General features: G+C 67.7%; 209 protein-coding genes, 2 tRNA genes and 1 pseudogene (2 of these 212 cut by a window edge). 100 read left to right on the top strand and 112 right to left on the bottom strand.

Going from position 1 to position 224265, the window contains the following annotated elements; all coding sequences use genetic code 11:
• Positions 1-253, top strand: partial view of a TolC family protein gene (locus ML539_RS05855; RefSeq protein WP_243321586.1) — the end only. 1283 nt of this gene lie to the left of the window's left edge; only the last 253 of its 1536 coding nucleotides appear in the window; the start codon falls outside the window, past its left edge; the stop codon is at positions 251-253.
• Between the two features lie 119 nt (positions 254-372).
• On the opposite strand, the gene nadC is transcribed toward ML539_RS05855, so the two are convergent.
• On the bottom strand, positions 373-1221 hold the full coding sequence (nadC, locus tag ML539_RS05860) for a carboxylating nicotinate-nucleotide diphosphorylase (protein ID WP_243321588.1): 849 nt from the start codon (positions 1219-1221) through the stop codon (positions 373-375).
• 58 nt (positions 1222-1279) lie between these two features.
• Between nadC and ML539_RS05865 the strand changes: the two genes are divergently transcribed.
• A complete protein-coding gene (locus ML539_RS05865; RefSeq protein ID WP_243321590.1) occupies positions 1280-2056 on the top strand; it encodes an enoyl-CoA hydratase-related protein in 777 nt (258 codons plus the stop codon).
• A 64-nt stretch (positions 2057-2120) separates the two neighbouring features.
• On the opposite strand, the gene ML539_RS05870 is transcribed toward ML539_RS05865, so the two are convergent.
• Complete coding sequence (locus tag ML539_RS05870) at positions 2121-4220, bottom strand: hypothetical protein (RefSeq protein WP_243321592.1); 2100 nt, start codon at positions 4218-4220, stop codon at positions 2121-2123.
• Positions 4221-4252: 32 nt separating this feature from the next.
• The gene (locus ML539_RS05875; protein WP_243321594.1) at positions 4253-5995 is read right to left on the bottom strand and encodes a SpoIVB peptidase S55 domain-containing protein; all 1743 of its coding nucleotides are present in this window, start codon (positions 5993-5995) and stop codon (positions 4253-4255) included.
• A gap of 180 nt (positions 5996-6175) precedes the next feature.
• Between ML539_RS05875 and ML539_RS05880 the strand changes: the two genes are divergently transcribed.
• A complete protein-coding gene (locus ML539_RS05880; RefSeq protein WP_243321595.1) occupies positions 6176-9118 on the top strand; it encodes a carboxypeptidase regulatory-like domain-containing protein in 2943 nt (980 codons plus the stop codon).
• Between the two features lie 62 nt (positions 9119-9180).
• Positions 9181-9951 (top strand): TIGR00282 family metallophosphoesterase, encoded by a 771-nt coding sequence (locus ML539_RS05885; protein WP_243321598.1) that lies wholly within the window; start codon positions 9181-9183, stop codon positions 9949-9951.
• A 15-nt stretch (positions 9952-9966) separates the two neighbouring features.
• Here ML539_RS05885 and aqpZ read toward each other — a convergent pair whose 3' ends face one another.
• The 3 genes from aqpZ to ML539_RS05900 form a co-directional block, all read right to left on the bottom strand.
• Positions 9967-10665, bottom strand: a complete 699-nt coding sequence (gene aqpZ, locus ML539_RS05890) for an aquaporin Z (protein ID WP_347710745.1) — start codon at positions 10663-10665, stop codon at positions 9967-9969.
• Positions 10666-10906: 241 nt separating this feature from the next.
• A complete protein-coding gene (locus tag ML539_RS05895; RefSeq protein ID WP_243321601.1) occupies positions 10907-11722 on the bottom strand; it encodes a 3'-5' exonuclease in 816 nt (271 codons plus the stop codon).
• Between the two features lie 157 nt (positions 11723-11879).
• Positions 11880-12236 carry a hypothetical protein gene (locus ML539_RS05900; RefSeq protein ID WP_243321603.1) on the bottom strand — a complete coding sequence of 119 codons (357 nt, stop codon included), beginning with the start codon at positions 12234-12236 and terminating at the stop codon, positions 11880-11882.
• Between the two features lie 53 nt (positions 12237-12289).
• Between ML539_RS05900 and ML539_RS05905 the strand changes: the two genes are divergently transcribed.
• The 4 genes from ML539_RS05905 to ML539_RS05920 all read left to right on the top strand — a co-directional run bounded on the left by ML539_RS05905 (position 12290) and on the right by ML539_RS05920 (position 16015).
• Entirely contained in the window at positions 12290-12976 is a 687-nt protein-coding gene (locus ML539_RS05905; protein ID WP_243321606.1) for an HAD family hydrolase, read from the top strand.
• Positions 12977-13118: 142 nt separating this feature from the next.
• Positions 13119-13976, top strand: a complete 858-nt coding sequence (locus ML539_RS05910) for a 3-hydroxybutyryl-CoA dehydrogenase (RefSeq protein ID WP_243321608.1) — start codon at positions 13119-13121, stop codon at positions 13974-13976.
• A gap of 12 nt (positions 13977-13988) precedes the next feature.
• Positions 13989-15059: a DUF3187 family protein gene (locus ML539_RS05915; RefSeq protein WP_243321610.1), complete on the top strand. Its 1071-nt coding sequence runs from the start codon at positions 13989-13991 to the stop codon at positions 15057-15059.
• Between the two features lie 35 nt (positions 15060-15094).
• On the top strand, positions 15095-16015 hold the full coding sequence (locus ML539_RS05920; protein WP_243321613.1) for a class I fructose-bisphosphate aldolase: 921 nt from the start codon (positions 15095-15097) through the stop codon (positions 16013-16015).
• Positions 16016-16124: 109 nt separating this feature from the next.
• On the opposite strand, the gene ML539_RS05925 is transcribed toward ML539_RS05920, so the two are convergent.
• The 3 genes from ML539_RS05925 to ML539_RS05935 form a co-directional block, all read right to left on the bottom strand.
• The gene (locus ML539_RS05925) at positions 16125-17693 is read right to left on the bottom strand and encodes a peptide chain release factor 3 (RefSeq protein WP_243321615.1); all 1569 of its coding nucleotides are present in this window, start codon (positions 17691-17693) and stop codon (positions 16125-16127) included.
• Between the two features lie 104 nt (positions 17694-17797).
• Positions 17798-19870: a S9 family peptidase gene (locus ML539_RS05930; RefSeq protein ID WP_243321617.1), complete on the bottom strand. Its 2073-nt coding sequence runs from the start codon at positions 19868-19870 to the stop codon at positions 17798-17800.
• A gap of 138 nt (positions 19871-20008) precedes the next feature.
• A complete protein-coding gene (locus tag ML539_RS05935; protein ID WP_243321619.1) occupies positions 20009-22432 on the bottom strand; it encodes a sodium-translocating pyrophosphatase in 2424 nt (807 codons plus the stop codon).
• A gap of 444 nt (positions 22433-22876) precedes the next feature.
• Here ML539_RS05935 and ML539_RS05940 point away from each other — a divergent pair, with 444 nt between their 5' ends.
• The 3 genes from ML539_RS05940 to ML539_RS05950 are packed head-to-tail and all read left to right on the top strand — an operon-like array spanning position 22877 to position 26305.
• On the top strand, positions 22877-23572 hold the full coding sequence (locus tag ML539_RS05940) for a succinate dehydrogenase cytochrome b subunit (RefSeq protein WP_243321621.1): 696 nt from the start codon (positions 22877-22879) through the stop codon (positions 23570-23572).
• A gap of 16 nt (positions 23573-23588) precedes the next feature.
• Entirely contained in the window at positions 23589-25508 is a 1920-nt protein-coding gene (locus tag ML539_RS05945) for a fumarate reductase/succinate dehydrogenase flavoprotein subunit (RefSeq protein ID WP_243321623.1), read from the top strand.
• Positions 25509-25519: 11 nt separating this feature from the next.
• Positions 25520-26305: a succinate dehydrogenase/fumarate reductase iron-sulfur subunit gene (locus tag ML539_RS05950; protein ID WP_243293532.1), complete on the top strand. Its 786-nt coding sequence runs from the start codon at positions 25520-25522 to the stop codon at positions 26303-26305.
• Positions 26306-26371: 66 nt separating this feature from the next.
• On the opposite strand, the gene tatA is transcribed toward ML539_RS05950, so the two are convergent.
• Together tatA and ML539_RS05960 are read right to left on the bottom strand one after the other, a co-directional pair.
• Entirely contained in the window at positions 26372-26557 is a 186-nt protein-coding gene (gene tatA, locus ML539_RS05955) for a twin-arginine translocase TatA/TatE family subunit (protein WP_279341527.1), read from the bottom strand.
• A gap of 79 nt (positions 26558-26636) precedes the next feature.
• The gene (locus tag ML539_RS05960) at positions 26637-28529 is read right to left on the bottom strand and encodes an APC family permease (RefSeq protein WP_243321629.1); all 1893 of its coding nucleotides are present in this window, start codon (positions 28527-28529) and stop codon (positions 26637-26639) included.
• 256 nt (positions 28530-28785) lie between these two features.
• Between ML539_RS05960 and ML539_RS05965 the strand changes: the two genes are divergently transcribed.
• The 10 genes from ML539_RS05965 to ML539_RS06010 are packed head-to-tail and all read left to right on the top strand — an operon-like array spanning position 28786 to position 39417.
• On the top strand, positions 28786-28980 hold the full coding sequence (locus ML539_RS05965) for a hypothetical protein (RefSeq protein ID WP_243321631.1): 195 nt from the start codon (positions 28786-28788) through the stop codon (positions 28978-28980).
• Positions 28977-29069 carry a K(+)-transporting ATPase subunit F gene (gene kdpF / locus ML539_RS05970; protein ID WP_243293527.1) on the top strand — a complete coding sequence of 31 codons (93 nt, stop codon included), beginning with the start codon at positions 28977-28979 and terminating at the stop codon, positions 29067-29069. Before ML539_RS05965 ends, kdpF begins: the two co-directional genes overlap by 4 nt.
• Positions 29066-30772, top strand: coding sequence for a potassium-transporting ATPase subunit KdpA (gene kdpA / locus ML539_RS05975; RefSeq protein WP_243321634.1), 1707 nt, complete (start codon positions 29066-29068; stop codon positions 30770-30772). Before kdpF ends, kdpA begins: the two co-directional genes overlap by 4 nt.
• Positions 30769-32847: a potassium-transporting ATPase subunit KdpB gene (kdpB, locus tag ML539_RS05980; RefSeq protein WP_243321637.1), complete on the top strand. Its 2079-nt coding sequence runs from the start codon at positions 30769-30771 to the stop codon at positions 32845-32847. The genes kdpA and kdpB overlap by 4 nt, the downstream gene beginning before the upstream one ends.
• Positions 32848-32855: 8 nt before the next feature.
• Entirely contained in the window at positions 32856-33467 is a 612-nt protein-coding gene (gene kdpC / locus ML539_RS05985) for a potassium-transporting ATPase subunit KdpC (protein ID WP_243321639.1), read from the top strand.
• Between the two features lie 10 nt (positions 33468-33477).
• Positions 33478-36162, top strand: a complete 2685-nt coding sequence (locus ML539_RS05990) for a sensor histidine kinase KdpD (RefSeq protein WP_243321641.1) — start codon at positions 33478-33480, stop codon at positions 36160-36162.
• Positions 36159-36854 carry a response regulator gene (locus ML539_RS05995; protein ID WP_243321643.1) on the top strand — a complete coding sequence of 232 codons (696 nt, stop codon included), beginning with the start codon at positions 36159-36161 and terminating at the stop codon, positions 36852-36854. Before ML539_RS05990 ends, ML539_RS05995 begins: the two co-directional genes overlap by 4 nt.
• A 42-nt stretch (positions 36855-36896) precedes the next feature.
• Positions 36897-37898, top strand: coding sequence for a UbiA-like polyprenyltransferase (locus ML539_RS06000; RefSeq protein WP_243321644.1), 1002 nt, complete (start codon positions 36897-36899; stop codon positions 37896-37898).
• A gap of 60 nt (positions 37899-37958) precedes the next feature.
• The gene (locus ML539_RS06005) at positions 37959-38936 is read left to right on the top strand and encodes a M23 family metallopeptidase (protein ID WP_243321646.1); all 978 of its coding nucleotides are present in this window, start codon (positions 37959-37961) and stop codon (positions 38934-38936) included.
• Between the two features lie 19 nt (positions 38937-38955).
• Positions 38956-39417: a polymer-forming cytoskeletal protein gene (locus ML539_RS06010; protein ID WP_243321648.1), complete on the top strand. Its 462-nt coding sequence runs from the start codon at positions 38956-38958 to the stop codon at positions 39415-39417.
• Here the strand turns inward: ML539_RS06010 and ruvB are convergent, their stop codons facing one another.
• Entirely contained in the window at positions 39418-40431 is a 1014-nt protein-coding gene (gene ruvB / locus ML539_RS06015) for a Holliday junction branch migration DNA helicase RuvB (RefSeq protein ID WP_243321650.1), read from the bottom strand. It abuts the gene before it with no gap.
• A gap of 110 nt (positions 40432-40541) precedes the next feature.
• Between ruvB and ML539_RS06020 the strand changes: the two genes are divergently transcribed.
• Together ML539_RS06020 and ispF are read left to right on the top strand one after the other, a co-directional pair.
• Positions 40542-42071: an ATP-binding protein gene (locus ML539_RS06020; RefSeq protein ID WP_243321652.1), complete on the top strand. Its 1530-nt coding sequence runs from the start codon at positions 40542-40544 to the stop codon at positions 42069-42071.
• Positions 42068-42559: a 2-C-methyl-D-erythritol 2,4-cyclodiphosphate synthase gene (gene ispF / locus ML539_RS06025; RefSeq protein ID WP_243321655.1), complete on the top strand. Its 492-nt coding sequence runs from the start codon at positions 42068-42070 to the stop codon at positions 42557-42559. Before ML539_RS06020 ends, ispF begins: the two co-directional genes overlap by 4 nt.
• On the opposite strand, the gene ML539_RS06030 is transcribed toward ispF, so the two are convergent.
• Positions 42556-43905, bottom strand: a complete 1350-nt coding sequence (locus ML539_RS06030; protein WP_243321657.1) for an HD domain-containing protein — start codon at positions 43903-43905, stop codon at positions 42556-42558. The two genes, ispF and ML539_RS06030, sit on opposite strands and share 4 nt — an antisense overlap.
• Positions 43905-44387 (bottom strand): GNAT family N-acetyltransferase, encoded by a 483-nt coding sequence (locus ML539_RS06035; protein ID WP_243321660.1) that lies wholly within the window; start codon positions 44385-44387, stop codon positions 43905-43907. Before ML539_RS06035 ends, ML539_RS06030 begins: the two co-directional genes overlap by 1 nt.
• Before the next feature lie 17 nt (positions 44388-44404).
• Between ML539_RS06035 and ML539_RS06040 the strand changes: the two genes are divergently transcribed.
• Together ML539_RS06040 and ML539_RS06045 are read left to right on the top strand one after the other, a co-directional pair.
• Positions 44405-45343 carry a thiamine pyrophosphate-dependent dehydrogenase E1 component subunit alpha gene (locus ML539_RS06040; RefSeq protein ID WP_243321661.1) on the top strand — a complete coding sequence of 313 codons (939 nt, stop codon included), beginning with the start codon at positions 44405-44407 and terminating at the stop codon, positions 45341-45343.
• A 113-nt stretch (positions 45344-45456) separates the two neighbouring features.
• Positions 45457-46626: an acetate kinase gene (locus tag ML539_RS06045; protein ID WP_243321664.1), complete on the top strand. Its 1170-nt coding sequence runs from the start codon at positions 45457-45459 to the stop codon at positions 46624-46626.
• 62 nt (positions 46627-46688) lie between these two features.
• Here the strand turns inward: ML539_RS06045 and ML539_RS06050 are convergent, their stop codons facing one another.
• Complete coding sequence (locus ML539_RS06050; protein ID WP_243321666.1) at positions 46689-47099, bottom strand: hypothetical protein; 411 nt, start codon at positions 47097-47099, stop codon at positions 46689-46691.
• 314 nt (positions 47100-47413) lie between these two features.
• Here ML539_RS06050 and ML539_RS06055 point away from each other — a divergent pair, with 314 nt between their 5' ends.
• The 6 genes from ML539_RS06055 (at position 47414) to ML539_RS06080 (ending at position 52884) form a co-directional block, all read left to right on the top strand.
• Positions 47414-48634, top strand: coding sequence for an efflux RND transporter periplasmic adaptor subunit (locus tag ML539_RS06055; RefSeq protein ID WP_243321668.1), 1221 nt, complete (start codon positions 47414-47416; stop codon positions 48632-48634).
• Positions 48635-48737: 103 nt separating this feature from the next.
• A complete protein-coding gene (locus ML539_RS06060) occupies positions 48738-49424 on the top strand; it encodes an ABC transporter ATP-binding protein (RefSeq protein WP_243321671.1) in 687 nt (228 codons plus the stop codon).
• Positions 49425-50675, top strand: a complete 1251-nt coding sequence (locus tag ML539_RS06065) for an ABC transporter permease (protein WP_243321672.1) — start codon at positions 49425-49427, stop codon at positions 50673-50675.
• Positions 50668-51981 carry an ABC transporter permease gene (locus ML539_RS06070; RefSeq protein ID WP_243321674.1) on the top strand — a complete coding sequence of 438 codons (1314 nt, stop codon included), beginning with the start codon at positions 50668-50670 and terminating at the stop codon, positions 51979-51981. Before ML539_RS06065 ends, ML539_RS06070 begins: the two co-directional genes overlap by 8 nt.
• Positions 51982-52002: 21 nt before the next feature.
• Positions 52003-52428, top strand: a complete 426-nt coding sequence (arfB, locus tag ML539_RS06075; protein WP_243321676.1) for an alternative ribosome rescue aminoacyl-tRNA hydrolase ArfB — start codon at positions 52003-52005, stop codon at positions 52426-52428.
• Positions 52429-52452: 24 nt separating this feature from the next.
• Complete coding sequence (locus tag ML539_RS06080; RefSeq protein WP_243321679.1) at positions 52453-52884, top strand: DUF6526 family protein; 432 nt, start codon at positions 52453-52455, stop codon at positions 52882-52884.
• Between the two features lie 42 nt (positions 52885-52926).
• Here ML539_RS06080 and ML539_RS06085 read toward each other — a convergent pair whose 3' ends face one another.
• Both ML539_RS06085 and ML539_RS06090 read right to left on the bottom strand, forming a co-directional pair.
• Entirely contained in the window at positions 52927-53130 is a 204-nt protein-coding gene (locus tag ML539_RS06085; protein WP_243321680.1) for a hypothetical protein, read from the bottom strand.
• A 164-nt stretch (positions 53131-53294) separates the two neighbouring features.
• Entirely contained in the window at positions 53295-54179 is an 885-nt protein-coding gene (locus ML539_RS06090; protein ID WP_243321682.1) for a DUF1684 domain-containing protein, read from the bottom strand.
• 59 nt (positions 54180-54238) lie between these two features.
• Here ML539_RS06090 and ML539_RS06095 point away from each other — a divergent pair, with 59 nt between their 5' ends.
• A complete protein-coding gene (locus ML539_RS06095) occupies positions 54239-55210 on the top strand; it encodes a DUF1028 domain-containing protein (protein ID WP_243321684.1) in 972 nt (323 codons plus the stop codon).
• A gap of 106 nt (positions 55211-55316) precedes the next feature.
• On the opposite strand, the gene lspA is transcribed toward ML539_RS06095, so the two are convergent.
• The 6 genes from lspA to accC form a co-directional block, all read right to left on the bottom strand.
• Entirely contained in the window at positions 55317-55808 is a 492-nt protein-coding gene (gene lspA, locus ML539_RS06100) for a signal peptidase II (protein ID WP_243321686.1), read from the bottom strand.
• Complete coding sequence (ileS, locus tag ML539_RS06105; protein ID WP_243321689.1) at positions 55808-58600, bottom strand: isoleucine--tRNA ligase; 2793 nt, start codon at positions 58598-58600, stop codon at positions 55808-55810. The genes lspA and ileS overlap by 1 nt, the downstream gene beginning before the upstream one ends.
• A gap of 134 nt (positions 58601-58734) precedes the next feature.
• Complete coding sequence (gene mscL / locus ML539_RS06110; RefSeq protein WP_243321693.1) at positions 58735-59124, bottom strand: large conductance mechanosensitive channel protein MscL; 390 nt, start codon at positions 59122-59124, stop codon at positions 58735-58737.
• Positions 59125-59181: 57 nt separating this feature from the next.
• Positions 59182-60273, bottom strand: a complete 1092-nt coding sequence (locus ML539_RS06115; protein WP_243321695.1) for an OmpA family protein — start codon at positions 60271-60273, stop codon at positions 59182-59184.
• 408 nt (positions 60274-60681) lie between these two features.
• Positions 60682-61203 (bottom strand): acetyl-CoA carboxylase biotin carboxyl carrier protein subunit, encoded by a 522-nt coding sequence (locus ML539_RS06120; RefSeq protein WP_243321697.1) that lies wholly within the window; start codon positions 61201-61203, stop codon positions 60682-60684.
• A gap of 15 nt (positions 61204-61218) precedes the next feature.
• Positions 61219-62712, bottom strand: coding sequence for an acetyl-CoA carboxylase biotin carboxylase subunit (accC, locus tag ML539_RS06125; RefSeq protein ID WP_275976392.1), 1494 nt, complete (start codon positions 62710-62712; stop codon positions 61219-61221).
• Positions 62713-63017: 305 nt separating this feature from the next.
• Here accC and ML539_RS06130 point away from each other — a divergent pair, with 305 nt between their 5' ends.
• Positions 63018-63335: a hypothetical protein gene (locus ML539_RS06130; RefSeq protein ID WP_243321701.1), complete on the top strand. Its 318-nt coding sequence runs from the start codon at positions 63018-63020 to the stop codon at positions 63333-63335.
• An 18-nt stretch (positions 63336-63353) separates the two neighbouring features.
• On the opposite strand, the gene coaBC is transcribed toward ML539_RS06130, so the two are convergent.
• Entirely contained in the window at positions 63354-64562 is a 1209-nt protein-coding gene (gene coaBC / locus ML539_RS06135) for a bifunctional phosphopantothenoylcysteine decarboxylase/phosphopantothenate--cysteine ligase CoaBC (RefSeq protein WP_243321703.1), read from the bottom strand.
• An 85-nt stretch (positions 64563-64647) separates the two neighbouring features.
• On the opposite strand from coaBC, the gene ML539_RS06140 reads away from it, so the two are divergent.
• The 7 genes from ML539_RS06140 to ML539_RS06170 all read left to right on the top strand — a co-directional run bounded on the left by ML539_RS06140 (position 64648) and on the right by ML539_RS06170 (position 70942).
• Complete coding sequence (locus ML539_RS06140) at positions 64648-64932, top strand: hypothetical protein (protein WP_243315126.1); 285 nt, start codon at positions 64648-64650, stop codon at positions 64930-64932.
• A 182-nt stretch (positions 64933-65114) separates the two neighbouring features.
• A complete protein-coding gene (locus ML539_RS06145; protein WP_243321704.1) occupies positions 65115-65780 on the top strand; it encodes a TetR/AcrR family transcriptional regulator in 666 nt (221 codons plus the stop codon).
• Positions 65777-66769, top strand: coding sequence for an efflux RND transporter periplasmic adaptor subunit (locus ML539_RS06150; RefSeq protein ID WP_243321706.1), 993 nt, complete (start codon positions 65777-65779; stop codon positions 66767-66769). The genes ML539_RS06145 and ML539_RS06150 overlap by 4 nt, the downstream gene beginning before the upstream one ends.
• Complete coding sequence (locus tag ML539_RS06155) at positions 66769-67689, top strand: ABC transporter ATP-binding protein (RefSeq protein ID WP_243321707.1); 921 nt, start codon at positions 66769-66771, stop codon at positions 67687-67689. The genes ML539_RS06150 and ML539_RS06155 overlap by 1 nt, the downstream gene beginning before the upstream one ends.
• Positions 67686-68660 carry an ABC transporter ATP-binding protein gene (locus ML539_RS06160; protein WP_243321709.1) on the top strand — a complete coding sequence of 325 codons (975 nt, stop codon included), beginning with the start codon at positions 67686-67688 and terminating at the stop codon, positions 68658-68660. The genes ML539_RS06155 and ML539_RS06160 overlap by 4 nt, the downstream gene beginning before the upstream one ends.
• Positions 68657-69802 carry an ABC transporter permease gene (locus tag ML539_RS06165; RefSeq protein ID WP_243321711.1) on the top strand — a complete coding sequence of 382 codons (1146 nt, stop codon included), beginning with the start codon at positions 68657-68659 and terminating at the stop codon, positions 69800-69802. The genes ML539_RS06160 and ML539_RS06165 overlap by 4 nt, the downstream gene beginning before the upstream one ends.
• Before the next feature lie 9 nt (positions 69803-69811).
• Complete coding sequence (locus tag ML539_RS06170) at positions 69812-70942, top strand: ABC transporter permease (RefSeq protein WP_243321713.1); 1131 nt, start codon at positions 69812-69814, stop codon at positions 70940-70942.
• Positions 70943-70957: 15 nt separating this feature from the next.
• Here the strand turns inward: ML539_RS06170 and ML539_RS06175 are convergent, their stop codons facing one another.
• Positions 70958-71740, bottom strand: coding sequence for a class III extradiol ring-cleavage dioxygenase (locus ML539_RS06175; RefSeq protein WP_243321716.1), 783 nt, complete (start codon positions 71738-71740; stop codon positions 70958-70960).
• Between the two features lie 116 nt (positions 71741-71856).
• On the opposite strand from ML539_RS06175, the gene ML539_RS06180 reads away from it, so the two are divergent.
• Together ML539_RS06180 and ML539_RS06185 are read left to right on the top strand one after the other, a co-directional pair.
• Positions 71857-72585, top strand: coding sequence for a pyridoxine 5'-phosphate synthase (locus ML539_RS06180; RefSeq protein WP_243383580.1), 729 nt, complete (start codon positions 71857-71859; stop codon positions 72583-72585).
• Positions 72582-73400: a DUF4388 domain-containing protein gene (locus ML539_RS06185; protein ID WP_243321719.1), complete on the top strand. Its 819-nt coding sequence runs from the start codon at positions 72582-72584 to the stop codon at positions 73398-73400. The genes ML539_RS06180 and ML539_RS06185 overlap by 4 nt, the downstream gene beginning before the upstream one ends.
• Before the next feature lie 56 nt (positions 73401-73456).
• Here ML539_RS06185 and ML539_RS06190 read toward each other — a convergent pair whose 3' ends face one another.
• On the bottom strand, positions 73457-74143 hold the full coding sequence (locus ML539_RS06190; protein ID WP_243321721.1) for a fumarylacetoacetate hydrolase family protein: 687 nt from the start codon (positions 74141-74143) through the stop codon (positions 73457-73459).
• A gap of 10 nt (positions 74144-74153) precedes the next feature.
• The gene (locus ML539_RS06195) at positions 74154-75074 is read right to left on the bottom strand and encodes a tyrosine-type recombinase/integrase (protein ID WP_243321723.1); all 921 of its coding nucleotides are present in this window, start codon (positions 75072-75074) and stop codon (positions 74154-74156) included.
• A 31-nt stretch (positions 75075-75105) separates the two neighbouring features.
• On the opposite strand from ML539_RS06195, the gene ML539_RS06200 reads away from it, so the two are divergent.
• Positions 75106-76932, top strand: a complete 1827-nt coding sequence (locus ML539_RS06200) for a long-chain fatty acid--CoA ligase (RefSeq protein WP_243321725.1) — start codon at positions 75106-75108, stop codon at positions 76930-76932.
• A 6-nt stretch (positions 76933-76938) separates the two neighbouring features.
• On the opposite strand, the gene ML539_RS06205 is transcribed toward ML539_RS06200, so the two are convergent.
• From ML539_RS06205 to ML539_RS06250, 10 genes are all read right to left on the bottom strand, one after another.
• A complete protein-coding gene (locus ML539_RS06205) occupies positions 76939-77445 on the bottom strand; it encodes a hypothetical protein (RefSeq protein ID WP_243321727.1) in 507 nt (168 codons plus the stop codon).
• Between the two features lie 145 nt (positions 77446-77590).
• Entirely contained in the window at positions 77591-78961 is a 1371-nt protein-coding gene (gene hemN / locus ML539_RS06210) for an oxygen-independent coproporphyrinogen III oxidase (protein WP_243321730.1), read from the bottom strand.
• Positions 78958-79947, bottom strand: coding sequence for a uroporphyrinogen decarboxylase (hemE, locus tag ML539_RS06215; protein ID WP_243321732.1), 990 nt, complete (start codon positions 79945-79947; stop codon positions 78958-78960). The genes hemN and hemE overlap by 4 nt, the downstream gene beginning before the upstream one ends.
• Before the next feature lie 71 nt (positions 79948-80018).
• Positions 80019-81275 carry a glutamate-1-semialdehyde 2,1-aminomutase gene (locus ML539_RS06220; protein ID WP_243321734.1) on the bottom strand — a complete coding sequence of 419 codons (1257 nt, stop codon included), beginning with the start codon at positions 81273-81275 and terminating at the stop codon, positions 80019-80021.
• Complete coding sequence (gene hemB, locus ML539_RS06225; protein ID WP_243321737.1) at positions 81272-82249, bottom strand: porphobilinogen synthase; 978 nt, start codon at positions 82247-82249, stop codon at positions 81272-81274. Before hemB ends, ML539_RS06220 begins: the two co-directional genes overlap by 4 nt.
• A complete protein-coding gene (locus tag ML539_RS06230; protein ID WP_243321739.1) occupies positions 82243-82932 on the bottom strand; it encodes a uroporphyrinogen-III synthase in 690 nt (229 codons plus the stop codon). Before ML539_RS06230 ends, hemB begins: the two co-directional genes overlap by 7 nt.
• Complete coding sequence (gene hemC / locus ML539_RS06235; RefSeq protein WP_243321741.1) at positions 82929-83807, bottom strand: hydroxymethylbilane synthase; 879 nt, start codon at positions 83805-83807, stop codon at positions 82929-82931. Before hemC ends, ML539_RS06230 begins: the two co-directional genes overlap by 4 nt.
• Complete coding sequence (locus tag ML539_RS06240) at positions 83804-84967, bottom strand: NAD(P)-binding domain-containing protein (protein ID WP_243293475.1); 1164 nt, start codon at positions 84965-84967, stop codon at positions 83804-83806. Before ML539_RS06240 ends, hemC begins: the two co-directional genes overlap by 4 nt.
• A gap of 84 nt (positions 84968-85051) precedes the next feature.
• Positions 85052-86176, bottom strand: a complete 1125-nt coding sequence (aroC, locus tag ML539_RS06245) for a chorismate synthase (RefSeq protein ID WP_243321743.1) — start codon at positions 86174-86176, stop codon at positions 85052-85054.
• Between the two features lie 27 nt (positions 86177-86203).
• Positions 86204-87430, bottom strand: coding sequence for a glycosyltransferase family 4 protein (locus ML539_RS06250; RefSeq protein WP_243321744.1), 1227 nt, complete (start codon positions 87428-87430; stop codon positions 86204-86206).
• 138 nt (positions 87431-87568) lie between these two features.
• Here ML539_RS06250 and ML539_RS06255 point away from each other — a divergent pair, with 138 nt between their 5' ends.
• Both ML539_RS06255 and gmd read left to right on the top strand, forming a co-directional pair.
• On the top strand, positions 87569-88438 hold the full coding sequence (locus ML539_RS06255; RefSeq protein WP_243321746.1) for an NAD(P)-dependent oxidoreductase: 870 nt from the start codon (positions 87569-87571) through the stop codon (positions 88436-88438).
• A 71-nt stretch (positions 88439-88509) separates the two neighbouring features.
• The gene (gene gmd, locus ML539_RS06260; RefSeq protein ID WP_243321748.1) at positions 88510-89553 is read left to right on the top strand and encodes a GDP-mannose 4,6-dehydratase; all 1044 of its coding nucleotides are present in this window, start codon (positions 88510-88512) and stop codon (positions 89551-89553) included.
• Positions 89554-89559: 6 nt separating this feature from the next.
• On the opposite strand, the gene ML539_RS06265 is transcribed toward gmd, so the two are convergent.
• A complete protein-coding gene (locus ML539_RS06265; protein ID WP_243321751.1) occupies positions 89560-90636 on the bottom strand; it encodes a class I SAM-dependent methyltransferase in 1077 nt (358 codons plus the stop codon).
• A gap of 135 nt (positions 90637-90771) precedes the next feature.
• On the opposite strand from ML539_RS06265, the gene ML539_RS06270 reads away from it, so the two are divergent.
• From ML539_RS06270 to mqnE, 6 genes are all read left to right on the top strand, one after another.
• Positions 90772-92577 carry a peptidylprolyl isomerase gene (locus tag ML539_RS06270; protein ID WP_243321753.1) on the top strand — a complete coding sequence of 602 codons (1806 nt, stop codon included), beginning with the start codon at positions 90772-90774 and terminating at the stop codon, positions 92575-92577.
• A gap of 26 nt (positions 92578-92603) precedes the next feature.
• Positions 92604-93866, top strand: a complete 1263-nt coding sequence (locus ML539_RS06275; protein ID WP_243321755.1) for a capsule assembly Wzi family protein — start codon at positions 92604-92606, stop codon at positions 93864-93866.
• A gap of 46 nt (positions 93867-93912) precedes the next feature.
• Positions 93913-94575 (top strand): CoA transferase subunit B, encoded by a 663-nt coding sequence (locus ML539_RS06280; RefSeq protein ID WP_243321757.1) that lies wholly within the window; start codon positions 93913-93915, stop codon positions 94573-94575.
• A 7-nt stretch (positions 94576-94582) separates the two neighbouring features.
• Positions 94583-94939 (top strand): hypothetical protein, encoded by a 357-nt coding sequence (locus ML539_RS06285; RefSeq protein ID WP_243321758.1) that lies wholly within the window; start codon positions 94583-94585, stop codon positions 94937-94939.
• Positions 94939-95955: a quinone-dependent dihydroorotate dehydrogenase gene (locus tag ML539_RS06290; RefSeq protein ID WP_243321760.1), complete on the top strand. Its 1017-nt coding sequence runs from the start codon at positions 94939-94941 to the stop codon at positions 95953-95955. The genes ML539_RS06285 and ML539_RS06290 overlap by 1 nt, the downstream gene beginning before the upstream one ends.
• A gap of 196 nt (positions 95956-96151) precedes the next feature.
• Positions 96152-97279 (top strand): aminofutalosine synthase MqnE, encoded by a 1128-nt coding sequence (mqnE, locus tag ML539_RS06295; RefSeq protein ID WP_243321762.1) that lies wholly within the window; start codon positions 96152-96154, stop codon positions 97277-97279.
• 9 nt (positions 97280-97288) lie between these two features.
• On the opposite strand, the gene ML539_RS06300 is transcribed toward mqnE, so the two are convergent.
• The gene (locus ML539_RS06300) at positions 97289-98488 is read right to left on the bottom strand and encodes a phospholipase D-like domain-containing protein (protein WP_243321764.1); all 1200 of its coding nucleotides are present in this window, start codon (positions 98486-98488) and stop codon (positions 97289-97291) included.
• Between the two features lie 68 nt (positions 98489-98556).
• Here ML539_RS06300 and ML539_RS06305 point away from each other — a divergent pair, with 68 nt between their 5' ends.
• Complete coding sequence (locus ML539_RS06305; RefSeq protein WP_243321766.1) at positions 98557-99114, top strand: 5-formyltetrahydrofolate cyclo-ligase; 558 nt, start codon at positions 98557-98559, stop codon at positions 99112-99114.
• Between the two features lie 8 nt (positions 99115-99122).
• On the opposite strand, the gene ML539_RS06310 is transcribed toward ML539_RS06305, so the two are convergent.
• Entirely contained in the window at positions 99123-101228 is a 2106-nt protein-coding gene (locus ML539_RS06310; RefSeq protein WP_243321768.1) for an FHA domain-containing protein, read from the bottom strand.
• A gap of 48 nt (positions 101229-101276) precedes the next feature.
• Entirely contained in the window at positions 101277-101576 is a 300-nt protein-coding gene (locus ML539_RS06315) for a YhbY family RNA-binding protein (protein WP_243321769.1), read from the bottom strand.
• A gap of 46 nt (positions 101577-101622) precedes the next feature.
• Here ML539_RS06315 and ML539_RS06320 point away from each other — a divergent pair, with 46 nt between their 5' ends.
• Positions 101623-103005, top strand: coding sequence for an IgA Peptidase M64 (locus ML539_RS06320; protein ID WP_243321771.1), 1383 nt, complete (start codon positions 101623-101625; stop codon positions 103003-103005).
• A 65-nt stretch (positions 103006-103070) separates the two neighbouring features.
• On the top strand, positions 103071-105617 hold the full coding sequence (locus tag ML539_RS15400) for a serine/threonine-protein kinase (protein WP_279341531.1): 2547 nt from the start codon (positions 103071-103073) through the stop codon (positions 105615-105617).
• Positions 105618-105623: 6 nt separating this feature from the next.
• Here the strand turns inward: ML539_RS15400 and uvrB are convergent, their stop codons facing one another.
• The 3 genes from uvrB to acpP all read right to left on the bottom strand — a co-directional run bounded on the left by uvrB (position 105624) and on the right by acpP (position 109439).
• Positions 105624-107675 carry an excinuclease ABC subunit UvrB gene (gene uvrB / locus ML539_RS06330; RefSeq protein ID WP_243321773.1) on the bottom strand — a complete coding sequence of 684 codons (2052 nt, stop codon included), beginning with the start codon at positions 107673-107675 and terminating at the stop codon, positions 105624-105626.
• Between the two features lie 193 nt (positions 107676-107868).
• Positions 107869-109122 carry a beta-ketoacyl-ACP synthase II gene (gene fabF, locus ML539_RS06335; protein WP_243321775.1) on the bottom strand — a complete coding sequence of 418 codons (1254 nt, stop codon included), beginning with the start codon at positions 109120-109122 and terminating at the stop codon, positions 107869-107871.
• Between the two features lie 77 nt (positions 109123-109199).
• Entirely contained in the window at positions 109200-109439 is a 240-nt protein-coding gene (acpP, locus tag ML539_RS06340) for an acyl carrier protein (RefSeq protein WP_243288255.1), read from the bottom strand.
• A 138-nt stretch (positions 109440-109577) separates the two neighbouring features.
• Between acpP and ML539_RS06345 the strand changes: the two genes are divergently transcribed.
• On the top strand, positions 109578-110513 hold the full coding sequence (locus ML539_RS06345; protein ID WP_243321777.1) for a site-specific tyrosine recombinase XerD: 936 nt from the start codon (positions 109578-109580) through the stop codon (positions 110511-110513).
• Between the two features lie 115 nt (positions 110514-110628).
• Positions 110629-110781: pseudogene (locus ML539_RS06350) on the top strand (tyrosine-type recombinase/integrase); the annotation flags it as partial.
• 114 nt (positions 110782-110895) lie between these two features.
• On the opposite strand, the gene ML539_RS06355 reads toward ML539_RS06350, so the two are convergent.
• Positions 110896-111774, bottom strand: a complete 879-nt coding sequence (locus ML539_RS06355; protein ID WP_243321779.1) for a DMT family transporter — start codon at positions 111772-111774, stop codon at positions 110896-110898.
• Between the two features lie 100 nt (positions 111775-111874).
• On the opposite strand from ML539_RS06355, the gene ML539_RS06360 reads away from it, so the two are divergent.
• Positions 111875-112897 (top strand): WYL domain-containing protein, encoded by a 1023-nt coding sequence (locus ML539_RS06360; protein ID WP_243321780.1) that lies wholly within the window; start codon positions 111875-111877, stop codon positions 112895-112897.
• A gap of 279 nt (positions 112898-113176) precedes the next feature.
• On the opposite strand, the gene ML539_RS06365 is transcribed toward ML539_RS06360, so the two are convergent.
• Both ML539_RS06365 and ML539_RS06370 read right to left on the bottom strand, forming a co-directional pair.
• Positions 113177-114751, bottom strand: coding sequence for an ABC transporter substrate-binding protein (locus ML539_RS06365; protein ID WP_243321783.1), 1575 nt, complete (start codon positions 114749-114751; stop codon positions 113177-113179).
• 40 nt (positions 114752-114791) lie between these two features.
• Entirely contained in the window at positions 114792-115361 is a 570-nt protein-coding gene (locus ML539_RS06370; protein WP_243321787.1) for a thioredoxin family protein, read from the bottom strand.
• An 85-nt stretch (positions 115362-115446) separates the two neighbouring features.
• On the opposite strand from ML539_RS06370, the gene ML539_RS06375 reads away from it, so the two are divergent.
• Positions 115447-115953, top strand: coding sequence for an Rrf2 family transcriptional regulator (locus tag ML539_RS06375; protein WP_243321789.1), 507 nt, complete (start codon positions 115447-115449; stop codon positions 115951-115953).
• Positions 115954-115975: 22 nt separating this feature from the next.
• Here the strand turns inward: ML539_RS06375 and ML539_RS06380 are convergent, their stop codons facing one another.
• Positions 115976-117625: a hypothetical protein gene (locus ML539_RS06380; RefSeq protein ID WP_243321791.1), complete on the bottom strand. Its 1650-nt coding sequence runs from the start codon at positions 117623-117625 to the stop codon at positions 115976-115978.
• 127 nt (positions 117626-117752) lie between these two features.
• Between ML539_RS06380 and ttcA the strand changes: the two genes are divergently transcribed.
• Positions 117753-118604, top strand: a complete 852-nt coding sequence (ttcA, locus tag ML539_RS06385) for a tRNA 2-thiocytidine(32) synthetase TtcA (protein ID WP_243321793.1) — start codon at positions 117753-117755, stop codon at positions 118602-118604.
• 7 nt (positions 118605-118611) lie between these two features.
• Here the strand turns inward: ttcA and ML539_RS06390 are convergent, their stop codons facing one another.
• Both ML539_RS06390 and ML539_RS06395 read right to left on the bottom strand, forming a co-directional pair.
• Positions 118612-119403: a hypothetical protein gene (locus tag ML539_RS06390; RefSeq protein ID WP_243321794.1), complete on the bottom strand. Its 792-nt coding sequence runs from the start codon at positions 119401-119403 to the stop codon at positions 118612-118614.
• Between the two features lie 18 nt (positions 119404-119421).
• On the bottom strand, positions 119422-120612 hold the full coding sequence (locus ML539_RS06395; protein WP_243321798.1) for a class I SAM-dependent rRNA methyltransferase: 1191 nt from the start codon (positions 120610-120612) through the stop codon (positions 119422-119424).
• Between the two features lie 29 nt (positions 120613-120641).
• Here ML539_RS06395 and ML539_RS06400 point away from each other — a divergent pair, with 29 nt between their 5' ends.
• Complete coding sequence (locus ML539_RS06400; protein ID WP_243321800.1) at positions 120642-121808, top strand: nucleotide pyrophosphatase/phosphodiesterase family protein; 1167 nt, start codon at positions 120642-120644, stop codon at positions 121806-121808.
• A gap of 163 nt (positions 121809-121971) precedes the next feature.
• Here ML539_RS06400 and ML539_RS06405 read toward each other — a convergent pair whose 3' ends face one another.
• Together ML539_RS06405 and ML539_RS06410 are read right to left on the bottom strand one after the other, a co-directional pair.
• Positions 121972-123654 carry an aspartate:alanine exchanger family transporter gene (locus ML539_RS06405; RefSeq protein ID WP_243321802.1) on the bottom strand — a complete coding sequence of 561 codons (1683 nt, stop codon included), beginning with the start codon at positions 123652-123654 and terminating at the stop codon, positions 121972-121974.
• Between the two features lie 28 nt (positions 123655-123682).
• A complete protein-coding gene (locus ML539_RS06410; RefSeq protein ID WP_243321805.1) occupies positions 123683-124717 on the bottom strand; it encodes an aminotransferase class V-fold PLP-dependent enzyme in 1035 nt (344 codons plus the stop codon).
• A 22-nt stretch (positions 124718-124739) separates the two neighbouring features.
• Between ML539_RS06410 and ML539_RS06415 the strand changes: the two genes are divergently transcribed.
• Positions 124740-125651 (top strand): 5'-nucleotidase, encoded by a 912-nt coding sequence (locus ML539_RS06415; RefSeq protein WP_243321807.1) that lies wholly within the window; start codon positions 124740-124742, stop codon positions 125649-125651.
• A gap of 6 nt (positions 125652-125657) precedes the next feature.
• On the opposite strand, the gene ML539_RS06420 is transcribed toward ML539_RS06415, so the two are convergent.
• Entirely contained in the window at positions 125658-126266 is a 609-nt protein-coding gene (locus tag ML539_RS06420; protein ID WP_243321809.1) for a YajG family lipoprotein, read from the bottom strand.
• 111 nt (positions 126267-126377) lie between these two features.
• On the opposite strand from ML539_RS06420, the gene ftcD reads away from it, so the two are divergent.
• Positions 126378-128225 (top strand): glutamate formimidoyltransferase, encoded by a 1848-nt coding sequence (gene ftcD / locus ML539_RS06425; protein WP_243321811.1) that lies wholly within the window; start codon positions 126378-126380, stop codon positions 128223-128225.
• Between the two features lie 52 nt (positions 128226-128277).
• Here ftcD and ML539_RS06430 read toward each other — a convergent pair whose 3' ends face one another.
• Positions 128278-128952: a DUF6445 family protein gene (locus ML539_RS06430; RefSeq protein ID WP_243321813.1), complete on the bottom strand. Its 675-nt coding sequence runs from the start codon at positions 128950-128952 to the stop codon at positions 128278-128280.
• 291 nt (positions 128953-129243) lie between these two features.
• Between ML539_RS06430 and ML539_RS06435 the strand changes: the two genes are divergently transcribed.
• The gene (locus ML539_RS06435) at positions 129244-130188 is read left to right on the top strand and encodes an RluA family pseudouridine synthase (protein ID WP_243321815.1); all 945 of its coding nucleotides are present in this window, start codon (positions 129244-129246) and stop codon (positions 130186-130188) included.
• A gap of 121 nt (positions 130189-130309) precedes the next feature.
• Here ML539_RS06435 and ML539_RS06440 read toward each other — a convergent pair whose 3' ends face one another.
• The 9 genes from ML539_RS06440 to mltG form a co-directional block, all read right to left on the bottom strand.
• A complete protein-coding gene (locus tag ML539_RS06440; protein WP_243321816.1) occupies positions 130310-131941 on the bottom strand; it encodes an ABC-F family ATP-binding cassette domain-containing protein in 1632 nt (543 codons plus the stop codon).
• 191 nt (positions 131942-132132) lie between these two features.
• Entirely contained in the window at positions 132133-133983 is a 1851-nt protein-coding gene (locus tag ML539_RS06445; RefSeq protein ID WP_243321818.1) for a mechanosensitive ion channel domain-containing protein, read from the bottom strand.
• Positions 133984-134084: 101 nt separating this feature from the next.
• Positions 134085-134270, bottom strand: a complete 186-nt coding sequence (locus ML539_RS06450) for a hypothetical protein (protein WP_243321821.1) — start codon at positions 134268-134270, stop codon at positions 134085-134087.
• A gap of 79 nt (positions 134271-134349) precedes the next feature.
• Complete coding sequence (locus ML539_RS06455; protein WP_243321823.1) at positions 134350-135246, bottom strand: proline dehydrogenase family protein; 897 nt, start codon at positions 135244-135246, stop codon at positions 134350-134352.
• 164 nt (positions 135247-135410) lie between these two features.
• Positions 135411-135487, bottom strand: a tRNA-Lys gene (locus ML539_RS06460).
• 63 nt (positions 135488-135550) lie between these two features.
• Entirely contained in the window at positions 135551-136540 is a 990-nt protein-coding gene (gene trpS, locus ML539_RS06465; RefSeq protein ID WP_243321825.1) for a tryptophan--tRNA ligase, read from the bottom strand.
• A 24-nt stretch (positions 136541-136564) separates the two neighbouring features.
• The gene (locus tag ML539_RS06470) at positions 136565-137314 is read right to left on the bottom strand and encodes a site-2 protease family protein (RefSeq protein ID WP_243321827.1); all 750 of its coding nucleotides are present in this window, start codon (positions 137312-137314) and stop codon (positions 136565-136567) included.
• Positions 137315-137351: 37 nt separating this feature from the next.
• Positions 137352-138131: a TlyA family RNA methyltransferase gene (locus ML539_RS06475; protein ID WP_243321829.1), complete on the bottom strand. Its 780-nt coding sequence runs from the start codon at positions 138129-138131 to the stop codon at positions 137352-137354.
• Positions 138124-139140, bottom strand: coding sequence for an endolytic transglycosylase MltG (mltG, locus tag ML539_RS06480; RefSeq protein ID WP_243321831.1), 1017 nt, complete (start codon positions 139138-139140; stop codon positions 138124-138126). Before mltG ends, ML539_RS06475 begins: the two co-directional genes overlap by 8 nt.
• A gap of 48 nt (positions 139141-139188) precedes the next feature.
• On the opposite strand from mltG, the gene ML539_RS06485 reads away from it, so the two are divergent.
• A complete protein-coding gene (locus ML539_RS06485; protein ID WP_243321833.1) occupies positions 139189-140619 on the top strand; it encodes an amino acid permease in 1431 nt (476 codons plus the stop codon).
• On the top strand, positions 140616-141737 hold the full coding sequence (locus tag ML539_RS06490) for a saccharopine dehydrogenase C-terminal domain-containing protein (RefSeq protein ID WP_243321835.1): 1122 nt from the start codon (positions 140616-140618) through the stop codon (positions 141735-141737). Before ML539_RS06485 ends, ML539_RS06490 begins: the two co-directional genes overlap by 4 nt.
• Here ML539_RS06490 and rapZ read toward each other — a convergent pair whose 3' ends face one another.
• Positions 141738-142589: an RNase adapter RapZ gene (gene rapZ / locus ML539_RS06495; protein ID WP_243321837.1), complete on the bottom strand. Its 852-nt coding sequence runs from the start codon at positions 142587-142589 to the stop codon at positions 141738-141740.
• A gap of 115 nt (positions 142590-142704) precedes the next feature.
• Positions 142705-145323, bottom strand: coding sequence for a preprotein translocase subunit SecA (gene secA, locus ML539_RS06500; protein WP_243321839.1), 2619 nt, complete (start codon positions 145321-145323; stop codon positions 142705-142707).
• 139 nt (positions 145324-145462) lie between these two features.
• Between secA and ndk the strand changes: the two genes are divergently transcribed.
• Positions 145463-145882 (top strand): nucleoside-diphosphate kinase, encoded by a 420-nt coding sequence (gene ndk / locus ML539_RS06505; RefSeq protein WP_026853946.1) that lies wholly within the window; start codon positions 145463-145465, stop codon positions 145880-145882.
• A gap of 79 nt (positions 145883-145961) precedes the next feature.
• Here the strand turns inward: ndk and ML539_RS06510 are convergent, their stop codons facing one another.
• The 4 genes from ML539_RS06510 to ML539_RS06525 form a co-directional block, all read right to left on the bottom strand.
• Positions 145962-146435, bottom strand: coding sequence for a hypothetical protein (locus ML539_RS06510; RefSeq protein ID WP_243321841.1), 474 nt, complete (start codon positions 146433-146435; stop codon positions 145962-145964).
• Positions 146435-148276 carry a proline--tRNA ligase gene (gene proS / locus ML539_RS06515; protein ID WP_243321843.1) on the bottom strand — a complete coding sequence of 614 codons (1842 nt, stop codon included), beginning with the start codon at positions 148274-148276 and terminating at the stop codon, positions 146435-146437. Before proS ends, ML539_RS06510 begins: the two co-directional genes overlap by 1 nt.
• 194 nt (positions 148277-148470) lie before the next feature.
• Positions 148471-148920, bottom strand: coding sequence for a GatB/YqeY domain-containing protein (locus tag ML539_RS06520; protein WP_243321845.1), 450 nt, complete (start codon positions 148918-148920; stop codon positions 148471-148473).
• Positions 148921-149056: 136 nt separating this feature from the next.
• Positions 149057-149311, bottom strand: a complete 255-nt coding sequence (locus ML539_RS06525; RefSeq protein ID WP_243314980.1) for a ferredoxin — start codon at positions 149309-149311, stop codon at positions 149057-149059.
• A gap of 134 nt (positions 149312-149445) precedes the next feature.
• Here ML539_RS06525 and ML539_RS15405 point away from each other — a divergent pair, with 134 nt between their 5' ends.
• Genes ML539_RS15405 through ML539_RS06555 form a run of 5 tightly spaced genes read left to right on the top strand, consistent with a single transcriptional unit; the run spans position 149446 to position 151957 of the window.
• Positions 149446-150363, top strand: a complete 918-nt coding sequence (locus ML539_RS15405; RefSeq protein WP_279341532.1) for an AIR synthase related protein — start codon at positions 149446-149448, stop codon at positions 150361-150363.
• Positions 150360-150878, top strand: a complete 519-nt coding sequence (locus ML539_RS06540) for a DUF2062 domain-containing protein (RefSeq protein WP_243321847.1) — start codon at positions 150360-150362, stop codon at positions 150876-150878. Before ML539_RS15405 ends, ML539_RS06540 begins: the two co-directional genes overlap by 4 nt.
• A 1-nt stretch (position 150879) precedes the next feature.
• Positions 150880-151182 (top strand): YbaB/EbfC family nucleoid-associated protein, encoded by a 303-nt coding sequence (locus ML539_RS06545; protein WP_243288218.1) that lies wholly within the window; start codon positions 150880-150882, stop codon positions 151180-151182.
• A gap of 4 nt (positions 151183-151186) precedes the next feature.
• Entirely contained in the window at positions 151187-151783 is a 597-nt protein-coding gene (gene recR / locus ML539_RS06550; protein WP_243321849.1) for a recombination mediator RecR, read from the top strand.
• Between the two features lie 51 nt (positions 151784-151834).
• The gene (locus ML539_RS06555; RefSeq protein WP_279341533.1) at positions 151835-151957 is read left to right on the top strand and encodes a hypothetical protein; all 123 of its coding nucleotides are present in this window, start codon (positions 151835-151837) and stop codon (positions 151955-151957) included.
• 310 nt (positions 151958-152267) lie between these two features.
• Here ML539_RS06555 and ML539_RS06560 read toward each other — a convergent pair whose 3' ends face one another.
• The 5 genes from ML539_RS06560 to ML539_RS06580 all read right to left on the bottom strand — a co-directional run bounded on the left by ML539_RS06560 (position 152268) and on the right by ML539_RS06580 (position 156448).
• The gene (locus ML539_RS06560; RefSeq protein ID WP_243321851.1) at positions 152268-152549 is read right to left on the bottom strand and encodes a 2Fe-2S iron-sulfur cluster-binding protein; all 282 of its coding nucleotides are present in this window, start codon (positions 152547-152549) and stop codon (positions 152268-152270) included.
• Positions 152550-152608: 59 nt separating this feature from the next.
• Positions 152609-154018 (bottom strand): deoxyribodipyrimidine photo-lyase, encoded by a 1410-nt coding sequence (locus ML539_RS06565; RefSeq protein WP_243321853.1) that lies wholly within the window; start codon positions 154016-154018, stop codon positions 152609-152611.
• Positions 154019-154046: 28 nt separating this feature from the next.
• Positions 154047-154388, bottom strand: coding sequence for a P-II family nitrogen regulator (locus ML539_RS06570; RefSeq protein WP_243288214.1), 342 nt, complete (start codon positions 154386-154388; stop codon positions 154047-154049).
• 19 nt (positions 154389-154407) lie between these two features.
• Positions 154408-155739: an ammonium transporter gene (locus ML539_RS06575; protein ID WP_243321855.1), complete on the bottom strand. Its 1332-nt coding sequence runs from the start codon at positions 155737-155739 to the stop codon at positions 154408-154410.
• A gap of 196 nt (positions 155740-155935) precedes the next feature.
• Positions 155936-156448 carry a YqgE/AlgH family protein gene (locus tag ML539_RS06580; protein ID WP_243321857.1) on the bottom strand — a complete coding sequence of 171 codons (513 nt, stop codon included), beginning with the start codon at positions 156446-156448 and terminating at the stop codon, positions 155936-155938.
• Positions 156449-156502: 54 nt separating this feature from the next.
• Between ML539_RS06580 and ML539_RS06585 the strand changes: the two genes are divergently transcribed.
• Positions 156503-157237 (top strand): hypothetical protein, encoded by a 735-nt coding sequence (locus tag ML539_RS06585; protein WP_243321858.1) that lies wholly within the window; start codon positions 156503-156505, stop codon positions 157235-157237.
• Here ML539_RS06585 and ML539_RS06590 read toward each other — a convergent pair whose 3' ends face one another.
• The 8 genes from ML539_RS06590 to ML539_RS06625 all read right to left on the bottom strand — a co-directional run bounded on the left by ML539_RS06590 (position 157238) and on the right by ML539_RS06625 (position 162789).
• On the bottom strand, positions 157238-157453 hold the full coding sequence (locus ML539_RS06590) for a hypothetical protein (RefSeq protein WP_243321860.1): 216 nt from the start codon (positions 157451-157453) through the stop codon (positions 157238-157240).
• Positions 157450-157935, bottom strand: a complete 486-nt coding sequence (locus ML539_RS06595; RefSeq protein ID WP_243321862.1) for a MogA/MoaB family molybdenum cofactor biosynthesis protein — start codon at positions 157933-157935, stop codon at positions 157450-157452. Before ML539_RS06595 ends, ML539_RS06590 begins: the two co-directional genes overlap by 4 nt.
• 1 nt (position 157936) lies before the next feature.
• Positions 157937-158434: a 5-(carboxyamino)imidazole ribonucleotide mutase gene (gene purE / locus ML539_RS06600; protein WP_243321864.1), complete on the bottom strand. Its 498-nt coding sequence runs from the start codon at positions 158432-158434 to the stop codon at positions 157937-157939.
• A 75-nt stretch (positions 158435-158509) separates the two neighbouring features.
• The gene (locus tag ML539_RS06605; protein ID WP_243321866.1) at positions 158510-158935 is read right to left on the bottom strand and encodes a hypothetical protein; all 426 of its coding nucleotides are present in this window, start codon (positions 158933-158935) and stop codon (positions 158510-158512) included.
• A 73-nt stretch (positions 158936-159008) separates the two neighbouring features.
• Positions 159009-160703 carry an N-acetylmuramoyl-L-alanine amidase gene (locus ML539_RS06610; RefSeq protein ID WP_243321868.1) on the bottom strand — a complete coding sequence of 565 codons (1695 nt, stop codon included), beginning with the start codon at positions 160701-160703 and terminating at the stop codon, positions 159009-159011.
• Between the two features lie 8 nt (positions 160704-160711).
• Positions 160712-161260: a hypothetical protein gene (locus ML539_RS06615; protein ID WP_243321870.1), complete on the bottom strand. Its 549-nt coding sequence runs from the start codon at positions 161258-161260 to the stop codon at positions 160712-160714.
• Positions 161261-161872 (bottom strand): recombination-associated protein RdgC, encoded by a 612-nt coding sequence (gene rdgC / locus ML539_RS06620; RefSeq protein WP_243321873.1) that lies wholly within the window; start codon positions 161870-161872, stop codon positions 161261-161263.
• Positions 161869-162789, bottom strand: a complete 921-nt coding sequence (locus ML539_RS06625; RefSeq protein ID WP_243321874.1) for a protein phosphatase 2C domain-containing protein — start codon at positions 162787-162789, stop codon at positions 161869-161871. The genes rdgC and ML539_RS06625 overlap by 4 nt, the downstream gene beginning before the upstream one ends.
• An 87-nt stretch (positions 162790-162876) precedes the next feature.
• Between ML539_RS06625 and ML539_RS06630 the strand changes: the two genes are divergently transcribed.
• From ML539_RS06630 to ML539_RS06645, 4 genes are read left to right on the top strand one after another with little or no spacing between them, the layout of a single operon-like run.
• A complete protein-coding gene (locus tag ML539_RS06630; protein ID WP_243321875.1) occupies positions 162877-163899 on the top strand; it encodes an NAD(P)-binding domain-containing protein in 1023 nt (340 codons plus the stop codon).
• Entirely contained in the window at positions 163896-164765 is an 870-nt protein-coding gene (locus ML539_RS06635; RefSeq protein WP_243321884.1) for a 3-hydroxyacyl-CoA dehydrogenase family protein, read from the top strand. Before ML539_RS06630 ends, ML539_RS06635 begins: the two co-directional genes overlap by 4 nt.
• Positions 164762-164914 (top strand): hypothetical protein, encoded by a 153-nt coding sequence (locus tag ML539_RS06640; RefSeq protein WP_243321886.1) that lies wholly within the window; start codon positions 164762-164764, stop codon positions 164912-164914. The genes ML539_RS06635 and ML539_RS06640 overlap by 4 nt, the downstream gene beginning before the upstream one ends.
• A 26-nt stretch (positions 164915-164940) precedes the next feature.
• Positions 164941-165141 carry a hypothetical protein gene (locus ML539_RS06645; RefSeq protein ID WP_243293399.1) on the top strand — a complete coding sequence of 67 codons (201 nt, stop codon included), beginning with the start codon at positions 164941-164943 and terminating at the stop codon, positions 165139-165141.
• Positions 165142-165203: 62 nt separating this feature from the next.
• Here the strand turns inward: ML539_RS06645 and pilQ are convergent, their stop codons facing one another.
• The 7 genes from pilQ to ML539_RS06680 form a co-directional block, all read right to left on the bottom strand.
• On the bottom strand, positions 165204-167246 hold the full coding sequence (gene pilQ, locus ML539_RS06650) for a type IV pilus secretin PilQ (RefSeq protein ID WP_243321888.1): 2043 nt from the start codon (positions 167244-167246) through the stop codon (positions 165204-165206).
• On the bottom strand, positions 167243-167704 hold the full coding sequence (locus ML539_RS06655) for a pilus assembly protein PilP (protein ID WP_243321891.1): 462 nt from the start codon (positions 167702-167704) through the stop codon (positions 167243-167245). Before ML539_RS06655 ends, pilQ begins: the two co-directional genes overlap by 4 nt.
• 10 nt (positions 167705-167714) lie before the next feature.
• On the bottom strand, positions 167715-168326 hold the full coding sequence (gene pilO, locus ML539_RS06660) for a type 4a pilus biogenesis protein PilO (protein WP_243314920.1): 612 nt from the start codon (positions 168324-168326) through the stop codon (positions 167715-167717).
• Between the two features lie 8 nt (positions 168327-168334).
• Positions 168335-168934 (bottom strand): PilN domain-containing protein, encoded by a 600-nt coding sequence (locus ML539_RS06665; protein WP_243321892.1) that lies wholly within the window; start codon positions 168932-168934, stop codon positions 168335-168337.
• On the bottom strand, positions 168931-170025 hold the full coding sequence (pilM, locus tag ML539_RS06670; protein ID WP_347710741.1) for a type IV pilus assembly protein PilM: 1095 nt from the start codon (positions 170023-170025) through the stop codon (positions 168931-168933). The genes ML539_RS06665 and pilM overlap by 4 nt, the downstream gene beginning before the upstream one ends.
• 67 nt (positions 170026-170092) lie before the next feature.
• A complete protein-coding gene (locus ML539_RS06675) occupies positions 170093-170860 on the bottom strand; it encodes a Stp1/IreP family PP2C-type Ser/Thr phosphatase (RefSeq protein ID WP_243321893.1) in 768 nt (255 codons plus the stop codon).
• A 2-nt stretch (positions 170861-170862) separates the two neighbouring features.
• Positions 170863-171597 (bottom strand): J domain-containing protein, encoded by a 735-nt coding sequence (locus ML539_RS06680; protein WP_243321894.1) that lies wholly within the window; start codon positions 171595-171597, stop codon positions 170863-170865.
• A 212-nt stretch (positions 171598-171809) separates the two neighbouring features.
• Here ML539_RS06680 and gatA point away from each other — a divergent pair, with 212 nt between their 5' ends.
• Positions 171810-173270: an Asp-tRNA(Asn)/Glu-tRNA(Gln) amidotransferase subunit GatA gene (gene gatA, locus ML539_RS06685; RefSeq protein WP_243321895.1), complete on the top strand. Its 1461-nt coding sequence runs from the start codon at positions 171810-171812 to the stop codon at positions 173268-173270.
• A 9-nt stretch (positions 173271-173279) separates the two neighbouring features.
• On the top strand, positions 173280-174632 hold the full coding sequence (locus ML539_RS15410) for a dihydrolipoamide acetyltransferase family protein (RefSeq protein ID WP_279341535.1): 1353 nt from the start codon (positions 173280-173282) through the stop codon (positions 174630-174632).
• A gap of 78 nt (positions 174633-174710) precedes the next feature.
• Here the strand turns inward: ML539_RS15410 and ML539_RS06705 are convergent, their stop codons facing one another.
• A complete protein-coding gene (locus tag ML539_RS06705) occupies positions 174711-176084 on the bottom strand; it encodes a replicative DNA helicase (protein WP_243321896.1) in 1374 nt (457 codons plus the stop codon).
• A gap of 17 nt (positions 176085-176101) precedes the next feature.
• Positions 176102-179254: a hypothetical protein gene (locus tag ML539_RS06710; RefSeq protein WP_243321897.1), complete on the bottom strand. Its 3153-nt coding sequence runs from the start codon at positions 179252-179254 to the stop codon at positions 176102-176104.
• A gap of 73 nt (positions 179255-179327) precedes the next feature.
• On the opposite strand from ML539_RS06710, the gene ML539_RS06715 reads away from it, so the two are divergent.
• Both ML539_RS06715 and ML539_RS06720 read left to right on the top strand, forming a co-directional pair.
• Positions 179328-180011 carry an ElyC/SanA/YdcF family protein gene (locus tag ML539_RS06715; RefSeq protein ID WP_243321898.1) on the top strand — a complete coding sequence of 228 codons (684 nt, stop codon included), beginning with the start codon at positions 179328-179330 and terminating at the stop codon, positions 180009-180011.
• Complete coding sequence (locus tag ML539_RS06720) at positions 180008-181150, top strand: thiolase family protein (RefSeq protein ID WP_243321899.1); 1143 nt, start codon at positions 180008-180010, stop codon at positions 181148-181150. The genes ML539_RS06715 and ML539_RS06720 overlap by 4 nt, the downstream gene beginning before the upstream one ends.
• On the opposite strand, the gene ML539_RS06725 is transcribed toward ML539_RS06720, so the two are convergent.
• On the bottom strand, positions 181147-183777 hold the full coding sequence (locus ML539_RS06725) for an AMP-binding protein (protein WP_243321900.1): 2631 nt from the start codon (positions 183775-183777) through the stop codon (positions 181147-181149). The genes ML539_RS06720 and ML539_RS06725 overlap by 4 nt on opposite strands.
• 163 nt (positions 183778-183940) lie before the next feature.
• Between ML539_RS06725 and ML539_RS06730 the strand changes: the two genes are divergently transcribed.
• Both ML539_RS06730 and ML539_RS06735 read left to right on the top strand, forming a co-directional pair.
• On the top strand, positions 183941-184672 hold the full coding sequence (locus tag ML539_RS06730; protein WP_243321901.1) for an ABC transporter ATP-binding protein: 732 nt from the start codon (positions 183941-183943) through the stop codon (positions 184670-184672).
• 23 nt (positions 184673-184695) lie between these two features.
• Positions 184696-185364, top strand: coding sequence for a carbonic anhydrase (locus ML539_RS06735; RefSeq protein ID WP_243321902.1), 669 nt, complete (start codon positions 184696-184698; stop codon positions 185362-185364).
• Between the two features lie 16 nt (positions 185365-185380).
• Here the strand turns inward: ML539_RS06735 and era are convergent, their stop codons facing one another.
• From era to ML539_RS06755, 4 genes are read right to left on the bottom strand one after another with little or no spacing between them, the layout of a single operon-like run.
• Positions 185381-186313 (bottom strand): GTPase Era, encoded by a 933-nt coding sequence (gene era / locus ML539_RS06740; RefSeq protein ID WP_243321903.1) that lies wholly within the window; start codon positions 186311-186313, stop codon positions 185381-185383.
• The gene (gene lpxA / locus ML539_RS06745) at positions 186306-187091 is read right to left on the bottom strand and encodes an acyl-ACP--UDP-N-acetylglucosamine O-acyltransferase (RefSeq protein WP_243314885.1); all 786 of its coding nucleotides are present in this window, start codon (positions 187089-187091) and stop codon (positions 186306-186308) included. The genes era and lpxA overlap by 8 nt, the downstream gene beginning before the upstream one ends.
• Positions 187088-187558, bottom strand: a complete 471-nt coding sequence (gene fabZ, locus ML539_RS06750) for a 3-hydroxyacyl-ACP dehydratase FabZ (protein WP_243288180.1) — start codon at positions 187556-187558, stop codon at positions 187088-187090. The genes lpxA and fabZ overlap by 4 nt, the downstream gene beginning before the upstream one ends.
• 49 nt (positions 187559-187607) lie before the next feature.
• Positions 187608-189311: an HD family phosphohydrolase gene (locus tag ML539_RS06755; protein ID WP_243321905.1), complete on the bottom strand. Its 1704-nt coding sequence runs from the start codon at positions 189309-189311 to the stop codon at positions 187608-187610.
• Positions 189312-189399: 88 nt separating this feature from the next.
• On the opposite strand from ML539_RS06755, the gene ML539_RS06760 reads away from it, so the two are divergent.
• Positions 189400-190572: a hypothetical protein gene (locus ML539_RS06760; RefSeq protein WP_243321907.1), complete on the top strand. Its 1173-nt coding sequence runs from the start codon at positions 189400-189402 to the stop codon at positions 190570-190572.
• Positions 190569-190940, top strand: coding sequence for an adenosylmethionine decarboxylase (speD, locus tag ML539_RS06765; protein ID WP_243321909.1), 372 nt, complete (start codon positions 190569-190571; stop codon positions 190938-190940). The genes ML539_RS06760 and speD overlap by 4 nt, the downstream gene beginning before the upstream one ends.
• Here speD and ML539_RS06770 read toward each other — a convergent pair.
• The 4 genes from ML539_RS06770 to ML539_RS06785 all read right to left on the bottom strand — a co-directional run bounded on the left by ML539_RS06770 (position 190876) and on the right by ML539_RS06785 (position 193927).
• A complete protein-coding gene (locus ML539_RS06770) occupies positions 190876-191433 on the bottom strand; it encodes a methylated-DNA--[protein]-cysteine S-methyltransferase (RefSeq protein ID WP_243321911.1) in 558 nt (185 codons plus the stop codon). The genes speD and ML539_RS06770 overlap by 65 nt on opposite strands.
• Positions 191430-192842, bottom strand: a complete 1413-nt coding sequence (locus ML539_RS06775; RefSeq protein WP_243321913.1) for an Ada metal-binding domain-containing protein — start codon at positions 192840-192842, stop codon at positions 191430-191432. Before ML539_RS06775 ends, ML539_RS06770 begins: the two co-directional genes overlap by 4 nt.
• A 65-nt stretch (positions 192843-192907) precedes the next feature.
• Entirely contained in the window at positions 192908-193420 is a 513-nt protein-coding gene (locus tag ML539_RS06780; protein WP_243321915.1) for a methylated-DNA--[protein]-cysteine S-methyltransferase, read from the bottom strand.
• A 42-nt stretch (positions 193421-193462) separates the two neighbouring features.
• The gene (locus tag ML539_RS06785; RefSeq protein ID WP_243321917.1) at positions 193463-193927 is read right to left on the bottom strand and encodes an MGMT family protein; all 465 of its coding nucleotides are present in this window, start codon (positions 193925-193927) and stop codon (positions 193463-193465) included.
• A gap of 34 nt (positions 193928-193961) precedes the next feature.
• Between ML539_RS06785 and ML539_RS06790 the strand changes: the two genes are divergently transcribed.
• The 6 genes from ML539_RS06790 (at position 193962) to ML539_RS06815 (ending at position 200311) form a co-directional block, all read left to right on the top strand.
• Complete coding sequence (locus ML539_RS06790; protein ID WP_243288172.1) at positions 193962-194771, top strand: menaquinone biosynthesis protein; 810 nt, start codon at positions 193962-193964, stop codon at positions 194769-194771.
• 37 nt (positions 194772-194808) lie between these two features.
• Complete coding sequence (gene pepQ / locus ML539_RS06795) at positions 194809-196122, top strand: Xaa-Pro dipeptidase (protein ID WP_243321919.1); 1314 nt, start codon at positions 194809-194811, stop codon at positions 196120-196122.
• 144 nt (positions 196123-196266) lie between these two features.
• Positions 196267-196587: a hypothetical protein gene (locus tag ML539_RS06800; RefSeq protein ID WP_243321921.1), complete on the top strand. Its 321-nt coding sequence runs from the start codon at positions 196267-196269 to the stop codon at positions 196585-196587.
• Between the two features lie 28 nt (positions 196588-196615).
• Positions 196616-197287, top strand: a complete 672-nt coding sequence (locus ML539_RS06805) for a hypothetical protein (RefSeq protein WP_243321923.1) — start codon at positions 196616-196618, stop codon at positions 197285-197287.
• Positions 197263-198102, top strand: coding sequence for a HAMP domain-containing sensor histidine kinase (locus tag ML539_RS06810; RefSeq protein WP_243321925.1), 840 nt, complete (start codon positions 197263-197265; stop codon positions 198100-198102). The genes ML539_RS06805 and ML539_RS06810 overlap by 25 nt, the downstream gene beginning before the upstream one ends.
• A 46-nt stretch (positions 198103-198148) precedes the next feature.
• A complete protein-coding gene (locus tag ML539_RS06815) occupies positions 198149-200311 on the top strand; it encodes a S9 family peptidase (RefSeq protein ID WP_243321927.1) in 2163 nt (720 codons plus the stop codon).
• A 316-nt stretch (positions 200312-200627) separates the two neighbouring features.
• On the opposite strand, the gene ML539_RS06820 is transcribed toward ML539_RS06815, so the two are convergent.
• The 8 genes from ML539_RS06820 to ML539_RS06855 all read right to left on the bottom strand — a co-directional run bounded on the left by ML539_RS06820 (position 200628) and on the right by ML539_RS06855 (position 208460).
• Positions 200628-201893, bottom strand: a complete 1266-nt coding sequence (locus ML539_RS06820) for an MFS transporter (RefSeq protein ID WP_243321928.1) — start codon at positions 201891-201893, stop codon at positions 200628-200630.
• Between the two features lie 144 nt (positions 201894-202037).
• Positions 202038-202460, bottom strand: a complete 423-nt coding sequence (locus ML539_RS06825; RefSeq protein WP_243321929.1) for a CBS domain-containing protein — start codon at positions 202458-202460, stop codon at positions 202038-202040.
• An 11-nt stretch (positions 202461-202471) separates the two neighbouring features.
• The gene (locus tag ML539_RS06830; RefSeq protein ID WP_243321930.1) at positions 202472-203176 is read right to left on the bottom strand and encodes an ABC transporter ATP-binding protein; all 705 of its coding nucleotides are present in this window, start codon (positions 203174-203176) and stop codon (positions 202472-202474) included.
• Positions 203169-203888 carry an ABC transporter ATP-binding protein gene (locus tag ML539_RS06835; protein WP_243321931.1) on the bottom strand — a complete coding sequence of 240 codons (720 nt, stop codon included), beginning with the start codon at positions 203886-203888 and terminating at the stop codon, positions 203169-203171. The genes ML539_RS06830 and ML539_RS06835 overlap by 8 nt, the downstream gene beginning before the upstream one ends.
• Complete coding sequence (locus tag ML539_RS06840) at positions 203888-204937, bottom strand: branched-chain amino acid ABC transporter permease (protein WP_243321932.1); 1050 nt, start codon at positions 204935-204937, stop codon at positions 203888-203890. Before ML539_RS06840 ends, ML539_RS06835 begins: the two co-directional genes overlap by 1 nt.
• Positions 204938-204947: 10 nt before the next feature.
• On the bottom strand, positions 204948-205817 hold the full coding sequence (locus tag ML539_RS06845) for a branched-chain amino acid ABC transporter permease (protein ID WP_243293365.1): 870 nt from the start codon (positions 205815-205817) through the stop codon (positions 204948-204950).
• 106 nt (positions 205818-205923) lie between these two features.
• Positions 205924-207069 (bottom strand): ABC transporter substrate-binding protein, encoded by a 1146-nt coding sequence (locus tag ML539_RS06850; protein ID WP_243321934.1) that lies wholly within the window; start codon positions 207067-207069, stop codon positions 205924-205926.
• 149 nt (positions 207070-207218) lie between these two features.
• Positions 207219-208460, bottom strand: a complete 1242-nt coding sequence (locus tag ML539_RS06855) for a porin (protein WP_243321936.1) — start codon at positions 208458-208460, stop codon at positions 207219-207221.
• 475 nt (positions 208461-208935) lie between these two features.
• Here ML539_RS06855 and ML539_RS06860 point away from each other — a divergent pair, with 475 nt between their 5' ends.
• The 8 genes from ML539_RS06860 to ML539_RS06900 all read left to right on the top strand — a co-directional run bounded on the left by ML539_RS06860 (position 208936) and on the right by ML539_RS06900 (position 217706).
• Complete coding sequence (locus tag ML539_RS06860) at positions 208936-210177, top strand: porin (protein ID WP_243321939.1); 1242 nt, start codon at positions 208936-208938, stop codon at positions 210175-210177.
• Between the two features lie 136 nt (positions 210178-210313).
• On the top strand, positions 210314-210682 hold the full coding sequence (locus ML539_RS06865; RefSeq protein WP_243321941.1) for a CidA/LrgA family protein: 369 nt from the start codon (positions 210314-210316) through the stop codon (positions 210680-210682).
• Positions 210670-211362, top strand: a complete 693-nt coding sequence (locus tag ML539_RS06870) for an LrgB family protein (protein ID WP_243321943.1) — start codon at positions 210670-210672, stop codon at positions 211360-211362. The genes ML539_RS06865 and ML539_RS06870 overlap by 13 nt, the downstream gene beginning before the upstream one ends.
• Positions 211363-211510: 148 nt before the next feature.
• Positions 211511-212794, top strand: a complete 1284-nt coding sequence (locus ML539_RS15415) for a LytS/YhcK type 5TM receptor domain-containing protein (RefSeq protein ID WP_279341536.1) — start codon at positions 211511-211513, stop codon at positions 212792-212794.
• Positions 212791-213534 (top strand): LytTR family DNA-binding domain-containing protein, encoded by a 744-nt coding sequence (locus ML539_RS06885; RefSeq protein ID WP_243321945.1) that lies wholly within the window; start codon positions 212791-212793, stop codon positions 213532-213534. The genes ML539_RS15415 and ML539_RS06885 overlap by 4 nt, the downstream gene beginning before the upstream one ends.
• Positions 213535-213665: 131 nt before the next feature.
• Positions 213666-215069, top strand: a complete 1404-nt coding sequence (locus ML539_RS06890; RefSeq protein ID WP_243321947.1) for a DASS family sodium-coupled anion symporter — start codon at positions 213666-213668, stop codon at positions 215067-215069.
• Positions 215070-215073: 4 nt separating this feature from the next.
• Positions 215074-216477: an FAD-linked oxidase C-terminal domain-containing protein gene (locus tag ML539_RS06895; RefSeq protein WP_243321950.1), complete on the top strand. Its 1404-nt coding sequence runs from the start codon at positions 215074-215076 to the stop codon at positions 216475-216477.
• The gene (locus tag ML539_RS06900; protein ID WP_243321951.1) at positions 216474-217706 is read left to right on the top strand and encodes a (Fe-S)-binding protein; all 1233 of its coding nucleotides are present in this window, start codon (positions 216474-216476) and stop codon (positions 217704-217706) included. The genes ML539_RS06895 and ML539_RS06900 overlap by 4 nt, the downstream gene beginning before the upstream one ends.
• Before the next feature lie 85 nt (positions 217707-217791).
• On the opposite strand, the gene ML539_RS06905 is transcribed toward ML539_RS06900, so the two are convergent.
• Complete coding sequence (locus ML539_RS06905) at positions 217792-220254, bottom strand: prolyl oligopeptidase family serine peptidase (protein ID WP_347710746.1); 2463 nt, start codon at positions 220252-220254, stop codon at positions 217792-217794.
• 233 nt (positions 220255-220487) lie between these two features.
• Between ML539_RS06905 and ML539_RS06910 the strand changes: the two genes are divergently transcribed.
• Positions 220488-221168 carry an SOS response-associated peptidase gene (locus ML539_RS06910; RefSeq protein ID WP_243321956.1) on the top strand — a complete coding sequence of 227 codons (681 nt, stop codon included), beginning with the start codon at positions 220488-220490 and terminating at the stop codon, positions 221166-221168.
• 133 nt (positions 221169-221301) lie between these two features.
• Here ML539_RS06910 and ML539_RS06915 read toward each other — a convergent pair.
• Positions 221302-221378: transfer RNA gene (locus tag ML539_RS06915), tRNA-Arg, on the bottom strand.
• 17 nt (positions 221379-221395) lie between these two features.
• The gene (locus tag ML539_RS06920; protein ID WP_243321958.1) at positions 221396-222625 is read right to left on the bottom strand and encodes an FAD-dependent oxidoreductase; all 1230 of its coding nucleotides are present in this window, start codon (positions 222623-222625) and stop codon (positions 221396-221398) included.
• Between the two features lie 60 nt (positions 222626-222685).
• Here ML539_RS06920 and ML539_RS06925 point away from each other — a divergent pair, with 60 nt between their 5' ends.
• Positions 222686-223909, top strand: a complete 1224-nt coding sequence (locus tag ML539_RS06925; RefSeq protein ID WP_243321960.1) for an MFS transporter — start codon at positions 222686-222688, stop codon at positions 223907-223909.
• 126 nt (positions 223910-224035) lie between these two features.
• Here ML539_RS06925 and ML539_RS06930 read toward each other — a convergent pair whose 3' ends face one another.
• Positions 224036-224265: the end of an SDR family oxidoreductase gene (locus ML539_RS06930; protein WP_243321962.1), read on the bottom strand. Its footprint extends 499 nt past the window's final position; the window shows 230 of its 729 coding nt (coding positions 500-729); its start codon lies off the right edge, out of view; its stop codon occupies positions 224036-224038.

Here is a 224265-nt window from a genome sequence, read left to right on the forward strand (position 1 = left end):
CCTGGACGCCTCCGCCAAGGGCGTGGCCGCGGCCGAGAAGACTCGGATCTTCCGCGAGAAGGACCTCGAGGCCGAGCAGAAGAAGTTCGAGAACGGCATGAGCACGAACTTCCTGGTGCTCTCCAAGCAGAATGACCTGGACACGGCCAAGAGCAGCGAGCTCCAGGCCCAGATCACCTATGCCAAGGCCGCAACCGCCCTGGAGAAGGCCCTGGGCCATCTGCTGGAAGCCAGGAATCTGGAAGTGAAGTAATCCTGTCCGGAGGTCCCGCGCTGCGCGCACACCCCCGGGCCCCCAAGAAGAAGCCCGGCTTTGCCGGGCTTCTTCTTGGGCCTGCTGTGCCTGATTCCCCGTAAAGCCAGGGGTTCAGCTCAATCCATCCGGAGGCTGAGGTCCGCCGCGGGGGCGCTGTGGGTGAGGGCCCCCACGCTGAGGAAGTCGACCCCGGTCTCCGCGACGAGGCGGGCCCGCTCCAGGGTGATGTTGCCGCTGGCCTCCAGGAAGAGGCGCCGGCCGCTGCGGTCCCGCAGGGCCACCGCCTCGCGCATCTGATCGGTGGGCATGTTGTCCAGCAGCACGCCGTCCACGTCCGGCAGGTCCAGGCACGCCTTGAGCTGGCCCAGGGTCTCCACCTCCACTTCGATCTTCACCAGGTTCGGGGCCGCCCGACGGGCGGCTTCCACGGCGGCGCGGACCCCGCCTGCCGCGGCCAGGTGGTTCTCCTTGAGCAGCACGCCATCACCCAGGGTCAGCCGGTGGTTCACGCCCCCGCCGCAGCGCACGGCGTACTTCTCGAGCAGCTTGAGGCCAGGTGTGGTCTTCCGGGTATCGAGGATGCGCGCGCCGGTGCCTTCCACCGCCTCCACGAACTTCCGGGTGAGGGTCGCCGTCCCGGACAGCCGCTGGAGCAGGTTCAGCATGACCCGCTCCGCCAGCAGGATGCCGTGGCCTGAACCACGCAGGCGCATGACCTCCGTGCCCGGCCCGACCCGCTGTCCGTCGTGCCGGGCCAGATCGGCATTGAGCGCGGGGCACGTGAGGCGGAAGACCTCCATCGCGATGGGAAGTCCCGCCAGCACCAGGTCGGCCTTGGCCACCACGCGCGCCGTCATGGGCCGGTCCGGGACCGCCGCCGTGCTCCAGTCCTGGGTGCCCCAGTCCTCCCGCAGGAAGGCGCGCAGCTGGTCGCGGTAGGTCTCGGGGTGCGGGGGATGGAACATCGGTCACTCCGGCCCCAGCGTACAATGCTCGACACCGATCCCAAACCAGGAGCCTCCCATGTCCTTCGTCCTCGTCGAAAAAGCCGACCGCATCGCCTGGGTCACCCTCAACCGGCCCGAGAAACTCAATGCCCTCAATAACGAGGTGCTGAAGGAGCTGGAGTTGGCCTTCGCGGACCTGGAGCAGGACCCCGAGGTGGGAGCGGTGGTGGTCACGGGCGCCGGGGAGAAGGCCTTTGTGGCGGGTGCCGATATCGCGGAACTGAAGACCCTCGACACGGCCAGCGCCCGGGTCCAGGCCCTGCGCGGCCAAGCCGTCTTCCAGCGCATCGAGTCCTTGCCCAAGCCCGTCATCGCCGCCGTGAACGGCTTCGCCCTGGGCGGCGGCTGCGAGCTGGCCCTGGCCTGCCACATCCGCATCGCCAGTGAGAACGCGAAGTTCGGCCTGCCCGAGGTAAGCCTCGGCATCATCCCCGGCTACGGCGGCACCCAGCGCCTGCCCCGCCTCGTGGGCAAGGGCGTGGCCCTCGACATGATCCTCAGCGCCGAGATGACCGCCGCCGCCGACGCCCTGCGCATGGGCCTCGTGAGTCGCGTGGTCGCGCTGGCGGATCTCAAGGCCACCGCGGAGAAGCTGGCGAAGACCATCCTCTCGCGCGGCCCCCTGGCTCTCCGCAGCGCCCTGGCGGCCGTGAACGAAGGCCTCGAGATGCCCCAGGACCAGGGTCTCCAGTACGAAGCCGCCCTCTTCGGCCTGCTCGCCGCCTCCCAGGACATGCAGGAGGGCATGGGCGCCTTCCTGGAGAAGCGCGCCGCGCAGTTCAAGGGGTTGTAGCTTTTCGCTTACTCCAAAAACAGGCGGGCTGTCCGGCCCGCCTGTTTTTTGGGGCATGAAGCGGCTAGCGCTTGGAACCCACCGCGCCAAGCGTGGTCGCAGCAGTTTGTTCGTTGTTGTTCTGGTCCGCGACCTTCACGAGTACGCGGTCGCCGCGGACGGCATCGCGGGGAACGATCACGTCGAAACGCTCGTCCTTCTGATCGAACACCCGGTCCTCCGGCACGATCTGGAGCCAGTGTTCCCCATCCGCGCTGACGGCGGCCTCCTTCAAGGTGGAGGTCTCATCCCGGGCCACGAAGCGAATCCGGACACCCTCGCCCTCGGGGGCGGCGCTCAGCTCGGAAATGACCGGCGGCGTGTGGTCGATGAGGAAGGGGGAGGTGCGCCAGAGGCTGGTGAGGGCGGCGTTGAAGGCCGCCGTGGGCGCGTCCGAGGCGGTCACCTCGAGGCGGTACCGGCCATCGGGAACGGGCAGGGTGTCGAAGCTGAAGAACTTCTCCTTCCAGGCCTTTTCCAGGAGGATCGGCGCACCCCGCTCGGGCACGAGGCGGATGGCGAACTGGAGGGTGTCGGCATTGGGGTCGTTCACGCGGAACACGAAGCTCTGGGCGCCCCGGCGGAAGCTGCGCTTCTCGGCACCCATGTAGCCCATGGCCGGGATGAGCTTCTGCGTCTCCAGGGGCACCCGCTCGATGCCGATGTCATCCGGGGGTGCTGTGCGTGTGATGACCAGGCCCGGAGGCATGGTGTCCACACCCTCCCAGATCGGAGCCAGGTTCCGGTGGGCCCAGTGGACCGTCACAGTCTCCACCACCGGCGTGGCGCCGCCCCGAGTGCTGCTGAGGCGCAGGCGGAACTGGGCGAACCGCGAGGACGGCAGGGCCGGACGCTCGCCGCTGCGCAGGGGGGGCGTCCAGGGGCTCCAGGTGGCATCGGGCGTTTCCGTGCTCCCGGTGCGGAACTGGAATTCCACGTTGGTACCCGATGGCGTGTCGGCATCCAGGTAGGCTCGTCCCCAGTCCGCCAGGGGCGCACCCTTGAGGATCCGAGATTCGACGGTGCCCTCTGTGGCTTGCGCTTCGGACAGCAGGTGCAGCTCGGCGGGGTTGGAGCCCACCACGAGAAGATCCCCGCCGGAGGGCAGGAAGGCCGTGGCCTGGGCCGTGCCCAGCTCCTGCACCACGGCGAAGGGATCCGTATCGCGGACCTTGCCGAGGGGCAGCGAGAAGAGGCGGGAACGGTTGCCCGTGCCCACTAGCAGCTGGCCCTTCCAGGGAGTCAGGGCGTAGACCTGGCTCTGGGCGCTCTGCCACAGGGTCTCGGGCACCCGATCGCGGTCCAGGCGGATGACGGCCGAACGCGTGGCCGCGGCGGTATCCGCCTGCAGATAGCCTTCGCGCCGCTCCAGCTGGCCGGTGCTGAACTTCGGCGTGAGCCCATTGTCCGCGCCGACGTACAACAGTCCATCGGCCACGGCCAGGGCGCGGACCTCTTCAAAGGGCGTATCCATCAACGTCTCGAGACGATCGCCCTGGCGGCTGTAGCGGAGCACCAGGCCCCGGCCATGGCTGCCGAGGTACCAGCCCCCCTGCCCGTCCGGCGTCAGGGCCGTGAAGGCCGTCTCGTCCGACAGCTCCGCCAGGCGGCGGCTCGAACCGCTCCGCGCCTGGACCAGCACGGCGCCCTTCTCAGAGCCCCCCGCGGCGATGACGGCATCCCCATCCACCGCCAGGGCCCAGACGATGCGGGCTTCGATGTCCGCGAAAGGCTTCACGTCGCCGGAAGGGGACACGCGGAAGAGCTTTCCTTCCCCCGTGGGCGCCACGATCAGATCCTGGCCCAGGCGCGCCAGGGCGAACACGATGCCCCCCTTCACCTGGCCCAGGGGCTTCACCTGGCCGCCGGTGTAGTGGAAGAGCTTGCCGTCCGTGCCGGCGGAGAGGTAGGCACCCCCGGAGCCATCCGGAACGGCCGCCCAGATCACGCCCTCGGGCAGCTGGCCCACGCGACGCAGGTTCGGCGCCAGGCGCAGCCGGCCGTCCGCCCCGATGCGGACGCCGTGGGTCTCGGACCCCAGCCAGTCGTTGAACCCGGAGAAGGTGGCCACGGGCTGATCCGCCAGGGCCGCCACGCCCACGACCGCGGAGAGAAGAAACGTCATCCAGCGCATAGTGCCCTTTCGATTCATGTCCATCACTCGATTTCCACGTCCAGCTGGCTCAGCCCCCGCACCTCGCGGTCGAGCGGCAGGACGGCCCGGCCGATGATCCGCCGCTGGAGCTTGTTGTCGCTGCTGGCCCCATCGCCGCTGACCAGGCTCGCCACCGTGGGCGGGATGCCCTCGATGCGGCTGCCGCGAAGCCCCGCGCCGGGCTGGCTCTGCACCAGCAGCGCGTAGGCGTGGTTGTTCCGGAGGGCCCCGTTCAGGAGCCGGACCACATCCCCCAGGTTGGCCACCTCGATCATGCGCTCATCCGGATCGGCCGCCATGAGGCTGAATCCATCGCCGACCATGAGGGTCGCCTTGCCCTTGGCCGCGGAGGAGGGCACCTGGATGTTGAAGGTGGCGGTCTCGCGCACGCCCTGGATGTTCTGGAGGGTGACCAGCACCGGAAGTATCTCTCCCCGCTTGGCTCGTGCCTTGAGGAGGCGGACGCCCGCGATGGCCGAGAGATCCAATCGCTCCTCGGCCTTGATGGTGAGGGAGATCCCCTCGAACACCGGCTTCTCGAAGGGATTGAGCGTGATGGCCTGGAGCATGGCGCCCACGTACTGGGAGAGGCGCGAGGGGTTCAGGTCTGCGATGACGTTCTCGATCAGGATCGCAGGATGCCCGGCCAGCTTGATGTTGCCCTGCATGGACAGGCTCTGGAGCCCCAGGCCCCGAGTGTGGGCGTCCAGGGTCTGGGCCACGGCCGTGGCCACCAGGGCCGGGGTGGCCACGGGGTGGTCCATCAACTCGAACCGGAAATTCAGGGTGCGCTTGCCCCCCAGGTTCAGGCCGATCCGGAGGGGGACCATCCGCGCCTCGGCCCCCAGCAGGCCCGCGACGCCGGAGCTGCGGTCCAGCCGCAGAGCGCCGATGGGCGCCACGGGCATGGCCATCTTGAAGGAGCTCTGGTAGCTGGCCACGGTGCTCGCCACGGTGGCGGACCAGAGGGGCAGATCCACCGACCCGAGGTTGAACAGCTGGTGCCCGAACAGCAGCACCCGCTTGCCCGAGATGTAGGTGATGGTGCCCGCGGCGGCCAGATCCAGGTCTCCCTGCATGAGCGTGACGGCCGCCATCCCGCCGGGCTCGAGGGGGCTGGCCTCCTCCCGCGCGCCCCCGGACAGGACCGGCGCGGCTGCGAATGCGACCGGGAACCCGGCCCAAAGACGGCGGGCTTCAGGTCCGAGCGCGCTGCCCACAATGGCCATGGGCATGGCCTGAGGGTCCGGCTCGCCCATCAGTGTACGGAAATCCAGCATCTGCCCGGAGAGGGCCGCCTTGAGGACCTTGGGCGGCTCCAGCTTGGGGAGGATCAAGGGTGTGCGGCTGGGCGGAGTTTCCGGGATATCCCGGAGCTGGTCCAGCATTTCGGCGATGGGCGTGATGCCGCCGATGGCTTCCTTCTCGAAGAGGAGGCCTGTGCTCAACGCGCCGATGAGCTTCCCGTCGATGTAGCAAGGGCTGCCGCTCATGCCCGCCAGGATCCCGGTGTCCGCCAGGGGCCCTCCGGAGGCCCTGACCATGATGCGGCTTTTGCCCGGGGCGGCATTCCGTTGCACCCCCAGCACTTCGAAATCGAAGCGCTCGATCTTGCCGCCTTGGAACACTGTCCGGCCGTACCCCTTCATGCCCGCCCGGATCTCCGTGACCGGGAGGGTGGCGGGCCCTTGGCCTGCCAGGGGCACCAGAGAAAAGAGGGCGAAGGCGAGGGCGACCAGTTTCATTGATATCTCAAGGAATGTATGAAGCCTAGCAGGACAGTCCCGGTGACCGGGACGGCCGCCGGCCGGGCGCCCCTGTGAATTTCAGATGCGGCATGTGACTTTTTCGTTCCTTGACCAACAGATCCCTTTTATTGCGATGCCCCCCCTGGCTATTCTTTGGGGAACACGGAGGAACTTCTTATGCGATCAAGGCATTTCGCCGGCTCATCCCTTGTGGCCCTGCTCGTGGCGGCGGCCCCCATCATGGCCCAGGGTGTCTCCACCCAGCTGGGCGGTCGCGTGCTGGATAACCAGGGCGCCGGCGTCGCCGGAGCCACCGTGGTCATCCGAAATGCCGAGACCGGTCTCACCCGCACCCTGCAGACCAGCGCCGAAGGCCGCTATCTGGCCACCCTGCTGCCGGTGGGCCCCTACACCGTGACCGTCACCAAGGCCGGCTTCCAGACCGCGAGCAACGTCAAGGTGAACCTGAACCTCGGCGATGCCGCCCCCCTGACCATCAAGCTCGCCCCCGAGACCGGCGCTGTGGTCGAAGTGGTCGCTGCCACGGCCCAGGTAGACACGGAGCGCGCCAGCGCCGCCGCCATCGTCTCCCCCGACAACCTCACCAACCTGCCGGTCTTCAACCGCAACTTCACCAACCTCGCCACCCTGACGCCCCAGGTGGTGGTGGACAGCAGCCGTGGCAACCTCGCCATCGCTGGCCAGCGCGGCGTGAACACCTCCATCAACATCGACGGCGGCGATAACAACGAGCCGTTCTTCGGCGGCGCCACCGGATCGGCCGAGGGCAAGACGCCCTTCACCATTTCCATCGAGGCCATCCGCGAGTACCAGGTGATCACCGACGGTGCCAGCGCCGAGTTCGGCCGCATGGGCGGCGGCTACGTGAACGCCATCACTAAGAACGGCACCAACGACCTGAGCGGCAGCCTCTTCTACTACCAGCGCCCCCGGGCCTGGGTGGAGGCCGGACCCACCCTGCGCCAGCCCAATGGGTCGACCTCGACCTATCCTGTGGGCGACTTCCAGCAGGAGCAGTTCGGATTCAGCGTGGGCGGCCCCATCGTCAAGGACAAGCTCTTCTACTTCGTGGCCTACGACGCCCAGCGGCGCAAGGACCCCGTGGACATGAAGTGGGGCGGCACCAACCCGCCGACAGGCCTGTACCCCCTGGATCCGGCCAATCCCGCCGACGCCGTCCTGCTGTCCAAGACCGGCAGCTACTCCCCGAAGTCGGATTCGGACGTCTACTTCCTCAGGTTCGACTGGAATCCCACCATCGACCACAACATCCAGCTCCGGCTGAACCACTCGGACTTCAAGGGCGTGACCGGCGCGAGCATCACGGCCGCCAGTGAAAACCTGGCCAGCGACAATGTGAAGACGGACTCCTACGTCCTCCAGTGGAACTGGGTGATCAGCGCCAACTGGATGAACGAGTTCCGGGTGAGCCTCAGCAAGGATGACATGCCGAGGTCTACCTACTCGAACATGCCAGAAGTCAGCATCAGCAACGTGGGCTACTACGGCGCCTACCCCTTCGACCGCACCTACAACACCAAGCGCACGCAGTTCCAGGAGAACATCAGCTACGTGACCCCCACCTTCCAGGTGAAGGCGGGCGTGGACTACAACGACATCAACGTGTCCGAGTTCTTCGCCGGCAACTGGCAGGGCGTCTACTTCTTCAACAACATCACCGATTTCCGGAACGGTAACTGGTCGACCTACCGCCAGAACTTCGGCCTGAGCGGGGATGTCCACCAGGCGGGCCTCTTCGACACCAGCTACAAGCAGATGGCCGCCTTCATCCAGACCGAGTGGCGCCTGACGGATACCTTCAAGCTCGGGGTGGGCATCCGGTGGGACAAGCAGGAGAACCCTGACTACCCGATCCTGGACATGAGCAACCCGCTGGCCGCCAGCATGCCGATCTCGGCCAAGATCCCCTCCGACAGCCAGTTCTCGCCCCGCGCCTCCTTCACCTGGACACCCGCCTTCGATCACGGCAAGACCGTGGTCCGCGGCAGCATCGGCCGCTACGTGAGCACCACACCGGCCGTCTTCTTCTACCAGGTCTACGCCGCCAACGGCGTGCGGACCGGCCAGGTGGACTTCAGGGGGGCCACCGCCTCCACGACGTTCGGCATTCCCCGCGGGAACGCCACCACCTTCACGGGCGGCGCTCCCTTCAACCCCTCGAACCCGTACTGGATCTCTTCCTTCCCGGCAGGCGCCCCGCTGCCCGCATTCAACATCTGGACCTTCAACCCCGACTTCAAGAACCCCTACACCGATCGCGTGAACCTCGGCGCGGAGCGGGCTTTCTTCAATGACCTGGTGCTCGGCGTCTCCGCCACCTACGCCAAGGGCAACCAGCTGGAGCGCACCGCCGACCTCAACATCGGCACGCCCACCATGGGCGCCTACGGCCGGCTGCTCTATCCCGCCCGACCCAACACCACCTACGGCACCATGGGCATGTATTTCTCGGATGCCACCAGCCTCTACCACGCCTACACGGCCAGCCTGAAGTACCACAAGGACGGCAGCCCCTTCGACGCCCAGCTGTACTACACCTACGCCATCAACAAGGACAGCGACTCCAACGAGCGCAACTACTCGGGCATCAGCATCCAGGACGCCGGGAACCTGGGCGCCCAGTGGGGCTACGCCGACACCGACCGCCGCCAGGTCCTCACCGGCTACTTCAGCGCCCTGGACCAGAAGGTCACCGGCATCCTCTTCTCCCTGTCCTTCCGCTACCAGACCGGCACTCCCTACACTCTGACCTACAACCGGGACATGAACGGCGACAGCAACACCAGCAATGACCGCTTCTTCGCCAACGGGGTGGATTCGGGCCGCAACACCTTCCGGGCCGGCTCGAACCTCTACATGGATCTCGGCCTCCGCCGCGAGTTCCTGCTCACCAAGCGCCTGAAGGCTACCGCCTCCCTGGACGTCTTCAACGTGCTGAACCGCCAGGACACCTACATGTCCACCCGCATCAAGACCAGCACCCCCGCCAGCACCGACGCCGCTCCGGTCCTCGAGAACTCCCAGAACTGGGTCGGCTCTGCCCGCCAGATCCAGATCGGCGCGCGCTTCGCCTTCTAGTCCCACCCGCACCACGAAAGGGCGGCGCTCCGGCGCCGCCCTTTTTTAGCTAGGCTGGAAGCATGAAGATCCTGGCGCTGGGCGATGTGGTGGGGGAACCGGGGCGGAGGCTGGTGGAGGCCTTCGTGCCTGAGCTGCGCCGGGAGACCGGGGCTGATCTCGTGATCGTGAACGGCGAGAATGCCGCCCACGGCCATGGCATCACCGACACCATCGCCCGGGAATGGTTCGACCGCTTCGGGGTGGACGTCATCACCACGGGCAACCACGCCTTTGACGTGAAGGGCATCGACGCCTATTTCCGCCAGGAGCCCCGCCTGCTCCGCCCCGCCAACCATCCACCCGATACGCCTGGAAACGGCTGGGTGAAGCTGCACACGCCCTCGGGGGCCGAGGTTCTCGTCATCAACCTCATGGGCCGGGTGCACATGCCTGCCTGCGACTGCCCCTTCCGGGGCGTGGACACCATCCTCCAGAAGGAGCGGGCTGACCTCGTCATCGTGGACATGCACGCCGAGGCCACCAGCGAGGCCCAGGCCATGGGCTTCCACCTGGAGGGCCGCGCCGCAGCCGTCCTGGGCACCCACACCCACGTGCCCACCCTCGACGCCAAGGTTCTGCCCGGCGGCACGGCCTACGTCACCGACATCGGCATGACCGGCCCCTACGACGGCGTCATCGGCATGAAGAAGGAAGCCAGCATCGGCCGCTTCCTCAGGGTGCAGCGCCCCAAGTACGAAGTGGCCGAAGGCGACCTCCAGCTCCACGCCGTGCTGGTCACCACCGAAGGCCGAAAGGCGACCAGCATCGAGCGGATCCTGAGAAAGCTGTAGGGACCTTCGAGGGGTTCAGTCCTCGAGCTTGGGGAAGAGCCAGCCTGCGACGGCCGCGCCGAGGAGGGGCGCCACCCAGAAGAGCCAGAGCTGACCGAGTGCCCAGCCGCCCACGAACAGGGCCGGTCCCGTGCTGCGGGCAGGATTCACGGAGGTGTTCGTGACCGGGATGCTGATGAGGTGGATGAGGGTGAGGCAGAGGCCGATGGCGATGGGCGCGAAGCCCGGCGCGGCCTTCTTGGCGGTGCTGCCCAGGATCACCATGAGGAAGAAGAAGGTCATCACGACCTCGGTCAGGAAGGCTGCACCCAGCCCGTACTTGCCCGGCGAGTGGTCCGCATAGCCGTTGGCCGCGAAGCCGCCGATGGCGGACCCGTTGCCCGTGGCGATGACGTAGAGGATGGCCGAAGCGACCACGGCCCCCAGCACCTGGGCCAGCCAGTAGCCGGCCACATCCTTGTAGGGGAAGCGCCCGCCCACGGCCAACCCCAGGGTCACGGCCGGGTTCAGGTGGCAGCCCGAAACGGGGCCGATGGCGAAGGCCATGGTCAGCACCGTGAGTCCGAAGGCCACGGCCACGCCGTGGAGACCGATGCCCACCCCCGGGAAGGCCGCCGCCAACACCGCGCTGCCGCACCCGCCCAGCACCAGCCAGAGGGTCCCGAAGAATTCCGCCGCAAGCCGCTTGTTCACACGTCCTCCCTTGGAATAAATAAACGATGAACGGGAAATCGGAGCCAGTTTAGCGGCCCGCCGGGAGGATGCATCCTATTTCGGCGTTCAAAAACCAAAAGAAAACCGCCAAGACACCAAGAAAAACCACGCTCCCGATTGGTGTGCCTCCGTCAGAAAGCACCAGAGAGGAGAGCACTCCCCGCCTTGGGAGCTTTTGCAGTTCTTGGTACCTTGGTGGGGGCCCGTCCCTTACCTCTCGTGGTAAGCAGACTCATCGGGTCTAGGACAGCCGCTCCCATCCCTCCAGGTAGAGATTGAAGGCGGGATCCGCCGCGGCCTTCTGCGCAACCAGGGCGCGGATCTGGACCTCCTCGACCTCCATCTGCTCGGGCGTCAGGTGACCCGACAGCGTCATGGCGCGCAGCCACACCAGGAAGGTGGTGAGGGCGTCGAACTGGTTGTAGCGCACGATGCCGGCGATGTCCCCCGCCCGCCAAAGGTCGATGACGCTCTTCCCGTCCGTGCCCAGCTTGCCCGGGATCCCGCAGGCCGTGGCCAGCTCGTGGAGGGTGGACGAGGCCTTTCCCCAACTCCCCGTCACCTCCCGCAGGTCGATGTGCTGGTTCCCATACCGGTCGAAGAAGTCCCCCGCCGCCCATTTCTCCGCGCTGCGGCCCAGTCCGGGGATGGAGAGGCGATGGACCATGGCCCGCTGGACCAGGATGGGCAGGTCTGCATCCCGCGAGTTGAAGCCCACCAGCTGGGGCTTCTTGTCCCCCAGAGCCACCAGGAAGCGGCGCAGCAGGTCGTCCTCGGCCAGGGCCTCCGGCCCCTCCGGCAGCGCGAAGAGCTTGTGCTGGACCTCACCGTGCCGCACCGTGCGGATCACCGCCGCGATGGACACCACGCGGCAGAGGATGGTCTTGAGGTAGGGCCGCGGGTCCGCCTCCGTGGCGCCGCCGTAGGCCCAGAGCCGCTCCGTCACCTCTTCGTCCGGCATCTCCTTCGGAAGGTCCAGCACACGCCGGCCCGTAGCAGGATCCGGCACCCACTCGGCGTCGAAGGCGAAGATCTGGGGGTGCGGGGGACGCAGCATGGGAACGCTCCTGGAATACCTTCAAGTCTGAGCAATGCTCAAAAGCCTCCACGAAGGGCACGAAGGGTATAGGCAAATCGCGAAGGCGAATTCGTGGCCTTTAGACTCGCCCGAAGGGCTTCTTCGTGTCCTTCGTGGAGCTCTTTTGACGACCGGGTTACTTCTCCAAAGCCCACTTGCCCCCGCCGCCCACCGCGCAGGCCAGACCCACGAGCAGGCGGAAGAGGGCGGGCAGGTTCGACAGGGGACCGGCCCCGTGCATCCAGCCGTGCACCAGCGGCCAGCTCAGGACGGCCACGAGGACTCCGCCCGCCAAGGCCACCCACACGCCGAGCAGAATCAGAGCCCCGCATACCAGCTCGCCCAGGGCAAAGCCCCAAGTCGAGGCCTGGGCGAAGGTGATGGCCCCGTGGGCCCGGCGGAGGATCTCGAAGCCGTGCATCACGGCCATGCCGCCCACGGCGAGGCGCAGGAGGAAAAGGGCCCAGTCGGTGCGGGTCTTGGAAGCGGCCATGACTACCTCGGGAAACATCCATTGTAGGCTGGGGATTCTCCACGGAAACCGCCATGCGCCCCACGCTCGCCTTCGACGCCGACGACACCCTCTGGCACAACGAGACCCTCTACGCCGAGACCCAGGAGGCCTTCCGCGCCCTGCTCCGCCCCTTCCACGACAACGCCTGGATCGACGCCCGCCTCCACGATACGGAGATGCGCAACCTCCGCCGGTACGGGTACGGCATCAAGGGGTTCACCCTGTCCATGATCGAGACGGCCCTGGAGCTCACCGAGGACCGAGTCGAGGGCCGGGGCATCCGCCAGGTGCTGGAGCTGGGCCAGGCCATGCTCGACAAGCCGGTGGAGCCGCTGCCCGGGGTGGCAGAGGTGCTGGCCGATGTGGCCGGGAAGTTCGACCTGATGCTGATCACCAAAGGCGACCTCTTCGACCAGGAGACCAAGCTGGCCAAGTCTGGTCTTGGACACCACTTTTCACGGGTCGAGATCGTCTCCGAAAAGGACGAGGCGACCTACGCGACCCTCCTCGGGCGCCACGGCCTCCAGCCCGGGGCCTTCACGATGGTGGGCAACTCCGTGAAGTCCGACATCCTGCCGGTCCTGGCCCTGGGCGCCCGGGCGATCCACATCCCCTACCACCTGACCTGGGCCCACGAGGTGGTCGCCACCCCGGTGGAATCCCCCTTCCCCGTGCTCGACTCCATCCGCGACCTGCCCGCCCTGCTCGCAGGCTGGTGACCCCGTCCTCCGCTATGCTGGTGGGAATGGAGAAACTCTGATCTCGGTGTCCGCTCCACGGATACGCGAGACCTCTCCCGGCAAGGCCTCGAGTCCCAAATCCCCCGCTCCCCTACGTCAACACATCCAAAGAGAGGTCGTTATGAGCATCCAGAACATTGGCGTCATCGGTGCGGGCCAGATGGGCAACGGCATCGCCCATGTCTTCGCCCAGGCGGGCTTCAGCGTGCTGATGCAGGACATCAGCGAGGCCTTCGCCGCCAAGGGTGTGGCCACCATCGACAAGAACCTCCAACGCGGCGTGGACAAGGGCAAGATGACCGCCGACGAAAAGGCGGCTGTCCTGGGGCGGATCCGCACCACCACGAAGCTCGAGGACCTCGCCGGCTGCGACATCGTCATCGAGGCCGCCACCGAGAAGTGGGAGGTCAAGAAGCAGATCTTCGAGACCCTGGACAAGGTCTGCAAGCCCGGGGCGATCCTGGCGAGCAACACCAGCAGCATCTCCATCACCAAGCTGGCCGCCGTCACGAAGCGCCCCGAGGCCTTCATCGGCATGCACTTCATGAACCCAGTGCCGGTCATGCAGCTCATCGAGGTCATCCGCGGCCTGGCCACCAGCGACGCCACCTTCGACGCGGTGATGGAGCTCTCGAAGAAGCTGGGCAAGACTCCCATCCACTGCAATGACTTCCCCGGTTTCGTCAGCAACCGCGTGCTGCTGCCCATGATCAATGAGGCCATCTACGCCCTCTACGAAGGCGTGGCCAGCGTGGAGAGCATTGACGGGATCATGAAGCTCGGGATGAACCACCCGATGGGCCCCCTCACCCTGGCGGACTTCATCGGCCTGGACACCTGCCTCTTCATCCTCAATGTGCTGCATGAGGGCCTGGGCGATCCCAAGTACCGCCCCTGCCCCCTGCTCATCAAGTACGTGGACGCCGGATGGCTGGGCAAGAAGAGCGGCCGCGGTTTCTACGACTACAGCAAGGCCTGATCTCCACAGGCCATGCAACGCCGCGCGGCTCTTGCCCTCGTGGCCTTCCTGCGACTGGCGGCCGAGGAGCCCCTTCACGAGATGGGCCCCTTCCCCACCCGGGAGATGTTCCCCCTCTACTTGCCCACCATGGCCTACCAGCCGGTGGACCCCGTTCCCCTCGGGCGCGGCCGCTGGCGGTGGGCCCTGCACTGGATCGAGGCCAACACCTTCCAGTTCTCGGACATCTTCGAGCAGTATGGCCCACGCGACGCGGTGGGCCGCGTCGCGGTCACCCAAGCCGCTTTCGCCGCGGCGGCCGCGGCCTACCCCGACGCACCGACGCTGTATTTCTTCGACGAGGAGATCGCGCGCTTCGAGGTGGAGGGAAGATATGGGCTGTCGGACCAGACCGACCTCTGGATCCGCATGCCCGTGCAGAACCACACGGGCGGCTTCCTCGACCCTCTCATCGAGACCTTCCACAAGCTCGGCTTCGAGCAGTACGGCCGGGCCCTCGTCCTGCAGAACCAGGTGGCCCTGGCGGTGGCCCGCCACGGCCAGGTGGTCTTCTACACGGACGAGCGCATCCTGGGGAAAACCCAGGATCCCGTCCTGGGCCTCACCCACCGTCTGCTGGCGACGCCCACATGGACGCTCTCCACCACGGTCAGCGTCAAGCCGCCCCTCACCCACACCTACGATGTCTACCGGTCGGGCTGGGACCAGACCTACGGCCTCACCGGCGCCTGGCGTCTTCCCGGGCGGCATGCCTTCTATTTCGGCGCCGGATTCGTCCACCGCCCCCACGGGAGTCCGGAATACACGGACATCGGATTCAAGGATGGGGTCGGGGCCCACGCCACCTGGGAGTACCGCCGCTGGCCGCGGGTCCAGCCCTTCCTCCAGCTCTATTGGCAGAGCGGCTACCTCCCGCGGCAACCCTACCAGCACTTCGACCAGCCCAGCCTCCAGCACGATCTGGGGGTGCACTGGCACTGGACGCCCCGCACCACCTTGACCTTCCGCTACCTGAACAACATCTCCCACTGGGGGAACACCGCGGACATGGGCCTTGGCGCGAGCCTGACGGCGCATTTCTAGGTAGAATGGCCGTTTGAATCCATGCGAGGTGCCCCATGGCCACGGCCAAAGTCCGCGAGATCCTGTCCTGGTACAGCTCTGAAAACCCCGGCGTGAAGGCCAATCTCGCCCGGATGATGAACACCGGCCGCCTGGCCGGCACCGGCAAGTTCGTGATCCTGCCCGTGGACCAGGGCTTCGAGCACGGTCCCGCCCGCAGCTTCGCGCCCAACCCGGCCGGCTACGATCCCCGCTACCACGTGGAGCTGGCCATCGAGGCCGGCTGCAACGCCTACGCCGCGCCCCTGGGCTTCATCGAGCACGTGGCCTCTGACTATGCCGGCGACATCCCCCTCATCCTCAAGCTCAACAACAGCGACATCCTCAGCAAGGGCCACGAGCCCTGCAGCGCCATCACAGGCAGCGTGGAGGACGCCCTGCGCCTGGGCTGCGCCGCCATCGGCTACACCATCTACCCCGGCAGCGGCGACCGCAACATCCAGTACGAAAGCCTGCGGGAGCTGATCCTCGAGGCCAAGGCCGTGGGGCTGCCCACCGTCGTCTGGTCCTATCCCCGCGGGGCGGGCCTCACCAAGGAAGGTGAGACCGCCGTGGACGTGGCCGGGTACGCCGCCCAGATCGCCGCCCAGCTCGGCGCCCACATCATCAAGGTGAAGCCCCCCAAGCAGCACCTCGAGGTGAAGGAAGCCGCCGCGGCCTTCGAGAAGGCCCAGATCCCCACCGAGACCCTGGCCGACCGGGTGAAGGAAGTGGTCCGCAGCGCCTTCAACGGCCGCCGCATCATCATCTTCAGCGGCGGCGAGGCCAAGGGCACCGAGGCGGTGCTCCAGGAAGTGGCCGAACTGGCCAAGGGCGGGGCCTTTGGCAGCATCATGGGCCGCAACGCCTTCCAGCGGCCGAAGGCCGAGGCCATCCAGCTCCTGCACGCGGTGATGGACATCTTCGCGAAGGCGTGAACCAGAAAACCGCGAAAGACGCGAACAAAGCCGATAAAGAAACCGCCACTCGAACCGGAGGTGGCGGTTTTTCGTTTCGCGAGATTCGCGACTTTCGCGGTTCCTGTCCTTACTTCGGCGGGTGCTCCAGGAACGTCAGCCCGGGACTCTTCTCGGCCGTGGTCCGCCGCTGCCAGTCGTTCTCGAAGAGGATGGCGGGGTTGCTCTCGGCGTCCTCCACCAGCTCGCCCCAGAAGCGGCTGGGCTCGGGCCAGCCGCCTTCGATCCAGCGAGCCATCTGGAAGCCGCGGGACTCCAGCAGCACAGGGCAGGCGTACTCATCCTTGAGACGGTGCTGGAGCACCTCGAACTGCAGGCGGCCGATGGCGCCGAGGATGGGCAGGGGCGCGCCGCCCTTGGGCCAGAACACCTGGACCACGCCTTCTTCCGCGATCTGGTTCAGGCCCTTCAGGAAGCCCTTGCGGGCGCCGGGGTCCGCCAGGCGCACGGAGGCGAACTGCTCGGGCGAGAAGCGCGGCACCGCGTGGAACTCGATGGGACCGGCGGCACTCAGCACATCTCCGATGCGGAAGAGGCCCGGGTTGATGAGGCCCAGGATGTCGCCGGGGTAGGCCTCGTCGACGATCTGCCGCTCGCGGCCGAAGAACATATGGGGGTAGTTCAGCTTGATGGACTTCTTCTCGCGCACATGCAGCGCGTCCATGCCCCGATCGAACTTCCCGGACACGATGCGGGCGAAGGCCACGCGGTCCCGGTGGGCCTTGTTCATGTTGGCCTGCACCTTGAACACGAAGGCCGTGAAGGGCTGCTCAGGCGCCACTTCCCCACCGTCCATCAGGGGCCTCGGGCCCGGTGCGGGCGCCAGCTCCAGGAACTCCTCCAGGAACTCCGCCACGCCGAAGTTGTTCACGGCGGAGCCGAAGAACATCGGGGACTGCTCGCCCCGCAGGAAGGCCTCCCGGTCGAAGGACGGCAGCACGTGGTCCATGAGGTCCACGTCATCCTTGAGCTGCTGGAGCTCGGCGGGCGTCAGCAGGGCGCCGATCTCGGGGTCGTCCAGTCCCCCCTGCCCGGCAACACGGGCTTTCCGGCCCGCTTTCGCCCGCTCGAAGACCTGGATCTGACCCGTGGCGCGGACGTAGACGCCCTTGAAGTCCGTGCCGGAGCCGATGGGCCAGGTCATGGGGACGGCGTGCAGGCCGAACAGCTCCTCCACCTCGTCGATGAGCTCCACGGGTTCTCGGCCGGGGCGGTCCAGCTTGTTGACGAAGGTGAAAATGGGCAGCTTGCGCTCATTGGCCACACGGAAGAGCTTCTTGGTCTGCTCTTCCACGCCCTTGGCGCAGTCCAGCAGCATCACCACGGCGTCGGCCGCCGTGAGCGCCCGGTAGGTGTCCTCGCTGAAGTCCTGGTGGCCCGGCGTATCCAGCAGGTTGATGGCCCGGCCCATGTATTCGAACTGCATGGCAGCGGAGGTGACGCTGATGCCGCGCTCCTGCTCGATGCTCATCCAGTCCGAATGGGCCGCGGCCCCGCCTTCGCGGGCCTTCACGCTGCCCGCCCGGTCGATGGCGCCGCCATAGAGCAGCAGCTTCTCCGTCAGCGTGGTCTTGCCCGCGTCAGGGTGGCTGATGATGGCGAAGGTTCGCCGCCGTTGGATTTCTTCAGAGAGGGACATGGGCTTCCGGGCATAAGAAAGGCGCGGCTTGGCCGCGCCTCTTGATTCTACTACGTTTTTCCTACCTCCAATGGGTGCTTTGCGCCCTTTGGAGGAGGAACCGCCTACTTCGTGATGCCCACCTGCTTCAGCATCCACGCCGTCTCGAAGGCCTTGTCCTTCAGGGCGTCGTAGCGGCCCGAGGCGCCGCCGTGGCCGGCGGGGTCCATCTTGATCTTCAGCAGCAGCGGGTTGGCGTCGGTCTTGAGGGTGCGGAGCTTGGCGACATACTTGGCGGGTTCCCAGTACATCACCTGGCTGTCGTTGAAGCTCGTGGTGACGAGGATGGCCGGGTAGGCCTTCTTCGCCAGGTTGTCGTAGGGGCTGTAGGCCCGCATGTAGGCGAAGGCAGCCTTCTCGTTGGGATTGCCCCACTCGAGGTACTCGCCCACGGTGAGCGGCAGGCTGGCATCCATCATGGTGTTCATGACGTCCACGAAGGGCACGGCGCTATGGACGGCCTTGAAGAGGTCGGGCCGCAGGTTGGTGACGGCGCCCATGAGCAGGCCGCCGGCGCTGCCGCCCTCGATCACCAGGCGGTCCTTGCTCGTCCACGCCTCCTTCACCAGGAACTCGGCGGAGTCGATGAAGTCGGTGAAGGTGTTCATCTTCTTCATGAGCATGCCGTCGTCGTGCCAGGCCTCGCCCATCTCGTTCCCGCCGCGGATGTGGGCGATGACGTAGACCATGCCCCGGTCCAGCAGGCTGAGGCGGGGAATGGAGAAGGTGGCGGACATGCCGAAACCGTAGGAACCGTAGGCATACAGGAAGAGCGGCGCAGAGCCGTCCCGCTTCACACCTTTCTTGTAGACCACGGACAGGGGCACCTTCGCGCCGTCCCGAGCCGTGGCCCAGAGGCGTTCCGTCGCGTACTGGGACTTGTCGTAGCCGCCCAGCACCTCGGTCTCCTTCAGGAGGGTCTGCTTCCCGGAAGCCATGTCGCAGTCGTAGATGCTCTGGGGCGTGATCATGGACTGGTAGGCGAACCGGAAGGCCCTGGCGGTGTATTCGGGCGTCCCGCCGGGGAAGGCCGCATACACCCGCTCGGGGAACGCCACATCCTTCCAGGCGCCGGTCTTGACGTCCTGAATCCTGAAGCAGTCCAGGCCTTCGTGCTTTTCGGCCACCACCAGGAAGTCGCGGAAAGGCTCGAGGCCCTCGATCAGCACATCCACCCGATGGGGGATGAAGGTCTTCCAGTGCTTGGGATCCGGCGTGGCCACCGGGGCGGTGACCACCCGGAAGTTCTTCGCCCCCTTGTTGGTGCGGATGTAGAAGGTCCCCTCCCGGTGCTCCACGTCGTACTTGTGGCCCTTTTCCCGGGGCAGGAGGACCTTGAAGGTGCCAAGGGGCTTGGACGCGGCCAGATACCGGCTCTCCCAGGTATCCGTGGACTGGCTTTCCATCAGGAGGAACTTCCGGTCCTTCGTCCGCCCCACTCCGATGCGGTACAGCTCGTCCTTCTCCTCGTAGACCAGCTCCGGCTTGCCACCCTTGAGGTCCAGCCGCCAGAGCTGGTTGGAGCGCTTGGTGACATCGTCTTCCGTGACGAAGAAGAGGTGCCGGGAATCCGCCGCCCATGTGAAGGAGGTCACCCGCTCGGCGAGCGGGCTGCTGACCTTGCCCGAGGCCAGGTCCTTCGTGAAGAGCTTGTACTGGCGGAAGCCTGTGGCATCCGTGCTGTACAGCAGGGTGCGGTCGTCGTCGCTCACGGACATGCCGCCCAGGCCCAGGAACTTCAGCCCCTTCGCCAGCTCGTTCTGATCCAGCAGGACCTCTTCGGCGGTCTTCTCGTCGTAGGCCCCGTCCTTTCCAGCCTTCCGGCGGCACTGGATGGGGTACTGCTTCCCCTCTTCCGTGCGGGCGTAGTAGTAGAAGGCACCGCGGCGGACAGGGACGCTGAGATCCGTCTGCTTGATGCGGCCCAGCATCTCCTTGTAGAGAGCCTCGGAGAAGGGCTGGAGGTCCTTGGTCATGGCCTCGGTGTAGGCGTTCTCGGCATTCAGGTAGGCCACCACCTCGGGATTGGCCTTCTCCCGCAGCCAGAACCAGGGATCGTTCACCGTCTCCCCATGCCAGAGGCTCGTGTGGGCCTTCTGAGGGGCGACGGGAGGCTTGGGGGCAGGATCGGCAGCCATGAGCAATCCGCAGGCGAGTAAGGTAACGGGAATATGAAATAATCGGTGCATGGAAATACCCTCACGACACAAGGTATCACACAAGAAGGGGCCCCGCAGGGCCCCTTCTTGTGTTCGTCCGCCTCGACGGCGGAGGTCCTACTTCGCTTCCACGACGGGGATGCGCATGCCGTAGAAGGAGCGCCACACGAACACGGCCGAGATCAGGAAGAAGATCAGGGCGGCGACGTGGGCCGTGGCGGGGTCGAGGGTGATGGCCAGCTCCACGGCCAGGAGGCCGAAGAGGGTCGTGAACTTGATGACCGGGTTCATGGCCACCGAGGAGGTGTCCTTGAAGGGATCGCCCACGGTGTCACCCACGACGCAGGCGTCGTGGAGCTCGGTGCCCTTGGCCTTCAGCTCGGTCTCCACGAGCTTCTTCGCGTTGTCCCAGGCGCCGCCGGCGTTGGCCATGAAGATGGCCTGGTAGAGGCCGAAGACGGCGATGGAGATCAGGTAGCCGATGAAGAAGTAGTGGTTCACGCAGGCGAAGGCCAGCGTGGAGAAGAACACGGCCAGGAAGATGTTGAACATGCCCTTCTGGGCGTACTGGGTGCAGATCTCCACGACCTTCTTGGAGTCCTCCACCGAGGCCTTCTCGGCGCCGGCGTCCAGGTTGATGTTCTGCTTGATGAACTCCACCGCGCGGTAGGCGCCCGTGGCCACGGCCTGGCAGGCCGCGCCGGAGAACCAGAAGATGACCGCGCCGCCGGTGACGATGCCCAGCAGGAAGAGGGGGTTCAGCAGGGACAGGCCCTCCTGCACCGCCATCTGGCCCGGCAGGGTCGGCAGCACGGAGCCGTACTTCGCGGAGAGCACCTGGATGATCGAGAAGATCAGGGTGGTGGCGCCCACCACGGCGGTGCCGATGAGCACGGGCTTGGCGGTGGCCTTGAAGGTGTTGCCCGCGCCGTCGTTCTCCTCGAGGAACATCTTGGCTTCCTCGAAGTCGGGCTTGAAGCCGAAGTCCTTCTGGATCTCCGCCTCGATGCCGGGGAGGGTCTCGATGGTGGAGAGCTCATAGACGGACTGGGCGTTGTCGGTCACGGGGCCGTAGGAGTCCACGGCGATGGTCACGGGGCCCATGCCCAGGAAGCCGAAGGCCACGAGGCCGAAGGCGAAGATGGCAGGGGCGGCCATGAAGGCGCCCAGGCCGAAGGTGGACACGTAGTAGGCGGCGCCCATGAGGACGACGATGGTGAGGCCCATCCAATAGGCGGAGAAGTAGCCCGCCACCAGGCCGCCGATGATGTTGAGCGACGCGCCGCCTTCCTTGGAGGCCGTGACGACCTCACGGACGTGGCCGGAGTTGGTGGAGGTGAAGGCCTTCACGAGCTCGGGGATCAGCGCGCCGGCTAGGGTGCCGCAGGTGATGATGGTGGAGAGCTTCCACCAGAGGCCGCCGGGCAGGTCGCTGATGAGGACCTTCGAGAGGGCATAGGTCATCACGATGGAGACGATGGAAGTCAGCCACACCAGGGAGGTGAGGGGCACTTCGAAGTCGAATTTCTTTGCGGTGGCGAACTTGGCCTTGGCCCACAGGTTGTTGATCCAGTAGGAGGCGGCGGAGGTCACGATCATGCCCACGCGCATGACGAAGATCCACACCAGCAGCGCCACCTGGATGGCCTGGTAGTTGGGTCCGGCGGTGGTGGGGTTGACGGCGAGCAGGATGAAGGTGATGAGCGCGACGCCAGTGACGCCGTAGGTCTCGAAACCATCCGCCGTGGGGCCGACAGAATCACCCGCGTTGTCACCGGTGCAGTCGGCGATGACGCCGGGGTTGCGCGCGTCGTCTTCCTTGATCTTGAAGACGATCTTCATGAGATCGGAGCCGATGTCGGCGATCTTGGTGAAGATGCCGCCCGCGATGCGGAGGGCGGCGGCGCCCAGGGACTCGCCGATGGCGAAGCCGATGAAGCACGGGCCGGCGGCATCACCGGGGATGAAGAGCAGGATGGCCAGCATGAGGACCAGTTCCACCGAGATGAGCAGCATGCCGATGGACATGCCGGCCTTGAGGGGAATGGCCATGGTGGGGAATGGCTTGCCGCCCAGGCTGGCGAAGGCCGTGCGGGAATTGGCGAAGGTGTTGATGCGGATGCCGAACCAGGCCACCGCAACGGAACCGAGGATGCCGACGATCGAGAACAGGAGGACCACGATCACCTGCGGCCAGCTCATGGCCGGGTGGGCCAGGAACCGGAAGTAGGCCACCATGATCACCGCGATGAAGGACCAGAGGATCGCGATGAACTTGATCTGGGTCATCAGGTAGGTCTTGCAGGTCTCATAGATCAGCTCGGAGATCTCGAGCATGGACTTGTGGACCGGGAGGTTTCGGATCTGGGAGTACTGCACCAGGCCGAACCCGATTCCGAGCAGGCAGATGAAGAGGCCGATGAGCAGCAGGTTGTGGCCCGTCATGCCCATGAAGCTGCCCTGCAGCGCGGGGATCTTCAGTTCCGCCTCACCGCCCGCGAAAGCCGGGGTGGAGAGCAGAAGGGCGAAGAGCGCCGTCATCCCCCCCTTGAAGAGTCTGGTCGATGCCAGAGAGTCAAGGAGACGTTTCATCGTCGCCATGGTTGTTCCTCCAGATGGGTTAAGGAGAGGGAGAATGGAAAGCTGAATCGGCTGGAAGCAGGACGGACATGGTGGCCTGTGCGGAAGCTGCACGAGCCCCACGCGGGGGCGATCCACCAAAGATCGTGTCTAGATCGGGCTTGATTTTAGCGGACGGCGGATTGCAAACGCAAGACTTCAGGCCGCCCTCCAAACCAAGGTCCCATCAGGGTGGGACTGGACGATGCCCATTGTCACAGCTTGCCTTGCTCCAGCATTAGCACTTGGGAATCGAGGATCGTCCGAAGATAATCGGGTCAGATATGGCCTCGCCATTGAAAGAGGGCCCCGCCGCCAGACGCGGGCGCTCCGACCCACCTCCCCGTTTTTCAAAGGAGTCACCCTATGTCCGTTGCTGAACAGAGCATCGCGGGCGCGGAAGCACGCGGCCACGGCTTCCTGGCCTCGTCGGTCGGCCGCAAGGTCGTCATGGCGGCCACCGGCGTCATCCTCTTCGGGTTCGTCACGGTCCACATGCTGGGCAACCTGACGTCCTACATGGGTGCCGAGGCGATGAACCACTACGCCGAGTTCCTGCACACCATGATCCACGGCATGGGCATCTGGGTGTTCCGCGCCGTGCTACTCACCGCGGTTGGTCTCCACATCTGGGCCGCCACAACCCTCACACTGGACAACATGGCCGCCCGTCCCGTCGGCTACCGGAACCAGAAGAACATCGCCTCCACCTGGGCTTCCCGCACCATGCGGTGGAGCGGCGTCATCCTTGCCGTGTTCATCGTCTACCACCTCCTGCACCTCACCACCGGCACCGTCCATCCCAACTTCGACCACGCGAACCCCTACGCCAACTTCGTGAACGGCTTCAAAGTTCCCGCCGCGGCCGCCTTCTACATCGTGGCCCAGCTCTGCCTGGGCCTGCACATGTGGCACGGCGTGTGGAGCTGCACCCAGAGCTTCGGCCTGGCCCATCCCCGCTACGACAACCTGCGGCGAAACTTTGCCACCGGCCTGACCGTCCTCGTGGTGGGCGTGAACATCTCCTATCCCATCGCCGTCCTGACCGGCTTCATCCACTGATCCCAGGGAGCGCTCCATGGAACTCAATTCCCGAATCCCAGACGGCCCCATCGACAAGAAATGGGAAAAGCACAAGTTTGACCTCAAGCTCGTGAACCCGGCCAACAAGCGCAAGTACAAGGTGCTCGTGGTGGGCTCCGGCCTGGCCGGCGGCGCCGCCGCGGCCTCCCTGGCCGAGCTCGGCTACGAGGTCGAGTGCTTCTGCTATCAGGACAGCCCCCGCCGCGCCCACTCCATCGCGGCCCAGGGCGGCATCAACGCCGCCAAGAATTACCAGAATGATGGCGACAGCGTGTACCGCCTGTTCTATGACACGGTGAAGGGCGGCGACTTCCGCGCCCGCGAGGCCAACGTGCATCGCCTGGCCGAGGTCAGCAACAACATCATCGACCAGTGCGTGGCCCAGGGCGTCCCCTTCGCCCGGGAATACGGCGGCCTGCTGGACAACCGCTCCTTCGGCGGTGCGCAGGTCAGCCGCACCTTCTATGCCCGTGGGCAGACCGGCCAGCAGCTGCTCATCGGCGCCTACCAGGCCCTGGAGCGGCAGATCGGGCTGGGCAAGGTGAAGATGTTCTCCCGCCATGAAATGCTGGAAGTGATCGTGGTGGACGGCGTGGCCAAAGGCATCGTCGTGCGCGACATGGTGACCGGCGAGGTCACCTCCCATGTCGCGGATGCGGTCTGTCTCGCGACGGGCGGCTACGGCAACGTGTTCTACCTGTCCACCAATGCCAAGGGCTGCAACGGCACGGCCGTCTGGCGCGCCTACAAGAAGGGGGCCGCCTTCGCGAACCCCTGCTTCACCCAGATCCATCCCACCTGCATCCCCGTGACCGGCGACCATCAGAGCAAGCTCACGCTCATGTCCGAGTCGCTGCGCAACGACGGCCGCATCTGGGTGCCCAAGCGCAAGGAGGACTGCGGCAAGCCCGCCTCCCAGATCCCCGAGGAGGACCGCGACTACTACCTGGAGCGCAAGTACCCCTCCTTCGGCAACCTGGCCCCCCGCGACGTCTCCAGCCGCGCCGCCAAGCAGGTCTGCGACGAGGGCCGGGGCGTCGGCCCCACCCGCCTCGGCGTCTACCTCGACTTCAGCGATGCCATCAAGCGCCTGGGCGCCGCCAAGATCGAAGAGAAGTACGGCAACCTCTTCGAGATGTATGAGCGCATCACCGACGAGAACCCCTACCAGACGCCCATGCGCATCTTCCCGGCCAGCCACTACACCATGGGCGGCCTGTGGGTGGACTACAACCTCATGAGCACCATTCCCGGCCTCTTCGTGCTGGGCGAAGCCAATTTCTCCGACCACGGCGCGAACCGCCTGGGCGCCTCGGCGCTCATGCAGGGCCTGGCGGACGGCTACTTCGTGATCCCCTACACCATCGGGGGCTACCTGGCGGGCATCAAGCCGGGCACCCGCATCAAGGCCGACGATCCCGCCGTGAAGGCCGCGGAGCAGGCGGTCACCGACCGCACGGACAAGCTCATGTCCATCGGCGGGAAGGAGACCCCGACCCACTTCCACCGCGAACTGGGCAAGGTCATGTGGGAGATGTGCGGCATGGGCCGCAACGAGGCCGGGCTGAAGAAGGCCCTCGAGCTCATCCCCCAGATCCGCGAGGAGTTCTGGAAGAACCTCCGCATCCCCGGAACCGGGAACGACGTGAACCAGTCCCTCGAAGCCGCCGGCCGCGTGGCCGACTTTCTGGAGATCGGCGAGTTGATGTGCCTGGACGCCCTCGAGCGCCGCGAGTCCTGCGGCGGCCACTTCCGAGAGGAATGGCAGACCGAGGAAGGAGAGGCCCTCCGCGACGACGAGAACTTCGCCCATGTGGCCGCCTGGGAGTACAAGGGCGAAGGACAGGCTCCGGTGCGTCACACCGAGCAGCTCTCCTTCGAGAATGTCCACCTCGCGACCCGCAGCTACAAGTGAGGACCTGAGCCATGACCAAGAACCTCAATCTCACCCTCCACGTGTGGCGGCAGAAGAATGCCAAGTGCGACGGCAAGTTCGTCGAGTACCCCGCCGCGGACATCAGCCCCGACATGTCCTTCCTGGAGATGCTCGACGTCGTGAACGAAGGTCTCATCCGCAAGGGTGAGGAACCCATCACCTTCGACCACGACTGCCGCGAGGGCATCTGCGGCACCTGCAGCATGGTGATCAACGGACGCCCCCACGGCCCCCGCGAGCGCACCACCACCTGCCAGCTGCACATGCGCAGCTTCAAGGACGGGGACAGCATCACCCTCGAGCCCTGGCGCGCCGAAGCCTTCCCGGTCATCAAGGACCTGATGGTGGACCGCGGCGCCTTCGACCGCATCATCGCGGCCGGCGGCTTCATCAGCGTGCCCACGGGCTCGCCCCAGGATGCCAACGCCCTGCCCATCCCCAAGCAGAGCGCCGACCTCTCCATGGATGCCGCCGCCTGCATCGGTTGCGGCGCCTGCGTGGCCGCCTGCCCCAACGCCAGCGCCATGCTCTTCGTCTCCGCGAAGATCAGCCACCTGGGCCACCTGCCCCAGGGCCAGCCCGAGCGCCACCTCCGCGTCCGCGACATGATCGCCCAGATGGACGCCGAGGAGTTCGGCACTTGCACCAACCACGGCGAGTGCGAAGCCGCCTGCCCCAAGGGCATCAAGATGGAGAACATCGCGCGCATGAACCGCGACTTCATCAAGGCCAGCCTCACCTACCGTCCCGCCACCAGCGGCGGCGGCGTGGGCTGAACCTGCACGAACCACAAGAAAAGCGCCCGGCCCAGCCGGGCGCTTTTTTGATGCTCCGGTTCCGGTCTACTTCTTCTCCTTGTCGTCTGTCAGGTCCTCCTTGACCGAGTCCGTCAGCTCGCGGCTGGCCTTCTTGAACTCCTGGATGCCCCTCCCGAGACTCTTGCCCAGCTCGGGGAGCCTCGAAGGCCCGAAGAAGATCAGCAGTGCGATGCCGATCAGCAGGATTTCCATCGGTCCGAGGTTTCCCATAGCGCCCTCCAGCGATACTTGGATGGTTCAAGTGTCGGCTCCGGTGCCCGCGGGGAAACCCCAGGGTCGGGCCCGCAGCCTACTCCACCAGCGGCTCCACGTGATAGGGGATGGAGATCACGATGGTCTTGGGCTTCAGGAGCAGGGTGCCCTTGATCCGCCAGGCCGTCTGGTTGTGCAGCAGGTTCGCCCACCAGTGCCCGGTGACGAACTCGGGCAGGATGACTGTGGTGGTGTACTCCGGCTCCACCTGTCGCATGCGGTCCAGCTCGTTCACGATGGGCTCGACGATCTTCCGGTAGGGGCTACGGATGGACCGGAGCGGAATCCCCTCGCAGTACCGCGGCCAGTCGGAGCGCAGCTTCTCCAGGGCGGCGCTGTCCCGGCCGTGCTCGTCGGGAAAGTCGATGGTCAGGGCCTCCACCTCGCCATGTCCGGCGATGACTTTCGCGTAGTTCAGGGCCTGCACCACGCCAGCGTGGATCCCGGAGACCAGCACGACCACACGGTTGCGGCGGGGCCCGAGGAAGTCCACCCGGCTGGCCGCGAGGATGGATTTGACCCGGATGTAGTGCCGGTGGATGTTGAAGAAGGTCACGACCATCAGCGGTACGAGCACGATGACGATCCACGCGCCGTGGGCGAACCGGGTGATGGCGATGACCAGCATGACGACAGACGTGGTGGCCGCCCCCAGCCCGTTGACCAGCGCCTTCGCCTGCCAGCCCTTCCCTTTCAGGCGGAACCACCGAAGCACCATGCCCGTCTGGCTGATGGTGAACCCCAGGAACACGCCCACGGCGTACAGCGGCAGCAGGTGGTCCTCCTTCGCCCCGAAGAGCAGAACCAGGAACCCCGCTGCCAGGGACAGGATGAAGATCCCGTTGGAGAAGACCAGGCGGTCCCCCTGGCTCGTGAACTGGCGGGGGAGGAATCCGTCGCGGGCATGGAGCGCCGCCAGCCGGGGGAAATCCGCGTAGGCCGTGTTGGCGGCAAGCGCCAGGATGGCCATGGTGAAGCCGGTGGTGACGAGGTACACGAGCTTCGGGAGTCCATGCTCCGCACCGCCCAGGATGAGCCGGGTGAGCTGGGACAGCAGGGTCTCCGGAGCATCCGGGTGGTAGGTGAGGCCGTAATGGTTCGTCAGGTAGGTGATCCCCAGGAACATCGTCCCGAGGAGCGCCACCATGCCGGTCATGGTCTTCGATGCATTGCGCGACACCGGATCCTTGAAGGCCGTGACGCCGTTGCTGATGGCCTCCACACCCGTCAGGGCGGTGCAGCCCGCGCTGTAGGCCCGGGCCAGCAGCCACACCGCCGCCAGCCGCGAGGTGCCTTCCAGGTGGGCGGTCGCGACGTGGGCAGTGGCCACGTCGTGACCCATGGCCACGTTCCAGAAGCCCTTGGCCAGCAGGCCCACGATGCAGGCCACGAAGCCGTAGGTCGGCAGCGAGAAGACAAGGCCGCTCTCCTTCACGCCCCGCAGGTTCATGAGCGCGATGAAGGCGATGATGCCCTCGGCGAGGAAGATGCGATGGGGTTCCAGCCCCGGGAAGGCTGAGACGATGGCCGAAACGCCGGCCGAAACGGACACGGCCACGGTCAGGATGTAGTCGATCAGCAGCGAGGCGCCGGCTGTCTGGGCGGCGACTTCGCCCAGATTGTCCTTGGCCACCAGGTAGGCGCCGCCGCCGCTGGGGTAGGCATGGATCGTCTGCCGGTAGCTCACATTGAGGACCAGCAGCAGGGCCACGATGCCGAGGGCCACCCACCAGGACCAGCCCAATACACCGGCCCCAAATACGGCCACGGACGCCGTGAGGGGCGCCATGATCTCCTGGGTGCCATAGGCCACGGACGACAGCGCGTCCGAGCTGAACACCGCCAGGGCGATGGGATTGCTGATCCGGGTCTCGTGGCTTTCCTCGCTGGCCAGACGCCGGCCCAGGAGGAGGGTTCTGTAATTGGGCATGACCGGGGTTCCTGGGATGGCGGGTCCAGACGGGATGACGATGGGACCGGCCCGGTCCACCTGCTCCGGGGTCGGGCCAACCGACAAGAATGGCCAGGAACGGCGTTAAGAAGGCGTTAGGAATCCAGCCTAGAACGCCTGCCCCGACGACACCTCGATCGGTCCGCCTCAACTCCTAACAGCGTCTTAACGGGGCTCGAACCATGCTGTCGGATCGGGTGCCCCCTCACGGACCAGGTCGCCCGCAGGAGTCTCTGTGCACCTCGTGATGCCATGGTTCTTCCCATTCGCCGCGTTGGCAGCCTGGCTGGGCCTCCGGGCCGCGCGCGCGCTCTGGAACGAGGGTGAGGGCGGACGCACCAGCGGCTGGTGGATGCTGATCCTGATGCTTCTTCCCTTCTTCTTCTGGTTGATCGCCCAGATCCAACCCCGGGAAGGAATGCTCCGATGAACCTCACCCTCCTGCTGGCCTCTCTCCTGGCCCTGGGCCTTCTGGGCTACCTCACCTTCGCTCTGCTGAAGCCGGAGACGTTCCAATGAGCCATGCCTGGTCCCAGAACCTGCTGTACCTGGCCCTGCTCCTGAGCCTGGCCTACCCCCTGGGAACCCACATGGCCAAGGTCCTTGAGGACGGGCGCACCCTCCTCCACCCGATCCTGCGCCCCCTCGAACGAGGCATCTATCGCCTCATGGGCATCCACGAGGACGATGAAATGGGCTGGAAGGCCTACGCCTGGTCCATCACCCTCATCAAGCTCCTCGGCCTGGCGGCGGTGTTCCTCCTGATGAAGACCCAAGCGGCCCTGCCCCTGAACCCCGAGCGCCAGGCCAACGTCGCCTCGGGCCTCTCCTTCAACACGGACGTCAGTTTCATCACCAACACCAATTGGCAGGCCTACGGCGGTGAAGCGACGCTGAGCTACCTCACCCAGATGCTGGGCCTCACGGTGCAGAACTTCATCTCCGCCGCGACCGGCATCGCGGTGCTGGCCGCGCTCGTCAGGGGCATCACGCGCCGCAGCGCCGCGGGCCTCGGGAATGCCTGGGTAGACCTGGTGCGCAGCACCCTCTATATCCTCCTACCCCTGTCCTTCGCCCTCGCCCTTTTCCTGGTCTCCCAGGGCGTCATCCAGAACCTGTCCGCCTACCTCCACACCGCTGGCGGACAGGTGCTCGCCATGGGCCCCGCGGCATCCCAGGTCGCGATCAAGATGCTCGGCACCAACGGCGGCGGGTTCTTCGGCGCCAACGCCGCCCATCCCTTCGAGAACAGCTCGCCGCTCTCGAATTTCGTCCAGATGCTGAGCATCCTCCTCATCCCCGCGGCCCTCTGCGTGACCTTCGGGCACATGGTGAAGGATCGCCGCCAGGGCTGGGCGTTGCTGGCGGCCATGACCGTGATGTTCGTCGGGGCGCTGGCCGTCTGCACGCAGGCCGAGGTGAAGGGAAACCCTGCCCTGGACGGCCTGGGGATGACCCAGGTGGCCAGCCTCGATCAGCCGGGCGGGAACATGGAGGGCAAGGAACTGCGGTTCGGGCCCGGCGGATCTGCCCTGTGGGCAACGGCGACCACGGCAGCCTCCAACGGCTCCGTGAATGCCATGCATGACTCCTTCACACCCCTGGGAGGCCTGGTCCCCCTGTGGCTCATGCAGCTGGGAGAGGTGGTCTTCGGCGGCGTCGGATCGGGGCTCTACGGCATGCTCATGTTCGCCCTGGTCGCCGTCTTCGTCGGCGGCCTCATGGTGGGCCGAACCCCCGAATACCTGGGCAAGAAGGTGGAGGCCTTCGAGATGAAGATGGCCTCCATCGCCATCCTCCTGCCTTGCGCCGCCGTGCTGATCGGGACGGCCATCTCTGTGCTCGTTCCGGCGGCCGTGGCCTCCGTGAGCAATCCCGGACCCCACGGCTTCAGCCAGATCCTCTACGCCTGGAGCAGCGCCTCCAACAACAACGGCAGCGCCTTCGCCGGCCTCAACACCAACACGCCCTTCTACAACAACGGGCTGGCCGTCGCCATGCTCCTGGGCCGCTTCGGCGTGATCTGGCCCGTGCTGGCCCTCGCCGGCTCCCTGGTGAAGAAGAAACACACACCCGAAGGCCTGGGCACCCTGCCCACACACACCCCGCTCTTCGTCGGCGTGCTCATCGGGGTGGTGCTCCTGGTGGGTGCCCTCACCTTCATTCCTGCCCTGGCCCTGGGGCCGATTGCCGAACACCTGACCCTGAGGAGCATCCGATGACCTCCCACTCGCGGCAGGACAGGCCCCTCTTCGAACCCGCCATCGCGCGGCGCGCCGTGCTGGATGCCTTCCGGAAGCTGAGCCCCCTCCACCAGCTCCGCAACCCCGTGATGTTCACGGTGTGGATCTGCAGTGCCTTCGCCACGGGCCTCTGGATCCAGGCCCTGACGGGCCGCGGAGAGGGACGCCCCGGCTTCATCCTGGCCATCTCCCTCTGGCTCTGGTTCACCCTCCTCTTCGCGAATTTCGCCGAAGCCATGGCGGAGGGTCGGGGCAAGGCCCAGGCGGATTCCCTGCGCCGGTCCAAGCGCGACGTGAAGGCCAGGCGGCTGCTCGGGTCCGACAGGACGGGGCCGCACGAGGTGGTCGATGCACCGGCCCTGCGCGTCAACGATCTCGTGCTCGTGGAAGCGGGCGAGACCATCCCCGGTGATGGAGAAGCCATCGAAGGCGTGGCTTCGGTTAATGAAAGCGCCATCACAGGCGAGAGCGCCCCGGTCATCCGGGAGAGCGGCGGCGATCGCTCCGCCGTCACCGGGGGAACCCTCGTGCTCTCCGACTGGCTGGTGATCTGCATCTCGTCCAATCCGGGCGAGAGTTTCCTGGACCGCATGATCGCCATGGTGGAGGGCGCCAAGCGCCAGAAGACGCCTAACGAGATCGCCCTCGACATCCTCCTGGCGGGGCTCACCCTAATCTTCCTGCTGGCCACCGCCACCCTTCTGCCCTACTCCGTCTTCTCCACCAAGGCCGCCGGACAGGGGCATCCCGTGACGCTGACCGCGCTGGTCTCACTGCTCGTCTGCCTCATTCCCACCACCATCGGTGGCCTCCTCAGCGCCATCGGCATCGCGGGCATGGACCGCATGATCCAGGCCAATGTCATCGCCACATCCGGGCGGGCCGTAGAGGCTGCGGGCGACGTGGATGTGCTGCTGCTGGACAAGACCGGGACCATCACCCTGGGCAACCGGCAGGCCGTGGCCTTCCTGCCCGCCGATGGCGTGGGCTTGAAGCGCCTGGCAGATGCGGCCCAGCTCTCCTCGCTGGCCGATGAGACCCCGGAAGGACGCAGCATCGTGGTGCTGGCCAAGGAACAGCACGGCCTCCGCGAGCGGGATCTCCACGCCCTGGACGCCCACTTCGTGCCCTTCACCGCCCAGACCCGGATGAGTGGCGTGAACCTGGGCACACGCCAGATCCGCAAGGGGGCCGCCTCGGCCATTGAAGCCTACGTCCAATCCCACGGCGGCACCTTCCCGGACGACCTGCGCCGGACCGTGGACCAGATCTCCATGGCCGGCGGCACCCCGCTCGTGGTGGCCGAAGGACCGCATGCCTTGGGCGTCATCCAGCTCAAGGACATCGTGAAAGGCGGCATCAAAGATCGCTTCGCGGAACTGCGGGACATGGGCATCAAGACGGTGATGATCACCGGCGACAACCCCCTCACCGCCGCCGCCATCGCCGCGGAGGCAGGGGTGGACGACTTCCTCGCCCAGGCCACACCGGAGGCGAAGCTGAAGCTCATCCGCGAATATCAGGCCGGTGGGCGGCTGGTGGCCATGACCGGGGATGGCACCAACGACGCCCCGGCCCTGGCTCAGGCCGATGTCGCCGTGGCCATGAACAGCGGCACCCAGGCTGCGAAAGAGGCAGGGAACATGGTGGATCTGGACTCCAACCCCACCAAGCTCATCGAGATCGTGGAGATCGGCAAGCAGATGCTCATGACCCGTGGTTCGCTGGCCACTTTCAGCATCGCCAACGACGTGGCCAAGTACTTCGCCATCCTGCCTGCGGCCTTCGTGGCCACCTACCCGGCCCTGGGCGCACTCAACGTCATGCGGCTCCACAGCCCCGAAAGCGCCATCCTCTCGGCGGTGATCTTCAACGCCCTCATCATCGTGGCGCTCATCCCCCTGGCGCTTCGTGGCGTGACGTACCGACCCGTGGGCGCGGCCCAGCTGCTGCAGCGGAACCTTCTGCTTTACGGGGCCGGGGGCCTGGTGGTGCCCTTCATCGGCATCAAGGCCATCGACTGGCTGCTGGTCGCCCTTCACCTCACTGCGTAGGAGACCCCATGAACTTCCAGCTCCGCCCAGCCCTCGTCGCCTTCTTCGCGCTGTCCGCCCTCACCGGCCTTGCCTACCCGCTGGGGGTCACTGGGCTGGCTGGGGCGCTCTTCCCCCACCGGGCCCAGGGCAGCCTGATCCGCAGGAATGGCCAGGTGATCGGCTCCGAGTGGATCGGCCAGTCCTTCACGGCCCCGCGCGACTTCTGGGGCCGCCCCTCCGTCACTGTCGACACCCAAGGCAGGCCCCTGCCCTACAACGGTGCCGGTAGCGGCGGGTCCAACCTGGCGCCCAGCAACCCGGATCTCCGTAAGGCCGTCCTGGATCGGATCACCACTCTCCGGACCGCAGACCCGGAGGCCACAGGCCCCGTCCCCGTGGACCTCGTCACCGCCTCGGGCAGCGGGCTGGATCCACACATCAGCCCGGCTTCCGCGCTCTTCCAGGCTCACCGGGTGGCCTTGGCGAGAGGGCTGGACGAGGCCAGGGTACGCGGCCTCGTGGCCGCTCATGTCGAAGGCCCGCAATGGGGCGTCCTGGGCGAGCCTCGGGTGAACGTCCTGAAGCTCAACCTGGCCCTTGATGACCAGTTTGGGGCAAACAACCAGAAATCCCGATAGCGTAGGGGGCATGGCCCTCCCACGCCCTGACCCTGATGCCCTGCTCCGCAAGGTCCAGGCGGAGGAAGCCCGGGAGAATCGGGCGAAGCTCAAGGTCTTCTTTGGCGCGGCCCCGGGTGTCGGCAAGACCTACGCCATGCTGTCCGAGGCCCGGGAGCGGAGAGCTGAGGGTGCCGACCTGGTCATCGGAGTCGTCGAGACCCATGGCCGGAGCGAGACGGCCGCCCTGACGGAGGGGCTGGAGATCCTGCCGAGAAAGGAACTGGCCTACGCCGGTCAGTTCTTTCCTGAGTTCGACCTCGACGCCGCCCTGGCCCGCCGGCCGGCGCTGATTCTCGTGGACGAGCTCGCCCACACCAACGTGATGGGATCCCGCCACGCCAAGCGTTGGCAGGACGTCATGGAACTGCTGGACGCGGGCATCGACGTCTACACCACGATGAACGTCCAGCACCTGGAAAGCCTCAAGGACGTCATCGCGCAGATCACCGGCGTCACGGTTCGAGAGAATGTCCCGGACACCGTCATGGAACGGGCGGACGAAGTCGAGCTGGTGGACCTGGCCCCGGAGGATCTGCTCGTCCGGCTCAAGGAGGGCAAGGTCTATCTTCCAGAGCAAGCCCGCCATGCCCGCGAGCACTTCTTCCGCAAAGGCAACCTTCTCGCCCTTCGCGAGTTGGCTTTGCGCCACACAGCAGAGAACGTCGACGCTCAGATGCGACGGTACATGGAGTCCGAGGGTATCCGGAAGACCTGGGCTGCCGGTGACCGGCTCCTGGTCTGTGTCGGTCCGGACGGGCTCTCCCAGCGGCTCATCCGCGCCACACGCCGCATGGCAGGGTCCCTGGGGGCCTCATGGGTGGCCCTCTACATCGAATCACCCCGGCACTTCAAATTCAGCGAGGAAGAGCGGAATCGTGTCGAGGAGAATCTCAGGCTGGCCGAGAAGCTGGGTGGGGAAACGGTCGTCATCGAAGGCGGTGGCCGTCCGGACGAGGACATCCTCGCCTTCGCCCAGGACCGCAACATCACCAAGATCGTGGTGGGCAAGCCTTCGCGTCCGAGGTGGCTCGATGCCTTCGCCGGTTCACCGGTGGATGACCTCATCCGCCACAGCGGGAACATCGACATCTACGTCATCACGGGCGAAACGGCGAAACAGGCGGGCCCCTCAGCCCTCCGGCCCCGCATCACGAGCCCCCTGCGGAACTACCTGCTCAGCCTCATCACGGTGGCCCTCGCGACGGCCGTCGCCGGCCTGGTCTTCCGGCGAACAGAGCTGGCGGACATCGTGATGGTCTACCTGCTGGGAATCCTGGTGGTCGCTACCCGATTCGGCCGCGGCCCCTCGCTGCTGGCTTCGGTCCTGAGCGTGGCGGCCTTCGATTTCATCTTCGTGCCCCCCTATTTCACCTTCGTGGTATCCGACTTCCGCCACGTGGGCACCTTCTCCGTGATGCTTCTGGTGGGGGTGGTCATCGGCAATCTCACCGAGCGGATCCGGGCCCAGGCCCGTCTGGCCCGCGGGCGGGAGCAACGGACACAGGCCCTCTTCCGGCTGGGGCAGGGACTGGCCCGCAGCGCTGGGTCCACAGCTCTGGTGGCCGCTGCGATCCAGAACGTCGCGTCCCAGTTCCAGAGTCATGCAGTGGTCCTGCTCCCGGACGGTTCCGGACACCTGGAGGCACCGGCCCATCACTTCGCCTTCCCGCTGAACGACCAGGAACGGGGTGTGGCCCAGTGGGTCTTCGAGCATGACGAGCCTGCCGGACTGGGCACGGGCACCCTGCCCGGGGCCCGGGCCACCTACCTGCCACTCAAGGGGTCCAAGGGTCCCCTGGGTGTGATGGGTGTGCTTCCAGAGGGAGCCCCTCGGTGGGTGGAACCGGACCAGCGCCAGCTGCTGGAGGCCTTCGCCACCCAGACCGCTCTAGCCCTGGAGCGCGCCCTCCTGGCCGAGCAGAGCGCCGCGGACCGCCAGCGGGCCGAGGAGGAGCGCCTGCGGAACGCCCTGCTCAGCTCCGTGTCCCACGACCTGCGGACGCCGCTGGGCGTCATCACCGGTGCCGTGAGCACGGTCCTGGAGACGCCCGACCTCTCGGACGCCACCCAACGCGACCTCCTGACCTCGGCCCAGGAGGAGGCCCAGCGGCTGCATCGCCTGGTGAGCAACCTGCTGGACATCACGCGCCTCGAGGCCGGGGCCATGGAGCTCCGCACCGAGTGGATCCCCGTGGAGGAGGTGGTGGGCGCCGCCCTGGATCGCCGAGAGTTGGGAGCGGAGTCTGCACGAGTGAAAGCCCACCTGCCCGATGATCTGCCGCTGGTGGCCATGGATCCCGTCCTCATGGAGCAGGTACTGGTGAACCTCCTCGACAACGCACTGAAGTATTCGCCGCCGGGTTCCCAGGTGGACATCAAGGCCTGGGCTGCGGGGAAGTCCCTCACTCTGTCCGTGACAGACCGGGGCCCCGGGATCGCTCCCGGAGAGGAAGTGCGGATCTTTGAGAAACTGGCCCGGGGTGACGCCGCCGTGGGCCATCCTGGCGCGGGACTGGGGTTGGCCATCTGCAAGGGCATCGTGGCGGCCCACGGGGGTCGGATCCAGGCGGTCAACCATCCCCAAGGCGGCGCGCAGTTCCTCGTGAGCCTCCCCCTGGGCACGCCTCCACCCATGCCCGAGGAGGGTCCATGACTCCTGAGGCCTTGCAGGTCCTCCTGGTGGAGGACGAACCCCAGATGCGCCGGTTCCTCCGGGTGGCCCTGGAGGGCGGCGGCTATCGCTACCTGGAGGCCGCTTCGGGCCGGGAGGGCCTTGCCCTGGCCGTGCAGCACCGGCCGGACGTGATCCTGCTGGACCTGGGCCTCCCCGACATGGATGGCCTGGACCTCATGACCCGGCTGCGGGAGTGGAGCCGCACCCCGGTCATCGTCATCTCCGCCCGGGGGCGGGAGACGGACAAGATCGGCGCCCTGGACGTGGGCGCGGACGACTACCTCACCAAACCCTTCGGCACCGGCGAGCTCCTGGCCCGCATCCGGGTGGCGCTCCGCCATGCGGACCCCGGGGCGGTGGAAGACCCGCTGTTCACCCTCGGGCGCTGGCGCGTGGACCTGGCCCGGCGCCAAGTCCTGGTGGCGGGCCAGGAAGTCCACCTCACCCCGCTCGAATACAGGCTCTTCACCACCCTGATCCGGCATGCAGGGAGGGTGGTCACGCACCGGCAGCTCCTGAAGGAGGTCTGGGGCGGTGTGGCCGGGGCCCAGCCCCTCTACCTCCGCGTCTATATGGCCCAGCTCCGGCACAAGCTGGAGGAGGATCCCTCCCGCCCCCGCTACCTCCAGACCGAGCCTGGCGTGGGTTACCGGCTGCGGACGGAGGATTAGGCGAACTCCCCCCCCAAGACAACGGCCTCGATTCGCTGGATCATGTCTTCAATGGACAGCACGACGCTCCCCCCTGAACAGCCCACCGGATCCGCCCCGACGGGAACGGACCTGCCCGTGCCGGAGGCTGGCGAGCCGTCCGCCCAGCCGGTCTCGCCGGGCGGGTCCCCCTTCAGACACCTGATGGAACTGCTCGACATGATCAAGTTCGAGCACACGGTCTTCGCCCTGCCCTTCGCGTTCCTGGGGGCGCTGGGGGCGGCCCAGGGGATCCCCCCGTTGCGGACCATCCTGTGGATCCTCGCGGCCATGGTGGGGGCGCGCACGGCGGCCATGACCTTCAACCGCCTGGTGGACGTAGACGTGGACGCGGAGAACCCCCGCACCGCGAGCCGGGCCCTGCCCGAAGGCCGGGTCTCCCGGGTGGGCGCCATGCTCCTGATGGGAGCGGGCATCGTCCTCTTCGGCCTGGCGGCCGGCGCCCTGGGGCCCCTCACCTGGGCCCTCTCGCCGCTGGCCCTCGTGATCATCCTGGGCTACTCGCTCTGCAAGCGCTTCACCTCCTGGGCCCACGTGGTGCTGGGGTTGTCCCTCTCTGGGGCGCCTCTAGGGGCCTGGATCGCCGTGTCAGGACGCATCGAGGCCCCGGCCCTGTGGCTTTCCGGGGGGGTCCTCGCCTGGACCGCAGGCTTCGACATCCTCTATTCCCTCCAGGACCAAGGCTATGACCGCGACAAGGGGCTGCATTCCATGCCTGTCAGGCTGGGCACTGGCGGGGCCCTGGCCCTCTCCCGCGCCCTCCACCTCGTGGCGCTGGCGGCCTGGGCCATGTTCAACCTCCACATGGGCAGCCACCTGATTTCCTGGGCCGGATGGGCCACCGTGGCGGTCATGCTCGCGAAGGAGCAGTGGCTGGTCCGGGGCGGCGACCTGTCCCGCATCGACCAGGCTTTCTTCACCTTGAATAGCCTTGTGGGACTCGTGTTTTTCCTCGCCCACGCCTTGGAGTGGTGGCTATCGCGCTCGCTCCTGGCGCCGGTCTAGATCGTTCGTTGTAAGAAGGCGAGTCGATCGATCGCGGATTCCCAGGTATGCTGAGAGGCCATGTCCACTCACCAGCCCGAACGCCGACTCGCCGTGCGCTCCAGCCGCCCCGATCCCGTGGGGTGGCTCACCGTGATGGTCGTCTTCAGCCATCGCACCCTCCGCTGGTCCCTCACCCGCCGGATGATGCTCTGGGGGATCGGCCTGGTGGCCGGTTTTTCAGCCCTGGCGATGATCGGTTCCGGTTACGGATTCTGGGCCACCAAGAAGATCATGAGCTTCAGCCGGCTGCAGAAGGAGACGGTGGAGCAGCAGGAGCAGCTCCGATCCTCCCTGGATCAGGCCCAGGCCCTCGAGGCCGAGGTGACGACCCTCCGGCAGCAGCAGACGGAGCTGCTGAAGCTCCTGGACCCGAAGGCCTCCACCGGCTCACCCCTGCCTCCGCCCCCCGGACAGCCCGTGCAGCCCGCCGCCCCGCCGCCTCCCGGAACCCAGGAGAAGCTGTCCCGCCTCAAGCAGGACCTCGACTACACCACCAAGCAGGCGGCCGTCATCCGAGCCAGGATGGAGCCCGTGCTTCGGGCCTGGGCGCACACCCCCTCCATCCCGCCCACGGCCGGCTACCTCAGCTCGGGGTTCGGGGTGCGCGTCAATCCGTTCTCCCGACCCAACGAAGAGGGAGATGGTCTGCTGGGCTACCACACGGGCATCGACATCAGCAACGCCCTCGACACGCCGATCCAGGTCACCGCTGATGGCGAGGTGGAAGAAGCCGGCTGGATGGACCGCTACGGCTGGGGCGTCCGGGTGCGGCACAACAACGAACAGGAGACCCTGTACGCCCACATGAACCATGTGAACGTCAAGGCCGGGCAGAAAGTGTCGCGCGGGGATATCCTGGGCACGATGGGACGCTCGGGGAATGCCACCGGGGTCCATCTCCATTACGAAGTGCGGCTGAACGGCAAGCCCACGAATCCCCAGCCTTACCTGCGTCTCCAGCGCCAGTGGATCCGGGCGCTGCGCAAATCGTCCTGACCCCCCGAAGGAGCAACCCATGGCCGTATTCCGCACCAACAAGCCCAAGCCCGATTCCGCCCCCGCCATCCACTCGATCCTCGGCAAGGACGTGGTTCTCACCGGAGAGATCCACACGGGCTCCCAGAGCCTGCGCATCGAAGGCACCGTGGAGGGGATCATCCAATCCACCGGCGAGATCTCCATCGCCCCGGGCGGCATGGTGAAGGGGACCATCTACGCCAAGCACCTCGTGGTGACTGGCCGCGCGGAAGGGACCATGAAGATCACCGAGTGCCTGGAGATCCATGGCACGGGCTACGTGGAGGGGGATGTCGAGGTCGGCTCCCTGGTCGTTGACGAGGGTGGCACCCTCCAGGGCGTCTGCGTCCGTCGGGACCAGACCCGCACCCTGGAGCTGGCGAATGCCGCCAAGGGCGGAACGCTGGCCATGTCCTCCACCGGGTCGCAGGCCCAGGACACGATCGACGCCAAGTTCTGATCAGCGGAACAGCGGCCCCGGATCGGACTTCACCCCCAGGTAGGCGTAGGCTGCGTCGGTAGCCTTCCTGCCTTGGGGCGTGCGATCCAGGAAGCCCACCTGCATGAGGTAGGGCTCCACCAGATCCTCGAGCGCCCCTTCATCCTCGCCCAGGGCTGCGGCCAGAGTCCTCAGGCCCACGGGGCCACCCCGGTGCTTGTGGCAGATGGCCTGGAGATACTCCCGGTCCAGGCCGTCCAGGCCCAGGTCGTCCACCTCGTGGAGCTTCAGGCAGGCCTCGGCGGATTCCACGGTGATGGTCCCGTCCCCCTTCACCTCGGCGTAGTCCCGGCAGCGCCGGAGCAGGCGATTGCAGATGCGCGGCGTCCCCCGGCTCCGGCGGGCGATGGCCTCGGCGCCCTCCGGGGCCAGGTGGATGCCCAGGAGGTCCGCCGACCGGCGGGCGATGATGGCCAGGTCCGCCCGGGTGTAGAACTCCAGGCGATGGACCATGCCGAAGCGGTCGTGCAGGGGTTTCGAGATGAGGCCGGCGCGCGTGGTGGCGCCCACCAGGGTGAAGGGCCGCAGATCCACCTTCAGGGTCTGGGCGCTGGGACCCTGACCGATGAGGATGTCCAGCTTGCGGTCCTCCATGGCCGAATAGAGCATCTCCTCGATGGGCGCCGACAGCCGGTGGACCTCATCGATGAAGAGGAATTCCCCGGCTTCCAGGTTCGTGAGGATGGCCGCCAGGTCCCCCTTCTTCTCCAGCGCCGGGGCCTGGATGACCTTGCAGGGCGCGCCCATCTCGTTGGCGAGCACGTGCGCGAGGGTGGTCTTGCCCAGCCCCGGCGGGCCGAAGAGGAGCACATGATCCATCACCTCCCCACGCTTGGAGGCGGCCTGGAGGGCGATCTCCAATCGGGCTTTCACCTTGCCCTGGCCGATATATTCCTGGAGGCGTTGGGGCCTCAGCGAGTATTCAACGGGGTCCTCCAGGTTCGTGGAGGGATCGAGGTCGGGATGCCGGTGCATGACTTCTATTCCCTCACGGGACTTCCACTTGTGTCCAGCCGATGGCCGGATAATCTTGGGTTCGCAGTCCGAAGCCCCCTTTATCCCATGAAGCCTGCCCGGGAGATGCCGTGGCCCAGCGCTACCAGCTCCTGATTCGAGACCGGCACGGGTTTGAGCGTTCCGTGCCCCTTGCCCGCTCCGTGACTGTGGGACGGCAGAGCCTCTGCGACGTGGTGCTGTCCGACAACATGATCAGCCGCAATCATTTGCGTCTGGAATTGCAGGATGACACCTGGTGGGTCGAGGATCTCAAGACCACCCATGGCAGCTTTTACATGGGCCAGCCGTTGACCGGACGCCAGGCCTGGGAACCCGGGACCCCCCTGCTCCTGGCGGACAGCGCCTACACGCTGACCCTGGTCCGCACGGACCACAGCAGTTCGGAGATCCACCTCCAGGCCATCCTCGATGCCGCCCAACTCCTGGCCCAGGAATCGGATCTCGAGGACATGCTCGAGCAGTCCCTGGACCGCCTCCTCAGCATCTCCGGAACGGATCGGGGCTTCCTCATGCTCCTGGAGGATGGCGAGCTGGCCTGCCGGGTCCAGCGCAACCTGGGCCAGGAACTTGAGGGCCAGATCCAGCTGTCCATGTCCAGCGTCCACAAGGTGTTCGAGACGGGGGACCCCATCTGGATCCTCAACGTCGCCGAGGATGGCCAGCTGCTCAGCCAGCACTCGATCCAGCGGCTGGAGCTGAAGACCATCCTCTGCCTCCCCCTGCTGCTCCAGGGGCGGCGCATCGGCGTGGTCTACCTCGACAGCCGCCGCCCCATCATCGAACCGCCGGACCGGCCGACCTTCGAGGCCATCGTCTCGCTCTGCGCCATCGCCATCGAGCGTTCGAGGCTGTCCGAGGAGAACTTGCGCAGCCACGTGCTCGCCACCGTGGGACAGGTGGCCAGCTCCATTGTCCATGACTTCAAGAACGGCCTCTTCGTGCTTCGCGGCCACGCAGACCTGCTGGAGCTGTCCACCGAGGACACCAAGGTCCGCCACCACTGCCGCAAGATCCTGGAATGCGTGGATCGCCTCACGCACCTGAGCCAGGACGTGCTCGATTTCGCCAAGGTGCGGGAGCCCCGGAGGGAGACGGTGGATCTGCGCCCCTTCCTGGAGGCCGTCATCGAACCCCTGGTGCCGCGCGCCGCCGAGATGGGCGTGACCCTCCAGGCTGAAGGTCCCCCATGCCTGATCAAGCTGGATCCCGCCCGGTTCACCCGGGTCATGGAGAACCTCCTGGCCAACGCCATGGACGCCACCGTCGGCATGACCGGCGAGATCCTCGTGAACTGGATCCAGACCACGGGCGGGGTTCAGATCCGGGTGAAGGATCAGGGCCGCGGCATCCCCAAGCGCGTGGTCAAGCGGATCTTCGAGCCGTTCTTCAGCTACGGGAAGAAGAGGGGGACGGGCCTCGGCATGGCCACCGTGAAGAAGATCGTCGAGGAGCACGGGGGCACCCTGGAGTTCCTCAGCGAGGAGGGCCAGGGGACTGAGGTCATCATCCTCCTGCCGGACCATCCCATCACGGAGGACCACCGTCTGCCGGACGAGTCCACGGGGGAGCACCGCAACCTGGGAGCAGAGCGGGTATGAACGCCTTCCACACCGGCATGGGCTTCGACGTCCACCGCTTCGCGGCGCCGGAGGAAGGCCGTGCGCTGATGCTCATGGGCTGCCACATTCCGCATGACCGGGGCCTGGCGGGTCACAGCGACGCGGACGTCATGCTGCACGCCCTCATGGACGCGCTCCTGGGCGCCGCGGGCCTGGGCGACATCGGCCAGCATTTCCCCGACACGGATCCTACCTATCGGGGCGCCGACTCAGCGGGACTGCTGGAGCGAGTGATGGGCGATCTCGCCGAGCGGGGCTGGCGGGTGGTGAACGCCGATGTCTGCCTCATCGGCGAACGGCCCAAGATCGGCCCCCACCGCCAGGGCATGCGCGATCGCATCGCCCCTCTGCTGGGCATCCACAGCGAGGCCCTGAACGTGAAAGCCACCACCACGGAGAAGCTGGGCTTCACGGGGCGGGGCGAAGGTCTCGCGGCCCAGGCCGTGGTGCTGATCGAGAGGCGTTAGGGCTTTTCGAGCCTTCGGCGGGCCAGACCCGCGAGGGCGTCCGGCGTGTTGAGCGACGGGTCCTCCAGCACGGCCTCCAGCAGATCCCGCTGGAGCTCGCCCAGCCAGGGACCGCCTCCGCGTCCGGCCAGCGCCATGAGCGCCGCCCCGTCCAGGGCCAGGGCCCTCACCGAGAGGGGCGGAGCCGCGGCGGCCATGGCTTCGAGGCGGGCCAGGATGGCGGCGTGCTCCTGTTCCCGGGCCCCCACTTCCAGGCCCTTGGCCCGTTGATCCGCCAGACGGAACGTCTCCCAGCGCGCCAGGGTCAGTCCGTCCTCCTCGAGCCGCCGCAGGAAGCGCCGGCAGGCCGCGTCACTCCAATCCGCGGTCGGATGGATGCCGTGGTGGCGGACCAGGGCGAGGACGTCGCGTCGGAGCGCGTGGGCGGCCTTGAGCCGTTCCAGGAGGATGCCCGCGAGCTCCAGGGACCGGGCCTCGTGCCCATGGAACCGGGCCTCACCCTCGTCCCCGAGGGTGCGAGCGCCGGGCTTGCCGGCATCATGCAGCAGAGCCGCCCAGCGCAGCCCAGGCTCGGCAGGAACCAGGCGCGCCACCTCCAGCGTGTGGCGCCACACATCCCACCGGTGATGCCGGTTCTGGCCGCAGCCGATCATGGGACGCAGCTCGACCAGCCAGAGATCCAGCAGCCCCGTCCGCGCCAGGAGGTCCAGCCCCCGGTGGGGCTCGGCTCCGCAGAGCAGCTTGGTGAGCTCCGCGAGGACCCGCTCGGCGGCCACCTTGCGGGCCACCTCCAGCCGCTCGGGAATGGCCGCCAGGGTCCCGGCCTCCACCTCGAAGCCCAGTTGGGCCGCGAACCGGCAGGCCCGAAGGGTGCGGAGGCCGTCCTCGGCGAAGCGGCGAAGCGGATCGCCCACGGCCCGAAGAGTCCGCGTCTCCAGGTCGGCCCTGCCGCCGAAGGGATCCACCAGGTCACCACCACCCACCGGAAGGGCCATGGCGTTGATGGTGAAGTCGCGGCGGGACAGGTCCTCCTCCAGGCTGACGCCCAATCGCACCGTCTCGGGATGCCGCCCGTCCAGATAATCCCCATCGCTCCGGAACGTGGTGATCTCGATGGGCCGGTCCTCCAGCAGCACGGTGACTGTCCCGTGCTGCAGCCCCGTGGGAATCGCCTTCAGGCCCGCGGCCCGGGCCCGGTCCATCACGGCCTTCGGCATCAGCTTCGTGGCCAGGTCCCAGTCCGCGTGGGGACGCCCCAGCAGCTCATCGCGGACGGCGCCGCCGACCACCACCAGCTCAGCCTCGGGCCCCAGGGCCTCCTCGAGGCGGCGCAGCGGGGCCCACATCAATCCGCGCCCTGTGCCAGCCGGGCCAGGGCCTCGCCCTCCACGCGGCAGGTGAGCCAGGGCCGCATGACCTTGGCGCCATGGGCCTCATAGAACTCGATGGCCGGCGTGTTCCAGTCCAGCACCTGCCAGACGAAGCGGGTCCAGCCCTCCTTCACGGCGAGCGCGGCCAAGTGCTGGAGCAGAGCCTTGCCGATGCCCTTGCCCCGGTAGGCCGGCCGCACGAACAGGTCCTCGAGGTAGATGCCCGGCTTCCCCTCCCAGGTGCTGAAGTTCAGGAACCAGAGCGCGAAGCCCGCGGGCTGGCCGTCCCACTCCGCCATGGTCACCTTCACCAGGGGGTGCTCCGAAAAGGCGTACCGATGGATGTCCGCCTCCGTGGCGACCGCCGCTTCCGGCTCCCGCTCGTAGTCCGCCAGTTCGCGGATGTACTGCAGGATCAGCGGAGCGTCGGAGGGAACGGCAGGGCGCAGGTTCAGCATGGGTCTATGCTAACCGGATGGACCGCGACACCGCCCTCCGCCTTCATGAGGCCATGCTCCTGACCCGGCTCACGGAAGAACGGCTGGTGAAGCTTTTCCGCCAGGGCAGGACCCTCGGCAGCATCTATCGCAGCCTGGGCCAGGAGGCCACCTCCTGCGCCACAGCCATGGCCCTCGGGCCCGACGACATGATCGGCCCCATGATCCGCAACCTGGGTTCCATGCTGGTCCGTGGCGCCACGCCGCTCGAGATCTTCCTCCAGTATCTGGGCCGCGCCACCGGCCCCACCGCGGGCCGGGAGCACAACAACCACTTCGGTGCCGTGGAAAGGGGCATCCTGGCCCCCACCTCCATGCTGGGCGCCCTCATCCCCGTGATGGCGGGCGTGGCCCTCAGCTTCCGCCAGAAGGGGGAGCGGCGCGTGGCCATGACCTGGATCGGCGACGGCGGCAGCTCGACCGGAGCCTTCTACGAGGGCCTCAACTTCGCGGTGGTGCAGCAACTTCCCCTGATCGTCGTCGGGGAGTCCAACGGCTACGCCTTCTCCACGCCTCCGGAGCGCCAGATGGCCGGGCGGATGTCGGCCCGGTCCCAGGGGGCCTTCACCCTTACGGTGGACGGCAACGACGCCGCGGAGGTGTATGCCGCCAGCCTGCAGGCCCGCCAGCACTGCCTGGAGGGCAAGGGGCCGGTCTTCCTGGTCTGCGAGACCTTCCGCATGAAGGGCCACGCCGAGCATGACGACCAGCGCTACGTGGATCCGGCGCTGCTGGCCGAGTGGGCTGCCAAGGACCCCCTGCCCCGCTTCGAGGCCTGGATGTCCCGCAAGCGCTGGATCCCTGATCCCGGGCTGAAGGCCCGCCTCGAGGACCGGCTCCAGCAGGAGGCGGAGGCCGCCCTGGGCGCCCCTTGGCCGGATCCGGCCACCCTGGAGCGCGGAGTGTTCTCTTCCTGAGAGCCCGGGGACCGGTAAGCCTCCTGATCCTGAAGGCTCATGACCCCATCATCCACAATGAGCCTCCGGTCACGTGACTTGGACGCTAGACTTTTCCTGTCATGGGGGATTACGTGTACGTTCTCGTTCTCAATGCAGGCTCTTCCAGCCTCAAGTTCAACCTCTTCGACATGGTCAAGGAGGTCTCCATCGCGGAGGGCATGGCCGAGCGCATCGGCCTGGCCGAGGCCAACCTCATCTGCGTCCTCGACGGCGAGAAGCGGAAGGAGACCCTTCCCCTTCCCAGCCACAAGGAGGCCCTCGAGGCCATCCTCGAGCGGCTCCACGCCAACGTGCTCCACGACACGCCCATCCACGCCGTGGGCCACCGTGTGGTGCATGGCGGACCGAAGTATGGGGACTCGGTCCTGGTGACCGATGAAGTGCTCCAGGACATCGACCATTTCGCGATGTACGCCCCGCTGCACAACCCTGCCAACGCGCTCGGCATCCGCACGGCCATGGCCGCCTTCCCCGAGGTACCGCACGTGGCGGTCTTCGACACGGCCTTCCACCACAACATCCCGGACCACGCCCGCACCTACGGCATCCCCTACGAAATGAGCCAGAAGTACGGCATCCGGCGCTACGGCTTCCACGGCACCAGCCACGCCTTCGTGGCCGCCCGCACGGCCATCCTGCTCTGCCGGCCCCTGCGCTCCTTGAAGGTCATCACCTGCCACATCGGCAACGGCACCAGCATCTGTGCCGTGGGCCAGGGCAAGAGCATGGACACCAGCATGGGCATGACCCCGCTCCAGGGCGTCATCATGGGCACCCGCTGCGGCACCATCGACCCGAGTGTGGTGGAGATGCTCATGGAGTACGAGCATCTGGACTACGATGGGATCACCAACCTGCTCAACAAGAAATCCGGCCTGCTGGGCATCTCCGGCGTGTCCTCCGACTTCCGGGAGATCGAGCTGGCCGCCGACAGCGGCAACGACCGCGCCCGCCTGGCCCGGGACCTCCTGACCTACAACGTGCGCCAGTACATCGGCGCCTACGCCACGGTCCTGGACGGGGTGGACGCCATCACCTTCACCGCCGGCATCGGCACCCACAGCACCTTCGTGCGGGCCAAGGTCTGCAGCAAGCTGGGTTTCCTGGGCGTGAAGCTGGATCCCGAGGCCAACGAGCACGGCACCGGGGAACGCATCATCAGCACGCCCGATTCCCGGGTGGTCGTGACGGTGGTGCCCACCAACGAGGAACTGATGATCGCGCGGGAGACCGTGCGGTAGTCCTTCCCCTGCTCACGAAAGCGGCCCCCGAACGGGGGCCGCTTTCGTGAGGACCGGAATGGCTACTTGCCCTGGGCCTGCATCCGCTCGCCCCTGCGCTCGACACGCGAGCCGCGGCGCTCCTTGCGCTCGCCCCGGCGTTCCTGGCGCTCACCCTTGCGCTCCTGGGCCTCGCCCACTCTCTCGCGGCGCTCGCCGGCCTGCTGGAGGGCCTGGCCTTCGGCCACCTTGCCCTGGGCCTGGAGGGCCGCGCCCTTCCGCTCCATGCGGGCGCCCTGGCGCTGCTTGCGTTCGCCTTGCCGGTCGTTCCGCTCGCCCCGCCGCTCCTGACGCTCGCCCCGGCGCTCGATCCGCTCGCCGTGCCTCTCCACCTGCTGCCCGGTGGGCGGGGGCACGGGGGCCTGGGCCATGAGGGAGGCGCCGATGAGGCCCACCGCCAGGATGAGGGCCACGCGCTTCTGGGTGTTGGACATGTGTGCTCCTGGTGCGGCCAGGCCGCGAAGGGGAATCGTCCCGGGGTGGCCTGATGCCGTCCTCGTGCCAATTCACAACTTGGTTAGGCCCGAGCCATTTGGAGAAGGTTTAACCTGCCTGCCGTGGATCGTTGCCTCAAGCTTTGTGGCGGGATGCCACAGGGAGGCTCCCCCCGCCGACCGGTCCGTTGACCGGTCACGGTCCACCGGCCACCGGTTCCTAGGGGAATCCCTCCCTAAACGACTCCAGACTCTGCTCCGTAGGCCATCCATCATCCCGGCAGGCCCGGTCTATTTCGCATCAGGGGGGTTCCATGCAGAAGCGGTGGGTCATCGTCTCCGTGGCCGGGGCGGCCCTGGCGGCGGGCATGTTCTTCACCCTCAAGGGCGGCGACGGCAAGGGCAAGAAGTCGGAAGCCTCCACCCCCTTCCGCCTGGGCAAAGTCCAGGCAGAGGACCTCCAGGTGAGTGTCCGCGAGGTGGGCGTGGTGGACCCCCTGACCAAGGTGGACGTGAAGTCCACGGTTTCGGGCCGCATCGTGGGCCTCAAGGTGCGCGAGGGCGCGACCGTCAAGGCCGGCGAGGTGCTGGCCGAGGTGGAGCCGGACGTGAACCAGGCCCAGACGCTCTCCGACGTGCAGGGCAGCGTGTCCCAGGCCCGGGTGAGCTTCCGGAACGCCGAGCGGGACTTCACCCAGCAGGCCGAGCTCTACAAGTCCGGGCTGATATCGGACCAGGCCTACCGCAGCGCCAAGACCACCCGGGACCTGGCCGAGGAGACCTTCAAGAGCGCCCAGACCCGCTACCAGATCGTGGAGGACCGCGGCATCCCCATCAGCGGCAACGCTTCGACCCAGAAGGCCCGGGTCACGGCCCCCATGAACGGGGTGGTCATCAAGAAGGGCGTCGAGCTGGGCGACACCATCACCTCGGGCGTGAGTTCCTTCAATGCGGGCACGGTGGTCTTCACCGTGGCCGACCTCCAGTCCCTCATCGTGAAGGTGAACCTCAACGAGGTGGACATCGCCAAGGTGAAGGTCGGCCAGCCCGTCCGCATCACCCTGGACGCCTACCCCCAGAAGGCCTTCACGGGCAAGGTACGCTTCGTGGCGCCCGCGGCGGACCTGGTGGAGAAGATCAAGGTCTTCAAAGTGGAGGTGGCCCTGGACGAGCTCACGGAGGCCTTCAAGACCGGCATGAGCGCCAACGTGGAGATCCTCGGCGAGAAGCGGGACAAGGCCGTGAGCGTGCCTCTGGAAGCCCTCCAGCGGCGGGACGGCCAGACCGTGGTCTACCGACTCAAGGAGAACCTCCCGCCCCAGGACCTGGCCAAGGCCAAGGAAGGGCTCAATGGCCGCGGCAAGTTCATCTGGCTCGCGGACCACTGGAAGGAATACTTCGACGTGGTGCCCGTGAAGGCCGGCATCGCCACCCTCGAACGCGTGGAGATCCTCTCGGGCCTCAAGGCCAGCGACCAGGTGAGCCTGGAGGACCCCAGCAAGAAGAAGGTCGAGAAGGACGATGAGAACAACTGATCAGTCTTCAGGCCTCAGTCCTCAGTCTTCAGTGGAACCACCATCCCCTGGGCATTCACTGAGGACTGAAGACTCAGGACTGAGGACTGGCAAGGGAGCGACCATGTCCAGCATCATCCAGACTCAGGGCCTGACGAAGGTCTACGGCAGCAACGGGACGGCGGTCCACGCCCTGCGGGGCATCGACCTGACCGTGGCCAAGGGCGAGTTCGTGGCCCTCATCGGGCCCTCGGGCTCAGGCAAGTCCACGCTCATGGCTATCCTGGGCTGCCTGGACCTGCCCACGGAGGGCACCTACACGCTGGACGGCCGCCAGGTCCAGGGCCTCTCCGGCGGCGAGCTGGCGCGGATCCGCAACGAGAAGGTGGGCTTCGTCTTCCAGAGCTACAACCTGCTGCCCAAGGCCAGCATCGCGCGCAACGTGGAGCTGCCCATGCTCTACGCCGGCGTGGGCCGGAAGGAGCGTCGCGAGCGGGCCCTGGCCCTGCTCGAGAAGGTGGGCATCGCCGACAAGGCCGACAAGCTGCCAGGCACTCTCTCCGGCGGCCAGCGCCAGCGCGTGGCCGTGGCCCGCGCCCTGGCGAACGAGCCGGCGCTTCTCCTGGCGGACGAGCCCACCGGCGCCCTGGACTCCAGGACCGGCGCCGAGGTGCTGGGCCTCTTCCGCGAGCTGCACCAGCAGGGCAACACCCTGCTGCTGGTGACCCACGACCCCACCATCGCCGCCCAGGCAGAACGGCAGGTGGAGATCAAAGACGGCCTCGTGGCCACTGCCGAGGGGGCGGCCTAGATGCGCACCTCCGGCGCCTTCCGCGAGCGGCTGCTCGGGGCCTGGGTGGAGATCCGGGAGAACCTGGGCCGCTCGGTGCTCCAGGCCCTCGGCGTGCTCCTGGGCGTGGCCTCCGTACTTGGCGGCTTCTCCATCTCGGACAGCCAGCGCAAGCGGGCCGATGAGATGTTCGTGAAGATGGGCGGCCTGGACAAGCTCAACGTCCAGCCCAAGGCCGCCGTGCGCGATGGCCGGCCCACGGCCCTGCAGCAGGCCAACCTGGGCCTGCGCGACGAGGACGCCGCGGGCGGAGAAGGATTGAAGGCGGACGCCATCCACGGCGTGAGCCGCCAGAAGTTCGCCAGGGCCCGGGTGGTGTCCGCCTATGGTGACCAGGATCGCCAGATCAGCGGCATCGGCGGGGACTTCATCCCAGCCAACGGCTACGAGGTAGTTCACGGACGGGCCTTCTCCACCAGCGAGACGGACTCCGGCGCCCCCGTGGTGATCCTCGGCACGGAGGCCGCCCAGGTCTTCTTCCCCAAGGGCGACGCCCTGGGGCAGACGCTGCGCATCGGGACCGTCCCCGTCACCGTCATCGGCCTCTTCGAGGAGCGGGTCTTCCGCTTCCGCGAGGGCCAGCGCAACCAGTTCTGGTGGCGCAACCGAATCATCGCCGTGCCCGCCAGCCTGGTGCAGCGCCGCATGAACGGCGACGCCTACCGGCGGCTGGACCGGGTCACCTTCCGCATCCCCGATCTGGGCGCCATGGGCGGCTTCGCCAAGCAGCTCTCCGACCTCCTCAAGGCCAACCACCGGCTCCAGGAGGACTTCCGGCTGGACGACGTGGCGGCCCGCATCCGCCGGCGCAACAGCCAGGGCGATGTCTACGACATCATCTTCCTGCTCTCTGGCGTGCTGGCCCTGGTGGGCGGCGGCATCGTGAACGTGAACATCCAGATGGCCGGCCTCAAGGAGCGGGTCCGGGAGGTGGGCGTGAAGATGGCCATCGGTGCCTCGGGCCGGGAGATCTTCAAGGGTTTCATGACCGAAGCCCTGCTGCTCACGGCCCTGGGCAGCCTGGCGGGCCTGGCGCTGGGCGTGGGCTTCTCCTGGACCATCACGAAGAGCCTGGGCATCCCCCTCTACATGACGCCGGCCAGCTTCCTCTGGGCCTACGGACTGGCCGCGGCCTTCGGCTTCCTCTTCGCCCTCTATCCAGCCTGGAAGGCCTCCCGGCTGTCTCCGATGGAGGCCCTGCGCTATGAGTGACGAGACTTTCACCCTCCGCGCCCCTGGCCCTTCGCTCCTGGACGGCGAGGCGCCCGCGCCTGCCCCGAAGGTGCGCGGCTTCAGCCCCGGCATGCTCTGGGAGGTGGTCCGCACGGGCCTGGTGGAGCTGTGGGCCCACAAGGTGCGCAGCCTCCTCACCCTCACCCTGCTCATGCTGGGGGTCTTCGCGCTGGTGGTGATGACCTCGGTGCTCGACGGCGTCATGGACAAGATCAGTACCGGCTTTGCGGGCATGAGCTGGGACGGCACGGTACGCATCGCCCCGAAGACCGCGGAGACGGCCGAGGAGCGCAGTCGCTTCGTCATGAGCCCCGGCCTCCGCTTCGAGGACCTGTCGCGCCTCACCTCCCCCCATCCCAAAGTTCTGGCCTTCCTGCCCCGGTCCCAGCGCACCTCCTCGGTCCGCATCACCGGAGACACCGAGCGCGTCTTCGTCACTGGCGTCACGCCGGACTACGCCGTCTGGATGAACCGACCCATCGGTCTGGGCCGCAACCTCACCGAGGACGACCAGCGGCGGCGCTCCACCGTGGCGGTCGTGGGAGCCACCCTGGCCTCCAAGCTCTTCGGCGGGGCCGATCCCGTGGGCCGCGACCTGGTGGTGGAGGGCGTCCCCTTCCGCATCGTGGGCGTCCAAGCGCCGGGCCAGATCTTCAACGAAGAGAACTACACGGACGCCAACGGCATCCTCATCCCGCTGGAAGCCTACATGGACCGCATGGACCCGGCCCACAAGCTGGCCCAGGTCACCGTGAAGCTGCGCCGGGCCGAGGATGCGGGCGAGGTGTCGGCCATGCTGCTCAGCCGGGTCCGGCAGGCCCACCACGGCATCGAGGACGCCGAGATCGTGGACCTGGACGCCGAGGCGGCCAAGGCCTACCAGAACTTCCTGGAGCAGATGCACGGCTGGACGGTGGTGCTGCTCAGCCTGGCCGGAACCGTGCTCCTGGTGGGCGGCGTGGGCGTGCTTTCGGTCATGCTCATCAGCTTCAGTGACCGCCGCTTCGAGATCGGCCTGCGCAAGGCCCTGGGCGCCTCGGACCACGAGATCTTCATCCAGTTCCTCCTGGAGGCCGTGGTGCTCGCCGCCCTCGGCGCCCTGATCGGCACAGTGTCCGGCGGGCTGCTCTGCCAGGCCCTCTCCGCCAGCTTCCCCTACGGCCTGGTGGTGAACCCCGTCGGCCTCATCACCGCCTGGATCGTCGCCCTGGCGCTGGCCCTGGTCTTCGGGCTGTACCCCGCCTTCCGGGCCATGCGCCTCAGTCCCATGGAGGCCATGCGCTGAAAGGGGCGGTAGGATCGCCTCATGGCCGATCCCATCCAAGTCACCGCCACCGTCCGCATCCCCGGCGACGCCATCCGCTTCAAGGCCGTGCGGGCCGGGGGCGCCGGCGGCCAGAACGTGAACAAGGTCTCCTCCAAGGTGGAGCTGCGCATTGACCTCGGCGCCATCGAGGGTCTGCCGGAGGATGCGCTGATCCGCCTGCGGATCGCGCAGCGCAATCGGCTCGACGCCGAGGGCCTGTGGATCGTCGTCAGCGACCGCACCCGCGACCAGCTCAAGAACCTGGAGGACGCCCGGGAAAAGGCCGCTGCGGCCGTCCGCGCCGCCCTGGTGCGGCCGGTGGCCCGCCATGCCACGCGACCCACGCGCGCCTCGAAGGAGCGCCGCCTTGAGACCAAGAAGCGGGCCTCGGCGCTCAAGCGGCGGCGGAGCGGACCTCTGGAGTAACCTGGAAGCCTTCCGGGAGATGACATGTCCGCGCCCCAGACCTACGCGACCCACCGCCGCTTCGATCCCTTGTACCACTTCGTCCTGCTGCCCTTCTTCTTCATCACGGTCATCGCCACCTTCACCACCTTTGTCCGGCGCCCTGCTCTGGCCACCTTCTGGATCGCGCTCCTGGCGCTGGCGGTGACCTTTCTCGCCCTGAAGGTCCGCGGCTATGCCCTCCGGGTGCAGGACCGCCTCATCCGCCTTGAGGAGCAGCTGCGCCTCGCCCGCCTCCTTCCCGAGGACCTGAAGGCCCGCATTCCCGAACTGAGCGTCAGGCAACTCGTGGGCCTCCGCTTCGCGTCCGACGCGGAAGTGGCCGATCGCGTGCGGGAAGCCCTCCAGGAAAACCTCAATGGCGAGGCCATCAAGAAGCGGATCCAGACCTGGCGGGCTGACGAATACAGAGTCTGAGCCAACCTCGGCGTGCACGGGGTGCCGGGAGCCTATGAGAGACTAGGCGACCACGCCTTCCTGCTGCCCCTTCAGGAGTTCGCGGCGCATGGCCTCGGCGATGAGGGCTGCGGTGTCCGATCCGGCCTCATCGCCGGAGACGAGGCGGGCCTGCTGGACCCGCTGGGCGATGGCGATGCAGGCCTCGACGGTCACCTTCTCGACCACCTTGGCGGGTGCTTTGGCGTGCGTGTTTCCGGGCGGCATGGTTCCTCCGGATTTTTTGGGGTTGTTTGAACCGAAGATAACACGCACACCAGAACAATCAATGCATCTATTTTCCTATTTCAGGTCCAACCTACGATCTATTGGGAGGCCGGAACCAGGCTCACCGGTGGCCGGGAATCCGCGCAGGGGTGTTCCCGGACCCTTCAGTGGTCGCCGTAGTCCTTCTCGCCGGCCCGGACTGCCAGGTGGAGCTCGTTCCGCTTCGGCGGCAGGGGGCAGGTGGCGAAGTGGGAGAAGGCGCAGGGCGGGTTGTAGGCCCGGTTGAAGTCCAGCACCACCTTCCCGTCCTTCGGCATGGCAGCGGTCAGGAAGCGCCCGGCCGGGTAGGTCGCCTTCCCGCTGGTGGCATCGCGAAAGATGATGAACAGCTCCGGGAGGGCCGGGTCCTCAATGACGGGCTCCAGGGTGAAGGTCCGGCCCTTGACCTTGAAGCGGAGCAGGCCCGGCGCCGTCATGGGCTCGGAGGTGCCCAGCACCGTGGGGATGGCCCGCGTCTGCGGCGTGGCGTAGGGCAGGAAGTCCGCCTCGATGCGCCAGGCGGGGTCGACCGGAAACCGCGCCACGCCGTGGAAGGCCTTGCGCGCGGGAGCCTCCGGGTCCTTCATCCGGATCCCGAAGCGGTCCCCCCGGCGGATGACGTAGAAAGTGATGCGCCCGGCCCGCAGCAGATCCGGCTTGCCGTCCACATCCGCCTTCAGCGAGGCTGCAGCCACGACCTGCCCGTTGACCAGGATCCCGCTGCCCGCCGCGAGGCGGACCCGTACCTGGCCGCCTTCGAGCACGAATGTGCCCGCCTGGGCGGGGGCGGTCCCCTCCGGCAGCAGCACCGCCGATCCCGGCGCCGAACCCAAGGTGTTCTCGCCGGGCTTGAGCCAGTCGAGGCCCACCAGGGTCAGCCAGCCGTCTTCCGCCGCCAGCCGGGCCGTGCGTTCCGCATGCCAGGCATCCACTGCCTTCACGTAGGTCTCCGGCGGCGGAGCCGCGCCCAGCATGAGGCAGAGGGTGGCGAGGACCAGTGCGCGGCGCATGGGACCATCGTACCAGTGACGGGGTAGGATGGTGGGCGCCCCACCCCACCGGAGTTCCCATGCGTCTGCTCGCCGCCGCCCTCCTGTCGCTCGTGCTTCCCGCCCACGGGGGCGAGGTCCCCCGCCGCCCGGTGCACACCTACTCCATCGTGGCGCGGGACGCGGTCACGGGAGACCTGGGCGTGGCCGTCCAGAGCCACTGGTTCTCCGTCGGGTCGTCCGTGCCCTGGGCGGAGGCCGGCGTCGGGGCGGTGGCGACGCAGAGCTTCACCGACCCCACCTACGGCGCCCTGGGCCTGGCCCTCATGAAGGCCGGCAAGCCCGCGCCGGAGGCCCTGAAGGCCCTGCTGGCGGCGGATCCGGACCGCGAGGTGCGCCAGGTGGCCATGGTGGATGCCCAGGGTCGTGTCGCCGCGCATACGGGTTCCAAGTGCATCCAGGCCGCAGGCCACGAGGTGGGGGAGGGCTTCACCGTGGAGGCGAACCTCATGGACAAGGCCACGGTCTGGCCGGCCATGGCCAAGGCCTTCCGCGCCGCCAAGGGGGACCTCGCAGATCGGCTCCTCGCGGCACTTCGCGCGGCCCAGGCCGAAGGCGGCGACATCCGCGGCCAGCAGAGCGCCGCCATCCTCATCGTGAAGGGCAAGCCCTCGGGCCAGCCCTGGAACGACCGCCTCTTCGACCTGCGCGTGGAGGACAACCCGGATCCCCTGAAGGAGCTGGGCCGTCTCATCCAGCTGCGCCGGGCCTACCGGCTCATGGACGAAGGCGACGGCTTCGTCACCGCCGCCAAATGGCCCGAGGCCAAGGCGGCCTACGCGGCCGCGGCCAAGCTCGCGCCCGGCATCTGGGAGATGCCCTTCTGGCAGGCGGTGGCCTTGGCCTCCAGCGGCAAGCGCGAGGAGGCCCTCCCCATCTTCAAGCAGGTCTTCGCCGCTGAGCCCTTCTGGAAGCGCCTTGTGCCCCGCCTCGCCGAGGTGGACCAGCTGCCCAAGGACCCGGCCCTGCTGAAGGCCATTGAAGCTCAATAGGCCCTTGAAGAAGAAGGCCCCCAAGAAGGGCCCGAAAAGAAAGCAAGCACGCGAAGGACCTCCCTCCGTGTGCTTGTCACTCCTTCGTGCCCTTCGTGGAGGTCCTTTATCCGTTCGCCTGGGGGTGGGCTGGCTTCGGCGCCCGCAGCATCCGCACGCCGTAGAGGACGGCTCCTACCAGGATGAAGCTGTCAGCCACGTTGAAGGTCCAGTAGTGCCACGTGCCGAAGATGAAGTCGAGAAAATCGACCACGGCACCCCTCACCAGCCGGTCGACGCCGTTGCCCAGGGCGCCGCCGAGGATGAAGCCCAGGGCCACGCGATCCCAGGTGGGTGTCGCCTCCGTCAGGAAGTGCTTGCCGAAATAGACCAGGGCCGCCACGCCCGCAAGGCCGAACACCGCGAACCGGGCCGTTTCCGGCATCCAGGTCAGGCTGCCGAAGATGGCGCCGCGGTTGAAATTAAGCGTCAGGTAGAAGAATCCCTTGATGACCGGCAGGGACTCGCCTTCCTTCAGAAGGCCTAAGATCCAGGCTTTGGAGCCCAGGTCCGCGGCGAGAATCGAAGCGGGAAGCAGCAGCCAGAGCAGGCGGCGCATCAGGCCCCCACCACGGTGGCGCAGCGCACGCAGAGGGCCGAGTCCTCCCCCTTGCCATGACCGCCCTTGCGGTTCCAGCAGCGGGGGCACTTCTTGCCGTCATGGGCGGTGACCGTGACGAGCGGAGTGGCGGTGCCCGCAGCTGCCACCCGGGTGAGGGAAGACACGACGAGGAGGTCGTCGAGCGGCTCGCCGAGACTCTCCAGGAGGTCCCAGTCCGCCTGGCTGCCCAGGGTGATCGCCACCGCGGCGTCCAGGCTCGTGCCGACGGTCTTCGCGGCACGGTGGGGCTCCATGGCGGCCTGCACGGCCTCCCGCACCGACCAGAGCTTCTCCCACTTGGGGTCAGCGGTGCTGCCGTCGGCCTCCGGGAATCGCTGCTCGTGCACACTGCCTTCGCACCCGGGGATCTGCTCCCAGGCTTCGTCGGCGGTGTAGCTCATGACCGGAGCCAACAAGCTGCTAAGCCCCTTGGCCAGTGCCCAGCAGGCTTGGCGACAGCTCCGACGCCGTGGGGAATCCAGCGCGTCGCAGTACAGGCGGTCCTTGATGATCTCGAAGTAGCGGCCTGACAGCTCCAGCTGACAGAACCCCAGCAGCGCCTGCGTGGCGCGGTGGAACTCGAAGCGGGTGTAGGCGTCGCGAACCTCCCGGGCCATGCGACCGAAAGCGGCCAGCACCCATCGGTCCAGAGGCGCCAGCTCGGCGTCCGGCACCGCGTCCCGGGCGGGATCGAAGTCCGCCAGCGCGCCCAGGAGGAAGCGCAGGGTGTTGCGGGTCTTGCGGTAGGCATCGGCGCTGCGGTCGAGGATCTCCTTGGAGATGCGGATGTCCTCGCTGTAGTCGCTGCTGGCGGCCCACCAGCGGAGGATGTCGGCGCCCAGGGTCTTGAGGATCTCCTCGGGCGTGATGACGTTGCCCAGGCTCTTGGACATCTTCTGGCCCTTGCCGTCCAGCACGAAGCCGTGGGTGACCACCTGCTTGTAAGGCTTGGTGCCCGTGGCCGCCAAGTTGAACAGCAGGGAGCTGTGGAACCAGCCCCGATGCTGGTCCGAGCCCTCAAGGTAGATGAAGTCGCCGTAGTCCGCGCGGTTCAGCTCGGGATGGGATTCGCACACGACGGAGGCGCTGACCCCGGAATCGATCCAGACATCCAGGATGTCCGTTTCTTTCTGGAAGGCCGTGGACCCGCACTTGCAGGTGCTTCCTGCAGGCACGAGCCCTTCCACGGGCAGGTTGGCCCAGGCCTCGATCCCGCCCTGCTCGATGGCGGCGGCAGCGGTCTCGAAGATGCTGTCAGCCACCAGCGGCTCGCCGCAGGCCTCGCAGCGCAGCACGGTGATGGGCGTGCCCCAGGCGCGCTGCCGGCTGATGCACCAGTCGGGGCGGCCGGAGATCATGGCGTAGATGCGGTTCTGGCCCTGGGCGGGCACCCACTGGGTCTGTTCCACGCCTTCGAGCCCCAGTTCCCGCAGGCTGCGGCCCTTCCCGTTGAGCTCGGAATCCATGGTGATGAACCACTGCTCGGTGGCGCGGAAGAGGATGGGCGTCCTGGTTCGCCAGCAGTGGGGGTAGCTGTGGGTCAGCGTCTCCTCGTGGATCAGCGCCCCGATGCGGCGGAGCTTCTCCACCACCAGGGGGTTGCAGTCGAAGATGTTCTTCCCCTCCAGCTCGGGATCATTCACGGCCGGCAGGAACTTGCCATCGGGACCCACGAGCTGGAGCAGGCCCAGGTGGTGGGCAAGGTTGAAGTCGTCCACGCCGTGATCCGGGGCCGTGTGCACCAGACCCGTGCCCGTGTCGGCGGTGACGTGGTCGCCCAGCAGGACGGGGCTGTCGCGGTCGATCCAGGGATGGCGCGCCACCAAGGTCTGGAATTCCTTCCCCTTGCGGATCTCCACCGTGTGCAGCGGCATCCCGAGCTTCTTGGCGAAGTCGTCCCGAAGGGTCACCGCCACGATGTAGTGGCGACCGTCCGCGCGGACCACGGCGTACTCCAGGTCCGGGTGCATGGCCACCGCCAGGTTGCTGGGCAGGGTCCAGGGCGTGGTGGTCCAGATGGGCAGGAAGAGCGGCGTGGGCAGCTCCATGTGCTTTGCCGCCGCGTCCGTCACCGGGAAGGCGACAGTGATGGCGGGGCTGGTCTTGTCCGCGTACTCGACCTCGGCCTCGGCCAGCGCGGTGCGAGCACCGTAGCTCCAATGGACCACCTTGAGCTTGCGGGTGACGGAGCCGCTCTCGAAGAGCTTCGCCAGGTGGCGGACCGTCTCCGCCTCGTAGCGGGGATCCATGGTCACGTAGGGCTGTTCCCACGCGCCAAGCACGCCCAGGCGCTGGAAGGCCGTGCGCTGGGTGTCGATCCACTTCTGCGCGTAGACCCGGCACTTCTGAAGGAACTCCGCTCGGCTCAGCTCGCGGCGCTTGGGACCCAGGTCCTTCTCCACCGCGTGCTCGATGGGCAGGCCGTGGCAGTCCCAGCCGGGCACGTAGGGCGACTCGTAGCCCTCCATCCACCGGGACTTCACCACCACGTCCTTGAGGATCTTGTTCAGGGCGTGGCCCATGTGGATGGCCCCGTTGGCGTAGGGAGGACCGTCGTGGAGAATCTCGCGCCCCCTGCCCTTCCCGGCCGCATTGTCAGCTTTGCGCTTGGCCTCGATGCGGGCGTACAGGCCCTCGGCTTTCCAGCGTTCCAGGCGCTTCGGCTCGCGCTGCGGCAGGTCCGCCTTCATGGGGAAATCGGTCTTGGGAAGGAATACGGAGTACTTTTTGACCGGAGCCTGCTCGCTCATCGGCGCCCTCGTGCGTCGGAGGGGCGCACCCGAGCGCCCCTGAGGTTGAACCTCCAGTTCACCACGGGAAGCCCTGCGATCACAAGGAAAAGGGCCCGGAAACCGGGCCCTCGGGATTGGCTAGGGGGGATCCGTCAGAGCTGGCTGGTGCAGTGCTTGCAGCGGGTGGCCTTGAGGGGCACCTGCTCCAGGCAGGCCGGGCATTCCTTGGTGGTGGGGGCGGCTGGTGCCTCCTCCTTCTTCATGAACCTGCCCAGGAACTTGACCAGGACGAGGAAGACCACCAGGGCGATGATCAGGAAGTTGATGGTGGCGCCGAGCACCGATCCGATGCGGAACTTGCCGAGGATCCACTCCTCCCATTTGATGTTCGCGGGCAGCACATAGCTCACCAGGGGCATGACCAACCCGTCCACGAAGGCGGTGACGATCTTGCCGAAGGCACCGCCCACGACCACGGCGATGGCCAGGTCGACCACGTTCCCCTTCATGATGAAGGCCTTGAATTCGTCTTTCAGGGACATCTCGTTCCTCCAAGACAAAAAGGGGCGGGGACCCCAAGGCCCCCGCCCTTCAATAGGCTACTTCTTAGGGGCGGACTCCACGGTTTCCGTGGTGATCTGGCGAACCTCGGCCTTGGCGTCCTTCACCTTCACGTCGATCTCGACGCGGCGGTTCTTGGCCTGGCCTTCCTTGGTCTTGTTGTCGGCGATGGGCTTGTCGGGGCCCACGCCCACGGTGGTGACCTTGGCGGCGGGGATGCCGGAATCCACCAGCACCTTGGCCACGGCGTCGGCCCGGCGCTTGGCCAGGGCCTTGTTCACGGCCTTGCTGCCCGTGGAGGAGGTGTGGCCACTGACTTCCAGGCTGTACTCGCCCGGATAGGCCTTCAGGCCGTCGGCCACCTTGCGGATGGCGGCGGTGGCGTCAGGACCCAGATCGGCCTTGCCGTTGGCGAAGTGCAGCACGGCCTCGTCGAGGACGATCTTGGCCGGCGGAGGCGGCACGGGCTTGGCCACTTCCTTGGGCGGCTCGGGGGCCGGGGGAGGTGGCGGCGGAGCCACGGGCTCAGGCTTCGGCTCGGGCTTCGGTTCGGGCGCCGGCGGCGGGGGGGGCGGAGGCGGCATGGGAGCGGCCTTCTTGCCGCCGCCCCAGGTGTAGCCAAGGCCCAAGGTCGCCAGGTATTCGGTGCGGGACTCGGGCAGCTCCACGCGGACCGCCTTGGCGCTGATGTCCATCATGAAGTGCTCGGCCAGCTTGCCCATCACGCCGAGGCCGCCGTGGTAGTTGAAGCGGGTCGTGGCCTCGCCCTTGCCGGAGTAGGGAGACTCGACGTTGGTTCCGCCGATGCCCAGGGCCGCGTAGGGATACCAGTTCTCCGCGCCGGGGCGGAAGTTGAAGAGGCCCGAGGCCAGCAGGTGGGTCTGCTTGGCAGAGCCGATGCCGAGGGGGTTGGGATCGAGCTGCAGGTCGTTCTGGAGGGCCCGCAGGTCGAGGCCCCACCGGTTGGTGTACCAGTGGCCCACGCCAATCCCGTAGTGCATCTTGTCCTTGAGGCTGGCGTCATTCTCGAAGATCGTCTGGCCCAGGTGACCCATGACCCATGCCTGACCCTGTTGGGCCGACAGGGTGATTGCCGACCCGGCCAGCAAGAAAAGGAGCGCTTTTTTCATGCTACCTCCGCTAATGGTGATTCGCATCACGCCATAAACCTAGTCTTGAAGTCTCTCTTACATCAACAAAAAAAGAATCCAGATCCTTTTTTACAGACGTTTTGAGTGCCATTGATGTATCGCAGCACGATATGAAATAACCGTTTCTACTCATTCTCCTCAAGCGAATCGGTCGGCCAAATATGCCCTGAGATTCAAGCAGGCGGGCTGCATCGACCACCTTTGTCACCCTGAGGTAGACCCCAGGGTGAAGACCGGCGTGGCGGTACTGCTCATGCTTGCCCTCAGCTCGTACTGAATCTTCTCGGTATCGCCCATGGCGATACGCGAGACCTCCCGTTCAAGCGGAAGGGTGTTCCCCACCTCGTTTTCTCGGTATCGCCCATGGCGATACGCGAGACCTCCCGTTCAAGCCTCGGGCGACACGGTTACCAGAGAGGCCCCCGTTTCCACGGTGGCGCCCTCCTGCACATGCACGGTCGCGACGGTCCCGGTCGTGCTGGCCTTCAGCTCGTTCTGCATCTTCATCGCTTCCATGACGAGGAGGGTCTGGCCTTCCTGCACGAGATCGCCCGGGTTCACGAGCAGCTTCACGATCTTGCCGGGCATGGGGGCCACCAGCAGGCCACCGGCGGCCCCTGCGCCGCCGCCGCCAGACAGGAGGGCCCGGCGGGGGTCCACCAGGGCGAATTCGTAGGCCCCGTCGTAGAGCATGGCCCGGTAGGCATGGGTGTCCGGGTCCGGCGCCTTGGCCTGATCCAGGCGGACCTCCACGGAGCGTCCATCCAGGATGATCGAGTAGCAGCCCGGCTCGAGCTCGATGATGTCGATGGGGTGGCTCTGGCCTTCCCAGACCAGCGTGGTGGCGCCGTCCTGGTGGAGGAGCTCGACCTCATGGGATTCCTTGCCGAGGATCAGGGTTCGTTTCATGGGTGGTCTCCTCGGCTACAGGCGGTTGAACCGGCCCCAGTGCTTCCAGGCATCCGGGCGTCCTTCGCCGCAGGCCGCGGGTTGGGCGGCGCGGCGCTGTTCCGTCTCGAGCTCATGGATGAGAGCCGCCGCCACGGCGAACTTCAGGTCGGGCCCCTGCCCCTTCCGCTTCCAGAAGGGCTTGTCGAGCATCCCGGTGTGCAGGGCGCCCTGCCGGAACGGCTCGTGTTCCATGAGGGTCTCGTGGAAGGCGATGTTGTGGCGGATGCCACCGATGCGGTACTCCCCCAGGGCCGCCCGCATGCGCTCGATGGCCTCCAGGCGCGTGGGCCCCCAGGTGCTCAACTTGCTGATCATGGGGTCGTAGAACATGGGCACCTCGGCACCCTCGTACACGCCCCCGTCGTCCCGCACGTTGCGGCCGCTGGGCGTGCGCAGGAAGGTGATCTTCCCGGGGCTGGGCATGAAGTTCTTGTCGGGGTCTTCGGCATAGACGCGGCACTCGATGGCCCATCCGTTGAGGGGGATCTCCTCCTGGGTCATGGGCAGCTTCTCGCCCCGGGCCACGAGGATCTGCCACTTCACCAGGTCCAGGCCCGTAATCCATTCGGTGACCGGATGCTCCACCTGCAGGCGGGTGTTCATCTCCAGAAAGTAGAAGTTGCGGTCGGCATCCGCCAGGAACTCCACGGTGCCGGCGCCGACGTAGTTCACGGCCCGGGCCACCTTCAGGGCCGCCTCGCCCATGGCCTTCCTCATCTCCGGGGTCACATGGGGACTCGGCGCCTCCTCGATCACCTTCTGGTGGCGGCGCTGGACGGAGCACTCCCGCTCATGCAGGTAGACATGGTTGCCGTGCTTGTCGGAAAAGACCTGGATCTCGATGTGGCGCGGCTGGACGATGGCCTTCTCCACGTAGACCGAGTCGTCGCCGAAGCTGGAAAGGGCCTCGCCCCGGGCCCGGGCCAGGGAGCTGGCGAACTCCTCGGGCTTGTGGACCAGTCGCATGCCCTTGCCGCCGCCGCCCATGGCGGCTTTGAGCATCACCGGGAAGCCGATCTTCTGCGCCGCGACGAGCAGCTCCTCGTCCGCCATGGTCTCCTGGATGCCCGGCACCACGGGGCAGCCCGCGGCGATGGCCACTTCGCGGGCGGCGGTCTTGGACCCCATGCTCACGATGCACTCGGGACGGGGGCCGATGAAGGTGATGCCGGCGGCCTCGAAGGCCCTGGCCGCCTCGGCGTTCTCGGACAGGAAGCCGTAGCCCGGATGCACCGCGTCGGCGCCGCTGCGCTTGCAGACGTCGAGGATCTTCTCCAGCACCAGGTAGCTCTCCCGGGCCGCGGCGGGGCCGATGAAGTAGGCCTCGTCCGCCATGCGCACGTGCAGGGCGCCACGATCGGCTTCGGAATACACGGCCACCGTGGGAATGCCCATCTCCCGGCAGGTGCGGATCACTCTCACGGCGATTTCCCCGCGGTTCGCAATCAGGATCTTGGTCACGGGCATCGGCTCAACCTCGCTTGTTGGAATCGAATCGCAGGCCTGCGCGGGGACCTGACCCCGATCGCTCCGCTCCCGCTCCCTCGCTCCGCTCGATCGCGGAGGGGTCATCGTCCCCTCTGTTGGCAATCAGGATCTTGGTCACGGGCATGGATGGGCCTCGTCTTCGGGCATGATGGTGGGCGATGCGATTCTTCAGACTAGCAAACCCGCTGCTTGCCATCACGCTCGGACTCCTGACAGTCCGGTGCGGACGCAAGGGTGATCCTGTTCCCAGACCCCGGGCTGCGGCCCAGGCCATGGAGGCGCGGTTGGAGGGACTCCGGAAGATCCGTCTGGTGCTGCCTTCCACCGACGTGAACGGCGTTCCACTGGCGGGGGTGGAGTCCCTGCGGGTGCTCTACCTGCCCCTCGGCCTGACCAAGCCCACCGCTGATGAGGTCTTCAGCCGGGGCGAGGTGGTGCTGGAGCGCCGTCGCCCGGACCTGCCGGGGCCTGGCGAAGCGCTGACCCTGGACCTGAAATCCCTCCACCGCCCCCCCGGGTGGATCGTGATCGTGGCCGTACGGCTGGGCGAGGTCGCCGGACGGCCCAGCGAGGTGCTTCCCTGGATGGATCCGGCCCTCTGAGGCGGGGCCGGGTCAGGGCTATTGAACGGTTCCCCGACTCTCGATCTGGAAGTTCCACCACTGCACCACGGCCCGGGCCAAGGCATCCTTGGACAGGGGGCCGATGGGAGCCTGGGGGCCCTGGGCGGTGACGGGGGTCAGGGTATTGGTCTGGTCCCCGAAGGCCCGTCCTCCCTGGACATCGTTCACCAGCACGCCATCCAGCTGCTTCTTCTGCAGTTTGGCTGCGGCATGGGCGAGGTGGTTCTCGCTTTCCGCGGCGAACCCGAGGATCCACTGGCCGGGCCGACGGGTGGCCGAGAGGGTGGCCAGAATGTCCGGCGTGCGGACCAGGACCAGGTTTTCAGGCCCCTCCCCCTTCTTCACCTTTTCAGGCGCGAAGGTCTCCGGCCGCTGATCGGCCACCGCCGCGGCTCCCACCAGGCCATCCGCCCCGGACCAGCGGGCCTGGCAAGCGGCCAGCATCTCCTGCGCGCTGCGGACCCGGGCCGTCTCCACCCCCCAAGGCGCCGGCAGATCCCCGCCCAGCACCAGCTGGACCTGCGCGCCCGCATCGCGGAAGGCCCTCGCCAGCTCGATCCCCATGGCGCCGGTGCTGCGATTGGTCAGGGTTCGCACCGGATCCAGATCTTCGCGGGTCGGCCCGGCGGTGATGAGGACTCTCTTCCCGTTCAGGCTGCGGAGCTTGGCGGCGCCATGCATCAGGATGGCTTCCGCGATGGCGTCCACCTGGGCGAGCTTGCCCGATCCCTCCTCGCCGCAGGCCAGAAGGCCATCGTCCGGGTCCACCACCGCGTGGCCGAAGGAGCGCAGGCGGGAGAGGTTGGCCTGGACGGCGGGGTGGGACCACATGCCCGTGTTCATGGCCGGAGCCCAGAGGACGGGGGCCCTCGTGGCCAGCAGCACCGTGCTGAGCAGGTCCGAGGCCAGTCCGTTGGCAGCCTTCCCGATGAGGTCGGCGGTGGCCGGCACCACGGCCATGATGTCTGCCCAGCGGGCCAGCTCGATGTGCTCGATGCTCGGATTGGCGCGCCACTCGCCCTGGTCCGGATTCGCCCCGTAGCAGGGCTCCCCTGTGAGGCTGCTGAGGGTCAGCGGCGTGATGAACCGGGCCCCGGCCTCGGTGAGGATGCAGCGGACCCGATGGCCCTGGTTGGTCAGCAACCGCGCCAGATCAGCGGACTTGTAGGCGGCGATGCCGCCCGGGATGCCGAGGATGATCTGCATCGGGGCTCCTGGAACGCTCCATGCTACCCCACGCTCGTTGATCCATGGCGCCACGGGTGTTATGCTTCCTGGTTCGGAGTGGCCCATGACCCAGCGCACCATCGTCCGTGTCCCGGAAGAAATCGCCAACAAGTACCGCTTTGTCGTCGTGGCCGGCAAGCGCTGCGATCAGCTCCAGCGAGGCGCCTTCCCCAAGGTCGAGGTGGTCGTGCCCGTGAACAAGCACGGTCAGGCCCAGGACGCTCCCAAGCTCGCGTCGTTCTGGGGCCAGGTGGCCATGGCCGAGGTCGAAGAGAACCGCATCGCCTTCGAGGAGCCCGAGATCATCACCATCGAGGACACCACGGTGGTTCCCATCTCCGGCGAATAGCAGCCAGAGCTCGCGATCAAGCCCCCGGGTCCTCTGGGGGCTTGATCATGTACGCCCGCGATTTCCACATTCGATGAAATAAGTCTTGCCAGATCCTGACCGCGGATCGCATGATTCAACATTCGTTGAATTGGATCCCCATGCCCCATGCCCCTCGCCCCCGCGGACCCAAACCCATTCGAATGGACCCGGACCGGATCCTGGATGCGGCCCAGGAGGTCTTCGCCCGGGACGGCCTGCGGGCGGCCAGCCTGCGTGCCATCGCCAAGCAGGCCGGCTGCGACCCGGCCCTGATCTACTACCACTTCGACAGCAAGGAGGCCATGTTCACCGCCCTGCTGGCCCGTCGCTTCCCCCCCATCCTCCAGGAGCTCGAGGTGGTGGCAGAGCCCGGGGATCCGCGCTCCACCGCCCTCAGGCTCTGGGAGGTCGTCCGGATCTACCACCGGCACCTCAAGGCCGATCCGGCGATCCGCTCCCTCATCCGGGGAGAGATCGTGCGTGGCGCCGAGGGGCTCTCGGGCCTCATCGAGGTGCGGATCCGCCCCATCGTGATGGCCATCCGAAGCATCCTCGACCAGGGCATCTCGCGAGGGGACCTGCGAGCGGACCTCCATACCCTGCTGGGCACCTTCTTTCTCGCGAGGATGCACCTCGAGATCCTCGACCTGCTGCCCACCGTGCTCCCCCGTCTCATGGGCCTGCCCCATGACCAGGCCGTGGAGACCGGGCTGCACGTCTGGTTCGACTTGTATTGGCGGGGCATCGCCCGGGACCCGCTCGCCCCCTTGCCGCCCCTGCCGGAACTCGCGGCAGACCCCATCGCCATCAAGGAGACCCATCCATGAGACCGACAGACTGGCATCTTCCCATCGCCATGATGGTTCTTCTCGGCGGAGCGGCCTTCCTGGCCACCGGCTGCGGGAATCATCAGGAGAGCCGCCTCAAGCTCTCGGGAAACATCGAAGTCATCCAGGTGGAGGCCAGCTTCCGGGTGCCCGGGAAAGTGATCGAGCGCCCTGTGGATGAGGGCCAGGTGGTGCAGGCCGGCCAGCTGCTGGCCCGGCTCGACGCCCGGGACCTGGAGCAGCAGGTGGCCATGCGCCGGGCGGACGCGGCCACGGCCAAGGCGGCCCTGGACGCCATGCTGGCCGGATCCCGCAAGGAGGAGATCGCCTCGTCCAAGGCCGCCCTGGAGCAGGCCCAGGCGGACCTCAAGAGGCTGGAGCCCGACGAGGCGCGCATCCGCGACCTCCAGCAGAAGGGCATCCTCTCGGTGCGCGACTACGAGGCCAGCCGGGCCGCCCTTGAGGCCGCCCGGGGCAAGGTCCAGCAGGCCGATCAGCAGTACACCCTCGTGCGGAAGGGCCCCCGGAAGGAAGACATCGACCAGGCCCGCGCCCGCTACGACCAGGCCCAGCAGGCCCTGGCTCTGGCCCAGACCCAGCTCGGCTACGCCACCCTCACGGCTCCCAGCGCGGGGGTGATCCTCTCCAAGAACATCGAACCCATGGAATACGTCTCACCAGGTACCGCCGTGGTGACCATGGCGGACCTGGGGCAGGTCTGGCTGCGCGCCTACGTGGAAGAGACCGACCTGGGCCGCGTGAAGGTGGGCCAGAAGGCGTTCGTCACGTCCGACTCCTTTCCCGGGAAGCACTACGAGGGCCGGGTGGCCTTCATCGCCTCCGAAGCCGAGTTCACGCCCAAGACCGTCCAGACCCGCAAGGAGCGCACGAAGCTGGTCTACCGCATCAAGATCGACATCCCCAACCCGGCGATGGAGCTCAAGCCCGGCATGCCCGTGGACGCCGAGATCGCCCTGGATGGCCGGTGATGGAGACCGTTCGGACCCAGGCGCTCACGCGCCGATTCGGGGACCTCGTGGCCCTCGACCAGCTGAGCCTGGCCGTGGAGGAAGGGGAGATCTTCGGGCTCGTCGGACCGGACGGCGCGGGCAAGACGACCACCATGCGCCTGCTGACCGGCATCCTCGAGCCCAGCTCAGGCGAGGCGTGGGTGGATGGACTGCACGCGGTCCGGGATGCGGAGGCGATCAAGGACCGCATCGGCTACATGGCCCAGCGCTTCGGCCTGTACCTGGACCTCACGGTGCAGGAGAACATCGACTTCTATGCCGATCTCTATGAAGTCCCCAAGGCGGGCCGGAGCGAGCGCCTCGAGCGGCTCCTGGCCTTCAGCAACCTCACCCCCTTCCGGCGCCGCCTGGCAGGCAACCTCTCCGGGGGCATGAAGCAGAAGCTCGGGCTCGCCTGCGCCCTCATCCACACGCCCAGGGTGCTCTTCCTGGACGAGCCGACGAACGGGGTCGACCCGGTCTCCCGCCGGGACTTCTGGCGAATTCTCTACCAGCTCCAGCAGGAGCGCGTGACGATCTTTGTCTCCACGGCCTACCTGGACGAAGCGGAGCGCTGCAACCGCATCGGCCTGCTCCATCAGGGCCGGCTCATGGCCTGTGACACCGTGGACGGCGTGAAGAGCCTCCTGAAAGGCTCGCTCCTCGAGGTCCGCTGCGAGTCGCCCCGGCGGGCCGCGACACTCCTGCGCGCCGGGAAGATCGGAAGTGTGGCTCTCTTCGGGGACCGCATCCATGTCCTGGCCGAAGATGCGGATCGCGGACGTGCAGCCGCGGAGGCGCTCCTGGGCGCGGAGGGGCTCGCCTGCCATGGCGTGGAGGTGATCGAGCCCACCCTCGAGGACATTTTCACTTCGGCTTTGCCCAGCGGTGCCGCATGAGCGCCGCGCCGGACACCTTCGCCGTCACGCTGCGCGACCTGGAGCGGCGCTTCGGAGACTTCGTGGCCGTCAACCGCGTCAGCCTCGACGTGCGCCGGGGGGAGATCTTCGGCTTCCTGGGGCCCAACGGTGCCGGCAAGTCCACCACCATCCGCATGCTCTGCGGGCTCCTGGAGCCCTCCGGCGGCCAGGGCACGGTGGCGGGTTTCGACATCCGAACCCAGCGCGAGGAGATCAAGCGCAGCATCGGCTACATGAGCCAGAAGTTCAGCCTGTACGACGACCTCACGGTGGAGGAGAACATCGACTTCTTCAGCGGCATCTACCGGGTGTCCGCGGAGAAGAAGGCCGAGCGGAAGGCGTGGGTCCTGGACATGGCCCACCTCCAGGACCATCGCCGTACCCGCACGGGCCTGCTGCCGGGGGGCTGGAAGCAGCGGCTGTCCCTGGGCTGCGCCCTTCTCCACGAGCCCCGGGTGCTCTTCCTGGACGAGCCCACGTCGGGGGTCGATCCCCTGAGCCGCCGCTCCTTCTGGGACCTCATCTACCAGATGGCCAGCGAGGGGGTCACGGTCTTCGTCACCACCCACTACATGGAGGAGGCCGAGTACTGCGACCGCCTCGCCCTCATCTACCGTGGCGAGCTCGTGGCCCTGGGGACGCCGGGCGAGATGAAGGGCGGCCTCATGGCCGACCAGGTGCTGCGCGTCTCCTGCGACCGCTCCCACGAGGCCCTGGGCGTGGCCACGACGGTGGAAGGCGTCCGGGACGCGGCCCTGTTCGGGCGCGACATCCACCTCATGGCGGAAGATGCCGAGGCCCTCGCGCCCCGCCTCCGTCGGACCCTCGAGGAGGGGGGCTTCCAGGTGGGGGCCGTGGAGCGCATCACGCCCTCCCTGGAGGATGTCTTCGTCTCCCTCATCGAGGCCCGGGATCGCGCCGACGGGGCGCAGAAGGAGTTCAAGGCATGAGCGGCGCCCTCAACCTCCGCCGCCTCGGCGCCGTGGCGCGCAAGGAGTTCATCCACGTCCTCCGGGATCCGCGCGCCCTGGGCATCGCCATCGTGCTGCCCATGATCATGCTGATGATCTTCGGGTATGCCCTGACCACGGACCTGGACCGGGTTCCCCTGGCGATCTGGGACCAGAGCCGGACGCCCCAGAGCCGGGAGCTGGTGGCCCGCTTCGAGGGGTCACGCTACTTCTCCGTCGTGGCGCGGCCGGGCTCCTACGGGGAAGTGGAGGACGGCCTCGCCCGGGGGCGGACGATGATGGCGGTGGTGCTCCCCGTCGAGTTCGGGCGCCGGGTCGCTTCCGGCCGGAAGGTCCAGGTCCAGGTGTTGACCGACGGCAGCGACGCCAACACCACGACCCTGGCCCTCTCCTATGCCGATGCCATCGTTCAGAACTACTCCCAGGAACTCCTGGTGGAGAAGGCCCGGCGACTCACGGGCCGCCCCCCCGCCCTGCCGCTGGACCTCCGGTTCCGCGCGTGGTTCAACACGGACATGGAGTCCCGGATCTTCATCGTGCCCGGGCTCATCGCCGTGATCATGATGCTCATCGCGGCGCTCCTCACCTCGCTCACGGTGGCGCGGGAGTGGGAGACGGGCACGATGGAGCAGCTCATCTCCACGCCGCTCCGAGGGAGCGAGCTGATCCTGGGGAAGCTGGCGCCCTACTTCGCCATCGGCATGGTGGACATGCTTCTTTCTGTGCTGGCCGGTCGTTTCCTGTTCGACGTGCCCATCCGCGGCAGCCTACTCCTCTTGTTCGGCGTCTCCGCGGTCTACCTGGTGGGAGCGCTCTCCCTGGGCATCCTCATCAGCGCCAAGGCCAAGTCCCAGCTCCTGGCCAGCCAGTTCGCCTTCGTGGCGACCTTCCTCCCGGCCTTCCTGCTCTCGGGTTTCATGTTCGACATCGCCAACATGCCCAAGGCCCTGCAGGTGGTGACCTACCTCATCCCCGCCCGCTATTTCGTGGCCTTCCTCCGGGGCCTCTACCTCAAAGGGACCGGGCTCGCGCAGCTGTGGCCCGAGTGCCTGCTGATGGTCGCGTTCGGCGCCCTGATGCTCCTCTCCGCCATCCGCAGCTTCAAGAAGCGCCTGGCCTAGGAATCGACCATGCTCGAACGCCTCCGTCACATGCTCGTCAAGGAGTTCATCCAGGTCCTCAGGAATCCCAGGATGCGGGCCGTCCTGTTCGTCATGCCCGTGGCCCAGATCATCATCATCGGCTATGCGGTGAACACGGACGTGCGCCACGTGCCCATGGCCGTCTACGACCTGGACCGCACGCCCGCCACCCGCGACCTCATCGCCCGCTTCGAGGGCTCGGGGTGCTTCGATGTCGTGCGGCGGATCACCTCGGAACCGGAGATCCAGCAGGTGCTGGATTCAGGCGAGGCGAAGGCCGTGCTTCGGCTCAACCGGGGCTTCGCGGAGGCCCTGACTGGGGGCGGCAGTGCCAAGGCCCAGTTCCTCCTGGACGGCTCGGATTCCAACACGGCCAGCGTGGCGCTGAGCTACGCGTCCAGGGTCTCTGCCGATTTCAACCAATCGCTCCTGGAGCAGCGCTTCGCCCGCACAGCGGGCGTGCGCCTGGACGCCGAACCCGTGGCCCTGGCCTCCCGCGCCTGGTTCAATGCCAACCTGGACAGCCGCAACTACTTCGTGCCAGGCGTCCTGGCCATGCTCGTGGCCGTGCTCTCGATCATCCTCTCCAGCATGTCCATCGTGCGGGAGCGGGAGGTTGGCACCATGGAGCAGATCATGGTCACGCCCATCGGACGGCTGGAATTCATCCTGGGCAAGACCATCCCCTTCGCGGTCATCGGCTTCGCCGACGTCGCCCTCATCGCCCTCATCACCGTCTTCTGGTTCCGCGTTCCCATGCTCGGCTTCCCGCCGATCCTGTTCCTCGGCACGGGCCTGTACCTGCTGAGCACCCTCGGCGTGGGCCTCTTCATCTCCACCGTGAGTTCCACCCAGCAGCAGGCCATGATGACGGCGTTCTTCTTCATGCTGCCCGCCTTCATGCTCTCGGGTTTCGTCTATCCCATCGCCAACATGCCCAGGGTGGTGCAGCTGCTCACCTACCTGAATCCCCTGCGGTACTACCTCGTGATCATCCGGGGCGTGTTCCTGAAGGGGCTGGGCCTGGAGGTGCTCTGGCCCCAGATGCTGGCCCTGACCGCCCTCGGAACCATCATGCTGCTGCTGGCCGCCGGCCGCTTCAGGAAGACCATGGGCTGAGGTCTGCCGCAGCCTTCAGGCGAACAGGTAGCTCTCCAGGCTGAGGCTTCCCAGCTGCCAGCCTTCGAAGACCGGCTCGGGCGAGGACCGGGCCGCGCCGACGGCCACGAACAAGGGATCCAGATGCTCGGAGGTGGGCACGGACTCCGACGCTCCGGGTGCCTTCCGCCAGTCCGCGAGGGCCTCGAGGTGCCCGGCTTCCAGGCGGGCGCGCACCCAGGCCTGGAAGGCCAGGCCCCAGGGCTGCGGCGCGGAAGCATCCTGCCAATCCAGGCGGCGGAGGTTGTGCACCACACCCCCGCTGCCCAGGATCAGCACGCCGGATCGCCGCAGGGGAGCCAGAGCCCGGCCCGCGGCCAGGAGCCTTTCCGGGGTCCGGGGCCGAGGCAGCGAGAGCTGCACGACGGGGACCTCCGCGCCGGGGGCCAGGTACCGCAGGGGCACCCAGGTGCCGTGATCCAGGGGACGGTGGTCGTCGAGCTCCGCTTCCAGGCCCGCGGCGTTCAGGAGGTTGGCAGCCTCGGCGGCCAGTTCGGGAGATCCCGGTGCCGGATAGTCGAGGCTGTAGAGCTCCTCCGGGAAGCCGCCGAAATCATGCATGACGCCCGGCCTCTTCGAAGAGGAGAGCCGCATCGGCCCCGCCGCCTCCCAGTGGGCGGAGCAGACGAGAATGCCCCTCAAGGGCGGCAGCCGGAGGGCGAGGGCGGATACAGCCCTGCCCCAGGCGCCGCCTTCCAGGGCCAGCATGGGTGATCCGTGGGCGAGGAACAGGGTGGGGAGAAGCGGGGAGTTTGCCATGGAACAAGCATGGTCTCCAAATTGAATGTTTCAACTCCTTTTTTTGAAATTCACGCTCGGCCTTTCTGCGGCCGATTGGAGGGTAAGCTAAGAGGCATCAGCTACTGGAGCCCGCATTGAACCTCAGGCTTGGCGTGAATATCGACCATGTGGCCACCCTCAGGCAGGCCCGCGGCGGCCACGAACCCGAACCCGTGGCGGCGGCCCTGCTGGCCCAGAGCGCCGGAGCCCACGGCATCACCGTGCATCTCCGAAGCGATCGCCGCCACATCCAGGACCGTGACCTCCGCGTCCTGAAGGAAGTCCTCGCCATCCCCCTGAACGTGGAATGCGCCGCGACGCCGGAAACCCTGGAAGCGGTGGTCCCCATCCGGCCGTCCTGGATGACCCTGGTGCCCGAAAGTCGCGAGGAACTCACCACCCAGGGAGGCCTGGACGCCATCTTCCTCCAGGGCATGCTGCGCCCGGTCATGCGGGAGCTCCGCAGCGCGGGGATCCATGTGAGCCTGTTCGTGGATCCCGTGCTGGACCAGGTGAAGATGGCAGCCAAGCTGGAGGCCGACGCGGTGGAGCTGAACACGGGGATCTACAGCGACCTGCCCATGGATTCCGACCCGACGCTGGAACTGGGCCGGATCCGCGACGCGGCCCGCCTGGGCAGCCGGCTGGGCCTGCGCATCCTCGCCGGGCACGGCCTGAACCTCCAGAACGTGGGACCCATCGCCGCGATCCCCGAGATCGAGGAACTGAACATCGGCCACAGCCTCATCGGACGGGCGGTGCTCGTGGGACTGGAACGGTCCGTGGAGGAGATGCTGGCCGCCATGGCGGAGGCCAGGCCTTGAGCAATCTCCGCGGTACCCTGGAGAGCATTTCCCTCACCGATGTGGCGCAGCTCCTGCACGCCAATCGGAAGACGGGCATGCTCCAGGTCACCTCGGGGAAGGTCAGCGGCGTGCTCTACTTCTCCAATGGCGAGGTGATCCACGCCGAGACCGTGGCGGCGCGGGGCGAGACGGCCGCTTTCGAGATCCTGGAATGGGTGACCGGCCACTTCGAGTTCCTCGCCACCCAGATCCAGGCTCCGGCCTCGATCCGCCGCACGGTGCCGGATCTGCTCATGGACTCCGCGCGTCTCCAGGACAGCCGCCGGCGCCTTCATGGCATCTTCCCAAGGCTCACGGCGGTGCCCTGGCCCACCCTGCGTCCGCCGCAGCTCCTCGAAGGCATCAAGGTGTTCGCAGAGGATCGCCGGGTCATGCCCTTCTTCGACGGCTACCGCGACTTCCAGGACATCATGGCCGCCACGGGGCAGAACGATGTGACCGTGCTGCAGGCGGCCTCCCTGCTCAAGGAGGCGGGCCGCCTCGAAGTGCTGGAGCCGGACGCCCATGTCACCGTCGCCGAGCTTAAGACCGGCCTGTTCAAGAAAGGCGATCACCTCGGGCTCCCCGCCGCCATGGAAGGCTGGTGGACCGTCCTCGGCCCCTACCGCCACGGTGTCAGCAACCTGAGGGTCATCTGGCCCAAGGGGCCCGCCGTGGAGCGGGTGGAGTTCATGTCCGGGCTCGCCGAGAAGCATGTGGCCATTCCCCGGGAGCTGATGCAGGCCTGGGGGCTCTCCGAGGGCGCCCATGTGAAGGTGCGGCCCGCGCCCTGAAGCCCACCCCCTGAACGTCGGCCCTGAACGTCGGCCCGGGCGCTGGAGAACCGGGGTCAGACCAGGACGATCTCCAGGTCGCCGACACCCTCGATGCCGCAGGTCACGCGGTTCCCGCGCACCAGCGCACCCACGCCCGACGGCGTGCCCGTGAAGATGAGATCGCCGGGCGCCAGGGCCACATAGGCGGAGAGGTGGGCGATCACCTCCGCCACATTCCAGGTCATCTGGGCCAGGTCGCCGCGCTGGCGGTCGACGCCGTCCACGGCCAGCCAGATGGCGCCGGTGGTGGGATGGCCGCAGCGCGAGGCCGGCATCACCTCAGACACGGGCGCCGACTGGTCGAAGCCCTTGGCCATTTCCCAGGGCTGGCCCTTGTCCTTGAACCTGGCCTGGAGGTCCCGGCGGGTGAGGTCGATGCCCACGGCATAGCCGTAGACGCAAGCGAGGGCCTTCTCCGCGGGGAGGTCCCGTCCGCCGCCACCCAGGGCCACCACCAGCTCCACCTCATGGTGCAGATTGGAGGTGAGGGGGGGGTAGACGATGTCGCCACCGAGCGGCACCACGGCATCCGCGGGTTTCCCGAAGAAGAAGGGTGGTTCGCGGGTGGGGTCGCCGCCCATCTCCCGCGCATGGTCCGCGTAGTTCCTCCCCACGCAGTAGATCCGCCGCACCGGGAACCGCGCGTCGGTGCCTGTCACGGGCAGTGCCGGTCGGGGGAGGGTGGGGATGACGAACGCCATGGGATTGCTCCTAGCCTTTGGCCCTGGGATGGGCCTTCTCGTAAGTACGGGCCAGCTCTTCCAGGCCCAGATGAGTGTAGCGCTGGGTGGTGCTCAGGCTCGCGTGGCCCAGCAGTTCCTGGATGGCTCGCAGGTCCATCCCGCGGTTCAGCAGGTGAGTGGCGAAGCTGTGCCGAAGGGCATGGGGACTCACCCGTGACCGCACGGCCGCCGCCTCGAGGGCCGACCGCAGCAGGGCCCGCACGCTGGTGGGCGTGAGCCTGCCGCCCCGCTGGTTGAGGAAGAGGGCCGGACTTGGGGGCAGTTCCTTCTGCGCGAGGAAGGCGGACCTTAACCCCAGGTAGGCATCCAGGATGGCCGCCGCCTGCGCGTGGTAGGGCACCAGGCGCTCCTTGCGCCCCTTGCCCAGCACCCGCAACGTCCGCTGCTCCATGAGCAGATCCTGCAGGTCCAGGCCCACCAGCTCTGAGACGCGCAGACCCGAGGCGTACAGCAGCTCCAGCAGGCAGCCCAGCCGCGCCGAGGGGAAATCCACCGCTGGCGGAAGGTCCAGCAGGGCCTGGCTCTCGCCTTCCGTGAGGAAGGCGGGCAGCCGCTTGGGCTGCTTGGGATTCCGCAGGCCCGAGGCGGGGTTCTTGGGAATGCGCCGGGTCTCCCACAACCAGCGGAAGAAGGCGCGGGCCGTGGAGAGGATGCGGGCCTGGCTGGCGGGATCCAGGCCCCGGTCCCCCAGTTCCAGCGCGAAGCCCCGCACCGTGCGCGGGCTCACCTCCCAGCCACCCCACTGGCAGCGGACCGCGTGGTCCAGCAGCTTGTCCAGGTCGCCCACCTGGGCGCGAGCGGTGTGCGGCGACACGCCCCGGGCGCGCTGCTCCAGATGGAAGGCCTGGATGCCCTCTCCCAGCGGTGCCGCGCCCTTCCCTGCTACCATGTCCACACATCCCCAAGTGTCTGGAGTCATTGTGGCGCAGCCAGTAGAGACCATTGCCCAGCTTTTCTATGCCGCGGCGGAGAGGAACCTCCCGGATGCCTTGGCGTCCAAGCAGAACGGGGTCTACGTGCCCATCTCCCACGCGGAGGTGGTGGCGCGGGTTGAGCGGCTGGCGCTGGCCATGGCGGCCCATGGCCTCAAGGCCGGGGACCGGGTGGCCTTCCTGTCGGAGAACCGCCCGGAGTGGGCCATCGCGGACTTCGCCTGCGCCATTCAGGGCATCCCGGACGTCACCATCTACGCCACGCTGAACGCCGAACAGGCCGCCTTCATCCTCAAGGACAGCGAGGCCCGCTGGGCCCTCTGCTCCACCCGCGAGCAGCTGGACAAGGTGCTGAGCCGCTGGACCGAGCTTCCCCGCCTCGAGGCCGTGGTCCTGATCGACGGCGAGCTGCCCGCGGACACGGGTCGCACCCTGTTCCTGTGGTCCGACCTCCTGCGTGAAGGAGAGGCCATGGAGGCCCGCCGTCCCGAGGTCCGCGCATGGGGCGAGCAGCGGAAGCCCTCGGACATCCTCACCCTCATCTACACCTCCGGCACCACCGGGGATCCCAAGGGCGCCATGCTCACCCACGGCAACCTGGTATCCAACGTCCTCGCCTCCCGCGCCACCGTGAGCAACATCGGGGAGGGCGAGCGGGCCCTGAGCTTCCTGCCCCTCACCCACATCTTCGAGCGCATGGCCGGCCACTTCCTGTGGTTCCATGCCGGCGCCTCCATCTACTACGCCGAGAGCGTCGCCACCGTGGCGGCCGACATGCTCGAGGTCCGCCCCACCCTCATGGCCTCGGTCCCGCGCATCTACGAGAAGATCTTCGCGAAGATCTACGACACAGTGTCGGCGGGCAGCTTCATCAAGCGCCTGATCTTCCACTGGGCCATGCTGGCGGGTCGCCAGGCCGTGCCCTACCTCATGAAGGGCCAGGAACCGCCTTCCTGGAAGGGCATGTGGTACCGCACCGCCAAGGCCGTCGTCTTCGAGAAGATCCGCCAGCGCACCGGCGGGCGCCTGAAGATCGCCATCAGCGGCGGCGCGCCTCTGGGCGGCAAGATCATGGAGTTCTTCTGGATCATCGGACTGCCCATCCTCGAAGGGTACGGGCTGACCGAGACCAGCCCCGTCATCACTGTGAACCGCCTGGGCGATGTGATTCCCGGCTGCGTGGGCAGGCCGCTCTACCAGGACTGGGAAGGGCGCCCCTTCGTGAAGATCGCGGAGGACGGCGAGATCCTGTGCCAGGGGCCGAACATCATGGTGGGCTACTGGAACAACGAAGCGGCCACGCGGGAGGCCATCGACGCGGATGGGTACTTCCACACCGGCGACATCGGCCACCTCGACGACCAGGGGCGCCTCTACATCACGGACCGGAAGAAGGAGCTCATCGTCACCAGCGGCGGCAAGAAGGTGGCCCCCCAGCCCATCGAGAACATGCTCAAGGTGGACAAGTACATCTCCCAGGCCGTGCTCATCGGCGACAAGCGGAACTTCATCAGCGTCCTCATCGTGCCGAACTTCGACAGCCTGGTCCGCTGGGCCGGCTACAAGAAGATCGCCTTCAAGAGCCACGCCGACCTCATCCAGAACCCGCTGGTGTACGCCAAGGTCGGCAGCCGCGTCGAGCGGATCAACGAGCGCCTCTCGAACTACGAGCGCATCAAGAAGATGACCCTCCTCGACCAGGAGATGACCCTCGAAGGCGGTCAGCTCACCCCTTCCCTGAAGGTGAAGCGCCGCGTCATCAACGAGATGTACGCCAAGCAGATCGAGGCGATGTACCAGGAGCCCAGGATCTGAACCGGCTCAGGTCCGGCCCTGCCGGGCCAGATACCGCCGTACGGCCTCCTGGGTCTCGGGGGCCCTCATCCCCGCCTCGGTGGCGATCCGCATCGCCTCGGCCACGGGCATGCCCTTGTCGAGCACCAGCCAAGGACAGACAGCCGCAGCGGCACGGTTGCCATTGCTGCAGTGGATGACGACCTTCGATCCCTTCGGCATGTCCCTCAGCACCGACCTCAGGAAATCGAAATCCCCGGCAGGGGGCGTCTTGCTGATGGCATACCTCAGGTAGTTGATTCCCAGACCCTGCAGGCGGGAGGATTCGGACTCGCAGTCCAGATCAGGCTCATCGTCCCGGCGGAGGTCGATGACGTGGGTGATGTGCTCCTTCTTCATGGCCTCGCAGGTCGCCGGACTCGGTGGTCCCTTCAGGACGAAGACGCCCGAACGCACCTCCACGGCATTGGGGATGGCCGACTCTCCGGCCTGGAGCACGAGCGCCGGGAGCAGGAGAAGCATGGTCCGGAACATGGAACCCTCCGCGAGATCGCCTGGACGTCCAGGCCGGTTCGCGGAGACCACCGGAGGGGCCTTTGGCCGTCGACCCAAAGCCCGGGCGGGCGGGTCTCCACAGCCCTTAATGTAGGCCTTTGGGTCGGCTATTCAACGGAAAGCTTCAGACCGTCCTGGAAAAAGGCGTCTTGGCGCTGAGCTTGGCCAGATAGGCATCGAAGGGCTGCACCAGGTTGCGCACGAAGCGCCGGCCGAGCTGAGTGATGAAGACGCCCTCGGAGCGGACCTCCACGGTGCCCTGGGGGACCTCTTCCTTCAGCTGCTCCACCGCGTCGGCAAAGAGCGCAGGACCGTCCACGCCGAAGCGTGCCTTCAGGTCGTCCCAGCGCAGTTCGAAGTGGCCCATGAGGTGGTGGATCACCCAGCGGCGCAGTTCATCGTCCTCGGAAAGGCGGTGGCCCTTGTGGACCGCCAGGTGCCCATCCGTGATGCTTCGCTCCCACTTGGCGAGGATCTTCTCGTTCTGGGAGTAGACGCCCGCCACGTTGGAGATGGCGCTGGGGCCGAAGCCCACCAGGTCCGTGCCAGCGGCCACGGCATAGCCCATGAAGTTGCGGATGAGGCGGCCTTCGTTCACGGCCTTGGCCATGGGGTCGTTCGGGTGGGCGAAGTGGTCCATGCCGATGGCCACGTAGCCCGCCTTCTCCAGGATGTCCGAGGCCAGGAGCAGCAGGTCCAGCCGCAGGTCCGGTGAGGGCAGCGTCTCGGCGGGGATGCTCCGCTGGAAGGGCATGATGCTGGGCAGGTAGGCGAAGCCGTAGATGGCCATGCGGTCCGGCGACAGCTCGAGGGTGGATTCCAGGGTGCGGCGGAAGGTGTCCATGGTCTGGCCGGGCAGGCCGTAGACCAGATCCAGGTTCACGCCTTCGAAGCCCAGGTCCCGGCACTGCTTCATGGCCGTCAGCGTATGGTCCCAGGTCTGGCCGCGGGTGATGAGGGCCTGCACGTTCTCGTCCAGGTCCTGCACCCCGAAGGACACCCGGTTGAAGCCCAGCTTGCGGAGCGTCGGGAGCTGATCGGGCTCCAGGAAGGTGGGATCCACCTCGATGGCGATCTCGGCCCCGTGCTGGAACTCGAAGCGCTCCTTGAACAGGTTGAAGGTGCGGGTGAGGTCGGCCGCCTTCAGGTACGTGGGCGTGCCGCCGCCCCAGTGCAGCTGGAGGGCCTTGCGGCGGTCCTTCAGGCGGGAGCAGACGAGATCCAGTTCCTTCGTCACCGCGGCGAGATAGGCCTCCACGGGGTCGTACTGGGGGCTCACCACCACGTTGCAGCCGCAGTAGGCGCAGCGGCGCGGGCAGAAGGGGATGTGCAGGTAGAGCGACAGGGCCTCGTCCTTGCGGGCGTCGGCGCGCTCCAGGGCCGAGAGGACCTCGGGCTCCGGGAAGTCGTCGGACCAGGCCGGCGGCATGGGGTAGCCGGTGTAGCGCGGCCCGGGGCGGTCGTAGCGGCGAATGAGGTCAGCGAGCTGGTTCATGCCTTCACCTCGTCAAGGACGGCCGCGACCACGGCGGGATCGGTCTCAGGCACGAGTCCGTGGCCGAGGTTGAAGATGTGGGGGTGGCCCTTCATGGCGTCCACGATGGCCCGGGCCTTCCGCTTGGCGGTGTCCGCCCCGGCCAGTAGCGCGATGGGATCGAGGTTGCCCTGGAGCACCATCTTGGGGAAGCGGCGGCGGGCCTCGGTGATGGGCACCTGCCAGGGCACGGCCAGCCCCTTGCAGGGCAGCTGGTTGAGGCTGTCCGGCAGGTACCCGGTGCGCGCGAAGAACAGCGTGGGGGCGGCGCTCACTTGGGAGAGCGTGCGCTCCACAGAGGGCAGGGCGAAGGTCGCGTAGTCGTCGGCGTCCAGCTCCCCCGCCCAGGTGTCGAAGAGCTGCACGCCCTGGGCACCAGCCTCGATATGCAGGTTCAGCAGGCGGGCGGCGGCGTCCGCCAGCTTGTCCAGCCACTTGCGGGCCAGCACTGGCTCCTGGTGCAGGAAGGCCTTGGCCTTGGACCAGGACTTGCTCCCCTTCCCTTCGATGCCGTAGGCCAGCAGGGTCCAGGGCGCGCCAGCGAAGCCGAGCATGGTCACCTTGGCCGGCAGCTCCCTCTTCACCTTGCGGATGGCCTCGCAGACCGGCTCGAACACCTTCTCGTCCAGGGGACGGTCGAGGTCGATCTGGTCCAGCGTCCTCCCGATGCGGGGCCCGCCTTCGGGGATCGTCACCTCGCAGCCCAGGGCGTCGAGGATCACCAGGATGTCGCTGAAGATGATGGCGCCGTCGATCTGGGGGAAGCGGCGGATGGGCTGGAGCGTCACCTCCGCGGCCAGGTCCGAGTCGTTGAGCAGCTGCTCGAAGGTGGCCTTGGCCCGCACGGCGCGGTACTCGGGCAGGAAGCGCCCGGCCTGGCGCATGAACCACACCGGGGGCTTGTCGAGGGCTTCGCCGTTCAGGACGCGGAGGAGGGGCTGGGTCATCACATCACCAAGAACATGTCATCACAGAAACAAGGGGAGGCGCGCGGGGAAGTGGCCGGCGCCTTCGGAAATCAGGCGAATTCCTTGGCCACGGCGGCCACAGCCTGCTTGAAGTGGGCCAGCTCGGGCTCCCCGTGGGCCGCGCCGAGGAAGGCCACTTCGTAGCCGCTGGGGGGCAGGTAGACGCCCTGACCCAGCAGGGCCTTGTGGAGGCGGTTGAAGCTGCTGATGGCCTCGCCCTTCACCGCGTCGCTGCGGCGCACGCCGTCCTGGAACAGGGGCCAGAGCAGGCTGCCGTAGCGGGGGCAGTGGAGGCCGGGAATGGCCTCGAAGGCCTCGGCCCACGTGGCCGCATTGGCTTCCAGACCGGCGTAGAAGGTCGGGGTCAGCTTCTCCATGGTGGCGAGGCCCGCGGCCATGGCCACGGGATTGCCCGACAGCGTGCCCGCCTGGTAGACCGGGCCGTCCGGCGCCACGACGCCCATGATGTCCTTCCGGCCGCCGTAGAGGCCCACGGGCATGCCGCCGCCGATGATCTTGCCGTAGGTGGCCAGGTCGGGCGTGATGCCCAGGCGCTCCGCCGCGCCGCCGGGGGCCACGCGGAAGCCGCTGATGACCTCGTCGAAGATGAGGACCACGCCGTGCTTGGTGCAGAGCTCGCGCAGCCGCTTGAGGAACTCGGGACGCTGGAGCAGCAGGCCGTTGTTGGCGGGGATGGGCTCGATGATGGCTGCGGCCAGCTCGTTCCCGATCTCGGCGAAGGTGCGCTCCAGGGTTTCCAGGTCGTCGAGCGTGACCACGGAGGTCAGCTCGGCGATGCCCTTGGGCACACCGGCGCTGGTGGGGGCGCCAAAGGTGATGAGGCCCGAACCGGCCTTCACCAGCAGGCCGTCGCTGTGCCCGTGGTAGCAGCCCTCGAACTTCAGGATGCGATCCCGGCCCGTGAAGCCGCGGGCGGCGCGCAGGGCGGACATGACGGCTTCCGTGCCCGAGGACACGAAGCGCATCTTCTCCACGAAGGGCACCATCTCCTTGATCTTGCGGGCCAGGGCGAGCTCACGGCGGCTGGGGGCGCCGAAGGTGAGGCCCTCCTGCATGGACTCGGTCACGGCCGCCAGGATGTCGGGGTGGGCGTGGCCCAGGATCAGCGGGCCCCAGGACATGCAGAGGTCGAGGAACGTCTGGCCATCCTCGTCCTCGAACCAGGCGCCGCTGGCCTTCTTGAAGAACTTGGGCGTGCCGCCCACGGCCCGGAAGGCGCGCACGGGGCTGGAGACGCCGCCGGGGAAGTGCGTCAGGGCTTCCTGGAAGAGGGTGTCGTTGCTCACGAGATCCAGCCTTTCTCCACGGCCTCGCGGCCGGCGTAGGTGACGATCATGTCGGCGCCGGCGCGCCGGATGGCGATGAGGTGCTCGTACATCAGCTGGTCGCCGTTCACCCAGCCCAGGCGATCCGCAGCCTTCACGCTGCTGAACTCGCTGGACACGTGGTAGGCGCAGATGGGCGCCAGAGTGACCTGGCGCAGGCGCCAGATGAGGTCCAGGTTCGGCAGGGCGGGCTTGACCATCAGCATGTCGGCGCCCTCGTCGATGTCGAGCAGGGCGTCCCGCAGGCCTTCGCGGGCGTTGCGGGGATCCATCTGGTAGGTCTTGCGGTCGCCGAACTTCGGACTGCTGTGGGCCGCCTCGCGGAAGGGGCCGTAGTAGGCGCCGGAGTGCTTGATGGCGTAGCTGAGGATGCTGGTCCGGGTGAAGCCGTGCTGGTCCAGCAATGCGCGGATGGCCGTGACACGGCCGTCCATCATGTCGCTGGGGGCCACCACGTCCGCGCCGGCCTCGGCATGGCGCAGGGCCATCTCCGCCAGGATCGGCAACGTGGGATCGTTCACCACCACGCCCTCGTCGTCCACCAGGCCGCAATGGCCGTGGCTGGTGGCGCCGCAGAGGCAGACGTCCGTCATGACGATGAGGTCCGAGCCGAAAGCCTGCTTCAAGGCCCTGACGGTTTTCGGCACCACGCCCTGGGCGTCCTTCACATAGGCCGCATCGGCGCTCTTGAGGGCATCCTCGGGCACGCCGAAGAGCAGCACGTTCGTGAGGCCCAGCTTCAGGTCCTTCTCCACTTGGCGCAGGGTCTCCTCCACGCCGGCGTTGAAGATGCCCGGCATGCTGGAGATCTCGGACAGGCCCGGCTGGGGCTGCACGAAGTGACCCTGGATGAGGTGGCGCGGGCGCAGGTCGGTCTCGGCGACCAGGTTCCGCATGGCCGCGCTGGTGCGGAGGCGACGGGAGCGGTTCAGCATGGGGACTCCTCCTTCTTCAGGTGTTGCGCGAGCATGGCCCAGAGCAGGCTGGGCTTGGGCTCGCAGTGGGCATGCGCGGGCGCGCCCGCCCGCTCGAAGGCCTCGGCGGTGGCCTCACCCCAGGCGAAGCGCTGCACGCCGAGGGCGATGGGCGCGAGGATCTCCGCCTGGAAGGGACTCAGGGCCAGCACCCCATCCACGTCCGGAAGCGGCGGGAAGGGGTCTCGGGCCACCTCGCGGTGGGTGATCCAGGGATGGATCCGCCAGGCGCTTCCCCGGGTCGCCGCCTCCAGGTACTCGCGACTCCGCTCCCCCCGGGCCAGGATGAAGTCGCCGCCCTCGGGAAACCGGGTGCGAAGGAGGTCCCACAGGGCCTCGGCCCGGGCCTCCGCGGGGAGGTGGATCTCCAGGTCCTCCCGCCCCAGGGCCTCGGCCGTGCCGGCTCCCTGGAGGAGGCAGACCGTTCCGGACGGAAGGGCCGCGGAGGCGACCTTGGCTCCGGCGGGGCTCAGGGCCACGAAGGCCTGGGCCGCTTCGAACGGCATCGGAAGGGCCTGGGCCATGACCTTCAGGCTGGTGAAGGCATAGGGCACGGGTTCCCAGCCGGCCTTGCGCACCGTGTCCGCCAGCGGATGCTGGGCGGGCCTGGCCAGGGCCAGGCGGGGCGCGGCCGTGGAGGTCATGACAGGCCGATGCCCTGGAGAACGGTCTTCAGCAAGGCCGCGTCATTGGTGCCTCGCGCCTCGGCACGACGGAGCTCCCCGGCCGGTGCGTAGGCCGCGCGAAGCAGCAGGGTGCCGTCCGCCTGCGGGGTGGCGAGGGCACCCAGGGGCTGCTGGCAGCCGCCGCCGATTCCCGCCAGGACCTGGCGCTCCAGCGTGACGCAGCGGGCGGTCATGGCATCGTGGACTTCGGCCAGGACCTCCACGAGATCAGGCCGGTCGGCCCGGGCCTCGGCCAGGAGGGCCCCCTGCCCCGGCGCCGAAGGCAGCTCGTCGGGCGTCAGGGGACGGACCGTGAGACCGGACAGGTCGAGCCCCAGGCGCTTCAGGCCGGCGGCGGCCAGCAGCGTGGCGTGGATCGGCGCGTCCCGCAGGACGCCGTCCCGCACGCGCTGGAGGCGGGTCTGGACGTTGCCGCGGATCCAGGTGAACCGCGCCTTGGGGAAGAGCTGGCTGAGGACACGCTCGCGCCGCACAGCGCTGGTGCCGATGGTGAGATCCTCGGGCGCGTCCGGTCGCATCACCAGCCAGTCGGAGGGGTCCTCTCGCTTGGGGATGCAGGCGGAGACGATGCCCGCGGGGCGCTCGAGGGAGACGTCCTTCAGGCTGTGGATGAGGAGGTCGGCCGCGCCGGCGACCATGGCGTCCTCCAGCTCCTTCGTGAAGAAGCCTCCGCCCACCTGCTTGTCCAGGGGGCCCTGGAGCCACTGGTCGCCGGAGGTGGAGAACTTCCGCCAGGACACTTCGTATCCCTTCGATTCGAGAAACCTTACCAGAGGCTCGGCCTGGCCCACAGCCAGGGCGGATCCGCGGGTGGCGACGGTGACGTGCTTCATGGTTTGGTTGCCTCTCCGTTCGGGTCCGGTTTGGGCTGGGTCTGGATGAGGGCGCGGAAGGCCAGCGTGCGCCCCCGGGTCAGGATTTCCTTGAGGGCCTCACGCTGGGCCTCGTCCAGCCCCTGCATGGAATCTTCCAGGGCCTTCACCTCGGCCTCCAGGGCGCCCCAGGCGGAATCCAGACGCTCCTGGGCTGAGGCGAGGTGGCGCTTGTGGCCCCGCGCATGGGCACGATGGCGCAGGCGACCGGCGGCCCCCACCAGGAAGGCTTCGGCCTTGGTGGCGGCCTCGGCCCGCTGGGCCCGCGCCGTGGCGGTCTGGGCCAGGAAGGCGGAGAGGTCCACGCGGTGGACCCAGGGCAGCTGCTCCAGGCCGGGCTCGGAATCCGGCGGCAGAGCCAGGTCAAGGATGCGGAGGAGCGGACGCTTGAGGGTCTGCCAGGCGTCCAGCGTGAAGATCGGCTCGGGCGCGGCCGTGGCGCTCACGATGGCCTGGAATCCAGCGGGGTCGCGCTGGAGCAGGGGGAGGTCCACCACCGCCAGCCCCAAGGGGTCCGCCAGGTCATGGGCCTTGCTCTTGGTGCGATTGGCGACCGACACCTTGAAGCCGCGCTCCGGCAGGCGCTCGGCCAGGTACTGGGTCATGGGACCCACGCCCACCAGGGCGATGGCCGAGCCCTCGGGCAGCCCCTCGCAGAGGTGCTTGAGGGCCACCGTGGCCACGCTGACGTTGCCATCGGCCAGGCCGAGGCGGGACCGCAGGCGCTGGCCTTCGCGGATTACGTCCTCGAACACCGCCTGGGCCTCGTCGCCGGCCACGCCCACCTGGCGGGCCTGCTCGAGGGCATCCTTCATCTGGCCGGGAATCTCGCGGTCGCCCAGGTTGGCGGACTCCAGCCCGGCGGACATCGCCAGGAGATGCACCCAGGCCTCTTCGCCTTCATAGCGGCGTACGCCCGGACCCGGATCCAGCGCGGCGGGATCGCCGCCCCACACCATCCATAGCACCCGCTGGCAGGTAGCGAGGTACACCAGCTCCCGGGCACCGGTGGCACGCTGCCAGTCCCGCAGGCGGGCCGGCACGCCATCCCGCACCACATGCTGGGCCACCTGCTCCAGATCATGGATGGGAGCGTGGAAACTGAGGAGGACGGGTTCCATATCGGATCCGATTGTCAATTGGCCCTGGGCGGGCAAGGTCATCAGTTCGTCATGGCGCCATGAACGTGGCGGTCATCACAACGATCATCCCCGGAACAGCTCCTCGATGGCCTGCCAGTCCCATTCCGCCAGCGGCGCCACCGAGCCCTCCCGAAGCGCCTGCTGGGTGAGCCAGGCATCGTAGACCACCAGGGCGCACATGGCTTCCGCCACCGGCACGATGCGTGGGGCGATGCAGGGGTCGTGGCGTCCCTTGGTCGAAATGTCCGCGGCATGACCGTCGCGATCGATGGTCTTCTGGGTCTTCGAAATGGAGCTGGTGGGCTTCACGGCCAGGCGCACCACCACCGGGGCGCCCGTGCTGATGCCGCCGAGGGTGCCGCCGGCGTCGTTCTTCAGAGGCCCGTCCGGGCCCAGGGGATCGTTGTTCTCGCTGCCGCGGCGGCGGGCGCTCTCGAAGCCGGCGCCCAGTTCCACGCCCTTCACGGCGCCGATGGACATGCAGGCCAGGGCCAGCAGGCCGTCCAGCTTGCCGAAGGCCGGGTCGCCCAGCCCCACGGGCAGTCCCTCGATCCACACCTCGCAAACGCCCCCCACGCTGTCGCCGTCGGCCAGGGCGGACTCCACGGCGGCCCGCTGATCGGGAAAGGTCGCAGGGTCGGCCACCCGGAGGGGATTCGATTCCACGAAGGCCCAATCCACCGAGGTCCCGGCGATGCCCGCGATCTCGCGGTTGAAGCCGCGTACCGTCACCCCCATGCCCGCAAGCTGCTGCCTGGCCCAGGCGCCGGCGGCCACGCGGGCCAGCGTCTCGCGGCCGCTGCTGCGCCCACCGCCGCGGGGGTCGCGGATCCCGTACTTCCGGTCATAGGTGAGATCCGCGTGGCCGGGTCGGAACAAATCTGAGATGGCCTTGTAGTCGCCGCTCCGCTGGTTCTCGTTGAACACCACCAGGGCGATGGGATGGCCCGTGGTGCGCCCCTCGAAGACGCCGCTGAGCACCTGCACGCGATCCGCTTCGTTCCGGGGCGTCACCAGCTCCGACTGGCCCGGGCGGCGGCGATCCAGCTCCTTCTGGATGGCCTCCAGGTCGAACGGCAGCCCCGGCTTCACACCGTCCATCACCACCCCCACGGCCGGCCCGTGGCTCTCGCCGAACGTGACGATGCGGAAGGTCCGGCCGAAGGAAGAAGGGGAGTCGAAGAGCATCCCCCAGTCTAATTCAGGCGGCCTGGGTCAGGCTTCCGATAAAAGCGCCATGAGCTGGGGACCCACGGCCTCGATGCCGTACCGAGCCCGGCAGGCCTGATCGGCGGCTTCCCGGCGTCGGTCCGCTTCGGCGTCGTCGAGGCGCCACACCTGCGCCAGAGCCTCCGCCAGCGCCTCCGGGGAGAAGGCGTCGACCACCCACCCGAGCCTGCCCCCATCCAGGATCTCCAGTGGGCCGCCATGATCCGGCCCCACCATGAGGAGCCCCTTGGCCGCAGCCTCCGGATAGACCATACCGAACGGTTCATCCAGCGTCAGCAGGGCGAGGACATCGCAGGCTTCGTAGACGCGGCGGAGATCCTCGTCCGGGAGGTAGCCATGGAACCGGACTGACCCTGCCCTGCAGCTAGCGGCCGCCAGCTGTTCCAGCCGTTCCTTGAGGGGGCCCGTCCCCACCACGTGAAGCTCGCAGGGAACCGGGCTGGCAGCCTGGAAGAGGGCGAATCCCCGGATGACGGTATCGATGTTCTTCAGCACCTCCAGGCGGGAATGGACCAGCACCCGGCGCACCGAGCGTTCCAGGCCCGCGCGGTTCCGGCCACCTTCGGGAAACCGCACGATGGGATAGATCACTTCCTCCCGGCACCGGCCGTAGATGCGCCGGGCATTGTCCCGGCTGAACTCGCTGATGGCGTAGATGAGATCGAGGCCCTTCACCACCTCCAGATCGTAGTCGTGGCGGGCCCGAAGGTCGGTTTTTCCCGCCATGGCCCGATCGTGCGCCTCTAGATCCTTCGCGAAGACGATGGTGGCTTCTTCCGGGCCTTGCCCTCCCGAGGCCAGGACCCTGGCCACCAGGGCCGGGTTCGCCTCGCGGCGGTGGATTCCGCGCGGAGGCTCGTTGCATTGCCAGATCTTGCGGGCGCGGATGGGGGCCGCCCCCAGCATGGCGCTGGAGGGGAAGTTGTGGGCGATCACCAGGTCGTACGGCTTCAGGGCCGCGGCGGCGCGAAGCCCGCGGCGCCGCAGCTTGGCCATCCGGGACCATCCGTAGAGGGCGTCCGTCCAATGCCGTTTCTCCACCGTACGCACTGGAATTCCGGCAAGGCGCTCCCCCCAGCGGTCGGCATCGAATCCGAGGGTCACGATCTCTGGTGCGGCGCCCTGGCTCCGAAAATGCTGCGCTTGCGCCGCCACCAGAAGTTCGGCGCCACCGACCGTCTCGAAAGCTGGGTGGAACACGCCAAGGCGCATCGAATTCCCCTCCATGGTCCGCCCACGCCTTGGGCTGAAAGACCTTGATGTTAGCATTTCCCCACCTTATGAACGGCGCGGCTCAGGACAGATCCCCGCCGCCTTGAACTCGCCACTGTATGGATGGAGCCACACGCAATGAAAGTTCTGGTGGTCGGAGGGTCCGGATTCGTGGGGCGGGCCCTTATTTCGCGCCTCCTGGAAGCCGGGCATGAGGTCGAATCCTGGGATCGGGCCCGAAGCGAGGAGGCGCCAGGACTTTGCTGCAGAGCCGTGGACCTGCTGGGCCACGATCCGTTGCCGCTGCCTGGCGATCAGCCATGGGGGGCGGCCTTCCACCTGGCGGCCTACTCCGTGCCCGGCCTGGCCTGGACCCAGGACCTGGTCTTCGCCAACCTGCGCATGACCGCGCGGGTCTTCGACCACCTGGCAGCGGTCGCGCCGGGGTGCCGCGCCATTTTCGCCTCCAGCGCCTTCGTCTACGCGCCGAGCGGCCATTCCCTCAAGGAGACGGATCCGCTGGGATCCACCCACCCCTACGCCCTCTCCAAGCACCTGGGGGAGACGTGGGCCCTGAGGCACCGGAAGGCCCTGAAGGTGTTCATCGTGCGTCCTTTCAATCAGCTTGGTCCGGGCATGGCTCCCGGCCTGCTGGTGCCCGAGCTCCTGGACCGCATCCGCCGCGGTGAGAATCCCATTCGCATGCTGGGCCGTGACGACATCCGCGATTTCCTCGATTGGCGGGACGCCATGGACGCTTACTTGCGCCTCTTGGAGGTCGATGCACCCAGCGGCTCCATCTGGAACCTTTGCTCTGGACGACCCACCAGAGTGTCTGAGCTGGTTCGTGGCCTGTTGAAGGCCTGCGGTCAGGACCGCCCGGCCCTGTTCGCGAACCCCGAGGTGGAGACCTTGGTCGGTGACCCCTCGCGACTGATGGCGGATACGGGCTGGCGACCCTCCCACAGCCTCGAAGACACGCTTCAGGCCATCGCCCGCGCACGGTGAATCTTCGGCCATTGCCATTTCTCCATTCCCCTCCGGCAAGGTAGAGTGAACGTTTCCGCTTCGAGGGCCCCATGCAGAAGACCGCACTCATCACCGGCGTGACTGGCCAGGACGGCAGCTACCTGGCCGAGCTGCTGCTGTCGAAGGGCTACCAGGTCCACGGTGTGGTGCGGCGGGCCAGCCTGTTCAATACGGACCGCATCGACCACCTGCACGTGGGCGAGACGCCGGATCCCTCGTTCTTCCTGCACTACGGCGACCTGTCCGACGCCGGAGCCCTGCGGAACCTGCTGGACGAGATCCAGCCCGACGAGGTCTACAACCTGGGCGCCCAGAGCCACGTGCGCGTGAGCTTCGACCAGCCCGAATACACCGTGGATGTGGTGGGCGTGGGCGTCATCCGGCTGCTGGAGGCCATCCGCAGCTACATGAAGCACACGAAGAAGCAGATCCGCTTCTACCAGGCCGGCAGCTCCGAGATGTTCGGCAGCGCCAAGCCGCGCCAGCACGAGGGCACCCGGTTCGAGCCCCGCAGCCCCTATGCCTGCGCCAAGGTCTACGCCCACTACCAGGTGATCAACCACCGGGAGAGCTACGGGCTCTTCGCCTGCAACGGCATCCTGTTCAACCACGAGAGCCCGCGCCGCGGCGAGACCTTCGTGACCCGCAAGATCACCCGGGCCGCCACGCGCATCAAGCTGGGGCTCCAGGACAAGCTCTTCCTGGGCAACCTGGACGCGAAGCGCGACTGGGGCTTCGCGGGAGACTACGTGGAGGCCATGTGGCGCATGCTCCAGCAGGACGCGCCAGATGACTACGTGGTGGCCACGGGCGAGAGCATCAGCATCCGCGACTTCCTGGGGCTCACCTTCGGGCGCCTGGACCTGGACTGGCAGAAGCACGTGGAGATCGACCCCCGCTACTTCCGCCCCGCCGAGGTGGACCACCTGGAAGGCGATCCGTCCAAGGGCCGCCGCATCCTGGGCTGGGAGCCGAAGACCGACATCCGGGCCCTGGCGGCCATGATGGTGGATTCGGACCTCAAGCTTGCCCAGAAGGAGCAGGTGCTCCGCGAGGCCGGCCACGCCGAGGCGCCCCGCGCCGGGTACCGCTGAGAGGATTCAGGCCAGGGGACGAACCGCCACCAGGGCATAGTCCCTGGGCCCAAACAGGCTCTCCGCGGCCTTCATGAGGGCCTTGTTCCCCAGCCATGCTCGCTTCGCCCGAGCCAAGTCGCGCTCGTCCGCCTGCAGGCGGAGGATGTCCCCCTGCCTCCATCCAACTTGGGCGGCCAGGAAGGCCAGGAAGGCCGGCGGCACCGGGCTGCGATGGGTCGGGTCAAGGTAGAAGGTGTGGGCTCCCACCTGCAGGTTCTCGGGATTGGGCGTTTCCAGGATGAGGAGACCACCGGGTTTCACCACCCGTAACCCTTCCTGGAGCAGCTCCACGAGCAGGTCCAAAGGCAGGTGCTCGACCACGTGGAAGGCGCTGAGCCCATCCACGCTTCCTGCCTCGCAGCCGCGGAGATGGTCCATCAGGTCCCCGACTTGGACCTCCAGGCCGGAGGCCCGGGCAGCCTCGGCCATGCCCGCATTGCCGTCCACGCCCACGCCTCGGACGCCGACCCCCGCCAGGACCCGGAGCCATTCCCCGCGGCCGCAGCCGAGGTCGAGCCACAGAGGATCCCGGAGGCCCGAGAAGGCCTTCCGGACATGGGGCAGGTATACCTCCAGCCGGGATTCGATCACCGCCTCGCTTCCGCGGAAGGCATCCTCAAAGGCCCGGTAGTACGGAGCGAACCGCTGACCTTCCGGCTGACTCTCCCGCACGGGGGAGATGCCAGAAGGCATTCGCTGCTGGATCGCACGAAGATCCTCCCGGAGGGTACGGACCGCCTCCTGCAGCCCCATGGGATGATCCGGCTGCCGAAGGGCCGCCTGGTGCAAAGAGGCCAGCTCATCCACGGTGGCTGACAGCTGCCGGAGTCCCTCAACCAGGGCCGCGTTGAACCGGGGCTGGTCCGCATCAAGATCCCGTCCGCCACGCATGGCCGCCCGAGCCACCAGCCGGCAGATCCATCGGCCCAGCCCGGAACCCTTCTGGGGGACCGGCCTGGAGGCCGCGTCCAGCTCCTTCAACCAGGCCGGAGCCTCCCCTTGAACCTTCTCTGGACGGGCCGTCGAGGCAACGTGGGACATGCGGAAACTCCAGATCTGGATCGGGCATGGCTGTGGGCCCTCCAGCATAACCTGGACACCTGCAGTGGCTATTCCAGGATTCGCATAGACTTAGAGCCACTGGCAACTTTCCGATGAGACCACGAGGAGTCACCCATGCCCCTTGCGCTCCCCCTTCCCCGCCTGGCAGTCGGCCTGCTCGCGGTGTCGCCCCTCTTCGCCCAGGGCCCCCGCTTCACCGCCCGCGACGCCATCCGGGCTGAATGGGCCCGGCAACCCCTGGCTTTCGTGGACGCCCAGAGAGGGACCCTGGCGCCGCAGGATCGGGCCCGCCTGGATCGGACGATCCGTCGGATCGGAGCTCCCGGCGCGCCAGCCCTGCTGCCGCCGGAACTCGACAAACCCTCAGAGGCGCTGTGGCTGGCGAAGGCCGGGGAGGCCCGGACGCCCCGGGAGCGCTTCGATGCCCTGTTCTTCCTGAACCGCTTCAAGAGCCCGAAGGCCCTCCTGGCCCTCGATGGCCTCGTTGCCGCGGATGCCGCCACCTGGCCCGGACATCTGCACCTGGAGGCGTCCCTCGCCACGGCGCGCCTGAACGGCGCGGAGATCTCCCCCGGCCTCCGAGCCTTCCTCGACGCCCTCCAGAAGGCCGGCAAGGTTGATCCCGTCCGCGCCCAGGCGGGCCGGCTGCGGCTGGTGATGGCGGGAAAGGAGAAGGAGCTGCTGCCGCCGGTGCCTGCCACGCCCGGGAGCATTCTGGCGCTGATGGATGCGTGGAACCGTGCGCCCTGGCCCCAGCGCCGGGACCTGGCGCTGACGGCGTTCGCCTCGCTCTCGCCGGAATCCCCAGCCTGGGCCAGGCTCGGCCTTGCCCGTCCCGACCAGGCGACGCTGGACGTGGCCTGCGTGGGCATCCTCTCCAGGCTGGCCGAGGGCGTGCCCAGGCCTGCGCCTGCGGAGGCGTTCAACGTGGAAGGTGGCCCCTGGCCTTGTGCGGCCCATCCCCTGGCCCAGTGGTACGGATTCCAGGCCCTGGCCAAGCTTGATTCCCCGCTGCCCGGCCTGCGGACGCTCATGAACCAGGAGGCTCCCTTCGGCGCCACCACCCCCCTGATGATGGGCACCCTCCTCCCCGCCCTGCGGATCCAAAACCCGGTCCGGGCGGATCTTGTCCGGGCGCGTCTCCTCGCAGGAACGGACGCCACCGCCCGCGCCGCCGGCATCGAGGACCTCCCATCGGCCCCCACCGATCTGGAGGCCCTCACCAGACGCGTCTGGACCGACGTCCAGTTCGAGCCCCAGCAGACGCTGATCCAGAGCTATGGCCGGTGGAAGCTGCCCCTGGAGGAACAGAAAGCCCGGCTTCGCCCCTGGCTGCAGCATCCCAACTGGACCTGCCGCTGGGAGGCCTACCAGGCCCTCGTGAAGCTGGATCCCGCCACACCCTGGCCCAGAGCCCCGAAACCCACCGCGAACGACACCGCAATCCTCCGGGAAGCCATCCGCCTCGCCGGGCGCGGCAAGCCTCTCCGACTCCGCATTTCCCTGAGCGGAAAGCGCAGCATCACGCTCCGCCTCGACCCCACCGTCGCCCCCATGAACATCGCCAATCTTGTCCTGCTGGCCAGGAAGGGCTACTTCAACGGCCGGCTGGTGCCCCGGGTGGTCCCAGACTTTGTGGTGCAGATGGGCTCGCCCTTCGACACCATGGACGGCGGGCCCGGATACACCGTCCGCTGCGAAGACAGCCTCGATTGGTACGGCCCCGGCAGCGTGGGCATGGCGCTCGCGGGCAAGGACACGGGCGGCAGCCAGTTCTTCATCACCACCAACGCCACACCCCACCTCACCGGGAAATACACGCGGATGGGCGAGGTGGAGAACCTGGACGCGGCCATGAAGGTCCTCGATGACCTCGAGCTGGGCGCGAGGATCCTGTCCGTCAAGGTGCTGGAACCGTGAGGCACTGGCCGTTTCCCATCGCGGTGATGGGCCTGGCAACCGGCCTGTGCGCCCAGGCCCCCGTGCTGCAGGATGGCGCGACCGCCCTGAGACAGGCCCAGCGGACCTGGACCACGGGCGAGGAGCCCCTTCCGCCGCTGGCCTTCCCGTCCCTGGAAGTGGGCCTGGGGGGAGCGGGATCGGAGGGCCGGTACGTGCCGCTTGTCGGGGGCGAGGGGCTGGGCCAGGCGGTGCAGGGCTGGGGGCTGGGCCTCCAGGGCCGCTACGTCACCGGAAGCTGGTCCGTGGCCGCCACGGCCCTGGTCCTGCGGGACGGCGGGATGACCCGCGGCTACCTCCTCCGCGCCGCGATCGCCTACCAGTGGGAATCAGGATGGCGGCTGGCCCTGGAACAGCAGCCGTTGGCCTGGGGAGCAGGGTTCGATGGCGGCGACCTGCTGGGCGATGCCGCGCGCCCCTTCCCCCGCCTCTCATGGAGCACCCCTGAGGCTTCGCTGCCCTTCGGGCACTGGCAGGCCGAGGCCTTCGCCGGCCGGCTGGAAGCTGATCGCCCCATCCCCGATTGGATCTCCGATCGTGAGGCCCGCCTCGCCGCCCAGGCACGCGGGCTGGATCTGCGCCGGCCCCGGCTCTACGGAGGCATGATCCGGGCGGCCTTCGGCCCGGTGCTGGAGGCCAGCCTCGGCTCCGTCCGAATGGAAGGCGGCGAGGACTCTGCCGGCCGGGCGGCTCCCGCTTCATCCGCCCGAAGCTGGAGCCTGGTGGAGGTGAAGGTGCGGATCCCTGCCCTGGCCCGTTTCGCGGGGGCCCGGGGCGCAGCCATCCACCTGTCCCGGACTACAGCCCCGGACAGCCGGGCCCTCACGCTGACGCCGGCGCGCACCCTCGGCGGGTTCCAGCTGGTCTGGGACCGGTGGGATTTCGGGCTCGAGTACGCCGGGGCCGCTCCGTCCAATCATCCAGGGACCTTCACTCGGCCAGCCTACCTCGCGGGCTCCTCGACCTTCGGCGACTCCCTGGGCACCGCCTTCGGCGGCGAAGCCACCACCCGGACGATGGAGCTCGGCATGCCCCTCTTTCTTGAAGGCCAAGGGCGCCTGCGGGGTGTGCGGGGCACATCGGCCTCTCCCCTCCCCCCGGGGTTCTGGTTCCTCCAAGGCGAGGCCCAGTGGCGCACGCCCACGGGCCGCATCGGCGCCTCCCTGGCCTCGCGGCGGGACGAGGTTCCGGGATCCTCCGCCCGCTGGGGCTGGACGTTCACCCTCTTCCAGAGCTTCCGCGTCTTCTGAGGCTCCGGCCGCCTGCGCTATCCTGGTTCCCCTTTTCGAGGTCTGCATGGCGTTGTCCCGCGATCAGCTCGTCCGCCGCGCGGCGCAGGAACTGCGTGACGGCTACTACGTGAACCTGGGCATCGGCATCCCCACCCTCATCGCCAATGTGATCCCGGAAGGCATGGAGGTCATCCTCCAGAGCGAGAACGGCCTGCTGGGCATCGGCCCCTTCCCCACGCCGGAGGAGGTGGACCCGGATCTCATCAACGCCGGCAAGCAGACCGTGACGACGGCGCCGGGCGCCAGCTTCTTCAGCAGCGCCGACAGCTTCGCCATGATCCGCGGCGGCAAGATCGACCTCAGCATCCTGGGCGCCATGCAGGTGGACATGGAGGGCAACCTCGCCAACTGGATGATCCCGGGGAAGATGGTCAAGGGCATGGGCGGCGCCATGGACCTGGTCGCCTCGGCCAAGCGGGTGGTGGTGGTGATGGAGCACACCAGCAAGGACGGCGAGCCCAAGATCCTCCGCAAGTGCAACCTGCCCTTCACGGGCCAGCGCTGCGTCCATCGCATCATCACCGATCTGGCCGTCATCGACGTGGTGCCTGGCCGCGAAGGCCTGCGACTGGTGGAGGTGGCCCCGGGTGTCACCCGGGAGGAAGTCCAGGCCCGGACGGAGCCTCCCCTCGTGATGGACCGCGTGACCGAGATGACCGGAGTGTGAGGTTTCCATGCTGATGCGCGCCCTGCCCCTCCTCCCCCTCCTGCTGGCCTTCGCCTGCACCGCCCCGGGAAACACCGTGCCCGCCAAGCCCGCCGAGCCCTTCAAGCCGACCCTGAGCCTACGCCCCGTGGCCGTGAGCCTGGCGAAGGGGACCACCCAGGCCTTCCAGGCCGAGATCAACTACCCCGAGGGCGTCCGCTACATGCGTCAGCCCGTGGGATGGCGCGTGGTGGAGCCTGATGGAGGAAGCATCACGGGCGCCGGCCTCTACACCGCTCCTGCCTCACCGGGCGTCTTCCATGTGGAGGTTCGCCGGGAGGACTTCCCTGACATCCTCGCTTCAGCCACCGTCACGGTGAAGTGATGGATCTGTACCGGGCACTGCGCCCGCTGATCTTCCGCCTTGATCCCGAAACCGCGCACAACCTGGCGTTCTGGCTGGGGGCGAGAGCCTGCGCCTTCCCGCGCCTGCCGCAGCCGGAGCACCCCGCCGCCCTGCGCCGGACGGTCTTCGGCCTCGACTTCCCCACCCCCCTGGGCCTGGCCGCGGGCCTCGACAAGGGCGCCACCCTGCTGCCCCTCTGGAAGAGCCTGGGCTTCGGCCATGTGGAGATCGGCACCGTCACGCCGCGCCCGCAACCCGGGAACCCGAAGCCCCGCCTGTTCCGCTTTCCCGAAGCGGGCCTGATCCTCAACCGCATGGGCTTCAACAGCGAGGGCGCGGACGTGGTGGCCGCGCGGTTGAAGCGCCGCCCGGCGGGCCTGATCGTGGGCGGCAACCTGGGCAAGAACAAGGAGACGCCCGAAGCTCAGGCTCTGGACGACTACCGAGCGGCCTACCGGCTGATCGCGCCGCAGGTGGACTACATCGCGCTGAACGTGAGCAGCCCCAACACGCCGGGCCTGCGGAACCTGCAGGCGCCGGAGGCCCTCAAGCCTCTGCTGGCAGGCATGCTGGACCTGCGCCAGGAGATGGGCCTGGAGCGCCAGCCCCTGCTGCTGAAGCTGGCGCCGGATCTGGCCCCGGAGGACCTGGATGCCATCGTGGAGGCGGCCGTGGCCTCGGGCATCTCCGGGCTCATTGCCACCAACACCACGCTGGATCGCGGCGTCGTGGCCGAACCCCTGCGGGCCCTGGTGGAATCCAAGGGCGCCGGAGGCCTCAGCGGCGCGCCGTTGAAGCCCAGAGCCCGGGAGGTTCGGAAGCGCATCCTGTCCGCCCTGCGCGGCCGCCTGCCCCTGGTGGCCTGCGGCGGCCTGGGGACCGCGGAGGACGTGCTGGGCGCCCTGGACGACGGTGCAGCCCTGGCCCAGATCTACAGCGCCCTCATCTTCGAGGGCCCCAGCCTCGTGCGCCGCATCCATGAAGGGCTGGAATAAACAAAGGCAGAAGGCATTTGATAAGCGGAGGAAAGCGGAAAGGCGGAGGAGAGCGGAGGCCATCGTGATCCAGGTGCCTCCTGCCGCTTTTCTCAGCTTTCCTCAGCTTCTCCGCTTTCCTCCGCTTTCCCATGGTTCCTTTTCAGAAGGAGACCGATTCCTTGCCGGGGCGTTAAACTGATGGATCGAGGTTTCGATGTTGTCACTCCATTCGAAGATCCGTGACCCGCGCCTGCTGCCCCTGGCGGACAAAGTGCTGCGCGGCGAGCGCCTGACCTTTGACGACGGTCTGCTGCTCTACGAGAGCCCGGATCTCACGGGCGTGGGCGCCATGGCCCACCACGTGCGCCTCCAGAAGAACGGGCGGGCCGCCTACTACGTCATGAGCCGCCGGCTGTCCTACACCAACGTCTGCTTCACCCACTGCCAGTTCTGCGCCTTCCAAGCCAAGCCCGGCGACCCCCGGGCCTACGCCCTCTCGGCCGAGCAGATCATCGCCGAGCTGGAGAAGCCCGAGAACGCCGGTGTCCGCGAGCTGCACATGACCTCGGGCCACAATCCCAAGCTCAAGATCGACTACTTCGAGGACCTGTTCACGAAGATCAAGGCGCGATTCCCGTCCATCCACCTCAAGGTCTTCACCATGATCGAGATGGACTACTACGCCCGCATCTCGGGCCTGAGCACCGAGGCCTTCCTGGACCGCTGCATGGCCGCGGGCCTGGAGAGCTGCCCCGGCGGCGGCGCGGAGATCTTCGACGAGGCGCTGCGCGAGCAGATCTGCATCGGCAAGAAGGACGCCCAGGTGTGGCTGGACACGGCGGCACTGTGCCACCGCAAGGGCCTGCCCACCAACTGCACCATGCTCTACGGCCACATCGAGGAGGCCCGCCACCGGGTGGACCACCTGCTGCGCCTGCGCAACCTGCAGGACCGCTCCCAGGCCGCGGGCTACCAGGGCTTCCTGGCCTTCATCCCCCTGGCCTACCAGAACGAGGACAACGAGCTGAGCGCCACGCACGTCATCCACGAGACCACAGGGACGCAGGACCTGCGCGAGATCGCCGTGGCCCGGCTGCTGCTCGACAACATCCCGCACATCAAGGCCTACTGGGTGATGATCTCGCCGGGCCTGGCTCAGGCCGGCCTGAGCTACGGGGCGGACGACGTGGACGGCACCGTCATCGCGGAGGAGATCGCCCATGACGCCGGCGCCAAGACCCCCCAGGGCCTCCGCCGCGACGAGCTGGTGCGCCTCATCGAAGACGCCGGCTTCGATGCCCTGGAGCGGGACAACCTCTACAACGTCTATGCCCAGGTCTAGGTAGACCGCCTAGTCCACCTTCCGCTTTTCATAAACCTTCGCCGGGTCCAGCGGGAAGGCGTAGGAGCTGTTCCAGAGTCGGTCGTGGATGCGCACTGCCTGGGCGGCCAGGGGCGAGTCCCGGAAGATGAGCTCGACGTTGCGCGAATCCGTGAAGTAGCTCTCCTCCCAGTTGCTGGTGCCCAGGGCCAGGTGCATGCCGTCCACCACCAGGTACTTGCTGTGGATGGTGCGGGCGAAGGGAATGTGCCCCTCCTTCGCCTCGGGAATGGAGACCACCCTCACCTCCAGATTCGGGATCAGTGTCAGGGCCTTGAGGTGCGGCAGGGCGCGGCCGCCCAGCACCCAGTCGGACACCATCAGGCGCACATGGACCCCCCGCACCGCGGCGGCCCGCAGGGCATCGTCCAGCACCGGCCAGAAGCGGTCCTGTCCCGCGATGGGCGAATAGGTGAGCAACTGCACCCGCACGCTCTGCTTCGCCTGGCCGATCAGCTCCACCAGGGCGTCGATGGCGGCCCGGATGTCCTTCGGGGTGAGGAAGGGCGGGCTGGCCACCAACTCTGTGTCGGGCCGGAGGACGGGGACAGACCGGCCCGGAAGGTCCGGCAGCTTCCGGTTTCCGGCGAAGGCCCAGTCAAGGGCGAACAGTTCCGTGAGCCGGGTGACGATCCGGGGATCCGTGGTCCGGACGCCCAGCTCATGGATCTGCTCGAGGGCCCGCCAGTCGAAGTTCTGGCTGCCCAGGGCCGCCTCGCGGCCATCCACCACGAAGTACTTGGCATGGAGGATGCCCCGGGAGACGCCGACCAGGTCGAAGCTCCGCACCTCCGCGCCGGGAATGTTCCGGATCCGGGCCACCGAGGCGGGATCCTGGTCGAGCATCTTTGCCGAGAGCAGGAAACGGATCTTCACCCCACGGGCCCCGGCCTTCTCCAGCTCCACGAGCACGGGCTCCAGCGCGCTGCCGGGGCGGTTGGTGACGTAGAACTCCGCCGCATCCACGCTGGCCTTCGCCTCGCGGATCATCGCCACCCAGGCATCTTTGGCGAACGCCAAGGTGGGATCCGCCAGGCCCGTTTCGACCGGAACAGACTGAACCAGGGTGGTGGTGGCCGGGTTCTGGTCTCCGGGTTGCGCCCGGGCGGGCTGGAAGGCCCCGAGGGCCAAGCCGGCGGCGAGGGTCAGCAGCAGGGAACGTGGGGTCATGGCGGCATCGCTCCAGGTGCGAGGATACTCCGTTGACGGGGCGGGCGCCGGTCTGGTGTGGTGAAGGCGTGGAAACCAAAGCCGAGTACCGCGCCCACCTCAAGGCCCGCCGGGACGCGCTGCCGGCGGCGGACCGCGCTGGCTGGTCCGCCGCCATCGCCACCCACCTCGACCGCTTCTGCCGCGACCGCCGCCTGACCCGCGTGGGAGCGTTCTGGCCCTTCGGCTCCGAGATCGACCTGCGCCCCACGGTGGCAGCCCATCCGGACTGGCTCTGGTTCTTCCCCCGGGTGGCCTCGACCCAGCCTCCCCGGCTGGCCTGGGGCACGGAACCCCTGGAGAAAGGCCACTGGGGCCTCCTCGAGCCGGCCCTGGCCCAGCACTTCCTTCCGCCGGTGCAGCTGCTGCTCGTGCCAGGCCTCGCCTTCGACGACGAGGGCTACCGCATCGGCTATGGCCGCGGCTTCTACGACGCCCTTCTCGCCAGGCTGCCGGAGGAGGTCCTCACCGTGGGCGTGGGCTTCGAGGCCCAGATGCACCTGCCCATCCCCGTGGACCCCCACGACTGGCCCGTGCAGGCCCTGCTCAGCGAACGCGGCTTCCGACAGCTGACAGCTGACAGCTGACAGCTCCCCTACCCCAGCTTCAGGATGCTTGACCCATCCGCATAGCCCTCCGTGGGCGTCTCCCGCATCTTCTGGAGCACCTGCAGCAGGCCCTGGATGCGATCGACCATCTCGCCGATCTTGGCGAGCTTGGCCTCCTCCGGATACTTCCGCTGGAGCATCTCCACCTGCATCGAGATGACCGCCAGCGGGTTGTTGATCTCATGCTTGAGGGTGCCGGCCATCTGGCGGAAGGATTCCAGGCGCTCGGCCGCCAGGGCCCTTTGGCGGAGTTCAGTGTGGCCCTGCAGCACCCGCAGGCGTTGGTGCAGCGCTTCCCAGCCGAACCCATCGGCCAGCCAGTCCGTGGCGCCGGCCTCGATCAGGCCAGGCGTATCCCCCTCGGCGCATCGGACGACGAGGATCGGCGTGGTGGCGAAGGCGGGATGACGGCGGTAGGCCCGGATGGTCGCCTCGGCATCCGGTGTGCCCTTGGCGTCGATGACGAGGAAGCGGTGGATCGGCAGGGGCGGCGGAGGGGGCTCGGATTCCAGCGGCAGGAGCCCCAGGTCTCCCGCCTCGGCCACGGCCTGGAACAGGCCCACCAGCCCGAGGTCCTCGCTGACCAGGCCCAGCAGGGGCCGCATCGGCTCGTCCGGCATGGCTTCTGGTCCCTCCGGCAGGAGCACCTCCAGCAGGCGGTCCGCCCAGCGCCAGCGGATACCTGATTCCTTCAGCACCCGCTGGCTCCAGCCGTCCGGCGAGGGCCCCCGGAGTCCAGCCGAGAACTGGATCCTCAGCAGGTAGCGCCCGGGTTCGTGGCCCCACCGGACCGTCAGTTCCGCGCCGGGAGGCAGCTGCATGACCAGGGGTTCCACCAGGCCGTCCAGCGCCAGCAGCAGGGATCCGCCCAGCCACCACACCGCCCCCTGGGGCGGAGGATCGGCCGTCCATCGGATGCCCCGGAGGTCCAGCAGGGAGCGCCACCGCAGCGCCAGGTCCTCCTGCAGGGAGGCGAGCCCGATCGACTGCCCGGTCGCCGCGGGCGTCCTGGGATCGTCCTGGCACCGTCCCTCCTCGACCAGGGCAGCAAGGCGCTCCAGGTGGAATCGGAGAGCATCCCCTTCCGGGTCCTGTTGCTCCCTTACCCAGCTCTGGATCCGGCGGACCGAGCCGACCATGGCCGCCAGCAGCTCATCCCAGCATTCCGAGTCCTGCTGGATCTGCTTGCGGAGACGCAGGAGCTCGCCCTGCTGCTCGGCCTGCTCGACGGCCTTCCGCTGGAGACGGGCCTGCCGCAGGACGAGAACGCCGCGGCGGGAGAAGGCCTGGAGGGTGGCCAGATCGAGCCGGGTGAATGGAATTCCGCCAGGCTGGCGCTCGAGGTAGAGGGCGGAGAAGGCCTGCCCTTCCTCCATCAGCGGCGCGCAGAGGAAGCAGCCGGGGCTGTCTTCCAGCGCGCCGGCTTCCTCGAACCTGGGGTCCGCCAGGGGCTGGTTCGAAAGGATGGAGGTGCACTCGCGGGCCACGTAGGCGAGCACCGACGCTGGGGGGGCAAGCTCCTCCGTGGCCTCTCCAGCGGCGTGGATCACCCGCCAGCCGCCCGGTTCGAGCCGTGCGACGAACAGGCCTCGGTCGGCCGAGGTTAGGCGGAGGGATTCCTCGAGGAGGGCGCGTCCCAGGGTGTTGGAATCGGCTTCCCCCAGCAGCCGCTCCGTGGCGCCGTAGAGCTGCTTCAGCTCTGCGAGGTACCAGGCCGGCCGGTCCGATTGCAGGCGGATCTCGTCGAAGAGGTCCCCCACGTGCTCGGCGAAGGTCGTCCCGTCCAACCCCGGGAAGCCGTGGGTGAAGGTGAGGCGCCAGGAACCCAGCGCCAGCTCATCCCCATCGCGCAGAGGGCCCTCCGGCGCGGAACCGACCGCGTGTCCATTCAGGGTGGTGCCGCTGATGGAGCCCAGGTCCTTCACCCACCAGGCACCCTCGGTCTTCGAGAGGACGGCATGGACCGGTGAGACAGTACCCTGTCCCGGCCGGCTCAGCCCGCAGCCCAGCGGATCCCGGCCCAGGACGCAGAGGTCCTCCACCACGGCATGCCGGAAGGGCTGGCTCCCCTCCATCCATGACAAGTAGGGCATCGGAACTCCTCGGGCGGGCTCCTGGGGTGGATGTGCGTCGGGCTCGGATCAGGTGGGCAAAGGATACCGCGTGTCATGGGTCCGACTCGGCCGGAAGAACAGCATGGTGTGGCCGATGGTCCAGACATGCTCCAGCCCCGGCACGGCGGCGCAAAGGGCCGCGGCCGCGGAGGCCTCGTCCTCGAAGCTGTTCTGGTTGATCTTGATCTTCACCAGTTCGAGGCTGTCCACCATCACGTCCAGCTCCGTGGCCTGGGCCGGCGACACCCCGCCCTTGCCCACATGCATGACGGGCTTCAGGTGATGGGCCTCGGCCTTGAGGAACTGGCGCTGTTTCGAGGTGAGCATTCGTGACTCCAGGGGACCAGTCTATCCTCGAAGGCGAGGTGCCCCCATGATCCGTCGCCTGCTGTTCTCCCTCACGGCCCTGGCCTGCCTGGCTGCCCCGCCCCGCACCCTGCGGGTGGACTACGGCCATACCGGGGATGCGGCCTCGGAACGCTTCGGGGTGGACCGCGTGGTGCTGGAGCCCCTGCCCTGGCCTGGCGACCTCACCAAGGCCGTCGATGACAGCAACCTCGGGAAGTACTGCTTCGAGGTGGCCGACAAGGCCACGGGGAAGATCCTCTATTCACGCGGCTTCGCCAGCATCTACGGCGAGTGGGAGACCACGGACGAGGCGAAGGCCCTCAGCCGGAGCTTCTCCGAATCCCTGCGCTTCCCCCAGCCCGACGCGCCGGTGCGCATCCAGGTGAAGAAGCGGGATGCCAAGAACGTCTTCCGGACCCTTTGGACCTTCGACCTCGATCCGAAGGACCCCCTCATCGAGCGGGCCCCGGCTCCCGAAGCCGGTACCCTCATCGCCCTCCAGAAGGCCGGCGATCCGGCGGACAAAGTGGACTTCCTCATCCTGGGCGACGGCTACACGGCCGCCGAGCGGGGCAAGTTCGAGCAGCAGGCGCGCAAGGTCATGGAGCTGCTCTTCCAGCAGACGCCCTTCAAGGAGCACCGCAACGACTTCAACGTCTGGGCCCTCTGCCCGCCCGCGAAGGAGAGCGGCATCTCCCGGCCTTCCACCGGCGTCCACAAGCGCTCTCCGCTTGGCGCCACCTATGACGCCTTCGGCAGCGAACGCTACGTGCTGACCTTCGACAACCGGACCTGGCGCGACATCGCGGCCCAGGCCCCCTACGAGTTCGTGGAGATCCTCACCAACTCCGAGACCTACGGCGGCGGCGGCATCCACAACCTCTACAGCACGGCCTCGGCGGGCAACAGCACCATCGGCTACCTGTTCGTGCACGAGTTCGGCCACCACTTCGCGGGCCTGGCGGACGAGTACTACACCTCGGACGTGGCCGTCACCAACAGCCCCGAGCGGCCCGAGCCCTGGGAGCCCAATGTCACCGCCCACCCGAAGCAGCCCAAGTGGGGCGCCCTTCTCAGCCCCGGCGTGCCCCTGCCCACCCCCTGGAAGAAGGACGAATTCGAAGCGCACAGCCACGCCTACCAGAAGGAGCGCCGCGCCATCCGCGCCGCCAACAAGCCCGAGTCCGAGATGGACGCGCTCTTCGCGCGGGAGAAGGTCTTCGAGACAAAGCTCCTGGGCACCGACGCCCACAGCGGGAAGGTGGGCGCCTTCGAGGGCGCCAACTACGAGGCCAAGGGTTACTTCCGAAGCCAGGAGGACTGCCTCATGTTCACGCGCGACGAGGTCGGGTTCTGCGCCGCGTGCCGGGCCGCCATCGAGCGGGTCATCCGGCAGTACGCAAAATAGCGGACACGGGCCTGGAAGTTCGACTTGGATTTCTCTTTAATCAAAGCCACAATCTTCCCACCCCCATGATCCCGCCCGGAACCCGGCTTGGCCCTTATGAGATCCAGTCTCCCCTTGGCTTGGGCGGGATGGGGCAGGTCTATCGTGCCCTGGATACTCGGACCCAGTGCCCCGTGGCCCTCAAGGTACTGGGCCACGCCTCGGCCCAGGCTGACGAGCGGCTGGCCCGCTTCCAGCAGGAGGCACGGACCCTGGCGGCCATCGAGCACCCCGCCCTGCCGGCGATCTACGGCTGGGACACGGATGGCCCGACACCCTACATCGCCATGGAGCTCCTCGAGGGCGAGACACTCCATGAGCGCCTCCTGCGCGGCGCCCTCCCTCCGGATGAGGCCATGGACCTGGCCCACCAGTTGGCCCTGGGGCTGGCGGCCACCCACGAACGGGGGATCATCCACCGGGACCTGAAACCGGGGAACCTATTCATCACCAAGGAGGGCCGCCTCAAGATCCTGGACTTCGGCCTTTCGAAGGCGCTCCCGACCCTTCTGGATGAGCAGACCCTGATCCAGCGCCCCGAAACGAGCCACCAGACCCAGGTCGGGACCATGATGGGCACGGTCGGCTACATGGCTCCGGAGCAGATCCGTGGGCGGGAGGTGGATCCAAGGGCTGACCTCTTCGTCTGCGGCATCCTGCTGTACGAAATGCTGTTCGGCCGCCGCGCCTTCTCGGGAGAGTCGCCGGTGGAGGTCCTCAACGCCATCCTCAAGGATGAGCCGCCGATGCGGACCGCATCCCCCAGCCCCTATTCGCCCGAGCTCATCGACCTCCTGAAGCATTGCCTGGAGAAGAATCCGGAAGACCGCCTCCCCACGGCCCAGCAGCTGGCATCCCGCCTGGCGGCCCTCCAACGCAAGGGGGTGACGCTCCAGGGGCTGGCCCGCATCTTCCAGGGCCGGGTGGGGTGGGTGGCCCTCGCGCTGGTCCTGGGAGGCCTGGGCTTCGGCCTCGGCCATCACCTGGACCACCGGGAACCGCCCACGTTCAAGCGGCTCACCTTCCGGCAGGGGCTGATCCGGAACGCGCGGCTGAGCCCCGATGGCCAGGAGGTGCTCTACAGCGCCGCCTGGTCTGGCGGCCCGCTCATGGTCCAGTCCACCCGCCCCGACAGCCCCGAGAGCCGCACCCTTGAATTGCCCGAGGCGGATCTCCTGGGCCTCTCCCGCACCGGAGAGCTCGCCGTCGCCCTGGGCAGCCGCCCCATCCAGAGCTGGATGTGGCGGGGCACCCTGGGGGTGGTTCCCCTGGCCGGAGGCGCCCCGCGAGCCCTGATGGAGCAGGTGGTGGCCGCGGACTGGAGCCCGGATGGATCGGAGCTGCTGGTGGTCCGCAATGCGGACGGCAAGGCCCGCCTCGAGTTCCCGCTGGGACACCCCATCGCCGAATCCTCCGGCTGGATCAGCCACCCCAGGGTCTCGCCCAAGGGCGATCGGGTCGCCTACCTGGAGCATCCGGTGTCCGGCGACGATGCGGGCTATCCCGTCGTGGTGGACCGGCAGGGAAACCGCCATCCCCTGACCGGGGCCTGGCCCAGCATCCAGGGACTGGCCTGGAAGGGGAACGAGGTCTGGTTCACGGCCGCCACGCACGGCGTGGCCAGGGGCCTCTATGCCGTCGGGTCAGGGGAACCAAGGCTCGTCCTGAATGTGCCCGCCCCCCTCACGCTCCATGACATCTCCCGCGACGGACGCCGAGTGCTCCTCGCCAAGGAGGTGATGCGCACGGGCATCCAGAGCCTGCGGCCCGGTGCCGACCGCGAACGCGAGCTTTCCTGGCTGGACTGGTCCCTGGTGCAGGATCTCTCCGCCGACGGGTCCACCCTCATCTTCAACGAGCAGGGTGAAGGTTCGGGGATCCAGTACGACATCTACCTGAGGAAGACGGATGGAAGCCCGGCGGTGCGGCTGGCCAAGGGCGCCTACCCCATCCTCAGTCCCGATGGGCACCGGGTGGCGGCGCTCGTTCCGGGAGCCCGCAACGAGATCCAGATCTTCCCGACCGGGGCCGGGGAGGTCCTGACCCTCGCTTCTTCCGGCCTGGAGACCATCCACCGCTTGCGCTGGTTCCCCGATGGCCGCCGCCTGCTGGTCCAGGCCAACCGCCCCGGCGAGGGAACCCGGCTCTTCGCCATCCCCCTGGACGGCCGGCCAGCGGAGTCCCTGACGGCGCCGGGGTACCAGTTCTTCGGACAGCCCATCAGCCCGGACGGGCGCCGCATCACCACCCGCCTCAGCGAGCAGGAGGACCGGATCCTCTCCCTGGACGACGGCAAGTCCCAACCCATCCCGGGCCTCCGCGCCATGGAACGCGTGGTGCGGTGGGCGCCTGATGGCAAGGGACTATGGGTGGTGGACCTGCACGAGATGCCCTGCACCGTGACGCACCTCGACCTCGCCACCGGGGCTCGGAAGAAGCTTCTGGAGATCGCCCCTGAAGACCTTGCGGGGATGACGGTCAGCAACTTCCTCCTCACGCCGGACGCCAGGGGATACGCCTACGCCTATCGCAGGGTGCTGTCCGAGCTCTACCTCTACGAGGGCTTGCGCTAGACGCCCCTACTCCACCACGGGTCCGGAAGCCATGGCCAAGGGCGAATCGCCGGTGCCCAGCAGCCGCTCCCGCCGGGCATGCAGGATGCGGTCGCGGAGTGCTGCGGCATCCTCGAACTTCATCTGGGAGGCCAGCTCCTTCATGCGCTTCTCCAGCTTGGCCACTTCGCGCTCGAAGGCCTTGTCCTCCAAGTAGAGCAGCGGCTCCTCGGCGGCCCGCTCCTCCTTCGTGACGTTGATGAACTCCCGGGCCAGGGCCTCGCCCATGACGTCGTCCAGGTTGCGCTTCACGGTCTCGGGCGTGATGCCGTGCTCGGTGTTGTGGGCCAGCTGCTTCTGCCGGCGCCGCTCGGTCTCGCCAATGGCCTGCTTCATGGATCCGGTCATCACATCGGCGTAGAGGATGGCCTTGCCGTTCACATGACGGGCCGCGCGGCCGATGGTCTGGATGAGGCTGCGGGTGTTGCGGAGGAAGCCTTCCTTGTCCGCGTCCAGGATGGCCACCAGGCTCACTTCCGGCAGGTCCAGGCCCTCCCTCAGCAAGTTGATGCCGATGAGCACGTCGAACACGCCCCGGCGCAGGTTCTTCAACAGCTCCACCCGCTCCAGGGTGTCGATCTCGCTGTGCAGGTACTCCGCCTTGATGCCCAGTTCCTGGTAGTAGGCCGTGAGCTGCTCCGCCAGCTTCTTGGTGAGCACCGTCACCAGCACCCGCTCGTCCCGGGCTACGGTCTTGCGGATCTCCTCCAGCAGGTCGTCCACCTGGGTGCCCACGGGACGGACTTCCACCATGGGATCCACCAGGCCCGTGGGGCGCACCACCTGCTCCACGAAGGCCCCGCCGCTCTGCTGCAGCTCGTAGTCGCCGGGGGTGGCGGAGACGTAGACCACCTGCTTGACCCGGCTCTCAAATTCTTCGAATTTGAGCGGACGGTTATCGAGGGCTGAGGGCAACCTGAAACCGTAGTCCACGAGCGTCGTCTTCCTTGAGCGGTCGCCGTTGTACATGCCGTGGAGCTGGCCCGTGGCCACGTGGCTTTCGTCCATGAAGACGATGAAGTCCTCGGGGAAGTAGTCCAGCAGGGTGTGGGGCGGCTGGCCGGGCTGGCGGCCGTCCAGGAAGCGGCTGTAGTTCTCGATGCCGCTGCAGTGGCCCATCTCCTTCATCATCTCCACGTCGTAGATGACGCGCTGGTGGAGGCGCTGGAGCTCCACGATCTTCCCCGCGGCGCGGAATTCCTCCTCCCGGGCCTCCAGCTCATCCTTGATGTCGCGGATGGCGGCCTTGAGCTTGTCCTCGGGGGTCACGTAGTGGGTCTTGGGCCAGATGGTGAGCTCGTCCAGCTTCTCGATCACCACACCGCGCAGGGGATCGATCTTCGAGAGGCGCTCCACCTCGTCGCCCCACAGCTCGATGCGGTAGGCCACGTCCTCGTAGGCCGGGTAGACCTCCACCACGTCGCCCCGCACGCGGAAGATGCCCGGCTCGAAGCTGAGGTGGTTGCGCTGGTACTGGATGGCCACCAGGTCCCGCAGCAGCATGGCCCGGTCGATGGACTGGCCCGTCTTCAAGGTCACGGAAAGGTTCAGGTACGAGCTGGGATCGCCCAGACCGTAGATGCAGCTTACGGAGGCCACCACGATGGTGTCCCGGCGCTCGAGCAGGCAGCGGGTGGCGCTGAGGCGCAGCTTCTCCAACTCCTCGTTGATCTTCGCGTCCTTGTCGATGAACAGGTCCCGCTCGGGCACATAGGCCTCGGGCTGGTAGTAGTCGTAGTAGCTGACGAAGTACTCGACGGCGTTCTCGGGGAAGAACTGCTTGAACTCGCTGAAGAGCTGGGCGGCCAGGGTCTTGTTAGGGGCGAAGATGAGGGCCGGCCGGCCCGCCCGGGCGATGGTCGAGGCCATCGTGTAGGTCTTCCCCGACCCGGTCACGCCCAGCAGCGTCTGCGCCCGGTCTCCCCGCTCCAGCCCCGCCACCAGCTGCGCAATGGCCTCCGGCTGGTCCCCGGCGGGCTGGTAGGGCGAGACGAGCTTGAAGGGAATTGCCTTGGCCATGGGAGAAAAGGAAAGCACGAAGACACGAATAAAAAAAGAAAGAACTAGCCCTCACGCGGAGGATCCGGAGAGAGCAGAGGTTGCAGAGACAAGACAGTCCTTCTTCCTCTGCAATTTCCGCTCATCTCCTCGTTTCTCTGCGGGTGTTTTCGTCCGTTCTGCTTTCGAGCTTGGGGGCGGATTGGCCGGCCGTTCAGACCTTCCGCAGGATCAGGCACCCGTTGGTGCCTCCGAACCCGAAGCCGTTGTTCATGACGTATTCGGAATCGAGGGTCCCGGCCACGTTGGCGGTCACGTCCAGGTCGCACTCGGGGTCCTGGTGGTCCACGTTGATGGTGGGGGGGATCTTCCCGGTCTTGACGGCCATGACGGCCACGATGGTCTCCAGGCCGCCGGCGGCGCCCAGCAGGTGCCCGTGCATCGACTTGGTGCTGCTCACCTTGATCGTCTTCGCGTGGTCGCCGAAGACCTTCTGGATGGCCATGCACTCCAGCTTGTCGCCCACGGGCGTGCTGGTGCCGTGCATGTTCACGTAGCCCACTTCCTCGGGCGCGATGTCCGCATCCTTGATGGCGGCGCGCATGACCCGCTGGCCACCCTCCCCCTCGGGGGCCGGGCTGGTGATGTGGTTGGCGTCGCCGCTCATGCCGTAGCCGGCGACCTCGGCGTAGATCTTGGCGCCCCGGGCCTTGGCCAGCTCGTACTCCTCGAGGATGACGATGCCGGCGCCCTCTGCCATGACGAAGCCGTCACGGTCCACATCAAAGGGCCGGGAGGCGCGCTCGGGCTCGTCGTTGCGGGTGCTGAGGGCCCGCATGGCGGCGAAGCCGCCCACGCCGAGCTGGTTCACCACGGAGTCGCTGCCGCCTGCCATCATGCGATCCGCATAGCCGAAGGCGATGAGGCGAGCCGCGTCGCCGATGGCGTGGGCGCCCGTGGCGCAGGCCGTGGCCACGGCACTGTTGGGCCCCTGCAGGCCGTACTTGATGCTGGCCTGGCCGCTGGCCATGTTCACGATGAGGCTGGGGATGAAGAAGGGGCTGGTGCGGCGGGGGCCGCGGTAGCCGTTGGCCTCGTCCCAGATGGTGCTGAGGCCGCCGATGCCGCTGCCGATGTAGGCCCCGAACACCTCCCGCTCGGCCTTGGTGAGCTCCACCTGGTCGAAGCCCGCATCCACCCACGCCTCATGGGCCGCGCCCAGGGCGTACTGGATGAAGATGTCCATCTTCTTCTGTTCCTTCTTGTCGATGAAGGGATCGGGGTTGAAGCCCTTCACCTGCCCTGCGATCTTGCAGGCGAAGTCCGTGACGTCGAAGCGGTCGATGGGGCCGATGCCGCTTCTCCCCGCCAGCAGGTTGTCCCAGGTTTCGGGCACGGTGAGGCCGCAGGGGTTGATGGTCCCCATGCCGGTGATGACGACGCGGCGACGCTGGACGGTCCTGGTCATGGATTCACCTCTTGGAACGGAAAACAAACGTGCCGCAGGGCCGTGGGGGCGCTGCGGCACGTCACGATCGCGATGGATCAGGCCTTCGCGTGCTTCTCGATGTAGGCGATGGCATCGCCCACCGTGCGGATCTTCTCCTGCTCGCTCTCGGGGATCTCGAGGCTGAAGGCCTCTTCGATGGCCATGATGATCTCGACGGTGTCAAGGCTGTCGGCGCCGAGGTCGTCCACGAAGTGGCTGGATTCGGAGATGGAATCTTCGGGCTTGGCCAGCTGCTCAGCAATGATCGCAATGACCTTCTTACGCACATCAGCCATCGTGGGCTCCTCCAAACGAACCTGGAAACCCTAACACACCCCCGACGCATTGTCCAAACCCGGAGTAAAGACACCCGTACCCCTCCCCGGCGCCGGCAGAAAGATTGCGCCTGGGCCGGGGCCGTGGAGGATGGACCCATGCCCCGCCCCAAGACCCTTGAAGAACCCGAACATGGATGGCCCCTGGGATGGGGCGCCAGCCTGCGGGAGTTCCGCACCTTCCTGGCGGTGGAGCGGGGGCTCTCACCTCACACGGCCTCGGGCTACCTCTCGGACCTGAACCACCTGGCCGCCTGGGCTTGCGGCCGCGAGGTCTCCCCCACAGACCTCGCGCGGGACCACATCACAGCCTTCCTGGTGGGCCAGCAGTCCGAGGGCAAGGCCCCCAGGAGCCTAGCCCGGCTGAGTTCGAGCCTGCGCGCCTTCCTGTCCTTCCTGCGCATGGAAGGCGGCGAGGGGGCCGGCCCCGAGGCGGTGGTCAAGCCACCCCGCCCTCCCCGCATCCTCCCCCGCACCCTGGGTGAAAGCCAGGTGGAGGCGCTGCTTCAGGCGCCGGACACCACCAGCCCCCTGGGCGTACGGGACCGTGCCTGGCTGGAGCTGCTCTACGCCTCAGGCCTGCGCGTGTCTGAGCTGGCCGAGCTGCCGGCTCTGTCCGTGTTCCTGGATGAGGGTTTCCTCAAGGTCATGGGCAAGGGCCGGAAGGAGCGCCTGATCCCCTTCGGGGCGGGCGCGGAGCACTGGATCCGCGCCTGGCTGGCGCTGCGCCCCGGCTTCAAGCCGAAAGGCGTGGAACTGTTCGTCGGTCAGCGGGGCGAGGGCCTCACGCGCCAGCACCTCTGGCGCCTGCTGAAGGGCTACGCGCGCGCCGCGGGCCTTCGCCCGGAGGCCGTGAGCCCGCACGTGCTCCGCCACGCGTTCGCCACGCACCTCCTCGACCACGGCGCCGACCTGCGTGCCGTCCAGGCCATGCTTGGCCACGCCGATATCAGCACGACCCAAATCTACACGCATGTCCACCAAGCCAGGCTCCGCGCCCTCTACGACCAGATGCACCCGAGGTCGGCGCCCTGACCAAGAACGATCCGGGTCGGGCGAACAGGACTACCCCCCGATCGGGCGCGCCCTCTAGGCGCGCCCTCCCGCTCACGCTGCACCTGCGGCTTGCGATCGCGGAGGGGGACCCGTTGCCACGCACCTCCTCGACCACGGCGCCGACCTCCGTGCCGTCCAGGCCATGCTCGGCCACGCCGATATCAGCACGACCCAGATCTACACGCATGTCCACCAGGCCAGGCTCCGCGCCCTCTACAACCAGATGCACCCGAGGTCGGCGCCCTGATCAAGAACGACCTGGGCCGGGCGAACAGGACTACCCCTCGATCGTGATTCGCTCTGGGTGGGTCCCCGCGCCCTCTATGACCAGATGAAGCCAAGATCCGGGGGATGAGAAGTCTCAAAGCTGCGTCAGCAGCACGCCTCCCAGCACCAGCACGGCACCCACTGCGAAGGCCGGGGTGATGGCCTGCCCGTAGAAGATCCAGGCCAGGATGGCCGTGGCCACGGGTTGGCCGTTGGTGGCGATGGCGACCCGGCTCGGTTCCTTGATGGAGAGGGCATGGAACCAGAGCAGGTAGGAAACCACGCTGGTCATCAGGCCGAGGTAGACCAGGCCCACCCAGGCCACGGACGGAACGGCGGCCACCTTCAGGCCCGGGAGGCCTGCGGCGCCGAGGGGCGCGAAGATCGCGAGGCCGAAGAGGATGGACAGGGTGGTGGCTCGCTGGGCCCCATGCCTCTGCACCAGGGGCCGGCTCATCACGGTGTAGCCCGCCCAGGCGACCACCGCCACCAGCACCAGCAGGTCGCCCAGGATCCACCGGGGCGGAAGGGCGCCTCCCGCCTTTCCTGAGAAGAGCACCAGCACGCCGGAGAAGGCCAGGGCCAACCCGCCCAGCTTTCGCGGACCAGGCCGCTCCTGGCCGCGGGCCCAGGCCAGCAGGAGCACCACGGTGGGCGTCAACGCGTAGAGCAGGGCCGCATGGGAAGGCAGCGTGAAGGCCAATCCTCCGAGGAAGGCCAGCTGGTTCAGCGTCACCCCCAGGAACCCCGCCGCCAGGTAGGTTCTCCATTCCGACCGGGCCACGGACCACAGCTCCAGGCGCCGCAGACGCGCCAGGATCAGGAACCCCGCGCCGGCGATGAGGAAACGCAGCAGGCCCAGGGCCAGAGTCGGAATCGCGTCCGCGGCGGGCTTGCCGAGGAGGAAGGTGCCGGCGGAGATGACCGTGTGGAGCCCCATGACAGCGGCGAATCGGAGATTGCGATGGCTCATCCCTCCAGCATGGCCGCGGATGACCTGGAGGGCCGCCGCGGATTTGTGAATGGACCGCCCCTGGCGGAATGGGCGATGATGGGCCAGGAGCCGCGAACCCATGGCCGTCACCAAGACCCCCCGCAAGAAGCCCACCGCTGCAGCCGCCGGAGTGGAGAAACCCGCCCCCAAGGCGAAGGCCGCCCCAGCGAAGAAGGCCTCCGCCAAGAAGGCTGAGGCTCCCGAACCCAAGGCCAAGAAGGCCGCCAAGACCCCGGCGAAGGGCAAGGCCGCGAAGGCAGTCGAGGTCGCGCCAGCGCGGCCGGAACCCATCGCCCCTGCCGCTCCGGCTCCGAAGCCCACTGCGAAGAAGCCCGCGGCCGCGGCGGTGCCGTCGGCGCTGGTGGATGCCCTCCTTGCCGCCATCCGCGAAGGTCGCGCCGTGGAGTTCATCTTCGCCGACGCGGATGCCAACGCCCCGCGCACCTTCGAGCCTCGTCAGCTCACCTTCGACGCCCTCAGCCAGGCCTGGTACGTGTGGGGCTGGGATCGCCGCTACAACGCCGAGCGCCACCACCGGGTGGACCTCCTGGCCGAGGTGAACGAGGTGGAGGGTGTCGGCCGCGCGGCCCAGGGACCCTACGCCGAGGGCACCCCCGCCAATCAGATCGGCGGCTGGCTGGGCGGCGAGCCCATCGCCGTGAAGGGCACCCTGCTCAAGCAGTGGGTCTTCGCCGTGAAGCAGGCCCCTCCGGCCTTCCCCCGCTTCAAGATCGAGGAGCAGGGCGATGGCCAGGCCCTCGTGAGCTTCACGGCCACTGACCTCCGCGCCATCGCTCGCTGGGCCATGCAGTTCGGCGACGGCATCCAGGTGCTGGAACCCGCCCGCCTTGTGGACCGCATCAAGCAGGTCGGTGCCGTGTGGGCCGGCCGGGACCGCCAGGCCACCGCGCCGGCGCCGAAGCCCGCGCCTCGGCCCGAGCCCGAGCCTCGCCGGCACGAACCCAAGCATCACGCCGAAGCGAAGGCCGAAGCACGGCCCGAACCCAGGCCCCATCGCGAGCCCCGCCCCGAGCGCGAGCGGGAGGAAGCACCCAAGGGCAAGCCCGGCAAGGTGGAAGTCATCCACTTCGACCGGCTCTGACCTGAGAGTGCCTAACAAAACCCCCACGGGGCCGCGCGAGGGCCGCCGGGCGAGCGAGGCGAGGAACGCGAGGAGACGCGTAGCGGGTACTACGCGCGACGAGCGTGACGCGGCATCGCGACGCCCGCCGGCCCTCGCCCGGAGGGAGAAAGCCAGGCGGGCGCCCCGCGGCGTCAGGTCCCTTGAACAACGAACCACGTTGCCCTGCGGGCCCTTCCTTACGGTGCATCCCGCCTGGCTTTCTCGCGACCCCGTCGGGGTTTTGTTAGGCACTCTGAATCAGGGCTGGGCATCCTCCAGCTTCCAGCCCCGCTTGCCGGGCCAGAAGCCGTAGGCCTGCCCGAGCACATTGAAGGACACCCCGCGAAGCCGGGCATCCGCCAGCACCCTCACCAGGATGTAGTTGAGGGGGATCACGGGCTTGTCCCGCCAGATGATCTCGGAGAGTTTCAGGTAGATCTTCCGGCGGGAGACCCGGTCCAACGTGTAGCGCCCCTCTTCGAACAGGCGGTCCACCTCCGGGTTCAGGTAGCTGCTCACGTTCGCCTTGGTGCGATAGCCCTCCCTGGTGAACAGGGGGGCATCCACGTCAGGGTCCAGGGAAGTCGTCCAGCCATACGACCAGATGTCCCCGTCATGATCCGTGGACTTCTCCGTGAGCGCCTCGAAGGACAGCCGCCGGACTTCGATGCGCATGCCCACCTTCGCCGCTTCCTCCGCGAGGAGATGCGCGGTGCTGCGGGTGACGGAGGTGCTCTGCTCGTAGGCCACCAGGGTGAGGGGCCGGCCCTGCCGGTCATGCCGGATTCCATCCGCACCCATGCGCCACCCGGCCGCCTCCAGGATCGCCTCGGCCCGTCCGATCTGCGGCAGCGGCCGGGGCGTATCGTCGTGGGCCCAGTTCTCGGGGGGCCAGAAGGCAGAGGCGAGCCGGGCCGGGAAGAAGCGCCGGGCGCGTGCCAGTTCCTGCCAGGGCACCAGCTCCGCCAGGGCCTGGCGCAACGCGACATCGCCCAGCAGGCTCAGCTTGGGATCACAGTTGAGGAAGAAGGCGCCGAAGGCGGCCTGGGGCACCGAGAAGGCCTGGAGCCGTCCCCCGCCCTGGGCGCCCTTTCGGACCAGATAGTGCGGCAGGGCTCTCACCAGGGCGTAGTGGTACCGACGCTCCAGGAGGGCCTGGACGAGGTTCGTCTCCTCCGATGAATCGATGAACTCGAAGGCGGGCCAGGCACCGGGATGGGCCCCGCGGTAGCCCGGCCAGAGCTCCAGCCTCAGGTGGGTGGTGGTGGCTTTGCCGACAATCCGGTACGGGCCCGAACCCACGGGCTGGAAGTTCACGGGGTTGGATTGGGGCTTCGGGCCGACCTGGTAGTGGCGCCGAGGTACAGGGATGAAGTTGTAGAGATCGGAGAGGAGGGTGCCGCGGGGGCGGGCCAGGTGGATCCGCACCCGCAGGGGGCCTTCAGCCACGAAGCTGTCCATGGAGGCCACCCCCCCGGCCGTGTCCGCGATGGCCCGGACCTGGGGCATGCGGAGGGCCTTCCAGGTGAAGACGAGATCCTCGGCCTCGATGGGAGTCCCATCCTGCCAGGTCATGCCAGGGCGCAGGTCGAGGATGACCTCCCGTCCGCCCTTGAGGACCGTCCACCCCTGCAGCAGCCCGGGGATGAAGGCCCCCTCGGCGTTCATGGTCACCAGGCGGTCGAAGACGAGGTCCACCGCCTCGCCATCTGTGTCCCGGGTCATGAGGAGGGGGTTCAGGGTGGTCCAGCCGTCCACCGCCACCCGGATGGGCTCAACGGCGCTCAGGCCCCAGGAGAGGCAGACGGTCAGGAGGAGGGAGCGCCATGGCATCGTGCCCACTCCATCGGTCGAATCGCGATGGGTCTGAAATCTATTCCTTGGCCGCGGTTTCCACCAGCTCCACCAGCGCCTCCGCCATGCGCTCGCCGGCCCGGGGCGGGTTCTCCACCACGGTCCCCACCAGCTTCTGCCCGCCTCCCGGCTGGGTGGCGAACAGGTAGAAGGTGGGTACGCGGACCACCGGCTGGGGGGCGCAGCCCTTGGGCCACTGGGCCTCCGTGAGCCGCTTGTCCCGATAGACGCCCAGGTAATGGACCTCGATGAAGGAATTGGGCTCTGCTTCCAGGGCCAGCAGGTCCGGCAGCTGGTACTGGCTGTCGCCGCACCAGGAGCCGAAGACGGCGACCAGCGTGAGGGGGCGGCGCACGGCCGTCCATCGGGCCCTCAGCTCCGCCGGCAGCTGGAGGCCCGTGACCGTGTCCCGGAAGACGGCCCGGTGGGCCAGGATCTCCTTCGCGGTCGTGGGCCCCAAGAGCAGGGGCTGGTGGTCCTTCGCATCGCAGGGCAGGCCTCCCGGCACGGTGGCGGGGATCGGGGGTGGGACCGCAGGCGGCTCCGCCTGCAATCCCAGGGTTCCGAGGGCCAGGAAGACAGCTTTCATGGGAATCTCCGGATGCCAGTCTAGCCTTGCGATAAACTTGACTCAATCGCTCAAGAATACTAGCCTGGAACCTGGAGAAGGTTTCGTGAAGATCTCGGCCCGAGGCAGGTACAGCATGCAGGCCCTGTTCGACCTGGCCCACCACAGCCACGGCCAGCCGGTGCCCCTGCATGTGATCGCCGAGCGCCAGAAGCTCTCCCTGCCCTTCCTGGAGCAGATCTTCAACAAGCTCAAGAAGGCCGGTGTTGTCGCCAGCGTGCGCGGGCCCAAGGGCGGGTACATCCTCACGCGGCCCTGCAACCAGGTCAGCGTGGGCGAGATCCTCCGCCTCACGGACAGCAGCTTCTATGCCGTGGCCAAGGAGGATCCGCGCTCCGCGAACCAGGTGCTCATGGCCGACGAGCGTATGAGCCTGATGCTCTGGAACCGACTCTCCGACCACATCTCCGCCTTCATGGAGAAGGTGACCTTCGCGGACCTCTGCTCCGAGACCGCCAGCAACACCTGCCCCGACTGCACCTGCCCGGAATATGTGAAGGATGTGCAGGGCCAGATCGTCCGCGGCGAGCGCAAGGCGTGCGGCGTGATGTGAGCCCTCCCCCGGGACGGTTCCTTCACCCTTTCTCCTTCACGCACAGGCACGAGGTTTCGGCCCGCACCTGCGCCCGAACCTGGGCGCGCCGGAGGTCCTCCCCCGCGGCGGAGGCCTCGGCCTTGCGACCCTGGGCCGCCAGCGCCTTCTGGAGGCCCAGAAGGGACCAGTAGTTCGCGGGGTAGGCCCGGAGATCCGCGCGGTAGACGGCCTCGGCCTCCTTGGCCCGCCCGGCGGAGAGGAGCACGGCCCCCAGGGCATGGCGGGCGGGGACGACGCAGGCGGGAGGCTCGTCGTACTTGAGGGCATCCTCCAGGCGCACGGCTTCCTGCAGACGCTGGACGGCCTCGTCGGCCCGGCCCTGACCGAAGGCGATCTCGCCCGCCAGGAAGGCACGGGAGACACCCATCACTTGACGGGCGTTGTTGGAGCCCCAGAGGTGGGTCTCCGGGATGCGCGGCAGGGCTGCCTCGAAGGCCGCCTGTTCTTTCAGGGCCTCTTCGCTCCGTCCCGTGGCTGCGAAGGCGGTGCCCCGCAGCGCGTGCCAGTTGGCGGTGGCGAGGGGCAGCCGGGCATCTGGTGCGGGTTCGGCCAGCAGGTCATCCCAGAGGCCGAACCGCTTCAGGGCCTCCCAGTGCCGGGTGGCGAAGGCCTCCGCGAAGGTGGCGTTGGCCACCACCCACTCCAGGGGGAAGGCCGAGACCACGGCCTTGGTCTGGGCCAGGGCCACCTCCTGGCGTCCTTCCATGAGGGCCGTGTAGGCCAGGAAGTCCTCGTTATGCACCATGTAGAGCCCGTAGAAGCCGATCTCCGACTGGCGGGCCCGGTAGCGCGCATCGGCCTCCATGGCCCTTTCATTGGCCTCGGCCGCACCGCTCCAGTCCCCGAGCCGGGCATAGATATGGCCAGGCATGTGGACCAGGTGTCCCGCGTCGGGCACCAGCCGCCGAAGGCGGTCGGCCGCGGCCTTGGCGCGCTCGGGATGGGGGGAGCCCTCGTAGGCATGGATGGTGAGGTGGAGGGCCAGGGGATGGCTCGGGGCCAGCGCCAGGGCGTGGCGGAGGGCGGCCAGGATCTCCATGGTGCCGGGCTGGGGCGCGCCCGCCCGGGTCCACTGGTCCCAGGGCCGCACGTCCATGAGGGCTTCCGCGTAGAGGGCCGCCATGTCGGCATCCTTGGGGAAGCGGGCCGCCACCCGCCCCATGGCCTGGGCGTAGGCGGCATCCAGGGCGCTGCGGTCCGCCGGGTTGGGCATGGCATAGCGGGTGCCGATGGCCTCGATGAGGGCCCGCTCCACGGGCGGCGCCGCGGCGGCGCGCTTCCGGGCCTGGCCGAGGGCGTCCCAGGCGGTCTTGGCCTGGGCCTCATCCATGACGGGGTTGTTGATGTGGGGGCCGTTCACCAGGGCAAGGCCCCACCAGGCCATGGCGCAGCCGGGGTCCAGGCGCAGCGCCTCCTGGAAGGCCCGGGCGGCGGCCTCGTGGTTGAAGGCGTAGGCCCACACCAGCCCCTGGTCGAAGGCCGCCTGGGCGCCCGGAATCGAGGTGGCGATGCGCCGGTGGTGCCGGCCCAGGTCGTAGGATCGCCAGGGGGCCGGGGCCGTCCCGGATTCAGGAGGGGCGGCGGGTGCCAGGGTGCAGGCAAGGAAGAGCGTGCCAAGGAAGAAGCCCATGGTTCACCTCTCGAAAAGAACCGGTGCCAAAGATAGGCAGATAGGAATAAAAAGGCAATATCATAATTTTCGCGATCAATCATCCTGCCTTGGTGCAATGGTATCGTTTTCATTTGGATGTACCGGCATGAGCAATCCCTGCGCCCTCCCCAGCCTGGCCCTGCCACCCACCGAGGCTGAGCTCAAGACCCTGCCCCGGCTGGAGAAGAAGCTCGCTCGCCGGGTGGGCGAGACGAACGCGGCCTACAAGCTCATCGAGGACGGCGACCGCATCCTCGTGGCCGTGAGCGGCGGCAAGGACTCCTGGGCCCTGCTGGACATCCTCGAGCGCCTGCGGAAGCGGGCCCCCGTAACCTTCGCGGTCGAAGCCGTCACGGTGGATCCCGGCTTCCCCCAGTTCAACCCTGACCCCATCGCCGAGGTGTGCGAGCGGATCGGCGTGCCCCACCACATCATTCCGGCGCCCATCGACAAAATGGTGCGGAGCAAGCCCGAGGAGCTGCCCTGCATCATCTGCTCCCGGCTCCGGCGCGGGGTGCTCTACTCCTTCGCCAAGCAGCGCGGCTTCTCCAAGATCGCCCTGGGCCACCACCTGGACGACCTGCTGGAGACGCTGCTCATCAACCTCTTCTTCGAGGGCCGCCTCAGCACGATGCCCCTGCGCCTGGAGAGCGACGACGGCGCCAACACCGTCATCCGCCCCCTGGGCACCTGCGAGGAGAAGGACCTGCAGCGCTACGCCTGGCTGCGGGGCTTCCCCATCGTGCCCTGCGGCTGCCCCCTCTGCGGCTGCTCCAGCCTGGAGAGCCGCCGCAAGCAGGTGAAGGAACTCATTGCGTCCATGGAAGGCAGCATTCCGCGGCTCAAGGCCTCCATGCTCGGCGCCATGGGCAATGTGAAGCTGAGCCACCTGCTGGATCTGGAGCTCGGGGCGGGCATCGCGAGAGGGGTGGACGAGGCGGTGGAGCGGCTGGGGTAGCCTCCACTCAGAAGATCAGGCCGGGGCGTCCCTGGCGCAGGGCCTGGAGAATGGCGTCCCCGGCGAACCAGAAGAGGAGTCCCAGGCAGGTCCCCAGGCAGAGCAGGAGGAGGAGCCCGGGGATCCAGGCCGCCGCCACGCCGCGCCAGGTCTCCACCCGGTGGGTCCGGGCCAGCATCAGCCCCTGGTAGGTGGCGGGCACGACGAGCATCAGCACCCCGGCGAGAATCTGGAAGACCTGCCCCGCCAGGCCCGGCAACGACTTGCCGAGGTTGAGGGGGAACAGGATCCAAGTGAACACGCCTGCGGTGTAGAGCGTCGAGCGGAAGGTCACCATGAGTCCGTACCCGTTCCGGTTGCCGCGCACCATCCACAGGCCCAGGTGGTTGAACAGGCCCCCGACCAGGCCTCCGATCACCAGGCCCAGCGGGGCGAACACGAGGACGGACACCACGGAGATCACGAGCACGAACCCCTGGGGGGGTGCCGCAGCCGGAAGGTGGAGCCAGCCCGCCCAGACCGGCGGGCGCGGGATGAACACCGCCAGCAGCCCCGGGATTACCGCCGGAAGATACCCCAGGAGACAGATGAACCAGAGGGGCCATCCCAGGCTATCGGCCCCGCGGAGGGCTTCGCCCGCCCGCTCCCGGTCCGAGAGGATCCATCGGAAGGTCTCCCGGATGCGTGAGCCGAGGTCCGGGTGGGCATTCCGGTCCTCGAAGGGGATGAGGGGTCCCGTGACGGAGGGGAGCTGGTCTTCCAGGGGGGCCTGGGGCGGCGCGTACGGATCCATGGTCACGGAAACCTCGGGTGAGTGTCACTCCACCCTAAGCCACAGGCCCTTGAGATAGAACCCCTCCGGGTGGTTCAGCGCGTAGGGATGGTCGGCGGGCTGGCCGAGGTGGGCGAGCACCTTGGCCTCGCGGCCGGTCTCCAGCAAGGCGGTCCAGACGGCCTCCTGGAAGCGCATGCGGTCCAGGTGCTGGCTGCAGGAGAAGACCCACAGGAAGCCCCCGGGGGCCGTGGCGCGGGCGCCCAGGCGGAAGACGTCCTTGTAAGCCTTGAAGGCCTTGTCCACGTCCTTGCGCTGCTTGGCGAAGGCCGGCGGATCCACGATCACGCGGTCCCATCCGCCGGGCTCCAGCTGGCGCATGAGCTCGAAGGCGTCCCCCTCCATGCGGACATGCGCCGAGGGGTCCAGCCCGTTGGCGGCCCAGTCGCGTTCCGCCTGGTCCAGGGCCGGGGCGCTGATGTCCAGGGTGGCCACCTGCGAGGCGCCGCCCAGGCCCGCATGGATGCTGAAGCCGCCGGTGTAGCCGAAGGCGTTGAGCACCCGGCAGCCCTCGGCGTGGGCCCCCACCTGCAGGCGATGCACCCGCTGATCGAGGAAGAAGCCCGTCTTCTGGCCCCGCAGCAGGTCCACGCTCAGCTTCGCGGCACCTTCATGCACCGTCACGGGCCCGCCCAGGCTGCCCTTGAGCAGGCGGTTCACGGGCTCCAGTCCTTCCTCCTTCCGGCCGGACTGGCTGCGTTCCACGAAGGCGGTGATGCCCTCGCGTTTGCCGAGCTCGAAGAGAACGGGCCACCAGATGTCGCGCAGGGCCTCGAGCCCCGCCGTGCCCACCTGGAGCACCAGGGCCTGGGCATAGCGGTCCACCACCAGGCCCGGCAGGCCGTCGCCCTCGCCGAACACCCAGCGGCAGCCGCCTTCAGGGCCCCACAGGCCAAGGTCTTTGCGCAGCCTCAGGGCGGACTCGAACCTCGACCGGAAGAAGGCCTCGTCCAGGGGCGCGTCGTCGAAACGGAAGATCCGCGCCGCCAGCGGGTTCGCCGGGCTGGCCGTGCCCACGCCAAGCACCTGGCCGGAGTCATCGGCGAGGCGCACCAGAGCCGATTCGGAGGGCCGCGCCAACGCGCCGGAGAACACCCAGGGGTGGCGCTTGGAGATCAGCCCCTCCTTGCCGGGCTTGAGGCGGAGCAGGGGGTAGGGCCAGCGGGGCGCGTTCATGGCTCCAGGGTACTTGATAGTCTTGAGGGATGCGCCGCTTCGTCCTGCTCGCCGTCCTCCTCACCCTCCTGCCCCTGAGGGCCGAGGCCCCGACGCCCGAAGCGGGCCCCGTCCTGCTCATCAGCGAGGACGGTCTGGGCTCGGACCAGTTCCGCCCCGACACCATGCCCCAGCTCTGGGCACTGTCCCAGCAGGGTCGCCGCGCCGCAGTGCGCCCGCCCTTCCCCGCCACCACCTTCAACGGGCACGTCACGCTGGCCACGGGCTGCTGGCCCGAGCACCACGGCGTGGTGGCCAACGGGTACTTGCGGCCCGAAGACCGGCAGCGCGTGCCTGCCGCCAACCGGGTGGAGGACATCCTGCGGGAGCCGCTGTGGGTGGCCGCCACGCGCAGCGGCGTCCGCACCGCCGTCTTCCACTGGGTGGGCGCCTCGGGCCCATGGGAGGGCGTGACTCCCTGGCGCATGCAGCCCTTCAAGCTCGGCGTGCCGGATGCGGAAGGCCTGGCCTTCTGCGAGGCCGCCCTGGCGGACGGCGCCAGGCTGGTGATGGCCTACCTCTCAGGCACCGACGAGGAGGGCCATCTCAAAGGCCCCCACAGCCCGGAGGCCCTGGCCAAGCTGCGAGCCATCGACGCCGAGCTCGCCCCCTGGCTGGCGCGCATGCGGCCTGCCCACCCGGACCTGCGGGTGATCCTCACGGCGGACCACGGCATGGTCCCCATGAAGCGCCGCGTGCACTTGCCGAGCATTCTCGACGGCATCCCCGTGGACCTCATCACCCATGGCGGCAGCGCCTACGTCTACCTGAAGCAGCCCGGCGACCGGGCCCGCGCCCTGGCGCGCCTCCGCAAGGCCGGCCTGAAGGCCTGGCCCCGCGAAGCGGTGCCCGTCCGCTACCACCTGGGCGGCAGCCCGCGGGTGGGCGACGTGGTCGTCCTGGCGCCCCTGGGCACCTGGCTCTCCCAGGCCCGCAGCAGCCGCGAGGACGAATCCGAGCGCCACGGCCGCGCCGGGGCCCACGCCTACACGCCGGAATCCGCCCCCATGAAGTCGTGGCTCATGGTCCTGGGCGCGGGTCGGGGCCCGCTGGCCGACGTGCCGGCCTGGGACATCGCGCCCACGGTCGGCGCCTGGCTCGGCCTCCGCTGGGCCCAGCCCCCGGACGGCAAGCCCGTGGCGGCGCTGGTCCGCTGATCGGTCTCTCCAACGGCAACAGAGGAACGCGAAGATCGCGAAAACGCCCTGCGGGCATGTGAAAACGCGAAAAGAATCCGATCGGATCGGAGGTGCACTTTCGCACCCTCCGGCGACTTTCTCCGCGTCCTTCGCGTTCATCTTTTCCAGCGGAAACGCTGAATCAGTGGATGAGCGCCAGCAGCACCTGGGCCAGGACGATCTTCAGGATGGTGGCCAGCGGATAGACCGTGGCGAAGCCAACGTTGGGCAGCTCATTGCCCGTCTGGTGGTTCGCGTAGCCCAGTACCACGGGCTGGGTGTGGGTGCCTGCCACGATGCCGAACATGACGTTGAGGGGGATGCCGAAGCCCTTGTGCCCGATCAGCATCGTGAGCGAATCGGCCACCAGGCAGACCAGGAAAGCCGCACCCAGGAAGAGGGGCAGCACGCCGGCATTGCCGGCCACAATGGCCCGGAAGCCCTCGCCGGAGATCACGCCGATGCCCGCGGCGAACAGCACCAGTCCGAACTGGCGGATGGTGTGATTGGCGCTGTAGGGGAAGTTCCAGACCAGGGGCCCGATGCGGTGAAAGCGGCCGAGGATCAGCGCCACCGCCAGGGGCCCGCCCGCGAAGCCCAGCTTGAAGATGATGCCGTGGCCCAGGGGGATGGGAAGCTGGCCCAGGGCCAGACCCGCCGCCAGGCCCATGGCGAAGGTGAGGAAGCTCACCTCGCTGAGGGCACGGTAGCTGTCCCCGAAGAAGGTCTCGATGGCCTCGATGTTGTCCCGGCGGGTGGTCACGCGCACCCGGTCGCCGAGCTCCAGCACCGTATCGCCCGCCGGCACGAACCACAGGTCTCCGCGCCGCACGCGGGTGATGATGGCCTGGTGCTTGTTCACCAGGTCCAGCTTGCCGAGGGGCACGCCCACCACGTCCCGGTTGGAGACGAAGACCCTCGTCGCGTCCAGCGCGCTCTGGTCCCGGTCCAGCTCCACATGGCTGCGCTCGCCGATGAGGGCCGCCACCTGGACGAGATCGTCCGGCGAACCCACCACGGTCACCAGGTCGGCCACCTTCAGCCGGAAGTCCGGCCCCGGCAGGATCAGCTCCGCGTTGCGCAGTACCCGTCCGAAGACCACCTGGAACCGTCCAGCGGCGCGGATCTCCCGCTTCGTCAGGGACTCTGCCTCGGGTCGCGTCACCTTCAGGGTCCAGACCTCCAGCTTGTGGTGACCCGCTTGGTAGTCCTTGAGGCCGTCCGCCTCCTCCCGCAGGTTCACCCGGAAGAGCCGCGGACTCACGAGGATGACCAGCATGGGCACCAGCACGCCGATGGGGTAGGCGATGGCGGAAGCCACCGTGGGCTGGGCCAGTTCCAGGGGCCCCGCACCCATGGACTTCACCCGCTCGATCACGCCCGCCAGGGCGGGCATGTTGGTGAAGCTGCCTGTGAGCAGGCCCGCCGCGTAGCGGGCGTTGAAGCCCATCAGGCGGGCCAGCAGCACCACGAAGGCCATGGAGGCCACCATCACCAGGACGACCACGGCGTTCTTCTTCATGCCTTCGCGGCTGAAAGCAGCCCAGAAGCTGTGGGAGATGGAGAGCCCCATGGCGTAGACGAAGACGGCGAGGCCCAACTCGTAGACCAGCTTCATCTCCCGGGAGATGTCCTTCTTGAGGCCCGGGTCCAGGCCCGGCGCCATCACCAGGGCACCCAGAGCGATGCCCGCGAAGAGGATGCTGGCGATGCCGAAGGAGGCCCCCGCGATCCGGATCTTGCTGATGGGGTACCCGAGCGCCACCACCGCGAACAGCATCAGGAGCGGGTTGTGCGCGAAGAAGAAGAGGGTCTGCTCGATCATGCCCGCCCCGCTCAGGATCACCTGGGGTTCATGTCAACCGCCGGATGGCCGCCGCCAGGGCCTCCACCTCGCCGGGCCGCGCATCCGGGAGCATCGAGAACCGAAGCACCGAGCGCGCGTCGTCCGAACTATACCCCAAGGTCATGATTGCGTGGCTGGGCTTCACGGCCCCGCTGTGGCAGGCGCTGCCCGTGCTGACGGCGTAGCCGGCCAGGTCCAGGGCCACCTGCAGGGCCTCGCCGTTGCGGCCCCGGAACAGCACGCAGCTGGTATTGGGCAGGCGTGGCTGCCCCTGGCCGATGACCTCCATGCCCCGGTTCCAGGATGTGATCTCGGTCTCGAAGGCATCCCGGATCGGCGCCAGGGCCGCATTCATGGCTTGACGCTCCGTCAAGTGCCGAACGGCCGCCGCCAGGCCCAGGATGGCCGGCAGGTCCTCGGTGCCGCCGCGACGGCGACGTTCCTGGGGCCCTTCCATCACGGCTTCCCAGGGCAGCCCGGGCCGCATCCAAAGCAGGGCCGCGCCCCTGGGCCCGCCCACTTTGTGGCCGCTGAACACGGCGGCGTCGCAGTCGGACAGGTCCACCGGCACCTTGCCCCAGGCTTGGCAGCCATCCTTGATGCGGACGGCATCCAGGACCGAGGGCATGGGGTAGAGGATCCCCGTCTCGTTGCTGGCGGCCATCTGCACCACCGTGGCGCAATCCGCCGGCACCTCCGGCAGCCAGCTCACGCGGGACCAGTCCCGCAGGGGGTTCAGGCAGGCGCTGTGCTCGCCTGGAAAGACCGCTGCCGGGCGGTCGCCCAGGGCGCCTTGGAGCCCCCGGATGATCAGGTGCAGGGCTTCGGTGGCGCTGGCGCAGAACACCAGCTCCCTCGGCGCAACGCCCAGGGAGGCCGCGAGCTCCCGGCGGGCCTCCTCGAGGCGGAACCGCGCCCGCTGGCCCTCCCGGTGGGTGCTGGTGGGGTTGGCCCAATCCTCCACCATGGCCCGCCGCACCGCATCCACCGCGTCCGGATGGGGCGGCGTCGTGGCGTTGGCGTCGAAGTAGAGCCTGGGCATGACATCAATGTACCCTGGGCCCATGCCCAAATCCCTGGAAGGCAAGCTCGTCGTCGCCATCTCCTCCCGGGCTCTCTTCGACTTCGAGGAGGAGAACCGGGTCTTCGAGGAATCCGACGACCGGGCCTACATGGAGCTTCAGCTCTCGCGGCTGGACGTGCCCGCCAAGCCTGGCGTGGCCTACCCGCTGGTGAAGAAGCTGCTGACCTTCAATGTCGGGAACGAGGGCCGGGTGGCCGTGGTGATCCTCTCCCGCAACGACCCCGTGAGCGGCTTGAGGGTCTTCCGCAGCGCCCAGGAGTCGAACCTCCAGCTGGAGCGCGGCGTCTTCACGCGCGGCCGGAACCCCTATCCCTACCTCACCTCGCTGGGGGCGAACCTGTTCCTGTCGGCCAAGGAGGAGGATGTCCGCGCAGCCCTCAACGCGGGCTTCGCCGCGGCCCGGGTCTATCCCGACAGCGCCGTGGCCGCGGACCGCCACCCGGACGAGATCCGCATCGCCTTCGACGGCGACGCGGTGCTCTTCAGCGATGAGGCGGAGCGCGTGTATGCCCAGGGCGGCCTGGCCGCCTTCCAGGCCCACGAGATCGAGCGGGCCAACCTGCCCTTGCCCCCGGGGCCCTTCAAGCCCCTCCTGGAAGCCCTGCAGCCCCTCCAGGCGGCGGCCCCGGACGCGCCCATGCGCATCCGCACCGCCCTCGTCACCGCCCGCAGCGCCCCGGCCCACGAGCGCGCCATCCGCACCCTCATGGCCTGGAACATCCAGGTGGACGAAGCCATGTTCCTGGGCGGCCTGGAGAAGGCCGACTTCCTGCGGGAGTTCGAGCCCGACTTCTTCTTCGACGACCAGACGGGCTACTGCGACACCGCCGCCAAGGTGGGCCCCACGGGACATGTGGTGAGCGGCGTGAAGAACGAGACCGGAAAGGGCTGAGACACCTCAGACACCTTCCGCCGCCTTGGCCAGGGCCGCGTGGAACTCCGCCTTGCCCATGAGCTTCCGGACAGCGCCCGGCAGGGCCTGCTCGTAGGCCTGCTTCACGTTGCCTCCTCCGAACACGCCCGCGGCGTGCTTGAAGGAGTCCATGACGGTGTCGGTGTACACCTCCCGTCCCTGGGCGTCCCGGATGCGCACCAGGAAGCTCACCTCGGCCAGGCTGTCGCCGGAGAAGAACCCTGAGTTGTACCGGTGGAGGAAGGTCAGCAACTCGATCTGAAGGGGCACCTTCCCGCCTTCAAGGTCGTATCCCCGCGCCCGCAGCTCCGTTTCGACCGCGCGCTTCAGCAGCGGGAGCACGTCCTCGTCGTTGAAGATAGGGGCGGTCTCGGCGCCGAAGGCGTTGATCTTCTTGGCCACTTCCCGCGTCGGGTTGGGCCGCAGATCCTTGACCTCCACCTTGACCTTGATGGACTCGGCGCCCTTCACCTTCTCGACCGAGACGGGTCCCGGGTAGGCGATGTGGATGGTCTCCGTGGTGAAGGCGCAGCCCAGGCCCATCGCCATGCAGATCCCCGCGCCAGTGCGTCTGAGGAACATGCCCGTGTCCATGGCTCCTCCTGGTATAAAACTGACTTCATTTTACACCTTGTCGTCAAATACGCCGGCTGCAGTGCGATCCAAACCCGCGCCACTGCTAGACTCGGACCATCCGGAGGATCCATGTCCCGCAAGCTGGTGGAGTGCGTGCCGAACATCTCGGAAGGTCGGGATGCCGCGAAGATCAAGCAGGTGACGGATGCCATTGCGGCCGTGCCGGGCGTGGAGATCCTGGATGTGGATCCGGGGGCGGACACCAACCGCACGGTCATCACCTTCGTGGGCGAGCCCGAAGCCGTGCTGGAAGGCGCCTTCACCTGCATCCGGGAGGCCGCCAAGATCATCGACATGCGCCAGCACCACGGGGCTCACCCCCGCATGGGCGCCACAGACGTGACCCCCTTCGTGCCCGTAGAGGGCGTGACCATGGAGGACTGCGCGGAACTGGCGCGGCGCCTGGGCAAGCGGGTGGCGGCCGAGCTGGCCATCCCCGTCTACCTCTACGAATCTGCCGCCTCGCGACCCGAGCGCCGCAACCTGGCCGAGGTGCGCCGGGGCGAGTACGAAGGTCTGGAAAAGAAGCTCCAGGATCCCGCCTGGCGGCCCGATTTCGCCGCCCCCTACAACGCAGGGGCCGGGGCCTGCATCATCGGCGCCCGGGAGTTCCTGGTGGCCTACAACGTCACCCTGAACTCCAACGACAAGGCCCACGCCACGGACATCGCCTTCGAGCTGCGCGAGAAGGGCCGGGTGGCCCGCCGCGGCCGCGTGAAGCCCTACTACCAGGCCGGCGAGCTGATCTACTACGCCGAAGGATCGTTCCCCTGCGGCAACTGCGACTTCACCGGCGCCACCTGGCAGGAAACGGTGGACCACTGCGCCGCGGCCCACGGCTACGACCTGCCGGCCCTCATGCGGCTGAACGACGTGGACCCGGCCAATCCCGTGGGCCAAAAGGTCCGGCGCCGGGGCCTCTACGACCACTGCAAGGCCATCGGCTGGTATGTGGACACCTACCGCCGCGCCCAGATCAGCATCAACCTCACGGACTACAAGCAGACCGCGCCCCACACCGTGCTGGAGGAGGCCCGCCGCCTCGCCGCAGACCGGGGGCTCGTCGTCACCGGCAGCGAGATCGTGGGCCTGGTGCCCTTCCAGTGCCTGCTGGCTTCGGGCCGCCACTACTTGAAGGCCATGGGCAAGTCCACGGGCGTGCCCACCTCCGACATCCTCCAGACGGCGGTGTTCTCCATGGGCCTGGGCGACGTGGCGCCCTTCGAGATCGAGAAGAAGGTGCTGGGTCTGCCCGCCTACGGTGCGAAGGCGCTGGTCTCCATGCCCGTCCTCGCCTTCACGGACGAGGTCAGCCGCGACACTCCGGCCCCCGGCGGCGGCTCCATCGCGGCCCTGGCGGGCAGCCTGGGCGCGGCCCTGGCCAGCATGGTGGCCAACCTGGCCCAGGGCGGCCCCGATGCCGAGAAGGACGCCAAGCTCATCGCTCTGGCCGAGAAGGCCCAGGGGCTGAAGGACCGCCTCATGGTGGCCGTGGACGCCGACACCAACGCCTTCAACGCCTTCATGGACGCCCGCCGCCTGCCCGACGCCACGCCCGAACAGAAGGCCGCCCGGCACGAGGCCATGCAGGCGGGCCTCAAGGTGGCCATCGACGTGCCTCTGGATACGGCGAGGACCAGCCTCGAGGCCCTGGAACTGGCCGGCGAGGCCGCCCGTCTGGGCAAGGTGGCCTCCATCACGGACGCGGCCGTGGGCGCGCAGATGGCTCACGCCGGCGTGCGCGGCGGCATCTGGAATGTCGTGATCAACCTCAAGGACATCACCGACGCGGGCTATGTGTCCGACATGCAGGCCCAGTGCGCGGATCTGCTCGCAAGGTCCACGGAGAAGCTGGCCGAGGTCACGGCCTTCGTGGACCAGAAGCTGCTGGACCGGTTGCAGAAGGCCAAGAAGTAGCTCTCAGCTATCAGCCGTCAGCTCTCAGTTACTGGCTGCTGATAGCTCCGGTTCAGTCCGCCATCCAGAAGAACAGGGCTGTCATCCGCTTGGTGGCCAGATCGTGGCCAAAGTAGCCGCTGGCGGAATGCACCAGATCCGCCCGGTAGAGCAACAGGCGGTTGAAGACATTCGGCACGGAGACATCCGGGTGCCAGGCCTGCAACGGCAGTCCGGTCACGCCCAGGGCCTCGCGCAGGTTGGCATGCGGCGGCGGGCAGAGGTTCCCTCCCAGGGCGCCGTTGGGATAGCGGAGGCGGAAGAAAGTGGTGCCCGCGGCCGCCGGGGCCTTCGGTGTCAGGTAGATCACCGCGGCATAGCGGCAGAGCCTCCGGGAGTCCGTGTGGGGCCGGGGCCCGGATTCCCGGGCGCCCACCACCTGCACCACGTTGTGGTTGAGGAAGGCGCCATCCGGCGCGGTCTCCGACCACAGTCGCCGGGCGCCGGTCAGCTCGCGGACCTTGGCTTCGACCCGGGCCAGTTCCTCCGGAGCCAGGGCGTCCCGCGAGCGCATGCCCGGCCAGGTCTCCTGGGTGTGCGGGAAGCCCAGCTCCCAGGCTTCCAGGGCTCGGAAGCGCCCCACCAGGGCCATGGGATCCGGCAGGATGCCGTCCACGACCCAGTAGTCCCGCCCTTCGCTGGGCTTGCGGTACGGAAGCCGCGGCGGGGCCGGCGGGGGCATGGTCATGGATCTCGCTCCTGGGCGGAAAACCCACAGCCTACCCTGGCCACGAAAAAAGGGGGGCTTTCACCCCCCCACTCCCCCCCCCCGGGGAGAGTTTCTAGGAACCCTTGCGGCCAACCCCTGGACGTGGCGCTTCCTACCCTACGGTTTTAGAGTGGCGCAACTTGAGCAAAGGTGTCAGAAAAAAACGTGTTGCTATTTGCAATATTTAATCCCTATCCCAACACCTTTTCCGGGCTTAGCGATACCAAGGCATCATGGAAATCCGCCGAATCCGGAGGGGCGGACCACCGCATGGGGCTCAACCAGGGCTACATCCATCGAGAGCAGTCGGGCGCCACGGCAGCCGGACGGACCTTGCTGGCCCACCTGGCCGCTCGGCACCCACTGGCGGGCCCGGACCTTTGGCGGACCAGGATCCTGGAAGGCCTGGTACGCCTCGATGGGGCCCCCGCCCTCCCCGATGCCATCCTCCGGGCCGGCCAGTGGATCACCTGGGCCCGCCCCCCCTGGGTGGAGCCTGAGGTTCCCCTCGCCACGGCGGTGCTCTACGAGGATGAAGACCTGCTCGCCGTGGCCAAACCCAGCGGCCTGCCCACCCTGCCCGGAGGCGGCGAATTCCTGGAGCACACCCTCCTGACCCTGGTGCGCCGCCGGGCCCCGGAGGCCAGCCCCATGCATCGGCTGGGCCGGGGTACCTCGGGACTGGTGCTGTTCGCCCGCACTGCCGCCGCCCGCGGCCCGCTCCAGGCCGCCTTCCAGGATGGACGGACCCGCAAGGTCTACCGGGCCCTCTGCCAGGGCCACCCCGCGCAGGACGCCTTCGAGATCGCCACGCCCATCGGGGCGGTGCCCTACGGCCCCCTGGGTACGCTCCATGCCGCCACCCCGGACGGACGCCCCTCCCTCAGCCGGGTCGCTGTCCTGGAGCGGCGGACGGACGCCTCCCTGCTGGACGTGGAGATCCTCACGGGCCGGCCGCACCAGATCCGCATCCACCTGGCCTCCACGGGGCATCCCCTGGTGGGCGACCCGCTCTACGGCCCCGGCGGAGGCCCGCTCCCCGGCACCGAAGCCCTGCCCGGCGACCCGGGCTACCTGCTGCACGCCCACCGGCTGGAGCTGATCCACCCCCGCACCGGCACCCCGCTCACCCTCGAATGCCAGCCGCCGCCAGAGCTGCGGGTGCTTGATTTCAGCGAAAAGAAATCTGGAAGCGGAGGAGATCGGAGGAGCTGAGGAAAGCGGAAAAAAGAAGGGAAGTGAACCGCAGTCCCTCCGTTCTCCTCTGCATGTCAGCTCTCCTCCGCTTTTGGAATTCCTTATCCCTCACAGGCCGGGCGTGAAGGATTAGGAAGCCTCAGTTGTGCACGCCCGGCGCCTCGCGGCCGGTGCGCTCCACGTACTCGGCGTAGGTGCCCGGGAAGAGCATGGGGCCCTCGTGCTCCTCGCCCGCCAGCTCCAGCACGCGGTTGGCGAGGCCACGCAGGAAGGTGCGGTCGTGGGAGACGAAGAGCATGGTGCCCTCGAAGTCCTTCAGGGCCTCGATGAGCATCTCCTTGGTGGCCAGGTCCAGGTGGTTGGTGGGCTCGTCCAGCACCAGGAAATTGGGTGGATTGAACAGCATGCGGGCCATGACCAGGCGCGACTTCTCGCCGCCGGAGAGCGCGCGGATGCGCTTGTCGACGTCGTCGCCGGAGAACTGGAAGGCGCCCAGCAGGTTGCGCAGAACGCCAAGGCCTTCCATGGGGAAGTCCTTCTGCATCTGCTCGAGCACAGTGAGCTCGGGATCCAGCAGGTCCAGGGCCTGCTGTGAGAAGTAGCCCAGGCTGAGACTGGCCCCCAGCTTCACGGTGCCCGCGTCCGGCGGGAAGGCCCCGGCCACCATCTTCAGCAGGGTGGACTTGCCGGCGCCGTTCCGGCCCATGACGCACCAGCGCTCGCCTCGGCGGATGTGGAGGGCGAACTGGTCATAGAGCTTCTTCGGGCCGTAGGCCTTGCAGACGCCCTCCAGCATGGCCACGTCGTCGCCGGAGCGGCCGGGGATGCGGAAGTCCCACTTCACGATGCGGCGCCGCTTTGGGGGCTCCACGCGCTCGATCTTGTCCAGGGCCTTGATGCGGCTCTGCACCTGCGCGGCCTTGGCGGCGTGGGCGCTGAACCGCTCGATGAAGCGCTGCTCTTTGGCCAGCTTGGCCTGCTGCCGGGCGTAGGCGGCCTCCTGGTTGGCCTCGCGGGCCTCCCGCTCCTTCGCGTAGAAGTCGTAGTTGCCGGAGTAGGTGACGATGTCGCCGCCGTCGATCTCCAGCACCTTGGTCACCACCCGGTTCATGAAGTCACGGTCATGGCTGGTCATCAGGAGCGTGGCAGGCACGGACTTGAGGAAAGCCTCCAGCCAGAGGATGGATTCGATGTCCAGGTGGTTGGTGGGCTCGTCCATGAGCAGGACATCGAAGTTCCCCAGCAGCACCTTGGCCATGGAGACGCGCATCTTCCAGCCACCGGACAATGCGCCCACATCGCCGTCGATCTGGGCGTCCTCGAAGCCCAGGCCGTGCAGGCAGGCCCGGGCCTTGGCCTCCAGTTCATAGCCGCCCAAGTGCTGGTACTCCTCCTGGACATGGCCGAAGCGCTCCAGGATGGCCTCCAGCTCATCCGCCTTGTCCGGATCGGACATGGCGTGTTCCAGGTCCAGCAGCTCGTGGTGCAGGTCACCGAGGCGACCGCTGCCGGCGATGGCCTCGTCCAGCACCGGACGGCCCGCCATCTCGTCCACCTCCTGGCGGAAATAGCCCAGGGTGAGCTTCTTGGGAAGCGTCACCGTGCCATCGTCCGGCGCCTCCTCGCCCATGATCATGCGAAAAAGGGTGGATTTCCCGGCCCCGTTGGGACCCACCAGGCCCACCTTCTCGCCGGGGTTCAGCTGGAAATCCGCCTCGATGAACAGGACCTGCTTGCCGTACTGCTTGCTGACGCTGGAGAACGAAATCATGGGAATCCGATGCGCAGAATGGGTCGCCCGGCAGGCCTGGGCGGCGGAAGATCCAGAGACAGGGGATCGAGGTCGCGGAAAGCAGGATCCTCAAGCCTACGGTTCTTCCAGGGTACCACAGGGGCCCCGCCGCGCCTGAAACCGCAACCAGGGGCGCGAACACGGTGGGGAGGTGCGAATCCTGTCCAGGGTCAGACCGGGGCGCCCCCTCGGGGACCGTGCATGAGCTCGACCACGGCCTGATTCAGGCGCAGGCGGGTCTCGTGGCGCTCGAAGGCGCGTGTGATGTAGCGGGCGCGGATCTCCACCCCGTTCAGGGCTGGCACCACGTTCAGGCCTGGTGCGGCGGAGAAGGCCTGCACACGGTAGCGGGCCGTGGCACGCTTCCACTCCTGTTCCGCCAGGCGGGCATTGGCCTCGGTCTGTTGCTCCACCAGCCTCTGCACGCCGTCGATGACGGGATAGGGATCCTGACCCAGCGGGATCAGAACCCGCAGTTCGTCCCACATCCACTTGCCCGAGGTGGAGAAGTTGAAGAAATGCCCCTCGATGGCGAAGTTGTTCACGAAGGCCACGCGGCGCCCGGTGGGGTGTCCGGCATCGCTCCAGCTGCCCGTTTCCAGCACCACCGTGCGCAGCAGGCCGATCTCCACGACCTCGCCGCCCACGCCGCGGATCTCCACCCAGTCGCCCACGCGGATGCCGTTGCGACCCATGAGGATGAACCAGCCGAAGAAAGCCACGATGAAGTCCTTGAGCGCCACTGTGAGGCCCGCGCCCGCCAGGCCCAGCACGGTCGTGATCTGCCCCGGCATGCCGAAGATCACGAAACCGATGGCCAGGGTGCACAACACCTGGACGCCGAGCTTCACCACGGTCCGCAGGGTTCCAGAACCCTTCTTGTCGCCCGCGGCGGCGCGGTGGAAGAGCTGGTCGATCGCCAATCCCGCCAGGTAGGCGGTCGCCACCAGACCCAGCACCCACAGGAGGCGAGAGAGCAGCGTGTGGAGGGCGGCATTCCGCTGGACATCGGCAATGCCCATCCAGCTGGCGTACACCTCCGCCAGTTCCTGCTGATCGAGGATGCGCCGGTTCATGCTGGCGAGTCGCTGCTGTACATCGCCGTAGTGCCTCAGGTAGGAGACGGCTTCCTTCGCCTGTTCCCGACCGGCGTCCGCCCCTCCTCCGGCCGCCCCCTTCACCAAGTTCGACGCCCAGAACTTGGCGGCCTCCCGATCCTCTTTCTCCTTGTTGGCCTGGGCCTCGATGGTGACGCGGCGCTGTGACAGGGCCTGGGCCTTGGCCTGGGCGGCCTGACGGGCCTGGATCAGACGGACCAGCTTGCCGCGCTGCACCCGCCATTCGCTCAGACGGGCCAGGAGGCTCCCGGCCGGGAAGGCGGAGGCGGGACGGCCCACCGCGACGATCTGGGCGGATTCCTTGTCGCCGGCCTCGAAGGCTTCCTTCAGCCTGCGGATCCGTGCCTGGGGATCACCCCCTGCCCGGGCCAGGTCCTCGGAAGCCGCCTCCAGCTCGTCGCGGTCCAGCTCCAGCTGGGCTTTGGCGACATCCAGCTGATCCTCCAGGGGCCCTTTCTGGGACTCCCGGGCGGCAGCAAGCTGCTTGGTCAGCCGATCGATGGTCTGCTTGTCAGCCTCGAAGGTGGTCAGGGCCTTGGCTTTGAGGTCAGTCAGTTCCTTGAGCTCGGGCGTCTGCTGCATCTGGGTGCCGGCCACCCGACGAAGTGCGGCAGCGAAGGCCAGATCCACCTCGTGATTGGCAAGCCGCTCGGCCTGCCGGGCCAACTGCTGCTCCTCCGGCGTCGTGGCCAGGGTCAGGAGCAGCCTCGCCGTGAGAAGGGGGCTCTGGTCCACCACCCACTCGCGCACGGGGGCCGCGCGGCGCGCCCCCTTCTTCTTCGCGGCGCTTCCCTCTTCAGACTGCACCACCGGGGGCCGTTCGCGGGTCCACATCCAGCCGGCGACAGCCACCCCACAAAGGAACAGCAGGATGGCCGCGGGGATGAATGGACGGAGTTTCATCCCCTCCAGACAATCATGAACCGGGATGGAACGCAAAAACCCCGGAGGTCATCTCCGGGGTTTTTGGTGTCTCGGCCGAGCAATGGCGCTGAAACGATGGCTCAGCCCTTCTTCGGCGCGGGGGCCTTCTCCTTGGCGCAGTCGGGGCAGCCCTTGCAGGAAGCGGCCTTGTTCTTTTCGCAGCAGGCCATCCTGCAGCCTTTCTTGGGCTCGGGCTTCTTCTCCTCGGCGGCGTAGCCCGCCAGGGCGAAGGAGCTTACCAGGGCCAGCACCAGCATCTTCTTCATTGAATTCTCCATCATCGCGGGACACGGCCCCACCGGAGCACCATAGCCGCACCCGGGGCATTGTCCAAATGAATTGGAATCAGTGCCCGAACAGGTTCTTCAGCACCATGGCGGCCATGGCGGGGTTGGCGCCCAGCCGGCGCTTCATGTAGGCGATGGCGAACTTCCAGTCCTCCGCGAAGGGGACGTAAAGGCGCATGATCTGCCCGCGCTTCACGATCTCCTGCTGGATCTCCGAGCGGGGGACGCCCATCAGCATCTGGAACTCGTAGGCGTCCTTCGCCACGCCCTTCTTGTCCAGGTGCTCGATGCAGCGCCGGATCAGGGGCTCGTCGTGGGTGGCGATCTCGGGATAGTGGCCATGATCCAGCAGCAGCTGCACGTACTCGAAGAGCTTCTCCTTCATGTCGCGCTTGTCCTGCAGGGCGACCTCCGCGGGCTCCCTGTAGATGCCGATGCAGATGCGCACCTTGCAGGGCTTGAGGTGGAGCGCCTTGATGTCCTCGCCGGTCCGGAAGAGGCGGCTCTGCAGCACGATCCCGAAGTTGTCGAACTCGTTCCGGATGGCCTTGAACATCCGCAGGGTGACATCCGTGAAGTGCCGGTCCTCCATGTCCAGGGTGATGTGGACCCCGTGCACGGCCGCCGCGGCCACGATGCGGCGGAGGTTCTCCTGGCAGTAGGCCTCGCTCTCGTTGATGCCGAGCTGCGTGGGCTTGAGGCTGATGCTGGCGTTGCGGCGATCCTTCACCGCCTCGATCATGCGGAAGTACACCTGGACGGTGGCTTCCACGTCCTCGCGCTTGAACACCTCCTCGCCCAGCAGGTCGAGGGTCGAGTAGAGCCCGGCCTTGGTGTGGATCTCGTCGACCTTGGCGATGCCACTGGCGATGCCCTTGCCCGCGCAGTACGGCGCGGCGAAGGTGCGAACCAGGCCACCCGGCATGAGGTCCAGAACGATGCGTTTCAGATCCACGGTGTTCCTCCCGTCATTCCTGCGTTTCCCGGCCCTTCGACACGACCGGACAGCCCTATAAATATACCGGTCTCCGCCCGCCGCCGGGCGTCCCGCGCCGCGACATGTGACCGGGGAGACAGCACGAAAAAGCCCGCGGACTTTGGATCCGCGGGCTTCTGGTCTGGTGGTCCCTCCCGGACTCGAACCGGGGACCCTCTGATTAAGAGTCAGATGCTCTAACCAACTGAGCTAAGGGACCACGAGCAAAAGAAAGTCTACCAGGATGGAACCGGAACGCAAGCGCTCGTTCCCCGCCCCATTCCTAGAGGCTGGGCATCTTCATGGCCTGACGAACCTCCAGCATCGTCTCGGCGGCCACAGCGCGGGCCCGGGCGCTGCCGTCCTCCAGCACGGCTTCCAGGTCCGCCGGGCGGGCCAGAGAGGCCTCGATCTTCTCCCGCAGGGGCTCGATGCGCTGGATCATGGCCTCGGCCACCCGTTTCTTGCAGTCGAAGCAGCCGATTCCCGCCCGGCGGCACTCGGTGTTCACCATCTGCACGGTGGCATCGTCGCTGAAGAGCTTGTGGAAGTCGAAGACGGGACAGACGTCCGGGTTGCCCGGATCTGTCTTGCGGACGCGGGCGGGATCCGAGGCCATCTGGCGCGTGCACTTCTCGAGAATGGTCGCGTTGGTATCCCGTAAGTAGATGCAGTTCCCGTAGCTTTTGGACATCTTGCGGCCATCGAGGCCGGGCACCTTGGGTGTCGGGGTGAGCACGGCTTCGGGCTCGGGGAAGACCTCCTCCTTGTAGAGGAAGTTGAAGCGGCGGAGCACCTCGCGGGCCAGCTCGATGTGGAAGAGCTGGTCTTCGCCCACGGGCACCTTGCGGGCCTTGTAGAGGATGATGTCGGCGGTCATGAGCAGGGGGTACCCCAGGAAGCCGTAGCTGCCGAGGTCCGCCACGGCGTTCTGCAGCTTCTCCTTGTAGGTGGGCACCCGCTCCAGCCAGGAGAGCGGCGTCACCATGGACAGGAGCAGATGCAGTTCGGCGTGCTCCTTCACCAGGCTCTGGACGAAGATGGTGGCCTTCTGCGGATCGAGGCCCGCCGCGAGGTAGGTGGCCGTCAGCTCCAGCGTGGCGGGCCAGATCTCCTCCACCGCCTCGTACTTCGACGTCAGCGCGTGCCAGTCCGCGATCATGTAGAAGGCCTCGCCCTGCCCCTGGAGCCGCGTGAAGTTGTCCAGGGCTCCCACCAGGTGGCCGATGTGCTGGGAGCCCGAGGGCTGGATGCCGGAAAGGATGCGTTGCATGAAAGCTCCGAGGGTGCGCGTGGATCAGAAATGGAGGACGAGGCGGGCGACGAGTTCGATGCCGTAGAACACCAGCCCGAACACCGGGCCCAGGACGTAGCCCAGGAGGCCCGTCAGGGCCAGCACGATGAGGATGCCGCCCATCCAGGGTTGGACCCGGTCGAACTTCGGCAGCCAGCGCCAGGGCAGGAAACCCCTAAGGATGCCCGCGCCATCCAGCGGCCCCATGGGCAGCAGGTTGAAGAGGGCCAGGCCAATGTTGATGAGCACCAGGCGACCGAGCAGAGCCAGGAAGAGGGTCGTGGTCGTGCCCAGCTGAAGCACCTGGAGGCTCTCCACCTTGCCGGCCAGGAGCGACCGGGCGAAGACCCGGAACTCCATCTCAGGCACGGGTGCCACGCCCTTCACCACCATGAGCATGATCCCCAGGAAGACCACGGCCTGGACCAGGTTGGAGGCAGGCCCGGCGCTGGCCACGAAGGCGTAGCCCACACGCTGGGTGAACCGGCGGGTCAGCTTGCGGGGATCCACGGGCACGGGCTTGGCCCAGCCAATGAACGGGAAGCCCGTGGCCATGCCCAGCAGGGGGAACACGAAGGTGCCCAGCAGGTCCATGTGGGCGAGCGGGTTCAGCGTCATCCGGCCCAGGCGCGCCGCCGTGTCGTCCTCCAACAGGTAGGCCGCCGTGGCGTGGCTGGCCTCGTGCACGCTCAGGCTGAAGAGGAGGGCCACATAGCTGACGAGGATGGTGGGGATGGAAAGGCTGTCGAACACCTGGGCTCCGGCAATCCCCCAGTGTACAAGCTGCGGCTCAGAGCCCCAAAGCGGCCAGGGCGCGACCGAGGTCCCCGGCGGTGGCGCCCAGGCCCAGCCGCAGGAGGAACTCCGTGTTGCCCTCCCCCCCCTTGATGGGGCTTTCGGCCAGATCCAGCGGTCGCAGGTCGGTGCCAGCGAAGAAGGCCCAGGTCTCCTCCAGCACGCGACGGTGGACGGCGGGATCGCGGACGATGCCCCCGGCGCCCACGTCATCGCGGCCCGCCTCGAACTGGGGCTTTACCAGCAGCACCGCCTCCGCGCCGGGCTCGAGGCTCGGCAGCACCGGCGGGATGGCGAGCCTCAGGGAGATGAAGCTCAGGTCCGCCACGAGGAGGCTGCAGCGCTCGGGGATGGCGGCGGGATCCCAGGTGCGGAGGTTCACCTGCTCCATGGACACCACCCGCGGATCGCTGCGGAGCTTCCAGTGGAGCTGGTTGGTGCCCACGTCGACGGCGTAGACCCTGACCGCACCCCGCTGGAGCAGGCAGTCCGTGAAGCCGCCCGTGCTGGCGCCGGCATCGAAGCAGATCCTCCCGGCGGGGTCGATGCCCCAGCGGTCCAGGGCCCCGGCCAGCTTGAGCCCGCCCCGGCTCACGTAGGGGAGGGCCTCGCCTCGCAGCCGGATGGCGGCGGCCTCATCCACGGCCGTGCCCGCCTTGGTGACGGGCCGGTCTTCCACCAGCACGTCGCCCGCGAGGATGCGGGCCTGGGCCTTGGCGCGGGTCTCGCACAGGCCGCGCTGCACGAGGAGCTGGTCCAGCCGGACCTTAGCCACGAGTCGCCTTCTTCTGCCGGGCCAGTTCCTTGCGGTAGGTACCCACATTCCGGTTGTGGTCGCGCAGGTTCCCCGCGAAGCTGTGGCCGCCTCTTCCCGTAGCCACGAAATAGAGGTCCTTGCCGGAGAGCGGCTCCCTTGCCGCCGCGATGGCCGAGGGGCTAGGAACGGCGATGGGCGTGGGCGGCAGGCCCTTCACGGTGTAGGTGTTGAAGCGACTGGGCCGGCGGATGTCCTCCGGCGTGGGCGCGGTGAAGCGCAGGTCGCCGGCCATCCACCGGGCATAGAGGCTGGTGGGATCGCACTGCAGGCGCATGCCGATCTTCAACCGCTTCAGGTAGACGCCCGCCACCTTGGGCTGTTCCTCCGGCAGCTTCGTCTCCTTCTCCACCAGGCTCGCCAGGATCAGGGTCTCGTAGGGCGGCAGCGCCCCGCCATCAAGCCTGGGACGGATCTGGGTCCGGAAGGCCTCCACCAGCATGAGCATGATCTCCTCCGGCTCCATGGCGTGGTGCAGCTTGTAGGTGGCCGGCGCGACAAGACCTTCCAGGCTTTCGGCATCCTCGAATCCGGCGGTGCGGGCAAGCCGGGGGCTCTTCCACAGGGTCCAGAAGACCTCCTCGGGCACGAAGTCCTTGAGGCGCTTCTGCACGGCCCAGGCGTGGGCCCCCTCGGGGATGGACACGGGGGTGAAGTGGATCTCCGCCCGGCGCAGCTTCCCCGTGACGTCCGACAGGCTGGCCCGGGGCTCGAACGTGTACTCGCCGCGGATGAGCTGGAGCTTCCGGGCCCGGGCCCAGAGCTTGAAGAGCGAGGCGGACCGGATGACCCCGTCCCGCTCCAGCTGGTCGGCGATCTGATTGATGTTGGCGCCCTTCTTCACCAGTACGGTGGCCTCCTGTCGTAGGGGCCCCTGGCCCTTCCAGGCCCACCAGCCGCCCGCCACCGGAGCCGCGGCCAGGATGAGGATGGCCAGGAAGAGCCGGAGGGACATGGAAGATCGCGCCATGCCTCCAGAATGCCGTGATAGCGTGGATCCATCCACCCAAGGAACCCAATGAGCGCCCCCGGCTACCGCCGCCACGTCGGATTGTTCTCGGCCACCATGCTCATCGCCGGCTCGATGATCGGCTCGGGCGTGTTTATCGTCGCCGCTGACATGGTGCGAACGGGGGGCTCGGGGGGCTTCCTGCTGGCGGCATGGGGGCTCACGGCCCTTCTGACCTTGTTCGCCGCCCTCAGCTACGGCGAGCTGGCGGGGATGTTCCCCCAGGCCGGCGGCCAGTACACCTACCTGCGCGAGACCTACGGCCCCGCCGTGGGCTTCCTCTACGGCTGGACCTTCTTCGTGGTCATCGAGTGCGGCACCATCGCCGCCGTGGCCGTGGGTTTCGGGAAGTACCTGGGCAGCTTCCTGCCCGCGGTCACCGACTCGGCCTGGATCGGGCCCCACCTGGACGTGCCCCTGATGAAGGTCACCCACGCCATCGCCGTGGGGCCCTACCACCTGGGCCTCACGCCTTCCCGGCTGTCCGGCATCGCCGTGGTGCTGCTGCTGAGCGCCGTGAACCTCTACGGCGTGAAGCTGGGCTCCCGCATCCAGGATCTCTTCACTGTGGCCAAGATCGGCGGCCTTGCGGCCCTGGTGCTGCTGGGCCTGCTGCTGAAGCCCGCCGTGGCCCCTTCCCAGGCCCCCTTCGTCGCCGGAGACAGCGCCGCCCTGCCCTTCCTCACGGCCCTCCTGGTGGTGCAGACCGGCAGCCTCTTCTCCGCGGACGCCTGGAACGCCATCACCTTCATCGCCGGAGAGGTGAAGGAGCCGAGGCGGACCATCCCCTACGCCCTGCTCGTGGGCACCACGCTGGTCTGCGGCCTCTACATCCTGGCCAACGCGGCCTACCTGCGGGTGCTCGGCCCCGCGGGCATCGCCCACGCCCCCCAGGACCGCGTGGGCAGCGCTGCCCTCCAGGCCCTGCTGGGCAGCGGCGGCGGACTCATCATGGCCGGCAGCATCCTGATCTCGATGTTCGGCTGCCTGAACGGGCTCATCCTCTCCGGCGCGCGCGTCTACCAGCGCATGGCGGAGGACGGCCTGTTCTATCCGAAGGCGGCCACCCTCAACGAGCACGGGGTTCCGGGCTTCGGCCTGTGGATCCAGGCGCTCTGGACCTGCGGGCTCACCCTCACGGGCACCTACGGCCAGCTGCTGGACTTTGTGATGCTGCCCACGATCCTCTTCTACGTCCTGGCCGTGGGCGGGATCTTCCTCCTGCGCTGGCGGCGGCCCGACCTGGAGCGGCCCGTGAAGGTCTGGGGCTACCCCTTCGTTCCGGGGCTGTACCTGTTCGGCGCCATCGCCATCATCGGCGCCCTGTTCATCCACCGTCCCAGCTATTCCTGGCCTGGCCTGGCCCTGGTGGCCCTGGGCTGGCCGGTCTACCTCGCCGTGAAGCCCCGCGCCGCGGCCCCTGAAGGGAGTCTCCCATGACCCATGTCGTCGTTCTCGGAGCGGGCCGCGTCGGCGGCGCCATGGCCAAGGATCTCGCCCCGGATTTCAAGGTCACCGTGGCCGACCGCTCCGAAGCGGCCCTGGCCCGCATGCGCGGGGCGGGACTGGCCGCGCGCCCCGCAGATCTGGCCACGCCGGCCGGCGTGAAGGCTGCGGTGGCGGACGCGGAACTGGTGGTGGGTGCCGTGCCCGGCTTCATGGGCTTCGCCACGGCCCGCGCGGTGCTCGAGGCCGGCAAGCCACTGGTGGACATCTCCTTCTTCGACGAGGACTGCTTCGAGCTGGACGCCCTGGCGAAGGCAAAGGGCCTCACCGCCATCGTGGACTGCGGCGTGGCGCCGGGTTGCGGGAACATCATCCTGGGCGACACCGCTCGGCAGTGGGACCATGTGGACGCCTTCGAGTGCCTGGTGGGCGGCCTGCCTGTCGTGCGGAGCTGGCCCTTTGAATACAAAGCGGGATTCAGCCCCATCGATGTCATCGAGGAGTACACCCGGCCCGCCCGCTACGTGAAGGACGGCCATACGGTGACGCTGCCCGCGCTCTCGGAGCCGGAGCTGCTGGACTTCGAGGGCCTGGGCACCCTGGAGTCCTTCAACACCGACGGGCTGCGCAGCCTCATCCGAAGCTTCCCCCAGGTGCCGGACATGAAGGAGAAGACGCTCCGCTACCCCGGCCACATCGAGAAGATGCGCATGCTGCGGGAATCCGGTTTCTTCCGGAAGGAGAAGCTCCAGGTGGCCGGCGTGGAGATCAGCCCGCTCGACCTGACCACCGCCCTGCTCTTCCCCATGTGGTTCATGGAGGAGGGCGACGAGGACTTCACGATCATGCGGGTCACCGTCTCCGGCCTCAAGGACGGCCAGCGCATGCGCCGGGAGCTGAACCTGCTCGACCGCTACGATCCCGTCACAAAGACCACCTCCATGGCCCGGACCACCGGCTACACCTGCACCGCCGCCGTCCGCCTCCTCGCCAGCGGCGGCTATTCGCACCAGGGCGTCAACCCGCCGGAATTCCTGGGCCAGGAGCCCGGCGCCTGGGACTTCATCCGGGGAGAACTCGCCAAGCGCGGCGTGGTGTTCACTGAATCCTGATCAGCCGTTCAGCTCCCGGTGCCGCACCGTGAGGGCGGCCACATCGTTCCGGAGCCGGTGGGCGAGCAGTTCCACCAGGGCCACGGAGCGGTGCTGGCCGCCGGTGCACCCGATGGCCAGGGTGTGGTAGGCGCGGCCCTCCTGCCGCACCAGGGGCAGGGACCAGCGCAGCCACGACTCGGCCCGCTCCAGGAACTCCCGGAAGTCCGGTGATTCCAGCAGGTATTCCTGCACGGCGGAATCGCACCCCGTAAGGGGCTTGAGGGCTTCGACATAGTAGGGGTTGGGCAGGAAGCGGGCGTCCAGCACGACGTCCGCATCCGCCGGCACGCCCTTCTTGAACCCGAAGCTGAGGAGCCGGACCGCCGTGCCCCGGGTCGGCAGCTGGGGCACCAGGGTCGCGATGCGCTGGCGCAGGTCTGCCAGGCTCAGACCCGTGGTGTCGAGGATGGTGGTGGCCAGGGCGCGGATCGGGGCCAGCAGCTCCCGCTCCCGCTGGATGCCTTCGCCCGCGGAGCCCAGCAAGGCGAGGTGGTGGGGTCGCCGGGTTTCGGAGTACCGGCGCAGCAGTACGCTGTCGTCCGCCTCCACGAAGACCACCTGCACCGGAACCTGGCTGGCGGCCAGCCGCTCCAGCAGGGGACCGAACGCCTGCGCGAAGTCCGCCTGGCGGCTGTCCATCCCCACCACCAGCCGCTCCCGGCCGGGCCGGAGCTTCGACTCCAGCTCGATCAGGGGTTCCAGGAGCCGGGGCGGGACGTTGTCCAGGGCCGTGCAGCCGCTGTCCTCCAGCGCGCCCAGCACCGAGTGGCGGCCGGCGCCGGAGAGTCCCGTGACAACGATGAGTTCCATGGACTAGAAGCTATCAGCTGTCAGCTGTCAGCCATCAGTAAAAACAGCGGGCCCCATCCGGGGCCCGCCACACTCCGTAACTGAGAGCTGTGAGCTGACGGCTGATAGCCGTAAATCAGTCCTCCAGCCCGCCCGCCGTGAAGCGCAGCACCCGCTGGATGCCGTCGGGGGCGTTGCCCTGTTCGTCGGGGCCCAGCTCGATGGTCTCGCCAGGACCCCGGAAGAGGTCCTCGTCCGGCGTGTAGGCCGGCTGGGGCTCCACGCGGTAGAGGTAGGAGATGATCTCGTCCTCGTAGCCGAAGCGCATCTGCTCGAAGTATTCGTAGCTCTCGCGCTTGTACTCCACGAGGGGATCCTTCTGACCGTAGCCCCGGAAGCCGATGGCCTCCTTCAGGTGGTCCATGACCAGCAGGTGGCGCTTCCAGGCCGCGTCGATGATCTGGAGGATGGACCAGCGCTCGTAGCTGCGCATGCCCTCGCCGCCCAGCCGCTCGTCCTTGCCCTCGTAGTACTTCTGCACCAGCGCGATCAGCGCCTCGGAGGCCTGGGCCTGGGGCAAGTGACCGACGGCGTCGACTTCCTCGCCGGAGAGGGTGAACAGCTGCTCCACGCGCTCGCGGAACCCGGCGAGATCGCGCTCCCCCTTGTCCTGCAGGAAGTCGTTGGCCAGCCCCTCGGCGATCTCCCCGGCGACGCGCAGCACGTAGTCCTTGGTGTTGCCCTTGAGGATCTCCGTGCGCAGGCCGTAGAAGAAGATGCGCTGCTTGTTCATCACGTCGTCGTACTCGAGCAGATGCTTCCGGATCTCGAAGTGATGGGCTTCCACCCGCTTCTGGCTCCGCTCGATGGCCCGGGTGACCATGCCGGCCTCGATGGGCTCGTCATCGTTCATGCCCATGGCGCCCATGAGGTTCTTGATGCGGTCGCCACCGAAGATCCGCATCAGGTCGTCCTCGAGGGACAGGTAGAAGCGGCTGCTGCCGGGATCGCCCTGGCGGCCGGCGCGGCCGCGGAGCTGGTTGTCGATGCGGCGACTCTCATGGCGCTCGGTGCCGAGGATGTGCAGGCCGCCGAGGCCCACCACCTCTTCGTGCTCAGCCGCGGTCTGCTGGCGCATCTGCTCCACGAGGGCGGAGAATTCGGCGGTCTCGAGCCCCTCCTCGTCGTAGAGGGCGATGCTCTGCTTCTTGGCTTCCATCCGGGCCATGCCCTCGGGATTGCCGCCCAGGATGATGTCCGTGCCGCGGCCGGCCATGTTGGTGGCGATGGTGACCGCGCCCTTGCGGCCGGCCTGGGCCACGATCTCGGCCTCGCGCTCGTGGTGCTTGGCGTTGAGCACCACGTGAGGGATGCGGGCCGCCTTGAGGGCGTCAGCGAGGTCCTCGCTGCTCTCGATGCTGGCGGTGCCCACCAGGACCGGCTGCCCCTTGGTGTGGAGCTCCCGGATCTCTTCGACGATGGCCTTCTTCTTCCCCTTGCGGGTCGAATACACCGTGTCCGCGAAGTCCTTGCGGATCATGGGCATGTTCGTGGGGACGATGATGACGTCGAGCTTGTAGATGGAGTGCAGTTCCGTGGCCTCGGTCTCGGCCGTGCCGGTCATGCCGGCGAGCTTGCCGTACATGCGGAAGAAGTTCTGGAAGGTCACGGTGGCGAGGGTCTGGTTCTCGGCGTTGACCTCCACGCCCTCCTTGGCCTCGATCGCCTGATGCAGGCCGTTGGACCAGCGGCGGCCCGGCATGAGACGTCCCGTGAACTCGTCCACGATGACCACTTCCATGCCCTTGCCGTCCTCCTTGGGACGCACCATGTAGTCCACGTCCAGCTTGTAGAGGTTGTGGGCCAGCAGGGCCTGGTTGAGGCCGTGCAGGGTCTCGATGCTGCCCGGATCGTAGAGGTTGGCGACGCCGAGCAGCTGTTCGGCACGGTGGATGCCATCATCCGTGAGCATCACCTGGCGGTCCTTCTCGTCCACCTTGTAGTCCACCTCGAGCTTGAGCTTGGGGACGATGGCATCGATGCGGAAGTACTTGGACGTGTCCTCCTCGCTGCTGCCGGCGATGATGAGCGGCGTGCGGGCCTCGTCGATGAGGATGGAGTCCACCTCGTCGACGATGGCGTAGTGGAAGCCGCGCTGGGTGAACTCCTCCAGGTCCCACTTCATGTTGTCGCGGAGGTAGTCGAAGCCCAGCTCGTTGTTGGTGGCGTAAGTGATGTCGCAGGCGTAGGCGTCGCGGCGCTCCTGGTCGTCGAGGCCATGCTGGATGATGCCGATGGTGAGACCGAGCCAGGAGTAGAGGCGGCCCATCCACTCGGCGTCGCGCCGAGCCAGGTAGTCGTTCACCGTGACCAGGTGGGCGCCCTTGCCCGCCAAGGCGTTGAGGTAGAGGGGGAGCGTGGCGGTGAGGGTCTTGCCCTCGCCTGTCCTCATCTCGGCCACCTTGCCCTCGTGCAGCACCATGCCGCCCACGAGCTGGACGTCGAAATGCCGCATCTTGAGGACGCGCTTGCTGGCCTCCCGGGCCACGGCGAAGGCCTCGGGCAGGATGTCCTCCAGAGTGGCGCCGTTGGCCAGCTTCTCCTTGAGGTAGGGCGTCTTGGCCTTCAGGGCCTCGTCACTCAGCGCCGAAATCTCAGGTTCCAGGGCGTTGATGGTCTGGACCTTGGCCCACAACCGCTTCAGCTCCCGGTCGTTCTTGGAACCGATGAGTTTCTTCAGGAGATTGTCGATCATGGACCCGTCCAGTCGCGTAAACCATTGATTGTAGCCTGACGGGTCCCTGATTCCCAGCGGAGGTGCGGCATCCCAAGCCTCCTTGGTTGCCGAAGTTACCCTGTCCAGGCAAACTGATCGTTTGGAAAATGGAGAAACCATGGCCCTCGAACGCACATTTGCCATCGTCAAGCCCGATGCCGTCAAGGACGGCCACATGGGTGAGATCCTCACCGCCATCGAGCAGAGCGGCCTGAAGATCGTGGGCCTGAAGCTCACCCGCCTCACCCCCGCCATCTGCCAGGGCTTCTACCACGAGCATGTGGGCAAGGGCTTCTACGCTGAGCTGGAGGCCTTCATGACCGAGGGCCCCGTGGCGATCATGGTGCTCGAAGGCGAGAACGCCATCCTCCGCTGGCGCGACCTCATGGGCGCCACCAACCCCGCCAACGCCGCCGAGGGCACCCTCCGCAAGCGCTTCGGCGCCAGCATCGGCCGCAACGCCACCCACGGCAGCGACAAGCCCGAGAGCGCCAAGTTCGAAGTGAGCTACTTCTTCAACGCCTTCGAGCAGTTCTGATCGTTTCGGGGCGAAGCCCCCTGCGAAAATCGGCGCCGAACGGCGCCGATTTCCGTATGAACGGAAGGTGGACGGAACCTCACCCCTCCATCACCGCCTGCAGGGCGGCCTGGCAGAGGCGCCTCACGCCCGTCTGCAGATCCGCGCTCTGGAGGGTCTTCTCGCTGAGCCACTGGCCACCGGGCGGCGGCGGGGGCACCAGATCCTCGGGCGCCTTGGTGCGGAGCAGGTGGCTCAGGTAGAGGCGCTGCTGGCCTTCAAGGCCTTCAATGCGGAGCAGCCAGGGCGTGGGCAGGCGGCTGGTGCGCTCGTCGAACACCACCGGGAGCTTGGAGCCGTCCACGAACCGGTAGGGCATGCCCCAGCCGGCCTCGATCTGCGCGCTCAACAGGGCTGTGGGCAGGAAGCCCGGCGACCATGGGATCTGGACTGGCATGAGCAGACCCCGATTTGGCGCGTGGGGCGAGGGCACGAGCAGCACGTAGGGCGTCTGTCGGCCATGGATCAGCACGCCCTCGATGAAGGTCGTGAGATGGACCCGGCCCTCCGCCATCAGCGCCCTCCCGCGGTTTCCAGCTCCTGCATGATGCGGTCGCGGGCAGCGGCCACCTCCGCGGCGGCGGCCTCGGGCTTGAGCTTGAGGACCTCCTTGGTGCGGCGGTCGCGCAGCTCCACGATGCCGTCCTTCAGCCCCTTGGCGCCCACGGTGAGGCGCAGGGGGAAGCCCAGCAGGTCGGCATCCTTGAACTTGGCGCCGGGGCTCATGCCCTCGCGGTCGTCGTGGAGCACCTCGAAGCCGGCCTTCTCCAGGTCCGTTTCGACTTGGGAAGCCACGCCAGACACCTCTGGATTGGCCGGGTCCAGGCAGACGATGTGCACCTGGTAGGGCGCGATGGGCCAGGGCCAGATGATGCCGTCGGCATCGTAGTTCTGCTCGACGGCGGCGGCCACGGTGCGCGTGATGCCGATGCCGTAGCAGCCCATCACCATGGGGTTCTCCTTGCCCTGCTCGTCCAGGAAGGTGCAGCCCATGCTCTTGGAATACTTCAGGCCCAGCTTGAACACCTGGCCCACCTCGATGCCGCGGAAGGCCTGGTACGTCCCCTTCCCGCAGCGGGTGCAGGTGTCGCCCTCGGCGGCCATGCGCAGGTCCGTGTAGGTGCAGCCCGGCAGGTCGCGCACGGGGTCCAGCCCGAAGTGGTGGTAATCCGTGCGGTTCGCGCCGCAAGTGAGATTCACCGCGCCTTCCAGGCTGCGGTCGATCAGGAACTGGACATCCTTCAGGCCCACCGGCCCCATGAAGCCGCTCTTGGCGCCGGTGAAGGCCTCGGCCTCCTCCAGGGGCATCATCTCCATCTCGGCCGCCCCGATGGCGTTCTTCACCTTGACGGGATTGACCTCGTGGTCGCCCCGCAGCACCGCGCCCACCAGCTTCGTGCTTCCGTCCGCGAAGCTGGCGCGGTAGAGGAAGAACTTGCTGGTCTGGGTGATGGGCATGCCGTTCGGGTGATCCGCATCGATCATCCCCGCCGCCTGCTCCACCTGCCCCACCACGCCCGGCGTGCGGAAGTGGTCCTTCTTAAGCTCGAAGGCCTTCCCATGTTCTCCGGCGCGCAGCGCCGGAGCCTCCGTCTTCTCGATGTTCGACGTGTAATCACACGCATCGCAGCTGAGGTTGGCGTCCTCGCCGCTGCCCGCCAGCACATGGAACTCGTGGGTGAAGCTGCCGCCAATGGCCCCGCTGTCGGCCTCCACCGGGCGGAACTTCACGCCCAGGCGGCCGAAGATCCGCTTGTAGGCGTTGAACATGGCCCAGTATTCGCGGTCCGCGCAGGCATCATCCACGTGGAAGGAGTAGCCGTCCTTCATGGTGAACTCGCGGCCCCGCATGAGGCCGAAGCGAGGCCGGCGCTCGTCGCGGAACTTGGTCTGGATCTGGAATAGGTTCATGGGCAGCTGCTTGTAGCTGCGCACGTTCTTCCGGACGATGTCGGTGATGACCTCTTCGTGCGTGGGGCCGAGGCAGAAGTTGTAAAACTCACGCTCGTCGGGCTTCTCGCCGCGGGCGCGGCGCTCGGCCAATTCCGCTTTCGCCTTGCGGTCGCAGAAGCGCAGCAGCTCGTCGCCGTAGAACTTCCAGCGGCCGCTCTCCTGCCAGAGCTCGGCAGGCAGCACCGCAGGCATCAGCAGCTCCTGGCAGCCGTCCTTGGCCAGCTCCTCGCGGACGATCTCCTCGAACTTGCGGATGCTCCGGAAGGCCAGCGGCAGGTAGCTGTAGATGCCGGCGGCCACTTTCTGGATCATGCCCGCTCGCATCATGAGCTGCTGGCTCACCACGTCGGCGTCGCGCGGTGTCTCGCGCAGGGTCTGGATCAGGAGCTTGGACTGCTTCATGGGGGCCTCGAATCTCCAAGTCTAACCCAGGCAGCGGCCACGTCCGGGCCAGGAATGCCGAACCACGAAAGGCCCTGCGGGCCTGCGCGAAAGCACCTGAGCGGAAAAGAACCAGGTCGCTTCCGGAGGTCAGAAGTGGGAGCCCGGGCCGAGAGTCCGGCCCCCTTTCGCGCCTTTTCGCGTGTTTCGCGGGTTCAACTCAAAAGGCTCTGCACCAGGGCGCTGGCTGCCTTGCCGTCGAAGGCGGCGCCGTGGGCGGCCTGGAGGGCCTTCATGACCTGGCCCATGTCCTTCTTCGTGCTGGCGCCGGTCTCGGCGATGGCAGCCTTCACCGCGGCCTCCAGGGCCGGGCCCTCCAGCATGGCGGGCAGGTAGGGCTTCAGCAGCTCGATCTCCGCCCGTTCCTGGGCCGCACGCTCGCTCTGCCCCACCTTCTCGAACTGGGCGATGCTGTCCTCCCGCGACTTCACCAGGCGCTTGAGGACGGCCAGGGCGTCGGCCTCCACCAGGGTCCCCTGCGGGCCCAACCCCTTGGCCACCGCCTCGTTCTTGTAGGCAGCCAGCGCCATGCGGAGCACCTGGGTCCGGGCGGCATCCCTGGCCAGCATGGCGGTTTTCAGATCGGCCTGCAGACGGTTGAGCATGGGACCCTCCGGGGACTTCCATGGTGACGCAGTTGAGACAGTCCTCAGTCCTCAGTCTTCAGGAAAAACACCAAGCGGGCGCCCTTCGGCGCCCGCTTCGCTACTGAGGACTGAAGACTAGGGACTGACCCCTGTCTCAGGCTTTCTCGAACTTGATGACTTCCACAGGGCAGCCGGCCGCGGCGGCCTCGATGCTGGCCTCCAGGTCGGTGCCGAAGCTGCCGGAGAGGGGGCTCTGCTCATCCCGGTTCTCGGAATCGACGCCGTCCTCGCGCACGGAGCCGTTGATGTTGCAGCTGGTGTCGGTGACGTGGAACACGTCGGGGCACTCGGCCTCGCAGGCATTGCACACGATGCAGCCTTCGTCGATCCACACTTTGGTGATGGCCATGGTCGTCTCCTCGAGATTCAATGGGGGCCCTGGCAGGGGCGAACCCAATCAACCTAGCATCGCGCGGGCCTTGGACCAAGCATCGCCTGGCCTCCAGGGGCGTGGGAGACTGGAGTTGTGACGGAGGTCCGCCCATGCGCCTGAAGGAAACGGGAATTCTTGCCCGTATCCGGGAGCTGCTGCCCGGCGGCGGCACGCTCATGGACGACTGCGGCGCCCTGCCCCCGACCCCGCCGGGCCAGACCTTGCTGGTCACCACCGACCTCATGGAGTCCGGCCAGCACTTCCGCCTGGACTGGCACCCCCCGGATCTTCTGGCCCGCAAGCTGTTGATGGCCAATCTCTCCGACCTGGATGCCTCTGGCGCCCGGCCCTTTGGCTACACCCTCACGCTGGCCCTGGGCCAGGAGATCGACGAGGACTGGTTGGAGACCTTCCTGGTGGGCCTGGCCGAGGCCTCCCGCGAAGCGGAAGTCCAGGTGCTGGGCGGCGACACCGTGGGCCGGCCCGCGGGGCTGGGCCTGGGTCTCACGGCCTTCGGCTTCGCCACCCGCTGGCTGCGCCGGGACGGCCTGCGACCTGGCGACCGGATCTTCGTGGACCAGCGCCCCGGCGCCAGCCTGCGGGGCCTCCGCAAGCTCCACACGGGCCAGCGCTGGAACCCGGCGAAGCCCGACGCGGACCTCGAGGCCCACCTGGCGCCCCGCCCTCGCCTCGGCCTGGGCCCGCTCCTGGCGGAGATTCCCGAAATCCATGCCTGCCTGGACCTGTCGGATGGCCTCAGCCGGGACCTCCGCAACCTGGCGGAGGCCTCGGGAGTCAGCATCGCCGTGGAGTCCGGCCTGGACGAGGATGCGCTGCGCGGCGGCGAGGATTACGCCCGCTGCTTCGGTGCCGCCCTGCCTCAGCGGGAATTGGAGAAGCGCCTCGGACTGCCACTGATTCCCGTGGGGGAAGTCCTCCCGCGGGGGAAATCGCCCCTCCTGGCCTATGATGGAGATTCGCTCCAGCCCCTGCCCGACCTCAGCTTCGACCACTTCGGATCTTCATGACGCACCACGACAAGACGCACATCTGGGCCCGAACCAAGCGGTTCCTGGCAGATCCCGAGCTGGAGCCGCACCACCTGGCCTGGAGCTTCGCTCTGGGCCTCGCCATCGCCTGGAATCCGCTGCTGGGCACGCACACGGGGCTGGTCGTCCTCTTCTGCGCCCTGGTGAAGAAACTCCACCGGCCCCTCGCCTTCCTGGGCGCCTTCACCAACAACCCCTGGACCATGGTGCCCATGGCCACGGGCTCGGCCCTGTTCGGCAACGTGCTGCTGGGGCGCGGCCTGCACCTCGACCTCAGCGGCGTGGACTGGAAGAGCTTCGGCTGGCAGAGCTTCACCACCCGCGAGGGCTTCGAGGCGGCAGCCGCCATGCTCAAGCCCATCATTCTGCCGTATCTACTGGGCGGTTTCGTGTTGAGCGCGCTGGCCATCCCCGTGGGATATTTTCTGATGCTGCGGCTGGCGCACCGCCTGCGCGGCCCGAAACCGGTACCGACCCCTCTTTCCGGAGACTGACATGGACATGCGCTTCCTGATGAAACAGGCCCAGCAGATGCAGGCGAAGCTTGCCGAGGCCCAGGCCAACCTGCGCATCGAGGGCACCGCCGGCGGCGAGCTGGTGAAGGTCACGCTGAACGGCTCCAAGGAGCTGGTGGGCCTCTCCATCGCCAAGGACGCCATGGACCCCGAGGATCCCTCCATGCTGGAGGACCTGCTCATGGCCGCCTTCCGCGACGCCACCGCCAAGGTCGACGAGGCCATGAAGAAGCAGATGGGCGGCATGGGCGCGGGCCTGGGCATCCCGGGCCTGGGGCTCTGATCCCGTGAAGCTGCCGCCGCCCCTCGAGGCCGTGGTGGAGAGCCTCCAGAAGCTGCCGGGCGTGGGGGCGAAGTCCGCCCAACGCATGGCCCTGCACCTGCTCAAGGAAGGACCCGAGGCCATGGCCCACCTGGCGCACCAGCTCCAGCAGGCCGCCGACAAGGTGGGCTTCTGCCAGGTCTGCGGCGCCTTCACGGACCAGCCCACCTGCCCCATCTGCCTGGACCCGCGGCGCGACTCCTCCAGCCTCGTCATCGTGGCCGAGGCCTCCAACGTGCTCAGCTTCGAGCGCAGCGGCCACTTCCGGGGCCGCTACCACGTGCTGGGCGGCCTCATCTCTCCCCTGCGCGGCGTGGGCCCCGACCAGCTGCGCGTGCGGGAGCTGCTCAAGCGCCTGGAGGATGGGGCCATTCAGGAGATCATCCTGGCCACCAACCCCACGGTGGACGGCGAGGCCACCGCCAGCTGGCTGGCCCGCATCCTCGAGCCCATCGGCGTCCGCACCACCCGCATCGGGCTGGGCCTCCCCATCGGCAGCGACCTCGAATACGCCGACGAGCTCACCCTGGACCGCGCCATGGAGGGGCGCCGGCCCCTCTGAAGTCCGATGGTGCCCCTTGGACTACCCCCCGATCGCACAGCGCCCCGCGCTGTGCTCCCGCTCCCCGGCTCCGCCGGATCGCGGAGGGGGCCCCGTTCCATCGGCAGCGACCTCGAATACGCCGACGAGCTCACCCTGGACCGCGCCATGGAGGGGCGCCGGCCCATCGGGTAGCCTTCCCTTCCTGACGGGCAGGAAGAACCTTCGAAGGAAGAACGCGAAGAGCGCCAAGTGGAGCTTCGCTCCTGGCAAAGGGCGCGAAGATAGCCGACCGCCTCGGAGGAGGACACCCAGGCCTTCGGCCTCAGGTCGCGTGCAGCGCGACCTGCTTCGAGGGTGGCGGATCGAGGCGGCCCTCGAAGCCGCCCACATCCGCCACCCTCGAAGGGATGTCCGGGATGGGTCGAGGCCCCATTCGCGCTCTTCGCGCGCCCAGGGGGCGTCTTGGCGCGCTTCGCGTTCTGCTTTTCGAAAACGATCCGGGTCAGTACTTCACAGAGACATCGCCCCGGGCCCAGGCCTGGCAGGCGAGGCGCTGGTCAGGGCCTGCCTTGAGGACTTCGAGCACGCGGGTCTCGGCGTTGCCCTTCTCGCTCAGGTGGTCCGCGCCCTCGACCACGGTGACGACGCAGGTGCCGCAACGGGCGTGGCCGCCGCAGCGGTGGTTCAGGGGCACGCCGGCCCGGGCGCTGGCCGCGAGAAGCGCGGTCTCCTGCTCGCACTCGGCGCTGCCGGGTTTCTTGCCGTCGAATCGAATCGTGTGCATGCAATACCCATAAGTCAATAAAGCAGAAGGGATAGCGGCGAACCGCTGCCTCCACTCTATCAGGGCGCCCCTGGGCCCAGGTGGCCTTTCGCAGTGGCCAGGAACCGCTCCCGCGCGAAGGCGTGGTCCACGATGGGCTCTGGGTAGGCGAGCCGCTGACGAATCGCCTGGGGGGCCTTCCAGGGCTCGTGGATGAAGGCGGTGGGGCAGTCGGCCAGCTCCGGCACCCAGCGCCTGACATAGCGGCCCTCGGGATCGAACTTCAGCCCCTGCGAGGTGGGGTTGAAGACGCGGAACCAGGGCTGGGCGTCGCAGCCGCAGCCGGCGCACCACTGCCAGCCGGCGTTGTTGGCCGCCCAGTCGCCGTCGGTGAGCCACTTCAGGTAGTGGGCCTCGCCGCGCCGGTAGTCGAGCAGCAGGTGCTTGGTCAGGAAGCTGGCGGCCACCATGCGGGCGCGGTTGTGGACAAAGCCTTCGGCCTTCAGCTGCCGGGCTGCGGCGTCCACCACCGGATAGCCCGTGCGGCCCTCCGTCCAGGCCTCCCAGGCGGCTGCGTCCTCGCGCCAGGGGAAGCCCTCGAACCCGCGACGGAACGGGCGCTCCAGCACCTCCGGCCACTCCCACAGCAGGTGGTGGCTGAACTCACGCCAGAGCAGCTCGTTGAGGTAGCGGCGCCCGGACTCCTCTGCTCCGGCTGCCGCCACGGCCTGCCAGAGCGCACGCACGGACAGGGTGCCGAACTTCAGATCGGCGCTGAGCCGAGAGGTGCCGGGCAGGTCCATGCGGTTCCGGCCCACCCCGTAGTCCGCCAGAGCCGCTTCCAGGAAGGCTTTCAGGCGCTGGTGGGCCGCCCGCTCCCCACCAACCTGGAGGCGGGGATTGGGTACGAGCCCCAGCGCCTGAGGCGAAGGAATCGGCACCGTGTCGGCCCGGATGTTCGCGGGAACCGGCGGGAGCGACCGCGGGGCCGGCAGCGCCGGTTCCAGATCCAGCTTCGCCCCGCAGGCCCGGGCGAAGGGCGTGAACACCCGGAACATGCCGCCCTGCCCGTTCCGCACCGAGCCCGGCGGCAGCAGCGTTTCGCCCTCGAACAAGCGGAAGGCGATGTCCGCGCGGGCCAGGGCTTCGCCCACCCGGCGGTCGCGCTCCCGCGCGAAGGGCTCCACCCAGCGGTGGGCCAGCACCTGGTCGGCTTTCCAGGCCGCAGCCAGGCGGGGCACCACCTCCACGCTGCGACCCGGTACCACCAGCAGGCGCGATCCAAGGTGGGCCAGGTTGGCCTCCAGGGACACCAGCGACGCCAGCAGGAACTGCATGCGGTGAGGCAGGCCCCGGACCCGCTCCGATGCAAAGAAGAAGGGATCCAGCACGAAGAGCGGGATCACCTCGCCCGCGGCGGCGGCTTCGCAGAGCGGCCCGTGGTCCGCCACGCGGAGGTCCTTGCCCCGGAACCAGACGATGCTGCGCATGCAGAAAGCCTAGCCGGGAACGCGAAAATCAGATGGCCTGGCCGCCCCGCTCCCCGGTGCGGATGCGGATGCACTCCTTCAGGTCCTGGACGAAGATCTTGCCGTCGCCCACCGCGCCGGCCCCGTGCCGGGCCGTGCGGATGATGGTGTCCACGGTGATGTCCTCGAACTCGTCGTTGCAGGCGATGGTGATCTGGACCTTGGGGATCAGGTTGGGCACGATCTTCTTGCCGCGCTGGACCATGATCTCCTGCTGCCGGCCATGGCCGCTGACCCGGGAGACGGTGATGCGCTCGATCTCGGCCTCGATGAGGGCCTCGCGGACCTCGTCGAGCTTCTCCTCGGGGATGATGGCGGTGATGAGCTTCATCAAAGCCTCCTGGTTCAGCCTAGTTGAGGTTGTTCAGGCCATAGGCGCGCTCGCCATGGATCTCGTGGTCGAGGCCAGTCTTCTCCACGCCCTCGGCCACGCGGAAACCGACCACCTTCTCCACCAGCCAGGCGATGAGCAGTGTCATCACCACCGAGAACACGATGGTGGTTGCCACCGCAAAGGCCTGGACCTTCAGCTGGGAGAGCAGGCCCCAGCCGGGGTGCTTGGCCGCGGCCTCGGCCCACCAGGAGCCCCGGATGAAGAAGGTGAGGCCCAGGGCACCGACGATGCCGCCGGTGCCGTGGATGCCGAAGGCGTCCAGGGAGTCGTCGTAGCCCAGCCGGTTCTTCAGCATGATCATGCCGTAGCAGGTGCAGGAGGCGATGGCGCCGAGCGCGATGGCACCGCCCACCTGGACCACGCCCGCGGCCGGGGTGATGACCACCAGGCCCGCCAGGATGCCCGAGGCCATGCCCAGGCTGGTGGGCTTGTCCTCACGGATGATCTCGATGAGTACCCAGGTGAGTGCGCCCGCGGCCGCGGCCACCTGGGTGACCGTGAGGGCCCGGGCGGTCTCCAGGTTCGAGGCGATGGACGAGCCCGCGTTGAAGCCGAACCAGCCCACCCACAGCAGTCCCGCGCCGATGAGGGTGAAGGTCAAGTTGTTCGGCGCCATGGCGGTCTTCGGATAGCCGTGGCGGGCCCCCAGGAACAGGGCCAGGGCCAGGCCCGCCACGCCCGAGGAGATGTGCACCACCGTACCGCCGGCGAAGTCGATGGCTCCCTTGGCGCCGAGGTTGAAGAAGTAGCCGTCGGAGGCCCACACCCAGTGGCAGAGCGGGCAGTAAACAAGGAGCACCCAGAGCGTGATGAAGGCCACCCAGCCCCTGAAGGAGATGCGCTCGGCCACAGCCCCGGCGATCAGGGCCGGCGTGATGATGGCGAACTTGCCCTGGAACATGGCGAAGGCGTACTCGGGGACGCCGGCCGGCAGGATGGTGTGGTCGATGCCCCGCAGGAGCACCAGGTCCCGGCTCCAGCCCACCAGGCCGCCGAGGGCGTTCGGTCCGAAGCTCAGCGCGTAGCCCACCACCGTCCAGAGCACGCCCACCACGGCCATGGCCGAGAACGAATGCATCATCGTCCCCAGCACGTTCTTGGTGCGGACCAGCCCACCGTAGAACATGGCCAGCCCCGGCACCATCAGCAGCACCAAGGTGGTGGAGGTCAGCATCCACGCCGTGGTTCCCGTGTCGTTCACCGGGGCGGTCCCGGCGGCCAAGGGGAGCCCCGCGCCCAGGCCCACGCCCAGGATGGCGGCGAAACGAAGGGATCGCGTCCAGCTCATCGGTTCCTCCGGGGAAGCGAAGTGGGCCTGCCGGTGAAATTGAAGATGGAAAGTCTACCTTTGAATCAATCCATTTTATGGATTGATGGTCAATCATTAAAATAATTGATACACGTATAACCCGGCTCCGGGAGCCGCGGCCGGAAGCGATCCCGCTCGGTCCCTGCCCAGCCCCGCTCAGTCCCCCTCACCCCCCCTAGCCGTTGGCACCGCTGGCCAGGGCCACCTGCCAGAGCCCCGTGGGATCCGGATGCATGAGCCATTCGGAGACGATGGGACGTCGCGTCCACGCGCCCACTTCCAGTTCATGATCGAGCTGCCCCGGGCTCCACCCGGCGTAGCCCAGGAAGAGGCGGTAGCGGGCCGATGAATCCGCCAGCAGGGACTCCAGCAGATCCTTGCGGTGGCTCACGAAATGGGTGAGGTCCACCACCGTGTCCTCATCCGCCGGCAGGCCGCCCTGCACCAGGAGGATGCCCCGCTGGGGGTCCACGGGGCCGCCGCGCCAGGCCGTGGCGTCTTCGGAACCTTCATACTCCAGGCCGCCCTCCTCGCCGACCTGGGCCAGCGCGAGGGGCAGGGGCCGGTTGAGGATGATCCCCAGCGCGCCTTCCTCGTCGTGTTCCACCACCAGCACCACCGTGTGCAGGAAGTTGGGGTCCAGGAGGGAAGGGCTGGCCACCAGGAGGCAGGGGGCTTCAGGCGTCATGATGCCGAGAATGATAGCCCACGGGGCGCGCCCGGATAGCCTGGAGGGATGCGTATGCCTGCACCATCCCACCTCGGCGCCCTGGGCGAAGGCCTCGCCCTGCTGCGCCGCCATCCCCTGCTCTTCCTGGGGCTGGCGTTGCTGGCCATGAGTCTCTCCCAGCTGGGGCCGGCCCTGGAACTGGCGGCCGGAGCCGGTCCCAGCCTGCCGGTCCAGGCCCTCTTCGGTCTGGCGGGCCTGTTGCCGTTGGAGATGTACTTCATTCCCAGGCTGACTGCGCAACTGGATGCGGAGCTCCGCAACCACCCGGCCAATCCCGTCGCAGCCTGGCACGACGCCTTCGAAGGCCGCTGGCTGCGCACCTTTCTGCTCCGTCTCGGCTTGAGCGTGGCCATCGGTCTGGGCCTGCTGTGCTTCCTGCTGCCCGGCATCCTCATCCTCACCCTCTTCGGCTGGGCGCCCCTGCGGATGCTGCTCCGCGGGGATTCAGTGCCGGCCGCCCTGCGCTGGAGCCAGGCCGCCATGGCGCGGAATTGGCCTCGGGTCGTCCAGGCGGTGCTCGCCCTGCTCCTGGTGGCCCTGCTCTACCAGATCGTCGCGGGCTGGGCCCTCGATCGCCTGCTGCCGCCCACGGACCCCGACCTGGGCCCCGGTGCGCTGCTTCGCCTGAAACATCCGGCCTTCTGGATCTTCAACCTGCTGGGCGGCGCCATGAACCTCTGGCTCAGCTGCTCCCTGCTGGCGCTATACCACCGGCTTGAATCCACGGTGGCCACGCCTGCGGCCTGATCATTCCTCGTCGTCGAAGAAGCCCGGATCCTCGATCTCGACCAGGTCGCCAGCCTCCAGGGCCCGCCGCTGTGCGGAGGTGAGAGGGGCTTCCGCCCAGCGCGGGTCCGTCTTGCCGTGGAGGAAGTGGGCCGAGGGCTCGGCCTCCTCGAAGGCCTCGCGGGTGCGCCAGAGGTGCACCCAGCCCACGTGGTTGATGCGGGCCCAGACCTTCACGTGCAGGGCCCTCCGGCGGATCCTTCCTTCCGCAGCACGGAGACGGCATGCAGAAGGAGGGGCCAGGCCAGCTGGATCTGCTCCAGGGCCGCCGCGGGGCGGCCGGAGAGGTTGAGGATCACTGTCCGTCCCGCGATGCCGCAGACGGCGCGGCTGGCGAAGGCCAAGGGATGCCCGCCCTTGGCGCGGATCAGTTCGCAGATGCCCGGTGCCTCGCGCTCCATCACACGACGCGTGGCCTCGGGTGTGGTGTCCCGGGGCCCGAAGCCCGTCCCACCGCAGGTCAGCACCAGAGGCGTGCCGGCGGCGACCGCGGCCCGGAGATCCGTCTCCAGGGCCGCGGGATCGTCCGGCATCAGCGAGGAGGTCACCGCCTTCACCCCCTGCCCCTGGAGCCAGGACGTCAGCAGAGGCGTCGACTGGTCCTGGTACTCCCCGCGCGAGGCGCGGTCCGACAGGGTGATGAGGTGGACGCGGTCCATGTCAGGGCATCACGAGATCGTCGTCGGCCAGGGCCTTTTCGGTCTGCGCCTTCCGGTAGGCCAGGTAGCGGTCGCGAATGCCAGCATCCGTGAGGGAGAGGATGGAGGCGGCCAGCAGCGCGGCGTTGATGGCCCCGGCCTTGCCGATGGCGAGGGTGCCGACGGGAATGCCCGAGGGCATCTGCACTGTGGAGAGCAGCGCATCCATGCCCTCCGTGGCCCAGCCCTTCATGGGCACGCCAAGCACCGGCAGGTGGGTCTTGCTGGCGCAGACGCCCGCCAGGTGCGCCGCCCCGCCCGCCGCCGCGATGATTACCTTCATGCCCCGGCCCTCGGCGCCCTTACAGAACTCGACCACCTTCTCCGGCGTGCGGTGCGCGCTGGCCACATGGGCCTCGAAGGGGATCCCCAGCGCCTTGAGCGTCAGGGCCGTGTGCTGCATGGTCTCCCAGTCGTTCTTGGAGCCCATCAGGATGCCCACCAGGGGAGTCGTCGTCATGGTCGCCTCTCAATCACCAGGGGCCAGGAGGGCCGCCTTGGGAAGGGCCATTCTAGCGGAGCCTGAGACCGTGTCCTACCACCTCGACCACCCCAGCGCCCAGAGGACGCCCAGGAAGGCCAGGGCTTCCTGGTCATCGGAGTCCATGCGCTGGTTCCGCTCGCGAAGCTCTTCGGGACTGGGGCCGCGCATGACGACGCGGTGGGTGTCCTGAGCGGGATCCTCCAGCAGCACCCAGTCGGGGGCCGTGCGGCCCACCACGGCGGCGCCGATGCGCGGGGCGGCGCCCTGGGCGCCGGCCTTCCAGCGCACGTCCAGGGGCTCCCACTGCCCCGCGTTCATCACGCGCCAGGAGCCTTCGGCCGGCACCGTGGCAAGGTCCAGCACCGCGTCGCGGTCCAGGAACCGCACGATGAGCCGCGCCCGCGGCGCCGCCACAACCCCTGGCTTTCTACAGCCGAGGCCGGCCAGGAGGAGCAGTATCACCACGAGAACGCGCATCCGACTCTCCCGCCCCCCATTTTGAGTCTTTTCCCACCGGCGCAAAGGGCACCTTGGCGCGGTCCTCCCTAGACTACTTCCGGAAGTACGCCCGGATCGCGTTCACCACGGCCACGGCGTAGCGCTCGCGGAAGCCGGGATCGCGCAGGTTGGCGGCGTCCTCCTCGTTGGTGAGGTTGGCCACTTCGATGAGGGCCTTGGTGGCACCGGTGCTGTAGCGGATGACGGCGGGGATCCACTTGCCGCCGCCGCGGTGGATGACGTTGCGGATGGGGCGGTTGGCGTGGACGGGGATGCTGTCCTTCTGGAGGGCCGTCAGCAACGCTTCCGAGAACTGGCGGGACCGGGCCTCGCCCTGAAGCTTCTCCCGGCCCGTGAAGGCCACGCGGCTCGAACGCCGCGCCTCGGCCACGCGGCCGGTCTTGGCGCCGCCCAGGGCGAAGGTCGACGGCACCAGGGCGGCCCCGGGTACGTAGATCATCGAGCCTCGCGCCGAGGGGTGCAGGCTGTCGGCGTGGAAGCTGAGGAACAGCGTCTTCTGGGCATCGCCCCGAGTCTTCCGGAAGGCCGCGAAGAGGTCGTTGGCCAGCACCCAGCGCAGGTGGACGCTCACCGCCGAAGGGCTCTCACCGTCCACGGCGAAGGGCGGGCTGGTGAGGATCTCCGCGGCGCGACTGGGCGTGCGGATCGATTCGCGGCTCTTGAATCCCAGACCTGGATAGCGGATGGTGCTGCTCACCTGGGCCTCGGTTTCCTCCTCCAGGAGCCGGCGCACCCGCATGGTGATGTCGTAGACGAAGTCCGATTCCCACAGGCCGTTGGCCCGGGCGCCTGGGTCCACACCGCCGTGGCCGGCGTCCAGGATGATCCGCACGCCCTTGAGCTTGGGACCGGCTTCCACGCGCGCCGTGCGGCGGACCTCGGCGCGGACCTCGCGCTCTTCCGCCAAGCCCGAGCTGCCCTCGGACTGGAAGGGATCCGCCAAGTAGGCCACGGGGATCTTGACGAGCTGGCCGGGCTGAATGCCGCGCACGTCGGCGATGCCGCTGCGGCGGGCGATGAGGTCCGCCAGCTCGTTCACGCCCTTGGGATCCACCCGGTCCGTGTAGCGGATGACCACGCTCGAATACAGTGCCTCGCCCTTGCGCATGCGATAGGCGGCGTACTTGCCCCGGGCGTCCTCGCCGAAGGAGAGCAGCGCGCGATAGGCCGCTACGCGGGCCTCGTCGTCCAGCTCGTCCTCGGGCTGGGACCGGTCGGGCCCGCGGCCCGCGCCGCCGAGGTCTGCCGACAGCAGGTTGCGGGGGATGCGCCAGATGTCGCCTTCCCGCAGCTTTTCCGGCAGGTCGGGATTTTCAGCCATGAGCCGATCGTAATTCTGGCCGTGCCCCGTGAAGAGCGCCGCCATGGTCCAGACGGATTCCACCTCGGGGTGGCGGACAGTGTGCCGCACCTCCTCCTGCCGCCACTGGTCGTCCGGGAACAGCGCCGACAGGGCCCAGCGCTTGCCCTGGGGGCTCAGCCCCTCGAAGGCCACCCAGCCGCCGGGATCCACGCCCTTTGCCAGGAAGGCCTTCGGCAGGGCCTTCCCTTCGACGCTGAGGCTCTTGCGGAACTGGAGGCGCAGGAGGATGGGCCGGCCTTCGGGCGTGCGGGCCTGCGCTAGCACCGGCGCGGGTTCCTGCGCCACGGCGATCATGGCGGGCAGGAGCAGGACCGTCGCGCGCCTCAGGCCTGCCGGCATGCGGAGGCTCAGGCCTGCCGGCATGCGGAGGCTCAGGCCTCCCACGGGGCCTCGCCCGTGGGCAGCGCCTCGCCGGTGCGTCCGGCCCGCACCCAGGCGCGGAAGGATTCCTGGAGGCCCTCGGGATCCTCGGACCGGGCGCGGAGGAAGATCGCCAGGCGGCGCTCCAGGTGGCCGGCGCCCTCCTCCAGCAGGAAGAGGCGGTCGTGGAGCCGCTCGTGGGGGGCCTTACCGGTGCTGGGCGGCAGCTTGAGCGTACCCATGTCCAGGGTGGCGGCGTTGAGGGTGAACACCCACTCCAGGTCGCCGGAGAGGATGCGCAGCTTCATCTTCGCGGGGCGCATGCCTCGGCCGAGCGCCTCGAAGGCTTCGCGGCATTCCGAGGGGTTTCCCTTGCGGAGACTGATTTCCTTAACCTCGCCGCGCTCGGAGGCCAGCTGGATGGCATCGTCCACGAAGCAGCCGGAGCCGTCGCCGTCTTCTCCGCTGGCGCCGCCTTCGGTCATGCTCTTCATCCACAACCAGAGCAGGAACTCTTCGCCGAGAAAGCGGCCCTGCTCCATCAGTTCAAGCGGCTTCACCTAGGCCTCCTCGACTTCGAGATCCAGCGGATCCAGGGCCATCAGGCCCTCCACGGGCAGTTCGGGGCACAGCCGTCCGGCCAGCACCAGGGGCGCCAGTGGATGGACCTCGCATCCGAAGGACTTGATGAAGAGGCTCGTGAGCGCGCCCTGGGCTTTGCTGGAGGAGGCCGTGGTCCAGAGGATCCCGCCCTTCAGGTCCCAGGCCACCTCGACCACCTTGGGCGTGGGAAGGACCTTGCGCAGCAGCTCGGCCTTCACCTCGTCCTGCAGGGAGATGCGGGCTTCCTTGCCGATGAAGGCCAGGTCCTTCTCCTTCTGGATGGTCTGCAGGCGGAGCTCCACATGAGCCTTCAGCAGCGTGGACGGCACCCGGCGCGTATCGATGCGGAGGCCGAAGACGGCGAAGCGCTCTTGGCTGACCCAGTTCTCGTCAGGCGGGGTGATGAGCGGGTTGCGCCAGTCGCACCAGCCGATGCGCTCCTCTTCCGAGCCATCCTGGAAGGGGCGGAACTGGTCCTGCTCCAGTCCTGCCTGGAGGTCCTTGGGATCGGGCACCGGGCCCAGTACCAGGAAGCGTTTGAGGGACACGGTCCCTTGCAGCATGCTCATGAGGCGCCGCCTCCGAAAAGACCCCGCAGGCGGCCCCAGAACCCGCTGGCATGATCCCGGGCGTCCGGGCGCAGCAGGTCCAGGGGTTCCCCGCTCGCGGGCAGGGGAAGGGAGGGATCGTTGAGGACCAGGACCACGCCGGTGACGTTGTCACGCCCGCCCCGTGCGATGGCCTCTTCCACCAGCAGCTCCAGGCTGCGTCGGGGGCTGAGGCTCTGATCCAGCACCTCCCGGATGTGGCCGTCGCCCACCTCGCCGTGGAGCCCGTCGGAGCAGCAGAGGAGGCGGTCCCCCCGGCGCAGGGTGAGCCGGGAAAGGGCCACCTTCAGCGGCTGGGGCGAGCCCAGGGCCTGGGTGATCATGTTGCGCTGGGGATGGGTGCGTGCCTGCTCCCGGGTGAGGGTGCCCTGGGCGACCATGTCGTTCACGAGGGTCTGGTCCTCCGTGATCTGGTGAAGCGCGCCCTGGCGCAGCAGATAGGCCCTGGAATCTCCGATCTGGGCCACGTAGGCACAGCCGCCCCAGATGACCGCGGCCGTGAGCGTGGAGCCCATGCCCCGGGCCGAGCGGTCGTCATCGGAGTAGCGCAGGACGGCATCACTGGCCTCCCGAACCGCGGCTTCCAGCGCCTTGACCAGGTCAGCCTCGCGGCCCTGGCCCGGCGCAAGCCGCCCCCAATGACCGAACAAGTAGAGGGAGATCGCCGCCAACCCCTCCCGGCTGGCGACCTCGCCGGCGGCAGCTCCGCCCATGCCGTCCGCAACAGCCACCAGCAGGCCCGGCTCGCCCACCTTCAGCGAGCTGGCGGGCGCATTGATGATGGGCTCTTCGCCATCCAACGCGCTCAGCAGGTAGGCATCTTCGTTGTTCCTCCGGACTTTGCCCGGATGGGTGATCGCGGCGAAATCGATGAGCATGAGGAATGACAACCCTGGCGAGCGGCGGGTTCGAGGAGGTACGGAGGGCCCTTTCCGTTCATCATAGCGGGTGGAGGAGCGAATCTAATGGCTGAAGGCCCCGCGGAAACGGATCTTCTGGACTTGTTGATCGTCGGGGCCGGCCCCGCGGGCATCGCCACCGCCGTGGAGGCGCGCCGGGCAGGCATCCAGCGCCTGCTGCTGCTGGAAAAGGGGCCCAGCCACAGCTTTTCCATCGAGAAGCTCTACACCCCCGGGAAACGGGTGGACAAGGTCTACCTGGGCCAGGACGTGGATTGCGAAGGCGCGGTCTGCATCGTCGACGGCACCCGGGAGACCGTGCTGGCGACCCTGGACGACTTCGTGCGCCAGCACGGCCTGGAGATCCGCAGCCAGACGGAAGTCAGCCGCATCACCCCGCTGGAGGGAGGCGGGTTCGAGGCCGCGGATGCGCAAGGGGCCCTCTACCGGGCTAAGACCGTGGTCATCGCCATCGGCGTGTTCGGCCGGCCCAACAAACCGGACTACCCCATTCCGGCCAGCCTCAAGGGCCACGTCCGCTTCGACCTCACCGAGGCGATTCCCGAGGGGGAGCGCGTGCTGGTGGTGGGAGGCGGCAACACGGCGCTGGAGTACGTGGAATACCTCTATGCGGGGCATTCCGTGACCCTGGCCTACCGAGGGGTGGAGTTCACCAAGGCCAACGAGGTGAACCGCCGGATTCTCCAGGAACTGGAGGCCTCGCGCCAGGCTGCGGTCTGGCGGAACGCGGACATCACCTCACTCAGGGACACTGGGGAAACCCCGCGAGTCGAGGTTCTCTTCAAGGACGGACGGATGGCCCGATTCCACCGGGTGGTCTACGCCCTGGGCGGCGCCACACCGGAAGGATTCCTGCGCCAGGCCGGGGTGGAACTGGACGGCAGGCACCCCCAGGTGGACCACCGGTACCACTCCACCGTCCATGGGCTCTTTCTGGCGGGCGACCTGGTGGCGGGCGGGAAAGGCTCCATCGTGAAAGCCTTCAATACCGGCCGGGCCGTAGTCTGGGAGGGGCTCTGCCAGGGGCACCTGGAATGCCGGATTCCGGGATCCGAGGCCGGGCTTTGACCGGCTGCCTCGCCATCCTCGGCCCGGGGGCCCTCGGGCTGTCTGCGGCCCAGTGGGCGGCCGAGTGCGGGCTGGACGTGCGGCTTCTGGGTAGGGATCTGGCGCATGCCCGCCACGGACTGGAAGAGGTGGAACGACGCTGGAAGCTGGCCCTGGAGAGAGGCACCCTGTCGCCCGAGGTCCATGGGCAGGCCCGGACCAGGATCCAGGTGGCCTCTTTTGGGCCGAAGGCCATGGAGGACGTGAGCATCTTCCTGGAGGCCCTACCCGAAGATCCCGCCGTGAAAGCTCCGGCCCTGGCCGAGGCCGCCCGCTGGGGCGCCGCAAACCTGCTGATGTTGTCTGGCACCTCGGCTCTGCCCATCGCGGGCCTGGCAGAGGCCGCACAGATCCCCGGGCGTCTCCTGGGCTTCCACCTCTTCCTGCCCGTGCCCCGCATGGCGGTGGTGGAAGTCACGGTGCCTCCCGGGACCACGCCGGATCTGCTGGCCCGCGCCCAGACCCTCGGCCTGGTTCTACGCAAGCGGGTGGTGGTCGTGAGGGACCAACCCGGATTCGCTGCGGCCCGCATGGCCCTGGCCCAGGGGTTGGAGGCCATTCGGCTGCTGGATGCCGGCGTGGCCTCCGCGGATGACCTGGATGCGCTCATGACCCTGGGCTATGGCCACCCCACGGGGCCCCTGGAACTGTCGGACCGCGTGGGCTTGGATCTGCGCCTGCGGATCGCAGAGGGGCTCTTCCAGGGTTCTGGAGATGCCCGTTTCGAACCACCAGCCCTGCTTCGGCAGCTGGTGGCCCGAGGAGAGACCGGACGGAAAGCGGGGAAGGGTTTCTACATCTGGGACCCAGACGGGAGGCGCCTGTGAGCCCCACCATCATCGTGGTCGGAGGCCTGGTCCTCCTGTTCGTGATCTACGTCGCATATCGGATCGGCAAGGTGCTGCTGCGGGTCTTCGTGGGCCTGGCCGCGCTGGCTCTGCTAAGCTGGGGGCTCTGGAAACTGTTCCATTCCTGAATCTCCAGCCTTCCCGAGGAGCAAGCATGGCCGCCATCTCCTGCACCCACTGCGGCGCCGATCTGACCGCCCCCCAAAGCGTGCGCATCGCCGAATACCACTTCGGCCGCCTGGAGAAGGTCTCCGAGGATCCCGGGTTCAAGTACCACTTCGAGCAGGCGGACAACTTCACCATCCTCTGCAACAGCTGCAAGCGCCTCGTCCGCACCCTCCCCATCACGAAGTAGTCCCATTCCACTCAAAAGGAAACGGCCCCGATCGGGGCCGTTTCCTTTTGGGTGGCGCCGGGCTACTGGCGCAGCACCCGCGGCGTGATGAAGATCAGCAGCTCGCTGTTCGACTCGGCCTTGGTGTCCCGGCGGAAGAGGAAGCCCAGGAGGGGAATCTTCGACAGGAAGGGAACGCCCGTCCGACCGCTGCTGTGGTTGGTGATGTAGACGCCACCCAGCACCGCAGTGCCGCCATCCCGCACGAGCATCTGGGTTTCCAGGGCCTTGCGGAGAATGGTGGGGGTGCCGTTCACGGTGCGGCTGAAATCGGCCTCGGCCTTCTCCAGCTTGATGTCCATGATGATGGTGCCCTCGTTGGTGATCTGGGGGGTGACATCAAGTTGAAGGTTAGCGTCGATGAACGCCACGGTGATCGCGCCTCCCTGCGCCCCACCCTGCTGGGTGGGATAGGGGATCTTCTCGCCGCTGAGGATGGTGGCCTTCTTGTTGTTCTGAGTCACAACCTTGGGTGACGACACGATCTTCAGGGTGCCTTCGGATTCCAGGGCCTGCAGGACGGCATTGATGCTCAGACGGTTGCTGAGGAAGGAGAGCCAGAGCTCGCCAGCGGGAGCGGCGATGGACGTAACGCCAGGCATTCCCGGGGACCAGGCCACGGAGGCGTGCTGGCCTGAAGCCGTGCGATTGTACCCCTGGATGCCGTTCCAGAAGGGGGCCTGGGAACCGACCCAGGGGGTGCCGCTGGTCCCAGTGCCACCCGTGATGGAAGCGGCGGCACTGTTGGCCTGGGGCCACTTCACGCCGAACTGGCGCTGCCAGTCCTTGTTGGCTTCCACCACGCGGGCCTCGATCTGCACCTGCTGGATTTGGACATCCAGGGTGTCCAGCAGTTCGGAGATGACGGGAATGCGGGAAGGCAGGTCCGTGATGATGAGGGTATTCGTGCGGTCGTCCAGGATGGCCGAGCCACGCTTGGTCATCATCTCCTTGAGGATCTTCTGGACATCGCTCACCTTCGCGTAGGAGAGGGGACGGGTGATGGTCTGGAGCTCCCCCGCCAGGGCTTTCGTCTCCTCCAGCCGCTTGCGTTCCTCTTCCTCCTTCTGGAGTTTCTCGATCTTGGCGACGCGCAGGACGCCGTTCTGGATTTCCTTGCCCAGGCTGGCGTTCTTGAGGACCACGTCGAGGACCTGGTCCCAGGGGGTCTCGTTGAACTTGAACCCGTAGTTGCCCTGCACGTCCGGGTCCATCACCAGGTTCAGCTTGCCGGTGTCCGCGAGGATGCGGAGGAAGTCCCGGATATCCGTGTTCTGGAGGTCGATGGTGATCTTGGCGCCGGTGTACTTGGTGGTGGTCTCGCCGAGGGTGCGGCCAGCGTATCGGTTGTGAGCAGGGGGCTGGGCTTTCTCGGCTTCGGGCAGCTGCACGGCTTCAGGACTCGCCACCGGAAGGGCGGTGGAGGCGGCCAGCTGAGGCAGAAGCTGGAAGGAACTTCCCATCGCCGGGAGGCTGGCCAAGGCCTTGGGGGCGGCAGGAGATGTTCCAGGATTGAGCGAGGTCACCGGGGCGGAGGCAACGACTGTGGGAGCCGAAGCCTTGACGACCGCCGGAAGCGGCAGAGCCTCAGGGCGGTAGATGCCCTCAAGATGAGCCTGGACGGGACCCGCGCCTGGATTCAGCATCAGCTGGACCCCTTCGGGATTGCTGCCCACCACCACCTGGGTGCCCGGAGCCACCTCGAGCACCAGCCGGGTCACCGGCTTGGGTGCCATCGAGAACTGACCGAGGCGGGCCTTCTGGACCAGCGGGTGGGTCAGCAGGGCCAAGTCCTTCTTGGTGACGGCGGTCCCCCGCTCGACACCCGGAAGATCCAGGACCACCCGGAGGGGGCTGGAGAGCACCTGGATGGCGGGCTGTCCCGCCATGCCAGGGATTCGGAGCAGGACCTTGGCCCCCGCGCCGGCGGGTTCCAGGGTTGCTCCGGCCAGCACAGCCTTCGCGGCAGCGGTTTCCACGGTCGGCGAGGCATGGAGGGACCCCGTGTGGATCCCCGCCAGGACCACGCCCCCTGCGACCAGCAAGGAACTCAGGCGAGCATTCATCGTTTACCCTCCTCACGCTTGAACGTCTTCGTGATGGTGCGGAATACAGAACGGTTGGTGGTGTTCACGTCCCATTGACGGAACGTCACGGCCTTGTCGGTGATGCTGGCAATTTCGCCATCCTTGAACCGGTGGCCGGCTGGCAGCCAGCGGACGGTTCCGCGGCTGTCGGAGACAATGGCAAAATTCTTGCCGTCTTTTCGGATCATGCCCTTGACGGAGATATCGTCGATGAGGTCGAGCGCATCGGCGGGACGGTCATCCCGGGGGGTGGAGAAGGGATCCCGCTGAATGGCGGGTTTGTAGGGCGTGATCTTGATGACGGCCACGTCCTGGGCGGGTGCTTCGGGTGCCGTCGTCGCAGCGGCGGGAGCCTCGGCGGGCTTGGCCGCTGGGCCGGTCTGAGCGGCCAGCGTGAGGCCGGCGAGCAAGGGGAGGAGTAGGAGTCGATGGATCATGGCGAGTTCCTCAATCCTCCTTGGCCCGGCCCTTGGCGGCTGGCGCCGGGGCGGGTTTCTTGGCGGGGGCAGCTGCGGCAGGTTCAGGGTTATAGATGAAGGCGCTGACGGTGCACTTCACCGTGGCCGGATAGACGCTGCCCTTGTCAGCCTTGCGGGTGAACTCGATGTTCGAGACGTTGATGATCTTGTCGTACCCGGAAACCAGCGAGGTGAACTGGCCGAAGGTGTGGTATCCCACCCGGAACTCAAACTCCACGGGCTTTTCCGTGTAGTAGGTGTCGCGCCGTTCGGGCTTGAGGGCAAAGGAGACCTGGTCGATGCCGGCGTCATCCGCGAGCTTCTTGATGCGGTAGGGGATCTCGCCATAGTCAGCTTCGGAGGGCATGATCTTGATCAGCTCTTCGATGCGCTTGTCCTGCTTGGCAACCTCGTCGCGCAGCTTCTCATAGCTGGCCTTGAGGAGCCGGCCCTTGTCCACCTCTGCCTGGAGGGTCTTCACCTCGGTCTGGACCGTTTCCAGCTCGCTCCGCTTCCCGCCGAGCAGGAAGTAGACCAAGCCGGCTACGACGATGCCCGCCACCGCGCCGACGCCGATCTGTTTCTGAAGCTGGGGATTCATGGCCTACCTCAGACAGCGTTCTGGAGTTCGAAGGAGATCGTGAAGTCGAAGGAGCCCGTGGTCCCGCGCTTCGCGCTCGGATAGTTGATCTTCTTGAACCAGCGGGTGCGGGACTGGAGGTTGCCGTAGAAGGCATTGATGGCCTCGAAATTCCGCCCTTGGCCCTCGATGGTGATGAGGGCCCCCTTCTGGCTGACCTTCTTGAACCACACGTCGTCCGGCAGGCTGTTCGCGAGCTCCTCCATGAGGTGCACCGGGAGCGACTGCTGCCGCTTAAGTGTGGTCATCACCTCTTCCTTCTTCTGGAGGGCGGCCTTCTTCTCGCGGAAGGTCTTCTCCAGGGCGATGTAGGGCTCGTACTGCTTCTTGTCGCGCTCCAGGTCGGCCTTCTGCTTCTCGGCCTTGGTGAGGAGGCTGTTCAGCCAGACGTAGTAGACGCCGCCGCAGGCCGCGATCGCCAGGCCCACCACCACACCGGCGATCGGCAGGCTCGAGCGGCTTCCGCCTTCACCCGTGTAGACCTGGACGGGTTCGGCGGCCGCCTTGCTGGCCCCCTTCTTTCCCCCGGCCTGAGCCAGAGCGTCACCCAGCAGGTTGATCTTGATCATCGGTCCCCCACTTGGCGCAAGGCCAGCCCGACCACGACGGTGGCGCCGCCGCCGATCTCGCGAACCGTCATGGGATCCTCGGTCCGACCATCGATCTCAACGAGCTGGAAGGGATTGAAGCGGTCCACGGAAACCCGCAGCCGGTCGCCCAGCACATCCATCAGTCCGTGGATCATGGAGCCGCCCCCGCTGACGAGCACGCGATCGAGGCGGTCCACCTTGAAGCTGCTCTTGAAGAAATCGAGGGTCCGGCTAAGTTCATCCGCGAAGGCGTCGGATACGGCATTGATCGACGGCTGGACCTCGTCCGGCTGGTGCCCTTCGGCGGCCTGGTTGCGCTTCAACCGTTCGGCCCCCTCCCGAGTCACACCCCAGTCCTCCATGAGCTTCTCGGAGTAGCGGCTGCTGCCCCAGGCCATGTCACGCCAGAACACCGATTTGCCTCCCACCATCATGGTGAGGTTGGTGAAGGTGGCGCCCAGGTTGACCAGGGCGACGACCTCGTCCCGGCCACCTCCCATGGTGTTGGCTTCATAGGTGTTCTGGATGGCGAACACATCGACGTCCACCACCTTGGGGCTGTACCCGGCCTGGGCCACGCAGCTGACGTAGGCTTCCAGCTTGTCCTTGCGGCAAGCCACCAACACCACATCCATGTTGCCGTCCGCCGCCCGCTCCTCGATGAGGTAGTAATCCAGGGCGTAGGAATCCAAACCTTGGCCGGCCGGGAAGAAGCTCTCAGCTTCCCAACGGACGGATTCCGCCAATTCCGCCTGGCTCATGAGCGGGAATGTCACTTTTTTGACCATCACCTGCTGACCTGACACGGAGATGGCCACATCCTTGGCTTTGATTTTCTGTTCCGCCATGACTTGGCGGATAGCAGAGGCCACGGCATTACTATCCATGATGTCGCCGTCCACGATGGCATCGGGAGGAAGGGCGACCCTGCCCAGCTTCTGGAGGCGGTAGCGCGATTGGCCACCCTTTCCAATCTGCTGGAGCTCGCAGACTTTCACTGAGCTGGATCCGATATCCAAGCCAACAAGACTTTTGGGTTTGCTTCCGAAGAGACCCACCGGATGCCTCACTTGGAGAATATAGGTATTGGAGATGGTAGCGCTGGAATGGGTTAGGTCAAGGTTAACTATTTTTGCGTCAGGTCAATTCAGGGCCAAGGCCGACCAGAATGGCCGTGATATTGTCCTCGCCACCCTGCTCTCGGGCAGCCAGAACAAGTGATTCCACAGCCTCTTGAAGGTTCGAGGACTGCGTCACGATGTCCCAGATCTGTCTATCGCCGATCATTCCTGACAGGCCATCAGAGCAAAGCAAAAGTCGCTCCGTTTTGCCCAGCTCCAGGTTCTGGACTTCAATATCCAGGTCCCCCCCGTTGCCCAGCGCTTGGGTGATGACGTTCCGGAAGGGGTGAACCCGGGCTTCGGAAGGCGTCAGGATGCCGCTTGCCACCTGCTCAGCCACCCAGCTGTGGTCCCGCGTCACCTGCCGGATGCCGTCGGGGCCCAGTAGGTAGGCCCGGCTGTCCCCCACGTGGGCCAGGGTCACCTGCGAGTCATGAAGCAAACCCGCCACCACGGTGGAACCCATGGTCTCCCGCTCGGGGTTGCGGCGGATATCTTCGGCGATTGCGCGATCCGACAGAAGCAGCGCCGCCCTGAGCCGGTTCCCATCGTAGGAGAGGTTGGGATCGTACTCCATGGGCCACGTCCGGTCCTTCTCCCGGGTGTCGCCCACGAACTTGGCCACGGTATCCACGACGATCTGGCTGGCCACCTCACCAGCGGCATGTCCGCCGAGCCCGTCCGCCACAACGAAAAGCCCCAGGTCCGCGTCGGCCAGGTAGCTGTCTTCGTTGTGCTTCCGGACACAACCGACATCGGTCTTGCCCGCGGCGTGGATCCTCATGGTCAACCCTTTCCCGTCAATCGGCCCCAGAGGTCCTTCAGTTGATCCACAAGGCCCGGTTGGCCAACCGGGGGTTGGACCTTCCCCTTCTGGCCCACGGCTCCAGGAGCCCCCTTCCCGCCCCTCGGGGTGGTCTGCCGCAGTTTCGGATGGTTTGGGGCGATCTCGCGGGCGGTCTGGAGGTGGCGCTGCGCACGGGCCACCATCCCCAGCGTCTGGAAGTGGGTGGCCAGACGGAGGTGGCTGTCCACATCCCGCGGGGCCAACAGGACCGCAGCCTCCAGCGCCTTCACCACGGTGCGGAGGTCGCCGCCGCTCTGCTCCAGGATGGTGGCCAGCAACGCGTGGTACTGCGGCTTCTTGGCATCCATCCGGATCGCGTACTGGATGAGGGCCTGCGCCTGATCGACCCGGCCAGCATCAAAAGCCTCCTTTGCCAGCGTCGCCCAATCCTCGGCGGTCCGCTCCGGTGCCGCCTCGGCATCCTTTTCCTTCCCGGATGGCGTGGAGGCCGCCACCGGAGTCCTGGGCAGCTGCTGCATCGCGGCGAGGCGTTTCCCTGGATCCTTCAGGATGCTGAAGGCCTCCGCCAGATCCCGGAACCTCGCTTCGGCCTCCACCTTGGCGGCGCCGGTGTACCGGTCAGGGTGCCACTGCTTGGCCAGCCGGTGGTACGCGGCTTTGATGTCCTCGGGAGAGGCCTCGGGAGGGATTTCCAGCACATCGAAAGGATTCATGGGGGTCCACAGGGCACCCTGCGCCAGCGCATCGCATGGGGATGGAAGAACAGGGCTTGAGCAGAGGATGGTAGCCTATTTCCATCCCGCGTGCAGGCTTTTGGACCACGAAACATGGCGGAATCTCACCAGAATGCGGTGGTGGCCAGGCCCGTCCAGACTGGAAGAAGCTCCAGCGTGATGGCACAGTAGAAGGTTCCACGGGAGCGCGCATGGCGTCGGGCAAGGCAATGGATTGGCGCGAAGGCCTGGATGCCGGCGACCTGTCCTCCGAAAGCCTGGTGCTTGCCGCCTTCGATCGCATCCGGGACCTGGACGGCACCCTCCACGCCGTCCTGGCCGTCGACGAGCCGCGCAGCATCGCATTGGCCCGGGAGGCCGACCGACGGATTCGATCCGGGGAGCGGACCCCGGTTCTGGGGCTTCCGATCATCCTCAAGGACAACCTCCACTGGTCCGGGCTCCCCATGACCTGCGGCTCCAGGGTGCTCGAAGGCTACGTGGCCCCCTACGACGCCACCGTGGTTCGCCGGTTGATCCAGGCGGGGGCGGTTCCCATCGCCAAGGCCAATCTGGACGAGTTCGCCATGGGCTCCAGCGGCGAATACAGCGCCTTCGCCTCCGCCCGGAACCCCTGGGACACCTCCCGGGTGCCCGGCGGCAGCAGCAGCGGCTCCGTCGTGGCCGTGGCCGCCGGATACGCGCCCCTGGCTCTGGGCAGCGACACGGGGGGGTCGGTGCGCCTGCCCGCCAGCTTCTGCAACGCGACGGCCCTGCGGCCCACCTATGGCGTCCTCAGCCGCTACGGACTCACGGCCATGGCCTCCAGTCTGGATCAGGTGGGACCCATCGCCACCACCGCCGCGGACCTGGCTTTGGCCTTCAGCGTCATGGCCGGCGTCGATCCCCTGGACAGCACGTCGATGGACCTGCCGGGTGTGGAGCGCCTGGCCAACCTCCGTCCGCTGGACCTGAAAGGCCTCCGCATCGGCCTTCCGAGGGAGTACTTCGCGGGTGGCTTGGAACCAGGCGTCCGGACCCTCCTCGACGCCGCCCTCCAAGTCTTCGAAAGCCAGGGCGCAAAGCTGGTGGAGGTGGACCTCCCCCATACCCGCTACGCCATCGATACCTACTACCTGCTCTGCACCAGCGAAGTCTCCAGCAACCTCAGCCGGTTCGATGGCGTGCGATACGGCCTCCGGGAACCCTCAGCCGAGGGCGGCCTGCCGGAGATGATCGCCCGAACCCGGGACACGGGCCTGGGAGATGAAGTCAAGCGCCGGATCCTCCTGGGGACCTTCTGCCTATCGAAGGGTTACTATGACGCCTTCTACATGAAGGCCCTCAAGGCGAGGGCCCTCATCGCCGCCGATTTCCATGCCGCCTTCGTCGAGGCCGATATCCTGGCCTCCCCCGTCAGCCCGGGCACCGCGTTCCCCTTCGGCGACAAGACGGACGACCCCATGTCCATGTATCTGGCCGATGTCTTCACGGTACCCACCGCCCTGGCGGGACTTCCCTGCCTGTCCATGCCGGCGGGCTTCTCCGGCGGCCTTCCGGCCGGCATCCAACTCATCGGGCCGGCCCTTTCGGATGTCCGCCTGCTGGAGGCGGCCCACGCCTTCCAGTCCCTGACCCGCCACCACCTCGAAACCCCGACCCTGTCCGCATAGGAGCGAACCATGGCCTTTGATGTCGTCATGCCCCAGATGGGCGAGAGCATTGCGGAAGCCACCGTGCTGAAGTGGCACAAGAAGGCCGGCGATGTGATTGCCAAGGACGAGACCCTCTACGAGATCAGCACCGACAAGGTGGACGCGGAGATTCCCGCCCCCGCCGCCGGCACACTGCTGGAGATCCTCGTAGAAGTCAACGCCACCGTTCCGGTCGGCACCGTGGTGGCCCGCATCGGCGATGCCTCGGAGAAGCCCTCGGGCGCAGCCGCGCCCGTCGCGGGCGCGCCCGCCGCGGCCGCGCCCGCCGCGGCTCAAGCCCCTGTCGCCGCGCCCCCCGCCCCGCTGGCCGAGGAGGATGACAACAGCCTGGAAGGCCGCCTTCGCACCAAGAGCAGCCCCCTCGTGCGCGAGATGGCCAAGCAGCACGGCGTCGACCTCGCCAGGGTCTCAGGAAGCGGCCAGGCCGGCCGCGTCACCAAGGAGGACCTTGAAGCCTACCTGGCCAAGGGCCCTGCCACCACCCCCTCCACCCCGGCCCCCTCCATCGCCCCGGCCCTGCCCGCCGTGCATGATCCCTCTGCGCCGACCATGGGCCTGGCGCCCAGCATGTCCATCGCCCCTGCCCCCGCCATGCCCGCCTTCGCCCCGGGCGAGCGCGTGAAGGTGGAGCCCATGAGCCGCATGCGGAAGATCATCGCCGACAACATGGTGGCCAGCCGCCGCACCTCGGCCCACGTCTACACGGTCTTCGAGATCGACATGACCCACGTGGCCCAGCTGCGCAACAAGCACAAGAAGGCCTTCGAGGCCCAGTTCGGCACGAAGCTGAGCTTCATGCCCTTCGTGATGATGGCGGCCTGCAAGGCGCTCCGCGCCTATCCCATCGTCAACGCCTCCGTGGACGGCGACAACATCGTCTACAAGCAGGACATCAACCTCGGCATCGCCGTGAGCCTCGACTGGGGCCTCATCGTGCCCGTGGTGAAGAACGCCGACATGATGAACCTCGGCGGCCTGGCCCGCAGCCTCAACGACCTGGCGGAGCGCGCCCGCGGCAAGCAGCTCAAGCCGGACGAGATCAGCGGCGGCACCTTCACCATCACCAACCCCGGGGTCTACGGCGACACCTTCGGCCTGCCCGTCATCAACCAGCCCCAAGTGGCCATCCAGGGCGTGGGCGCCATCGTGAAGCGCCCCGTGGTCATCACAGGCCCCGACGGCACCGACTTCATCGCCATCCGCCAGGTGATGTTCAGCAGCCTCGGCTTCGACCATCGGATCATCGATGGCGCCATGGGCGACCTCTTCATGGCGTTTGTAAAGAAGGAGCTGGAGAACTCCACCTTCGGGTTGGAGTAGATCCTTCCTCGAGCCATGTGAAAAAGCGGCCGAATGGCCGCTTTTTCGTAAGGTGAAGAGATGGAAGGAACCGCTTCCTTACGCGTAGGAGGAGGTCTCCCGGACCATCTCGCGGTACATCGCATACTCGCCCTGGAAGTGCAGCTGGATGATGGCGGTGGGGCCATTGCGGTGCTTGGCCACGATGAGCTCGGCGGAGTTGTCGGGTTCCTCGTTGGCAGAGGGCATCAGCTTGCGGTGGATGAAGGCCACCATGTCCGCGTCCTGCTCGATGGCACCCGAATCGCGGAGATCGCTGAGCTGGGGCCGGCCGCCCTGACGGTGCTCCACCTCGCGGTTGAGCTGGGAGAGCACCACCACGGGAATCCCAAAGTCCTTGGCCATGAGCTTGAGGCCGCGGCTGATCTCGCCAATGCGGACGGCCTCGTTCTGCTTAGCGCCCCGGCTGTTCTCCGGGCTGCTGAGCAGCTGGAGGTAGTCGATGATGACGAACTCCACCCGCCGGTTGCTCTGGCTGCCCTGCTTCACGATCATGTTCTGGATCTGGGGGACGGTGATGGAGGCTTGGTCGCAGATGAACAGCGGCATCTGCACCAATTCGTCCCGAGACCGCATCACGTGGTCCAGCCGTCCAGTGGCGCGGCCGGACTGGAGGTCCTTCATGTTGGTCTGGCTCTGGGCGGCGAGCAGGCGCAGGAAGACTTCCTCGTGGCTCATCTCGAGGCTGAAGAAGGCCCCGCATTGGCCTGGACGGCCATCCCGCTCCTGGGCGGCCCGCAGGATCCAGTTGAGAGCCAGGGCTGTCTTGCCGACACCGGGACGGGCAGCGAGGACGATGAGGTTGCCGGGCTGGAAACCCTGGGTGAGCTCGTCGAAACGCTGGAAACCGACCCGCACGCCGGGCGACAAACGTCCCTCCAGGCGATCGTGGAGGCGCTCCATGGCATCGTCCGCCACCGATTGGATGGTGAGCAGACCCTTGGCCTTGGCATCTCCCTGAGCCAGGTGGAAGAGGCTCTGGGCGGTCTGGTCCACCAGCACTTCCGGGGGTTCGTCTTCTTCCGCGGCCTGGCGCACCAGCTGGGCCCCCAGGTGGACGAGGCGACGCAGCTTGGCCTTGCGCCGGATGAGGTCCGCCAGCACCTGAGGGCGCTCCACATCCTCACCGGCCAGCAGTTCCACCAGGCCCGGATAGCCGCCCACCTTGTTCAGGCTGTCGTCCTGGTCCAGGGCATCCTTCAGGGTGAGGGAGTTGACCTCCACCTGGGCTTCGATGAGGGTGCGCAGGGCCCGGAACACAGCCCGGTGGGCCGGGTGGACGAAGTCCTCCTCGGCCAAGGCGAAGACGGCTTCGCTGGCCACGAACCCCGCGCCCGGGGCGCAGCAGGTGGCCAGGAAGGACCGTTCCGCATCAATATCCTCCGGAAGGCGTTCCGGAAGCCAATCCGCCATCACATCACCCCTGCCGACTAGAGTCCCGGAGGAGTGTACCCCCCGCCGTCCACATCCACAAAGATCGGGTTGGTGACGGCGATGGGATAGATGCCCTTCATGATCTTGTTCCAGGGTGTTCCGGCCTGATAGGCCCCAGTGGTGGCCAGGGGCACACCCGCTTCGACCACCACCCAGGCATCCTTGCCCGTGGGCATGACCACGCCATCCAGGGTCGCCGTGCGGAGGCGGAAGTCCGTGGGAGAGGCGGTGAAGCTGCTCATGGGCACCACCTGGGCCACCCCGTTCACGACCACGCGCACCTCATCGACCGGCACCCAGTCCGCCGCGTAGAGCGAGATGGTGATGGATACGGTGGGGGCGGGCCCGGCCACCAGCCCCCCGGAACCCACACCATTGACGGCCACGTCGAGCAAGGGGCCGGTGGAGGCCACGGCTGCGCCGCTGCGAAGGGCGGCCAGCAGGGGATCAAGGGTGTCCTGGGTCAAGGTTTCGGAACCGAGCTTCAGGTAGGTGCGGGCCAGGCCGACCGGCGTGTCATAGCTGAACTTCGAGGCGGAGAGCCCCAGCGCCTTGGTGAAGGCCGTCGGGGTCTGCTGGTTGAGCAGGGAGAACCAGTCGCTCCGGACGGCCTTGAACTCGGCGAACCAGGCGGTGGGATCCGCAGGATCGCACCCTTCGGCCCGGATCAGCTCCAGGGCATCGAAGTCCCCCTGGTGCGCGCCGAGGGACACGGGGCCGGTCTGGGTCCACCAGGCGTTCGCTCCCGATCCGAGGGGAACGGCGGGGTCGAACCCGCGGACAGTGAACAGGCCTTGCGGCCCCCGGGGCCGGTGGACGATGTTATAGCGCCCCTCCGCCTGGGTGATGAAGTCCGCCAGGGTCCAGCCCTTGGAGGGCCTGGCTCCGCCGTTGCGATCTCCGTTGGGAGCGGGCGTGAAGAGGGCCGTCACGAATCCGTCCGCCAGCGTGGAGCTGCGGGCACCGACCACCAGCGGATCGATGCCGATGGGGACGCGCTGGGCATCCGTGACCGCCGCGTTCTCGATCTCCGTCCGGAACTCGGTCCTGAGGGCCGTCGGATCCGTCAGGTGATCCTCTTCCGTGCGGGCCACCGCATCCACCCCCTCCGCGAGGGCGGAGCTGAGCATCTCGCCCGGATTCAAGCCACCGGTGGTCGCCTGGGTGGGGCTCGGGACATCGAAGGCCTTCCAGCCAATCGGCAGGGTCGGAGGGAGGGTCACGAAGGTATGGCTTAAATCCGTCTGGCCGTCAAAGGACTTCACGGGCAGCGCTTCCAGGTGGGACAGCGGACCGCGGGTGCCGTAGGCCAGGTAGTCTCCCGGAGGGAGGAAGACCGAAGTCCCTCCACCGGAATACCGGAAGGAGGTTCCGAAAACCTGATTTCCTGCGGTGTACTGGTAGTCCGCCACGCTCGCGCTTGAGATCACCTTGGCCTTGTAGACCCGATCGTAATATCCGGCCAGGCGGCGTGAGCGCTTCATGGAGGGATCGGCCGCTCCTCCCTGGCCGGCCAGGGTGATGCGGAGGGGATTCAGGCCATCCATCTCCAGGGTTCCGGCCTGCCGGGCCACGAAGGTGTGCCGCTGCTGCTTGCTGCGGACCACGTTTCCTGACGTGTCCGTGACCTCGGCCCGCTCGGGACTCAGGTTCTCCGCCAACGTCCAGATCTGGCTTTTGGAAGGTGTGATGGGGGTGGGCAGGTAGGGCCGGTCGGCGTTGGATGTATTGGTGCCGAGATACAGCGTGTTGCTCTGGAAAGCGTTTCGCGCGGTCACCCGGTACGGCTGGCTGAGGCCCGTGCCGCTGGCATCCGCGACGGCCGGGAGGAATACGCCGATGGGTCCGCTGGAGGAAGGGATGTCGCTGGGCTCGCGCCACTCCACGCGTTCGGTGACCCAATGGGAGGGATCGGCGTCGGTGGAGGGGTCCGCGCTAGACCCGGTGTAGCGATCGAACCGGAACTCGGTCTGGAGCGGACCCGTGCGGGCGGCCGTACCGAACGAGTCGAACGTGAGGATGCCGTATTCGCCGCTGTGGAACCCCAGCCGGGCCTGGACCATCTCATTGAAGACCGCGGTCGCCTGGGCTGGCTGGGTGCCTGAGATGCTGGCATTCCCGACCTCTCCGCCCAGGACGTACAACCGGCGCCGGTAGGTCATGGGTTGTCCTGCCGGCAGGCTGGTCGCAGCGGGGCTCCCCACGACCAGTCGGCCCGGGAAGCGGGGACGGAGCTCGGTGAGCGCGGGTTGAGGATCCGAGGCCACCAGCACCTGATCCACGTCCAGCGGCAGAATGCCGAGGGTGGAGTGGGCATCCAGCGTGTCTCCGGAGGATTCCGAGCCCATGAGCGCCACCATGGGCGTCACCACGCTCGTCGTCAGAGGTGCCGTGAAGTCCGATCCCGGAATCTCCACCCCCCAGCTGCTGATCGGGGTTCCCTCGAAGGTCGTCACGGCGGGGACCACGAACCGGAATCCACCGCCATGCTGCGAAAGGAAATCCCCGAGGTTCCGGATGGGGAGGGCCGACGTTCCATCGTTGGTGATCGTGGTCTCCAGGGTGAAGTAGGTATTGGCCTTGTTCAGGGTGATCCGGTGGGCGACGCTGACTCCCAGCACCCTCCCCTGGGCATCCGTGGCCACTCCGAGCTTCCCCTTGGGATCCAGGAGGTAGCCCTGCATGTCCAGGTACACCTCGTTCACACCCGTCCCGGGCGAGTAGCGGTCGAAAACCAGCGGCAGGTCGGGGTCCTGGTTCACCACGGGACCCAGGCGCTCGACCATGTCTGTGGGCAGGGACACGCGCTTGTAGTTCTGGTCGAGGGCGACGTTGCCCACATCGAGGATGGCGCCACCGGAGGGCGCGCCAAACTGGCCTTCCCGGTTCCCGAACGCCGCGCCGTCCACGGCGATCTGGACCGCATCGTTGCCGAGGTAGAAGTCTCCGGGCCCCGAGGTCGCCTTCAGGCCGTGCAGGCGATCGCCTCCGGAAGCGGGGATCTCCTCCACCGCCACCGTGGGCCGGCCCACGCCCGTGGCCCGGAAGCAGCCCGTGACGCCCCCGGCCAGGACCAGGGCCAGCGGGGCCAGGGCCAACGGGAAACGCGGGGACAGACGAGGGGAACGGACTGCGGGATCAAGGCTCATGTTCATCAAGGCGTCTCGTTCAGGCGGGAGGTCCATGGGGCTGGGGCGTACGGAAGGTCTATGCTAACTCACGATGCCGATCTCCGCCTTTCTTCATCGCTTCAGGCCGCACCGGCGGACCCTGCTTCTGGCCCTGGCGCTTCTCCTCCTGGGAGACTTGCTCTGGACCCTGGGAAGGTTCCCGGCCATGCACCACCAGCAAATCTACCGGGCTGAGGAGCTTCCGCCGATGGGCGGCCCGGTGCTCGTGCTGGGCGCCGGCGTCTACGGCGATGGCGAGCCGACCGAGCTCCTCCAGGGCCGCCTCCGCACGGCCCTGAGCCTCTACCAAAGCGGGAAGGTCCGCTGGTTCCTGGTGTCCGGCGACAATCGCCACCCCTCCTACAACGAACCCCAGGCCATGCGACGCTGGCTGGTCAAGCAGGGCGTTCCCCCTACCCGCATCATCAGCGACTATGCCGGCTTCCGCACCTGGGACAGCCTCAAGCGCGCGCAGACCGTCTTCGGCCAGCAGAGGGTGGTCATCGTCACCTCGGACTTCCACCTGCCCCGGGCCCTCTACCTGGCCGATCACCTCGGACTGCAGGCATGGGGTGTCCCCGCCTCCACCGAGAGCCGCCCACCCGTGAATCGGATCCGCTACTGGGCCCGTGAGTACGTCGCCAGGCACCTGGCCCTCTGGGATGTCTGGTTTCCGCCGGATGCGCGGCTGGGCCCCCGGGAGCCGACCCCGGATGACTGGGACCCGGCCTCATGAATGAGGCCCGCGACCTGCTGATCCTCGCCGCGGGGAGGCTTCCCCAGGGCCGGTACGGCGGCAGCCTGGCGGGCCTGGGCGCCGTGTCCCTCGGACGCGCTGCCGTGGAGGGCCTCCTGGCCCGGACGGACCTGCCCCGACCCGGCAGCCTGATCTGGGGCATGGCGCGAAGCCACACCCAGGGCATGAATCCGGCCCGCACCCTGGCCCTGCAGGCGGGCCTGCCCTGCGACACCCCGGCGTTCACCGTGAACATGGCCTGCGGCTCCAGCCTCCAGGCCCTCATCCTCGCCGCACAACGCCTGATGGACGGCGCGGAGGCCCCGGTGCTCATCGGCGGCAGCGAAGCCATGTCGGATACGCCTCACCTGGTGCCTGGCCTGCGCTGGGGCTTCCGCATGGGTCACCGCCAGCTGCCGGACGTCATGCACCACGACGGCCTGCGCTGCCCGGTGACCGGGCTTCTCATGGGGGAGACCATCGAGCGGCTGGCCGCCAGGCGCGGCGTCTCTCGGATCGAAGCGGACACCTGGGCGGCCGGAAGTCATCGGCGGGCCTCCCGGGCGGACTTCCGGGCGGAGCTCCTGCCCCATCCGGCGCTGGATCACGACGAATGCGTGCGCCAGGAGGTCGCGGTGGAGGATCTGGGCCGCCTGGCCCCGGTGTTCGATCCCCACGGCCAGGTCACGGCGGGGAACGCCTCGGCCCTGTCGGATGGCGCGGCGGGGCTCCTCATCGGCCGACGTGAGCAGGCCGACGGCGCCGTTCCCCTGGCCCGGATCCTGGGGTGGAGCGAGGCCGGCGTGGACCCGCTGGACATGGGCGAGGCGCCCGTCCCTGCCGTGCGGCGCCTGCTGGCGGCCCAGAGGATGACCGTGGCGGACATCGACCTGTGGGAGCTGAACGAGGCCTTTTCGGCCCAGCTCCTGGTCTGCCAGCGGCAGCTGGGCCTGCCGGAGGACCGCCTCAACGTCGCCGGTGGCGGCGTGGCCCTGGGCCACCCCATCGGCGCTTCCGGAGCGCGCATCGTCGTGACCCTCGTCCATCAGCTTCGCCAGCGGGGAGGAGGCCTGGGGGTGGCCACGCTCGGCATCGGCGGGGGACTGGGCTTGGCGCTGCTCCTGGAGGTTCCCGCCTAGCCCCCGGCCACTTCCAGCATGGCCTTCAAGGCCCGGTAATCCGTCTTTCCCGTGCCCAGGGTGGGGATCTGGTCGATCTGCCGGACCACGCGAATGTTGTGCAGGGAGGAAAGTCCCGCGGCACGGATGGCTGCGTTGGCGTCATCCCGACCGATGCCCGCCACGGAGAAGAGGATCAGGTCGGGGTTGAGGTCCTCCGTGGTGGCCTCCACTGCCAGCAGGGGCTCGACCTCGTCCTCCCCCTGGAAACGTTTGGCCAGGACCTCCTCGATGGCCGGCAGGGAGACCATCTCGCCGCCCAGCTTCACGAACCGCTTGAGGCGCCCCGCGAACACCAGCACGCCCCGCTCCTGGCGCACCAGATCCCCGGTGCGATACCAGTCCCGGCCTTCGAAGGACTCGAAGGGTGATTCCACATCGGGGTTGAGGTAGCCCGAAAAGATGCTCGGTCCGCGCACCAGGAGCATGCCAGCCTGGCCAGGCTCCACTCGGCGCCTCGCCTCCAGGTCCACGATGGCCCACTCCACGGACACCAGCGGCTTCCCGATGGTCCCGGTCCGGGGATCCTCCTCCCGGTTCACGGACACCACCGGCGAGCACTCGGTGATGCCGTAGCCTTCCAGCACGGTGGTCCTCGGCCAGCGCCGGGCCAGGGTGGCGTAGACCTGATCCGGGCATTTCTCGGCGCCCGACACCACGATCCGAAGGGACTCCAGGTGCCGATCCTCAGCCGTGCGGAGGATCCCGCCAAGGAAGGTGGGCGTCCCCACCAGCAGCGTGGCGTGATAGGCCTCGATGAGGCGGGCCAGCATCCGGCCTTCGGTGGGATTGGGGTGGTAGACCACCCGCAGGCCCAGCAGCAGCGGCAGGATGGTGGTGGTGGTGAGACCGAAGGCGTGGAAGGGCGGAAGACACCCCAGCACCCGCTCGTCCTCGTGGAAATGGATGGCCTGGGTGATGTCCCGGATGTTGGCCAGGATGTTTCCGTGGCTCAGGGGAACGGCCTTGGGTTGGCTTTCACTGCCGCTGGTGAAGAGCAGGGCCGCCGTGGGAGGGGCTTTGGCCGGATCGAGGGGGAACCGGCCGAGGCGCGCACGGAGCGCGGCGGACACCTTGGTCCGCAGGGTGATGCCTTTCCCGACCTCGTCCAGCAGCAGCAGGCGGTCCCTCACGGCCGAGAGGTCCACGCCCTGGGCCTGGAGCCGATTCACCAGCGTGGACACGGTGACCACGTGCTTCACGCCCACGAGGTCCAGGCCGTAGGCCGTGCTGCGGGCCCCGGCGGTCCAGTTCACCAGCACCGGGGTCTTCCCGGCGAAGAGCAGGGCCAGGTACAGGATGCTGGCGCCTCCCGAGGCGGGCAGCATCAGGCCCACATGGGTACCCTCCAGACGCTCGAAGATGGGCTTCAGGACCAGCACCGCCGTGATGACATCTCGGTAGGTCTTCACGCCGCCGAGCTGGTCCGCCAGGACCACGCGGCCCGGATCCCGCCGCGCCTGCTTGAGGAAGACCTCGGGGATGGTGTCTCCTTCGGGCATCTCGATGGGCAGGTCCGTGCGCGAATGGAACCAGGCATGGGGCACCGCCTTGAGTTCCCCTTGGCGCAGGGAGACCGCCGCACCGGTGGCCGCCAATAGCAGATCGCCCACGGTCTGAAGCGAGGCCGGGTCACTGCAGGGATAGCCGAAGGCCTGCTCGAGCCAGATCTCCAGCTCGCGATGACCCAGGACATCCAGACCCAGGTCCTTCACGAGGTGATGGTGCTCCTGGATGTCCGGATGACCCGTCACGGCCTGCAAGTGGCGTCTCACCGCATCCCTGACCTGGGGCGGCACGCTGCGGGGATTGCCTTCCACCCGGGGCCGGGGCGGCTCGGGGAGGGTGCGGGGCGCATGATCCCGCCAGACCAGGTAGGGCACGAAGCTGCGCGGCGTGGCGCCTTCGTTCAGGTGGGACTCCAGCACGCGGTTGATGGCCTCGCGCCCGGCCTGCACTGGCAGGTCATGGAGTTCCTCGAAGGCCACCCGGACCTCTCGCCGCGGCATGAAGAACAGGCCATTGGCCAGCAGGTAGCCCAATCCCTTCAACAATTCAGGCCCGACGGAGGGACGCCTCCCCGACGCGGCGCTGAAGCGGCTGCCCCAGAGCCCATGCAGGCGCACCACCACCACCCGGACACCCGGGGACTGGCGGAGGATCTCCGCGACGGCGCTGTTGTCGGCGAGGTCCTGGGTCTTCTGCCGGGCCAGCCGGGCGCCTGGGAACATCAGGATGTTGCGCCCTGAGGCCAGGCGATCCGCCAGCGCCGCCAGTTCCCTGTCCAGGGCTTCCCGGGTGCGGTCCCCATGCTCCACGGGGTCTGGAAGGGGCCTGGCGCCCAGGGCCCGGGCCAGCCAGCGCATGGGCGCGGAGGCGGCATGGTCGCGGCCCATCACCAGGGTGGGCGCGAACCGCCTGTGCAGTTCCGACCCCAGGATGAAGGGATCCACCAGGCTCGGGTGGGAGGCCAGGAAGAGGATCCCCGGCTTGGCGCTCGAGGAAACGGCCTCAAGGCCCTCGGTGTGGATTCGGTAGCGCAGCCGCAACAGCGGCTGACCCAGGGCTCGGATCAGGGAATCGATCATCGTGGCGGAACCTAACGGCAGGATGTAGGCGGATCAAGGATTGTAGCGGGAATCCAGGAAGAGCCCCCCACGAGGCATCCTGGGGTTTTGCGGGGAGCCCTAAACCTGGCCCGGGGCTTCTGCGAAGATGGACCAGGGCCTTCGGAGGCCCCTCGAGGATCCCATGACCGACGCGCCCCTGATCCGGCTCACCGACATCACCAAGGTCTATCAGATGGGCGACATGGAAGTGCGGGCCCTGGACGGCGTGTCCATGGAGATCCGCCGGGGCGAATACGTGGCCATCATGGGCCCTTCCGGATCCGGCAAGTCCACCATGATGAACGTCATCGGCTGCCTGGACACACCCACCAGCGGCACCTACGAACTGAACGGCAAGCTGGCCTCGGCCATGACGGATGACGACCTGGCCCAGATCCGCAACGAGGAGATCGGCTTCGTCTTCCAGACCTTCAACCTGCTCGCCCGCACCACTTCCCTCCAGAATGTCGAGCTCCCCCTGATCTACGCGGGGAAGACACCCGCCGAGCGGCACCAGATGGCCATCAAGGCCCTGGAGAACGTCGGCCTGGGCACCCGCAGCGACCACATGCCCAACCAGCTCTCCGGCGGCCAGCGCCAACGCGTGGCCATCGCCCGGGCCCTGGTGAACGATCCCTCCATCCTGCTGGCGGACGAGCCCACCGGAGCCCTGGATTCCAAGACCAGCGTGGAGATCATGGCCCTGTTCGAGGACCTCTACCAGAAGGGCAACACCATCATCCTCGTCACCCACGAGGAGGACATCGCCCGCCACGCCCACCGCATCATCAAGCTGCGCGACGGCAAGGTCATCCACGACGAGCCGAACACGCCCATCAGCTCGGAGGAGCACCTGGCGCACCTGAATCTCTAGCCTACCTCCGGTAGACTGGAGGCATGCAGAAGCTCGTCCACGGCATCCACCAGTTCCAGACCCAGATCTTCAAGTCGCACAAGGACCTCTTCGAACGCCTGGGCAGGGATCAGGCGCCGGAGACCTTGTTCATCACCTGCTCGGACTCGCGCATCAGCCCGAACCTGATCACCCAGACCCAGCCGGGCGAGCTGTTCATCCTGCGCAACGTCGGGAACCTGGTGCCCCCCTACGAAAGCCTGGGCAGCACGGCCGCCGGCATCGAGTTCGCGGTCGCCGTCCTCCAGGTCAAGGACATCATCGTCTGCGGCCACTCCAACTGCGGCGCCATGAAGGCTCTGCTGGAGCCCGAGCAGCTGGGGCAGCTCCCCGCCACCCGATCCTGGTTGGCCCATGCCCGCAAGACCGAGCAGATCATGTGGGAGAGCTACGGGCACCTCCAGGGCCACGAGCTGCTGCATGCCACCGTCGAGGAGAATGCGCTCGTGCAGCTGGAGAACCTCCGCAGCCACCCGGCCGTGGCCAAAGCCGTGGCCAATGGCCTGCTGCACTTGCATGCCTGGGTCTACAAGATCGAGACCGGCGAGGTGTTCGCGTTCGATCCGGACCGGGGCCAGTACACCTCGGTCACGGGCACGGCGGGCCTGGCGCCGCTGGACACAGAGCACCGGGCCACGGACCTGTCGATCTAGCCGACCGCGCTGGGGATCAGATCTCCAGGCGGTCCAGGCGGTCGGGCCGGTCCCGCCAGCCCTCGTCCACCTTCACGAACAGCTCCAGCCGCACCGGGCGCTGGAGGAGCTTCCTCAGCTCGCGCTGGGCGCTCTGGCGGATGTCCTTGATCATGTCGCCCTGGCTGCCCAGCAGGATCTTGCGGTGGCCGTCGCGGTCCACCAGGATGCGCGCGGCGATGAAGACGCCCTCAGGTCCCAGATCCTCTGGATAGTCCGCGTGGCCGGGCTCGACCCACTGCTCGATGAGCACCGCCACACCGTGGGGGACCTCCTCGCGGGTCTTGCGGAGGACCTTCTCGCGGATGAACTCCGCGGCCAGGGAGCGCTCGGTCTGATCCGTGAAGGTCTCCTCGTCGTGCAGCCAGCCCGGCTGGGCGGCATCCCGCTCCAGCAGGGTCCACAGGGGATCCAGGTTCAGGCCCATCTTCGCGCCGATGGGCACGATCTCCTTGAAGGGGAGCAGGTCCTTGTAGGTGGCCACCTTCTCCAGGAGGCGCCCCTTGGAGAGCAGGTCGATCTTGTTCAGCAGCAGGTAGGTCGGCCGCCCCATCTTCCTCAGGCGCTTGGCCAGGGCGTGCTCACCAGTGCCCAGATAGTCGTCCGCGTCCACCACCCACAGCAGCAGGTCGGCCGCTTCCAGCGCCTGCTCCACATGGGCCATCATGCGCTCGTTGAGGGCGTGCTTGGGCAGGTGGATGCCCGGCGTGTCCAGGAAGGCCAGCTGCACGTCGCCGCGGTTCACCACGCCCAGCACCCGGGTGCGGGTGGTCTGGGGAATCTGGCTGGTGGCGGCGAGCTTCTGGCCCAGCAGGGCGTTCAGCAGGGTGGACTTGCCCGCGTTCGGCAGGCCGATGATGGCGATGGTCGCGTGACGCCGCTGCGGATCCGCGCCGGGCTGGTCAGCCACGATGCACGCCCCGCTTGGCTTCCCGGATGAATTGCAGCAGGTAGGCCACCTCGGCCACGTGCCCCACTTCCTTCTCGGTCTGGGCCATGGCCTCCTCGCGGAGCAGCCCGGCATGGAAGAGCAGGCGGTGGGCCTTCTTCAGGGCCTCGACGACCTCCACGGGGAAGCCCTTCCGCTGGAGACCGATGGTGTTCACACCGTAGCTCTTGGTGTCGCGGGCGCCGGCGGTCTTCATGAAGGGCAGCACGTCCTGGGTGGCCACGGTGAACCCGCCCATGAAGGCATGGTGGCCCACGCGGCAGAACTGGTGGACGGCGGAGAAGGCGCCGATGTTGCAGCCGTCCCCCACCTCCACGTGGCCGGCCAGCGTGGCGCAGTTGGCGAAGATGTTCTTGTTCCCGACGTGGCAGTCGTGGGCCACGTGGGAACCCGTCATCAGGAAGTTGTCATCGCCCAGGGTGGTCAGCCCGCCGCCGCCCTCGGTGCCGCGATGGAGGGTGCAGCCCTCCCGGATCACATTGCGGTTCCCCACCTTCAGGCGGGTGGGGGCGCCCTTGAACTTGAGGTCCTGGGGCCCCATGCCCAGGGTGGCGTGGGGGTAGATGTCGTTGTCTTCGCCGATCTCGGTATGGGGGCCGATGACGACGTGGCTGCGCAGCAGGGTGCGGGCGCCGATGACGGCGTTGCCCTCGATGACGCAGAACGGGCCCACGACCACGCCCTCGCCCAGCCGGGCCTCCGGGCTCACCACGCTGCTCGGATGGATCTGCGTGCTCATCGTCCTTCTCCCTCGGCCAGGTCCATCAGCATGGACATGAATTCGGCTTCCGCGACCTTTTGGCCATCCACGAAGGCCTCGCCGCGCATCTTGCAGATCCGGCCCTTGAGCTGGACCACCTTGACTTCCATCACCAGCTGGTCGCCGGGCAGCACCGGCTTCCGGAACTTCGCCCCGTCGATGCCCATGAAGTAGATCACCTTGCGGGCCCGGTCCTCGATGTCCTGCAGGAGCAGGCAGCCGCCGGTCTGGGCCATGGCCTCGAGGATGTAGACGCCGGGGAACACGGGGCGGCTCGGGAAGTGGCCCTGGAAGACCTGCTCGCTGAAGCTGATGTTCTTGAGCCCCCGGATCCACTGCCCGGGCTCGAAATCGAGGATGCGATCCACCAGGAGGATCGGATACCGGTGGGGCAGCAGGTCCAGGATTCCTTGCAGGTCGATCGTTCGGGGTTCGCGTTCCGACATGGGCACTCCAATCCTATAGGTTACCGGCTCCGCCCCCCGGCCTCCAGCCTCAGGATCGTCGGGCCGTGCGCTCGTAGATCCGGGCTTCGATGAACAGGTCCAGCAAACCTCGGTCCAGGGCCCCTGCCCGGGCCTCGTCCTCCAGGATGGCCAGGCTCCGCTCCACGGGCACCGCGCTCTTGTAGGGCCGATCCTGGGCCGTGAGGGCGTCGTAGACATCCGCGATGGCCATGGCCCGGCTCTGGATGGGAATATCCGGTTCCGTGAGCTTGCGGGGGTAGCCCCGGCCCGTCAGCCGCTCGTGATGGGCGTAGGCGATGTCCGGGATGCCGGCCAGATCGCGGGTCCAGGGAATCTGCTCCAGGAACCGGAAGGTATGGGTCACGTGGCTTTCGATCTCGAGGCGCTCCGTCTCGGAGAGACTGCCCTTGCGGATGCGCAGGCTGGCCAGGTCAGCGGCTTCCACCAGGGTCCTGCGCTCGCCGCTCCAGTGGGTGAAGGTGAGGTCATCCAGGAGCCCCAGCCCCTCCGCCACTTCCTGGGCCATCACCGTGGGTTCGTTGCTCTGGCGGACCAGGTGGATGAGCCGCTCCGATTCCTCCCGGCGATCCCGGATGGCGCTTTCCCAAAGGTCGATGCCTTCCCCGCCCTTCCAGGCCTGGGCCAGGGCCTCGAGGGCCTGCTCCAGTTCCCGCTGGCGCAGGCGCTGGAGGATGATCTCCAGCTGGCCGGGATCGAGCTTCTTGGCCTTCACCAGCACCTGCTCGCGGACGCCCACCTTGCCGAAGTCGTGCAGCAGGCTGGCGTAACGCAGCTCCCGCAACTGGCGGTCGCTGAAGGAGAGGCCTCCGTAGGCTCCGCTGGGCGTCGCGTTCACGGCCTCCGCGAGGCCGACGGTGAGCTCGGCGACACGCCCGGAGTGGCCGCTGGTGACCGGGTCCCGGGCCTCGATGGCCGTCACGGAAGCGGCCACGAAGCCCTCGAAGAGCCGCTCAATCTCTTCCCGGAGCTGGGCGTTCTTCACGGCCACCGCCGCCTGGCCGGCGAGGCTCTGGGCCAGCCGCTGGTCCGAGGCGGAGAAGGCGATCGCGCGCCCATCCTCATCCAGTCGGTTGAGGAGCTGCAGAACCCCGAGGATCTCGCCTTCCGTGTCCAGCATGGGCACCACGAGCATCGAGGTGGTGCGGTACCCCGCCAGGCGGTCGAAGCTGTCGTTGAACCGGTAGGGAGCCTCGACCGGGAGGTCGTAGACATCCGGCAGGTTCAGGCATTCCTTGCAGAGGGCGACGAAGCCCGCCAGGTTCTCCCGCGAGATGGGCAGGGCCTCACGGTGGAAGGGGAACCTTACGCGGGCGTTCTGGGTGTGGGCGAAGAGCAGCTCGGGACGGTCCTGCTCGCCGGCGAGCAGGTAGATCGACCCCGCTTCGGCGTTCAGCAGTTCCCGCGCCTTGGTGAGGATCAGATCGAGCAGCCTGTCCAGGTTCTGCTCCGAGGCCAGGGCGCGGCCCACCTCATGGAGCCGTTCCATGTCGCGGCGGTCCTGCAGCCGGGCCCAGGCGGCCCGGACCAGGGCCTCGGCGGCCTCCAGGCCCGGCCAGACCTCGCAATCAGCGAAGGTGCCGTCGCCGGGCACCCCCAGCACCACGTCGGCCCGCCCTCCCTCCACGAAGGCCAGGGCCTCCCGCAACTCCCCGGCCACGCGGTCCAGGAGGATGCTACGGTGCTCTGGGGGGACGGCGACAGTGAAGCGCAAGGCGGATGCAGGCTCCAGGAAGGCGAAGACGAAAGTCCCGTCAGCATATCGGAATTCCCCCGCCCCCACCGCGACCTGGCAGGGATCCGTGGACCGCTTGGCCTGGGGCGGCCGGGGCGTGGCCCACGAAGCTGATGGCCGACTGCTGCTGCTGGAGGCGCCGTTGGCCCTCTTCCCCGGCGAGCAGGTGGAGGCCAACGTCATCTGGAAGGCCCGCCACGGCGAAGGGCGCATCACCCGCTGGCTCAGCCGGGACCCCCGCCGGGCCCCCGCGGAATGCCCTGTGGCCGGAACCTGCGGCGGCTGCGAGCTGTGGGAGGCCGGCCGCCACGCGCCCGAGCTGAAGCGCCAGATGGTGGCCGACCTTCTCCGTCGCCAGCTGGGCGAAGAGGTGCGTTGGGACTGGCGCCCCGCCCCGGAGGAGGCCCGCCGTCACCGCATCCAGCTCCACTGGGACGGCTCCGCCCTGGGCTACTTCCGCCGACACAGCCATGCGCTGGTGCCCGTCTCCGCCTGTCCCGCCGCCGCGGAGCCCCTGTCCCAGGCCATCCCGCGCCTGCTGGAAGCCCTGGAGGCACGCATCCTCACCTCCCGCCCAGGCCGCTGGGAGCTGTCCACCGGCACACCCGCGAGCGAGGTGCTCGCCACGGATGAGCGGGGCCGCACCTGGCGCCTGGAGCCCGATGGGTGGCACCGCAGTGAGGAACCCCTCGCACAGCGCCTCGGCGGCATCACGCTCCGGCATGAGCCTGGCGCCTTCTTCCAGGTGAGCCCACCCTGGGCCGCCGAGGCCTTTCGCAGCCTGCTCGAAGGCTGGAACGTGCGGGGCCGCACCCTCTACGACCTCTATGGCGGCGTGGGCCTTTTCTCCGCACTGCTCGGCAAGCGCTTCGACCACCGTGTGCTGGTCGAGTCCGGCGAGGCGGCCGTGGCCTGGGCCCGCCGCAACCTGGCGGCCCTGGGCCTGCCCTCGGAATGCCAGGTGGGCGATGTGGCCGCCTGGGTGCCCGAGGGACTGGGGCAATCCGCTGACGTGATCCTGCTGGATCCGCCCAGGGCGGGACTGGAACCGACCCTCACGGAGCGCCTCTGCGCCGCCGGAGCCGGAAAGCTCGTGCTGGTGGGCTGCGACGGCGCGGCCTTCTGCCGGGACCTGAAGCGCCTGGTGCCCGCGTGGAACCTCGAGCAGCTGGCCGTACTGGACCTCTTCCCCCTCACCAGCCACGTGGAATGCGTGGCCCTGATGGCCAAGCGGCCGTGAGCGCCCCCACGAGCGCCCTCGGCCGTCACCTGCTCGTGGAATACACGGGCTGCGACACCGCCATCCTCGCGGACCTGGAGCGGATCACCGCCGCCATGCTGGACGCCGCCCGGGCCTCCGGCGCCACCATCGTCACCCACAGCTTCCACCACTTCAGCCCTCATGGCGTCAGCGGGGCCGTGATCATCGCCGAGAGCCACCTGGCCATCCACACCTGGCCCGAGCACCACTTCGCCGCCGTGGACTTCTTCAGCTGCGGACCCGTGGACATGGACCGAGGTCTGGCAGTCCTCCACACCGCCTTCAAGGCCGCCGGAGAAACCCGGATGACGCTGGAGCGCGGGCCCCTGCGGGCGATCCATCCCTGATCGCCCCTTCGAGCCGCAAGAGCCGCTCCTTCATCCGAAGGCCGCCGGCATAGCCCGTGAGGGTACCGTCGGCGCCGATGACGCGATGGCAGGGCACGAGGATGGAGATGGGGTTGGCGCCGTTGGCGCGGCCCACCGCCCGGCTCAGGTTCGCACCGCCCAGGGATGCCGCCAGCTGGCCGTAGCTGCGGGTCTCCCCGAAGGGGATGCGCTGGAGCTCGGCCCAGACGCGCTGCTCGAATGGGCTTCCGTGGAGGCGGAGGGGCAGCTCGAAGGTGGTTCTCCGGCCGGCGGCGTAGGCCTCCAGCTGGTCGCGGAGGCGGGCCGCGGCGCGGGGATCCGGCGATGCCACTGGACCCAACCGGGCGACTTTCGCCAGCAGGGCTTCACGGAATTCATGACCTGCAAAACCCAGGTAGATGACGGCGCCCCTGGCGTCGAAGGCGACCTGGACGGGACCGAGAGAGGTCTCGAGGCGGTGGATTCCCGTCATGCAGGCACCCCCTTCAGGCTGGCCCAGAGGTGGAAGGTGGCGAGGCTGCGATGGGGCGCGAAGGGCGCCATGAGGCTCTTGGTTTCGGAGGGCCCCGGGCGCTCCTCGAGCTGGAACCAGCGCTGGAGGGCCAGGGTGAGCGCCGAATCCCCCACGGGCACGCAGTCCCGGAAACCCAGGCCGCGCATCAGCACGTACTGGGCCGTCCAGGGGCCGCAGCCCCGCAGGGCCAGCAGCGATGTCTCGGCCCGAGTCGCGGTCAGCAGGCTCTCCAGTTCCAAGTCGCCCCTCGCCACCAGGGCCGCGGCGTTCAGGACGTATTCGGCCTTGCGCTGCGAGAAGCGCCGGGCCGTCAGGTCCGCGGGATCCAGGGCCGCGATGGAGGCTGCGTCCGGATGCGCGATGAGGTCGCCGACGGGGGTTCCCGCCAGGCGGATCAGGTCGCGGCGGAGGGCGTAGGCGAAGGCCAGGTTCACCTGCTGGCCCAGGATGGCCCAGACCAGCGCCTCGAAGGGATCCAGAGTCAGGGGCACCCGCAGGCCCTCGCGGCCTCGGGCCAGGCGGGGATGCGCTTCTTCGAAGGAGGTGGCATCCCCGTGCCAGCCCAGCAGCCGCAGAGCCGCCCGGTGAGCTTCCGCCATGGCCTCGGGGCCACCAGCGCCCGCCAGGGACACCACCACATCTCTGGAACCGAACGCCAGGCTCAGCACCCCCGGCCGGCCGGCGAAGTGGGCGGCCTTGCGAAGGGTGTCGCCCTGCACCTGCTCGGACACGCTCTCGAGGTCCCGGCCATGGAACCGGAGCAGATCTCCGAGCCGGGTGCGCTCGGGCAGCGGCAGCATGAAGCGGTCGGAGCCCAGCAGGTCCCGATAGGCTCCGGGCGCCAGGCCCGTCTGGCGCCGGAAGGCTTCGTGGAAGCCGGAGGGGCTCTCGAAGCCCACGGCGGCCCCGAGGCCCAGCAGGGGCGTGGCGCCCTCCCGCAGCCGGGCGCAGGCGGCTCGGATGCGGGCGCCCTGGAGGAAAGCGGCGGGCTGGGTGTGGGCGTGCTCGCGGAAGAGGGTCTTCAGCTTCGTGAGCCCCACGCCGGCCGCTTCCGCCAGGGCCTCGGCCTTGGCGAAAGCGGCCGGGTCTGCCCAGGCGCGGGCCATGACCTCCTCCAGCCGGGCCAGGTCCGCGTCCTCACCCCGGTAGAAGGCGTCGGGCCGGCACCGCTTGCAGGGCCTCAGTCCGGCCGCCTGGGCGCCGGCCTCATCCAGGAAGAACCGCACGTTGCGGGCCAGGGGCTTCCGCGCCGGACAGGAAGGCAGGCAGTAGATCCCCGTGGTGAGGACGCCCGTGAGCACTCGCCCGTTGAAGGAGGCATCCTTCGCCAGGATCCGTTCGTAGAGGTGCTCGTCCGACCAGCGCATGGCTCCATGCTAGGAGCCCGCTCCAGGGAAGTCCTCCGATGGGCGGCGCCGGAATTTTTTCGGCGTCAATCCCAGGTCAGCGGCAGCCGTGGCTGGGGTGGGGCCTTGGGCAGCACGCCCTCGAGGCGGAGCAGGAACTCCTTCATGTCCAGGCCCCCGGCATAGCCCACCAGGGATCCGTCGGAACCGATGACGCGGTGGCAGGGGATGAGGATGGAGATGGGGTTGGCGCCGCTGGCGCGGGCTGCCGCGCGGATGCATTTCTCGTCCCCCAGGCGCCGGGCCAGCTCCAGATACGAGATCGCCTGCCCATAGGGGATCTTCTGCAGCTCCTTCCAGACCCGCGCCTGGAAGTCGGTGCCTTCCGCATGCATGGGAATGTTGAAATTCCGGAGATTCCCCGAGAAGTAGGCCTCCAGCTGGCGCTTCAGGAAGGGGAGGCTCTTCGGTACAGGGCCGGTGGGAACCGGGGGAGGCTGGCCGTGCAGCCGGACCAGGTGGGAGAGGCGCCCTTCCTCGTCGAAGGCCGCGCCCAGGTCCCCGAGGGGGGTGGGCAGCAGATGTAAGGGCCCGTTCATAGGCACCAGCATGCCAGAATCACGGTTTTTTGTTGCATTGGATCAGGGATTTCGCCATCCCAGACCCGATTCCAGTTCCCGCAGGGCCCTTGGGATGGGCCCCTCGCCGGGCAGGACCACCCGGTGGCAGGGAACGAGCAGAGCGATGGGATTCGCCGCGCAGGTCATGACGATGAGGTCTTCGTCCACCCCGAGCCAGGCGGCGAGGTCGGCGGGACGGCGGAATTGACCGTAGGGGATCGTCCTCACCGTGTCCCAGATGCGCAATTGCATGGGCGAACCCTGGGGATCCACGGGCACCGTGAACGTCCGGAGGGTTCCCGTCAGGTAGGCGTCCAGCTGGCGGTCGAGGTATCGCTTGGCCTCCCGCTGCTCCTTGGGCGGCAGCGGGCTGGTCTTGCGGGGATCGAGGCCCTCCACGGCCAGCTCGCGCAGACGCCCGCGCCCATCGAAGGCCGCACGCATCGGCCCCAGCAGGGTGTTCAGCTCGTAGTGCCAGAGGACCATCAGGGAATCATCGCAGGGTCGTTAGACTGTTTCCATGGCCACTGAACCATTTCGCCTGTCCATCATCGACTATCTGAACGCCGCTCCCCTGAACCACGGATTCAAGCATGGCCTCGGCTGGGAGCATTTCCACCTCAAGTTCCACTACCCCTCGGCCTGCGCCGACCGCCTGCGCTCCGGCGAGGTGGATGCCGGCATCGTCAGCTCCATCGAGTACTTGCGGATCCCGGACCTCCTGATCGTGCCGGGCCTCTGCATCGCCTCGCCGAAGCGGGTGCGCAGCGTGGTGATCCTTTCCAAGGTGCCGCCGGAGCAGATCCGGACCCTCGCCCTGGACACCTCCAGCCGCACCAGCGTGGTGCTGGGTCAGCTCATCCTCCGGGAGCGCTACGGCGTGAGCCCCGAGATCACGGACATGGGACCGGACCTGCCCGCCATGCTCGAAGCCCACGACGCCGCCATCATGATCGGCGATTCGGCCATGCGGGCCCCCCGGCAGGGGCTCTTCGTGCTGGATCTGGCCGAGGAATGGCACGCCTGGACGGGCCTGCCCTTCGTCTTCGCCCTGTGGCTGGTCCGGAAGAACGCCCCGCAACTGCCCGTGCCCGGCGGCGTGGCCTCCTTCTTCCACAAGAGCTACGAGATCGGCATGGCCCAGCTTCCGGCCATCATCGAGGAGGCCCGGCGCACCATCGGCTGGACCAAGATCGAGCTGCACGAGTACTTGACGGAGAACATCAGCTACACCCTGGGCGAGGCAGAACGCGAAAGCCTCGCCCTCTTCTTCGAGAAGGCCGTACGGCACGGCTTCGCGCCTGAAGAAAAGCCGCTGCGGTTCCTCTGAGCACGCCCGCCACCGACACCCCCCACCAGGACACCCCATGACCGACCTCGCTTCCCTCTTCCACGCCCACATCGCCGAGCGCCAGCGGACCGCCGCCGAGGCCCTGGCCGAAACGGGCTTCGACGCTCTGGTGATCTCCAGCGGCCAGGTCTACACGCACTTCGCGGACGACCAGGACGCCCCCTTCCATCCGACGCCTCACTTCGCCCACTGGTGCCCCATGGCGGGCCCCCATCACCTCCTCGTCGTCCGGCCCGGCCAACGTCCCCGCCTCATCCGGTACGCCCCCGAGGACTTCTGGTACGAGCAACTGCCTCTGGGGAGCCCGTTCTGGGCCTCGGAATTCGACATCGAGGAGGTGGGAACGGTCGAGGAGGCCTGGAAACGCCTGGGATCGCCCGAACAGGCCGCCTACATCGGCAACGAGACGGAGCGGGCCGAGGCCGCCAATCTGGAGCTGAATCCGGCGGGCCTCACCGCCCGCCTGGATTGGAACCGCACGAACAAGTCCGCCTATGAGGTGCAGTGCATCGAGGAGGCGACGGTGCTGGCCTCCCGGGGCCACCTGGCCGCCCGGGCCGCCTTCCTGGCCGGCGCCAGTGAGCTGGAGATCCACTACGCCTACATCCAGGCCGTCGGCATCGTCGATCACGAGATGCCCTACGGCAGCATCGTGGCCCTCAACGAGAAAGGCGCCATCCTCCACTACGAGCACAAGCGCGCCAACGTCAGGAACGGCGATGTCCTCCTCATCGATGCGGGCGCCCAGATCCGCGGCTACGCCGCCGACATCACCCGCACCGTGGCCGCCCCCCACTGCGACAGCCGCTTTGCCGACCTGGTGGCCGGCATGGTGAAGCTCGAACTCGGCCTCTGCGACGCCGTGAAGCCCGGCATGCCCTACGGGGATTTCCACCACCTGGGCCACCTGGCCATCGCGGCCCTCCTGAAGGAACACGGCATCCTCAAGGCCGATCCCGAGGAGGCGGTGGAACTGGGCCTGAGCCGCCCCTTCTTCCCCCACGGCCTGGGCCACCACCTGGGCATCCAGGTGCATGACGTGGCCGGCCGCCAGGGCGCTCCCGACGGCACCCTGGCACCTCCGCCGCCCCAGCACCCCACCCTGCGCACCACCCGCACCATCGAGGCGGGCCAGGTGTTCACCGTGGAGCCCGGCCTCTACTTCATCCCCATGCTGCTGCGCCCCTTCCGCGAGAACGAGCACAAGGCGAGGTTCGACTGGAAGCTCATCGACGAGCTCACGCCCTGCGGCGGGATCCGCATCGAGGACAACCTGCTGGTGACCTCCTCCGGGCACCGGAACCTCACCCGGCCGCATCTGCCCAACTAGCCCGCGGATCTGCCTGGATCCGGCAACCTCACCTTTTGCTTCAGTCCCATCTTGTGAGCCGGTGCGTCTTCGGGTCTGATGGGAGGGACATCCTTTTGATCTACCTCCCAATCAGGCCCCCGGCCGCCCTCCAGGAGTGACCCTGTGTCCGCCCAGCCCTTCGATTCCGCCCGCGACCACCGCATCACGCGTGACGAGGCCGCGAGCCTGGTCCGGAACCACCAGGTCCGCGCCGAGGCCGGCGCCCACCGCGCCTCGGCCTTCAACCGCAGCGCCTTCGAGCAGCTCCTGGCCCAGCCCGGCGCAGCCGGTATCCGCATCTACCACGCCCGGCACGCAGACGGCTCGCCGACGATGGTGATGGTGGCGGTGGACGCCGCCGGGAAGGACCTGGACAGCGCCCAGGCGGTCTACATCCAGAACAGCCACGATTGCCCGCCCTATTGCACCGGAACCAGCCTCTAGGAGGACTTTTGAGGAACCTGGTGTCCCGGTGATCAAGCCCATCTATAGGTGGATCCTCCTCTACGTCTTCGATCCGTTCATCCTGGCGCCGATCCTCGCTTTCGTCTGGAGCCGGATCCGGGGAGGGTTTTCCCGCCCTCACTGGATGGGAAGGTTCGTCGCGGTCCAGGTCGTCGATCTGGTTCAAGGGGTCATTTTCATTGCCCTGGCCCTTTCCCACCGGAACAACCAGTGGTTCCGACATTTGTCACAGCCCGTGGTCTTCGCGGGAACGCTCTGGGTGCTCGTCAGGACCTCGCACCCGTCACCACGACGGGTGGGGCTCTACTGGGCCTGTGCTGGAATCGGCCTGCTGGCCGCCGTGGCCGGGGTGTTCGTGAACGGCCTGTTCCTGCGGAATGCGCTGTTCACCACCACCCAGTGCCTGATCTTCATCGTTCTGGGCATTTACGAACTGCGCGGGCTCGCCCTGCGGGACGATGACGAGGACCTCGCGGCCAAGCCCGAGTTCTGGCTGAACAGCGCGATCCTGATCTACGGCTCCACCACCTTGATCTTCAATGCCATTTCGAACCACTTCCTGCGTGTCCTGCCGCCCCACCTGCTCCCCCTTCCCTGGCTCGTGCATGGTCTGGTGATCGTCTTCTACGAAATCGCCCTCGCCAAGGTGTTCTTATGCAGGAAGTCCATCTCTTCCTGATCTTCGTGCTCGCCACGTTCGTCGTGGTGGTGCTGGCATGGCTCGCGCTCTTCAGCGTGGTGTCGGCGAAGTCGCGCGTCATCCGCGAGCAGCGCAAGGCCCTGGAGGCGGAGCAGCGCCTCCGCCTGGCCCAGGAAGCCTTCATGGACAACGCGCACCACGAGCTCCGCACGCCCGTGCAGGTGCTGGCCGGCCACCTGCAGATGGCCCGGGACCTCAGCACCAGCGAAGAACAGGTTGCGATCCTGGACCGCGCCCAGGAAACGGCCACCCGCCTGGGCCATCTGGTGCAGGGCCTCCTCGACTTCGCCAGCCTCGCCCAGGGAACCCTCACGCTGAGGCCCGGCCCGACGGACCTGGGGTCCCATCTGGCGCAGCTCGGGAAGAAGTTCGAATGCCAGGCCCGGGCCAAGGGCCTGGAGGCGAAGATCGCCATGGATCCGCTCCCCGCCCCCCTGGCCTGCGACGCGGCCCGCCTCTCCCAGGCCCTGGAGGCCCTGCTGGACAACGCGGTGGGCTTCACCGAGCGCGGTTCGGTGTCCTTCCGCATGATCGCCCGACCCGAGGGCGGCGCCTGGCGCCTGCGCCTCGAGATCGAGGATCAGGGCCCCGGCCTGCCGCCGGACTGGGAGCGGCTTCTGAGGCCCTTCGAACAGGAGGAACGCAGCCTCCGCCGGCGGCGCGGCGGGCTCGGAATCGGGCTGCCCCTGGCCGCCGGGATCGTCCACCTGATGGGGGGTCGGATGGGCCTGATCCCGCTCACCGCGGGAACCCTGGCCTGGGTGGAGATCCGGTTGGAGGAAGCAGAGGGCTGACGAAGCCTCGTTTTCCGATATACATGGAGGATCCCCCGGAGCCTCCATGCCCGTCCGCGCCCTCCTGGCCTGCCTGATTCTCGTCCCTGCCCTGTCGGGACAGGGTTCGGGGCAGCTCACCCTCGAATCCGTGGCGCATCCCACGAAGCGGGTGGCCTATGCAGGTCGGCCCGCCACGCGCCTGGACTGGCTGCCGGACGGCGCCCTGGTGGAAACCCGCCGGGAGGGCGACCAGGTGGCCCTCTACCGGATCGATCCCGCCACCTGGGAACGGAAGCCCCTGCTGGAGTCCCCCCGCCTCCAAGCGGCCCTCGTGACGGCAGGGGCCGGAGAGGCCGCCGCCAAGGAGGCCCTCGGACGCGGCGCCTTCACCTGGAAGGAGGACCACAGCGCCTTCCTTCTGACTGTGGCGGAGCACCTCTTCCTGGTGGATGTGAAGGCGGCCACGGCCAATCGGCTCGCGGGTGGAAATCCCGAAGAAGCGTCCTTCAGCCCCGACGGCCGGCAGGTTGCCTATCTCAAGGGCAACGATCTCTACCGGGTGGAGGTGGCCACGGCCCGGGAGACCCGCCTCACCACCGGCGGTGGGGAGACTGTGTTCAATGGGCGCCTGGACTGGGTGTACCAGGAGGAGGTCTATGGCCGGGGCAGCTTCCGCGCCTTCTGGTGGGCCCCGGACTCGAAGCGCCTGGCCTACCTCAGCCTCGACGAGACCAACGTGCCGGTCTACACCCTGATGGATGACCGCTTCCAGCCCCAGAAGGCGCTGAAGGCCCGCTACCCCAAGGCTGGGGACCCCAACCCTACCGCCCGCCTGGGCGTGGTGGACCTCACGGGGGCCACCACCTGGATGGACGAACCCTATCCCGGCCAGGAGACCCTCATCGTCCAGGTGGGCTGGGACCCGGCCGGCCACCTGCTGGCCACCCACCAGGACCGGATCCAGAGCTGGCTGGACCTGCGCCGCTACGAAGGCGCGACCTCCCGCCTTCTCATCCACGAGAACGGCCGCGCCTGGCAGGAGCGCCTGCCCCTGCCCCACTTCCTCTCCGACGGGGGCTTCCTGTGGGAGTCCGGACGCACGGGGCGCCACCGCGTCTACCGCTACGGCAAGGACGGCCAGCTCATCGGCGCCGTCACGGCCGGGGACTGGGATGTCCGGCAGGTGCACGGCGTGGACGCCAGGACTGGGCAGCTCTATTTCGACGGGACTGAACGCAGCCCCATCGCCCTGGATGCCTACCGTGTGGGGCTTGATGGGAAGGGCCTCGTGAGGCTGACGGACCGGCCCGGCACCCACCGGGTGAAGCTCAATGCCGCGTTCACCGCCTTCCTCGACATTTGGAGCGACATCCACACCCCGCCCCAGCAGGCACTCCACGACAGCCAGGGCAAGCTGGTCCGCCTCATTGACGCCAACCCCGCCGGAGCCTGGAAGGCCCTGAAGCTTGGCAGGGTGAGCTTCCAGCAGGTGAAGACCCGCGACGGCTTCCCCATGGAAACGATGCTGGTCCTGCCCGTGGACTTCGACCCCGCGAAGAAGTACCCCGTGTTCCAGACGCTCTACGGCGGCCCGATGGCCCCCGAAGTCCGGAACCTCTGGCGCCGGGACATGCCCTGGTTCCAGTTCCTGGCCCAGCAGGGCATCGCCACCTGGGTCTGCGACAACCGCAGCGCCTCGGGGAAGGGCCTGGCCAGCGCCCATGGCATCTACCGCAACCTGGGGGCCCAGGAGCTCCAGGACCAGCTCGACGGCCTGGCCTGGCTGAAGGCCCAGGGCTGGGCGGACATGGACCGGATCTGCCTGGACGGCTGGAGTTACGGCGGCTTCATGACCACCTACGGACTCACCCACAGCAAGGCCTGGAAGCTGGGCATCGCCGGAGCGCCGGTCACGGACTGGCACCTCTACGACAGCATCTACACTGAGCGCTACATGGGTCTGCCCTCGGCCAACCCGGCCGGCTACGAGTCCAGCTCCGTGCTCAAGGCCGCGGCCAACCTGTCCGGCAGGCTCCTGCTGCTCCACGGCACCCTGGACGACAACGTCCATCCCCAGAACACCGTCATGCTCATCGACGCCCTTCAGAAGGCCGGACTTCCTACGCAGATCGTGCTGCTGCCCGGCTCCGACCACAGCCCGCGCGCACCTCAGCACAACTGGGCGCGGTTCCAGACCATGTGGGAGTTCCTGTCGAAGTACCTATAGAGTGCCTAACAAAACCCCCACGGGGTCGCGCGAGGGCCGCCGGGCGAGCGAGGCGTGGAACGCGAGTCAAAGCGTAGCGGGTACTACGCGCGACGAGCGTGACGCGGCATCGCGACGCCCGCCGGCCCTCGCCCAGAGGGAGAAAGCCAGGTGGGCGCCCCGCGGCGTCACGGCCCTTGAACGATGTCCCGCATCGCCCTGCGGGCCCTTCCCTCTCGGTATCGCCTTCGGCGATACACGAGACGAACTGATATCTGCGGAGCATCCCACCTGGCTTTCTCGCGGCCCCGTCGGGGTTGTGTTAGGCACTCTTAGATCAGGCTTCCCGTGTGGCGGGCAGCATGCGGTCGTACACCCAGAGCAGCACGGCCGTGAGCACGCCCACGCCGATGATCGTCCAGAGCATGCCCGCCGGCTTATGCGTCACCTCACCAAAGTGGTGCATCAGCTTCCCGCCGAACCAGCCCCCGATGAGGGATCCAAGGCCGATGGGGAGGAAGGCGAAGCCCATGTAGGTCCCCTGCTGGCCCGGAGGGGCGAGGCGCGAGATGTATTCGTAGTAGCGCGGCGACTGCACGATCTCCCCCAGCGCGACGCAGACGAGCGTGATGATCACGCCCGTCACGGTCGGCCTGAAGATCAGCACGATCCAGGCGAGGGACGACATCAGGGTGCCGATCGTGACCGCCTTCACCGAGGCGATCTTCTGGGTAGCCAGGTTGATCAGGACTGTCAGGGAGATCACGACCAGCGGGCCGGTCATCAGCAGCAGCTCCGTGTCCGCCTTCGGATCGATGTATTTGGCGACATACAGTGGCAACGTGATGAACTCCTGCCAGTACACCACCCAGTACCCCGTGAAGATCAGCAGGAACAGCATGAACTTCGGGTTCGAAAGGACGGTGAGGAAGTTCCTGCCCGTCTCCGCCAATGAGGGGGGCGGCACATCGCCGTCTTTGCGAGGTTCCTTGAACAGCAGCAACACCGCGAAGAACATCAGGAACACGCTGATGGCCGCCACGCGGAATACGTTCTCCACGCTCATGTGCCGGTGGACGTACGACGCGACAAAGGGACCGGCGGCGCCGCCGATGTTAACCAGCGTGTAATAGATCGAATAACCGATAGAGCGGACATTCTCCTTCGAGGCGCGTGCGGTGGTTCCCACCACGGCCGGCTTCACCAGCGCGATGCCGAGGGCCGGCAGCATCAGCAGGAACGCCACGAGCGCGCCGAGCGGCACCAGGCCGCGCACCGGAGCCATCCAGGAGGAGCCGAGCGATCCCAGAAGGAAATAGGAGCAGCTGAGAATCAGATAGGCGAGGGAGAGCGCGCGACGGAAGCCGAGGCGATCGGCGACCGCGCCTCCGAAAGCCGCCAGGAACCAGACCAGCCCCCCAAACAATCCGGCAAGGCTGCTGGCGTCCTGGGTCGGAAACCCCAGGGATTCGTTCAGGTACCGGGCCAGGGAGGCGAAGGCCGCGTAGTAGGAGAGCCGCTCGAACAGCTCGCTGACGTTCGCGACCCAGAAGGGCCGCTCGAATCCGTCGCGGATTTCACGCAAGCGTCGAGCTGGGCTCAAGGGACCTCCTGGGGAGTGATGGTGACCTTCGATCTTCCCGGGGAACCGGAGGCAGGGTCAACCCATGCCCTCCAGGAGCCTGCCTGGGGAACACCCGGAAGGCCGCAGTTCTCCCGCCACAGGCCCCGGTGGCCTGCCGTGTCCCTACTTACCGGCTTTCGCGAACTCCACCACGGCCTTGAGCATGTCACCCACGGACATGATGCCCACCAGCTGCCCCTTGGCATCCACCACGCACAGGCCGTAGAGCTTGTGGTCGAGGATGGCCTGGGCGGCCGTGGCCAGGTCCGTATCCGGCGTCACCGTGATCGGATGCAGGTTCATGACCTCCTTCACGGCGGTCTTGGAAAGCAGGTAGTGCACTTCCCAGGTGTCCAGGGAGGTCGCCTTCCCGGGGGTGTAGTCCTTGATCATGCGCTCGGTGATCAGGCCGACGAACTTGCCACTGGCCATGACGGGGAGCCGCCGGATGCCCTTCTCCTTCATGAGATGGATGGCCTCGATGATGGAGGCGTCCTCCTCGATGGTGATGGGGTTCTTGGTCATCCACTTTTCGACCGTGTTCATGACGGTTCTCCTCACATGCCCAGGAAGGCTTTCTTGATGTGTTCGTTGGCGAGCAGTTCCTCTCCGCGGCCCGTCATGACCACGCGGCCCGTCTCCATGACGTAGGCGCGGTGCGCGATGCGAAGGGACTGGTAGACGTTCTGCTCCACGAGAAGGATGGTAACGCCCTGCTTGTTGATGCCGGTGATGATGTCGAAGATGTTCTTCACCAGCAGGGGCGACAGGCCCAGCGAGGGCTCATCCAGGAGAAGCACCTTGGGGTTGGCCATGAGCCCCCGGGCGATGGCCAGCATCTGCTGCTCGCCGCCGGACATGGTCCCGCCCAGCTGCTGCTCCCGCTCCTTGAGGCGCGGAAACAGCTCGAAGACCCAGTCGATGTTCTTCTGGCGATCCGCCCGGGTGGCCTTGACGTAGGACCCCATGCGGAGGTTCTCCATCACGGTCATCTCCGGGAAGATCCGGCGCCCCTCGGGCACCTGGACGAGCCCGGCCTCGACCACATGATGCGGGAGCATCCTGCCGAGGTCCTTGCCCTCGAAGGTGATGCTCCCGGAGGCGGGCTTGACGAGGCGCGAGATGTTCTTGAGGGTGGTGGACTTCCCGGCGCCGTTGGCGCCGACCACCGTGACGATCTCGCCTTCGTGCACTTCCAGGTCCACGTCCCACAGGACTTTCAGATCGCCATAGGCGAAATTCAGCTTCTCGACCTTAAGCATGGCTCTCACCCAGATAGGCATCGATCACGTCCTGATTGCTCACCACCTCCTGGGGGGTGCCTTCGGTCAGCTTCTCGCCGGAGGTGAGGACGACGATCCGGTCAGAAATGCGCATGATGGCCTTCATGTCGTGCTCGATCACCATCTGCGTCAGGCCTTGCGCCTTGATGTCCAGGATGAGCTGGATGATCTCCTCGCTCTCGGCGGGGTTGAGGCCACCCATGACCTCGTCCAGCAGCAGGAGCTTCGGCTGCGTGGCCAGGGCCCGGGCCACCTCGAGCTTCTTCCGCTCACCGATGGGCAGGCCCCCGGCCAGGAAGTCCGCCCGGTGCTCCATGCGGACCACCTTGAGCTGCTCCATGGCCATGTCCCGGGCGGTCTTCAGCGAGATGGTTCGGGCCAGGGCGCCCACCATGACATTGTCCACCACCGACAGCTTGGCCAGGGGGCGGACCTTCTGCCACGTCCGGACCATGCCGAGCTTGCAGACCTTGTCCGGCTGGAGCCCATTCATGCGCCGGCCATCGAAGAGGATCTCGCCCTTGGAAGGAGGGTAGTAGCCGGTGATGCAGTTGAAGAGGGTGGTCTTGCCTGCGCCATTGGGCCCGATGAGGCCCATGATCATGCCCTGCTCCATGGAGAAGGACACATCGGAATTGGCCGCCAGGCCTCCGAAGAACTTGCTGACGTTCTTGATCTCCAGGATGGGCATCAGGCCGCCTCCCGCTTCCGGCGCGAAGCCAGTTTCTTGACGAAGCCCATCAGGCCGTCCGGCATGAAGAGGATCACCAGCACCACGAGGATGCCGTAGATGAGGACGTGGGCGTGGGCGAGGTTCTCCTTGAGGAAGAGCCCCACCTTCGAATCCGCGCTCACGAGGCCGATCTTCACGAGCCCCTCGGTGATCATGTTGCTGCGGAGGGCCTCGGAGAGGGGCACGAGCAGCAGGGATCCGAGCACCGGGCCCCAGATGGTGCCCATGCCGCCGATGATGCAGATCAGCATGATCTGGACGGAAACATCCAGCCCGAGCACCGTGGGGGGATCGACGAATCCGACGTAGATGCCATAGAAGCTCCCGGCCAGCGACGTCAGCACCGCCGAGATGACCAGCCCGATGTTCTTGTAGACCGAGATGTGGATGCCCAGGGAGTGGGCCGCGTCCTGGTCCTCCCGAATGGCCTGGAAGTAGTAGCCCAGCTTGGAGTGCTGAACCCAGTAGGTGATCGCGAGGGTCAGCAGGGCCAGGAAGAGGCCGATGTAGTAGAAAGGCACCTTCGTGAGGAAGTCCGTCACCACCCGCTCGCCGATCTTGAAGGCGGGGATCTCGGTGACCAGGATGCCCTCGGCGCCATTGGTGAGCGTGGTGAGGTTGATGGCGGACAGCCGCATGATCTCGGCCACCGCGATGGAGGCCAGCACGAAGTAGGGGCCGCGCAGCCTGAAGCAGATGCTGCCGATCACGAGCGCCACGACGATCACTGCCGCGACACCGGCCCAGACCCCCACCCAGGGCACCACCTGCCTGGAATACATGAGCATCATGGTGGTGTAGGCGCCCACGCCGAAATAGGCCGCGTGGCCGACGGAATACTGGCCCGCGTAGCCCCCGAGGATGTTCCAGCTCTGGCCCTGGGACACGCTGAGGAACAGCAGGATCATCATGTGCAGCGCGTACGGGCTCTCCACGAAACGCGGAACGACCAGGAGGCCCGCTAGTACGATGAGGCCGATCGCGGCCTTGAGCATGCTCTTGTTCATGTCGTCCTCCTCAGGTCCGCGACTTGCCCATCAGGCCCGAGGGCTTGAAAAGGAGTACGAGCAGGAAGAGCACGAAGACCACCACATCTTTCCATCCGGAGGAGATGTAGACCGCGCTCATGGATTCGGTGATGCCGATGAGGATCCCGCCCAGCGTGGCGCCCACCACACTGCCCATGCCACCAAGCACCGTGATGACGAAGGCCTTCAGCGTGAAGGTGCCGCCCACCTGCGGGAAGATGTAGTAGGTCGGCGAGATCAGCGCGCCGGCCGTCCCGGCCAGGGCCGCACCGAGACCGAAGGCGATGACGGACATGCGACTGACGTTGATGCCCATCAGCTGGGCGGCGTCCCGGTCTTGGGCCGTGGCCCGGATGGCCTGGCCCGTGTCCGTCTTCAAGAGGAACCAGCCCAGGGCGGCCGTGATGACGGCCGTGATCAGGAAGGAGACCAACAATGGGGTGGAGATCGACACTCCGCCGCCCACCTGGATGGTGGAGGAGGAGTACGAGGTGGTGAGGATCTTGTAGTCCGACGTGAAGATCAGCATGACCGTGTTGCTCATGACGAGGCCCAGGCCGATGGTCAGCAGGATCTGATTCTGGGCGACGGCGTTGAGCACGCGGTTGATGAAGACCTTCTGGAGGAATCCCCCGAAGAAGAACATCAGCGGGAAGCTGATGAGCACGGACACGAAGGGGTCCACGCCCATCAGCGTGAACAGCAGGTAGGTGAGGTACATCCCCACCATCATGATGTCGCCATGGGCGAAGTTGATGACGCGCATCACGCCGAAGATGAGCGTGAGCCCGATGCCGATGAGCGCGTACACGCCACCGATCAGGACGCCGCTGATGAGAGATTGAAGGAATACAGCCATGGATTCGCGGGGCTCCGGGAGGAAAGTCCCAGTCCGGCTCTGCCGGACTGGGACGCGGGGGCCCGGGGGTGTGCGCGCAGCGCGGAACCCCCGGTCGGATTCAGCCTTACTTCCACTTCGGGAAGGGGAAGATCGGCTTCTTGGTGGCGAACTTGGCGGGCAGCACCGTTTCGTAGTTCCCGCTGATGATCTGCTGCACGAGCATCTGGTGGTTGTTCTGGTTGGTGAAGCCGTCGTAGTCGGCGAACTGGACCTCGCCCATGACACCGTTCCACTTGCCGGCCTTCAGTCCTTGCTGGGTCTTGATCCGGTCGCCACCCGCATTCCTGGCGGTCTCCGCCATGATCATCATGGAGGCGTAGGCGCAGGCGGCGTGGTAGGTGGGCTCCTTGCCGAACTTCGCCTTGAAGCGGGCCTCGAACTCCTTGGCGCCGGGCCAGTTCACGTCGCCGGTCCACTGGGTGCAGGAGATGACGTTCTCGGAGATCGCGCGCTCCTTGGCGAACTCGGGTGTGGTGAACCCCGCGCCGGCGCCCAGGAAAGCCTGGGGCTGGAGACCCACTTCCTTCGACTGCCGCATGAGCAGGATGGCGTCGGCCACGTACGACACCATGAACACCAGGTCCGGGTTCTTCGACTTCACCTTGGCCAGGGTGGATCGGTAGTCCGCGGCGCCCTTGGGGTAGGGTTCGTCGGCCACGACCTGCATGCCCTTCTTGGTCACGTACTCCTTGGCGGTCTTGGTCGTGGACGTTCCGAAATCCGTGTTCTCGTAGATGAAGGCGATGGATTTCGGCTTGCCGAGGGCGGCGGCGGCATCGATGAGGCTGGAGGCGTACTTGTCAGCCGGAGCGTTCATCCGGAAGACGTACTTGAGGCCCTGACGCGTGATCTCCTCCTTGGCGGCGGCAGGGATCAGGAGGGGGACCCGGTACTTCTCCGCCAGCTTGGCGACGGCGTTGGAGCAGGCCGAGGTGTAGGGGCCCACCACGCCCACGACGTTGTCGCGCGTGGCCAGCTTCTCCATGGCGCTCATGGATATCTGCGGCTTGCCCGTGTCGTCCTCCCAGACCAGCTGGAGGTTGATGCCCTTCTTCTTGAGGTCCTCTTCGGCAAGCTTGATGCCGTTGGTGATGTGTTCTCCTATGGGTGCCTCGGGCCCGCTCATGGAGTTGATGACGCCGATCTTCTGCGCCATGAGACACGGAGAGAGGGCTAGAGCGGCGCCCAGGGCCAAGAGGTGCTTTCGCATGGCAGCTCCAATGCAAAAGAGATGTGGTTGGAAGGTATGGGAATTCTACACCTGCCGGGGGTCAAAAAAACCACGGAACTCGCGGGTTGTGACCCGTGAGTTCCGTGGCTGCGCAGAGAGAAGGATCTGCTAGGTAGAACGTGCTCTGATCAGAAGCCGATCATGACCGAGGCGACCAGGCTGTCGCCACCCTGCTCGCCGGTCTGGCCAGCGCGGGGGGCCAGGAAGTTCTTGCTGCGGTGGACATAGTCCAGCTTCAGCTTGCCCGCGCTGTACTTCGCGGGGTTGAACAGGAGGTTGTAGCCCACGGTGACTTCGGTGTACTTGGGGCTGTAGTCGCCACCGGCGGTGGGCTTGTAGGGGCTGGTCGCGGTGTACCAGTCGTCGCCGGAGTTGTAGTTCATCATGTCGTAGCGGGCGGTGAACCAGTGGCGACCCATCTTGTAGGCGCCGTCAGCGACAAAACCCTGGAACTTCTGGTCGAGGTGCTCGCGGAGGGGATTGGTCGTGGCGGCCGCGAAGAGGGTGGGGTACCGGCGGCCCAGCAGGCCCGTGGCGAACTCGGCGCTGGCATGCCAGGTGGCGTTGTCGAAGGCGTAGTAGGCACCCATCAGGGTGGTCTTGTCCTTGTTGTCCTTGATCTGGGCGGCGCTGACGTAGCCGGCGGTCACCCAGGCGGAGGCGTTGTTGGAGGTGGCGTCCTTCAGGTTCGTCACGCCCTCGCGGTAGTAGGCGCCGAACTTGTGCTCGGGGCCGTAGGCGAACTCGACGCGGGTGGTCCAGTCCTTCTGGGCGTTCAGGTCGTTGTTCTTGCCGGCGCTGCCGTCATCGGTGGTGCCGTTGGAGACGGCGAGATTGATCTTGCCGTTCCAGGCCTTGGCGTCGCCCCAGCTGTAGATGCCCCAGACGCCGCGGTCGCGCTTGTCGCCGAACACGCGGTTGATCTGGTTGCGCTCGAAGAACAGGATGTTCGTGGCGGCAACCATGGTGGCTTCATACGTCGTGGGCATCTTGAACTGGCCGGCCTTCACGGTGAACCCGTTGCCGGCGTTCCAGGTGATGACCGCGTCATGCAGGACGTTGTTGCCAACGCTGGAGGTGGAGTTGTTCGGATCGAACATCAGATTCCAGCTGACGTCATCGGTGATCTTGCCGTTGAGGTAGATCTCGGCGCGCTTCACCGCGAAGGTGTTCTCCTGGAACCGGGAGTCGAGGCCGTAGTACTTCGAGGCACCGGCCGTGGCGGTCGCATTGTTGCGCAGGTTGCTGTCCAGCATCTGGGTCTGCCAGAACTCGATGAGGACGCCGGTGAGCTTGACGTCCTGGGCCTGGGCCTGGGTGACCCCGGCGGCGAGAAGGGCGGCAACGCCGGCAAGGCGGGTGATCTTCATGGGTGGGCTCCTAATGAGGGAGGGTTGGGAGGATTGAAAGGAGAGGAGTGGCGTGGACGGATCAGGTCAGACCACCAGATGTCTGGGACATCAGTCGCGGAATATCTGGGGGCTGATCAAACGGATTCAAGCTAAACGGGGGAGTCGCTTGCGTCTATCAAAAATGAACCAAAAGTTCCGATGGTTGTGATGATAGACACAATGGTGTGGCGACACCCCGAGTGCCATGGGACTGGCAGGGGGTCTCGGCCCTTTCGCAAGGAGCGATCGGCTCCGGTTCTTATTGGTCAAGAACCGTGGGCATATTGGGTAAATTCAGGTTTCCATAAGCCTGCACCTCCTGTAGAAAACCGGGACCGGCACGAGTTCAGCTGAATTCACGTCTCAGACACAGGACCGTACCTGCGTTTTCGCGGGCATGTCACAGGGAGCCGGGAACCTTTCCCCATCGGCCTGTTGGCCCCTAGGAGACCCCATGAAGCGCACGCGCACCCTCAGCCTGGCGGCCCTCGCCCTGGCCGCCCTGCCCGCCTCGGCCCAGACCGCGAAGATCGGCGGAGACATCCAGCTCTGGTACACGCAGATGATGGACAGCAACCTGCGCTACAACAGCGCGGCTCCTGGCGGGTACTACAACCTCCGAAGCGAGTTCAAGGAGAACACGTTCGCCATCCGCCGCACCGAGATCAAGGTCTCCGGCAACATCGCCGAGGGCGTGGATTACGAAGTCATGTTCGATCCTTCCATCTCCACGGGGACGTCGAACCCCATCATCCTCCAGGACGCCTTCGTGGTCTGGAAGCCCATCGCCGGCATCGACGTGAAGGCCGGCCAGTTCAAGAACCTCCAGACCTACGAGGGCGTGACCAGCTCCACGGAGCTGCTCTTTGCCGAGCGCAGCCAGCTTGGCCGGATGTTCGGCGACAAGCGTGACCGCGGCCTCGCCCTCGGCTACTCCTACGGCGACCCCAAAGGTTTCGCCGGCAAGGTCACCGCGGCCGTGTTCAACGGCATGAACGACGCGACCTCCGGCAAGACCAACGACACCAACGCCCAGAAGGACTTCGTCCTGCGCCTGGACTTCAGCCTGGGCAAGGTGCATAAGTTCGGGGCGTACACCCTCCAGGGGACGACCGACGTGGCCGACAAGGGCAACCCCTCCACTGCCATCGCCGCAAACCCCGCCGGCACGTGGCCTAGCCAGGCCGCCATCTACGACAACAAGGACAAGACCACCAACCTGGGCGCCTTCTACGCCTACCAGGACGGCACCTGGACCTTCACCGCGGAGTACATGACCGGCCTGCTGGGCCGCCGCTTCGCCACTCTCGCCGCCAGCGCCCCTGTGGTGAAGCGCGAGCACCTGGACCAGAAGTTCACGGGCTACTACGTGACCGGCGGCTACACCTTCGGCCCCCACAGCTTCATGGCCCGCTACGACCTGATGAACCTCAACAGCGGGGACGACTGGTACACGGCCACCAACCCCTACACCACGAACGTGGCCACCGGCCTGCCCACGGGCACCGACTACACCCCCAAGTACACCGAAGTCACGGTCGGCTACACCTACGCCTGGATCCCCGAGAAGGTGAAGGCCGCCAACTTCAAGCTCAACTACATCGCCCGCAGCAAGAACTTCCTCCGGCCCTTCGGCGCCGAGACCGGCGAGCAGGGCGGGAACACCGTCGTGGCGGCGCTCCTGGTCGCCTTCTGATCCGAGCCGGAACGTATGGGAGCCCCCGGGAGACCGGGGGCTCCTTGGCGGGTAGGGCACCTGGTTTGGACAAGCCGCCGTTTCAGCTCACAATCGCCTTATAGCTGGGGCTGCCCCTGCTCCATTCGAGGCTGCAGTGAAGCAACTGAAGATCCTGGGCCAACTCACCCTCCTGGCCCTGATCTACCTCCTGGGCAATCAGGTCGCCCGCCTGGCTCACCTGCCCGTCCCCGGCAACGTGGTCGGCATCATCCTGCTCTACCTCCTGCTCAACCTGGGGGTGGTGCGCCTGGAACACGTCCAGGAGGCTGCGGACTTCCTGCTGAGGCACCTGGTCTTCTTCTTCATTCCCGTGGCCGTGGACCTCATGAACTGGGGCGGCGTCTTCTACCGCTACGGGCTGGCCCTGGCGCTCGCCATCGTCCTCAGCACGGCCCTGACCTTCCTCGGGACCGGCGCCATCGCGCAGTGGCTGGAGAAGGATGGTGCATCATGCACGGACTGACGATCCTGTTCTCCGTCCTGCTGACTGTCGGCGCCTACCTGCTCTCCAAGGCCCTGTACCTCCGGTACCGGCATCCCCTCCTGAACATCGTGCTGCTGGGCGCCGGCCTCGTCATCGCCACCTTGCTGGCCCTGAGGATCCCCTACCAGTCCTACGTCCCGGGCCAGCGGATCATGACCTGGCTGCTGGGTCCCGCCACGGTGGGCCTTGCGGTTCCCCTCTACCGGCAGCGGAGCCTCCTCCGGCGCCATCGCCGGGAGATCTTCGCAGGGGTGGGCCTCGGAGCCCTCGCCTCGATGCTGACCGCCGGCCTGATCGCCCTGGCGGCGGGGCTGCCGAAGGACGTGCTCCTCTCCCTCCTGCCCAAAAGCGTCACCATCCCCTTTGCCGTCGAAATCGCGAGGATCCACGGGGGCAGCCCCGGCCTGGCATCCGCCATCGTCGTGGCGACCGGCACCCTGGGATCCGTCTTCGGCGGCACCCTCCTGACCTGGGCCGGGATCAAGGCCCCCGTGGCCCGCGGGCTGGCCCTGGGCACCGGCGCCCACGGCCAGGGCACGGCCATGGCATTCATGGAGGGCGAGCGCCAGGGTTCCATGGCCGGCCTGGCCATGACCCTGGCCGGCATCACCACCGCCACTTTCGCCCCCCTGGTGGTGCGGTTGCTGCTCCGGCATTGACAAGGCCTCCCTGGCCCCCATCGTGAGCGGCCTTCCCACCCACTCGCCCTTGGTGGGTATGGAGGACGTGCAGCCCTGAAGGAAGGGAGCCCGCTGGGGGTGTCCCGCGCCCTTGGTGGGACCGGCAGGGCCATGGATACTTGAGCGGATGATGGACTGGACGAACTTCACGTGGGGTCCGTTCGAAGGCAAGTTGCTGTGGGACATCCTCCGCAACCTGGCCCTCAACGGCATGGGCGCCTATTTCGTGACCCGCCTGAGCGCGGTGCGCCGCGCCCTCACGGGGACCCGCTCCCGGCGTCTGGACACGCTGGTGCTCATCCTGGTCTTCGGGCTGTTCTCCATTCTCGGCAACTTCCTTGGGCTGCCCATCCACGGGGCCCTCGCCAACACGCGCATCGTCGGGCCCATCGCCGGCGGGCTGATCGGAGGCCCTTTGGTGGGGGCCGGGGCCGGCATCCTGGGAGGCCTCGTCCGCTATGGCATGGGGGGCTACACGGCCCTGGCGGCCCTCGTGGCGAACGTGCTGGCGGGCCTCGTGGGGGGCTGGGTCCAGACCGGGCTGGGCTACCGGCGGATCACGGTTCCCGTGGCCTTCCTCACGGGCGTGGCGGGAGAACTGGTGCTGAAGGCCTGCATCCTGACCCTGTCAAAGCCCTTCGACATGGCCTGGAAGCTTGAGAAGACCATCGCCCTGCCCACCATCCTGGCGAACGCCACCGCTGTCGCCATCTTCCTCCTGGTGGTGAAGGACGTGTACCGGGAGCAGGAGAAGGCCACGGCCGACGCCCGCACCCAGGCGCTCCAGGTCCAGGCGGAACTCCAGGCCCTCCGGGCCCAGGTGAACCCGCATTTCCTCTTCAACACCCTGGCCACCATCGGCGCCTTGACCCGCACCGGCCCCGACCGGGCGCGGGAGATCGTCAAGCATCTGTCGGAGTTCCTGAGGAGGTCCCTGCACCGCCGCGAGGAGCAGATCCCCCTGGCCGAGGAGCTGAAGACGGTGGAACTCTACCTGGGCATCGAGAAGGCCCGCTTCGGTCCCCGGGTCGCCAGCCGGATCAAGGTGGACCCGGTCCTGTCCCGCGCCCTGGTGCCCGCGTTCGCCGTCCAGGTCCTGGTGGAAAACGCCATCAAGCACGGGATCGGCCCCCGGCCGGAAGGTGGCCGGGTGGCGGTGACGGCGGGGCGCGAGGGCGGACGGCTGCTCATCCGGGTCGAGGATGACGGGTTGGGCCTCCCCCAGGACCGGCTGGACCAGATCAACCGCCGGGAGCCCGAAGGCTACGGGGAAGGCAGCGGATTGCGGAACCTGCAGCGCCGCCTCGAGCTGTTGTGCGGCGATCCCGCGGGGCTGACGCTCTCCCAGGCCCGGGAGGGCGCCGGCACACTGGCTACCCTGGACCTGCCCCTGAGCGAGGAGGTCCCATGAAGCGCCTCAAGGCCGTCCTCGTGGACGACGAGCCGCTCATCTGCGGGGAGCTCAAGTGCCTGCTCGAGGAGCAGAGCTGGGCCTGGGTGGTGGGCGTGTACCACGACGGCCCCTCGGCCCTGGCCTTCCTCGAGGCGGAGGGCGCCGACCTGGTCTTCCTGGACGTGGACATGCCGGGCATGGATGGACTGGAGGTCGCGCGGCGCCTGCTGTCCCTGCCGAAGCCTCCGCGGGTGGTCTTCGTGACCGCCCACGCCTCCTTCGCCCTGGAGGCCTTCTCGGTGAAGGCCGTGGACTACCTGCTCAAGCCCTTCGACGCCAGCGACCTCCGGCGCGTGGCGGAGCGGGTGCTCCCTCCATCGGCCCCGGCCCCGCAGCCGGACCGCGAGGCCTGGGTCCGCACCCTCCTCGTGGAGCACGGAGCGAGCCTAGAGGTGGTTCCGGTAACCAGCATCCGCCTGGTGCAGGCACGGGAGCGGGAAGTGCTCGTCGAGACGCTCGACGGCCGCCAGTGGCCGATCCGCGCCAGCCTCCGGGACCTGGAGGAGCAGCTGGATCCGCAGGTGTTCCTGCGGTGCCACCGCAACTTCATCGTGAACCTCGACCAGGTCCAGCAGCTCACGCCCTGGCTCAACCACGGCTACCTGCTGAAGCTCCGGGCCCCCCGGGACCAGAAGGCCGCCGAGGTGCCGGTGGGCCGGGCCTACGCCGACCGGATCCGGTCCCATTTCCACCTTTGAGGTTTCCGTAGGGCCGCTCGTGGGCGCCTGAGGGCCGTTCGTCGCCCGGGGGATGTTCTTGACCCCCTGGTCGCGATCTGATGCCTTTGGCGGGCCGAGGGCCCGATCGCGCACCGACGAGGAGGATGGACATGGGTCCGAGGAAAATCGCATCGCTGGTGGCCGCGTCCGCGCTGCTCGCCGCCATCCTGTGGCTGACGCCCGCAGTCAAAGGGCTCAGTCCCCAGGGCAAGGCCTCCATCGCCGTGGCGGTCTTCGCCATCGTGGTGTGGGTCACGGAGGCCCTGGAGGACGCCCTCAGCGGCCTGGTGATCGTATTCCTTCTGGCCGTGCTGAAGGCGGTCCCCCTGGCTGCGGCGTTCGGCGGGTATTCCAACACCGCCCTCTGGCTCATCGTGATCGGCTTCATCATGGCCGGAGCCATGGAGAAGTCCGGCTTCTCCAAGCGGGTGGCCCTTTGGCTCGTGGCCCGGGCGGGAGGCAGCATCATCCGCATCTACTGGGCCGTGGCCCTGGTGATGGCGGTCATGACCTTCCTGGTCCCCTCCATCACGGCCCGCACCCTGCTGATGCTTCCGATCATCCTCGGCATCGGCCAGGCGGTGAAGGCCGAGCCCGGGAAGAGCAACACCATGAAGGCCCTGATGTTCATCGTGGCCATGAGCGGCACGATGATGAGTCTGGGCGTGCTCACGGCCCACGTGGGCAACCCCATCACGGCGGGCCTCATCGAGGCGGCCACGAAGCGCGCCGTCTCCTGGTCCTATTGGCTGAAGGTGGGCGGCATGCCGGCCTTCCTGCTGGCGTTCCTCAGCGTGTTCGTGATCCGCTGGATGTGGCCCCCCGAAGCCGAAGCCGCCAGCGGCGGCGCCGACTACATCCAGAAGGAGCTCGAGGCCCTCGGTCCCTTCTCGGCTGCGGAGAAGTACACCCTGGCGGTCTTCCTCCTGACGCTCCTCCTCTGGGCCACGGACGCCTTCCACAAGGTGAACGTCGTCCTCGTGGGGGCGGCCTCCGTCATCGCCCTGCTCTGGCCGGGCAAGGGCATCATGAAGTGGAAGGAAGCCCAGACCCGCGTGCCCTGGAACGTGTACGTCCTCTACGGGGCGGGCCTCTCCCTGGGCACGGCCCTGGCGTCCTCCGGCGCGGCCAAGTGGATGGCGGGCGTCTTCCTGGGGCCCATCGCGGGGATGTCCCATGTCCTGCAGGTGATCATCCTCATCTGGGTCGTGACGGCCCTCCAGATCTTCTTCACGGGAGGCGGCCCGAAGACCACGGCCCTCACGCCCATCGTCATCGCCCACGCTCTGGCCATCGGCGTGGATCCCATGGCCTTCGCCCTCGTTCTCGGCATGAACATGCAGCACCAGTACCTGCTGCCGGTCACCAACATGCCCAACGCGGTCGCCATGGGCAGCGGCCATGTCACCTCCCGGGAGATGATCCGCACGGGCGCCGTCATGAGCGTGCTGGCCGCCGCCTTCATGTCCCTGGTCGCCCTGACCTACTGGTACTGGCTCGGCCTGACGCGGTGATCCCATGACGACCTTCACCGCATTCGAACCGGAGGTGCTGGACGGGTTCCGCGACGCCGTCGGCCGCGAGCACGTCATCGAGTCGCCCCTGGAAGTCTTCGGGTACTCCTACGACGCCTCCTTCCTGGCCCTGGACCGGAACACGATGCCCCAGGCCGTGGTGCGCCCCCGGACCACCGCGGAGATCAGCCGGGTCATGGCCCTCGCCCACGAGCGGCGCATCCCCGTCACGCCACGGGGGGCCGCCAGCGGCCGGACCGGCGGATCTGTGCCGCTGCAAGGGGGGATCGTCCTCGCCCTGGACCGCATGACCTCCATCCTGGAGCTGGACACCGCCAACATGATGGTGAGCGCCGAGCCCGGCGTGCGCACCGTGGACCTCCACGACCACTGCGCCCGCCACGGGTTGTTCTTCCCCCCGGACCCCGGCAGCTGGAAGTTCTCCACGCTGGGGGGCAACGTCGCCGAGAACGCCGGGGGCATGCGCGCCGTGAAGTACGGCGTGACCCGGGACTACGTGATGGGCCTGGAGGTGGTCCTGGCGGACGGCGCGATCCTCGAGACCGGGGGCAAGGCCGTGAAGAACGTCACCGGCTACGACCTCACGGGCCTGTTCGTGGGCTCGGAAGGGACCCTGGGCATCGTCTCCCGGGCACTCTTCAGGCTCCGTCCCCTGCCGAAGGCCCGGGGCGTCCTCCGCGTGGTCTTCCGGACCATGGACGAGGCTTGCGCCGCCGTGCAGGAGATGCTGCTGGACGGGGTCACCCCCTCGGCGGCCGAGATCATGGACGCCACCTGCCTGGAAGCCGTGGCCCGGGCCCGGAACACCCAGATGGAGGAGGGCGCCGGCGCCTGCCTCATCCTGGAGATCGACGGGGACGGCGCCGAGGCCCTGGAAGCCCAGTCCAGGCGGATCGAGGCCATCACCGACCGGGCCGGTCGCATCGCCTTCCGTTCGGCGGCCTCGAAGGAGGAGACCGAGGCGATCTGGGCCGAGCGCCGGGGCCTCAGCTCCGCCGTGGCGGCCATGGCCCCGAACCGGCTTGGCGAGGACATCTCGGTGCCCCGCAGCGCCTTCCCCGAAGTCGTGCGACGCATCAACGCCATCGCGGCCTCCAGCGGGCTCCGCATCCCCGTGTTCGGACACGCCGGGGACGGCAACCTCCATCCCTCCGTGCTCTGCAACCTGGCGGACCCCGACCAGGCGGCCCGGGCCCACCAGGCGGTGGACGGCATCTTCCAGGCCGCCCTGGACCTGGGGGGAACCCTCTCCGGCGAGCACGGCATCGGCATCACCAAGCGGCCCTACTTCCCGGATGCCGTGGGACCCGTGAGCCTGGAGACGCACCGGGCCGTCAAGCGGGCCCTGGATCCTCTGGGCCTCCTCAATCCGGGGAAGATATGGTGACCGCCGCGACGAAGGCCGGCCCGGGGCCCTTCGCGGCCGCCCGGGGGAAGGTGCTGGGCTGCGACCGCTGCGGCACCTGCCTGCCCGTCTGCCCGCTGTTCCAGGTCCAGGATGTGGAGCGGGCCAGCGCCCGGGGCAAGAACGCCCTCGTGAGGGGGCTGGCCGAGGGCCTCATCCCGCCCGACCGGGAAGCCCAGGAGGCCCTGGAGTTCTGCCTCCTGTGCCGGGCCTGCACGGACGCCTGCCCTGGCAAGGTCCCCACGGACGAGGCCATGCTGCAGGTCCGCCAGGCCCTCGCCGACACGCTGGGCAGCACCCCGCTCCGCAGCCGCTGGATCGGCCGGGTGCTCCGCCGCAGGAGGATGGTCGGTCTGGGGGCCGCCACCCTGGCCGGGCTGCGGGCCGTGGGGCTCCACCGCCTGCTGCCGTCCCAGCTGGTGCCCCGGGAGACCTCCCGGCAGGCCTACCTCGAGAAGTACGCGGGTCCCGCCCTGCTGGGCGCCCCGGATCCGAGGCCGGAACCCGCCCTCCATCCCGGCGCCAAGGTCGCCTACTTCCAGGGCTGCGGCATGAAGCTGCTCTTCCCGGATGCCTCCCGAAGCACACAGCGGATCCTCGCCCAGCTCTCGCCCTTCCAGCGGCCGGACCATCCCTGCTGCGGCCTGCCCCACCTCGCCCACGGCCAGCGCGAAGCCTTCCTCGAGCTGGCGCAGGAGAACATCAAGGCCTTCGAGGCCGCGGACCTGGTGGTGACCGACTGCGCCAGCTGCAGCGGGACCCTCAAGCACCTGGCGCCGTGGTTCGCGGACGATCCCGTCTGGGCGGACCGGGCCGCGCGGTTCTCCGCCAAGGTCATGGACCTGACGGAGTACCTCGCCGCAGCCGGCTACCGTCCCCAGGCGCTTCCCGGAGCCACCTTCACCTACCACGATCCCTGCCACCTGGCCCGGGGCCAGGGGATCCGCCGCCAGCCCCGGCAGCTCCTGGAGCAGGCCGGAAAGCTGATCGAGCTGAAGGAGAAGGAGCGCTGCTGTGGCGGCTCCGGCAGCTTCCACCTGGAGCACCCCCAGGCGGCCGAGGCCATCCTCCGGCGCAAGCAGGAGGACATCCAGGGAACCGGAGCGCAGGTCGTCGTCACCGCCTGCCCCGGCTGCCTGATCCAGCTGACCCGCGCCGCCGAGCAGAGCGGCGGGGCCTTCCAGGCCCTGCACATCAGCCAGGTCATCTGAGGCTGGCTTTCGGACCGCACCAAGATCGCAAGGTCCTTCCTCCTCCCAATGTCATCCGGAAGGAGGAAGGAACCCCGGGCAAGGCTCAGGGTTGAGGCTTCCCTGCCGTCTTCACGTAGGTGTCGAACCAGCGGACCATCTCGTAGAGGAGCTGCTCGTTCGATTCCCGGGCGGTGTACCAGTGGGGCTCGAAGGGGAGCATGACCAGGCGCGTGGTGCCGCCATTGCCCCGGATGGCCTCGTAGAGCTTGGTGGCCTGGAGGGGCGTGGTCCCCGGGTTGGCATCGTCGGCGCCATGCATGATGAGCAGGGGGGTCTTCAGCTTGTCCGCGGAGAAGAAGGTCGAGACCTTGCGGTACACCTCGGGGGCTTCCCACACGGAGCGGCGCTCATTCTGGAATCCGAAGGGCGTCAGGGTCTTGTTATAGGAACCGCTGGTGGCCACGCCCGCCTTGAACAGATCGGAGTGGGCCACCAGGTTCGCGGTCATCAGGGCCCCGTGGCTGTGGCCGGTGACGCCGATGCGGTCGCGGTCCACCACGCCCAGCTCCACGGCCTTGTCCACCGCCGCCTTGGCGTTGGCGACGAGCTGCTCCAGGTAAGTGTCATAGGCCTTGGTGGGATCGCCCACGATCGGGAAGGAGGCGTTGTCGATGATGGCGTAGCCCGCCAGCAGCAGCAGCCGGTAGTTCCGGAGCCGCGTGAAGGTGTACTGGGAGCCGCTCACCTGTCCCGCCTTGGAGGGATCCGCGTAGTCCAGGGGGTAGGCGTAGAGGATGGCCGGCACCCGGGTGCCCTCCTGGTAGCCCGGCGGGGTGTAGAGCGTGAAGGACAGGTCCACTCCGTCCGCGCGCTTGTACTTGACCAGCCGCTTCTTGATCCTCCGGATCTCAGGCGTCGGGTCGGGGATGTGCGTCACGGCGCTCCGGGTGGACGTGTAGGCCGCCTCGCCAGCCTCGGCCTTCACACCCTTGCCCAGGCTGCGGAGGTAGGCATTGGGCGGATCCAGGAGCGACTGGTGCCAGGTGAGGAACCGCTTCGAGTCCTTGCCCGTGAAGCCCACGAACTGCTCGAATTCCACCTTGCCGGAGCGGAACAGCCGATCCGACTTGAGGGTGCGCAGGTCCAGGCGGTCCAGGAAGGGGCGGTCCCCGTCCGGCGACGCGCCGCCGCCCCGCAGGAAGATCGCGTCGCCCTCCTGCCGGAGCACCCTGGTGCCGTCCGGCCGGATGCTCATGACCGGCGAACCCGGATCGGCGTACTGCTCCTCCGTGGACATGTCCCAGAGCTTCCGGGGCGCCTGCTTCGGATCGTCCGGATTCACGATGAAGGTCCGCTGCCAGTGGCGGTTGTGGTCGTATTCATACCTCAGGGCCACGCCGGGCCTCGCGGCCCACTGCAGGCCCTGGTACCGCTGCTCCGTGCGGAAGAGCTCGACCGGCGCCCCGGTGAAGGGCGCCTTCAGGGCCATGACCTTGTCCCGGTGGGGCACCTTCACCTTCCAGTCGCCGCCATCGAGGGCCTCCACCCAGAGCAGCGTCGCCGGTTCCGTGGGCCGCCAGGAGAACTGCCGAGGGCCGAGGGGCTCGCCATGGATGGGCACGCGGTCGGCCAGCGGCAGGGAGGCGATGGGCTGCTTCGCGACGGCCCCGGGGACCGCGATGTCCCACACCGTGACCTCCTTGGGGAAGCGGTCGAAGGTGGTCACGTAGGAGTAGGGCTTCCGCAGCGCGGTCACCAGGAGGTGTCGCCCGTCGGGCGCCGAGCGCACCTGCAGGTAGCGGTCAGGGGTCCCGATCGGGGTCGCGGCACCCGTCTCCGCGTTCACCAGCAGCAGCTGGGCCGTGGCGTAGTAGTCGAACAGGTCCTCATCATGGGGGCTGCCCAGGGTGTCCCGGGTCTCGTAGGTGCTGCTCTGCCCCTTTCCGCCCATGGACTCCTGGATGCTCGGGCCAGGCGGCACGGCCGGCGCCACGGGCGCCTTGCCCAGGTCTGCCGGAACCGCCTTCACCACCAAGGTCTTCTGGTCGGGCATCCACTGGACGTCGCCGCCGAGCATCTGGTTGACCCAGACCCCGGGAATCTGGTGCACGGCGCCCGTGGTGCCGTCCCCCACCCACAGCTCCACGGAATGGTCGGTCACCCGGGAAAAGGCGAACGCCGTTCCGGTCGCGTTCCACTGAGGGGCCTGCACAATGCCGCCCGCCGGCAGCTGCACCCTGGTGGTCGCGCCATCCGGGATGCGGACCAACTCGAAGCTGCGGACCGCCGGCGGAATGCCGTAGCCCCCGGGCGTGTCGTGCTTGCTGTGGTTTCCAGGTTCAACGCGGACGCCCCCAAGGCGCAGGTAGGGGGTGGCCACGCGGGAAATGGAGGGATAGTCCTCCCAGGACACCAGCAGCATCCGGTCGAGGGAGGGGCTGATGCTGGGGGAGGCCGGCGAAGGGGCCCGCATGGCCTCCAGGATTGCCTTCGGGGGCTGGCTGTAGCCGGTCGCCGGCTTGGCCTGGGCCCAGACCAGGGCCGGCGTGAGGCTCAAGAGGCCCAGCCACGCGGCCGAACGCTGGAATGCATGGTTCCTGGACAAAGGCTTCCTCCATGAAAAGGGATCAGAGGCGATCGACCGGTCACAAGACCGCGCTGTCATCCTGGGTGGAACCCTATACATACCAGCCCATCTCCGCCTGGATGGGGGCGAATTCCACAGGAGGATCGGATCAAGCCTCCAGGAGCGCGCCCGGCCCCGCACCGGGGAGGCCTCCGAAGGGCTTTTCGGGCACCATGCACTCCATGTGCGGCCGCTACACCTTCACCTTCACCGCCGAGTCCCTGGCCGAGGCATTCGGTCTGGTCCCGCCCGGCTTCACGATCCGGGAGGGCTACAATCTCGCTCCAGGCCGGTACATCGTCATCGTGCGCCCGGAACGGGACCAGCGCGTGGCGGACGTGGCCTTCTGGGGCCTCATTCCCGGCTGGGTGAAGGATCCCAACGCCTTCGCCAAGCCCATCAACGCCCGGGCCGAGACACTGGAGGAGAAGCCATCGTTTCGGGGCGCCTTCCGGCGCAAGCGGTGCCTGATCCCCGCCTCGGGGTTCTACGAGTGGAAGGCGGAGGGCCGAGCCAAGCAGCCCTTCTACATCCACCCCACGAACCCCGGAGAGCCGTTCGCCTTTGCGGGCCTGATGGAGGACTGGTACGGCCCGAGCGGCGAGCTGATGATCAGCACCTGCATCATCACCACCGAGGCCAACGCCCTGATGGCGGCCATCCACGCCCGGATGCCCGTCATCCTCCCCCCCGAGGCCTGGTCCCTCTGGCTGGATCCCGCGGCCCAGACAAGCGAGCTGCGCCCCCTGCTGGCGCCCTTCCCCGCCGACCAGATGGCCGCCCACCCCGTGGGATCGGACGTCGGCGATGTGCGGAACGATAGACCCGAGCTGATCGTTCCAATTCGGACCTGACCCGGTGGCCAAGCAGAGCGGCCTCCGAAGGGACGACAGAAAGCGGCTGCCCCGCATGCAGGCTGTACGCAGGCTGAAGCCGAAGACATGAAAAAGGCCCACCGGTTCGGGTGAGCCTAAGTGCTGAAATAAGTGGTGGTCCCGGAGCGACTCGAACGCCCGACCCTCAGATTCGTAGTCTGATGCTCTATCCAGCTGAGCTACGGGACCGCACTGAAAGAATGATTCTACCGGATCTGCGGCGGCTGTCCATCCCAAAGGCGCAGGGGCGCGGTGCGGGAGGCGTCGCAGGGTCGGTCGGTGAGGTCGGTGGCCAGGCGGTCCATGAGGGCGCGGGCGGTGGTGAGCTTGCCGCCGAGCACCAGGGTGAGGTTCCTGAACTGAGCGTGGCGCTCGAGCACGGCCTCCCGGCTGAGGTGGGTCGTGGCGCCCCGGGCCGCCACCAGCGGTCGCACGCCCAACTCCTCGGCCCGCACGGTCATCTCGCGCCAGGGGAGGATGGGCAGGTTGGCCTCCAGGGCCCCGAACAGCTCCTCCCGCTCGGCTTCCAGGATGGGCGCCCAGCCGTCCGCCACCTCCCGTTCCGTCGTGCCCACCTGGAGCATGCCGTCCCGGGGGATCACGAAGAGGATGCGGCCCTTGGGCCGGCGGATGGCCCAGGGGCGCTCGCAGCCGGGCACCGCGTCGAACCAGAGGTGGATCCCGGCCGACAGGCGCAGGCGCTTCCGCGTCTCGCCGAACCAGCGCGCCATGGCGCCGTCCGTCCAGGGCCCCAGGGCGAACACCCAGCGGCGGGCCGCGAGCTGGCGCAGGGACCCGTCCCGGCGATCCACGAGGTGGAGCTGCTTCAGGCCGTCGCTGTCCTGCTCGAACCGCTCCGCCTCGTGGAAATCCAGGGTCAATGCCTCGCTGGAGGCCGCCAGGTCCTTCGTCAGGTCCCGGTCCCAGGTCATGAGGTCCGCGTAGGCCGTGGCCCCGCGGAAGGGACCGAGGGTGGCCCGCGGATCGATCAGGAAGTCCGGCCTGGGCACGCGGCCGAGGCGCAGGTCCGCGGGCCAGCCGGGCCGCTCGGAGCCCCAGAAGTCGTAGAGGCCGATGCCCACACGGTGGGCGAGTCCTTCGAGCCGCGTCCGGTGGGGCATCCAGAAGGCCTCCCAGCGGCAGCGGCGGGGCGCGATGCGGGCCCAGGTCGCGCGCTCGGCCAGGCCCTCGCGCATCTGGCGGATGTCTCCCGTGAGCATGTAGCGGATGCCGCCGTGCAGGAGCTGGCTGGACCACTGGCTGGTGCCGCCGCCCACCTCGCCCCGGTCCACGAGGGCGCAGGACACGCCGCGGAGCGTCAACTCCCGGGCCAGGGCCGCGCCGTGGATGCCGGCGCCCAGGATGGCCACCTCGGCCTCCAGGCGGGCGGGGAGGGAACAGGATCCCTGCGGTGGGGCGGGCCAGGCCATGTCCATGATCACCTCGGAAGCAGTGTGCCGGGATTCCACCAGGATTCGTATGGTTCAATGGCCTCCATGACCCAGTCGAGACTCCGCGCCATCCTGAACCTCACGGTCCTCGTGGCCGCCCTGGGGTACTTCGTCGACATGTTCGACCTGCTGCTCTTCCCCATCGTGCGCCAGCCCAGCCTCACGGCCCTGGGCGTGCCCCAGGGCGACGCGCAGGTCTCGGCCACCTTCCTGCTGCTCAACGCGCAGATGGTGGGCATGCTGCTGGGCGGCATCCTCTGGGGCGTGTTGGGGGACAAGAAGGGACGGCTGAGTACCCTGTTCGGCAGCATCGCCCTCTACTCCGTGGCCAACATCGCCAACGCCTTCGTCCACGGCATCCCCGCCTACGCGGTCTGGCGCTTCCTGGCGGGCCTCGGGCTGGCGGGCGAGCTGGGCGCCGCGGTCACCCTGGTGAGCGAGATCCTGCCCACGGACCTGCGGGCCTACGGCACGGCCATCGTGGCGGGCGTGGGGATCTTCGGGACCGTGACCGCCAGCCTGGTGGGGAAGTACCTGCCCTGGCGCGTGGCCTACCTGGCCGGAGGCGGCCTGGGCCTGCTGCTGCTGGCCACCCGCTTCGGACTGCGGGAGAGCGGCATGTTCCGCGACCTGGGGCACCAGAACGTCAAGCGCGGCGACTTCTTCAGCCTCTTCACGAAGGGCGAGCGGTTCCTGCGCTACCTGCGCTGCATCCTCATCGGGCTGCCCACCTGGTTCGTAGTGGCCATCCTCATCACCTCCGCGCCGGAGTTCGCCCCCAAGGTCGGGGTGACGGGCCCGGTGAGCGCGGGCACGGCAGTGGCCTTCTGCTACAGCGGCATCACCCTGGGCAGCCTGGCCTCGGGCATCCTCAGCCAGGTGTGGGGCAGCCGGAAGAAGGTGGTGCTGCTCTTCATCCTCGGGGCCCTGGCCGGAGTGGCCGTCTACCTCACCCTGCACGGCCTCACGCCGGCGGCCTTCTACGCCCTGGCCGGCTTCCTGGGCCTGGCCACGGGCTACTGGGCGGTCTTCGTCACCATCGCCGCCGAGCAGTTCGGCACCAACCTCCGCTCCACCGTGGCCACCACCGTGCCCAACTTCGTGCGGGGCGCCGTGCCCCTCATCACGAGCAGCTTCGTCATGCTGCGGGGCCACCTCGGCTACATCGGCTCCGCCTGGACCGTGGGCGGCGTCTGCTTCGCCCTGGCCCTGATCTCCCTGTGGGGCATGGCCGAGACCCACGGGCGGGACCTGGATTTCGTGGAATAGGCCAGCGGGCCTAATAGACCGCGTCGGCGCCACCATCGCGAAGCGGATGCGGGTCGCGAGTGGAGGCTGCGCGGCAGCCTCCCGAGAGGGGCCCCCGCACCGTTGAGCATCACCTGGCCAGCGGGCCTAGTAGACCGCGTCGGCACCACCATCAATCGGAATCACACATCCCGTCGTCCACCCGCTCTCGCCACCCAGCAGGTGCGCCGCCAGCGCAGCCACTTCAGTCTCGGTGCCCAGGCGCTTCAGGGGATTCACGGCCGACAGCGCGGCCAGGTCGCCCTCGGGATCCGAGCTCGCGGCCAGGCGGGCATCCACCATGTCCGTGCGCACCGGGCCCGGGGCGATGGCGTTGC

The organism is Geothrix sp. SG200 (genome assembly GCF_022808935.1).
GTDB lineage: Bacteria > Acidobacteriota > Holophagae > Holophagales > Holophagaceae > Geothrix > Geothrix alkalitolerans.

Excerpts from the sequence above, each read along its gene's own strand:
- nadC (WP_243321588.1), bottom strand. The coding sequence starts at position 1,221 with ATGTTCCATCCCCCGCACCCCGAGACCTACCGCGACCAGCTGCGCGCC.
- ML539_RS05865 (WP_243321590.1), top strand. The coding sequence starts at position 1,280 with ATGTCCTTCGTCCTCGTCGAAAAAGCCGACCGCATCGCCTGGGTCACC.
- ML539_RS05870 (WP_243321592.1), bottom strand. The coding sequence starts at position 4,220 with ATGACGTTTCTTCTCTCCGCGGTCGTGGGCGTGGCGGCCCTGGCGGAT.
- ML539_RS05875 (WP_243321594.1), bottom strand. The coding sequence starts at position 5,995 with ATGAAACTGGTCGCCCTCGCCTTCGCCCTCTTTTCTCTGGTGCCCCTG.
- ML539_RS05880 (WP_243321595.1), top strand. The coding sequence starts at position 6,176 with ATGCGATCAAGGCATTTCGCCGGCTCATCCCTTGTGGCCCTGCTCGTG.
- ML539_RS05885 (WP_243321598.1), top strand. The coding sequence starts at position 9,181 with ATGAAGATCCTGGCGCTGGGCGATGTGGTGGGGGAACCGGGGCGGAGG.
- ML539_RS05895 (WP_243321601.1), bottom strand. The coding sequence starts at position 11,722 with ATGCTGCGTCCCCCGCACCCCCAGATCTTCGCCTTCGACGCCGAGTGG.
- ML539_RS05900 (WP_243321603.1), bottom strand. The coding sequence starts at position 12,236 with ATGGCCGCTTCCAAGACCCGCACCGACTGGGCCCTTTTCCTCCTGCGC.
- ML539_RS05905 (WP_243321606.1), top strand. The coding sequence starts at position 12,290 with ATGCGCCCCACGCTCGCCTTCGACGCCGACGACACCCTCTGGCACAAC.
- ML539_RS05910 (WP_243321608.1), top strand. The coding sequence starts at position 13,119 with ATGAGCATCCAGAACATTGGCGTCATCGGTGCGGGCCAGATGGGCAAC.
- ML539_RS05915 (WP_243321610.1), top strand. The coding sequence starts at position 13,989 with ATGCAACGCCGCGCGGCTCTTGCCCTCGTGGCCTTCCTGCGACTGGCG.
- ML539_RS05920 (WP_243321613.1), top strand. The coding sequence starts at position 15,095 with ATGGCCACGGCCAAAGTCCGCGAGATCCTGTCCTGGTACAGCTCTGAA.
- ML539_RS05925 (WP_243321615.1), bottom strand. The coding sequence starts at position 17,693 with ATGTCCCTCTCTGAAGAAATCCAACGGCGGCGAACCTTCGCCATCATC.
- ML539_RS05930 (WP_243321617.1), bottom strand. The coding sequence starts at position 19,870 with ATGGCTGCCGATCCTGCCCCCAAGCCTCCCGTCGCCCCTCAGAAGGCC.
- ML539_RS05935 (WP_243321619.1), bottom strand. The coding sequence starts at position 22,432 with ATGACGGCGCTCTTCGCCCTTCTGCTCTCCACCCCGGCTTTCGCGGGC.
- ML539_RS05940 (WP_243321621.1), top strand. The coding sequence starts at position 22,877 with ATGTCCGTTGCTGAACAGAGCATCGCGGGCGCGGAAGCACGCGGCCAC.
- ML539_RS05945 (WP_243321623.1), top strand. The coding sequence starts at position 23,589 with ATGGAACTCAATTCCCGAATCCCAGACGGCCCCATCGACAAGAAATGG.
- ML539_RS05950 (WP_243293532.1), top strand. The coding sequence starts at position 25,520 with ATGACCAAGAACCTCAATCTCACCCTCCACGTGTGGCGGCAGAAGAAT.
- tatA (WP_279341527.1), bottom strand. The coding sequence starts at position 26,557 with ATGGGAAACCTCGGACCGATGGAAATCCTGCTGATCGGCATCGCACTG.
- ML539_RS05960 (WP_243321629.1), bottom strand. The coding sequence starts at position 28,529 with ATGCCCAATTACAGAACCCTCCTCCTGGGCCGGCGTCTGGCCAGCGAG.
- kdpF (WP_243293527.1), top strand. The coding sequence starts at position 28,977 with ATGAACCTCACCCTCCTGCTGGCCTCTCTCCTGGCCCTGGGCCTTCTG.
- kdpA (WP_243321634.1), top strand. The coding sequence starts at position 29,066 with ATGAGCCATGCCTGGTCCCAGAACCTGCTGTACCTGGCCCTGCTCCTG.
- kdpB (WP_243321637.1), top strand. The coding sequence starts at position 30,769 with ATGACCTCCCACTCGCGGCAGGACAGGCCCCTCTTCGAACCCGCCATC.
- kdpC (WP_243321639.1), top strand. The coding sequence starts at position 32,856 with ATGAACTTCCAGCTCCGCCCAGCCCTCGTCGCCTTCTTCGCGCTGTCC.
- ML539_RS05990 (WP_243321641.1), top strand. The coding sequence starts at position 33,478 with ATGGCCCTCCCACGCCCTGACCCTGATGCCCTGCTCCGCAAGGTCCAG.
- ML539_RS05995 (WP_243321643.1), top strand. The coding sequence starts at position 36,159 with ATGACTCCTGAGGCCTTGCAGGTCCTCCTGGTGGAGGACGAACCCCAG.
- ML539_RS06000 (WP_243321644.1), top strand. The coding sequence starts at position 36,897 with ATGTCTTCAATGGACAGCACGACGCTCCCCCCTGAACAGCCCACCGGA.
- ML539_RS06005 (WP_243321646.1), top strand. The coding sequence starts at position 37,959 with ATGTCCACTCACCAGCCCGAACGCCGACTCGCCGTGCGCTCCAGCCGC.
- ML539_RS06010 (WP_243321648.1), top strand. The coding sequence starts at position 38,956 with ATGGCCGTATTCCGCACCAACAAGCCCAAGCCCGATTCCGCCCCCGCC.
- ruvB (WP_243321650.1), bottom strand. The coding sequence starts at position 40,431 with ATGCACCGGCATCCCGACCTCGATCCCTCCACGAACCTGGAGGACCCC.
- ispF (WP_243321655.1), top strand. The coding sequence starts at position 42,068 with ATGAACGCCTTCCACACCGGCATGGGCTTCGACGTCCACCGCTTCGCG.
- ML539_RS06030 (WP_243321657.1), bottom strand. The coding sequence starts at position 43,905 with ATGTGGGCCCCGCTGCGCCGCCTCGAGGAGGCCCTGGGGCCCGAGGCT.
- ML539_RS06035 (WP_243321660.1), bottom strand. The coding sequence starts at position 44,387 with ATGCTGAACCTGCGCCCTGCCGTTCCCTCCGACGCTCCGCTGATCCTG.
- ML539_RS06040 (WP_243321661.1), top strand. The coding sequence starts at position 44,405 with ATGGACCGCGACACCGCCCTCCGCCTTCATGAGGCCATGCTCCTGACC.
- ML539_RS06050 (WP_243321666.1), bottom strand. The coding sequence starts at position 47,099 with ATGTCCAACACCCAGAAGCGCGTGGCCCTCATCCTGGCGGTGGGCCTC.
- ML539_RS06055 (WP_243321668.1), top strand. The coding sequence starts at position 47,414 with ATGCAGAAGCGGTGGGTCATCGTCTCCGTGGCCGGGGCGGCCCTGGCG.
- ML539_RS06060 (WP_243321671.1), top strand. The coding sequence starts at position 48,738 with ATGTCCAGCATCATCCAGACTCAGGGCCTGACGAAGGTCTACGGCAGC.
- ML539_RS06065 (WP_243321672.1), top strand. The coding sequence starts at position 49,425 with ATGCGCACCTCCGGCGCCTTCCGCGAGCGGCTGCTCGGGGCCTGGGTG.
- ML539_RS06070 (WP_243321674.1), top strand. The coding sequence starts at position 50,668 with ATGAGTGACGAGACTTTCACCCTCCGCGCCCCTGGCCCTTCGCTCCTG.
- arfB (WP_243321676.1), top strand. The coding sequence starts at position 52,003 with ATGGCCGATCCCATCCAAGTCACCGCCACCGTCCGCATCCCCGGCGAC.
- ML539_RS06080 (WP_243321679.1), top strand. The coding sequence starts at position 52,453 with ATGTCCGCGCCCCAGACCTACGCGACCCACCGCCGCTTCGATCCCTTG.
- ML539_RS06085 (WP_243321680.1), bottom strand. The coding sequence starts at position 53,130 with ATGCCGCCCGGAAACACGCACGCCAAAGCACCCGCCAAGGTGGTCGAG.
- ML539_RS06090 (WP_243321682.1), bottom strand. The coding sequence starts at position 54,179 with ATGCGCCGCGCACTGGTCCTCGCCACCCTCTGCCTCATGCTGGGCGCG.
- ML539_RS06095 (WP_243321684.1), top strand. The coding sequence starts at position 54,239 with ATGCGTCTGCTCGCCGCCGCCCTCCTGTCGCTCGTGCTTCCCGCCCAC.
- lspA (WP_243321686.1), bottom strand. The coding sequence starts at position 55,808 with ATGCGCCGCCTGCTCTGGCTGCTGCTTCCCGCTTCGATTCTCGCCGCG.
- ileS (WP_243321689.1), bottom strand. The coding sequence starts at position 58,600 with ATGAGCGAGCAGGCTCCGGTCAAAAAGTACTCCGTATTCCTTCCCAAG.
- mscL (WP_243321693.1), bottom strand. The coding sequence starts at position 59,124 with ATGTCCCTGAAAGACGAATTCAAGGCCTTCATCATGAAGGGGAACGTG.
- ML539_RS06115 (WP_243321695.1), bottom strand. The coding sequence starts at position 60,273 with ATGAAAAAAGCGCTCCTTTTCTTGCTGGCCGGGTCGGCAATCACCCTG.
- ML539_RS06120 (WP_243321697.1), bottom strand. The coding sequence starts at position 61,203 with ATGAAACGAACCCTGATCCTCGGCAAGGAATCCCATGAGGTCGAGCTC.
- accC (WP_275976392.1), bottom strand. The coding sequence starts at position 62,712 with ATGCCCGTGACCAAGATCCTGATTGCGAACCGCGGGGAAATCGCCGTG.
- coaBC (WP_243321703.1), bottom strand. The coding sequence starts at position 64,562 with ATGCAGATCATCCTCGGCATCCCGGGCGGCATCGCCGCCTACAAGTCC.
- ML539_RS06140 (WP_243315126.1), top strand. The coding sequence starts at position 64,648 with ATGACCCAGCGCACCATCGTCCGTGTCCCGGAAGAAATCGCCAACAAG.
- ML539_RS06145 (WP_243321704.1), top strand. The coding sequence starts at position 65,115 with ATGGACCCGGACCGGATCCTGGATGCGGCCCAGGAGGTCTTCGCCCGG.
- ML539_RS06150 (WP_243321706.1), top strand. The coding sequence starts at position 65,777 with ATGAGACCGACAGACTGGCATCTTCCCATCGCCATGATGGTTCTTCTC.
- ML539_RS06155 (WP_243321707.1), top strand. The coding sequence starts at position 66,769 with ATGGAGACCGTTCGGACCCAGGCGCTCACGCGCCGATTCGGGGACCTC.
- ML539_RS06160 (WP_243321709.1), top strand. The coding sequence starts at position 67,686 with ATGAGCGCCGCGCCGGACACCTTCGCCGTCACGCTGCGCGACCTGGAG.
- ML539_RS06165 (WP_243321711.1), top strand. The coding sequence starts at position 68,657 with ATGAGCGGCGCCCTCAACCTCCGCCGCCTCGGCGCCGTGGCGCGCAAG.
- ML539_RS06170 (WP_243321713.1), top strand. The coding sequence starts at position 69,812 with ATGCTCGAACGCCTCCGTCACATGCTCGTCAAGGAGTTCATCCAGGTC.
- ML539_RS06175 (WP_243321716.1), bottom strand. The coding sequence starts at position 71,740 with ATGGCAAACTCCCCGCTTCTCCCCACCCTGTTCCTCGCCCACGGATCA.
- ML539_RS06190 (WP_243321721.1), bottom strand. The coding sequence starts at position 74,143 with ATGGCGTTCGTCATCCCCACCCTCCCCCGACCGGCACTGCCCGTGACA.
- ML539_RS06195 (WP_243321723.1), bottom strand. The coding sequence starts at position 75,074 with ATGGTAGCAGGGAAGGGCGCGGCACCGCTGGGAGAGGGCATCCAGGCC.
- ML539_RS06205 (WP_243321727.1), bottom strand. The coding sequence starts at position 77,445 with ATGTTCCGGACCATGCTTCTCCTGCTCCCGGCGCTCGTGCTCCAGGCC.
- hemN (WP_243321730.1), bottom strand. The coding sequence starts at position 78,961 with ATGAACCAGCTCGCTGACCTCATTCGCCGCTACGACCGCCCCGGGCCG.
- hemE (WP_243321732.1), bottom strand. The coding sequence starts at position 79,947 with ATGACCCAGCCCCTCCTCCGCGTCCTGAACGGCGAAGCCCTCGACAAG.
- hemB (WP_243321737.1), bottom strand. The coding sequence starts at position 82,249 with ATGCTGAACCGCTCCCGTCGCCTCCGCACCAGCGCGGCCATGCGGAAC.
- ML539_RS06230 (WP_243321739.1), bottom strand. The coding sequence starts at position 82,932 with ATGACCTCCACGGCCGCGCCCCGCCTGGCCCTGGCCAGGCCCGCCCAG.
- hemC (WP_243321741.1), bottom strand. The coding sequence starts at position 83,807 with ATGAAGCACGTCACCGTCGCCACCCGCGGATCCGCCCTGGCTGTGGGC.
- ML539_RS06240 (WP_243293475.1), bottom strand. The coding sequence starts at position 84,967 with ATGGAACCCGTCCTCCTCAGTTTCCACGCTCCCATCCATGATCTGGAG.
- aroC (WP_243321743.1), bottom strand. The coding sequence starts at position 86,176 with ATGCTCTTCGACTCCCCTTCTTCCTTCGGCCGGACCTTCCGCATCGTC.
- ML539_RS06250 (WP_243321744.1), bottom strand. The coding sequence starts at position 87,430 with ATGCGCCTTGGCGTGTTCCACCCAGCTTTCGAGACGGTCGGTGGCGCC.
- ML539_RS06255 (WP_243321746.1), top strand. The coding sequence starts at position 87,569 with ATGAAAGTTCTGGTGGTCGGAGGGTCCGGATTCGTGGGGCGGGCCCTT.
- gmd (WP_243321748.1), top strand. The coding sequence starts at position 88,510 with ATGCAGAAGACCGCACTCATCACCGGCGTGACTGGCCAGGACGGCAGC.
- ML539_RS06265 (WP_243321751.1), bottom strand. The coding sequence starts at position 90,636 with ATGTCCCACGTTGCCTCGACGGCCCGTCCAGAGAAGGTTCAAGGGGAG.
- ML539_RS06270 (WP_243321753.1), top strand. The coding sequence starts at position 90,772 with ATGCCCCTTGCGCTCCCCCTTCCCCGCCTGGCAGTCGGCCTGCTCGCG.
- ML539_RS06275 (WP_243321755.1), top strand. The coding sequence starts at position 92,604 with ATGGGCCTGGCAACCGGCCTGTGCGCCCAGGCCCCCGTGCTGCAGGAT.
- ML539_RS06280 (WP_243321757.1), top strand. The coding sequence starts at position 93,913 with ATGGCGTTGTCCCGCGATCAGCTCGTCCGCCGCGCGGCGCAGGAACTG.
- ML539_RS06285 (WP_243321758.1), top strand. The coding sequence starts at position 94,583 with ATGCTGATGCGCGCCCTGCCCCTCCTCCCCCTCCTGCTGGCCTTCGCC.
- ML539_RS06290 (WP_243321760.1), top strand. The coding sequence starts at position 94,939 with ATGGATCTGTACCGGGCACTGCGCCCGCTGATCTTCCGCCTTGATCCC.
- mqnE (WP_243321762.1), top strand. The coding sequence starts at position 96,152 with ATGTTGTCACTCCATTCGAAGATCCGTGACCCGCGCCTGCTGCCCCTG.
- ML539_RS06300 (WP_243321764.1), bottom strand. The coding sequence starts at position 98,488 with ATGACCCCACGTTCCCTGCTGCTGACCCTCGCCGCCGGCTTGGCCCTC.
- ML539_RS06310 (WP_243321768.1), bottom strand. The coding sequence starts at position 101,228 with ATGCCCTACTTGTCATGGATGGAGGGGAGCCAGCCCTTCCGGCATGCC.
- ML539_RS06315 (WP_243321769.1), bottom strand. The coding sequence starts at position 101,576 with ATGCTCACCTCGAAACAGCGCCAGTTCCTCAAGGCCGAGGCCCATCAC.
- ML539_RS06320 (WP_243321771.1), top strand. The coding sequence starts at position 101,623 with ATGATCCGTCGCCTGCTGTTCTCCCTCACGGCCCTGGCCTGCCTGGCT.
- ML539_RS15400 (WP_279341531.1), top strand. The coding sequence starts at position 103,071 with ATGATCCCGCCCGGAACCCGGCTTGGCCCTTATGAGATCCAGTCTCCC.
- uvrB (WP_243321773.1), bottom strand. The coding sequence starts at position 107,675 with ATGGCCAAGGCAATTCCCTTCAAGCTCGTCTCGCCCTACCAGCCCGCC.
- fabF (WP_243321775.1), bottom strand. The coding sequence starts at position 109,122 with ATGACCAGGACCGTCCAGCGTCGCCGCGTCGTCATCACCGGCATGGGG.
- acpP (WP_243288255.1), bottom strand. The coding sequence starts at position 109,439 with ATGGCTGATGTGCGTAAGAAGGTCATTGCGATCATTGCTGAGCAGCTG.
- ML539_RS06345 (WP_243321777.1), top strand. The coding sequence starts at position 109,578 with ATGCCCCGCCCCAAGACCCTTGAAGAACCCGAACATGGATGGCCCCTG.
- ML539_RS06355 (WP_243321779.1), bottom strand. The coding sequence starts at position 111,774 with ATGAGCCATCGCAATCTCCGATTCGCCGCTGTCATGGGGCTCCACACG.
- ML539_RS06360 (WP_243321780.1), top strand. The coding sequence starts at position 111,875 with ATGGCCGTCACCAAGACCCCCCGCAAGAAGCCCACCGCTGCAGCCGCC.
- ML539_RS06365 (WP_243321783.1), bottom strand. The coding sequence starts at position 114,751 with ATGCCATGGCGCTCCCTCCTCCTGACCGTCTGCCTCTCCTGGGGCCTG.
- ML539_RS06370 (WP_243321787.1), bottom strand. The coding sequence starts at position 115,361 with ATGAAAGCTGTCTTCCTGGCCCTCGGAACCCTGGGATTGCAGGCGGAG.
- ML539_RS06380 (WP_243321791.1), bottom strand. The coding sequence starts at position 117,625 with ATGGGCTTCTTCCTTGGCACGCTCTTCCTTGCCTGCACCCTGGCACCC.
- ttcA (WP_243321793.1), top strand. The coding sequence starts at position 117,753 with ATGAGCAATCCCTGCGCCCTCCCCAGCCTGGCCCTGCCACCCACCGAG.
- ML539_RS06395 (WP_243321798.1), bottom strand. The coding sequence starts at position 120,612 with ATGAACGCGCCCCGCTGGCCCTACCCCCTGCTCCGCCTCAAGCCCGGC.
- ML539_RS06400 (WP_243321800.1), top strand. The coding sequence starts at position 120,642 with ATGCGCCGCTTCGTCCTGCTCGCCGTCCTCCTCACCCTCCTGCCCCTG.
- ML539_RS06405 (WP_243321802.1), bottom strand. The coding sequence starts at position 123,654 with ATGATCGAGCAGACCCTCTTCTTCTTCGCGCACAACCCGCTCCTGATG.
- ML539_RS06410 (WP_243321805.1), bottom strand. The coding sequence starts at position 124,717 with ATGCCCAGGCTCTACTTCGACGCCAACGCCACGACGCCGCCCCATCCG.
- ML539_RS06415 (WP_243321807.1), top strand. The coding sequence starts at position 124,740 with ATGCCCAAATCCCTGGAAGGCAAGCTCGTCGTCGCCATCTCCTCCCGG.
- ML539_RS06420 (WP_243321809.1), bottom strand. The coding sequence starts at position 126,266 with ATGGACACGGGCATGTTCCTCAGACGCACTGGCGCGGGGATCTGCATG.
- ftcD (WP_243321811.1), top strand. The coding sequence starts at position 126,378 with ATGTCCCGCAAGCTGGTGGAGTGCGTGCCGAACATCTCGGAAGGTCGG.
- ML539_RS06430 (WP_243321813.1), bottom strand. The coding sequence starts at position 128,952 with ATGACCATGCCCCCGCCGGCCCCGCCGCGGCTTCCGTACCGCAAGCCC.
- ML539_RS06435 (WP_243321815.1), top strand. The coding sequence starts at position 129,244 with ATGGGGCTCAACCAGGGCTACATCCATCGAGAGCAGTCGGGCGCCACG.
- ML539_RS06440 (WP_243321816.1), bottom strand. The coding sequence starts at position 131,941 with ATGATTTCGTTCTCCAGCGTCAGCAAGCAGTACGGCAAGCAGGTCCTG.
- ML539_RS06445 (WP_243321818.1), bottom strand. The coding sequence starts at position 133,983 with ATGAAACTCCGTCCATTCATCCCCGCGGCCATCCTGCTGTTCCTTTGT.
- ML539_RS06450 (WP_243321821.1), bottom strand. The coding sequence starts at position 134,270 with ATGAAGAAGATGCTGGTGCTGGCCCTGGTAAGCTCCTTCGCCCTGGCG.
- trpS (WP_243321825.1), bottom strand. The coding sequence starts at position 136,540 with ATGCAACGCATCCTTTCCGGCATCCAGCCCTCGGGCTCCCAGCACATC.
- mltG (WP_243321831.1), bottom strand. The coding sequence starts at position 139,140 with ATGGCGCGATCTTCCATGTCCCTCCGGCTCTTCCTGGCCATCCTCATC.
- ML539_RS06485 (WP_243321833.1), top strand. The coding sequence starts at position 139,189 with ATGAGCGCCCCCGGCTACCGCCGCCACGTCGGATTGTTCTCGGCCACC.
- ML539_RS06490 (WP_243321835.1), top strand. The coding sequence starts at position 140,616 with ATGACCCATGTCGTCGTTCTCGGAGCGGGCCGCGTCGGCGGCGCCATG.
- rapZ (WP_243321837.1), bottom strand. The coding sequence starts at position 142,589 with ATGGAACTCATCGTTGTCACGGGACTCTCCGGCGCCGGCCGCCACTCG.
- secA (WP_243321839.1), bottom strand. The coding sequence starts at position 145,323 with ATGATCGACAATCTCCTGAAGAAACTCATCGGTTCCAAGAACGACCGG.
- ndk (WP_026853946.1), top strand. The coding sequence starts at position 145,463 with ATGGCCCTCGAACGCACATTTGCCATCGTCAAGCCCGATGCCGTCAAG.
- ML539_RS06510 (WP_243321841.1), bottom strand. The coding sequence starts at position 146,435 with ATGGCGGAGGGCCGGGTCCATCTCACGACCTTCATCGAGGGCGTGCTG.
- proS (WP_243321843.1), bottom strand. The coding sequence starts at position 148,276 with ATGAAGCAGTCCAAGCTCCTGATCCAGACCCTGCGCGAGACACCGCGC.
- ML539_RS06520 (WP_243321845.1), bottom strand. The coding sequence starts at position 148,920 with ATGCTCAACCGTCTGCAGGCCGATCTGAAAACCGCCATGCTGGCCAGG.
- ML539_RS06525 (WP_243314980.1), bottom strand. The coding sequence starts at position 149,311 with ATGGCCATCACCAAAGTGTGGATCGACGAAGGCTGCATCGTGTGCAAT.
- ML539_RS15405 (WP_279341532.1), top strand. The coding sequence starts at position 149,446 with ATGCGCCTGAAGGAAACGGGAATTCTTGCCCGTATCCGGGAGCTGCTG.
- ML539_RS06540 (WP_243321847.1), top strand. The coding sequence starts at position 150,360 with ATGACGCACCACGACAAGACGCACATCTGGGCCCGAACCAAGCGGTTC.
- ML539_RS06545 (WP_243288218.1), top strand. The coding sequence starts at position 150,880 with ATGGACATGCGCTTCCTGATGAAACAGGCCCAGCAGATGCAGGCGAAG.
- ML539_RS06560 (WP_243321851.1), bottom strand. The coding sequence starts at position 152,549 with ATGCACACGATTCGATTCGACGGCAAGAAACCCGGCAGCGCCGAGTGC.
- ML539_RS06565 (WP_243321853.1), bottom strand. The coding sequence starts at position 154,018 with ATGCGCAGCATCGTCTGGTTCCGGGGCAAGGACCTCCGCGTGGCGGAC.
- ML539_RS06570 (WP_243288214.1), bottom strand. The coding sequence starts at position 154,388 with ATGAAGCTCATCACCGCCATCATCCCCGAGGAGAAGCTCGACGAGGTC.
- ML539_RS06575 (WP_243321855.1), bottom strand. The coding sequence starts at position 155,739 with ATGAGCTGGACGCGATCCCTTCGTTTCGCCGCCATCCTGGGCGTGGGC.
- ML539_RS06580 (WP_243321857.1), bottom strand. The coding sequence starts at position 156,448 with ATGACGCCTGAAGCCCCCTGCCTCCTGGTGGCCAGCCCTTCCCTCCTG.
- ML539_RS06585 (WP_243321858.1), top strand. The coding sequence starts at position 156,503 with ATGCCTGCACCATCCCACCTCGGCGCCCTGGGCGAAGGCCTCGCCCTG.
- ML539_RS06595 (WP_243321862.1), bottom strand. The coding sequence starts at position 157,935 with ATGGACCGCGTCCACCTCATCACCCTGTCGGACCGCGCCTCGCGCGGG.
- purE (WP_243321864.1), bottom strand. The coding sequence starts at position 158,434 with ATGACGACGACTCCCCTGGTGGGCATCCTGATGGGCTCCAAGAACGAC.
- ML539_RS06605 (WP_243321866.1), bottom strand. The coding sequence starts at position 158,935 with ATGCGCGTTCTCGTGGTGATACTGCTCCTCCTGGCCGGCCTCGGCTGT.
- ML539_RS06610 (WP_243321868.1), bottom strand. The coding sequence starts at position 160,703 with ATGCCGGCAGGCCTGAGCCTCCGCATGCCGGCAGGCCTGAGGCGCGCG.
- rdgC (WP_243321873.1), bottom strand. The coding sequence starts at position 161,872 with ATGAGCATGCTGCAAGGGACCGTGTCCCTCAAACGCTTCCTGGTACTG.
- ML539_RS06625 (WP_243321874.1), bottom strand. The coding sequence starts at position 162,789 with ATGCTCATCGATTTCGCCGCGATCACCCATCCGGGCAAAGTCCGGAGG.
- ML539_RS06630 (WP_243321875.1), top strand. The coding sequence starts at position 162,877 with ATGGCTGAAGGCCCCGCGGAAACGGATCTTCTGGACTTGTTGATCGTC.
- ML539_RS06645 (WP_243293399.1), top strand. The coding sequence starts at position 164,941 with ATGGCCGCCATCTCCTGCACCCACTGCGGCGCCGATCTGACCGCCCCC.
- pilQ (WP_243321888.1), bottom strand. The coding sequence starts at position 167,246 with ATGAATGCTCGCCTGAGTTCCTTGCTGGTCGCAGGGGGCGTGGTCCTG.
- ML539_RS06655 (WP_243321891.1), bottom strand. The coding sequence starts at position 167,704 with ATGATCCATCGACTCCTACTCCTCCCCTTGCTCGCCGGCCTCACGCTG.
- pilO (WP_243314920.1), bottom strand. The coding sequence starts at position 168,326 with ATGAATCCCCAGCTTCAGAAACAGATCGGCGTCGGCGCGGTGGCGGGC.
- ML539_RS06665 (WP_243321892.1), bottom strand. The coding sequence starts at position 168,934 with ATGATCAAGATCAACCTGCTGGGTGACGCTCTGGCTCAGGCCGGGGGA.
- ML539_RS06675 (WP_243321893.1), bottom strand. The coding sequence starts at position 170,860 with ATGAGGATCCACGCCGCGGGCAAGACCGATGTCGGTTGTGTCCGGAAG.
- ML539_RS06680 (WP_243321894.1), bottom strand. The coding sequence starts at position 171,597 with ATGAATCCTTTCGATGTGCTGGAAATCCCTCCCGAGGCCTCTCCCGAG.
- gatA (WP_243321895.1), top strand. The coding sequence starts at position 171,810 with ATGGCGTCGGGCAAGGCAATGGATTGGCGCGAAGGCCTGGATGCCGGC.
- ML539_RS15410 (WP_279341535.1), top strand. The coding sequence starts at position 173,280 with ATGGCCTTTGATGTCGTCATGCCCCAGATGGGCGAGAGCATTGCGGAA.
- ML539_RS06705 (WP_243321896.1), bottom strand. The coding sequence starts at position 176,084 with ATGGCGGATTGGCTTCCGGAACGCCTTCCGGAGGATATTGATGCGGAA.
- ML539_RS06710 (WP_243321897.1), bottom strand. The coding sequence starts at position 179,254 with ATGAGCCTTGATCCCGCAGTCCGTTCCCCTCGTCTGTCCCCGCGTTTC.
- ML539_RS06715 (WP_243321898.1), top strand. The coding sequence starts at position 179,328 with ATGCCGATCTCCGCCTTTCTTCATCGCTTCAGGCCGCACCGGCGGACC.
- ML539_RS06720 (WP_243321899.1), top strand. The coding sequence starts at position 180,008 with ATGAATGAGGCCCGCGACCTGCTGATCCTCGCCGCGGGGAGGCTTCCC.
- ML539_RS06725 (WP_243321900.1), bottom strand. The coding sequence starts at position 183,777 with ATGATCGATTCCCTGATCCGAGCCCTGGGTCAGCCGCTGTTGCGGCTG.
- ML539_RS06730 (WP_243321901.1), top strand. The coding sequence starts at position 183,941 with ATGACCGACGCGCCCCTGATCCGGCTCACCGACATCACCAAGGTCTAT.
- ML539_RS06735 (WP_243321902.1), top strand. The coding sequence starts at position 184,696 with ATGCAGAAGCTCGTCCACGGCATCCACCAGTTCCAGACCCAGATCTTC.
- lpxA (WP_243314885.1), bottom strand. The coding sequence starts at position 187,091 with ATGAGCACGCAGATCCATCCGAGCAGCGTGGTGAGCCCGGAGGCCCGG.
- fabZ (WP_243288180.1), bottom strand. The coding sequence starts at position 187,558 with ATGTCGGAACGCGAACCCCGAACGATCGACCTGCAAGGAATCCTGGAC.
- ML539_RS06770 (WP_243321911.1), bottom strand. The coding sequence starts at position 191,433 with ATGACGGGAATCCACCGCCTCGAGACCTCTCTCGGTCCCGTCCAGGTC.
- ML539_RS06775 (WP_243321913.1), bottom strand. The coding sequence starts at position 192,842 with ATGCGCTGGTCGGACGAGCACCTCTACGAACGGATCCTGGCGAAGGAT.
- ML539_RS06780 (WP_243321915.1), bottom strand. The coding sequence starts at position 193,420 with ATGAACGGGCCCTTACATCTGCTGCCCACCCCCCTCGGGGACCTGGGC.
- ML539_RS06785 (WP_243321917.1), bottom strand. The coding sequence starts at position 193,927 with ATGGTCCTCTGGCACTACGAGCTGAACACCCTGCTGGGGCCGATGCGT.
- ML539_RS06790 (WP_243288172.1), top strand. The coding sequence starts at position 193,962 with ATGGCCACTGAACCATTTCGCCTGTCCATCATCGACTATCTGAACGCC.
- pepQ (WP_243321919.1), top strand. The coding sequence starts at position 194,809 with ATGACCGACCTCGCTTCCCTCTTCCACGCCCACATCGCCGAGCGCCAG.
- ML539_RS06810 (WP_243321925.1), top strand. The coding sequence starts at position 197,263 with ATGCAGGAAGTCCATCTCTTCCTGATCTTCGTGCTCGCCACGTTCGTC.
- ML539_RS06815 (WP_243321927.1), top strand. The coding sequence starts at position 198,149 with ATGCCCGTCCGCGCCCTCCTGGCCTGCCTGATTCTCGTCCCTGCCCTG.
- ML539_RS06825 (WP_243321929.1), bottom strand. The coding sequence starts at position 202,460 with ATGAACACGGTCGAAAAGTGGATGACCAAGAACCCCATCACCATCGAG.
- ML539_RS06830 (WP_243321930.1), bottom strand. The coding sequence starts at position 203,176 with ATGCTTAAGGTCGAGAAGCTGAATTTCGCCTATGGCGATCTGAAAGTC.
- ML539_RS06835 (WP_243321931.1), bottom strand. The coding sequence starts at position 203,888 with ATGCCCATCCTGGAGATCAAGAACGTCAGCAAGTTCTTCGGAGGCCTG.
- ML539_RS06840 (WP_243321932.1), bottom strand. The coding sequence starts at position 204,937 with ATGAACAAGAGCATGCTCAAGGCCGCGATCGGCCTCATCGTACTAGCG.
- ML539_RS06845 (WP_243293365.1), bottom strand. The coding sequence starts at position 205,817 with ATGGCTGTATTCCTTCAATCTCTCATCAGCGGCGTCCTGATCGGTGGC.
- ML539_RS06850 (WP_243321934.1), bottom strand. The coding sequence starts at position 207,069 with ATGCGAAAGCACCTCTTGGCCCTGGGCGCCGCTCTAGCCCTCTCTCCG.
- ML539_RS06855 (WP_243321936.1), bottom strand. The coding sequence starts at position 208,460 with ATGAAGATCACCCGCCTTGCCGGCGTTGCCGCCCTTCTCGCCGCCGGG.
- ML539_RS06860 (WP_243321939.1), top strand. The coding sequence starts at position 208,936 with ATGAAGCGCACGCGCACCCTCAGCCTGGCGGCCCTCGCCCTGGCCGCC.
- ML539_RS06870 (WP_243321943.1), top strand. The coding sequence starts at position 210,670 with ATGCACGGACTGACGATCCTGTTCTCCGTCCTGCTGACTGTCGGCGCC.
- ML539_RS15415 (WP_279341536.1), top strand. The coding sequence starts at position 211,511 with ATGATGGACTGGACGAACTTCACGTGGGGTCCGTTCGAAGGCAAGTTG.
- ML539_RS06885 (WP_243321945.1), top strand. The coding sequence starts at position 212,791 with ATGAAGCGCCTCAAGGCCGTCCTCGTGGACGACGAGCCGCTCATCTGC.
- ML539_RS06890 (WP_243321947.1), top strand. The coding sequence starts at position 213,666 with ATGGGTCCGAGGAAAATCGCATCGCTGGTGGCCGCGTCCGCGCTGCTC.
- ML539_RS06895 (WP_243321950.1), top strand. The coding sequence starts at position 215,074 with ATGACGACCTTCACCGCATTCGAACCGGAGGTGCTGGACGGGTTCCGC.
- ML539_RS06910 (WP_243321956.1), top strand. The coding sequence starts at position 220,488 with ATGCACTCCATGTGCGGCCGCTACACCTTCACCTTCACCGCCGAGTCC.
- ML539_RS06920 (WP_243321958.1), bottom strand. The coding sequence starts at position 222,625 with ATGGACATGGCCTGGCCCGCCCCACCGCAGGGATCCTGTTCCCTCCCC.
- ML539_RS06925 (WP_243321960.1), top strand. The coding sequence starts at position 222,686 with ATGACCCAGTCGAGACTCCGCGCCATCCTGAACCTCACGGTCCTCGTG.